The following is a 221,251-nucleotide window of genomic DNA, read 5'->3' as shown; positions in this document are numbered from 1 at the left end:
GGAGACGGCCGCGCGCGAGTGGCGGGCCGGCCGCGAGCCGCTCGGCCACAGTGTCAGCCTCCTGCGGCTGGCCGACTGGCAGGCCGCCCGGTCCGGCCTCGACGGCGAGCTGCTGCACCCCGAGACCATGCGCCGGATGCCCGCCGAGGCCGTCGTCCGTGCCTTGCTGGACCACGTCGAGGACGCCCTCGACGGCACGGGCGATCTTCAGCGGGCCGGCGCCGCCTGCGAGGAACTGCTGCGGGACGGCAACGGCGCGTCGGTGCAGCGCGCGCTGATGGAGCGCACGGGGAGTCTGCGGGACGTCGTCACCGAGTGCGTGCGCCAGACACAGGCGTGAGACGCCGCGTCCCGCTCGGACCGGGGCTTCAGAGGATCAGGACGAGTGCGTAGGCCAGGAAGAACGCCGCGATCAGCACCGCGATGAGGATGATCACGGTCAGCGGGCCCTTGGACCAGCCCTTGGCGGGGTTGTGCGTCTCGCGGGGCAGCGTCTCCGGCATGCTGCTCTCCGCGGGCGGGGTCTCGCCCGGCGGCACCCCGCCGCCGGGCTCCAGGCCGGAGGTGCGTTCTGGTTCGGGATCGGGGCTGATGTGAGTCATGTCGTCCGGGTCCCCCGTCACGCCGAGATCATCAGCGGGACCACTTCCGTATTTTCCGACCCCGAAGGTTCCTGACTCGACTACATTCGAGCACCGCCGATGACGGTACCCGTCGGCAATGTCACACCCCGTACACGTCAGGAGCAGTGCATGCGCGACCTCGCCCTCGCTCCCCCGGCCGTGGCGCCCCTGACCGGCGGGCTCGCCGACAGCGTCTTCGAGACGGCGGACCGCGAGCCGGCCCGGCCGATGCTCGCCCGCCGGGCCGACCCCGCCTCCACGACCTGGGAGGAGGTGACGGCGATCGAGCTGCGCGATCAGGTGGTGGACGTGGCCAAGGGGCTGATCGCCTCCGGGATCGCGCCGGGCCACCGGGTGGCGATCATGGCCCGCACCCGGTTCGAGTGGACCGTCCTGTGCTACGCGCTGTGGGCCGTGGGTGCCGAGGTGGTGCCGGTCTACCCGACGTCCTCGCGCGACCAGGTGGAGTGGATCCTGCGGGACGCCGGCTGCGTGGCGGTGGTCGTCGAGGACGAGCAGGGCGTCATGACGGTCGGCTCGGTGTGCGCGGCGCTGCCGCTGCTGCGCCACGTCTGGCAGCTGGACGCGGGCGCCCTGGAGGAACTGGCGGACCGCGGGGAGCTCATCCCGATCGCCACGGTCGACTCGATGCGCCGCATCGTGCTGCCGGACTCCACGGCCGTCATCGCCTACACCTCCGGCACCTCCGGGCACGCCCTGGGCTGCGCCCTCAGCCACCGCAACCTGGCGGGTCCCTGCGACACGCTGCTGGCGGGCTGGGGGCACACCGCGGCGGCGCGCGGGGAGCAGGGCTCCGTGCTGGCGTTCCTGCCCTTCTCCCATGTGTACGGGCTGATGATCCAGGGGCTGTGCGTGCGCGGTGGGTTGCTGATGGGGCACCAGGGCGATCTGAGCGCCGAGGCGCTGGCGTCGGCGCTGCGCACCTTCCGGCCGACGTACCTCTACGCGGTCCCGTCGGTCCTGGAGAAGATCTACAAGAACTTCCTGCGCACCGCGCAGCAGCAGGGCCACGGCGCCCTGTTCGAGCGGGCCGCGCAGACCGCCCGGGACTTCGCCACGGCCCTGGAACGCCAGCGGCTGGGCCGTGGCCGCGGGCCCGGCTTCGACCTGCGGTTCCAGCACGCCCTGTACGAGCGCACGGTGTACCGCAGGCTGCGGACGGCGCTGGGCGGGCGGGTCCGGCGGGCGACGTCCGGCGGCTCCCCCCTCTGCCGCGATCTGTCCCTCTTCTACGAGGGCATCGGCATCTACGTGCACGACGGGTACGGCCTGACGGAGACCTCCGGCGGGGTGACGATGCAGCCGCTGGGCCGGGAGAAGTCGGGGACGGTCGGGCAGGCCCTGCCCGGCATGGAGATCCAGGTGGCCGAGGACGGGGAGATCCTGGTGCGCGGCCCGTCCGTTTTTCAGGGGTACGTGGGTGACCCGGCCGCCACCCGGGCCGCGCTGCGCGGTGGCTGGCTCGCCACCGGGGACCTCGGGCGGCTGGACACGGAGGGCTATCTGACGATCACCGGCCGCAAGAAGGACATCATCATCACCAGCAGCGGCAAGAGCGTCGCCCCGCTGGCCCTGGAGCAGCGGCTGCGGATGCACCCGCTGATCCACCAGGCGGTGGTCGTGGGGGACAACCGGCCCTGTGTCGGCGCCCTGATCACACTGGATCCGGAGTTCCTGGCGCACTGGCGGGCCGGGCTCGCGCTGCAAGGGGAGATGCGGGAGGCCCGGGAGGAGAACGCGTTGCGGGAGGAGGTCGCCCGGGCCGTGGCGACGGCCAACAGCGTGGTGTCGCCCGCGGAGTCGATCCGGGTGTTCCGGGTGCTGCCGGAGGCGTTCGACGTGACCAACGGGCTGCTCACGCCGTCGATGAAGCTGCGCCGGGACGAGATCGTGCGGCACTACGCCGCCGAGATCGAGGCGATGTACCAGTCACGCAGGCGTCCCGGTCGGCCGAGCACCCCGGACGAACCGTCGAACTGGGACGATTCCGACAACGTGTTCCGCTGAACGACGGCCGGACGAGTAGGCCGGGCCCACTCGGGAACACGCAACAGTGGCGACGCATGAGAAAGGACGACAGCCCTGACGACAGCCCTCGCTGACGCCCGGGCCGGAAAGGCGATATGTCAACCGAGCCGCGTGGGGACGACGCCCTGACCTCCGAGGAGATCCCGAGCCGCACGAACAGCTTCGTGGGCGAGCCGCACGACGTGACAGGTGCGCGGCTGGCCGCGGAGGAGTTCTTGCGTGACCTGGCACGCTCCGCCCCGCCCTCCGCCCCCGAGTACTGGGACGACATCCTGCTGGTGGTGACGGAACTGGCCGCGAACGCGGTCCAGTACGCCCCGGGTCCGTTCGCGCTGCGGATGCGCCGGACCTTCGACGGGGTGCATGTGGTCCTGCACGACACCAGCACCACGGAGCCGGCCCCCCGCCCCTTCGATCCGCGCAGCGGCGGCGGGGGCATCGGCTGGCACCTGATCCACACGCTCTGCGACCAGGTGAGCGTGGTGGCCGACGACCGCGGCAAGGACGTGCACGTGTTCCTGCCCTGGTGAGCTTCACCCCCCGAAGAGCCGGGAGCGTCACGGGCGCGGTGCGCCCGTGACCGGCTCAGGCCGAAGCCGCCTCGCGCGGCGGCAGCCGGTCGTAGTACTCCCCCACGGCCCTCAGATACCCCTGGTCCCTCGTCTCACTGTCGGTCTGGAAGCGCGGCGCCGCCTTGGCGTCCGCCCTGCTGCAGGCCAGTGTGACCTTCCTCCCCCGGGTGTCGATGCCGGTGACCACTCCGGCCGGCACCAGGACACTGCGGCCGAACACCCAGACGCCGGTGTCGACGACCAGGTGCCGCATGTCGTGCGGGGCGGCTTCCCGGTCCACGTGCCCGATCGTGCCGTCGGTCGCGGCGACGGCGTACCCGGTCAGGTCCTGCCCCTCGGTGTGACCGCTGTCCGGCGCGTACGACCAGATTCTGTCGATGGTCACGCTGTTCCATCCTCCCTGGCGATGTGCTGATCGCGTTCGGTGCGGCGGACGCCCTGCGCCCGACCCGTTCCACAGCAGCAATTACCCTGCTGCCGCAAGCGCATTCGGCGCACACACCTGCGACCGCGAACGACTTCCCGGCGGGCCGGTCCCGACGAAATCCGGATGTCGGTGCATGGAGGGTGGCTTCCGGGGTAATCGCGGGGCGCGGTGACATCCGAAGCCCGTCGGTGAAGGGAGGCGCATGAGGATCGGCATTCCAGTCCGGAGAACGACCGGGATCCCCTCGCACCGCGGTCATCCCCAGAGGTGACCAGCCCAGGCCGTAGCACTTGTTGGAGGTATCCGTGCCCCTCGCCCAGAACCCGCTGTCCGTGGAAGTCGAACTGCCCCGTCAGGACGTGGCCCTGATCACGGTCGACGGCTACCTGGACGTCGACACCGCGACCGAGTTCCAGGCCCATCTGGCCAACCAACTCCACCACGGCCGACGGCATTTCCTCATCGACCTCTCGTCCGTGCCCTTCATGGACTCGTCCGGGATGAACATCATCCTCCGGGTGTACCAGGAGACCCGTAAGACCGAGGGCAGCGTGCACGTCATCAGCCCGACGCCGGCCGTGCGGCGCATCCTCGATCTGACCGGGGTGAGCATCACGGTGCCCATATCGGAGAACGCCGACGACGCCCTGGCCCGTGTCGACGCGGGGCCCGGCCTTCCGGAGGAGCCGAGCGTCTGACGGTCCCGATCCCCTCGGGCACGGTGCCGGCGAGGCCGGTGGCCCGGTGCCCTCGCTCCGCCGTGCCCGGACGACGGCCCACCCCTCGCACGCCGGAGGACGGCGGGCGCCAACCGCCGTTCCCCCGCACCGGATCGACTGCCCCGGAGCAGGTGTCGTGCGAGGTCGGCGCATGGTTAGAGTTGTCGCCCGGCAAGTGTCACATCGCCGTCTCGTTGTCAGAAGCGGGCTCGGTCGACGCAACGCGGATGAGGAGAGAAACAGGTGCCGGAGCACGAAGCGGACGGACAACTCGCCACGCCCACCGACGAGGTCAGGGATTTCCTGCACCGCCGACGCGAGCAGATCGCCCAGCGGTGGGCGGACGAGTCCCTGTTCCGCACCGTGTTCACCGTCTCGCGCGACGAGGCGGTGGAAGCGGGCAAGGCAGTCGTGGACGCGCTGGCCCAGGTGGCCGACTCGGGTCAGGTGGAGGACCCGGACGCCGCCGGATTCAGCGGCGTGCGCGAGCAGCTCGGCCGGATGGGCGCGGCCCGGTCCCGTGCCGGGCTGAGCAACACCCAGGTCTCCAGCGAACTCGCCGCCCTGCGGCCGCCCGTGGAGAACCTGCTGGCCGCCGATCTGGAGCAGGCGCCCCCCGAGCATCTGCGGGCCTGTTCGACCGTGCTGACGGTGCTGACGGGCACCCTGCGGCTGGTGGCCATGCAGACCGCGCTGAGCGAGTGGCAGGCGCTCAGCGACCGGCAGCGGATGCAGCTGATGGAGGTGGCCACGCCGGTCATCCGGCTGTGGGACGGCATCGTGGCCGTGCCGCTCATCGGGACCCTCGACAGCGCCCGCAGCCAGATCGTGATGGAGACGCTGCTGAACGCCGTCGTCGAGCAGCACGCGCGGTTCGCGATCCTCGACATCACCGGGGTGCCGACGGTCGACTCGCTGGTGGCGCAGCACCTGATGAAGACGGTCGCCGCGGCGCGCCTGATGGGCGCCGAGTGCATCGTCTCGGGCATCCGCCCCGCCATCGCGCAGACCATCGTGCACCTCGGTCTGGACCTGGACGTGATCACCCGCGCGAGCCTCTCCGACGCGCTGGGCTACGCCCTGCACCAGCTCGGCGCGGACATCGTGAACCCGGGCGCGGGTCAGCGGTGAACGACGCCCGCTCCCGTCCGGTGACCGGGCATGTGCCGGTGCTCCGGCTCGGCGACGTGCTGCTGGTCACGCTCCAGGGGGACCTGCACGACAGCACGGCGCAGCAGCTCCAGCAGGATCTCGCCGAGACGATCTCCCGCACCGGGGTGCGCGGGGTGCTCATCGACATCTCGGGTGTCGAGATCGTCGACTCGTTCCTCGGCCGGGTGCTGGCCGAGATCGCCGCGCAGGCCAAACTGCTGGCCGCGCGCACCGTGGTGGCCGGCATGCGCCCGGCGGTCGCCATCACCCTGGTCGAGCTGGGTCTGACGCTGCCGGGGCTGAGCACCGCGCTCAGTACCGAGGCGGGCATGGAGCTCCTCGAGCGGCAGAACCCGGTGACCCGCCCCGGCAGCCCGCGTCAGGAGAGTCCGTGATGCACACCGCCGCGGGCGTCGAGGCCTGCCTGCCCATCCGGTCGGACATCGACCTGGTGTGGGTGCGCCAGCACGTACGGCAGGCCGCTGCCCGCCTCGGCTTCGGCCTGGTGGACCAGACCAAGCTCATCACCGCGGCCAGTGAGCTGGCCCGCAACACCCTGGTGCACGGCGGTGGCGGGCAGATGGAGGCGACGCGGGTCGGCAGGGCGGGGGTGCAGGGGCTGCGGCTGGCCTTCAGCGACGAGGGGCCGGGCATCGCCGACCTCGACCTGGCGCTGAGCGACGGCTACACCTCCGGCGGCGGTCTGGGGATGGGGCTGAGCGGCGCGCGGCGGCTGGTGCACGACTTCGAGATCGACACCACGCCGGGCTCGGGCACCACGGTGCGGGTGACCTGCTGGGTGGGTCGGCCGCCGCGTCCGCGCGAGGAGGTCTGATGCCGCGCGTGTGGGAGGTGCCGGTGCGCGACGCGACCCGGGTGCGCGACGCGCGGGTCGCGGCGGAGGACGCGGCCGCGCTGGCCGGGCTGGACGAGCGGCGCACCGCGGCGGCCGCGCTGGTCGCGACCGAGCTGGCCACGAATCTGCTGAAGCACGCCGAGGGTGGCCAGGTGCTCGTCGACGTGGTGGCTCCGCCGGTGCCGCGGGACGGCCGCGCGGGGTCCCGGGTCGTGCAGATCGCCGCGATCGACCACGGCCCGGGCATCGCGGACGTGCCCGTGGCGCTGCGCGACGGCTTCTCCACGAGCCGCTCGCTCGGTGCGGGTCTCGGCACGTGCCTGCGCCTGTGCGACGACTTCGCCCTGCACAGCGTCCCCGGTCGCGGCACGGTCGCGGTGGCCCGCGTGAGCACGGCGCCCCGGGGCGGTGCGGCGTCGGTGCGACCCGCCGACGGCGTCGCCGTGGGCGGCCGGTGGCCGATCGCCGAGCCGCCGTTCGGCACGGTGGCCCGCGGAGGGCTGACGGGCCACACGCCGGTCCCCGGCGGAGCGCCGGGCGGCGCCGGTGTGTCCCAGGGCTCCGACGGCGGCCCCGCGCCTGCCGCGGGCGGTACGCAGGGGGCAGGGCGGGGATCCTGCGATGCCCCGGGCCACGCCCGCGTGGGCAGGAGCGCACCGGTCCCTCCTGCGTCCCCCGGCCACGCCCTGCGAAACGCCGGCACGCCGGCCCCGCGGGCGGCGTCGAGTCACGACCGGGCGGATGCGGACATCCCGGCCTCTCAGGCGGCACCGGCCCCCGGGCCCGGCGACACCGACGCCCCCGTCGGTGTGTGGGCCGGCGGGGTCAATGTGCCCTACGAGGGAGCCGCGTACTCGGGGGACGCCTGGGGGTGGGTCCGGTCCGGGGACCGGGTGTCGTTGCTGCTGGCGGACGGGCTGGGGCACGGGCCGGAGGCCGCGCGGGCCTCGTCCGCCGCGGTCACGGCGCTGTACCGCTGGGCCCACCTCTCCCCCGCCGAGTCCCTGGGGCGCCTGCACGACGCACTCAAGGGCACGCGGGGCGCGGCCGTCGCCCTGGCCCAGCTCGACCTGGCGGCGGGGCGGCTGCGTTTCGCCGGCATCGGCAACGTGGGGGCGCGACTGCGCACCGCCGGCACCTGGCAGCCCCTGCTGTCGCGGCCCGGCATCGTCGGGGTGCACCGGCCCGCCACCCTCCGCGAGGCGGAGGCCGACTGGACGGACGACCCGCTGCTGATCCTGCACACCGACGGCCTGCCCAGCCGCTGGACACCGCCCACCGGCCCCGGGCTGCCCGCGGGCGACCCGGCCGTGACTGCCGCCGTGACGATACGTGACGCCGGCAGTCCCGCCCGGCCGGTGCGGGACGACACCGCCGTGGCCGTGCTGACCTCGACCCCGCCGGAACGCCCATGATGCGCACTTGGCAGATCACCACCGTCACCGACGCGGCCCGCGCCCGCATCTCGCTCGCGCGCCTGGCCGCCGCGTACGGTGTGCCCACCGTCGAACGGACCCGGCTCGCCGCCGCCCTCAGCGCCCACCTGCGCCAGTGCCTCACCAAGGGCGGCACCTGGCGGCTCACCATCGACCTGGCGGGCTCCCCCGCCGAGGAGGGGCTGCTGCACGTCGTGGTGACCCCGTCGCCCGAGGCGTGCGCCGCCGGGGAGCCGCTGTGGGAGGTCACCGTCCCCTGCCCCGAGGCGGCCGAGGCCGCCGAGGACGGCACCGTCGCCGACGACCCCGCCGCCCTGTCGGAGGCGCTGCTCGGCGCCGACGAGGACACGGCCGTGGTCCTGGACAAGCTCACCGAGCAGGAGGACCTGGTCCTCTTCCACCGCGAGGAGCTGCACCAGACCAACCAGGGGGTCCTGGCGCTGCACGCCGAGCTGGACGCGGCCGGGCGGGCCCAGCGCGAGGCCTTCGCCGCCGAGCGCAGCGCCCGCAACGAGGCGGAGAGCGCCCGGCGCAGACTGACGTTCCTCGCGGACGCGAGCGCCGTGCTGACGGCGTCGCTGAACCACGAGGAGATCGTGCGCCGGCTGCCGGACCTGCTGGTGCCGGAGTACGCGAGCAGCGTCGACGTGTGGCTGTTCGACCAGGAGGAGGACAGACAGCGCTCGGCGCCGCATCCGGCCGCTGCCGTGGTCGCGGCCCGTACCGGGCGGCCCCAGTACGCCGCCGGCCATCCGGGCAACCTGCCCGGCGTGGAGGACCAGCCGCCCTCGGCGCTGGAGCCCGGGCGGCCGCTGCTGTGTGTGCCGCTGCCGACGCGACGGGCGCCGCTGGGCGTTCTGACACTGTCGCCGCCCGGCGCGCGCTGGGACCCGGACGACGCGGTGATGCTCATCGAGCTGACCCGGCGGGCCAGCATCGCGATCGACAACGCCCGGCGCTTCGAGCACAACCGCGACATCGCCGAGACGCTGCAGCGCGCCCTGCTGACGGAGCTGCCGACCACGCCGGGCCTCAGCCTGGCCGCGCGGTACCTTCCGGCCACGCACGGACTGAACATCGGCGGCGACTGGTACGACGCGTTCCCGCAGCGGGACGGCGGGCTGATCACCGTCGTCGGCGACGTGACCGGACACGGTCTGCACGCGGCGGTCATGATGAGCCAGTTGCGCACCGCGCTGCGGGCGTACGCCGTCGACGGCGACAGTCCGGGCCGGCTGCTGACCCGGCTGCACCGGTTCCTGCACCATCTCCAGCCGGACCTGTACGCCACCGCGGTCATCGCCCGGTTCCACCCGGACGAGCCCACGCTGACCTGGGCCGCGGCCGGGCATCCGCCGCCGGTGCTGCGGCTGCCCGACGGCACCGTGCGCACCCTCGACGCCAAGCCCGGGGCGATGCTCGGCATTCCGCTCACCCAGGAGATCGCCGACCACACGGAGCAGCTGGCGCCGGGTTCGACGCTCGCGCTGTACACGGACGGTCTGGTGGAGCGGCGCGCGCAGGGCATAGACCCGGGGATCGAGCGGCTGGCCACGGCGCTCGGCGGGTTCCGTTCCGCGGAGCTGGACGCGGACCTGGAGGGGTCGGCGGACCGGCTGCTGCATCCGCTGCTGAGCGATTCCGAGCGGGACGACGACGTGTGTCTGTTGCTGTGTCATTTCCAAGGCGGCGTCGGCTCCTGACGGCGGGTCCGGCCGGCCCGTTGTGCACGTGTTCTTCACTCCCGCCTGGTGCTTTTCGGCCAGGGTGCGGGCATGGTGGTGATCGACGCGTTCGTCTGCCTGCCGCGTCCGACTGGCGCACCGGCGGGACACACGGTGGGATCGAAAGGGTGCGAACCAGCGATCCAGGGGCAGTCGGAAGGCGTTCGAGGCAGACCGCCTGGAGCCGCAGAAAGGGATGAACACCGTGACACGACCCAGGATCCTGGTGGTTGGCGCAGGCTTCGCCGGCGTGGAGTGCGTCCGCCGTCTGGAACGGAAGCTCTCCCCGGACGAGGCCGACGTCACTCTGGTGACGCCGTTCGCCTACCAGCTCTACCTGCCGCTGCTCCCCCAGGTCGCCTCCGGCGTGCTGACGCCGCAGTCGATCGCCGTCTCGCTGCGCCGCAGCAAGAAGTACCGCACGCGCATCATTCCGGGCGGTGCCATCGGCGTGGACCTGAAGTCCAAGGTCTGCGTCATCCGGACCATCACCGACGAGACCGTCAACGAGCCGTACGACTACATCGTGCTGGCGCCCGGCAGCATCACCCGGACTTTCGACATCCCGGGGCTGACGGATCACGCGTTCGGGATGAAGACGCTCGCCGAGGCGGCGTACATCCGTGACCACGTCATCTCGCAGCTGGACCTGGCCGACGCGAGCCAGGACCCCGTGGAGCGGGCCTCGCGGCTGCAGTTCGTGGTGGTGGGCGGCGGTTACGCGGGCACCGAGACGGCGGCGTGCCTGCAGCGGCTGACGCATGCCGCGGTCAAGCGCTACCCGCGGCTGGACCCGGGGCTCATCAAGTGGCACCTGATCGACATCGCGCCGAAGCTGATGCCGGAGCTGGGCGACAAGCTCGGCAGCAGCGCGCAGGAGATCCTGCGGCGGCGGGGCATCGAGATCTCGCTGGGCACCTCCATCGCCAAGGCGGGCCCCGAGGAGGTCACCTTCACCGACGGGCGCGTGATCCCGACCCGCACCCTGATCTGGACCGCGGGCGTCGTCGCCAGCCCCCTCATCGCCACGCTCGGCGCGGAGACCGTCAAGGGGCGGCTCGCCGTGGCCTCCGAGATGAACCTGCCGGGCGAGGACGGGGTGTTCGCGCTCGGCGACTCGGCCGCCGTGCCCGACCTGGCCAAGGGCGACGGTGCCATGTGCCCGCCCACCGCGCAGCACGCCCTGCGGCAGGGCAAGCACGTCGCCGACAACGTCATCGCGTCGCTGCGGGGCCGGCCGATGCAGCCGTACGTGCACAAGGACCTCGGGCTCGTCGTCGACCTCGGTGGCACCGACGCGGTGTCCAAGCCGCTGGGCATCGAACTGCGCGGACTGCCCGCCCAGGCCGTGGCCCGCGGCTACCACTGGTCGGCGCTGCGCACCAACGTGGCCAAGACGCGGGTGATGACGAACTGGCTGCTCAACGCGGTCGCCGGTGACGACTTCGTACGGACCGGGTTCCAGGCCCGCAAGGCCGCGCGGCTGAAGGACTTCGAGTACACCGACGCCTATCTGACGCCGGAGCAGGTGCGGGAGCGGGTCGAGGGGCCACGGCCCGAGTAGCACCGGGCCGGGCGGGAGCATCCGCTCGTGGCATGTCATGCTGAGATACGGATCTTGGTGTGAGTCGGGAGAGAGTGCGGCGGCGTGAGGGCAGCGGGACGCGCGGTGCGGGCACGACTGCGGGACCGGATCGCGGCGTCCGACCCCGGTCTGCTGCGTCTGACCGCCGGGTTGCGGACGGTCGGCGCGATCGCGCTGACCGTCGCCGTGCTCTCCCTGTTCGGCGCCGACGTGCACATTCTGGTGGCGGGGGCCATCGCGGCGATGGTCGCCACCTTCGCCATCCGGGAGACGCAGCTCGGCGCTCAGGCGGTGACCCTGGCGCTGGGGCTTCCGGTGGCCCTGGCCTCGGTGTCGCTGGGGGCGGTGCTCAACACGCGGGTCGTGATCGGTGACGCCTTCTTCGTCGTCCTGATCTTCTGCGCGGTCTACGGCCGCCGGTTCGGCGACCGGGGCACCGCGCTGGGGCTGATCGGCTTCCAGGTCTACTTCCTGTCGCTGTTCGTCGGAGCCACCGTCGCGTCGCTGCCCGCGCTGTGCGGTGCCATGGCGCTGGCGTTCGGCTCCAGTGCCCTGATGCGTTTCGCGGTGGTGCCCGCGACGCCCACCGGTGTGCTGCTGCGGCTGCGCCTGGCCTTCCGCGCCCGGCTGGCCCAGCTGGTGTCCGCGCAGCTCGAACTCCTCGACGCCCCGGCCGAGGAGATGGACAAGGTACTGAAGGCGCTGCGCGACGGCACCGCGCGGCTGCACGAGACGGCCATGATGATCCAGGGCCGGCTGGAGGAGGGCACCCCGGACGAGTCGGCGGCCAGGCTCGTGCAGCGCAGGATCGCCGACGCCGAGATCGCCGCCGAGCGGCTCGGGCTGCTGCTGCTGACCGCGCGCACCGCCGAACGGGCCGACACGCTGACCCTGCACCTGCCGGGTGCGCCCGCTCCGACGATCACCGGTCCGGCCATGCCGGACGAGGCCGGGGCCACGCTCCGCCGCGATCTGCTGGCGCTGCACACCCTGGTGCTGCGGTCGGGCGGCGGCGACACGGGCACCGGACTGGCCCATGTGCGCAACCGCCTTCTCGGCTACCGGGACGAGGAGAACCTACCGCCCGCGTCGGCGGCCCTCCAGGACGTCTTCCGCGGCATCGGCGAGTCGGCCCGCTCCGTGCTCGGGCTGCGGATCGCGCTGGACGGCCCCCAGGACGACTCGGACGACTCCCCGGCGACGGCCCGCTCCCGTGAGGAACTGGACGCCGAGGACGCCGCGATCGACGGCGGCGGCGAGGAGAGCGAGCAGGAGGAGCAGACCGGGCTGCGGCGGCCCACCACCCGGGCCGCGGTGCAGGTCGCCGTCGGCTCGTCGCTGGCCATCGTGGGGGGCGAGCTGCTGTCCACGCAGCGCTGGTACTGGGCGGTGCTGACGTGCTGGATCGTCTTCATCAACACGTCGTCGACGGGCGAGATCCTGGTCAAGGGGTACCGGCGGCTGCTGGGGACGGTGTTCGGCGTCGTGGCCGGAATAGTGCTGGCGGGCCTGGTCGGCAACCACACCTGGACGGCGTTCGCCCTGGTCCTGGTGCTGATCTTCGCGATGTTCTACTCGGCGCCGTTGTCGTACACCCTGATGTCGTTCTTCGTCACCGCGATGCTCGGGCTGCTGTACACGCTGCTGCACACCTACAGCCTCGACGTGCTGGTGCTGCGGATCGAGGAGACGGCGCTCGGCGCGGCCTGCGGGGTGGTGGCGGCGGCGCTGGTGCTGCCGGTGCGGACGGACCGCCGTACGAACGAACTGCTCGGCACCGTGCTGGAGCGGCTGGCGGAGGTCACGGAGGCCGCCGTGGGCCAGCTCAGCGGCGGGTCGGCGGACGAGCTGCTGGACAGGGCGCGCGACCTGGACCAGGCGCTGGCGGATCTGCGGGCGGCGACCCAGCCGCTGATGCACCCCGTCACGCCGCTGCGGACCCGGCGCAACACGGCCCGGTACGTGGTGGCGCTGCTGGAGACGTGCGCGTACCACGCGCGGACGCTGGCGGCGACCGCCGAGCTGCTGCCGACGCACCCCTCGATCGCGGCGGACCCGCGACTGCGCGGGGCCGCCGGGCGCACGGTGCGCAACATCGAGACCATCGCGGCCCGGGTCGCCGACGAGCACGTGGGCGCGCAGGTCGAGACCGGGCCGAGCATCGCCTCCCTGCTGGGGTCCGACGCCGGCACACCGCGCTACGGCCGCATCACCGACCGCGTGCTGCGGCATCTGGAGCGGCTGGACGAGGCCGTGGTGGGTCTCGCCCGGCCGCTGGGGGTGCCGGTGGCGGCGCCCAAGGGCTGAGGGCCGTTCACGGATGCGGGCGGGGGCCCGTCAGAAGTCCGTGGGCAGCCCGCTCACCTCGGCGATGCCCCGCAGTTCCTCGGTCTGCTTGTGCCGGTCCCGGATGTACTCGGCTATCTCACCGAGGCGGACCGGGTCGGACGCGGTGGTGGCGTCCGTGACGATCCTGACCGGGCCGGTGTCGTCGACGTCGAGTTCGACCACTTCGTTGTCGAGGCGGCCGGTGACGGCGGTGGCGATGACGAGGGCCACCTCGTCACGGATCTCCTGGGGCAGTTCGTCGTCGGCGCCGGAGTCGAGCGCGAAGTCGAGGCTGGACAGGCGTTCCTCGTCGATCGCCTCGAGGACCGGTTCCACCGCGCGCATCAGAAGGCGGTAGTCCTCCGTGTCCATCCGGATGCGCAGGAGGTCCAGGTACGCGTCCACGGGCCGGCCGTCGCCATGCGGAATCTCGGAATCGCTCATTGGCACCGTGTTCCCCGCCAGACGCGGCTCAGACGCGTCGCCACCGGGCCATCGCGAACGAGAACACCCCGAAGAGCACCAGCCCGGCCGCGACGCAGACCAGCAGCCAGGGGCCGAGGGGGGTGTCGGCGAAGGTGCGCAGGGTGTCGTCCAGGCCCTTGGCCCGATCGGGTTCGTAGTCGACGGCGGCGCGGACGGCGAAGACCCCGGCGACCGCGAACACCAGCCCGCGGGCGGCGCCCCCGGCCACGCCGGTGATGTCCACCAGCTGCCGCGTCCGCCGGCTCAGCTGACCCAGCCGCATCTTGTCGTGGAACTTGCGCAGCACCGCGCGTACGGCGATCCAGCCGCCCGCGACGACGATCCCGAGGCCGGCGAGGCCGACCAGCCACTGTCCGGCGGGGATCTCCAGGGCCATGGCGGTGGCGTCCCGGGACTGCTGGTCGCTGGATCCGCCGCTCTGGTGGCGGCTGACGGCGAACGTCAGCACCGAGTAGGCGACGAAGACGTAGAAGGCGCAGCGGACCGTCGCCATCAGCCGCTTGCGTGCGCTGCGGCCGTCCTTGCCGACGGAGCCGAAGAGCGCTTCGGACAGCCGCCACAGGGCCATGCCGACGAGCCCGATGCCCAGTGCCCACAGCAGCACCGCGCCGAAGGGCTTCTGTGCCAGTTCCTGGAGGGCTCCCCCGCGGTCGGCCTGCCGGCCGGTGTCGCCGAAGGCGATCTGCAGGGCCAACGCCCCGACGAGCAGATAGATCACGCCCCGGGCGGCGAAACCCGCCCGTGCCGCCCCCTCGGTCACCGAGCCCCTGGCCATGCGCCGGGCCCGGAAGCGACCGCTCTGTGCCATCGCACTCGTGTTCATGTCGACCTCCCGGCAGTGCGGATGCCCCGGGTCGGCGTTCACACACCCTGCACACTCCATGGCCGCTCCATGGACCAGGGGGTTCCGGTTCCAGCGCGGTGTCAGGACCGCCGGAAGCTCGTCCCCCGTCCGGCCCGGCCGAGGGTGTGCAGGTGCTCCAGGGCGTCCAGGACCACGGTGCGGTCGTGCCAGGCGAGCCAGCGGCCCGCCTGGCTCCCGAGGGTGTCGAGGGCCTTTGTCTGGGCCGTGGTCAGCGGGTCCAGGGGCCGGTCCACATGGGCTGAGACCATGCCGACGCACAGCCCGGACGCGGTCGTCAGCGGGACGCTGTGGCAGCCCCTGCTGCCCGCCGCGAGGATGGCCTGCCGGGCCGGTTCGGTGAACACCGGGTCGCTCTCGACGTCGCGCACGGTGATCTGGGCGCCGTCCCGGGCGGCCCGCGCGCAGGACGTGCCCTCCTCACCGACATGGGCGAAGAAGTCGACGAAGTCGGCCGTGAGACCGGTGTGCCGCTCGATGCTCAGGCCGCCCCGGGCGGGGTCGCTGAGCTGCACGTTGCCCATGTCGGTGCCGACCACGGCCAGGGTGGAGCTCAGTACGGCCTTCAGGACGGCCCCGCGGCTGCCGGCCCCGGACCGGTGGGCCCGGGTGAACGTCAGCTCGGGCTCCGGGGCGCGGACGCGCCGCGGGAACCACAGGGTCTCCGGGTCGTCGGGGCGCGGTGCGGTCACGAGGACGCCGGCCAGGGTGCGCAGCTTGATGTTGTACCGCTGCGACGCCCGCTGCATCAGGGCGAAGGCGCTCTCCCCGTCGGGCAGGGCGTACCGCTCCTGGACGATGCCCTGTGCCTGGGAGATGAGCGGGCGGACCCGGGCCCGGGCCCGCAGGTCGCGCAGCTCGGTGCGCAAGCGCTCCAGTTCGCCGTCTTCGTGGGCCGCTGCCCGCCCGGCTGTGGACATGGGACTCCCTGGGTGTCGGTGGCGTGACGCGAACGGGCCCGGCCGCGGCTTCCGCCGTCGGCCGGGCCCTCGTCCCGCTCGTCTTCCCCGAAGGGTCAGCGGCACACGCGCATCAGGCGGGCTCCGGGGTGGGCATACGCCCTCCGGCCGCCGGGACGGCCGTTTCCCGGGCCGGTGCGGCCGCGAGCCACCGGTGGGCGGCTTCCAGGGCGCGCTCGACGTCCCGGGTGCCGGTGGAGACGCACAGCGTGTACGCCAGGTCGCGCATCCTGGGATTCGGCTCCGCCGGGCCGCGGGCGGCCTCGGCGGCGGCCAGGGCCTGGTACTCGTCGACGAGTCGGCGCAGCACGGCGGGGTGGGGCCTCAGCATGGTCGTTTCGCTCCTCGTGGGGGTCGGATGGTCAGGCCGTGGTGGAGGGACCGCTGCCCCGGTTGCCGGTCCGCTGCCCCATGACCTCGTCGCGCACCCGGGCGCAGCTGCGGCTGATGAGGCGGGAGACGTGCATCTGGGAGATGCCGAGGTGGTCGGCGATGCGGCTTTGGGTCATGTCCTCGAAGAAGCGCATGTACAGGATGGCCCGCTCGCGTTCCGGCAGCCGGCGCAGGCCTTCCTTGGCGGACTCGCGGTCCACGACGATGTCGTAGGAGGAGTCGGCCGCGCCGAGGGTGTCGGCGAGGCTGTAGCCGTCGTCGTCGGCCGAGAGTTCGGCGTCCAGCGACAGGGTGCTGAAGCTGTCCAGGGCCTCGAGCCCGGCGCTGACCTCTTCCTCGGTCAGGCCGGTGTGGGCGGCGAGGGCCGCCACGGAGGGCTCGGGGCTTCCCGGGTTCTGGGTGAGTTCGCGGCGTGCCACCCGCACCTTGTTGCGCAGTTCCTGCACACGGCGCGGGACGCGCAGGGCCCACATGCGGTCCCGGAAGTGCCGCTTGACCTCACCGGTGATGGTGGGGACGGCGTAGGACTCGAAGGCACCCCGGCTCGGGTCGAACCGGTCGATGGCCTTGACCAGGCCCAGCGCGGCGACCTGGCGGAGATCCTCGATGGACTCACCGCGATCGCGGAAGCGGCCGGCGATGCGGTGGGCCATGGGCAGCCACAGGGTGACCAGCTCGTCGCGGACCGCCTCCCGCTCGGGGCCCTCCTCGAGTTCCGTCATCCGGGCGAAGAGGGCGGCGGTGTCGGGGGCGTCGTCGTGACGCCGACGGGAAGCGGTGGTGGTCGTTTCGGGCGTGCCGGGACGATGGGTGGGCGTTTCGATGAGCATGCGGATTCGCTCCTGAACGGTGGTTTCAGGTGTTGACCGCGGGAAGGGCGCCGCCCGGAACGCCTGGAGGCCTCCGGGGTAGCGATACCGCTCCCGCTGGGGCGCCTCCGGTCCGAAGCACGAATGTGCGTCTGCCCTTGACCCGGGGGAACAAACTCCACTTTGCAGTGCAATCTGGCGGGGACCCGCTCGCGGGGCGTTCAGGACAGGGCTACGACGGCGGTGATGCACTTGCCCCCGGCGGGCAGATCCGACACCCGCACGTCGCGGGAGAGCCGGCAGACGATGGGCCAGCCGTGGCCGCCGTGCCGCAGTCGTCCGTGCGGGTCGGTGCGGGGCACGGTCACCGGCAGCGCGTCACTGCGGTCGCTCACCGAGACCCGCACGCGGGGGCCGTCGACGTCCACCTGGAAGTCGGTGACGCCGCCCCCGTGCAGGATCGCGTTGGTCGTCAGCTCCGACACGACGAGCAGCGCGTCGGACAGGGCGTCCGTGTCGCAGGGGGTGTGGGTGGCCCGGCAGCGTTCGGCCACGGCCCGCTCCACCGCCCGGCGCGCCTCCGCGGGTTTGCACGGGCGGGCACCGTGGGCGCCGGGCGGCTCGTACACGGGTTCGATCATGTGCTCCTCGCACATACTGCAGCTCCTGACAGCACAGACGGATACGGAGTCCGGACCGCGTATCCGGGGCCGCCCGCACGGGCCTGCCCGGGGCTCACGGACCCCTGCTCGCTCGACCTGCCACGGCGTCCGGGGGAGGCGCGCCTCGTGAGCGCCGCGGTCTCACTCTTCGGCTCACCTCTCCCCGCACCTGCAAACCTCCGCCGTGACCGGAAGAGCCGAAAACACCCCGAACGGTCCCGGGCCGGTGCCATCGCCGGCCGCTGGGCGGGTACGCGGTGTGCATGACCGATGTGGTGGATTCGGACGAGCTGCTGCGGCGTATCCAGCGTGCGAGGGAGTGCGCGGCGCGGGAGGAGCGCGCCTGGCGGGCCAGGAGCGGGGAGCTGGGCGCGACCGACCCGCAGGGGGCCCGGGACGCGGCCGTGCGGCGGATGGCCTACGAGGCGGTGGTGCGGGTGCTGGACGAGATCGTGACTCCGGGCAGGCACGTGCCGCAGGAGTGACCCGGGGGCCAGGGCCGGTGATCGTGCGGGCGGGACCGGATTGCGGGGGCACACGCCGGGAACCCGGCGCGCATGACGGCCGATCACACGCGAGCACCGGTTCTGGAAGCCCTGGACGAGTACCGCCGCAAGGGGCATCTGTCGTTCACGCCGCCCGGGCACAAGCAGGCCCGCGGCGCCGATCCGGCGGTCCGGGAGGTCCTGGGTGACGCGGTGTTCCACGGGGACGTGCTGGCCTCGGGCGGCCTGGACGACCGGCTGACCCGGGGGCGGGTGCTGGAGCGGGCCCAGGAGCTGATGGCCGACGCGGTGCACGCCGAGCACACGTTCTTCAGCACCTGCGGGAGTTCCCTGTCGGTGAAGGCCGCGATGCTGTCGGTGGCCGGGCCGCACGAGAAGCTGCTGATCGGGCGCGACGCCCACAAGTCCGTGGTGGCGGGGCTGATCATCTCGGGTATCGAGCCGGTCTGGGTCGAGCCGCGGTGGGACGCCGAGCGCAACCTCGCCCATCCGCCGTCCGCCCAGGAGTTCGAGCAGGCCTTCACCGCGCATCCGGACGCCCGGGGCGCGCTGGTCACGAGCCCCACGCCGTACGGCGGCTGCGCGGACCTGCGGGCGATCGCCGATGTCTGTCACCGGCGCGCGCGGCCGCTGATCGTGGACGAGGCGTGGGGCGCGCATCTGCCGTTCCACCCGGATCTTCCGTCCTGGGCGATGGACGCGGGGGCGGACATCTGCGTGACCAGCATCCACAAGATGGGCAGCGGTCTGGAGCAGGGCTCGGTCTTCCATCTCCAGGGCGATCTGGTGCCGCCGGAGCTGCTGGGGATGCGGGCGGATCTGCTGGGCACCACCAGCCCCTCGGTGCTGATCTACGCGGGCTTGGACGGCTGGCGGCGGCAGATGGCGCTGCGCGGCGAGGAGTTGATGGGCGGGGCGCTGGACCTCGCGGCCGGGGTGCGGACCGCCATCGGGGAGATCGACGGACTGCACGTCAACGGCCGGGACGACTTCTGCGGCCCGGGCCTGTCCGACGACCTCGACCCGCTGCCCGGTGTCATCGACCTGACCGGACTGGGAATCACGGGTTTCCAGGCGGCGGACTGGCTGCGCGAGCACCGGCACATCGACGCGCACCTGGTGGACCATCGCCGCATCGGCGCGCAGATCACCCATGGCGACGACCGGGAGACCACCGGGCAGTTGCTGGAGGCGCTGCGGGATCTCGCGCGGGCCGCGCCGGATCTGCCCAGGGCGCCGCGGGTGGAGGTGCCGTCCCCGGCACGGCTGCGGATGGAGCAGGCGGTGCTGCCCCGGGACGCCTTCTTCGGCCCGGCCGAGTCCGCGCCGGTGGCCGAGGCGGTGGGGCGGATCGCGGCCGAGATGATCACGCCGTATCCCCCGGGCATTCCCGCGGTCCTGCCGGGTGAGCGGCTGACGGAGCCGGTGCTCGCGTATCTGCGGACGGGGCTGGAGGCGGGGATGAACCTGCCCGACCCGGAGGACCCGGAACTGGGGACGATCCGGGTGCTCGCGACATGAGCGGGAAGTGAAACAGGTCACGCAACCGGGTCCGGCGTGCGCGCTCGCCTCCTAGATGGTTTACGGTTCATCCATACGTGGTGACGGAGTCGACCCCTCGTCCTCCGCACCACCGCTTACGGCCCTGGCTGGTCTCCCCCGTCCAGCCAGGGCTTTTTCATGCCCGGACGGTCCGTCGCAAGAAGTCTCGTACGCCGAGGTGCCCACGGCCCCGGCAGCGGCTGAAATGGGATGGGGGGACAGCGCCCCAGTCGACCGCCCGGCGAGGAGCTCCGCATGACCAAAGCGATCAAACTCCTGACCGCCCTGCCTCCGCCCCAGCGGCAGCGTCTGATGACGCTCGCCCGGGAGGTGTCCTTTCCCGAGGACGCCCGGATCTTCGAGGCGGACGGCCCGGCCGACCGCTTCTGGGTCATCCGCTCCGGCGCGGTCTCCCTGGACCAGCAGGTGAACTCCCTGCAGCGGGTGACCGTGGCCAGCCTCGGCGCGGGCGACCTGCTCGGCTGGTCGTGGCTGTTCCCGCCGTACACCTGGGACTTCGGCGCGGTGGCCTTCAGCCCGGTGCGGGCCTACGAGTTCGACGCGCAGGCCGTGCTCAACCTGTGCGAGGAGGAGCCGGAGCTCGGGGTGATGCTGGTGCGCAACGTCGCCGAGGTGCTCGCGCACCGGCTGGAGATGACCCGGGGCAAGCTGATGGAGCAGTACACCCTGCACCGGCGGGGAGCGCTGTGAGGCGTCAGACGCGGTAGCGCCGCAGCGCGGGGACGGCGGCGGCCAGCCCCAGCATCACGGCGACGACCAGGAGCCCGCCGCCCGTGACGGCGGTGCGCGGACCGAAGGCGCTGCCCGCGGTGCCGTGCAGCACGTCGGCGAGCCGGGGGCCGCCCGCCACGACGACGGTGAACACGCCCTGCATGCGCCCGCGCATGTCGTCGGTGGCCGCGGACAGCAGGATCGCCCCGCGGAAGACCATGGAGACCATGTCGGCCACCCCGGCGAGGGCGAGGAACGCCACCGCGACCCAGAGGTTGCGGCTCAGCCCGAAGCCGGCGATGGCCGCACCCCAGACGACCACCGCCCCGATGACCATCCAGCCGTGCCGCCGGGCCCTGGAGAAGGTGCCGGAGAACAGCCCGCCCAGCACGGCGCCGATCGGGATCGCCGCGAACAGCAGGCCCAGCGCGAGGCCTTCGCCGTACGGGGCGTAGGTCTGGGAGGCGAGCTGCGGGAACAGGGCGCGGGGCATGCCGAGGACCATGGCGATGATGTCGGCGAGGAACGACAGCAGCAGCACCGTGTGCCCGGAGATGTAGCGGAAACCGGCGGCGATCTCCTTCACGCCCGCGCGCCGCACCGCCGAGCCGGCCAGGGGCGGCAGCGCCGGCAGCCGGTACACCGCCCACACCGTCACGCACAGGGCCAGGGCGTCGATGAGGTACAGCTCGGGCAGCCCGATGACGGGGATGAGGGCGCCGGCGAGCAGCGGCCCCGCCACCTGTCCGGTCTGCATCACGGTCGAGCCGAGGGCGCCCGCCGCGGGCAGCTCGTCCTCGGGGACCAGCCGGGCTATGGAAGCGGTGCGGGCCGGCGCGTTGAGGCCCCAGAAGGCCTGCTGCACGGCGAGCAGCAGCATGAGCGCGCCCACCGATTCCAGTCCCACGAAGGCCTGGAGCCAGAACAGCAGCGAGGTGACGGCGATGCCGCTGTTGGTGATCAGCAGCAGCTTGCGCCGGTCCATGGCGTCGGCGATCGCCCCGCCCCACAGCGCGAACACGATCAGGGGCACGAGCCCGGCCAGGCTCGCCGCGCCGACCCACGCCGAGGAGCCGGTGATGTCGTAGATCTGCTTGGGGACGGCGACGGCGGTGAGCTGGCTGCCGACGGCCGTGACGATGGTCGAGACCCACAGCCGCCGGTAGGCGGGGCGGCGCAGGGGGCGGGTGTCCATGGCCCAGCGCCGAAGGCCGCGCCGCCGAGGCTCCGGCGGCCGGGGTTCCCGCTCTTCGGTCGTGCTCTCGCTCGTGTCCACGCGCCGCTTCCTCGATGCTCGCTACATCTTTCCGGGCGGGGATCACTATCGCACCAGCCGGTCCGGCCACCACGGCCGAGGGGTCAGCTTCCGGCGACGAGCACGGCGCCGAGCACGATCATCGTGGCGGCGACCAGGCCGTCCAGGACGCGCCAGGCGGCCGGCCTGGCGAGGAAACGGCCGAGCAGCCTGGCCCCGAAACCGAGGGCGGTGAACCAGCACAGGCTGGCCAGCACCGCGCCGAGGCCGAAGGTCCAGCGCAGCTCACCGTGGTCGGCGGCGACGGAGCCCAGCAGGAACACGGTGTCGAGGTAGACGTGCGGGTTGAGCCAGGTCATCGCCAGGCAGGTGAGCACGGCCCGGCGCACCGACCCGGCCGCTTCCCCCTCCGTGCGCAGCCCGTCACCGCCCGGCCGCAGCACCCGGCGGGCCGCCAGCGCACCGTAGACCAGCAGGAACGCGCCGCCGATCCAGCCGACCGCCGTCAGGGCGCCCGGCCACTTCACCACCACCGCGCCGACCCCGCCGACCCCGAGCGCGATCAGCGCCGCGTCCGACAGGGCGCAGATGGCGACCACGGCGAGGACGGCCTGGCGGCGGATCCCCTGGCGCAGGACGAAGGCGTTCTGGGCGCCGATGGCGACGATGAGGGACAGTCCGGTGCCGAAACCGGCGGCACCGGCGGTGAAGGTGCTGGTCATGGCGTCGACGCTACGGACGCGTCCCATCCGGGTCCAGCTAAAGATTCTTACGTATCATTAGCACGCGTGATGATGACCGATCTCCCGCTGGACCAGGTGCGGACCCTGCTCGCCGTCGTGGACGAGGGCACCTTCGACGCGGCGGCGGCCGCGCTGCATGTGACGCCGTCGGCGATCAGCCAGCGGGTGAAGGCGCTGGAGCAGCGCACGGGCCGGGTCCTGCTGCTGCGGACCAAGCCGGTGCGGCCGACCGAGTCGGGTGAGGTGCTGGTCCGGCTGGCCCGCCAGGTGGCACGGCTGGAGCACGACGCCTACGCGGAGCTGGGGCTGGCCGACACCGGGGAGCCGATCCGGGTGTCGGTCGCGGTGAACGCCGACTCGCTGGCCACCTGGTTCCTGCCGGTGCTCTCGCGCGTGCCGCAGGAGCCGCGGCTGTGCTTCGAGTTGCGCCGCGAGGACGAGGACCATACGGCGGCCCTGCTGCGGGAGGGCGTGGTGATGGCCGCGGTGACCTCGTCGCCCGACCCGGTGCCGGGCTGCTCCGTGCGCTCGCTCGGGCGGATGCGCTATCTGCCCGTGGCGGCGCCGGACTTCGCCGCGCGCCATCTCGGCGGGCCGTTGGCGCGGGTGCTCACGGAGGTGCCCGTGGTGGTCTTCGACCGGCGTGACGACTTCCAGGACGGCTTCGTCCGCCGGCTCACCCGGGGGCGGAGCGGTGCGAGCGCGCTGCGGCATTACGTGCCGACCTCGGAGGGGTTCGTCGAGGCCGTGGCCGCGGGGCTGGGGTGGGGCCTGGTGCCGGAGCCCCAGGCCGATCCCCTGCTTTCCGCCGGCCGGCTCGTCGGCATCGCCCCGGACCGCGTGGTCGACGTCCCGCTGTACTGGCAGCAGTGGCGGCTGGACTCGCCGGCGCTGGCCCAGGTCGCGGACACGGTGACGGCGACGGCGGCCCGGGCGCTGCGGGTGTGACGCTCAGGGGGTTTCCGGGAGATCGTCGCGACGCCGCGCAGGTCCGTGAGAGACCCCCTGGCCCCGGATGTCCTCCAGCCGGGACGCCGCGCTGTCCAGCAGCATGTCCAGGGCCGTCGGGTAGGCGCTGGTGAGCATGCGGGTGGCGAGCAGGGGGGCCGCCTCGGCGATGCGGTGGTGGGTGGTGGCGGGCAGGCGGGTGTAGGTGGAGCGCCACATGTCCTCGTCGGCGTGCAGCGAGTCGCTGGGCAGGGCCAGCGAGGCGGCGTCCAGCGCGGCGAAGGCCAGGGTCTGGTCGATGAAGGCGTGGTAGATGCGCACGGTGTCGGGCAGCGGGAAACCGGCTCGGCGCAGGACGTCCAGGACGGTCTCGTCCGCGGCCAGCTCGTGGGCCCGGCCCGTGACGCGGTTGGTGGTGAGCAGGGCGGCCTGCGGATGGGCGAGGTACGCGGCGTGGATGCGCAGCCCGAAGGCCCGCAGGTCGGCCCGCCACTCCCCCGTGGGCCGCCAGCCCGCGAGGGCCTGACCGATCAGCGCGTCGCCGATGGCGAGGGTGAGGTCGTCCATGCCGCGGAAGTACCGGTAGAGCGTGCTCGGGTCGGCGTCCAGGGCGAGGCCCAGCCGGCGGGCGGTCAGTCCGGCGCTGCCGTGTTCGCGCAGCATGCGCAGCGCGGTCTCGACGATCAGCTCCTCGGACAGCACGGTGCCGCTCTTGGTGGGCCTGCGCCGGCGACGTTTCTCCTCGGGCACCACGGGCTTGGGCACGACGTCTCCTCCTTATGCCAACGCCATTGACCTTATGACACGGGGCGGCGTTTCATCACTGCAAGGACGCGTCACGTTCTTCGCAAAAAGGGAGTTTTTGTCATGCGTGTACTGCTCGTGGGTGCCGGTGGTGTGGGCGGGGCGATCACCCGGATCGCGGCCCGGCGGCCGTTCTTCGAGGCGATGGTGGTGGCGGACTACGACCCGGCCCGGGCCGAGGCGGCGGTCGCGGCCCTGGACGGCGACGCGCGGTTCACCGCGGAGCAGGTGGACGCGGGCGACGAGGCGGCCGTGACCCGTCTGCTGAAGTGGCATCGCTGCGACGTCCTGCTCAACGCCACCGACCCCCGTTTCGTGATGCCTCTGTTCCGAGCGGCCCGCGCCGCGGGCGCCACCTATCTCGACATGGCGATGTCGCTGTCCCGTCCGCACGCCGAGCGGCCGTACGAGGAGTGCGGGGTCAAGCTCGGCGACGAGCAGTTCACGCAGGCGGCCGACTGGGAGAAGGAGGGGCTGCTGGCCGTCGTCGGCATGGGGGTGGAGCCGGGCCTGTCGGACGTGTTCGCGCGGTACGCCGCCGACGAACTCTTCGACGAGATCGAGGAGATCGGCATCCGCGACGGCGCGAACCTGACCGTCGACGGCTATGACTTCGCGCCCTCGTTCAGCATCTGGACCACCATCGAGGAGTGCCTCAACCCGCCGGTCGTCTATGAGAGCGGCAAGGGCTGGTTCACCACCGAACCGTTCAGCGAGCCCGAGGTCTTCGACTTCCCCGAGGGTATCGGCCCGGTCGAGTGCGTGAACGTGGAGCACGAGGAGGTGCTGCTCGTCCCGCGCTGGGTCGACGCGCGCCGGGTGACCTTCAAGTACGGCCTGGGGCGGGAGTTCGTCGAGACGCTGAAGACGCTGCACCTGCTGGGCCTGGACCGCACCGACCCGGTGACCGTGCCGGGGCCGGACGGGCCGGTGAAGGTCTCGCCGCGGGACGTGGTCGCCGCCTGCCTGCCCGACCCGGCCGGCCTGGGCGAGCGGATGCACGGCAAGACGTGTGCGGGCACCTGGGTGAAGGGCACGAAGGACGGGCGGCCGCGTGAGGTGTACCTGTACCACGTGGTCGACAACCAGTGGTCGATGGCGGAGTACGGCTCCCAGGCGGTGGTGTGGCAGACGGCGATCAACCCGGTCGTCGCGCTCGAACTCCTCGCCACGGGCGCCTGGTCCGGTGCGGGCGTGCTCGGCCCGGAGGCCTTCCCGGCCCGGCCGTTCCTGGACCTGCTGACGGACTACGGCTCCCCCTGGGGCATGCGGGAGCAGTGAACGACTGTCCGGGAACGCCCTGTTTCAGCGGGCATCGACAGGTGACCCGAAAGGGAGTAAGCAGACGAGAGAGCACGTTTCTACTGCGATGCAGGTGACTTCGATGGACAACTGGCGAGACCACGCTGCCTGTCGGCACGAGGACCCCGAGCTCTTCTTTCCGATCGGCACCTCCGGCCCGGCTCTGCTCCAGACGGAGCAGGCCAAGGCGGTGTGCCGACGGCGCTGCCCCGTGCAGGAGCAGTGTCTGCAATGGGCCCTGGACACCGGTCAGTCCATCGGTGTGTGGGGCGGGACGAGCGAGAACGAACGGCGTGCGCTGAAGCGCCGCACGGCCGCCCGCCGTCGCTCCGGCTGACATCGGCCCGCACCCCTGGGGACCCTCGCCGCACCGGCGGCGGTCCCCAGGGGTGCGGGCGTCCGGCCGGGGTTAGGCTCGCGGCACGTGTCCGTACGCCGCGGAGAGGAGCCGACCATGAGCGTGCGCGTGCGCCGTGTCTACGATCCCGCCGAACCCGAGGACGGGGTGCGGGTCCTGGTCGACCGGCTGTGGCCGCGCGGACTGGCGAAGGACGCGGCCCGGGTGGACGAGTGGCCCAAGGCGCTCACTCCGTCGACGGAGCTGCGCCGCTGGTACCACGCGGGCGAGGGCTCGTACGAGGAGTTCGCCGAGCGCTACGAGGCGGAGCTGGCCTCCGAGGAGGCCGGCGAGGCGCTCGACCGTGTGCGTGACCTGGTCCGCGGGGGCGACGTGACCCTGCTGACCGCGTCGAAGACGCCGGAGCAGAGCCACGCCACCGTGCTGACCCGCCTCCTCGACGGCTGAGGAGCGGGGCCCGGGTCCGTCAGGCGGTCTGCTTCGCCGCCGCGCGGCCCGCCGCCCGGCCCGAGAAGAGACAGCCGCCGAGGAAGGTGCCCTCCAGGGCGTTGTAGCCGTGGACGCCACCGCCGCCGAAACCGGCCACCTCGCCTGCCGCGTACAGCCCCTCGACCGGCTTGCCGTCGATCCCCAGGGCGCGGGAGTCCAGGTCGGTCTGGATGCCGCCGAGGGTCTTGCGGGTGAGGACGTGCAGCTTGACGCCGATCAGCGGACCGGCCTCCGGGTCGAGGATGCGGTGCGGGGTGGCGACCCGGCCGAGGCGGTCGCCGATGTAGCGGCGGGCGTTGCGGATGCCCTGGACCTGGGCGTCCTTGGCGTAGGGGTTGGCGATCTGCAGGTCGCGGGCCTCGATCTGGCGCTTGATTCCCGCCGCGTCGAGGAGCGGTTTGTCGGTGAGGTCGTTCATCTTCTCGACGAGCTGCTCGACGGTGGACGCGGTCACGAAGTCGGCGCCCTTGCGCAGGAACGCGTCGACCGGTCCCGGCGCGCCCTTGCCGAGGATGCGTTCCTTGAGGAATCCGGCGCGGTCCTTGGCGGTGATGTCGGGGTTCTGCTCGGAGCCCGACAGCGCGAACTCCTTCTCGATGATCTTCTGCGTGAGGATGAACCAGGAGTGGTCGTACCCGGCGATGTCCTCGGTGGTGCGCAGGTGCTTGAGGGTGCCGAGGGTGTCGTAGCCGGGCAGGTACGGACCGGGCAGGCGGCGGCCGAGGGCGTCGAACCACATCGAGGACGGTCCGGGCAGGATGCGGATGCCGTGGCCGGGCCAGATCGGGTCCCAGTTGCGCAGGCCCTCGGTGTAGTGCCACATGCGGTCGCGGTTGACCAGCCGGACACCGGCCTCGGCGCTGATGCCGAGCATCCGCCCGTCGACGTAGGCGGGGACGCCGGTGACCATCTCCTTCGGTGGGGTGCCGAGCCGCTCGGGCCAGTGGCGGCGGACGATGTCGTGGTTCGCGCCGATGCCGCCGCTGGTGACGATGACGGCCTGGGCGGTGAGTTCGAACTCGCCGATCGCGTCGCGGCTGGAGGCGACGCCGCGTGGCGAGGGGTCCTCGGCCAGGACCGTGCCGCGCACACCGCGGGCCGTGCCGTCCTCGACGACCAGGGCGTCGACGCGGTGGCGGTGGTGGAAGGTGAGCAGTCCGTCGCGGGCGGCCTGCTGAGCGTAGCGGACGAACGGTTCGACGACGCCGGTGCCGGTGCCCCAGGCGATGTGGAAGCGGGGCACGGTGTTGCCGTGTCCGTGCGCGGTGAGGTCGCCGCGCTCGGCCCAGCCGACGGTGGGCAGGAAGGTGATGCCGTGCCCGTCGAGCCAGGACCGCTTCTCCCCCGCGGCCCACTCGACGTAGGCCCGTGCCCAGCGCACGGCCCAGGAGTCCTCGTCGTCCAGCCGGTCGAAGCCCGCGCTGCCGCGCCAGTCGCTCCAGGCGAGGTCGAAGGAGTCCTTGATGCCCAGGCGGCGCTGCTCGGGCGAGCCGACGAGGAACAGCCCGCCGAAGGACCAGAAGGCCTGGCCGCCGAGGTTGGCCGCGTTCTCCTGGTCGACGAGGGCGACCCGGCGGCCCCTGCTGGTCAGTTCGTGCGCCGCGACCAGGCCGGCGAGGCCCGCTCCGACGACGATGACATCGGCATCCATGGCGACCGTTCCCTTCTTCAGTTCTTCGTGTGATCGAGGGTGCCGCTGCCGTCGGTCAGCAGGGCCGTGAGCAGTTGCTTCAGCCAGGCGCGGGCGTGGTCCAGGTCCCGATCCAGCAGCAGTTGGGCGGTGACGCCGTCGTACGCGGCGACCACGGCGTGGGCGGCGCCGTCCGTGTCGCCCAGGACGGCGGGCAGTTCGGTGTGCCCGCGGGCCCGGCCCAGCCGCTCGGCGATGGCCCGTCGCAGCCGCGCGCGGTGTTCGAGCAGGCTGCGCGCCACCTGCGGGTCGCGGGCGGCGTGCACGAGGAAGTCCGTCTTCACCAGGAGCCAGTCGCGGTCGAGCAGCAGCACGTCGGTGACGCGGTCGACGGCGGCGGGCACGTCGAGGCCGGGCCCGTCGAGGGCGAGGGCGCCGGAGACCTGCTCGGCGATGAGGTCGGCCCGCTCGCGGTAGAGGGCGAAGAAGAGCTCGTCGAGGCTGGAGAAGTTGGAGTAGAAGGCGCCTCTGCTGTAGCCGGCGGCCTCGCAGACCTCCTCGATCGAGACGTGCCCGAAGCCCTTGGCCGCGAAGACGGAGAACGCCGCGTCCAGGAGGTTGGCCCGCGTGTGCACACGACGCCTGGTCACCCGCCCGGTCCTGCCCTCGGCTGCCATACCCGCCCCCCTTTCGATACGGGACTGTATTGGATACATGGATGTATCGAAAGAGCGAGTTGCTCATGGAACATATTTTCGATTAAGCGATAGGCTGAGGGCATGCACCTCCAGGGCTCCCTCTTCGACCAGGCCGACGAGCTCCGCCTCGGCTCTCTCGACGGGATCGGCCGTACCCACCTCGGCTTCGGCGCCTGGCTGGACACGCTGCCCGGCTGGCTCACCGGCTCGGACGACCTGTTCGAACGACTGGCCGCCGAGGTCCCGTGGCGCGCGGAACGCCGCAAGATGTACGACAGCATCGTCGACGTCCCCCGCCTGCTCGCCTTCTACGGCGCTGACGACCGGCTGCCGCACCCGGTGCTGACCGAGGCCCGGGACGCGTTGAGCGCCCACTACCGCGAGGAGCTGGGCGAGCCGTTCGCCACCGCCGGGCTGTGCTACTACCGCGACGGCCGGGACAGCGTCGCCTGGCACGGCGACCGGATCGGGCGCGGGGCCCGCGAGGACACCATGGTCGCGATCCTGTCGGTCGGAGCACCCCGTGACCTGCTGCTGCGCCCGCTGCGCGGCGGCCGGGACACTGTGCGCCGCCCCCTCGGCCACGGCGATCTGGTCGTGATGGGCGGCTCCTGCCAGCGCACCTGGGAGCACGCGATCCCCAAGAGCGCCCGGGCGACGGAACCGCGCATCAGCATCCAGTTCCGCCCGCACGGCGTGCGCTGAGCACGGGCCCCCGCCCGAACGCCCCCGCCGCTCGGCTCCGTTAGGGCGGACCCGGTGATTCCGCCCGTCACGGTCTCTGCTTTTCTTCATCCCGTCGGGCCGGTACCGGGACCACACGAGGCGGGCGATCATGCGGGCGGACGTACAGCAAGCAGCGGACGGCACCTACCTGGTGCACGGTTCGAACACCAACTGGGTGATCCTCACGGAGGGGGACGCCGTCACGCTGATCGACACCGGCTACCCCGGCGACCGGGAGCAGCTCCTCGCCTCCCTCGCGCAGGTGGGCTCCTCCCCGGAGGCGGTCGCGGCCGTACTGATCACGCACGCGCACAACGACCATCTGGGCAGCGCGGAGTACCTGCGCGCCACGTACGGCACGCCCGTGTATCTGCACGAGGCCGAAGTGCCGCACGCGCGCCGGGAGTTCCTCCACCAGGTCTCGATCGGGACGGTGCTGAGGAACGGCTGGCGGCCCGGTGTGCTGCCCTGGGCGGTGCACGCGCTGCGCTCGGGCGGCACGACCCCCGTCCCGGTGACGGCTCCCCAGGCGTTCCCCTCGGCGGGCGCGCTGGACCTGCCCGGACGGCCGGTGCCGGTGCACACCCCGGGGCACACCGACGGGCACTGCGCCTACCACCTGCCCGGCACCGGCGTACTGGTCTCCGGGGACGCCCTGGCCAGCGGGCACCCCACCTCGCGGGTGGAGGGGCCGCAGCTGCTGCCGGACATGTTCCACCACGAGCGGCCCCGTGCCCTGGCCTCCCTGGAGGTGCTCGCGGAGCTGGAGGGCGAGCTGCTGCTGCCGGGGCACGGGCCGGTGCACCACGGGCCGGTGCGGGACGCCGCCCTCCGGGCCCGGGAACGCGCCCTCTAATCTGAAACACGCCCTCTCATCATCTGATGTGACGACCGGCGGCGAGACAAGGACACCCGGCCCATGGCACTGCAGATCAGCGCGACCAACCCCGAGCACCCCGCGCTCTTGCTGGAACTGCCGTGGGACGTACCTCTGGAGGAGTGGCCGGAAGAGTACCTGGTGCCGCTGCCGCGCGGCATCTCCCGGCACGTGGTGCGCTACTCCCGGGCGGGCGACGAGGTGATCGCCGTCAAGGAACTGGCCGAGCGCCCCGCGCTGCGTGAGTACGACATGCTGCGCGACCTGGACCGCCTCGGCATCCCGTCGGTGGACCCACTGGCCGTGGTCACCGGACGCACCGACGACAGCGGCGCCCCGCTGGAGAGCGTCCTGGTCACCCGGCACCTGGGCGGCTCGATGCCGTACCGCTCGATGTTCGAGACGACCATGCGGCCCACCACCATGCACCGGCTGATGGACGCGCTCGCCGTGCTCCTGGTGCGACTGCACCTGGCCGGGTTCGCCTGGGGTGACTGCTCGCTGTCCAACACCCTCTTCCGGCGCGACGCGGGCGCCTACGCCGCGTATCTCGTGGACGCCGAGACCGGTGATCTGCACCCGCAGCTCAGCACCGGGCAGCGGGAGTACGACCTCGACCTCGCGCGCGTGAACATCAGCGGCGAGCTGCTGGACCTGGAGGCGTCCGGTGCGCTGCACCCGTCCGTGGACCCGATCGAGTTCGGCACGGAGATCTGCGCCCGCTACCGCGGCCTGTGGGACGAGCTGACCCGGGCCTCGGTGTACCCGGCGGGCAAGTACCACTACATCGAGCGCCGGATCCGCCGGCTCAACGACCTCGGTTTCGACGTCGCCGAGATGCAGATCGAGCACGCCTCGAACGGCGACACGGTCAGCTTCGTGCCCAAGGTCGTCGACGCGGGCCACCACCAGCGCCAGTTGCTGCGCCTGACCGGTCTCGACACGGAGGAGAACCAGGCCCGGCGGCTGCTGAACGACCTGGAGAGCTGGATGGCGACCCAGGACGACTACGCGCCCGGCGATCCCCTGTCCGCCCGCCCCGAGGTGCTCGCCCACCGCTGGGTGCGGGAGGTGTTCCGGCCGACCGTGCGGGCGGTGCCGCTCGAACTGCGCGGTGCGATGGAGCCGGCGGAGATCTACCACCAGCTCCTCGAACACCGCTGGTACCTGTCCGAGCGGGCCCAGCACGACATCGGCCTGGACGCGGTCGTCGAGGACTACGTCCAAAACATCCTGCCCACGGCCGGCAAGACGCTCCAGCCGACGACGGAGTGAGGGGCCGGGGCCCTCACTCGTGCGGCACCACCGCCACCGGGCAGTCCGCGTGGTGCAGCATCCCGTGGGCCACCGAGCCGATGCGGGCCCCGACGGCCGTGCGGTGGGCCCGGCGGCCCACGACCATCAGCTGGGCCGTCCCGGCCACCGACAGCAGCACCTGGCTGGCGCTGCCCATCTCCACGTGCTCCTCGACCGGCACGCCGGGGAAGCGCTCCCGCCACGGCCGGACCGCGGCGGCCAGGCTCTTCCTCTCGTACGGCTCCAGCCCCCCGGCCTCGTCGAGGAGTTTCAGCGAGCCCGGGCTGTAGGCGAAGACGGGTGGCAGGCTCCAGGCGCGCACCACCCGCACGGTAGCCCCACGGGCGGCGGCCGTCTCGAAGGCGAAGCGCAGCGCCTCGGCGCTGTCCTCCGGGTCGCCCTGCTGACCGACGACGACCTCCCGCCCGGCCGCCTCGGACGAGGGCTGGTCCGCGGCCCGGACCAGCACCACGGGACGGGTGGTCGCGGCGATCACCTGCTGGCCGACCGAGCCGAGCAGGAAGCCGACGATACGGCCGTGCCCGCGCGAGCCGAGGACCAGCGTCTCGGCGTCCGCCGCGGCGGCGACCAGGGTGTCGGCCACCGGGCCCTCGATGACATCGGTGGTCACCGCGAGGTCCGGGTGCCGTTCGGTGACGGTCGCGACGGCGGCGGTCACCGCGCTGTGCACCCACTCGGCCTGGCTGTCCGCGTCCCCGGCGACCCCCGCCTCGACCGAATCCGAGGAGTGCACCCGCCAGGCGTGCACCACCCGGAGCGCCAGGTCGCGCCGCACCGCCTCCCGCGCCGCCCACGCCAGGGCGGCGAGACTCTCCTGCGATCCGTCGACCCCTGCGGTGATCGGGCGTGTCATCCGGCTGTCTCCCTCGTCGCGATTCACTACGTGCTCATGATCAGTCTTCCCTACACTGCCCGCATGTCACTGGAGTGGGAGCAGGTCATGGTGGACTCGGCCGACCCGGAGGCCCTCGGCCGCTGGTGGGCGCAGGCGCTGGGCTGGGTGGTGGTGAACGACGAACCCGACGAGTTCGAGATCCGGCCCGCCCCGGACCGGCTGCCGGGCCTGTTGTTCACGACGGTGCCGGAGAAGAAGTCCATCAAGAACCGTCTGCACTTCGACTTCCGGCCCGACGACCAGGAGGCCGAGGTGGCCAGGCTGCTGGCGCTCGGTGCGCGGCACGCCGACATCGGGCAGGGCCAGCAGCCCTGGGTGACGCTCGCCGACCCGGAGGGCAACGAGTTCTGCGTGCTGGGGGCCTTCCACAGCTGATCGCCGTATCCGGGCACGGCGCCGCGATCGAACATACGATGGGCTCAGGTCGGCGCGGTGCCCCGGGGCGCCGTGCCGTGAGTCGACCGCCCGGTGTGGGGGACGTATGGCACAGGCCGCCGATTCGGCGCGGACCGTCATCATGACCGTGGACGACGATCCGGGTGTCTCCCGCGCCGTGGCCCGGGACCTGAGGCGGCGGTACGGCGCGTCGTACCGGATCGTGCGGGCGGAGTCCGGCGGGTCCGCGCTGGAGGCGCTGCGGGAGCTGAAGCTGCGCGGCGATCTCGTGGCCGTGATCCTGGCCGACTACCGGATGCCGCAGATGAACGGCATCGAGTTCCTCGAACAGGCCCTGGATGTCTACCCGGGCGCGCGGCGCGTGCTGCTGACCGCCTACGCGGACACCAACGCCGCGATCGACGCGATCAACGTCGTCGACCTCGACCACTACCTGCTGAAGCCGTGGGACCCGCCCGAGGAGAAGCTGTACCCGGTCCTCGACGACCTGCTCCAGGCGTGGAAGACCAGTGACTTCCGGCCCGTGCCCAGCACCAAGGTGGTGGGGCACCGGTGGTCCTCGCGCTCCTCGGACGTGCGGGAGTTCCTGGCGCGCAACCAGGTGCCGTATCGCTGGTACTCCGCCGACGAGCCGGAGGGGCGGCGGCTGCTGGCCGCGGCCGGCGAGGACGGGCTGCGGCTGCCGGTGGTGATCACGCCGGACGGGACACCGCTGGTCGAGCCCGAGGCCGTGGACCTCGCCGCCCGGGTCGGTCTGGCGACGACACCGACGGCCGACTTCTACGACCTGGTCGTCATCGGCGGCGGCCCGGCCGGGCTCGGCGCGGCGGTCTACGGCGCCTCCGAGGGGCTGCGGACGGTGCTGGTGGAGCGGTCGGCGACCGGTGGTCAGGCGGGGCAGAGCTCGCGCATCGAGAACTACCTCGGTTTCCCCGACGGCGTGTCGGGGGCGCAGCTCACCGACCGGGCGCGGCGGCAGGCGGCGAAGTTCGGCGCCGAGATCCTCACCGCGCGCGAGGTGACGGCCCTCGATGTCAACGGCGCGGCGCGGATCGTGCGGTTCTCCGACGGCTCGGCGGTCGCCGCGCACAGCGTGATCCTGGCGACCGGCGTGTCCTACCGGCAACTGGCGGCGCCCGGCTGCGAGGACCTGACCGGCTGCGGCCTGTACTACGGGTCCGCCCTGACGGAGGCCCCGGCCTGTCAGGACCAGGACGTGTACATCGTCGGCGGCGCCAACTCCGCCGGGCAGGCGGCCATGTACCTGTCGCGGGGCGCCAAGTCGGTGACCCTGCTGGTGCGCGGGGAGTCGCTGTCGGCGTCGATGTCGCACTATCTGATCCAGCAGATCGAGGAGTCCCCCAACATCCGGGTCCGGACCCGCACGGTCGTCGAGGCCGCCCACGGCGACGGCCGGCTGGAGCGGCTGACCCTGCGGGACGTGGACAGCGGGCAGAGCGAACAGGTCGACGCGCAGTGGGTGTTCGTGTTCATCGGGGCGGCCCCGCTGACCGACTGGCTGGACGGCACCGTGCTGCGCGACGAGCGCGGTTTCATCCTCGCCGGGCCCGACCTGGGCGCGGACGGCCGTCCGCCGGAGGGCTGGGAGCTGGACCGGCCGCCGTACCACCTGGAGACCAATGTGCCCGGCGTGTTCGTGGCGGGTGACGCCCGCTCGGAGTCCGCCAAGCGGGTCGCGTCCGCCGTCGGAGAGGGAGCCATGGCCGTGATGCTCGTCCACCGGTACCTGGAGCAGTCATGAGCGGGCGGGCGGCGCCCTGCGACCCGCGGGAGATCGGGGCGCTGTTCCTGTTCGAGAAGCTCACGCCCGAGCAGCTCGGCAGGCTGTGCGGCGAGGGGCGGGTGGAGCGGTTCGAGCCCGGACCGGTGTACACCGAGGGCGAGCCCGCCACCTGCTTCTACGTGATGCTCGAAGGCTCGGTGGTGCTGTACCGCCGGGTCGGCGGGGACGACGTGGAGGTGACCCGGACCTCCCAGCGGGGCGTGTACGCGGGGTCCATGCAGGCGTATCTGGGCGACCGGGTGCGGCAGGTCTACAACAACTCCATGCGCGTCACCGAGCCGACGCGGTTCTTCGTGCTGCCCGCCGACACCTTCGCGGGCATCATGCAGGAGTGGTTCCCGATGGCGGTGCATCTGCTGGAGGGGCTGTTCTTCGGTTCGAAGAGCACCCAGCGGGCGATCGGGCAGCGCGAACGGTTGCTGGCGCTGGGCTCGTTGTCGGCGGGTCTGACGCACGAGCTGAACAATCCGGCCGCTGCGGCCGTACGGGCGACCGCGACGCTGCGGGAGCGGGTCGGCAAGATGCGCCACAAGCTGGCGGTCATCGCGCAGGGCTCGTACTCCCCCGAGGTCATGGCCAACCTCATCGACATCCAGGAGCGCACGGCCGAACGGGTCGCGAAGGCACCCGGCTTGAGCCCGCTGGAAGCCTCCGACCGGGAGGACGCCGTGACGGACTGGCTGGACGACCGGGGCATCCCGGAAGGCTGGCGGATCGCGCCCACGTTCGTACAGGCCGGTCTCGACGTGGACTGGCTGGACCAGATCGCGGCGGCGGTGGACGAGGACATCCTGCCCAGCGCGATCGGGTGGCTCAACTACACCGTCGAGACCGAGCTGCTGATGGACGAGATCAGCGACTCGACCGCCCGTATCTCCCACCTCGTCGACGCGGCCAAGCAGTACTCACAGCTCGACCGGGCGCCCTTCCGGCACGCCGACGTGCACGAACTCCTCGACTCCACCCTGCTGATGCTGTCGGGCAAGATCGGCAAGCGGATCAAGGTCGTCAAGGACTACGACCGGACACTGCCGCAGATCCCCGCCTACCCCGCCGAGCTCAACCAGGTGTGGACGAACCTCATCGACAACGCGGTCGCGGCGATGAACAGCGCGGGCGGGGAGGGCACGTTGACCGTGCGGACGGCGCTCGAACACGACCGGCTGCTCGTGGAGTTCGGTGACACGGGCGTCGGAATCCCGGCGGAGGACCGGGGGCGGATCTTCGACCCCTTCTTCACCACCAAGCCGGTCGGTGAGGGGACCGGGCTCGGGCTGGACATCTCCTGGCGGATCGTGGTCAACAAGCACCACGGGAGCATCCAGGTGGAGTCGGAGCCGGGGGACACGCGTTTCCAGGTACTGCTTCCGCTGACGGCGGTCGAGGAGGAGTCTGCATGAGTGGCGAGAACGGCATCGACCCGAGCGTGCCGCCGAGCGGCAGCGGGTGCGCGGAGTGCGATGCGGCCGGGGGGTGGTGGTTCCACCTGCGGCGGTGTGCGCAGTGCGGGCACGTGGGGTGCTGTGACAGTTCACCGGCGAAGCACGCGACGGGGCATTTCCGGGAGACCGGGCACCCCCTGGTGCAGAGCTTCGAGCCGGGTGAGGACTGGTACTGGGACTACGCGACGAACGCGTTGTACGAGGGCGGGCCGGAGCTGGCCGCGCCGGTGAGTCATCCGGCCGACCAGCCCGCGCCGGGACCGGCGGGGCGGGTGCCGGCGGACTGGGCGAAGATGTTGCGGGCCTAAGAGCTCGGGGTTCGCTGTCCGGTGGCGGCTGCGGGTGGTGGCTGGTTGATCGCGCAGTTCCCCGCGGCGCCCCTCAAGCAAGAAGGTTGGTTCTGTGCAGCAGGCTTCATCGGCCGCGCCCGTCGTCGGGCGGGACGCCGAACTCACACGGCTCTCCGGTGTACTGGAGCGTGCGCGAGGCGGTGAGGCCCGGGCCGTGTTGATCTCCGGGGACGCCGGCGTCGGCAAGACCCGGGTGCTCGACGAGGTCGGGGGGCAGGCGGCCGCGACGGGCATGACCGTGGTCACCGGGCACTGCGTGGATCTCGGCGACGTCGGTCTGCCGTATCTGCCGTTCACCGAGATCCTCGGGGTGCTGGCCGCCGACGAGCGGTTCGCCGCCACTCTCGCGGCCCGTCCCGTGGTCGCGCGGCTGCTGGGGACAGGATCCGGCTCCGTGCGCGACGTGGACGGGCGGTTGCGGCTCTTCGAGGGGATGGCGGGGCTGCTCGCCGAGGTCGCCGAGATCGCGCCGCTCCTGCTGGTGCTGGAGGACCTGCACTGGGCGGATCAGTCCTCACGGGACCTGCTGCGGTTCCTGCTCGGCCGGGGCGTGCTGCGGCACCGGCTGGCGGTGTTCGCCTCGTACCGGGCGGACGATCTGCACCGGCGGCATCCGCTGCGGCCGCTGCTCGCCGAGCTGATACGGCTGCCGCTGGTCGAGCGGCTGGAGTTGCGGCCGCTGGCCGATGCCGACGTGGACCGGCTGGTGCGCGCCCTGGAGCCCGGACCGCTGCCGGACGCCACGGTGCGGCGGATCGTGGAGCGGGCCGAGGGGAACGCCTTCTACGCCGAGGAGTTGCTCGCCGCGACCGACACGGAGTCGGGCGGGGTGCCCAGCGGGCTCGCCGATGTGCTGCTGATCCGTTTCGAGCAGCTGTCCGAGACCGCGCAGCAGGTGCTGCGGACCGCCGCCGTCGCCGGACGCCGGGTGGAGCACGAGCTGCTGCGGGAGGCGGTGGGGCTGCCGGAGCCGGAGCTGGAGTCGGCGCTGCGGGAGGCGGTGGGGCGGCAGTTGCTCGTCGCCGGGGACGAGGACACATACTCCTTCCGGCACGCCCTCGCCCGCGAGGCCGTCTACGCCGATCTGCTCCCCGGGGAACGGGCGCGGCTGCACGGCGCGTTCGCACGGCTGCTCGCCGGGCGCGGACACCTCGCCGAGAGCGCCGCCGAGCGCGCCCACCACTACCGGGAGAGCCATGACCTCGCCGAGGGGCTGGCGGCGTCCCTGGAGGCCGCCGATCACGCCCAGCGGGTCGGGGCGCCCGCCGAGGAGCAGCGGCATCTCGAAACGGCCCTGGACCTGTGGGCTGCGGTGGACCCGGCGAGCCGGCCGTCGGGCGGTGGCGTCGACCGGGTCACGCTGACGCTGCGGGCCTCGGCGGCCGCCGCGCACGCCGGGCGGCTGCACCGCGCGGTCGCCCTCACCCGGTCCGCGCTGGCGGAACTCGGCCAGGACGCCGACTCCGAACTCGCCGCGCGGGTCCGCTACACCCTCGCCGGGAACCTGCTGAGCGTGGACAGCCAGACGGCCGCGTTCGCCTACAGCAGCGAGGCGCTGGCGATGATCCCGGAGGACCCTCCGTCGCGCACGTGGGTGTGGGCGGCGGCCACGCATGTCCTGGCCGCACGCCACGTCGGGGAGAACGAGACCGCGCTGCGGGTCGCCCGCCGCGCCCTGGGGGTGGCGGAGCACCTCGGGGTGACCGACGCCCAGGCGGACCTGCTGATCTCCCTGGCCGTTTTCGACGGGGCGGGGCGGCGCGGCCGGGAGGGCCGTGAGCGGCTGGTCAAGGCCCGTGACCTGGCCCGGAGTTCGGGCAACGCGCCCGTGGAGCTGCGGGCCCTGTTCAACCTGGCGATGGGCTGCTACGAGTCCGGTGCGCTGGCGGAGTGCGTGCCCTGGCTGACCGAGGGCCTGGACCGGGCCCGGCAGGCCGGGCTGCTGTCCTCGACGTACCCGCTGGAGATGCGGTACCTGCGGCTGCTGGTGCTGCATGTGCTGGGCCGCTGGGACGAGTGTCTGCGCGCGGCGGCGGACGACCCCGACGTGCCGCGGGCGGCCGGCGGCTACACGGTCGGTCCCGCGCTGCTCGTGACGCTGGCGCGTGGCGATCTGAGCGCCGCCGACCGGGCCCGTGCCCTGCTGGAGGGTCCTTTCGACTGGATGGCCACCCTGGTGGCGGGCATCGTGCTCACCGACGCCGCGGCGCTGCGGGGCGATCCCGAGGAGGCGGTGCGGTGGATGCGGTCCACGGTCACCGCCCTGGCCGACGAGGCGGTCCCCCGCCCGGGCGTCACGGTCCGCCTGGCCGCCCTGGCGCTGTCGGCGGTGGCCGACGCGGCCACCGGGCTGCGGCTGACCGGCGACGAGCCGGGGGCCCGCCGCTGGGCCGACACCGCGGCCGAACTGGTGGAACTGGCCCGGGAGGTCGCCGTCCACGGCGAGAACGGCACGCCTCAGGGGCCGGAGGGACAGGCCTGGCTGGCCCGGGCGGAGGCGGAGTGGGTCCGGGCCACGAAGGGGCCGGACGCGGCGGCCTGGGCGGAGGCGGTGACGGCGTTCGGCTACGGCGACGTCTACGAGCTGGCGCGCTGCCGTGTGCGCTACGCCGAGGCCCTGGTGGCGGCCGGGCGTCGCGAGGAGGCGGCGGCCGAGGCCCGGGCGGTCCGTGAGGCCGCCGAGGAGCTCGGCGCGACGCCGCTGCGGGAGCAGGTGGAGGCGCTGGTACGGCGCGGCCGGCTGTTCGACGTGTCGGGCGATGACGACCGGCCCGGCACGCTCACCGCGCGCGAGCAGGACGTGCTGCGGCTGCTCGCCCTCGGCCGCAGCAACCGTCAGATCGGCGAGGAGTTGTTCATCAGCGGCAAGACGGCGAGCGTCCACGTCTCCAACATCCTCGCCAAGCTGGGCGCGTCGAGCCGCGGCGAGGCGGTGGCGATCGCCTACCGCGAGGGCCTGATCACCCCGGAGCCCTCGGCGTCCGACTGACGGCCCGGCCGCTCCCCGCAGTCGAGGCTCCGGAGATCGACGGCGTCGGCCATCGCCCGCATGCCCTTGTCGTTGGGGTGCAGATGGTCGCCGCCGTCGAAGGCGGGGAGCATCCGCTCGGGGTCGCCGGGGCTGCGCAGGACCCGGTCGAAGTCGGTGACCGCGTCGAACACGTCGCCGTCGCGGATGATGGCGTTGACCCGCTGCCGTACCGCCTCCCCGGCGGGGTCCCATTCCTGCCAGCCCTTGTACGGGGCGATCGTGGCGCCGACGACGCATTTTCCGGTGGCGTGCGCCCGGTCGACGAGCCTGCGGTACCCGGCGATCAGCCCGGCGCTCGTGGCGCCGGGCTCGGCCTTGATGTCGTTGACGCCCTGGAAGAGGAAGACCGTGCGCACGCCCGGCAGGGACAGCGCGTCCCGCCGCACACGGTTCAGGGCGCTCTGGCCGGGGCCGTCGAGGAGCACCTTGTTCCCGGCGATGCCCGCGTTGGCCACGCCCTTGACCGCGGTGCCGGAGGTGCCGAGCCGGCGGGCCAGGTAGTCGGGCCAGCGGCGATCGCGGTCGACCGTGGACTGCCAGCCGTCGGTGATGGAGTCGCCGAGGACGGCCACGGCGCCCGTCCCCCTGCCGGGGCGCACGGTGACGGCGTCGAGGTAGAACCAGGAGCCGGTCCGCTGCTTCCAGTGCGCCGGGCCCTCCTCCGCGGTGTGGTCGCCGACGGTGGTGTACGACGTCTGCATCGCCATCCAGTGCCCGGTGAGCGTGCCGCCCGCCCGGGGGACGTACAGGCTGACGGCGAGGGTGCGCCCGGCGGGGACGTGGCCGGGCAGCGGGTCGCTGTAGACGATGCCGCCCGCGGGGACGGTGACGGTACGGGCACCGTCGAAGGTCAGGCGCCGGTTGCTGCCGGGGACGAGGGCGGCGCCGTCCCGTCGCAGGCCCGCGTGGACGTCGGTGAACGTCACCGGCTCGTCGCCGAAGGCGTTCGTCAGCCGTACCCTGAGGCCGCTGCCGCCGACGCTGGTGCGCACCATCAGCCGGTAGCCGCGGCCGTCGGCCGCCTCGCCGATGTGACCGGCGGAGGAGGCCCAGGTGACCACGCCGCGCCCGGCCGCCGCCGGGGCGCCGGACGGCGGGTCCGGCCGGTCCCCCGGCGGCACGGTGCCGGTCCCGCAGCCCAGTGCCACACAGCAGGAGAGGGCGGCCAGGGCGGCACGGGGACGTGCGGTGCGGGACATGGCTCGGCGCTCCTTCGGCCGGTCGGTCGGGGTGCGGGCGGGTCGTCCCGGCGTGAGCCACCGTAGTGGTGCGGTGGGCGGGACCGGGCGAGCGGGCCCGGCCGGGTGCGCCGTTCGTGCCGGTCGTGCCGGTCGTGCCGGTCCTGCCGGTCCTGCCCGTCGTGGCGGTCCTGCCCGTCCTGCCAGTCCTGCCGGTCCTGCCAGTCCTGCCAGTCCTGCCCGTCGTGCCGGTCCTGCCCGTCGTGCCGGTCCTGCCCGTCCTGCCCGTCCTGCCGGTCCTGCCTGGCCTGCCCGTCGCGCCCGTCCTGCCTGCCTGCCTGCCGTGCCCGTTGCGCCCGTCGTGCCCGTCGTGCCCGTCGTGCCCGTCGTGCCCGTCGTGCCCGTCGTGCCCGTCGTGCCCGTCGTGCCCGTCGTCAGGGTGACCTCGGGGCCTCGGTCCGGTCGATGTCCGGGGCGTGGCCGGAACCGGTGTCGATGGCCTCGCGTGCCGGGTTTCCTGTCCTGGTTCGTCCCGGGGAACCGCGGCCTGGACGCCGGGTCCGGCGGGGAACCCTCGGGCTGCGGCGGCCGTTGTCCGGGCAGGCGCGTCGCTCGTGGGGGTGGGCGGGGGCGCATCGGCGAGTTGCTTCCCGGCGCGCGTGGAGGGGGCGTGATGGGCGAGTTGGTTCCCGGCGGCAATCTGGCACTGCCGGGCGGTGCGGTGACGGTCCGGGTGCCCGGGCCGTTCGATGTGTCCGCGCTCGTGACGGACGACGGCGGACGGGTCCGGGACGACGGCGACTTCGTCTTCTACAACCAGCCGGCGGCGCCGGGAGCCGTCCTGCGGGGCGACACGCTCACCGTGGACCCGCCGGGGCTGCGCACCGGCGCGACCCGGGTCACCGTCGCCGTGAGCCCCGCCGAGCCCGGAACCGCCCTCGGCCACCTGCCCTCCCCCACACTGCACATCACCGACGCGCAGGGCCGCCCGCTCGCCCGCTTCACCCCGGCGCACCCCGGTCCGGAGGCGGTGCTGCTGCTCGCGGAGCTCTACCGACGCGGCGACCACTGGAAGCTGCGCGCCCTGGGCCAGGGGTACGCCGACGGACTGGCGGGCCTGGCGCGGGACTTCGGCGTCGACGTCGTGGACGACACCTCCCCCACGGCCCCCGGTCAGGGTGGCGGCTCCCCGCTGCCGGGAGACTCCGCCCCCGATCCCGAGGGTTTCCTGCCCTTGGTCAACTCCGCCCGCGCAACAGGCGGTTCGTCACCGATCCTGCTGGACGCCCGTCTGATGTCGGCGGCCCGGGCCCATGCCGCCGCCATGGCCGCGTCCGGACGGCTCGGCGTCGAGACACGCGACGGCGTCTCCGTCTACCAGCGCGTCACCGCCTCCGGGTTCGCGTATCTCACCGTCGGCGAGCACCTGGTGTCCGGACCGCGCACGGCCGCCGAGTTCGTCGCGTACTGCCTGCGCACGGACGGGCCCCGGCGCGCCCTGCACGACCCGGCGTTCACCCACGCCGGTCTGGCCCAGGTGCACGACGGTCCCTCCGGGGAGACCTACTGGGCGGCGCTGTGGGCCAGGCCCTTCAGTCCGGACGGGCTGGCCGGGACGGTGGCGGCCGTGGTCGAGCTCACCAACCGGGAGCGCACCCGGCACGGGCTCACGCCCCTGTCCGCCGACCCGTCGCTCACCTCGGCCGCCCAGGCGCACAGCGCGGACATGGTGGCCCGCGCCTTCTACGCGCACACCGCACCGGACGGCGGTCAGCCCTGGGACCGGGCCGCCGCCGCGGGGTCCACCCGGCGTTCCATCGGCGAGAACATCGCCTGCGGTCAGCGCTCCCCCGCCGACGTCGTGGAGGGCTGGATGAACAGCCCCGGCCACCGGGCCAACATCCTCAAACCCGGCTTCACCCACATCGGCGTCGGCCTCGCCGGCGGCGGCCGGGCGGGCATGTACTGGACGCAACTCTTCGGCGGCTGACGGCCGGACGACAGAGCCCCGCACGACCGGTCAACTAGGCGATCTTGGCGGAGGGAATCGCTCCGGGCGAGGATGCCGGTATGAAGGGTGATCTGTTTTCCAATGAGCACATGGTGCAGCCGGCCGTCGCGCCGGGCATGGCGGTCGAGAACGCCAAGTGCATCCGGTACACGGTGAATGGCGAGATGCTCGCCCGGCAGGGCGCGATGATCTCCTATCGCGGCAGCCTCCAGTTCGAGCGCAAGGGCCAGGGCGTGGGCGGCATGCTCAAGCGCGCCGTCACCGGCGAGGGGCTGCCGCTGATGGCGGTGCGCGGGCAGGGTGAGGCCTGGTTCGCGCACGAGGCGCAGAACTGTTTCATCGTCGACGTCGAGCCCGGCGACGAGTTCACGGTCAACGGCCGCAACGTCCTGTGTTTCGATGCCACGTTGTCGTACCGCATCGCGACCGTGAAGGGCGCGGGCATGACCGGCGGAGGTCTGTTCAACAGCGTGTTCACGGGGCACGGCAAGCTGGGCCTGGTGTGCGAGGGCAGTCCCCTCGTCATCCCGGTCTCGCCTCACCAGCCGGTCTACGTCGACACCGACGCGATCGTCGGCTGGACCGCGGGGTTGCAGACCTCCCTGCACCGCTCCCAGTCCATCGGGTCGATGCTGCGCGGTGGCTCCGGCGAAGCCGTGCAGCTGGTGCTCCAGGGCGAGGGGTACGTCGTCGTCCGGCCGAGTGAGGCGACACCGCAGAAGGCCGGCTAGCTCCGCACTGAACGCCTGTCAGGTGATCTGCGCCTCACAGGCAACCCGGTCCGTTCCGCCGACGTCTTGATCGGCAACAGGTGCTGCCCTGGCCCTTGTGGCCAGGGCAGGTTTTCACCCCTCTATGCACACCATGTATACGCAGCATGTATAGACGGTGCGCATACGGACCGAAAGGCATCGATGTACGGCAAGGCATTCGCCCCGGAGTACCAGGGCGCGCTCACCACTCTGTCCGTCAACTCCTCCCTGACCGACGTCCTGGCCGCCGGTACGGAGCAGTTGAGAGCGGCCGAGCGTGCCGGACAGCCCGGGGAGGCGGCGCGTTCCGGACTCGCGGTGGCCGAGGCGCAGCGCCGGCTGGGCCGGGTCGAGGACGCGGACCGGGCCTGGAAGGCGAGCTACCGAGCGGCCCGGCAGGCCGGGGACGTCGGGGCGATGGCCTGGGCGCTGTGGAGCGGTGGCACCCTGGCCCGCCAGCGCGGCGCGCTCCGGCTGGCCCGCAGACTGCTCCAGCTGGCCGCCGACCTCGGCGAGCGCGGCGGGGACATCGTGGTCCGCGGCTACTCGCTGGCCGGCCTGGCCGAGACCGGCCGCATCCAGGGCGACTACGAGGCCGTCGGCCGGCTGCACGAGCAGTTGCTCGCCGAGGCCCGGCGGCGCGGGGAGGCGCGGCACACGGTGTGGGCACTGGAGGGCATCGCCCAGATGCACCGCAACACCGGGCGCTACGACACGGCGTACGCGCTGTTCGAGGAGGCCGCCGAGATCGCCGCCCGGGCCGACGACCGGCGCGGTCACGCCTGGGCGTTGCGCGGGCTGGCCGATGTGGTGTCGGTGCGCGACGGCGACACCGAGCGGGCCCTGGAGCTGCTGAGCGAGGCGGAGACGGCGTGCCGCGCGATGGGGCTGTCCAGCGCGCTGGCCTACAACCACAAGATGCGCGGCAACGTCCTGTACCGGGCGGGGCGTTACGCCGAGGCACGGGAGATGTACGAGCGGGCGCTCGCGGAGTTCCGCGAGATGAGCGAGCCGCGCGGGGAGGGCCTGTCGCGCCTGGGACTCGCCAAGTCCCTGGCCCGCCTGGGCCGCGACCGAGCCGAGACCGCGGCCGAACTGGCCGACCTCGCCGTGCTGCTGGAGCGCATCGGTCTCCAGCACGCCCGCCGGATGGTGGCCCGGGCCCACGAGGAACTCGGCATACCGGCCGCCGGGCAGGCGGCGACGGAGGCGGCACGGTGACGGCGCCGCCCACGACGACATCGCCCCCGGTGACCGACCGGACGGGGCGGCAGGACACGGCGCACGAGACACCGGCCACGGCACGGGTCGCGCGGCAGGGGGCGGGGCACGATGGTTCCGCCGAGGTGCGTTCGACGCCGCGGGGCGCGGCGCACGAGGTTCCCCGCACGGCTCGGCCGGCACGGCCGGATGAGCCGTCGGAACTCACGACCGGCCCTCTCCCGGCCGACACCCCCATGAGCGGATCCCTCCCGCCCGGCGCGCTCCCGACCGGCCCCCACCCCGCCGACACCCCGGCGCGCGCTGCCGATGACGTCCCCCACATCCTCACGCGCTGCCGCGCCCTGGTCCGGCCCGCTCTGGAGGAGGCTGTCGGGCGGCTGCACCCCTGGGTCGGTGAGATGGCCGCCTACTCCTTCGGCTGGTGCGAGGTCGATGGTGCGCCGGCCGTCGCCTCCGGCGGCAAGGGCGTACGGCAGGCGCTCGCGGTGCTCGGGGCCGAGGCGGCCGGTGCGCCGGAGCGGGCCGGGGTGGCCGCGGCCGTCGCGGTGGAACTGGTGCACACCTTCTCCCTGCTGCACGACGACATCATGGACGGCGACGGGGACCGGCGAGGCCGTCCGACCGTGTGGAAGGCCTACGGCACGGGGCCCGCGGTCCTCGCGGGCGACGCCCTGTTCGCCCTGGCCGTCGAGACGCTGGCCGCGGAACGGGGCGGCGCCCACGCGGTGCGGACCCTGTCCGTCGCGCTGGGGGACCTGGTGCGCGGGCAGGCCGACGACCTGCTGTTCGCCGGCCGTCCGTGGACCGGGCCGGAGCGGGTGCGGCCCGACGAGTACCGGGCGATGGCCGAGCACAAGACGGGCGCGCTGCTGGGCTGCGCGGCCGCCCTGGGTGCCGTGCTCACCGGTGCGGAGCCCGAGACGGTCGCCGCGCTGGACCGGGCGGGACGGCATCTCGGGGTCGCGTTCCAGATCGTCGACGACGTGCTGGGCATCTGGGGTGATCCCCGCGTCACCGGCAAGCCGGTCCACGGCGATCTGCGCGAGGGGAAGAAGACCTTCCCGGTGCTGGTGGCGCTCGGCTCCCCGGCGGGCGACCGGATCGCCGGCCTCCTGGAGTCGGGCGACGCGCCGGAGACGGCGGCGGCCCTGATCGAGGAGGCGGGCGGCCGAGCCGCGGCCCTGGCGGAGGCCCGGCGGCACATCACCGCCGTCGAGACGGTCCTGGCCGGCGCGCCACTGGCCCCCGGGGCCGTCCGCGCGACGCGGTCGCTGCTGGCCTACCTGGTGCGGCGCGACGTCTGAGGCGACCCCGACCGGCCGCCCACCCGGGCGGCCCGTGCGGAGGGTTCACCACGCCTCGACCCGAGCACGACCCTCGTTCGTCGCACCGCTCCGCCCCCGCCACCAGCCCCGCCGCGTTGACCTCGGCGCCCGCGCGCGTCAGGGTTCGACACGGCGCGTTTCACGATCCCGCGCCGGAAGGATGGCTGTCATGATCGGCATCTCGGAGATCGAGGCCGCGGCGGGGCGGATCGCCGGGCACGTGGTGCGCACCCCTACGGTGGACAGCCCCGGTCTGTCGGCGTTGCTCGGTGTCCCGGTCACCGCGAAGCTCGAACTGCTCCAGCGCACCGGTTCGTTCAAGGCGCGGGGTGCCACGGCGAAGCTGTTGTCGCTGACCGAGGCGGAACGGGCCGCGGGCGTGGTGGCGGTCAGCGGCGGCAACCACGGGATCGCCCTCGCGGTCATGGCCGAGGCTCTGGATGTGAAGGCCACGGTGGTGATGCCGCGCTCGGCGCCCGCCCGTGCCGTTGAGATCGCGGAGGCGGCCGGGGCGTCGGTGCGGCTGACCGATGACATGGACGGCGCGTTCGCCCTCATGACGCGGCTCCAGCAGGAGGGGCTGACCCTGGTCCACCCCTTCGACGACCCGGATGTGATCGCCGGACAGGGCACGGTCGGCCTGGAGTTCGCCGCCGACGCCGGTGAGCTCACGGACGTGCTGGTGAGCATCGGGGGCGGCGGCCTGATCGCCGGTGTCGCCGCCGCGCTGCGTGCCCGGCGCCCCGGGGTGCGGGTGTGGGGCGTGGAGACCGAGGGCGCGCAGGCCATGTCCGAGGCACTGGGGGCAGGGGGGCCGCTGCCGGTCGCCCTGTCGTCGATCGTCTCGACCCTCAGCGCGCCGTCCGTGTCGCAGCTGACCTACGACCATGTCTCCGCCCTGGTCACCGAGGTTCTGGTGGTTCCGGACCGGGAGGCCGTGCAGGGCTCGCTGGATCTGGCGGACCACGCCAAGGTGTGGGCGGAACCGGCTGCCGGCTGCCTGCTGCCCGCCGCCCGGCAGGTCCTGGAGCGGGTCGGCGAGGGGGCCAGGATCGGCCTGGTGGTGTGCGGGGGCAACGCGACGACCGGTGATCTGTTCGGCTGGTCGCGTCGCTTCGGTCTGCGCTGACGTTCCGGCGACGCCCGGGGATTCCCGCGCGGAATTCATCGGAGGGCTTCGAGTTCAGACGTCGGACGCGTCCGTTATTGACCAACGGTTACCACCAGGCCGGGCGGGAATTCACGAATCCGTGAGCGGCGGCGGGAGGTTTTCCCGGGCCCGCCGCCGCCCTGGCGGCCGAGGTGAGCCGCACCCCGAGGCGTTGAAAGACCGTTTTTTCTCGCACACTTGCTCCCCTGTCTTGAACAAAAGACAGCAATGAACACGGAGTTGCGATCCGTTTGAACGCGGAGTGCGGCATCCCCCGTACCTCTGGAAAAGGTCAGAGCCAGGTTTCCAGCGAGGGATGGCCATGGGCAGGGCGCACGTCTCCACACACCAGTTGGTCGCCGGCCGGTACCGGCTGCTCGAGATCATCCAGCGCGAGACCAACCGCATCTGCTGGTACGCCGAGGACACCGGGGGCGGTGAGATCTCCCGCCCGTGCCTGGTGACCCAGGTGGGGCTGCCGGAGGACCCGGGCGGGGCCGAACGCCGGGCCTCCGCCCGCCTGCTGCGCACCACCGAGAACATGGCACTGCTGTGCCCGGGCCGGATCGCCACGGTCGTCGACGCCGTCGAGGAGGCCGGTGCCCTGTGGACCGTGAACGAGTGGATCGACGGCACCCCGCTCGGTGAACTCCTCTCGGAGCAGGGCACGTTCAACTACGTGCGGGCGGCGCGGATCGGTCTGGAGCTGCTCGACGTGCTGGACGCCGCGCACGCCGAGGGCATCACGCACGGCGAGCTCAGCCCCGGCCAGGTGTTCGTGCGCGAGGACCACTCGGTCGTCGTCACCGGCTTCGGCCTGGCCGGCGCGACGTTCGCGCCCCGGCTGACGGCACCCTCGTACGCCTCCCCGGAGCAGGCCCGCGACGAGCGCATCGGGCCCGCAGCCGACCTGTGGGCGCTGGGCTCGATCCTGTACACGATGGTCGAGGGGCGCCCGCCGTTCCGGGACCGGGGGCGTCCGGAGAACACCCTGAAGGGCGTGGACCGGCTGCCGCTGCGTACGCCGGTGCGCGCCGGGCCGCTCACTCAGGCCGTGCAGGGGCTGCTCCGCAAGGACTCACGGGAGCGGCTGACCCGCCAGGTGGTGCGGGAGGCGCTGACCCGGGCCCTGAGCGAGGACGCCGAGGCGGCACTGGCCTCGACTCCGGCTCCGCGGCTGCGCGGCGCGTACGCCGCGATGCGCCCGGGGAGCCCGGCGTGGAGTAGACGGACCATGGTGGCGGGGACGGCCCTGGCGGTCGTCACCGTCGCGGTGGCCGTGCTCGCCGCGACGCAGGGGCTGCCCGGCACGGACAGCGGCAGTGGCAGCGACGCGGCCGAGTCCCCGGTCCGGCCGCCGGTGTCGGCCGCCACGCCGGGCGGGGGCACGGGCGTCGACAGCCCCGCTCCGTCCGGTTCGCCCAGCCGGCCCGAGTCCCCCTCCCCCTCCCCCAGCCCCACGCCGTCGACCGCGTCCCCGACTCCCACCCCCACACCGTCCGCCCCCGCCGCCACGGCCCTGCCGCCCGGCTTCCAGCGCTACCGGGCGGCGGAGGGCTTCTCGGTCGCACTGCCCGAGGGCTTCGAGCGGCTGGACACCGCGCGTGACGGCGAGGCGTACCGGGTGACCTTCGGCGCGAAGGAGGACGACCGCACGCTGGCCGTCACCTACAGCGAGCAGGCCGGGCCGGACCCCGTGGCCGTGTGGCGGGACGATGTCGAGCCCAACCTCAAGCGGACGGACGGCTACGACCGGATCGGCGCGATCCGGGCGACGACGTACCAGGGCCGCAAGGCCGCCGACATGGAGTGGACCGCCGACGTCGACGGCACCCGGGTGCACACCCTGGGCCGGGGCTTCCTGCTCGGTGAGGGCCGCAGTTTCTCGCTGCGCTGGACGACCCCGGACGCCGAGTGGGAGGACGCCGCCAACCAGGAGGCGCTGCGCACGTTCTTCACGACCTTCCGGCCGGGCTCAGTCTGAGCCGCGCGGGGCGCCCAGGGTGGTGAGCCGGCCTCCGTGCAGCGGCCGGGTGCGCCAGTGCGCGGTGAGGGTGCGGTCCGCCAGGGAGCAGGTCAGGGCCAGGCGGTGCGGGGTCTCCAGGAACACCACCTCCACCGCGAGCGTGCCGGCGTCGGTCCAGCCGCCGCTCACCGCGGTCGGGACGGGTTCCTCGGCGACCGTCCAGCCCTCCCCGGTCAGGCGCAGGGCGAGCCGGTCCGGGCGGTCCGGCCGGTCCTCCTCCCCGGTGAGGGTGAGGGTCCAGCCGTCCGCGTCCCGGGTGAACTCGGCAGACCGGACCGGCCCGGTCAGGTCGGCGGACGTGAACGCGGCGGCGGTCCAGTCGCGCTCCCGCTCCGGGGGTGCCGGACGGCCCGGGGCGGGCGGCAGCGCGAGCCGGCCGAGGCGCTCCCGCAACTTCGCGTCGGCGGCCTCGCGGCCGGTCAGCGGCTCGGGCCCGAAGGCGGGCAGGAGGTGCTCCCAGACCAGGGTCAGGTACTCCTGCATCCGCTCGGTCGCCGAGGTCGCCGCGATCACCACGTCGTGCTCCGGCAGCACCAGGCAGAACTGGCCGAAGGCGCCGTCCCCCCGGTAGCCGTGCCGGGACGTCCAGAACTGATAGCCGTAACCCCGGTCCCAGTCCTGCCGGTCGGTGTCGCCCATGGTCCCCGCTGTCGGTATGTGGGGCCGCGAGGCCCGGGCCGCCCATCCCTGGGGCAGCAGCCGCCTGCCCTCCCACCGCCCGTCGCACAGATACAGCAGGCCGAGCCGGGCGACGGCGTCGGTGGTGGCGTGCAGGCCGCTGAAGCCGAGCTCGCGGCCCGCACGGTCGTGGCGCCAGGCCACTTCGCCGATGCCCAGCGGATCCAGCAGCCGGGGCCGCAGGTAGTCGCTGAGCGACTGCCCGGTGACCCGCTGGACGATCGCGCCGAGCGTGTAGGTGGCGGGCTGGTTGTAGGCGAACACCGTGCCCGGGTCGTCGTCGGGCGGCAGCCGCAGGAACCCCCGCACGGGCTCGGCGGGGTCCTGCCCGAAGGCCTCGTCGACGGTGTCCCGCAGGTGGCCGCTGGCCATGGACGCCACGTGCCGGACGAGCATGGCCCGGCTGCGCGGGTCGGTGATGCCGGCCTCGAACTCCGGGAAGTACGAGATCACCGGTGCGTCGAAGTCCAGCAGTCCCTCGGCCTCGGCCAGCGCCGCGGCGGTCCCGGTGAAACTCTTGCTGAGCGAGTACAGCAGGTGCAGGCGTTCGGGGGTGTACGGCGCCCACCACCCGGAAGCCACCAGGTGCCCGTGACGCATGATCATCAGGCTGTGCGGCTCGATCTCGGGGGCGGCTTCGAGGGCGTCGAGGAAGGCGTGGACGCCGGAGGCGTCGACACCTTGTGCGGCCGGATCGGAAGCCGGCAGGGGAGAAGCACTCATGAATGCATCCTGCACCCGTCGTCGGCCTTGATCGAGTCGTTTCCGGGTCCGCTGTCAGGGGACTCGCCGGTTATGGTGCAAATCGGATACACGATGATGACCGAACAGGCCGGCCCCCGAGAGCTCGTCGACCATGTGGTGCGGGCCGAGGAGGCGGGCTTCGACTTCTCGGTGACCTCCGACCACTACTTCCCGTGGCTGCGCTCGCAGGGTCATTCGCCGTACGCCTGGGCGGTGCTCGGCGCGGCCGCCCAGGCCACGTCGCGTATCCCGCTGATGACGTACGTGACGTGCCCGACGTTCCGCTACCACCCGGCGGTGGTGGCGCAGAAGGCGGCGACGCTGCAGTTGCTCTCCGAGGGCCGGTTCCGGCTGGGGCTGGGCTCGGGCGAGAACCTCAACGAGCACGTGGTGGGCGGCGGCTGGCCGTCCGTCGATGTGCGGCACGAGATGTTCGAGGAGGCCGTGGAGATCATCCGCGCCCTCTTCGAGGGCGGTCACGTCAACCATCGCGGCACGCACTTCGACGTGGAGTCGGCCAAGCTGTGGGACCTGCCGGACGAGGCGCCGCCCATCGGCATCGCGGTCTCCGGGGAGCGGTCGTGCGAACTCGCGGGCCGCCTCGGCGACCTGGTGATCGCCACCGAGCCCAAGGCCGGGCTCCTGGAGGCCTTCGACCGGCACGGCGGCCGGGGCAAGCCCCGCGTCGGTCAGCTGCCGGTCTGCTACGACCCCGACCGGGACGCGGCCGTCGAGCGGGCGCACTCGCAGTTCCGCTGGTTCGGCAGCGGCTGGAAGGTCAACTCGGAGCTGCCGCACCCCGATTCCTTCGACGCGGCCACCCAGTTCGTCAGGAAGGACGACGTCGCCGAAGCGATCCCGTGCGGTGCCGACCCGGACGCCTTCGTCGAGGCCGTACGCCCGTACGCCGAGGCCGGTTTCACCGAGATCGCCCTCGTCCAGATCGGCGGCGAGTCGCAGCCGGCGTATCTGGACTGGTCGGAGAAGACCCTCCTGCCCGCGCTGCGCGACGCGTTCGGCTGAAGTCCTCGGCCAGCGTCTCCACGGCCCGTTCCACCGACTGAGCCCTCCGCCCAGGGGGGCTCTTCCTCATGAGCGCGCTCACCCGCTGGGCCTGCTCCGTCGTGGGCAGGAAGCCAGCGAGCAGCAAGGGCAGCATCAGCCGCCGGACGAGCACTTCGCTCTCCGAGGTGACCTGCGGCCTGCGCACCACCGAGACGTTGACCCGGATCGCGTGTTCGTTGCCGGGCGGGACGCCCGGACGGTCCGTCTCGATCGCGGCGTAGCGGAAGCCGTGCGCCAGATCGCAGGCCGGGCAGCCGGCCGGGCCGCGGGTGAGCCGGTCACCGCAGTCGGGGCACACGAGCCGGTCGAGGGCCGCGTCCACGATCCGCCAGTCGTGCCGGTGCGGTTCGGCCGCGACCATCTCGGCGAGCGCCCGCTCCTGGTCGCCGCCCCCGTGGGTGTCCCACTGCCGCAGGAAGGCGCTCCACTCCCCCTCGACGATGCCGTCCACGAGGTCACGGCAGACGGCGCAGCCGGGGGCACCGCCGTACGCGTGACCGCGGCACTCCGTACAGCGGCGCAGCGTGAAGTCCTTCTCCTGTCGCACCATGCCGGGCATCGTCGCGCACGCGCGACCGGCGGGGACAACGATTTTCGGACGGGCCGCCGCCTGAGCGTGAACAGCGAGGTCAGCAGGTGCCGCTAGGCTTCCGTGCGCACCTCGTGCAGTCCGATCTGCCCCGCCTCAGGAGAGTCGTCCGTGACCGTTGCCATCACCCCGCCCGAGACCCCTGTCGTCCCCGCGCCCCTCTCCGACCTCATCGTGCGGGACGCGCGGGAGTTCGGGGCGTACGCCCGGACCGGAGGGTGGGCCTTCGGGCTGAAGGTGGCGCGCAGTGTGCGGCCCGGCGGCCAGGGCGCGGACGAGACGCCGAAGGTGTCCGCGAAGGAGTTCGCGGAACTCGCCGACTGCTCCCCGGAGCGGGTCATGCGCTACTACAAGGCGTGGGACCGGGCCGCGGACGACGGCATGGTTCCGCACTTCGAGGCGCTGACGCCCGGTCAGGAGCTGGAGCTGCCGGACGCCGACGTGTGGCTGAGCTACTACGTCTCCCGCAACAGCGCCACGTCCGAGCGCGGCACCGCCATCTCCGAGGCCGCCGAGGCGGAGGGCATCCGGCCCACCAAGGCGCTGGAGGTGGCGGAGAACCCCACCGCGCTGCGCGCCGCGATCCTCGCCGACCCCTCCACCGCCCGCGCGGCCCGCCAGGCCCTGCTGGACCGGGTCCGCGAGGATGTGGACCTGCAGTCGGAACTGGCCCGTGACGTGGTGCGCACCGACGAGCTGAAGAAGGCCGTCGCCGGGGAGAGCCGGGCGGCCGACCGGATCGGGTACGTGCGCCAGATCGCCGAGTCGGGGCAGATCAAGACGCCCGCCGGACAGACCGTCGACGCGCCCGCCGATCTGCGCCAGGAGGCCGAGCGGCACCTGTCGCTCCTCGACGAGCTCGACGAGGGCGAGGACGCCGGTGAGTGGGCCGCAGAGGCGTACGACACGATGAAGTCCCTCGTCGTCGAGGTCGTGGAGGCCGATCCGGGACTGCGGGTGCAGGAGCGGCGCACGAAGTTCTACAGCAGCCTGCAGAAGGCGACCAAGGTGTTCGAGGAGCTGACCTTCGACGACGCCGGGGAGTTCTACGAGGACGACATGGTGCAGCGTCTGGAGGATCTGCAGCGGGCCGTCGCGGTGTGCATCGAGTCGCTGCGCGGTGCGCGCGGGAATCACCCGGTCGGCTGAGCATTTCGACGAAATCGGGGGTACTAGAGGGCTCTACATCGGTTCTTCCCGGAGGCCCTCTCGTGAACTCGTTCGTCCACAAGACCCTGGTGGTGCAGCTCCAGGCGGGCGACACGGACCGCTTCTCCGTGCTCGCCCACCTGAGCTACGACGCGGCGGACCCGTTCGCCGTCACCGTGGTCTTCAGCCATGACGGCCGCGTGCTCGCCCGGTGGCAGCTGGACCGGGAGATGCTCGCCGACGGGCTGCGGCGTCCGGTCGGGGTGGGCGATGTGCGGATGCGTCCGCAGGCGCGGGGGATGTGGCAGGAGCTGCGCCTGGAGTTCCTCGGCGACGCCCGTCCCGACGGTGGCCGCCACCACGCGGTGGTGTTCGCCTGGGCTCCGGGGTTCGCGGCGTTCCTGCGCGAGACCTACGAGGTGGTGCCGCCTGGCCGCGAGCAGGTCCATGTCGACGACTTCCTGGCGGGCGTGCTCGCCGGCGGCTGACCCCCTACGTCGACGTGTAGCGGTGCCGGGTCCACAGTGGCAGGACGAACCAGCACAGCAGGTACCAGCCGACCACACCGGCGACCAGGTAGGGCACGAAACCGTCGTGCGTGGCCACGCGCAGGATGAGCAGCAGGGAGGCGGTGGTCGTGGCGAGCAGCAGCACCAGGCCGAGCAGGGTGAGCCGGGAGGCCAGCCGCACGGCCTGGGGTTTGACACGCCGCCCGGCGACGAGGCGGTGCAGGGCCACCGGGCCGACGAGCGCCCCGGTGGCACAGGCGCCGAGGACGACCGTCACCAGGTAGATGGTCCGGTCGGTGTCGGAGAGGTCGTCGTACTTCTCCGTGAACACCACGGTGAGCAGGAAGCCGAAGAGGATCTGGACGCCCATCTGGGCCACGCGGACCTCCTGGATGAGCTCCACCCACATCCGGTCCGCTCTCTCCTCCTCCGTCTCGTTGCGCCCCCGGCGCATGCCCCCGCCGTCTCCCGCGTCCGCCACGGTTCCTCCTGGTGTGAGACCTGAGCCCGCCTCCTCTCAGGGTTCCCCGGAACGAGCCGTCCTCCCGCGGGCCGCCGGGGGCGGTTTGAGCGATCAGGGGACGGTTACACGGACGGCGCGAATGACGCGGAACCGAGGAGGTCGTGGACCCATGTCCGGAACGCAGCTCACCGTGACGCTCAGCGGCTCGGGCGCCGACGACGCGCGCGCCGTCGTCCGGGCGCTGGAAGGCACGTTCGGGTCTCCCGACGAGCTTCCCGCCGACGAGAACGCGACGGTCCACACGGCGACCTTCGACGGGGAGACGGACGCGGGCCCCGGCGACGGAGCGGCCCCGGGGCGGCTGTCCGCGCCGGTGACCGTCACCGTGCAGGGCAGCCCGCGGGCCGTACGGCGGGCGAGCGACACGCTCACCCGGGCCTTCACGGCGCGCGACGACGGCGCCGCCTCCGGCGACCAGGAGCAGGAGAGGCAGCTGCTCCTGGAGCCGTGAGAGACGGCTTCACCACCGGCCTCGCCCATGGCTCACCAGCGGGATTCGACCTGCTCCTTGATGCGTCGGTCGTACAGCTCGCGGATCGCCGTCAGCGTCTCGCCGGGCAGCTGCGGGAGGCGGGCGGCGGCCGCGTTGGCCCGGGCCTGTTCGGGTGAGCGCGCGCCGGGGATGACGGTGGTGACACCGGGCTGCTCGATGATCCAGCGCAGGGCCAGCTGGGCCGGGGTGCAGCCCTCGGGGGCGAGCGCCGCGAACTCGGCAGCGGCCTCGACACCGGTGGCGTAGTCGACGCCGGAGAAGGTCTCGCCCTGGTCGAAGGCCTCGCCGTGCCGGTTGTAGGTGCGGTGGTCGTTCTCCGGGAAGACGGTGTCCCGGGTGTACTTGCCCGACAGCAGGCCGGAGGCGAGCGGTACCCGGGCGATGATGCCGACGCCGGCCTCGCGCGCGGCCGGGAGCACCTCGCGCAGCGGCTTCATGCGGAACGGGTTGAGGATGATCTGCACGCTCGCGACGTTGGGCCGGGCGATGGCGGTCAGTGCCTCCTCGCAGGTCTCGACGCTGACGCCGTAGGCGGCGACGCGCTCCTCCTCGACGAGGGTGTCGAGCGCGTCGAACACCTCGTCCGTGGAGTAGACGGGTGTCGGCGGGCAGTGCAGCTGCACGAGGTCGATACGGTCGACGCCGAGGTTGCGCCGGGAGCGGTCGTTCCAGGCGCGGAAGTTGTCGAGCACGTAGTTCTCGGGGATCTGGTCGACCCGGCGGCCCATCTTCGTGGCGACCATGACGTGCAGATCCGGGCGGCCGCTGAGGAAAGCGGCGATGGTCTGCTCGCTGCGCCCGTCGCCGTACACGTCGGCGGTGTCGAAGAAGGTCACCCCCGCTTCGGCCGCCGTCTCCAGTACCGCGAGGGCTTCCTTGTCGTCGACGTCTCCCCAGTCGGCCCCCAGCTGCCAGGTGCCCAGACCGATGACGGAGGCGTGCTGGTCCGACCTGTCGAATGTGCGCTCGTCCATGGGCGTCAGTCTGTCATCCGTCACGCCGTCACGCGGAACGCGCCGATCCGGGGAACAGTCGTCATCCGGCCCCGGGCTCCTTCCGCGCGGCAAGTGACCGTGCGTGCACGGTGCGCGCGACCTTCGGGCCGAGCCAGCGCTTGAGCCGCAGCAGTGGTTCCAGTTGCCCGGCCGCCCGGTCGAGGCGGTAGTAGAGCTGGGGCGGGACGTAGGGCAGCAGGGGTGAGTGGCGCTGGCCGAGGAGGGCGAACATGCGCTCCGGGGGCAGGTGCATGTAGCGCGGCAGGTTCTCGTACCACTGGGCGCTGTAGCGGGCCGCGCTCTGCACGGGCAGGAGGGCCGCCTTGCGGTCCCGCTCGTAGCGGGCGAGGGCCTGGGGGATGTCGGGTTGCTCGCGCAGCGCGCCGGCCAGGGCGATCGCGTCCTCCAGGGCGAGGGTGGTGCCGGCGCCGATGGAGTAGTGGGTGGTGTGGGCGGCGTCGCCGAGCAGGACGAGGTTTCCGTGGTGCCAGGTGTCGTTGGTGAGGGTGCGGAAGGTCTGCCACGGGGTGCCGCCGGGGCGGCCCAGCAGGGGGTGCCCGTCCAGGACGTGTGCGAAGAGCTTCTCCAGCAGGGCCCGGCCGTCGGCCTCGCTAGCCCGGTCGAGTCCGAGGCCGGTCCAGGTCTCGGGCGCGCATTCGACGACGCAGGTGCTGCGGTCGGGGCCGTAGCCGTAGCCGTAGCACCAGATCCAGCCGTGGGCGGTTTCCACGAAGGCGAAGGTGAAGGCGTCGAAGACCTTGGTGGTGCCGAGCCAGACGTAGTGGTTGCGCCCGGGTGTGAGGCGGCTGCCGAAGTGCGCGGCGTGGTGGGTGCGCAGGGCGCTGCGGACGCCGTCGGCCGCCACGATCAGGTCGGCGCCGGAGGGCAGGTCACCGGCGGTGACCTCGCGCTCGTACTCCAGGCGTACGCCGAGGTCGCGGGCCCGGGCGGCGAGGATCTCCAGCAGCCGGTGGCGGCCGATGCCGTGGCCCTGGTCGCCGCTGTGCCGGGTCGTCAGGTCGCGGACGTGGGCGACGCCGTCGCTCCAGCGGACCGAGCCGGCGTCGAGGAGGCCCGCCGACTCCGGGTCCTGCTCGTGGAGCCGGTCGAGCAGATGACGCCAGTACGTCACTCCCCAGCCGTAGGTGGAACCCTCCGGGTCGCGTTCGAGGACGGTGATGTCGTGGGACGGGTCCTGCCGCTTGAGCAGGATCGAGAGATACAGACCGGCGGGCCCGCCGCCGACACAGGCGACCTTCACGAACACCCCTGAGAATTACCGAGAGCTGTCAATTGCGGACGCAGAGTAGCAGGAGCGGAGCACCTGCGGCCGACCGCCGGATCGCGCCAGTTTGGCGAGGTGACGCGCACCACGCGCCCCGGGCCGCACGGGCAGAAACACCCGCCCCAGCACCCCTCGTCGGTGGAATTTCCCCTTCCGCACGGGTGCGCGGCCCCCGCGCGGCAAGATCATCTTCGTTCAACCTTGCACGACATAAGGGGAATTGCCCGGATCACAGCCAACCGCCTCGCGTGGATTTCTCCCGGTAGTGGGCGGGCCGATAGGTATGCGGAGTCATCAACCCGATCCACCCAGGAGGTCCGCATGCCGGAACTCAGCCGTCGCAGCGCGCTCACCGCCGCGGCCGTCCTCGCCGCCGGCGCGGGGACGTTGTCAGCCGTCACCCCGGCCTCGGCCGCCGGGCACCACGACACACCCGGAAGCTTCGACGAGGTCTACAAGGGCCGCCGGATACAGGGCCGGCCGGCCTCGGGGTCCGGTCACCACGGCCATCACGGCGCGGGATACACCGTGTTCGTCGACGGGGTCGAGCTGCATGTGATGCGCAACGCCGACGGCAGCTGGATCAGTGTCGTCAGCCACTACGACCCGGTGGCCACCCCGCGCGCCGCCGCCCGCGCGGCGGTGGACGAGCTGCAGGGCGCGCCCCTGCTGCCCTTCCCCGCCAACTGACCCGCACCGCACGGTATCTGGAGCACCCGCACATGGCTGTCCGCAAGAACCAGTCCACCCTGACCGCCGACGAGAAGCGGCGTTTCGTCGCCGCGCTGCTGGAGCTGAAGCGCAGCGGCCGCTACGACGAGTTCGTCACGACGCACAACGCGTTCATCGTCTCCGACACCGACAACGGCGAGCGCACCGGGCACCGCTCACCGTCCTTCCTGCCCTGGCACCGAAGATTCCTGCTGGAGTTCGAGCGGGCGCTGCAGTCGGTGGACGCGTCGGTGACGCTGCCGTACTGGGACTGGACCGTCGACCGTACGCCGCGCGCCTCGCTGTGGGCGCCCGACTTCCTCGGCGGTACCGGCCGGGAGCGGGACGGCCGGGTGACGGACGGGCCGTTCTCCGCGTCCGGCGGGAACTGGCCGGTCACCGTGCGGGTCGACAGCCGTACGTTCCTGCGGCGCTCCCTCGGCTCCGGGACGCGCGAGCTGCCGACGCGGGCCGACGTCGAGTCGGTGCTGTCGATGTCCACGTACGACATGGCGCCCTGGAACAGCGGCTCGGACGGTTTCCGCAACCACCTCGAGGGGTGGCGGGGCGTCAACCTGCACAACCGCGTCCACGTCTGGGTCGGTGGTCAGATGGCCACCGGGGTGTCCCCCAACGACCCGGTGTTCTGGCTGCACCACGCCTTCATAGACAAGCTGTGGGCCGAGTGGCAGCGCCGGCACCCCGACTCGGGCTATCTGCCGGTCGCGGGCACGCCCAACGTCATCGACCTCAACGAGACGATGCGGCCGTGGCACGACATGACCCCGGCGGACCTGCTGGACCACACGCCGCACTACACCTTCGACGTCTGAACCTTCGACGTCTGACGCATCCGATTCAGACGCCCGCGCCCGCGCGGCACTCGGGGTGGCCCCAGCCGCTGTCGTTCTTGGCGATGGGCTCGCCGGCCGCGTAGGAACGGCCGCACTGGCACCGGCCGGGGAACTTCGCCTTGATGGTGCGGGTGGAGCCCTTTGCAGCCGCGGTCTTGGCGCCGCGGGCGGCGCCGCCGCGCGGGCGGGAGCGCGGCGCCTTGGCGGGGGTGTCCGGGGCGGGCGGCGGCTCGGGGGAACCGAGGCCGCTGCCCGCGGGCTCCTGGACGGTGGCGGCCTGGCTGGCGGCTCGGTCGGCGAAGTCGTTGAGCTTGTCGCCGTCGACCTGGTGGGCGGGAACGTAACGGAACTCGACCGAGCGGCCGTCCAGGAGTTCGTCGATGCGCACGACGAGTTCCTGGTTGGCGACGGGCTTGCCGGCGGCGGTCTTCCAGCCGTTGCGCTTCCAGCCGGGCAGCCAGGTGGTGACGGCCTTCATCGCGTACTGCGAGTCCATCCGGATCTCCAGCGGCACGTCCGGCTCGGTCGCCGCCAGCAGGCGCTCCAGCGCGGTGAGTTCGGCGACGTTGTTGGTGGCCTTGCCGAGCGGCCCCGCCTCCCACCGCCGCGGTGTCTCGGAAGCGTCGGCGACGACCCAGGCCCAGCCGGCGGGCCCGGGATTTCCCTTCGAAGCCCCGTCACACGCGGCCACTACACGTTCACGCATGCGCTCGATCATGCCATGCCCGCGGGGCCGTCCGGCCGGGAGGTGCGAGGGGCCTAGGGCACGTCGGTCAGTGGCGGCATCTCGCCCTCGGTCGTCGTGGTGTCGATCACGGAGAAGTTCGCGCCCTGGGGGTCGCTGATCGCCGCGAACCGGCCGAAGGGAGTGGTCATCGGGCCGAACCGCAGCACTCCGCCGAGCTTCGTGGCCCTCGCCACGGCCGCGTCGCAATCGTCGACCCCGAAGTAGACATTGACGTACGGCTGCACCTCGGGCGGGAAATCCTCGCCCATCCTCATCCGGCCCAGCACGGAGCGCTCGCCCAGGTCGTAGACCCGGAAGTCCGTCTCGCCGTCCGGCATGTCCCGCTGCCGGTAGGAGAACACGGCGGGGAAGAACGCGTCGGACTTCTCCGGCTCGCGGGTGAAGACCTCCGCCCAGGTGTAGGCGCCCGGCTCGGCCATCGCCTGGAAGCCCTCGTGGGTGCCCGCCTGCCAGACGCCGAAGACGACGCCGCCGGGGTCGCGGGCCAGGCACATGGTGCCGAAGTCGGCGACCTGCATCGGCTCCATCAGCACCTCGCCGCCGTGGTCCCGGATCCTGGCCGCGGTGGCGGCGGCGTCCTGGGAGGCGAGGTAGAGGCACCACTGCGAGAGGCCTTCCTGGCCGGGCATGGGCGGGACGACGGCCGCGACCGCCTTGCCGTTCGCGGATGCCTCCGTGTAGTTGCCGAACTCCGTGGAGGACTCGGCGAAGGTCCAGCCGAGGACCTCGCCGTAGAAGCTCTTGGCCCCTTCCAGGTCGCTGAACATCGCGTCGGCCCAGCAGGGGGTTCCTTCGGGTTGCACGGCCATGGCTGCGGCCCTCTCCGGATGACTGGATCTGAGTGAGGTACGAGGGGAATAGTCCGTTTCCTCACGCTAGCCATCCGGGAGCCCGCTCGCGCGTCGAGCGGGGCGTCCCGCGGCGGGCGTCTTCCCTCCGGCGCCCGGCTGTGCTTGCCTGAGTGCCCTTTCGGTGGCCGGGGCGGGAGTTGCCGTATGCGCAAGCCGTGGGTCGTGGGGGTACTGCTGGCCGGGATGCTCCTCGGCGGGTGCGGGGATCCCGCGTCCGCACCCGAGGATCCGGCACCGGCCGCGCCACGCGCCTCGGCGACCACCCACCAGCGCGCCCCCGCCTCCCCCGTCCCGCAGCCGCGGAAGGCGCCCACGGTGCTGCACCTCGGCGACTCGCTGGCGATGGAGGGCCAGAAGGTCCTGGGCCAGGAGTTGCGCCGGGACCTGAGGGCGAAGTACACCAGCGCCCCGTACTCCGGCACCACCCTGTGCGACTACCTGGAGGGCACGGCCGACCGTTCCCTGGTGCCGGCCTCGGACAAGGCCGCCGCGCTGGTGCGCAGACTGCGGCCCGACGTCGTGGTCCTGCAGTTCTGGGGGAACTCCTGGGGCTACACACCGTGCATGGACGGCATCACCCACGACAAGTCCCCGGCCCGGTACTTCCGCCGCTACGCCGCCGACGCGCTGCGGCTCACCGAGCAGATCGCCGCGGCCGGGGGCCGCGGCCGCCCGAGGATCGTCTGGGTGTCGCAGGGCCCGGATCCCCTCACCCCCGACCGGATCCGGCGGGTCAACGCGCTCTACGAGGAGCGGGCCGCCGCCTCGGGGGACCTCGTGGCGGACGCCGGGAAGGCCGTGAGCCCGGCCGGCGGCCGGTACACCTGGACGCAGTCGCTGCCGTGCACGGCGTACGAGCGTGCCCACCGCGGCCTGTGCACCCAGCCCGGCCGCGACCGCACGGCCCTGCACCGTGACGACGACCCTCTGCACTTTTGCCTGGCTCCCACCACCAGCAGGCCGAAACCCTGCCCGGTCCGCTCCCCCGGGATCCTGCGCCTGGCCCGGGAGGTCACCAAAACCGTTCGACAGGCGGCGCGTTGACCGCTCGAATGGGCGCCATGTGTGCGGTGCGAATGCATGAGGACGAAGTGGCCGTCGACGCCGCGCTGGTCGGCGGGCTGATCGCGGAGCAGTTCCCGCAGTGGGCCGGGCTGCCGCTGCGCCGGGTGGAGTCCTCCGGGACGGAGAACGCCCTGTTCCGCCTCGGCGCGGACAAGGTCGTACGGCTCCCCCGGCACCCGAGAGCCGTGGACGCCATCACCCACGAACTGCGCTGGCTGCCCCGGCTGGCCCCCGCGCTGCCCGCCGCCTCCCCCGAGCCCCTCGGACGGGGCGAGCCGGACGGGCGCTTCCCCTGGCCCTGGTCGGTGTACGGCTGGCTGGACGGCCGCAACCCGGTGCCCGGTGCGCTCGACGACCCCGTGCGGCTCGCGCAGGACCTGGCGGCGTACGTCACGGCCCTGCGCGGGATCGACGCGTCAGAAGGTCCGCCGGGGTACCGGGGGGCGCCGCTGGCGGGCCGGGACCCGTCCGTGCGTGAGGCGCTCACGCAGCTGGCGGGGCGGGTCGACACCGCCGCGGTGACGAAGGCGTGGGAGGCCGCCCTGCGCGCCCCGGAGCACTCCGGGCCGCCGATGTGGGCTCACGGCGATCTGATGGCGGGGAACCTCCTGGTCACGGGCGGTCGGCTCAGCGCGGTGATCGACTTCGGCACGGTGGGGGTCGGCGATCCCGCCGTCGACCTCATCGGCGCCTGGTGTGTGCTGCCCGCCGGGGCCCGCGGTGTCCTGCGCGAGGCCGTGGGGGCCGGTGAGGCCGAGTGGGCCCGGGCCCGGGGCTGGGCCCTGTCGATCGCGGTCATCGCCCTGCCGTACTACTGGGACACGAACCCGCCGGTCGCGGAGAACTCCCGGCATGCGATCGGGGAGATCCTGACCGAGGCGGGATAGGGGCGGCAGGCGGGTCCGCCCCTCGTCACCGGGGCATGTCACTCGCCCGCGTACGCCTTCTCCAGGGCCGCGATGTCGAACTTGCTCATCGCCATGAACGCCTGGGTGACGCGGGCCGCCTTCGCGGGGTCCGGGTCGGTGATCATCGCGTCCAGCCGGTCCGGGACGACCTGCCAGGACACGCCGAACCGGTCCTTGAGCCAGCCGCACGGGCCAGGCTCGCCGCCGTTCTCGGTGAGCTTGGCCCAGTAGTAGTCGATCTCCTCCTGGTTCTCGCAGAAGAGCATGAAGGAGGTGGCCTCGGAGAACGTGAACTCGGGGCCGCCGTTGAGGCCGAGGAAGCGGTGCCCGTTGGCCGTGAACTCGACGGTCATCACGGTACCGGCGGCCTGGGGCGCGCCCTCGGGGTAGCGCGCGATCTTGCCGACGCTGGAGTTCTTGAAGACCGAGACGTAGAAATGGGCGGCCTCCTCGGCCTGGCCGTCGAACCAGAGACACGTGGTGAAACCGTCGGTGGTCATGAGTCCTCCTGAAGGAGCGGAACGCTGTCACCACTGTCGACCGGCCGGGCCCCCGGAACTCATCGGTCGGGCGGCCGGCGAATTCAGGTGGCCGCTACACCGTTCGGAACTAGGCTCGCGGCCATGACGTCCACGCCCGCCGACAGCGGCATCCGTCCCTTCCGCATCGATGTACCGCAGCGCGACCTCGACGACCTGCGCGACCGTCTCGACCGGGCCCGGTGGCCCGACGAGCTGCCCGGCGTGGGCTGGACCTACGGCGTTCCCTCCGGCTATCTGCGCGAGCTGGTGCGGTACTGGCGGCACGACTACGACTGGCGGGCCGCCGAGGCGCGGCTGAACGCCTGGCCGCAGTTCACCACCGAGATCGACGGCGCGCGGGTGCACTTCGCGCACATCCGCTCCCCCGAGCCCGATGCCACCCCGCTGATCATCACGCACGGCTGGCCGGGGTCGATCGTCGAATTCTCCGACATCGTGGGGCCGCTCACCGACCCGGGCGCCCACGGCGGCGATCCGGCCGACGCCTTCCACGTGGTGCTGCCGGGCATCCCCGGCTTCGGGTTCTCCGGCCCCACCCGGGAGACCGGCTGGGAGGCGCGCCGGATCGCCGACGCCTGGGCCGAGCTGATGACACGCCTCGGCTACGAGAGGTTCGGCGCCCAGGGCGGTGACTGGGGTGCGGCCATCTCCCGCGAACTGGGCCGCGTCCACCCCGGCCGGGTCGTCGGCGTCCACCTCAATCTGCTGCCCGGAGCGCAGGCGGCCACCGAGCCGACCGCCGAGGAACTGGAGGCGCTGAGCCCCGCGGAGCGCGAGCGCACGCTCGACTCGTGGCGACGGTGGCGGGAATGGTCCCGCGACGGCACGGGCTACTTCCATGTGCAGTCCACCCGGCCGCAGACCCTGTCCTACGCGCTCACGGACTCCCCGGTGGGGCAACTCGCCTGGATCGTCGAGAAGTTCCAGGAGTGGACGGACTCCGGGGAGGTGCCCGAGGAAGCCGTCGACCGGGATCTGATGCTCACGAACGTGATGTTGTACTGGCTGACGGGCACGGCGGGTTCGTCCGCCCGGGTCTACTACGAGCGCGCCCACGCCCGGGGCGAGCGGATCGCCGCCCCGCAGGATCCCTCCACCGCACCGACCGGGGTGGCGTCCTTCTCCGGCGACCCCCAGATCCCGCTGCGCCACAAGGCGGAGCGGACGGAGAACATCGTCCACTGGACGGAGTTCGACCACGGCGGGCACTTCGCGGCGATGGAGAAGCCGGACCTGCTGGTCGGTGATGTGCGGGCGTTCTTCCGCCGGTTGCGCGAGAAGGGCTGAGCGCTCGGGCTCTGCCGGTAGCGGATCTGCCGAGGGCAGAGAAACCGCTCGCGGGCATCGTCCCGGGTCAACAGTGGAGTCGACGGCACATCCCGCCACCACGAGGAGAACCCATGACTCCACTCGGCACGCTCACTCCACGCGCCGAGGAGGGCGACGCCCCGGCGACGCGCCTCGACGACCACCTCGCCGCCCAACTCCTGGGACAGCGCATCGTGTTCCTCGGCACCGAGGTCACCGAGGCCTCCGCCAACCGGGTCTGCGCCCAGTTGCTCCTGCTGTCGGCGGAGGACCCGCGGACCGACATCAGCCTGTACATCAACAGCCCCGGCGGGTCGGTGTACGCGGGCCTGGCCATCTACGACACGATGCGTCTGATCCCCAACGACGTCTCGACGCTCGCCATGGGGTTCGCGGCGAGCATGGGCCAGTTCCTGCTCTGCGGCGGCACCCCGGGCAAGCGCTACGCCCTGCCGAACGCGCGGATCATGATGCACCAGGGGTCCGCGGGCATCGGCGGCACCACCGCCGACATCGAGATCCAGGCGGAGAACCTGGAGCACAGCAAGCGGACCATGGAACAGCTCCTGGCCGAGAACACGGGCCAGACCCCGGAGACCATCGCCCGGGACGGCGACCGCGACCGCTGGTTCACGGCCGAGGAGGCCAAGGAGTACGGCATGGTGGACCGGGTCCTTCAGTCCCTCACGGACGTCCGCCCGGCCGCCTCGAAGCGACGGATGGGGCTGTGACATGGGGAACTACACGATTCCGTACGTCGTCGAGCGGACCGCGAACGGCGAGCGCTCCTCCGATGTCTTCAGCCGTCTGCTGTCCGAGCGGATCATCTTCCTCGGCACCGAGATCGACGACGGCGTCGCCAACGTCGTGATCGCGCAGCTCCTCCACCTGGAGTCGGCGGCACCGGAGAACGAGATCGCGATCTACATCAACTCCCCCGGTGGCTCGTTCACTTCGCTGATGGCGATCTACGACACCATGACGTACGTGCAGGCGCCGATCTCCACGTTCTGCGTGGGCCAGGCGGCGTCGACGGCGGCCGTGCTGCTGGCCGGCGGTGATCCTGGGCGGCGGTTCGTCCTGGAGCACGCGCGCGTGCTGCTCGGTCAGCCCGCCTCGGGCGGCAGCCGGGGCGCCATCTCCGACCTCACCATCCAGGCCAAGGAGATGGTCCGGATCCGCGCCCAGGTCGAGGAGGTGCTGGCCCGGCACACCCACCACGACATCGCGACGCTGCGCGCGGACATGGACCGCGACAAGGTGTTCACCGCCGAGGAGGCGGTGGCGTACGGGCTGGCCGACGAGGTGGTGAGCCGACGCCTGGTGCGGGTCTGAGGCGCCGGCTCGGCGCCCTCAGGCAGCCAGGCACATCCCGTCGTACGACGCACCGGTCCTGGCACGGGTCGCGCGGCCGCCGCCTTGCACCTGGCGGCTGGTGAGCCGGACCAGTTCGCCCTGCGCCCGCGACAGCAGGTCGCCGAGGTCCAGCCCGAGGGCGTGGGCGGCGGCCGCGAGGACCTCCGAGGAGGCCTCCTTGCGGCCGCGCTCCACCTCCGAGAGGTAGGGCATGGAGATCCGCGCCGCGTCGGCGACGTCCTTCAACGTCCGCTCCTGGGCGAGGCGTTCACGGCGAAGGACGTCACCCACCAGGTCCCGCCACAGCGGCTCCTTCGCGGCGGGGGCCGGTGGCGCCTGGCGCGGCGGTGCGCCTGTGGGGCGCGCACCGTGCGGGCGCAGGGGGATGACTCGGGCATCGTTCGGCAGGTGGTTGCTCACTGCTCCAGCCTAGGAATCCGGGCCGCCGGGGGAAGGGTCCGGCGTTCCGCCCTGGGTGGAATCACCCGGCATACGAGAAGGAAGGGGCACTCGGTCTGATTTCACCCAGGGCGCAATCGGCGGGCATGGTGCGCGTCAGCCCGGGTACTCGCAACCCGGGAGTACCTATGCAGCTGTCCGCCGTGACGTTCGTGGGAGAGGTAATGGAGACCGCCGTGATCCGGTCGAAGGCACAGGTCGTCGAGGGAAACACCGACGCCGACGCGGGTGACGGAGCACTGCCGGGCGTCGTGGACCCGAGGTCCGTGGCCCCGCGGGACGCGAGGCAGCTGTCCCGCCAGTTCTTCCAGCGCCTGACGGAGCTCGAAGAGGGAACGCACGAGTACCAGTACGCGCGCAACACCCTGATCGAGATGAACATGTCGCTCGTGCGGTTCGCGGCGGGCCGGTTCCGGGGCCGCGGCGACGACATGGAGGACATCGTCCAGACCGGCATGATCGGCCTGATCAAGGCCATCGACCGGTTCGAGCTGTCCCGCGAGGTCGAGTTCACGTCGTTCGCGCTGCCGTACATCGTCGGCGAGATCAAGCGGTTCTTCCGGGACACCACGTGGGCTGTGCATGTGCCGCGACGCCTCCAGGAGCTGCGCGTGGAGCTGGCCAAGGCCCGCGAGGAGCTCGCCAGCCGACTGGATCGCGAGCCGACGGTCGCGGAGCTCGCGACCCTGATGAACATCTCCGAGCGCGAGGTCGTGGAGGGGCAGATCGCGGCGAACGGGTACAACTCGTCGTCGCTGGACGCCGCGCTCACCGGCGACGGCCCGGAGGGCGGCGAGGCGGTTCTGGCCGACTTCATCGGCGTGGAGGAGGACGGGCTGCGGCTCGTCGAGGACTTCCACTCGCTGGCGCCCCTCATGGCGGAGCTGAGCGAGCGCGACCGGCAGATCATCCACATGCGGTTCGTCGAAGAGGCCACCCAGGCGGAGATCGGCGAGCGGCTCGGCTGCTCACAGATGCACGTCTCCCGCCTGATCAAGCGGATCATCACGCGCCTGCGCGAGGGCATGCTGGGCGAGATGGGCTGCGCCTGACACCCTCGCCGGGCGGTGGGTGCCGTCCTCCCCCGGGAGCGGGGCGGCACCCGGGGCGCGCGAGGGTGGGTCAGCCCTGGTTCGTGCCGGAGAGCGGCAGTACGGCGCGTACGCGCTTGCCCACCGGCACCCGTTCCACGCTGACCTGCTCGGCGAGCGCGTGGACGATCTCCAGGCCGTGGCGGCCGATGCGCTCGGGGTCGCGCGGGAAGATGCGGGGCAGTGCGGAGCTGCTGTCGTAGACCGACACCGTCACCGCGGCGTCGGTGCCGACCAGCTCCAGGATGTACGGCCCGTTGCTGTGCCGGTCGGCGTTGGTGATCAGCTCGCTGACCACCAGCAGCACGGCGCCGTCGACCCGCTCGTCGATCCGGGCGCACCACTCGGTCCTGAGCTGGTCGAGAAAGAGCGCGGCGAAGGACCGCGCCTCGGCGATGCAGCCCTGCTCGCCCGTGTAGTGGGCCGCCCGCCGCAGCGGTTCCACGGGCACGTCGAAACCAGTCGTTATCACTGCCCCGTCCAGGTGGTCGATCATCTTCTTCTCTCTGGGAAGCCGGACTGGCCGGACGCTCTGCACCAGTGCTCGTACCCCGGGCCCGGCTGCACAGTCCTGACAGATTCTCTCCCATGCGATGCCGCGGGCATTGTCCACCCTCGGGCGGGGCACCCGGAAGCCATCAGGGCCGGCCGAGGGCGGCCGGGCCGGATCACCGGAGGTGAGCGGTGGCCTGGTGGACATGGCTGGTCGTGGTGATCGCGGCGCTCGCCGCCGTCGTGGCGGTGACGCTCGCCGTGCAGGCGGGCCGGCGGTCGGGGACCGTCATCGCGGTCCGGCGCCGCCCTGGCGGAAAGGGCCTGCGATGAACGAGTTGCTGGCCGCACGCAGTCTGACGACGCTGCCGGTGGTCACCCTGGGCGGTGATGCCGTCGCCCAGATCAAGGACACCGTCTTCGACTCCGCCGCCGGGCGGATCACCGGCTTCACGCTCAGCGGCCGGGGTCTGCTGTCCGGCCCGCTGAAACAGAGTCTGCCCTGGTCGGGGGTGCATGCCCTGGGCCCGTACGCGGTCATGGTCCGGGACGCCCGCGCGCTGGAGGACACCTCGGTGGTGGTGGCACGGCGTGAGGCACAGCAGGGGCGGGTGCTGCACGCCACGGTGCTCACCGACGAGGGCGCCGAGGTCGGCACGGTGCTCGACGTGATCGTCGAGAGCGGTACCAGCGGCCGGGTCGTGGGCTTCCGGATCGCCGCGGGCAAGGCGCTGGTGCAGGGTTCCAGACGCCGCAGGCACCGGGTGTACGTGCCGCGCGGCGAGACGCTCGCCGTCTCCGGCCGCGCCCTGGTCATCCCGGCGGACGCCACCAGCTTCGTCGCCGACGACCTGCCCGCATTCGTCGCCCGGGTCGACGCCTTCCGGGCCGGGCGGGAGGGGACGGCGTCGTGATGCTGTTCTCCGAGGCGCGGGGTCTGCCGGTGCTGACGCTGACCGAGGCGGAGGAGGTCGGCGCGGTGAGGTCGCTGACGGTGGACGCGGTGTCCGGTGTGATCACCCACGTCCGGATACGGGGCCGCCACTCCCGCAAGGAGACCGTGCTGGCCTGGGGCGCCCTGCACGCCCTCGGCCCGGACGCGGTGCTGGTCCGCACGACCGCCGAACCGGCCGAGGTGCCACCGCACCACGAGTTGCCGGGCCTCAGGATCCTCACCGAGACGGGCGACACGCTCGGCATCGTCCGGGACGTCGCGTTCGAGCCGGGCACGGGCCGGGTCGAGGCGGTCGTCACCGCCCACGGTGACCTGCCGGCCGACCGGCTGCTCGGGCTCGGCGACTACGCCTTGGTGGTCCGGGCCGCCTGAGCCTCGTCGCGCCGGTCCGCCGGGTCAGGAGGCCGGCGGCTGTTCGGTGGTGCCGCCGCCGGTGTCACCCCCGGAGTCGCCGCCGGTGTCACCTCCGGTGTTGTTGTCGGGCGGCGGCTGCTGGGTGTCGGACGACGGCGGCTCGTCCGTCGTCGGCCCCGAGGTGTCCGAGTCCGAGGTCGGCGGTTCGCTCGTGGGCGGTTGCGACGACGTCGGGTCGTTCGGCTTCGTGGGGGTGGTGACGCTCGCCGAGGGGGAGGGCTTGTCGGGCTTCTTGGTCTTCTTGTCCTTGTCGCCGGTGTCCCCCGCCTCGCGCTTGAACCACTCGCCGTCGGGTTCGCACATCACGAACTCGTCGACCGGCCGCGGAGCGGGCGTCACCATGACGACGTTCGACGACTTGTACCCCGGCCACGGGTCGCCGGTCGTCTTCGGCGCGCTCTGCTGGGCTACCGGCGGGGACAGCGGGTTGCCGCACGCGCAGCGCACCCGGGGCACGCCCCGGTCGTCGACCAGGACGGCCGTACCGGCCTGCAGGACTGCCTGGTAGCTGGTGGCGGCGCCGTTCTTGTACCCGTGGTTGGTGACGCGGGTGTCCATGCGCAGTTGCACGGGCGTCAGCGAGCGCAGGTAGGCCGGGACCTCGTTCGGCTGGACGCGGACGACCGAGGCGAACGCGCGCTCTTTGTCCGGGGCGTCCTCGAAGTACTTGATCTGCTTCTCCACGTCGCAGCTGGCGACGTTGCGGGTGCCGCCGTACAGGCCGGGCGCGTCGCCGTTCACCCCCCGCACGGCGTTCTGCGGGGCCGATTCGGTGTCCCCCGAGGGCGTGACCGGGGAGGCGGAGCTGTCCTCCCGGGCCGTCGACTCGGTGAACTCGTCCGGTCCGGTGTCGGCGGCGGGCTGGAGGAAGATCTCGCCGCTGGACGTGCTGGTGCCGGCGTCGGACGCGCCGGTGCCGCCGTTGTCGGGCCGGGACAGCACCACGGCCAGGACCACGGCGGCCACCACGGCGGTGGCCATGATCGCGACACGGGGCACGGACCCCCACCACGGCCGGCGGGGCTCAGGCTCCTTTCCGCCCCCGCCCCCGCCGCTCGGCGGTTCGGAGGGCGGGCCGCCGCCCGAGGGAGGCTGGGACGGGCCCGACAGCGGGCCCGAGGGAGGTCCTGTGGGGCGGCCGGACGACGGTGGATCGACGCTCACGAGCTCTTCTCCCGCGTGGGTTCTCTGCGGCCTTCACACAGCCTGGGTGATTCATACCGGTGTATGCCGCTTTTTCCACTACGAGTTCATTGTGTGCCCCGGTCCCGTGCGCCCCGCAAGCCGACGCGGACGGACCTCTCCGGCGGGCGCCCGCCCCAGGGGCTGCTTAGCGTGACACCGTGAGTTCGCGCACCCCCTCCGGCCAGGCACGCACCTCCGGCGAGCGGGCCGTCGCCCGCCACGGCTGGGCGCATGCCCTCGTCACGGTGCTCGGCGGGCTGCTCGCCATGGCGGTGGTGTCCGCCCTGGGTCTGTGGGCGGCCGGGGCGTCGGACCTTCCGGACGGTTCGTTCCCCTCCGTCGTCGCGGCCACGATGGTCACCGCGGTCGGCGGCACGGTGAAACTCGCCGGGGGCGCCGGTGACCTCGCCGAGACGCGTGCGGGTCTGACGGTGATCCCCTTGTCGGTCACGCTCACCGGGGCGCTGGTGATCGCCTGGGGGTTCCTGCGTCCGCTGCGGCACCGCGCGGTGGCCGGTGCGACGGAGCTGGCCGGCTGGGCCGGGCGAGTGGCGGCGCTGTGGCTGCTCGCGCTGATCGGTCTGACGCTCGCGGCCCGTCACACCTTCGAGATCTCCCTCGGGGACGACACGCTCGGTGAGCTCGGCGACCTGTTCGGCGCCTCGCCGAAGGTCGGTTTCACCACCGACGTCCCGCTGTCCGTGTTCGTCGGCCTGGTGTGGCTGGCCGGTGTGCTGGTGCTGGCGCTGCTGGTGTCGCGCGGTGCTCCGCTGCCCGCGGGGCTGCTGCGCTTCCAGGCGTCGGTGCGGCCGGCCGCGTACGCGATGGTCGCGCTGCTGCTGGCCTGCGTCGCCATCGGCGTGGTCGTCGCCCTGATCGTCGCGGCGACCGAGGGACACGCGCGGGAGACGTTCGCGGTGATCCTGCTCGGCCTGCCGAACCTGGTGTGGATGGCGCTGACGATCGGGCTCGGCGCCACCTGGAACGGGCGGGTGGAGGGGCCGTTCGGGCTGCCCATGCCGCATGTTCTCGACGAGGTGCTGCGTACCCCGGACATCTCCGAGGTCAATCTGCGGACCCTCGCCGAGCAGGACGGCCGGGTGTGGTGGCTGCTGGTCGTCGACGTCGTGCTGCTGCTGGCCGCCGCGTTCGTGATGGCGGCCCGGACACCGGCCCGGGTGCGGGCCTGGCAGCACGCGGTGCACATGGCGGTCGCCCTCGTGCTCACGGTGTTCATGATCTGCCTCGTCGGCCGCATCTCCGCGCACTACGGCCTGTCCGTGCTGGGCATCGGCGATCTGGGCGGTGGCCTCGCGGGCAAGCTGTTCCTCAGGCCGAAGCTGTGGGGCGCCGTCGGTCTGGCCGTTCCCTGGGGGCTGGTGACCGGGTTCGCCGGGGCGCTGCTGGCGCGGCACGTACGGCGGCGCGGTGAGGTGCGCGCCGACGGGGAGAACTGACGCCCGTTCCGGGGCCGCCACGCTACGTCCGCCGCACGAAGACCGGTTCGGCCCAGCGCGGCGGCGGCTTGGGCCGCTCCTCCCCCGTGCCCCCCAGGGGCCGGTCGACCCGCGTGGGCTTCCTCGTGCCCTCGGCCCCGCCGGTCGTCGCGGCGCGCAGGGCGGCGACGAAGGCGAGGCAGGACGGGTACCGGTCGTCGGGGCTCTTGGCGAGGGCCTGGGCGAAGACGGGGTCGACCCGCGGGTCGAGGTCGGGCCGCTCCCCGGTCAGCGGCGGTGCCTCGTCGTACTGGTGGGCCCAGAGCAGGGCCATGTCGTCGTCGCGGACGAACGGCGGGTGGCCGGCCAGGGTCTCGAAGACGACGCAGGCGAACCCGTACACGTCGCAGCGGGCGTCGACCGGCTTGCCGGAGATCTGCTCGGGGGCGACGTAGTCCAGCGTGCCGACGAACTGACCGACCGTGGTGAAGCCGGTGAGGGACAGCGACTTCTTCGTCAGGCCGAAGTCGGTGAGGTAGACGTGCTCGGGGTGGTCGCTGTCGGTGCCGCGGGAGACCAGGATGTTGCCGGGCTTGACGTCCCGATGGACCAGTCCGTGGTCGTGGGCCGCGTCGAGCGCGGAGGCGACCTGGGCGGCGACCCGCAGCGCGGTGACGGGCGGCATCGGGCCCTCGCGGTCCAGGACGTGCCGCAGGTCGCTGCCGGCGACGTACCGCATCGCGATGTACAGCACGCCGTCCGTCTCCCCGGCCTCGAACACCGGCACGATGTGGGGGTGGTCGATCGCCGCGGCGGCCCGTGACTCGTGGGTGAAGCGACGGCGGAAGGTGTCGTTGCGGGCGAGTTCGGGGGCGAGCAGCTTCAGGGCGACGGTGCGTTCCAGGCGCAGGTCCCGGGCCCGGTAGACGACGGCCATGCCGCCACGCCCGATCTCCTGCTCGATCCGGTACCCGGCGATCTGCTGCCCCACCAGCTCGGAGGGCCGCCCGGAGAACAGACTCGTCTCCCGGTTCAACGTCCGTCACCCTCGGGCGGAACGACACGGGTGCGCTCGGGCGCATCGGGCCCCACCGCGCGTGTGGGCTCGGGCGCGTCGGGCGCGACCACCCGCGTGGGCTCCGGGCCATCGGGCGCGACCACCCGCGTGGGCTCGGGAGCCTCGGGCGACACGACCCTCGTCGCCTCCGGGGCGTCGGGGGACACGACGCGAGTGGGCTCGGGAGCCTCGGGCGTGACGGGCTCAGGCCCGTCGGGCCCCACCACCCGCGTGGGCTCGGGAGCCTCGGGAGGTGCTGCCTGTTCAGGATCAGGGCCGTCCGGAGTCACCACCCGGGTCGGCTCCGGAGTCACCACCCGGGTCGGCTCCGGGGCCGCGAGCGCATCGTCCTCCGGTTCGGGCGCCTCCGGTGGCACCACCCGCGTCGGTCCCGCCGGTGCGCTCCGGGCGGACGGGGGCGGGTCGGCCGGGCCCTCGGGGGGCACCACGCGGGTGGGTGGGTGCGCGGCGGGGTCGGCCGGGCGGGACCGCGCCTCCGCGGCCGGTGTCTCGTCCGTCGCGTACGTGGTCATCCGGCTGCCGTCGGAGTAGACCCAGTGCTCGTGGGCGGCGTCGTAGAGCCAGACGGACTCGCCGTCGACGACCACGCCGATCCGCGTGCCGTGGGTGCGGCTGCGGAACGACTCACGGTCGAGGCCACCCGCGAGGTCCTCCATCGCGGAGCGGTAGCGCGCCAGGGCCTCCTGCGCCCGGCCCAGCAGCGGCCGCGGATCGGCGGCGCGGGTGAGGGGCCCGTCCGCGGCGGGCGGATCCTGCGGTACGGCGACCAGCCGGCGGCCGTCGACCCAGGCCGACCAGCCGTTGAAGCACAGCACGTGCCCCCAGTCGCCCTGCCGCTCCAGGAGCTGCACCGGCAGCAGGGGGTCGAGGTCCACCGTGGGCCGGGCCGGGTCGGGGGCCTCCCAGGCGGGCATCCCGTGCTGCGGGACGACGTGCGTGGGCCGGAAGCCGGGGGTCGTCATCGGCGCTCCCTACTTCCGCATGACGGCCGGTTCGTGCCGCCGCAGCATGCGGGAGACCAGGAACCCGAAGAGCACCGACAGCACGACCAGCATCCCCATGTCCAGCAGCCAGGTCCCCGCCGAGTGCTCGAACAGCGGGTCCTTGGTCAGGTCGTCGGGCACGATCCGGCCCAGTCCGACCGTGCCGGCCATCCCGGCCAGTGCCCAGCGCGCCGGCACCAGCCAGCCCAGCTGCTCCAGTCCGGGTGTGTCGGCCAGCTTCAGCAGGGCCCCGCAGAACACGACTTGGACGATGGCGATGAGCACGAGCAGCGGCATCGTCACCTCTTCCTTGCGCACCAGCGCCGAGACGAGCAGGCCGAGCATCATCGCCGTGAACGCGAGCAGGGCGACGGCGACCGTGATCTCCACCAGCGGTGGCATCAGCACGCCTTCGCCGCCCGGTGCGTTGAGGTCCACGCCGAACAGGGCGACCAGGGTCAGCACCACCGCCTGGAGCACGGTGATGACGCCCAGGACGATGACCTTGGACATCAGGTACGCCGATCTGGACAGGCCCACCGCCCGTTCCCGCTGGTAGATCACGCGTTCCTTGACGAGTTCACGGACGGCGTTGGCGGCCCCGGTGAGCACCGCGCCGACGCACAGGATGAGCAGCGCGTTCATCGCCGTGTCGAGGGTCAGTTTGCCGCCCGCCAGGGCGCGGGCCATCGCGCCCATCACGAACGGCAGGGCGATCATGATGATCAGGAAGGTGCGGTCGGCGCTGAGCGCGGCCGCGTACCGGCGGACCAGCGTGCCGAGTTGGGCAGCCCGGCTGCGCGGCCGGGGCGGAGCGGCGATGACGACGGGCTCGGACCGGGGCTGCCGGGGCTGCGCGCTGGCGTCGGTCACGTACCGGCCGTGGAAGGGCGAGGAGAGGTACTCCCCAGCCCAGTCCCGGTCGGTGTCCCGGTCGAAGGCCTCGAAGGCCTCCGGCCACTCCTCGAAGCCGAAGTACGGCAGGGCGTCCTCGGGCGGCCCGTAGTAGGCGATCTTCCCGCCGGGCGCGAGCACGAGGAGCCGGTCGCACACGTCGAGGCTGAGCACGCTGTGGGTGACGACGATGACGGTCCGGCCGTCGTCGGCGAGGCCGCGCAGCATGTGCATCACCGAGCGGTCCATGCCGGGGTCGAGGCCGGAGGTCGGCTCGTCGAGGAACAGCAGTGACGGTTTCGTCAGCAGTTCCAGGGCCACGCTGACGCGCTTGCGCTGACCGCCGGACAGGCTGTGCACGGGCTGGTCGGCGCGCTGTTCCAGGCCCAGTTCGCGGATGACCTCGTCGACCCGGGCGCGCCGCTCGGCCTTGGCGGTGTCCTGCGGGAAGCGCAGTTCGGCGGCGTAGGAGAGGGCTTTGCGGACGGTCAGCTGCGCGTGCAGGATGTCGTCCTGCGGGACCAGTCCGATGCGCTGGCGCAGCTCCGCGTAGTCGCGGTAGAGGTCGCGGCCGTCGTAGAGGACGGTGCCGTGCCCCGCGGGCCGCTGTCCGGTGAGGGCGTTGAGGAGCGTGGACTTGCCGGCGCCGCTCGGCCCGACGACGGCGAGCAGGCACTTCTCCCCCACCGGGAACGACACATGGTCGAGGAGCGTCTTGCGGCCGCGGTCGACGGCGACGGCGAGGTCCTGTACGTCCAGGGAGACCTCACCGGTGTCGACGTACTCCTGGAGCTGGTCACCGACGAGGCAGAACGCCGAGTGGCCGATGCCGACGATGTCGCCCTGGCCTACCGGGGCGCTGGTGACGGGGCTGCCGTTGAGGTAGGTGCCGTTGTGGCTGCCCAGGTCGACGATCTCGTAGGTCCCGTCGTCCCGGGCGCGCAGTTCGGCGTGCCGCCGGGAGACCACCAGGTCGTCGATGACCAGGTCGTTGTCGGTGGCGCGGCCGATGCGGACGGTGCGGGAGGGCAGCGGCCGTACGGTGGTGGGCTGCCGGTAGGTGCCGGTGTGGGCCGGCATGGAGACGGCGGAGGGTCGTTCGGGGGTGCGGGCACGGGGTGCGGGGCGGCCCGTGAGGGTCATGCGCGGCCCGTCGGCCGGGTTGCCGAAGCGGATGACGCTGCCGGGTCCGACGTCCCGTTCGTGGATGCGGCGACCGTCGGCGTAGGTGCCGTTGGTGCTGTCCTCGTCCTCGATGGTCCAGTGGCCGTCCTCGGGTTTGAGCACCGCGTGGTGCCAGGAGACCCGGTCGTCGTCGATGACGATGTCGCACATCGGGTCGCGCCCCACGTGGTAGTCGCGGCCCGGAATCATCACGGTGGTGCCCGTCTCTGTCTCGAGCACGAGCTCTGGTGCTACCGAGGGTTGCGCCATGGGCAAGATTCTACCGATTTGCCCTGTTGTGCGCCTGGGCGAGCGGGGCGCCCGACCGGTGGGCGTAACAGCAGGTCAGCGGGGCGACGGACGGCAGGTCAGCCGACGGTGATCCCGACGAAGGGGGCGGCTCGCTGCATCCGCAGGGCGTCCACGGACTCGGCGAGCAGTTCGTACTCGGTGGTGTCGTCACTGGTGGCGATGCGCACCAGCCGCCCGGCCGCCAACTCCTCGGCGATCCGCTCCTGCTGGGCGGGGTCGGCGCACCAGGCGCGCAGCAGCCCGGGCACGTCGGGCACGGTGTCGACGACCGGCACGAGCGCGCCCGGCGGTAAGTGCTCGGCGTCGGGCTGCGGGTCGAGACGCTGGGCGATCCAGGAGGCACGGTCGCGCAGCCACCACAGGGCGAGGGCGAGGGTGGGGGCCCGGTAGGTTCCCAGGGGCACTCCGATGCGGCGGCCGTCGCAGACTCCGTACGCCGTGACGTGGCACAGAAACTCGTCGTGCACGAGACCCTCCCCCGTTGCCCTGCCCGTCTGCCGGCCTGGCGTCGCCCCTGCTGCGGCTCGCGTGCTGTGCGTGAGGGCGCCGTCGCTCGATGTGAAAAGCGCTCTCGCAGGTCAGTATGTTCACTACTGAATCACTGTCACCACGACTTTCCGGCCACTCTCCTGGCATATTCACACCGCGAGTTGGCCGAAACCCGGCGAGAGCCGCCGACCGCCCATGACGTCGGAGGTAATCGACCGTCCGGCGGCCCCGGGAGCAGTTCCCCGGGTTCGCGTTCCGGCTCACCGGCGCCTCGACGGGCATCACGACATCGCCGCTTCTCCTGGGAGCTGGTGAGCACCGCCGACGGTTCGGCGCCGGTCGCGGGGTCGGATGTGATCACCCTGGACGGCCAGGACCGGATCAAGCGGGGCGTGAGGCGGCGCCGCGATGAGTTCTCCGGCGTCCGGCGGTCTGCATGGGAAAGAGACCGCCGAGCACCGGAGGACGCCATGGCCGTCATGGAAGAACTGGACGCGGAGTTCACCGCCGTCCTGCGCACGAGCCCCGCCGAGGGCGGCTGGACCTATCTGGTCTGGCCCCGGTCCGTCGAGTTCTTCGGCACTCGTGGCCTGGTCAAGGTCCGCGGGACGATCGACGGCCATCCGTTCCGCAGCTCCTTCATGGCGCTGGGGGACGGCACGCACAAGCTGCCGGTGAAGAAGGACATCCGCAAGGCCATCGGCAAGCAGGAGGGCGACACCGTGACGGTACGCCTGGAGGAGCGGATCGGCTCCTAGGCGGCCGCTCACGGCCGCGAGGGGATCGGCTGCTACGCCGGTCCGCTCACGGCCGCGACGGGACCGGCTCCTACGCCGCTCCCCCCAGTGGCCGCGAAGTGGCCGCGAAGTGGCCGCGAAGTGGCCGCGAAGTGGCCGCGAAGTGGCCGCGAAGTGGCCGCGAGGCCCGGGTGGCGCCCGGGCCTCGCGGACCCGCTACCGCTTGACGAGGGCGTCGATGCGGGCCAGCTCGTCCGCGTCGAAGTCCAGGTTGCGGATGGCGCCGACGCTGTCCTCGATCTGTCGCGCGCTGCTCGCGCCGACCAGCGCCGAGGTGACCCGGCCACCGCGCAGCACCCAGGCCAGGGCCATCTGCGCCAGGGTCTGCCCGCGGGACTTCGCGATGTCGTTCAGGTCGCGCAGCCGGCCCACCAGGTCCTCGGTGAGCGCGTCGGAGTTCAGGAAGGGGCTGTCGCTCGCGGCCCGGGAGCCCTCGGGGATGCCGTCGAGGTAGCGGGCGGAGAGCACGCCCTGCTCCAGCGGGGAGAAGACGATGGAGCCGACCTGGAGCTCGTCGAGGGCGTCGAGCAGGCCCTCGTCCTCGGGGCGGCGGTCCAGCATCGAGTAGCGCGGCTGGTGGATGAGGAGCGGGGTGCCCAGTTCGCCCAGGATGCGGGCGGCCTCGCGGGTCTGCTCCGCGGAGTAGTTGGAGACGCCGACGTAGAGCGCCTTGCCCTGCTGCACCGCCGAGTGCAGGGCGCCCATGGTCTCCTCGAGCGGGGTGTCCGGGTCGGGGCGGTGCGAGTAGAAGATGTCGACGTAGTCCAGGCCCATCCGCTTCAGGCTCTGGTCCAGCGAGGACAGCACGTACTTGCGCGAGCCCCACTCGCCGTACGGGCCGGGCCACATCAGGTAGCCGGCCTTGGTGGAGATCACCAGCTCGTCGCGGTACGGCGCGAAGTCCGCCTTCAGGAACTCGCCGAGCGCGGACTCGGCGGCGCCGGGCGGCGGGCCGTAGTTGTTGGCGAGGTCGAAGTGGGTGACACCGAGGTCGAAGGCGCGGCGCAGGATGGCGCGCTGGGTCTCGACGGACCGGTCCGGGCCGAAGTTGTGCCACAGGCCGAGCGAGAGCGCGGGGAGCTTCAGACCGCTGCGTCCGGTGCGCCGGTAGGGCATGTCCGCGTAGCGGTCGGGGTGTGCGGTGTACAACGCGACTCCAGAGGGGTTGGCACGGTCGGGATGAAACCGCTGTCCACTCTGGCGTGACCTGCACCCATGCGTCCAACAGAAGAATCCGATGGAATTCAGCGGCTACGCTTCTCAGTCATGGAACTGCGCCATCTGCAGCACTTCGTCGCGGTCGCCGAGGACCAGCACTTCACCCGGGCGGCGGAACGCCTCCTGGTCTCCCAGTCGGGCCTGTCCGCGTCCATCCGGGCACTGGAGCGGGAGCTGCAGACGCCGCTGTTCGTGCGCACCACCCGCCGGGTGACGCTCACCCCGGCCGGGCGGGCGCTGCTCGGCGAGGCGGAGCGGATCCTGGCGCAGGTCCGCTCGGCCCACGAGGCGGTGGCCGCGGTGCAGGGCGTGCTGCGCGGGATGCTGGCGCTCGGGTCGGAGCAGTGCATCGCCGGGGTGCATGTGGCGGGCCTGCTGGCGGCGTTCCGGCGGAGCCACCCGGACGTGGAGATCTGTCTGCGCCAGGCGGGGTCGGGGGCCCTGGCGGAGGAGGTCGCGGCCGGCCGTCTGGACCTGGCGTTCGCCGTGCGCACCGCGCAGGAGGACACCGACCAGCTGCGGGCGGTGCCGCTGACGAGTGAGCCGATGACCGTGCTGTGCCATCCCAGTCACCGGCTCGCGGCGGCCGGGGCGGCGGTGACGCCGGAGGATCTCGGCGGTGAGGTCTTCGTCGACTTCCATCCGGACTGGGGGCCGCGGCGCACCACCGACGCGGCCTTCGCGGCGGCGGGTGTACGTCGGAGCGTCGCCCTGGAGGTCAACGACGTGCACAGTCTCCTCGACCTCGTCGACGAGGATCTCGGCATCGCCGTCGTGCCGCGGCACTTCCGGCACAAGCGCGCCTCCCTGACCGCCCTACCGGTGAAGGGCGCCGGGGACGCGGTGTACGAGACGGTGGCGCTGCTGCCGCCCGAGCAGGCGACCAGTCCGGCGGCCCGGGCGCTGATGGGCCTGCTGGAAACAGGGGGTCTGGCACCACCCCAGGAGGGTGTCCACCCCTCCTGACCCGATCCGTTCCGCACAGCAGACTCGTGACCGTTCCCGAAGGCGACGACGGTCAGGAGCAGGACCGATGACGGATCCCACACGGCGGAGCGTGCTGCGCGGCGCGGCCGCGGTCACGGCGGCCGGCGCTCTCGTCGGCACCGGCGCCGGAGCCGCTCCGGCCCTGTCGGCGCCCACGGCACCCCGCCGCTTTCCCTTCCTGGAGGGCGCGTTCGAGCCGGTCACCGAGGAGCTGACGGCCTTCGACCTGCCGGTCACCGGCCGCGTTCCGCGGGAGCTGAACGGCCGCTACCTGCGCACCGGCCCCAACGTCCTGGGTCTGGAGGACCCCCGTGCCCACCACTGGATGCTCGGCGACGGCATGGTGCACGGGGTGCGGCTGCGCGAGGGCCGGGCCGAGTGGTACCGCAACCGCTGGGTGCGCTCCTCGCAGGTGGCGAGGAAGCTGGGCGAGCCCTACCCGGGTCCCGTGCCGCCGGACGACTTCCCGTGCAACACCCATGTGATCCCGCATCGGGGGCGGATCCTCGCGCTCCAGGAGAGCGGGCCGCTGCCGTACGAACTCGACGACGAGCTGAACACCGTCGGCACCTACGACTTCCGGGGCACGCTCCAGGGGCCGCTCACCGCGCACACCAAGTTCGACGTCCGGGCCGGGGAGCTGCACGCGATCGCCTACTACCCGACCTGGGACCACGTCCGGCACCTGGTCGTCGGCCCGGCGGGCAAGGTGGTGCGGAGCACGAGGGTCCCGGTGGCGGACGCGCCGATGATCCACGACTTCGCGCTCACCGAGCACCATGTGATCATCCTCGACATGCCGGTCACCTTCGACCCGGCCGGCGCCGAGCGCGGTGACCTCGTGCCGTACGTCTGGAACGACCGGCATCCGGCACGGGTCGGTGTGATGCCCCGCAAAGGCGGCGCGGCCCGCTGGTTCGACGTCGACCCGGTCTACTACTCGCACACCCTCAACGCGTACGAGGAGGGGCACCGGATCGTTGTCGACATGACGAACTTCGACGCGCCGTTCCTCGTCGCCGGCAACGGCTCGGGCGGCCCTTACGGGGCGGGCACCCCCCGGCTCGACCGCTGGACGATCGACCTGAGGCAGGGGCGGGTGCGGACCAGGACCCTCGACGACCGCCCCCAGGAGTTCCCCCGGGTCAACGAGGCGCTGGTGTCCCGCAGACACCGGTACGGCTACTCGGCCGCGGCCGCGGAGATGTCGCTCGCCTACCAGGCGGTCGACGGCACGCCACCCGACAGGGCCTTCGCCAACGCGCTCATCAAACACGACCTGCTGCGCGGGACCTCACAGGTGCACCGGCTGCCCGCCGACGCGGCGGCGAGCGAGGCCGTGTTCGTGCCGTCCGACCCCTGCGACGGGCGGGCGGAGGAGGACGACGGTTATGCGATCGCGTATGTGCACGACCCCGACCGCGGGGCGTCGGACCTGGTGATCCTCGCGGCCCAGGACTTCACCGGGGAGCCGGTGGCCCGGATCCACCTCCCGGGCCGGGTGCCGCTGGGCTTCCACGGGAGCTGGGTTCCCGACGCGTGATCCTCGGCGGTGCGCGATGGTGGACTCATGCATGCGAAGGACATCCTCATCGACGGCTTCAGCCGCATCCGCGAAGAAGTCCACGCCGCGGTCGAGGGTCTGGGACCGGAGGGACTGACCGCCCCTCCCCCGACACCAACTCGATCGCCTGGCTGGTCTGGCACCTCACCCGCGTCCAGGACGACCACATGGCCGACGCCTTCGGCCTGGAACAGGTGTGGCTGTCCCAGGACTGGGAGAAGCGCTTCGGACTCGACCTGCCGCGCCGCGACACGGGTTACGGCCACAGCCCCGCCAAGGTCGCCCGGGTCCGGGTCTACTCGGGCGAGCTGCTGACCGGCTACTACGACGCGGCGCACGAGCAGAGCCTGGACGCCTTGCGGGGTCTGGCCGCCAAGGACCTGGAACGGGTCGTCGACGAGCGCTGGGACCCGCCGGTCACCCTGGGTGTCCGGCTGGTCAGCGTCCTGTCCGACGATCTCCAGCACGTCGGACAGGCCGCCTACCTGCGGGGGCTGCTTCAGAGCGCGGCGGCGTAACCGGGCAGCACCACGTCACGGATGAGGGCGTTGCGCTCGTCGAACGGGATGAACGCGCTCTTGAGGGCGTTGACCGTGACCGTGCGCAGGTCCTCGACGCTCCAGCCGGCCTGCTCGACCAGCAGGGCCATCTCACGGGTCATGGTCGTGCCCGAGACCAGCCGGTTGTCGGTGTTGAGGGTGACGCGGAAGCCGAGGTCCTTCAGCGCGGTGATCGGGTGCTCGGCGATGGAGGTGGCGGCGCCCGTCTGGAGGTTGGACGTCGGGCACATCTCCAGCGCGATGCGCCGGTCGCGCACCCAGCCCGCGAGGCGGCCGAGCTTGCCCGCCGCGAGGTCCGGAATGTCGTCGGTGATCCGCACGCCGTGCCCGATGCGCTGGGCGCCGCACACCTGGAGGGCCTGGTGGATGCTGGGCAGGCCGTGCGCCTCTCCGGCGTGGATGGTGAAGGGCACGTTCTCGCGGCGCAGGTGCTCGAAGGCCGCGAGGTGGTCGGCGGGCGGGAAGCCGTCCTCGGCGCCGGCGATGTCGAAGCCGACGACACCGGCGTCGCGGAACGCCACGGCCAGGTCCGCCGCCTCGCGCACCCGGTCGAACATCCGCATCCCGCACAGCAGGGTGCCGACCCGCACGGGCGTGCCCGCGGCGGCGGCCTTCGCCATGCCCGCCGCGAGGCCCTCCTGGACGGTCTCCACGACCTCGGCCATGGTCAGCTCACCGTTGGTGTTCAGCTCGGGGGCGTAGCGGACCTCGCCGTAGACGACGCCGTCGGCGGCCAGGTCGAGCACGTACTCCTCGGCCGTGCGCAGCAGGCCCTCGCGGGTCTGCATCACGGCGAGGGTGTGCTCGAAGGTGGCTATGTAGCGCACCAGGTCACCGGAGTTGGCGGCCTCGTAGTACCAGGCGGCCAGTTCGTCGGGGTCGGTGGTGGGCAGGGTGTGGCCGACCGCCTCGGCCAGCTCCACCACGGTGGCGGGGCGCAGGCCGCCGTCGAGGTGGTCGTGCAGCACGGCCTTGGGGAGGCGGCGGATCAGGTCGGCGTCTACGCGCGTAGCAGTCATGGCGGGTCTTTCCTCGGGCGGGTCGTTCGTAGCGGTTGGGAAGGGATCAGCCGGCGGGCTGGAGCAGATCCCAGCGGTTGCCGTACAGGTCCTGGAAGACGGCGACGGTGCCGTACGGCTCGTGCCGCGGGTCCTCCAGGAAGGTCACGCCCGCGGCGGTCATCCGGGCGTGGTCGCGGGCGAAGTCGTCGGTATGCAGGAAGAAGCCGACGCGCCCGCCCGTCTGGTCCCCGACCCGGGCGGTCTGAGCCTCCCCCTTGGCCCGGGCCAGCAGCAGGCCGGTGCCGGTTCCCGGGGCGCCGGGTTCGACGACGACCCAGCGGGATCCATCGGGCCGGGGCGCGTCCTCGGCGAGCCGGAACCCGAGAGCGCCGGTGTAGAAGCGGATCGCCTCGTCGTAGTCGTCGACGACGAGGGTGACCAGGGCGATACGTCGCATCGAAGCCTCTCGGAGCGGGCGGTTGACCGGAGAGGTTATACGTAAAACTCCGAGGATGCCAACTACTTGACCGACTCCCGGGTCCGCGACTGTAACTACTAGTATGTACACTCGCGATCAACGACTACCGGAGGTCCCATGCCCCTCGTCCGCATCGACACGCTCCGGGCCGGTCCCGAGCGCCTCGCCGCACTCGGCCGGGCCGTGCACGACGCCCTGACGGAGACCATCGGCATCCCGTCCGACGACCGGTTCCAGGTGCTGACGGACCACGACGGCACGAGCGGCACCCTGCGTCACGACGACTACCTCGGCGTGCACCGCGACGACGGCATCGCGTACGTCGCGATCACCTTGCGGTCCGGCCGCACGCCCGCGCAGAAGCAGGCCCTCCACCGAAGGATCGCCGAGCTGGCCCACACGTACGCGGGCACGGAGCCGCGGAACGTGTTCGTCGTCCTGACGGAGAACGGGGCGGCGGACTGGTCGCTCGGAGAAGGCGTGGCGCAGTACCTCGCCCAGGGGTCCTAGGCCCCGGGCTTAGGGCTGCGGCCGGAGGCGCGCCGTCCCCTCCGGCCGCTAGCGTCCCCTCCATGAAGATCACTGATCCGCCGCGGACCCCGGAGCAGCGCAAGGCGGACCTGTTGGGCCGGATGGAGCGGGAGATCGACATCTGGGTCGCGACGGCGGATGCCGAGGGAGTGCCGTGTCTGGTGCCGCTGTGGTTCGTGTGGCACGACGAGGCCGTGTGGCTGTGCACCCGGCTGACCAACCCGACGGGCCGCAATCTGCGCGACGGCCGCCGCACCCGGCTGGCCCTGGGGGACACCCGGGACGTCGTGCTCGTCGACGGTGAGGTGCGGACCCACACGATGCGGGAGGTGCCGTCGGCGGCGGCCGAGGCGTTCCATGCGAAGACCGGCTGGGATCCGCGCGGGGAGCACGAGTCCTACGCGTTCTTCGAGGTGCGGCCGCGCTCGGTGCAGGCGTGGTGCGAAGTGCGGGAACTGCCTCGCAGGCATCTCATGCGGGAGGGTGTCTGGGCCGTGTGACGCCCGTCAGCAGGCCTTGTGGTGCGCCCGGCCGAGACGGTTCAGCTCCTCGTGCGTGAGGCGGATCGCGCCCGCCGCCACGTTCTCCGCGAGGTGGTCGGGGTTGCCGGTGCCGGGAATGGCGAGGACGTGGGAGCCCTGGTGCAGGGTCCAGGCGATGCGGATCTGGGCGGGGCTCGCGCCATGGGCCCGGGCCACGGCTCGTACGTCCTCGTCGTGGGCCGTGGTCGCGCCCTGCTCGGCGGCCTCGCCCGCGACGGCGTAGAACGGCACGAAGGCGATGCCCTGCTCACCGCAGACGCGGAGCAGTTCGTCGCCGTCGGGATCGGGGCGGTCGAGGGCATACCGGTTCTGGACACAGACCACTGGGGCGATGGCCCGGGCCTCGGCGAGGTGGCGGGTTGTGACGTTGGAGATGCCGAGGTGGTGGATCAGGCCCGCCTCACGCAGCTCCGCGAGGGCGCCGAAGTGCTCGGCGATGGAGTCGTACTTCGGCATCCGGCGCAGGTTGACGACGTCCAGGTGGTCGCGGCCGAGCTGGCGCAGGTTCTCCTCGACGTGGCCGCGCAGGTCCTCGGGTCGGGCCGAGGCGCCCCACTGGCCGTCGTAGGCGCGGTACGGGCCCACCTTGGTGACGATGACCAGTTCCTCGGGGTAGGGCGCGAGGGCGCTGTTGATCAGTTCGTTGGCGGAGCGCAGCGCGGAGAAGTAGAAGGCGGCGGTGTCGATGTGGTTGACGCCGAGGTCGATCGCCCTGCGCAGCACGGCGATCGACCGGTCGCGGTCGCTCGGTATGCCGTGGTGGAAGGCGGCGCTGCCCGTCAGCCGCATCGCGCCGAAGCCGAGGCGGTGGACGGGCAGGTCGCCGAGTCTCCAGGTGCCGGCGGCGTCCGCGGTGACCGTCTGTGAGCTCATCGGCGGAGTGTCACACACGGAACGCGGGCCGGTGTAACCGGTTTACGGATACGTGTACGCGTTGAGGGCGGTGACGGCGGAGGCCGGGTTGCCGCGGTCGTAGTGGTCGACGGCGAGGAAGGTGGGCTTCTTGCGGGCGGCCGGCTGGCAGAACCGCTGCGCCCGGTCGGCGAGTTTGGTGTTGTCGGTGCCGGCCGTGCCGGTGAACGGGACGTCCCGGAAGTGGTTCATGACGAACAGCGGGCGGAAGCCCGGTTCAGTGCGGGTCAGAGGGATGTTGGTGTCGGGTCCGTACCAGCGGCTGTAGCAGGACCAGTCGGAGGTGCCGAGACCCGAGCCCATCGACCAGTAGTTCTCGACGGTCCACTCGGACTGGTACATGACCCCGAAGCTGTCCCGGGTCAGGCCCGCGGCCCGGTCGGCGGCGCGGCTGTGGTCGGTGAAGATCAGCAGCCGGTCGTTCGCGGCGGCCAGCTCGGCCATCGTCGGCCAGCCGTTCTGCCGTACGCCGGTGAGATCGGGCCGGTAGAGCACGTCCGACAGGCCGTTGACCCGGGCGAGTTCGGCGCGCAGCACGGCCGGGTCGACGTAGTCCTCCAGGAAGACGGTGACGACCTGGTCGGGGTGGGCTTTGAGGAAGTCGACCATGCGCTGGAGGTCGACCCACAGGGCGACGGGCCTGCTGACGAGGGTGCAGCTGTTGTGGCAGAGGATGGCGCCGTCGGGGGTCTGGTGGATGTCCAGCATGAATCCACGGACGCCGTCGGCGAGTTGGCGTTCGATGCCGCGGGTCTGGTTGGGCACGAGGTTGACGAAGGGCGGGGCGAAGCCGCCGTCGACGCCGTTGGCGTAGGCGTTGTGCGTGGTGAGGAAGGTGACCTGGTCCAGGGTGCGCCGGTCCTGCGGCGGCATGGGACGGGTGGCGGGAGTGACCGGGGTGAGGTACCAGGCGGCGAGGTCGCCGGACCCGCCGAGGGCGAGCCGGGCCGGGTAGGTGGCGCCGGGCGGCTTGGGCGCGACCGTGAGGTGGCGGGTGGTTCCCGGAGCCTTGAGCGTGTAGCGGTCGGCGCCGATCGGGTCGATCTCCCACCCGGCGTCGGCGCTCGCGCAGGCGACGGTCGCGGCCAGGTCGCCGCTGCGGCCGAGACAGCTGCCGGGCGCGACGGTGTTCTCCAGCAGGTAGGAGGATCCGCTCGGCTTCAGCTGCCACTGCTGGCGGTCCTCGTTGCCGCGGGGTCTGTGCTGCTCGACCGCGCCGCCGTTGTCGGCCGCGTTGAGCCCGGTCGTGACGCTCTGGACGTAGTACGCGCCCGGATCCGGGACGGCGGCGGCCGCGGGCTGGGGGGCCACGACCGCGGCGGCCAGTGCCGCGGTCGTGGCGAGCAGGGCGTGGGGGGTGCGCAGTCGCATGAGGGAGGCCCTTCGGTCGACCGTCAGGTTCATGACACCCCGCATGACACCACGCCGCACGGTGCCGCGTCAGCAGTACAGGTTGCCTCCGGGTGACGTCCCGAGGATCTGCGTGAACCGCTGGTAGTTGTTCACACGGCTCTGCACCTGTGCCGGGTTCTTGCCGTCGCACTCCAGGGAGCCGTTGATGCTGCGGATCGTCTGGCCGAACCCGGCGCCGTTCACCATGGCGTTGTGCGGGGTCATGCTGCCGGGGCCGGTCTGGGTGTTCCAGTACCACAGGGCCGTCTTCCAGGCGACGGCCGAATCGTTCTGCACCAGCCAGGGGTTGTTCAGCAGGTCGATGCCGAGCGCGTCGCCCGCGGCCTTGTAGTTGAAGTTCCAGCTCAGCTGGATCGGGCCGCGCCCGTAGTAGGCGGCCTGCCCGGCGGGACATCCGTAGGGCTGTCCCCAGTCGCAGTAGTGCGGGTAGTTGGCCTGGTTCTGCTCCACCACGTGCACCAGACCGCCGGTCTCGTGGCTGACGTTGGCGAGGAAGGCGGCGGCCTCCTGCTTCTTCACCGTGTCGCTGCCGGTGTTGGCGAAGCCGGGATAGGCGCTCAGGGCCGCGGTGAGACCGCTGTAGCTGTAGAACGCATTCCGGTTCGGGAACATCTGGTTGAACTGCGCCTCGCTCACCACGAAGCGGGCGTTGGGCGTTCCCGGACCGCTGTCGCAGGCGTACGGCTCCCAGTACCAGGTGCTGATGACCGGGTCGTAGCCCGGGTTGGCGTGCTCGGCGATGTACGCCTTGCCGTCGGTGTAGCGGACGATGTCACCGGCGTTGTACGACTTCCCGGCCGTCCAGTTCGGGTAGCTGGAGCAGGCGGCGGCCGAGGCGGCCGAGGCGTTCACGGCGGGCAGCAGCACCGGCGCGGAGCCGGCGAGGGCGAGGGCGGCCAGGGCTGCGGAGATACGGCGTCTCGACACGGGTTCAACTCCTTCGCGGAGCACGGCCGCACCCTGACGAGGGCAGGGCGGAGCAGGCCCTCGACGCACGCACCGGAGGTCCGGTCACGGCGTCGGGGCGGCCGTGGTGGGGGGCTGTGGAGCCACACTCAACCGTGTTGGTCTGTACCAGTCAAGGGTGTAGACCAGTCAGGTCCAGACCTGTCGTGTCCGTGCTGGTCGACGACTTGCCGATCGGCCACGACACGCCCCCGGAGCGGCACCGCGCGCCGCTCGGCCACGAGAATTCCTCCCATGACCACTACACCCCACTCCCCTCACCCCCTTGTCACCGCCGCCCGGCGGCTGGCGCACGAACTCCTCGTCCCGCGGGCCGAGCGCGTCGACCAGGAGGGAGTGCCCGCGAGCCATGTGGAGGCGGTGAAGCGGGCCGGACTGCTGGGGGTGGTCGCGCCGCGGGAGTACGGCGGGGCGGACGCGCCCGTGGCCGTGGCGCGTGAGACCGCGGAGGTCCTGGCCGGGGCGTGCTGCTCCACATGGTTCGTGCAGACACAGCACCACACCCCGGTGAAGCTGCTCAGCACCTGCGACTCCCCCGTCCGGGAGAGGCTGCTGCGCCCGCTGGCGACGGGCGAGTTGATGGCCGGCATCGCGTTCGCCCATGTCCGGGCCTTCCCCCGGGTGCCCGTGCGGGCCGTCGCCGAGGAGGGCGGCTGGCGCTTCGAGGGCCGGGTGCCCTGGTACACGGGCTGGGGGCTGAACGACGTGATACTGCTGGCCGGGGTGACGGACTCGGCCGAGGTGGTGTTCGTGTTCGCCGAGGCCCGCGCACAGCCGGGGCTGACGCCGTCGGCGCCGATGCGGCTCGCGGCCCTCACCGCCGCGCGGACCGTGTCCCTGGAGCTGGACGGCCTGTGGCTTCCGGACGAGTCCGTCGTACTGCGCACCTCCCGGGAGGAGTTCGCCCGGGTCGACCTCCCCCGGGCCGCCAACGCCAGTCCGGCCGTGTTCGGGGTGGCGGACGCGGCGCTGGACCTGGTGGAGCAGGCCCCGGAGGGCGGGGAGACGGCCCGGTCACTGCGGGCCCGGCTCGACGAGGTACGGCAGGAGGCCTACGCCCTGGCCGACCATCCCGCGCCGCAGGACCGCGTCCCGGAACGGCTCGCCGTGAAGACACGGGCGTACGACGTCCTGCGCGCGGCCACGACCGCGGCGATCGTGGCCGGTGGCGGCCGCTCCATGTCCCTCGACAGCCGGGCCCAACGGCTGGCCCGCGAGGGGCTGTTCCTGCTCGTACAGGGCCAGACGGCGGAGGCACGCCGGACACACCTCGGCGCGCTGGCACCGGCTTAGGGGTCCTTGGAGGAGGCGAGCGCGGTCGGGCGGGGCCGAGTGCGGTTTCGGCATCTCGGGTGCGCGCGGACGTGTGCGCCGGGGCCGCCGCCAAGGCCGCCGGGGGCATGGACGCGTGCACGGAAACCGTCCGCCGGCCACACGTCTGCGGCGGCCGTGGCCGTCAGCCGGCCGCCGCTCACACCGAAGCAGCGTGGCGTCGCCGCGTGAGGTCCAGTCGCGTGGTCATGCCATGGATCGCGGCGGTGGGCATCTCCTCGCGGTGAGCGCGAGCGCCTCAGTCGCCGTCCGCCGGGACGACCACGAGGAAGGCGTCGGACTCCAGGTCCATCACGACGGTGGCCGGTTCGCCCTCGGCACGGCAGCGCGCCGCGTACTCCTCCGCGGGCCACGATCCGCGCGGAGACCCCGCCGGGAACCGCTCCAACACCTTCGCACTGATGGCCGCAGTCATGTCCGCTGCCCTCCCCTGTCCCGCACCGCCCGCCGGGGCGCCGTCGATAGATCGCTGTCGTATCCCTGCGGATGCCCCGGATCCGCCTGGACATGTACCGCCGGGTAGATACCGGTACCCGACGCCGGCCTCTACACATAAAGGGAAGATAAGCGCAGAATGACTTTTACGCGGCGTTTACCGCATACCTCACCAGAAGCGGTCGCCCTGCACCACGAAGGAGACGAATCATGGCCAACGTCTCGCCCACCAGAGGGGATATCACCAGCCACCCGGACGCCGGCGAGATGCGGGACCGGTACGCCCGCATGCTCGGCGGCCGCGATGTGGCGCTCGTGGACGGACCGGTGTTCCTGCTCGGTCTGTACTGCGCCGCCTCCCCGTGGATCGTCCACTACACGACCAGCCAGCCGAACCTCGTGACCCACAACCTGATCATGGGCATCGCGATCGGTCTGCTGGCGCTCGGGTTCACTCGCGCTCCGGAGCGCATGTACGGCCTGAGCTGGGCCATGTGCGCGCTCGGGGTGTGGATGATCATCTCGCCGTGGGTCGTCGGCGAAAGCCCGGACGCCGGTGTGGTGTGGAACAACATCATCATCGGTGCACTGGCCGTGATCCTCGGGCTGGTGTGCGCCGGAACCGCGGCGAAGGCCACGCGCAGGCCCTAACGCCCGCCTGAAGGAGACAACGGGCCGGTCCGTGTCCCGGACCGGCCCGTTCCCGTCGGCCGCACAGGGCTCGGTGGCGGGGCCGCCGACCGCGCGCGGTCCATGAGGTCACCGGCCCGGCCGGACCGCGTACTCGTACGGTGTCGTGGTCGTCAGCGGCAGGAATCCGAGCCGTTCCAGGATCGGGCGGCTCCGGCTGGAGGCGTCGACCTGGAGGTAGCGGTAGCCGCGGGCCGCCGCGACCCGGGCCCGGTGGGCCACCAGGGTGCGGTAGACCCCGCGGCCACGCCAGCCCGGGACGGTGCCGCCACCCCACAACCCGGCGAACGGGGTGCCGGGCACGAGTTCCATGCGCGCCGCGCTCACCGGTTCGTCACCGGCCATCGCCACGACGGCGACCACGCCGTCCGGGCCGGACAGCCGGGCGAGGAGCCGCCGGCGCAGCCAGGTGCTGTCGGCGCCGAACGCCTTCTCGTGCACGTCGGCCACGAGATCGACGCCCGCCGGGTCGGTGACCTGCACGACGCGCACGCCCTCGGGCGGTGCGGCGTCGAGGGCCGGACCGGTCGCCTCGCCGATCATCACCGTCTCCTCGGGCGCGGGGGTGAACCCGGCCGCGCGCAGCCGCCGCCCGAGGTCCGCCGGCCGGTCGTGCCCGTACAGCTTCCACTCGAAGTCGAGGCCGAGACCGGTGTAGTGCCCGATCTGCGCCGCGATCGCCGCGTCCGCTCCCGCCTCGTCCAGGGCGGACCACAGCACGCCGTTCCAGCCCGGCTCCGGGGCGACCTGGCGGACGACGTCGCCGGTCCGCTCGACGCGGGCGTCGGGGCTGTCCGGCCGCGCTCCCTCGCGCAGCTCGCGGTCGATCAGGGTGAGCAGCTCGGCATGATCCATGGACAGACCTCAGCAGCCGCCGTGCGGCCCGGCAAAGGATTTTCCGAACCGGCGCCGCGCACCCCGACCCGGGGCTTCGTTCCTTTCCCCCCGGTGCCCCGGCACCGTAGGGTCCTGTAGATCACGTCGTCACCGGAAAGGCCGCCCCCATGGTCGTGAAGGACACGGAACTGCCGCATCTGCGGCGCTGCGTGGAACTGGCCGCCGAGGCCCTGGAGTCCGGGGACGAGCCCTTCGGGTCGGTCCTGGTGGGCGGGGACGGCACCGTCCTCGCCGAGGACCACAACCGGGTGGCCTCGGGCGACCGCACCCGGCATCCCGAGTTCGAGCTGGCGCGCTGGTCCGCGGCGCACCTCACGCCCGGGGAGAGGGCCGCCGCCACCGTCTACACCTCCGGCGAGCACTGCCCGATGTGTGCGGCCGCGCATGCCTGGGTCGGTCTCGGGCGCATCGTCTACGTCGCCTCGTCCGAGCAACTCGGCTCGTGGCTGTCGGAGTTGGGAGTCCCCGCCGCACCGGTGCGAGCACTCCCCGTACAGGAGGTCGCACCCGGGGTGACCGTGGACGGCCCGGTGCCCGAACTGACCGCGCGGATCAAGGAGTTGCACGCCAGGTTCCACCGGGGTCGCGGCTGAGACACCGGCCTGGAGGGGTGAGGACGCCCCGGCGGGCACGCGCCCGAGGTGCCGCCCGAGATGCAGGGCCGCTCGGACGAACCTACGATCGATTCCAGTTGACCCAGGTGTAAGACCAGGCACCCGCCCCGGTCTCCCCGATGGGGGGAGGCACATGTCCTCGCTGCCGGCACGTCGGCTCGTTCCCGTCTACATCACGGTGGTCGCGGTCGTCACCGTCGTGTACATGACCGTCCCGGTGATGGTTCCCGTCATGTGGGCCGTGATGGGGCTGGCCGGAGTCGCCGCCATCGTGATCGGTACACGTCTGTACCGGCCCGCCCATCAATGGCCCTGGTGGATGCTGGCGGCAGGCCTGCTCGTCTTCATCGCGGGTGACACGTACTACTTCGTGATGGAGCAGTACCTGGGGGCCTCCAACCCGTTCCCGTCCCCGGCCGACGCCTGCTACCTGGCGATGTATCCGCTCATCGCGATCGGCCTGTCGGGGCTGGTGCGCCACCGGTGGGCCGACCGCGACCTGCCGAGCCTGCTCGACGCGCTGATCGTCACCGCCGGCCTCGCGCTGCCCGTCTGGGTCTACCTGGTGCAACCGCTGACCGTGGTGCAGGGCATGACCTGGCAGCAGCGCGCCATCAGCATCGCCTACCCCCTCGGCGACATCCTCGTGCTGGCCCTGCTGGTCCGGCTGCTCACCCCCAGCCCGCTCCACGGATCCAACCGCGCCGTACGGCTGCTGGTCGCCGGCACGGTGACCCTGCTCGTCACCGACATCGCCTACGGAATCCTGCAGCTGTACGACGTGTGGGAGACCGGCAGCCTGCTGGATCTCGGCTGGGTCGCCTTCTACACCGCCTGGGGCCTGGCGGCGCTGCATCCGTCCATGGTGGAGCTGACGGCTTCCGTGCCGCAGCGGGAGTCCCTGCTGCCGCCACCACGCAGGCTGGTCATGCTCGCCGTGGCCACGCTCATCGCGCCGGGGATCCTGCTCTGGGAGGGCCTGAGCGGCCATACCCGGGACGCCGCCGTGATCGCGGCCTTCTCGGGCGTGCTGTTCCTGCTGGTGATCGCGCGGCTGGCGGGGATGGTCGTGGCGCACCGGCACGCGGTGACGCGCGAACTCGCCCTGCGGGAAGCCGCCGCGTCGCTGGTCTCCGCCTTCCGCCAGGAGGAGGTCGACCAGTCCTGCCGCAAGGCGGTGGACCACCTGATGGGCCCGGACGTACCGCACCGGACCATGCTGCTGCCGACGGCGCAGGCGGCCGACCTGAGCGCCCGCGGCACCCGGCTGGTGAGCCCGGCCGCCCTCGCCCCCGAGATCGCCGCCGGGCTGAACGGCCTGCCGTCGGTCCTGGCGTGCCCCATGACGCAGCCGGACCGGCCGACCGGAGACGTGCCGGGCACCCTGCTGGTCGCCGCCCCCGAACGGCAGCTCAACGAGACCTGGGGCTCCCTGGAGATCCTGGCCTCCCACGCGGGCCTGGCCATGGAGCGGGTCTCGCTGCGCCAGGAGGTGGTCCGGCGCGAGAACGAGGCGTACTTCCGCACCCTCGTCCGCAACACCTCCGACGTGATCCTGATCCTGGAGGACAACGACACCATCCGGTACGCCAGCCCGTCCGCACGGAGCGTGTTCGGCACCGACGACCTCGTCGGCGTGCCGCTGCCCGAGCTGGTGGACCCGGGGGACCGGGAGCGGGCGGCGCGCGGGCTGACCGCCGTACGGGAGCGGGGGTCGGGGGCCGGGCACGACCACTGGTGGGTACGGCGCCGGGAGGCGCGTGTCGAGGTGGAGGTCCGCTTCAGCGACTTCCGGGACGAGCGGACCGTGTCCGGCCTGGTGGTGACCCTGCGGGACGTCACCGAGCAGCGGCGGCTGGAGCAGGAGCTGACCCAGCGGGCCTTCCACGACTCGCTCACCGGCCTGCCCAACCGGACGCTGCTGCTGGAGCGGATCGAGCGCGCCCTGCTGCGCGGGCGGCGCGAGTCGTCCCTGACCTGTCTGCTCTTCATCGACCTCGACGACTTCAAACTGGTCAACGACACGATGGGGCACCGTGCGGGCGACCAGCTGCTGGTCGCGGTCGGCAACCGGCTGTCCAGGGCGCTGCGGCGCACCGACACCGCGGCCCGGCTCGGCGGGGACGAGTTCGCCGTGCTCATGGAGGACGCCAAGCAGCCCCTGGACGCCGAACTGCTGGCCGCCCAGGTGATCCAGACGCTGAGCCGCCCCTTCGACCTGGCCGACGAGTCGGTGCCGGTGTCCGCCAGCGTGGGCGTTGCCACCGCGCGCGACAGCACGGACGCCGAGGAACTGCTGGGCCATGCCGACCTGGCGCTGTACGCGGCGAAGGCGGCGGGCAAGCGGCAGTGGCGCCGCTTCAAGCCGCTGCTGCGCAGCCGCATGGTCGAGCGGCACGATCTGCAGTCGCAGCTGGCCCAGGCGGTCGCCGACAAGGCGTTCGCGCTGCGCTACCAGCCGGTCGTGGACATCACGGCGGGCGAGGTCGTCGGGTTCGAGGCGTTGGTGCGGTGGCCGCACGAGCAGCGGCCGCCCGTCATGCCGGACCAGTTCATCGGCCTGGCCGAGGAGACCGGGCACATCGCGCCGCTGGGCTCGTGGGTGCTGGAGAACGCGGTCAGCGACATCGTGAACCTGCAGCACCTGCCCGGGCCCGCCCGTCCGCCGTACGTCAGTGTGAACGTCTCGGCCCGGCAGTTCCGCGACGCCGGGTTCATCGAGCAGGTCGGGGAGGCGCTGAGCACACCGGGCCTGGAGCCGGGATCGCTCCAGCTGGAGCTGACCGAGACGGTGCTGCTGCACCGCGACGACCGGCTCCAGACGGTACTGACCACGCTGAAGGACCTCGGGGTGCACATCGCCGTCGACGACTTCGGCACCGGCTTCTCCTCGCTGCGCTATCTGCGGGACTTCCCCATCGACGTGCTGAAGATCGACAAGTCGTTCATCGACGACATCGCGCGCGACGCCCAGCAGGTCGCCCTGGTCGAGGGCATCGTGCGGATCGCCGACACGCTGGGCCTTCAGGTCATCGCCGAGGGCATCGAGGACGCCGCGCAGCGGGATCTGCTGGCGAGCATGGGATGCCGGTTCGGGCAGGGCTTCCTGTTCGCCCGGCCGATGACGGTGGAGCAGAGCGCGCACGTGCTGCGCGAGCCGAGCGCCCGTCCGTTCGCGTCGCCCCACACGCCGCGCCCCCGGGTGGACGCCGCCCGGGGACGCCGGGAGGCGCGCTGGGCGGACCTGGAGCATCTGCGGCGCACCAGCCCGATGAGCGACGCCGTCCTGGACGAGGTGCGCGGGCGGCACATCCGCAGCGGCGACCACTGGCTGATCGACTTCGCGTCGTGCAACTACCTGGGTTTCGACTGGGACCCGGAGGTCATGGAGGCGGTCGATCCCGCGGTCCGCCGGTGGGGCACGCACCCCAGCTGGTCGCGGCTGCTGGGCAGCCCCCGGCTGTACCCCGACATCGAGGAACGGCTGGCCGCGCTGCTGGGCGCGCAGGACACCCTGCTGCTGCCCACGCTGACGCTGGTGCACTCCTCGGTGATCCCGGCGCTCGCCCAGGACGGGCACGTCTTCGTGGAGGCGACCGCGCACCGCACGGTCTACGACGGCTGTGTGGTGGCCCGGGCGCAGGGCGCGACCCTGCACCGCTTCCACGCCGACCGGCTCGACGACCTGCGCACCCAGCTGGCCGGGACACCGCCGGGGACACCGCGGCTGGTGTGCCTGGACGGCGTCAACAGCATGAGCGGCAACATCCCCGACCTGCCCTCCCTGGCGTCGGTGTGCCGTTCCGAGGGGGCGACGCTGTACGTGGACGACGCGCACGGATTCGGAGTCATCGGGGAGCGCGATCCGGCCGAGACGTGCCCGTACGGCATGCGCGGCAACTGCGTGGTGCGGCACACCGGGGAGTCGTACGAGGGGGTCGTGCTGGTGGGCGGGTTCTCGAAGGCGTACTCGTCGTTGCTGGCGTTCCTCGCGCTGCCGTCGGAGCTCAAGAACCGGCTGAAGACGCTGGCGGCGCCCTATCTGTACTCGGGGCCGTCGCCGACGGCGTCCCTGGCGACCGCGCTCGCCGGGCTGGACGTCAACGAGCGCCGGGGGGACGCGATCCGGGCCGACCTGTACCGCAAGACGGTCCGGGTGCTCGACCATCTGGACGGCATGGGGGTGAACACCCTCAACTCGGACCGGCTTCCGATCGTGGAGGTGCCGCTGGCGAACCCGGCCGACCTGGACGCGGTCGCCGCGTTCCTGTGGGAGGAGGGCGTCTATGTGACGCTGGCCGCCTATCCGCTGGTCCCCCGGGACCGGGTGGGGTTCCGCGTCCAGCTCACCGCTCTCAACTCCGACGAGGACATCGACCATCTGAACGGGACCATGAACCGGTTGGCCGAGCGGTTCCCGCTGCGGATGAAGGGCTAGCCGGCCATGACGACGCACAACGACGACGTGGACTGGGACCGCTGGCCGGTCGCCGACTACCTCGCGGAGAACTACCGCGAGGTGCACGCCTCGGACGCGGCGGTCATCGCGCACCACTCCGCGTTCTACCGGAACCTGCCGCCCGGCGGGATCGCCCGTTCGGTGGAGTTCGGCGCGGGCCCCAACCTGTATCCGCTGATGCTCGCGTCCGCCGCGTGCCGCAGGATCGACGCCGTGGAGGCCGGAGCGGGCAATGTCTCCTACCTGGAGGACCAGATCTGTCACCGGCTGGACGCGAGCTGGCTGCCCTTCCACGAGCTGTGCCGTCGGCTCAACCCCGAGCTGCCCGCGACGCTGGCCGGTGCGCTGGCCCCGGTGCACATCGTGCACGCCGACGTCCGGGCGCTGCCGCCGGGCTCGTACGAACTGGCCTCCATGCACTTCGTGGCCGAGAGCGTGACGGAGGACTTCGCCGAGTTCGCCGACCTGTGCCGCACCTTCGTCCGCACGGCACGGCCGGGTGGTCACCTGGTCGCCGCGTTCATGGAGAACATGCCGACGTACCGCATCGGGCCCGCTTCCCGCTGGCCGGGCTGTCCGGTGAGCCCGGCGGCCGTCACGGAGGTCTTCACGCCCCTGACCCGGGACCTGGTGGTGACCCACATCGACATGGACCCGACCCTGCCGGACTACGGGGACTCGGGGATGGTCCTGCTCACGGGGGTGGCGGAGGCGGTTTAGCCCGCGGGGTCAGGCGTCCGAACCGGGACGGAACCTGCGGCGCAGCACCACTCCCCCGGCGACCAGCGCGGCGCTCGCCGCGACGGCCTGGAGGGTGTGGTCCGTACCCGTGTGCGCCAGGGCGGCCCCGGCGTGCGGGACGGTGTGCGGAGCGGGTTCGGTGGCCGGGTTCGGCCGGGGCGGCGGGGTCGGCTTCGGGACCGGCTTCGGCGGCTGCTGGGGGCGCACGGGGCGCTGCTCACCGGGCGTGTTCGAGGACGCGTTGCCGGTGGCCGGGTTGCCGATGCCGACCACGTTCACCGAGTTGCCGGTGACGTTGACCGGGAGGTCGACGGGCAGTTGCACGGCGTTGCCGGAGACCACGCCCGGTGAATCCGCACCACCGCCGTCGGCGACCGCGCCACCGGACCGGCTCGGCCGTCCGCCCCGCCCGTCGTCCTGGTTCGCGCACCGGTTGCCGGCGGCGGGGTTCAGGAGCCCCACCACGTTCACGGTGTTGCCGCACACGTTCACCGGAGCGTGCACCGGCAGCTGGACGGTGTTGCCGGAGACCACCCCGGGCGAACCGGCCGTGGCGCCGTCCGCGCCGGAAGCCGCGTACGCGGGGACGGTCACGGCCATCGCGCCCGAGGCGGCGGCGACGGCGATCACTCCGTTTCGGGTAACCCGTCTCATGGGACCCCTGCCTTCCAGACATCGTCGCGAGCACTCGCCCGCACCCCGGAGAACGCGGGACATCCGGTGCGAGTTATGGCTTATCCGCCTTTCACTCCATCGAGCGGCCCGGTTGTCGAACTAGCGGTAAAGCCCTTCGTATGCGGCCTCGGGGAGCCTCCCCCGTCCGGAGGCGCGGCTTCCGGGGCCCGCTTATGGTGAGCGAGGGCGCCGATCCCGGTCCGCTGCGGGGCGCCCCGCGTCCTTGGAGGCACCGATGCTGGCCAAGCTGTCCACGCGCCCCTCGATACGGCGCTGCGCGGTCACCGGCACGGCCGGACTGGCCCTGCTGGGCACGGCACTGCCGGCCGCCGACGACCCACCACCCGGGCTCACCCGCTTCTACGACCAGAAGGTCACCTGGTCGAAATGCCCAGGTATGGACATGCCGAAGGATCTCCAGTGCGGGAAGGTCACCGTCCCGCTCGACTACGCGGAGCCGGGCAAGGGCACCCTCGACCTCGCCGTCGCCCGCTACCGGGCCACCGGCGCCTCCCGGGGCTCGCTGCTGCTGAACTTCGGCGGCCCGGGCGGCCAGGGCGTGGCGCAACTCGCCATGGGCGGCAAGGAGTTCATGGGGCTGACGAACGGCTACGACGTCGTCTCCTTCGACCCCCGCGGCGTCGGCCGCTCCTCGCCCGTCAGCTGCGGAAACGCCTCGGAGGGCGCCCTGGAGGCGACGGACGGCGACGCCGACGTGACCGACCCCCAGGCCGTGCTCGAACAGCTGCGGGCGGCGGCCACCGAGTGCGCCGAGCACTCCGGCCCGGTCCTGCCCCACATCGGCACGGTCAACGCCGCCCGCGACCTGGACGTCATGCGCGACGCGCTCGGCGACGACAAGCTCAACTACCTGGGCTTCTCCTACGGGAGTCGGCTCGGCGCGGTGTACGCGGCCCAGTACCCCGAGAACGTCGGCCGGATGGTGCTGGACGGCGTCGACACGCTGACCGAGCCGCTGGCCGACCAGGGCGTGGTGAGCGCCCAGGGGCAGCAGACCGCCCTGGAGAGCTTCCTGACCTGGTGCACCGAGGACATCGCCTGCCCGTTCGGACGCAATCCGCGAGAGGCCAGGGAACATGTCGTGGAGGTGGTCGAGTCGCTCGACCGGGACCCGCTGCCGACCGACTTCGGTGAGGCGTTCACCGGCCAGGACTTCGCGGGCGCCCTCGGCCAGGGCCTCTACAGCAGGGAGCTGTGGCCCTCGCTGCAACGGGCCATCGGCCGGCTCCTCGAGGACGGTGACACGCGTGGCCTGGAGATGTTCCTGTCCGGGGGCTTCACCCTGCCCTCGCGGCGCGGCCCGCACGCCGGGCTGACCGACCCGGCCGACGTGCCCCTCGACAACCTTCCGGCGGCACTGATGGCGGTCAACTGCGCGGACGACCCCGACCGCCCCACCGCCGCGCAGGTCACCGAGGACCTCGGCCGGCTGCGCGCCCGCTACGAGCAGGCGTCACCGGTCTTCGGCCGCTACCGGCTCACCCAGGTGCTGATGTGCTACGGCCGCCCCAAGGGCACCGACTACATCCGCGACGACGTCAAGGACGTCGACACGCCGAGGATGCTGCTCGTCGGCACCCGGGGCGACCCGGCCACGCCGTACCGCTGGACGCTGGAGACCGCCGAGCGGCTCGGCTCGTCGGCCGTGGTGCTGGACAACCGGGGCGAGGGCCACACCGGCTACGGCTCGTCCAAGTGCGTGCACGGCAAGGTCGACGCGTTCCTGCTGTACGGAACCCTTCCGCCGGACGGCAGTTCCTGCGGTTCCGACCGCGACGACGAGTGAGATCGATTGCCCCAAATGCCCCCATCGCGAATTCGCTCTATCGTTCTGTCATGGAGAGCGTTCTGAGTCCCGCGACCCTTGCCGAGCTGCGGCGTCCGCGCCCCTACCCCGCGGTCTCCGTGCTGACGCCGACACACCGGCGTGATCCCTACAACGCCCAGGACCAGGTCCGGCTGCGCAACGCGGTGGCCGAGGCGAAGAGGCAGCTGGAGACCGATCCGGCCGTCACCCGGGAGCGACGCGCGGAGGTCTCCGGGCACCTCGACCGGGCCCTGTCGGAGGTGGACCTGACCCACGCCGAGGACGGCCTCGCGATCTTCGCCGCCCCCGGTGAGCACCAGGTGTGGTCACTGGCCAGGCCCGTACCCGAACGCGTGGTGCTCTCGGACACCTTCCTCACCCGCAACCTGGTGTCCGCGCAGACGGCCGGGCGCCCCATCTGGGTCCTGTCGCTCGCAGCGGACCGCGCCACCCTGTGGAGCGGCGGCGTGGACCGGGTCACCGAGGCCCGCGTCGGCGGCTTCCCACTGACCCGGCGCGTGGAGAACTTCGACCCGGAGCGGCAGCAGCGGATCGGCGACACGCCGAGCGCGTTCCGCGAGGAGCGCACCCGGCAGTTCCTCCGCGAGACCGACACCGCGATGAACGCCGTACTGCGCGAGCACCCCCGGCAGCTGTACGTCACCGGTGAACCGGCCGCCCTCTCCCTGCTGGACGAAGTCGGCGGCACCGCCCGCAACGCCGTGCACATCCCGCACGGCGGACTCGCGCACGGCACCCCCGAGGTCGTCTGGCAGGCGGTGCGCCCGGTCGTCGAGGCGGAGGCCCGCAGGAGCACGGACGCCGTGACCCGCGCCCTCGAAACGGCCCGCGGGCGGCGGGAGTTCGCCGCGGGCGTCGACGAGCTGTGGCAGAGCGCCCGGGACGGCCGCGTCCGGCTGCTGGCCGTCGAGGAGAACTACCGCGTGACGGTCCGCGACGCCGGGGATCATCTGATCCTCGCCGACAGCGGCGACCTCGACTCCCGCGACGACATCGTGGACGAGATCGTCGAGCAGTGCCTGGAGACCGGCGCCGACGTCCGCTTCGTACCGGACGGAACCCTCGGGGAGGCGGACGGCATGGCCGGGGTGCTGCGGTACTGACCTGACTACCGGGCGGTACCCCCGGGCGGCACACGACGGCCCTGGAGCCCCCTGCGCAACAGGGCTCGAACACAGGGCCGTCGAACACCCGGAGGGCCTCGCACACCGTCCCGACGGAGCGTCAAATGCCCTGTGTAATCTACGACTTGGATCTCCGAGCGGCGCATGTGGCGGCTACCTCGGAGTAACTCCGCGAGACGGTGGCATATGCCAGAAGCACCACCGTATCGTGTGTCGCCGAATCCCTTACAGGGCGTCGCGGGCTGTGCAACAGTCGTAACGGTCCCTCCGTCCGCCTTGGTCGTACCGTCCCCGCATCGGAGTGCGTCATGCCGTCCCACCTCTCCGCGGACCGTCCAGCCGCCCAGCCGCCCGGACGGGGCTCGGTCGACGCGCTCATATCGCAGACGCGGCGGCTCAAGGGCGACGTGGACGCGGTGCGCCGCGACGCCGCCGACGGCTCGGACCACCCGCGCGAACGCTGGCAGCGCGCCCTGTACGACCTCGCCCTGCACCAGCTCAGCGACCTCGACGAGCACCTGGCCCAGCTGCGGGACGGCCCCCCGCCCACGGCGGTCCCGGACGCTCCCGCCGCCGCACCGGGCTCCCTCCTCAGCCGGGTCGGCAGCGCCGAGTGGAACCTGCTGACCGACGAGGCCAGTTGGTCCGGGGAGCTCTACCAGATCCTCGGCCGCGACCCGGCCGCTCCCCCGCTCACCCTCGACGAACTGCCGTCGCTGGTGGTGGACGAGGACCGGCCGAAACTGACGGCGATGGTCACCGGCTGCCTCATCGACGCCCGGCCCATCGACGGCGAGTTCCGCATCGCCCGCCGCGGTGGCGACGTACGGACGGTGCACATGATGGGCGAACCGGTGCTCGACACCGACGGCAGCACCGCCTCGATGTGGGCCGTGCTGCGCGACGTCAGCGAACTGCGCCGCAGCCAGCGGGTGGTGAGCGAGACCCGTGACTCGCTCCACCACCGGCAGGAGGCCGCGCGCAGCGAGCACCGGCTCGCGGTCGAGCTGCAGGAGGCCGTGCTCCCACCGTGGCGCGGCACCCTGCGGCTCCCGCACCGGGGTCCCAGGACCCTCGACCTCGCGTCCCGGCACCTGCCGGCGTCGGCGCACTCGATGATCGGCGGCGACTGGTACGACGCCCTCGAACTCACCGACGGCGCAACGCTCCTCAGCGTCGGCGAACTCACCGGCCAGGGAGTCGGCGTCACCTCGAACATGACCATGCTGCTCGGTGCCGTACGCGGCATGGCCATCGCCGGTGCCCAGCCGGGGCCGTTGATGGCCTGGCTGAACCAGTTACTCGACGCCACCGTGCAACCCGCCCTGGGCAGCGCCGTCTGCTGCCGCTACCGGCCGGAAACCCGCACCCTGGCGTGGGCGCAGGCCGGACACCCCGCCCCGCTGCTGTTCCGCGACGGGACGGGGCACGCGCTGAACGCACCCGACGGCGTCCTGCTCGGCGCCACCTCGGGCGCCGTGTACGGGCAGGCCGAAGAGACACTCCAGGTGGGCGACCTGCTGCTCCTGCACACCGACGGGCTGGTGCCCGGGCACACCGGGTCGGCGGCCGCGAACCTCCTCCTCGGCCTGGCACCGCGCCTGGCCGGGGACCGCACCGCTGAGGACTGCGTACGGACCGTGGTCGAGGAGTTCGGCGCGAGCGAGCGCGAGGACAACGCCTGTGTGCTCGTCGCCAAGGTGATGTCGTAGGAATCCCGGGCCCGCGCGGCCCCAGGCATCTCACGCCTGCGCCCGGTTGCCGCCCCGGCCCTTCGTCTTCGGCAGGGCGAGCTTGATCTCCTCCCTCAGCTCCTGGATCCTCGGGTAGCCGGAGTACTCCGCGGTGAGGCGGTACATCTGGCGGAGCCGGTCCCAGGTGCGATGGGAGGAGTTGGATCCCATGGACACCAGGGCCAGTCGCGCGTACCGGTCGGCCTGTTCGGGGTCGTCGGCGATGAAGCAGGCCGAGGCCATCGACAGGTAGTCGAAGATCTTCGACCGCTGTCGGCCGTCGACCCGCAGGGCGAGGGCCTTCTCCGCGTAGTGCTGGGCATGGGCGGCCGCGCCCGGCTCGAACTCGGCGAGCGTGCGGTAGGCCAGGGCCTGCATGCCGTAGAGGTCCTCCTCCTTGAAGGTCTGCATCCAGTCCGGCGGCGGCACATCGGCCTTGTCGGAGACGAACAGGTCCTCCGCCCGCCCGAGCGTGCGGCGCATCGCCTGGCCCTTGCCCATGGAGGCCTGGGCCCAGGCCTCGATGGTGCAGAGCATCGCCCGGGTGCGGGGCAGCACCTCCTCACCGGAGCCGGAGGTGGCGAGCTTCATCAGGTCCAGGGCGTCGTCCGGCCGGCCCAGGTGCACCATCTGACGGGCCGCGCGGGACAGTGCCTCGCCCGCGCGGGGCCGGTCCCCGCCCTCCCTCGCCGCGTGCGCGGCGATGACGAAGTACTTCTGGGCCGTGGGCTCCAGGCCGACGTCGTGCGACATCCAGCCCGCGAGGACGGCCAGGTTGGCGGCCACGCCCCACAGGCGCCGCTGGAGATGGGGTGGGTGTCGGTAGGCGAGCATGCCGCCCACCTCGTTGAGCTGGCCCACCACGGCCTTGCGCTGGAGCCCGCCTCCGCGGGCGGCGTCCCAGGCGCGGAACACCTCGACCGAGCGCTCCAGTTCCTCGATCTCCTGCGACCCGATGGGGGCGGCCTCGTAACGGTCGAACCCAGCGGGGTCGGCGTGCAGGGAGTGGTCGAGGTCGGGGGCGTCGGCAGCCAGGGAAGGGTCGGAGTGCAGCCAGTCGTGCATGGCGTTGCTGAGTGCGGATCCCGCGGCGAGCGCGGCGCCCGCGCCCACCAAGCCGCGTCGGTTGAGCATGAGGTCCATTCCCGTGAATTCGGTGAGGACCGCGGCGGTCCGCTCGGGCGCCCACGGCACACCGTCGGGAGCGTCATCGCTCCCGCCGCCCTGCCGTTTCCCCGTACGCCCGTGCCGGACCAGACCGAGGTCCTCGATGGTCACGACACGGCCGAGACGCTCGGTGAACAGAGCCGCCAGCACCCGCGGCACCGGATCGCGCGGGATCTCTCCCGTGTCGATCCACCGCCGCACCCGGGAGGTGTCGGTCGACAGCTGGGGATGGCCCATGGCCGCCGCCTGCCGGTTGACCAGCCTCGCGAGTTCGCCCTTGGACCAGCCGGCCAGGCCGAACAGGTCCGCGAGCCGGGTGTTGGGTTGTCCGCTCACGTCAAGCCCCCAGGTTCTCGGCTGAGTTGACAGTAGCCCGGGGAGACTTGCCGGGCGACTATTCGCCAGGGTTCGCCAGGGTGCGCCAGATGGTGTGCCACGGGCCATCCGGTGTCAGGTAGGAAAGCGCCACCCCGACCCGGTCCCCGGGGACACTCCCCAGGGTTCCCCCGGGCGTCCGGGCCGGGTGGTGCGCTGTCGTCGCAGGCACACGAAGGGATCTGTTTCGCCCATGTACGCAGCATCGTCCTCCGTGTCCGCACCGCCCCGGTCGCTGCACCCGCGTCCCGCGGACAGCGGCCCCTACCTCGCCCCCGCGCGGCCGGCGGCCCCCGTGCTCGGTGCGGGCAGGGCTCGGCGCGGCGCGGTCCTCGGCACCCAACCGCTCAGCGGGAGACTCGACTTGTCCGGCGCCCAGGGCGCGCAGCTGCGCACGGCGATCGCGTCGGTGCACCGCATCTGCCCGGAGTTCGCCCCGGTGCAGGTCCTGCGCCGCACCGGCCGGTCGGTGCTCCTGGTCGGCACGACCGGCCGCAGCACGGCCGTCGCCAAGTGTTTACTCGACCACTCCCCCGCCTGGTCCGAGCGGATCCGCCACGAGATAGCGGCATACCGCTCGTTCGTCCGGCACCGCCCACCCGTGCGGGCGCCGAGACTGATCGCGGCGGACCCGGACAACTGCACCCTGGTGATCGAGCGGATGCCCGGCCGGGTGGCGGCGCTCCAGCGGCATCCGGCCGAGGCGCCGCCCCGGGCGGACATCAGGGCGGCGCTCGGCGCGATCTGCCGGCTCAACGCCTGGCGGCCGCCGGCGGGCACCTTCGACGCCCCGCTCGACTACGCGGCCCGCATCTCCCGGTACCACGAGCTGGGCCTGCTCACCGACCGGGACCTGGGCGACCTGCAGAAGCTGCTGCACGGCATCGCACAGGCGGCCGGACGGCAGGGCATGGGCCAGTTCTGCCACGGCGACGCACTGTTGTCGAACATTCTCCTGTCACCGGCCGGTCCAGTGCTGGTGGATTGGGAGCACGCGGGCTGGTACCTGCCGGGTTACGACCTGGCGACGCTGTGGTCGGTGCTCGGGGACGCACCGGTCGCGCGCCGTCAGATCAGCCAGATCGCGCAGTCGGCGGGGCCGGCGTCCAGGGATGCCTTCCTGGTGAATCTGATGCTGGTGCTGACCCGTGAGATCCGTACCTACGAGACGGCCGTGCAGCGTTCGATGCACGACGCGACCCCGGCGGCACCGGGCTCGGCCCACCCGGGTGCTGCGCCGACCGGCGAGGAGCAGAGGCTGCTGCTGCGGCGGCTGCACGACGACTGCCAGTTGGCCCGGCGCGCCGTGCGCGCGGCGGTCGGCACTCGCTGACGGGGACGAAAGGGCCGCAGGACGCCGGGTCGGCGTTCTGCGGCCCTTTCGTGTGGTCGGTTCCGGCTGCTGCTCAGCCCTGCTGGAAGAGTTCCGCGGGGAGCGGCTTGAGCAGGGCGTAGAGGTCGTCGGTGATGGGGCGGTCCCAGGCGGCGATGGTCACCAGGACGTTGTCGCTGCGGTCGAACTGCACGCAGGAGATCCGGCTCTCGGAGAGCTTGACGCGGCGCACGATCAGCAGGTTGTCGCCTTGCATCACCGGTACGTCCTCGGTGCTGACGACCGTGACCTCCTCCTCGTTCTCCAGTGCCAGCAGCAGCTGGGCCACCTCGAAGGGGACCTGGCCCTCTTCGACCTCGCGGGCCGGGGAGCCCTCCGGCAGATTGCCGATGATCATCGCGGGGCCACGGCCGCCGAACAGGTCGTAGCGCAGGAAGACGCCCTGGCAGGTGCCGTCGGGCGCGGGCAGCAGTCCCGCGCCGAGGTTGCCGGGCCAGTCGCCCGGGTCCATGGCCAGTACGTCGAAGTCGGGCCCGGCGGGAGTGGCGCTGCGGCGGCGGAGGAACGACATGTCGCCCATGGTACGTGGCCCGGCCTGCGAAGTGCGGGGCGGGCGGCGGACCGGGTCTACGCCGTCGCCTTGTGGCGCCGGTGGTGGCGGGCCACCCGGGCGCGGTTGCCGCAGGCGGGTTTGCACCACTCCTGGCGGGGGTGCTCCTTGAGGAAGTACCGCACGCAGCGCGGCGCGTGGCAGGCCCGCAGCCGGTCGCGGTCGGGACCGGCCAAGAAGGCGATCACGGCGTGGGCGAGGGCCGCGGTCAGATCGTCGGCGGTGCGGACGGCCTTGCGGTGGACGAGCGGGGTGGCGTCTTCGGGCCAGTCCAGGACCGGGACGGTGGGGGCGCGGGCCGCCGCCTCGTTCAGGTGCCGTACGGCTTCCTCCGCGGGCATGAGGCGGGCCGCGTCCGCGGGGCTCGGGGCGCCGGGGCGGACGGCCCGGGCGAAGAGCGCGCGGACAGCGGCGAGCTGGTCGGCGTCGGCGGTGAACCCGTCACCGGCGCCCTCGGCCGGCCGCGGTGCGGTGCCGGCGGCGGAGCCTCGCGGTGGTCGTCGGGCCGGTCGATCGCGGTGCCCGGCAGGATCTCGGGGTGGGCCCGGACCCACTCGGTCAGTCCCGCCGGGTCGGTCAGGTCGTCGGTGACGCCGCCGTCGCCGTCGTGGCGGAGGGTGAGGGCGAGGTCCAGGGCGAGCCGGGCGTCCCTGCTGATCGGTTCCCGCATGCGGCCGATGACAGGCCCGGCCGTGTCCAGGACGCCCTGGTCAGTCCTCCATGGGCGACGGCGGGACCACGGCTACGGGGCAGGCGGCGTGCAGCAGCACGGCGTGGGTGACCGACCCCATCATGCGGACGGGCGAGAGCAGCCGCCGCCGGTGCCGGCCGACCACGACGAGGTCGGCGTCCCGGGAGGCCGCGACGAGATGGCCGGCCGCGTCGCCCGCCGCCGGGACCAGCTCGACCTGGACGTCCGGATGCCGCTCGCGGTACGGGGCGAGGAAGCCGTCGGCGAGGACGCGGGTCTCGTCCTCGATGGCGTCCTGGTCGACGAGCGCCGGGGGCATCTCCCCGGGCATCATCCAGGGCTGCGCGGGCCACGGATAGGCGGCGACCGCCTGGAGCCGGGCGGCACGCCGGGTGGCCTCGGCGAAGGCGAACTCGAGCGTGGCCTCGTCGGGGCCGTCCACCTTCAGGCCGACGACCACGCGTGAGCCGGGGCCGCCCGGCGGCTCGCCGTGCACCTCGCGTCCGGGCCGTGGCACCACGACGACCGGGCACTCGGCGTCGCGGGCGGCGGCCAGGCTGTTCGAGCCGAGCACGAGACTGGTGAAGCCGCCGCGGCCCCGGGAGCCGAGCACCAGCAGCTGGGCTCCGGAGCCCAGCTCGGGCAGAACCGCACCGGCCGCTCCCTCCAGGCCCACGTACTCCGTGTCCGGCAGGTCGGGGCGGTCCGCCAGATGGGTGCGGACGTGGTCGAGCACGGAGTCGTCCCGCTGGTCCGCGGGCCCGGCGGTGAGCACCTCGGGCTGGACCCAGTGGGCGTACTGGCGTACGTGCGCCACGCGCAGGGGCGCCGCGCGCCGGCGGGCGGCGTCGACGGCCCACTCCAGGGCGCGCAGGCTGTCGTCCGAGCCGTCGACCGCCGCGACGACGGGCAGGGTGCTCATGGGGTCCTCACCTCCGGGATTTCGACCGTCCCTCCCGGGGGCCAGCCTGACTCAGGCGGTGGCTCCGGGGAGATGCCTCAGGCCGCGTGTCCGGAAATGCGGGCGGAACACCCCCGGATCGGCCGTCTGATCTCGGCCGTCGAGTCCTCGCCTCCGGGAGGTGGCGCCCCGGTCTCAGGTGAGGTCGAACTCTCCTTCCCGCGCTCCCGACACGAACGCGCCCCACTCGGCGGGCGTGAAGATCAGCGAAGGGCTCTCGGGGCGGGCACTGTTCCGCATGGCGATGAAGCCTTCCACGAAGGCGATCTGGACATCCCCCCGCCCTTGGCTGCTGGACTGCCACTGTGCGTTGGTGAGGTCCAGCTCCGGCTTGTCCCAGCCCGTGAGCGGGCGCTGCTGGGTGGTGGTCTCGGCCACGTCCGTGCTCCTCCCGATTCGTCGTCCGCGGCCAGCCTAGCGATCGTGCCCCACAGCCAACAGGGCACGTGAGGCGGACCTTTCAGGAGTCCGGGGGCCGGTCGCCCACCAGCCACATGGAGAAGAACTGCGATCCGCCGCCGTAGGCGTGTCCGAGGACCCTGCGAGCCCCGTCCACCTGGTGTTCTCCGGCCTGCCCGCGCACCTGGAGGGCGGCTTCCGCGAAGCGGATCATGCCGGAGGCGCCGATGGGGTTGGTGGACAGCACGCCGCCCGACATGTTGACGGGCAGGTCCCCGTCCAGTTCGGTCACGCCGGCCTCGGTGAGCTTCCAGCCCTCGCCCTCGCCGGCCAAGCCGAGGTTCTCCAGCCACATGGGCTCGTACCAGGAGAACGGCACGTAGATCTCGGCGCCGTCGATCTCGCGGCGGGGGTCGGTGATCCCGGCCTGCCGGTAGACGTCGGCGGCGCAGTCCCGCCCGGCCCGTGGGGAGACGAAGTCCTTGCCGGCGAAGAGGGTCGGTTCGCTGCGCATCGCGCCGCCGAGCATCCAGGCGGGCGGGTGCGGGGCGCGGGCGGCTCCGGCACGGTCGGTGAGGATCATGGCGCAGGCGCCGTCGGAGGAGGGGCAGGTCTCCGAGTAGCGGATCGGGTCCCACAGCATGGGCGAGGCCATGACCCGGTCGAGGGTGATGTCGTGTTCGTGCAGGTGGGCGTAGGGGTTCCTGAGCGCGTTGCGGCGGTCCTTGTAGGCGACGAGGGCGCCGATGGTCTCGGGCGCTCCGCTGCGGCGCATGTAGGCGCGGATGTGCGGGGCGAAGAATCCGCCGGCCCCGGCGAGCAGGGGCTGCTGGAAGGGGATCGGCAGGGACAGGCCCCACATGGCGTTGGACTCGGACTGCTTTTCGAAGGCGAGGGTGAGGACCGTGGTGTGGACGCGGGCCGCGACGAGGTTGGCCGCGACGAGCGCGGTGGAGCCGCCGACCGAGCCGGCGGTGTGCACGCGGAGCATGGGTTTGCCGACGGCGCCAAGGGCGTCGGCGAGGTAGAGCTCCGGCATCATGACGCCCTCGAAGAAGTCGGGGGCCTTGCCGATCACGACGGCGTCGATGTCGGCCCAGGTCAGCTCGGCGTCCCGGAGTGCTCTGCGGGCCGCCTCCCGGACCAGTCCGGCCAGGGAGACGTCCCGGCGTGCGGCGACGTGCCTGGTCTGGCCGATGCCGACGACGGCCACGGGCTCCTTGCTCATCGGGGTTCCCCTTCGAGTACGGCGACCAGGTTCTGCTGGAGGCAGGGGCCGGAGGTGGCGTGAGCGAGGGCGCGGTCGGAGGCGCCGCGGTGGATACGGGCGGCTGCCTCGCCGATGCGGATCAGTCCGGCGGCCATGATCGGGTTGGCGGCGAGGGCTCCACCGGAGGGGTTCACGTCCACCTCGTCGCCCAGTCGGAGGGCCTCGCGCAGGACGATCTCCTGCGCGGTGAAGGGTGCGTGCAGTTCGGCGGTGTCGACGGGCCGCTCGAAGGCTCCGGCTCGTTCGGCGGCCAGGCGGGTGGACGGCGAGTCGGTCAGGTCGCGCACGCCGAGGCCGTGGGCCTCGATGCGGTGGTCGATACCGCGGATCCAGGCGGGGCGTGCGCACAGTGCGCGGGCCCGGTCCCCCGCCGCGAGGATCACGGCGGCGGCGCCGTCGCCGATGGGCGGGCAGTCGCCGCTGCGCAGGGGGTGTACGAGGTGGTCGCCCTGCGGCACGGGGCCGCGCAGTTGTGCGTGGGGGTTGCCGGCGGCCGCCGCGCGGTTGCGGGCGGCGATGGCGGCGAGTGCGGGTTCGTCGGCGCTGCCCACGTCGATGAGGGCCTGGGCCTGGAGGGCGGCGAGTGCCACGGAGTCGGGCCACAAGGGCGCCACGTAGTAGGGGTCGAGCTGGCGGGTCAGGACGTCGCGGACCGAGCCGGGCGAGGACTTGCCGTAGGCGTAGACCAGGGCGGTGTCGGCGTCGCCGGTGAGGAGTTTCGTCCAGGCCTCGTACAGGGCCCAGGCGCCGTCCATCTCGACGTGCGACTCGGAGATCGGGGGCCAGGCGCCGACGCCGTCGAGGGCGAGGGTGAAGGAGAAGGCGCGGCCGGCGAGGTAGTCGCTGGAGCCGGAGCAGGTGAAGTCGATGTCGGCGGTCTTCAGGCCGGTGGAGTCGAGGACCTCGTGCAGCACCGGCATCAGCATCTCCACCTCGGAGAGCTCGTCGCTGGTGCGCCGGTGGCGGGTCTGGGCGAAGGCTACGACGGCGATCTCCCGGTCCCGCGGTGCGCTCGTCACAGCAGCTCCTTGTAGGTGTCGTAGTCCGCGTCGGGTTCGCCCGTGGGCCGGTAGTGGTCGGGGTGGCGGGCGTCGTCGCTCCACACGGGTTCGACGCGCAGGCCCATGCGGACCTCGTCGTAGGGGATGCCGCCGATCCGGCCGTGCAGGGCGAGGCCGGCGCCGTCGAGGGCGATGTGGGCGTAGACGTAGGGCACCTCGATGTCGAGGTTCTTCGCCTTGATGTTGACGATGCAGAACGTGGTCACGGTGCCGCGCGGGCCGACCTCGACCTGTTCCGACGTGGCCACCCCGCAGGTGGGGCACGCGCCCCTCGGAGGGACGTACACCTTGCGGCAGGACGGGCAGCGTTCACCGACGGTGCGCCGGTCGGAGAGGGCGTCGATGTAGGCGGTCTGGGCGCGGCCGGGCGAGTAGGTGTAGTCGAGGCGGGCGGGGGCGACGATGCCGGTGACGGGGTTCTCGAACGCGCCGGTGTGGCCGGACGGTTCGGCCCGGTGGCCCTCGTGGGGCTCGAAGCAGGCGATGTCGGTGATGGCACCGGTGCGTTCGCCCGCCCAGCGGACGCGGACCGGCATGCCAGTGCGCACAGCGTCGGGGCCGGGGGCGTCGAGGGCGTGGAGGAGGGCGGTGTCGGCGCCGTCGAGACGGACCAGGACCCAGGCGAAGGGGGTGGTGAGGGGCTGGCCGCGGCGCGGAGCGGGGTTCCAGGCCCAGGTCGTGACGGTGCCGGTCGGGGAGACTTCGACCAGGTCGTGGAGTTCCTCGGCGGTGACGGGGTCGTACTCGACGGGCGGGACGAGGACGCGGCCGTCGCGTGTCCGCACTCCGAGGATCACCCGTTCCCGCAGACCGGTCAGGAAGGCGCTCTGGACAGGGCCGAGGGAGCGGGTGAAGGGAAATTCGACGACGAGCGGCGCCTTGAGAACTGCGGACATCGAGGGCCTGCCTCCTTCGTGATCGGCGTGCACGGGGCGCGCCCTCCAGGGGGCGCGGGGAACTGCGCGCTCGGCCACCGACGACCCGCGGCTCTGAACCGGCCGGAGCCCGCGCCGCGCTACGCGCGCTTGTAGACGGGCGGTCGCTTCTCCGCGAAGGCCCGGGCACCCTCCTTGGCGTCGGCGGTGTCGAACACCGGCCAGCCGCGGGCGAGTTCGGCGGCCAGTCCGTCGGACTCGGTCATACCGGCGGTCTCGTAGACGGACGCCTTGACGGCCTCGACGGCCAGCGGCCCGCAGGCGTTGATCTGCTCGGCGATCTCCAGTGCCCTGTCCAGCGCGGTGCCGTCGGGGACGACGTGGCCGACCAGGCCGATGGCGGCGGCCTCACGGGCGCTGTAGGGGCGGCCGGTGAGGAGCATCTCCAGGGCGTGGGTGCGCGGGATCTGGCGTTGCAGGCGGACGGTGGAGCCGCCGATGGGGAACAGGCCGCGCTTGACCTCGAACAGGCCGAAGGTCGCGGACTCGGCGGCGACGCGGATGTCGGTGCCCTGGAGCATCTCGGTGCCGCCCGCGACGCAAGCCCCTTCGACGGCGGCGATCACCGGCTTGCGCGGGCGGTGGTGGCGCAGCATCGCCTTCCAGTGCAGGTCGGGATCGGCCTTGAGCCGGTCGCGGTACTCCTCGCCGGCCATGCCGTTCCCGGCGAGGGCCTTGAGGTCCATGCCGGAGCAGAACGCGCCGCCCGCTCCGGTGAGGACGACCGAGCGGACCGAGTCGTCCGCGTCGGCTTCGAGCCAGCCGTCGTGGAGGCCGACGAGCATCGGCAGTGAGAGCGCGTTCCTGGCTGCCGGCCGGTTGAGCGTGAGCACCAGTGTGGCGCCTTCGCGCTGCACGGTGAGGTGTTCCGTCCCACCCATGGCGAACTCCCCTCTCATGGAACGAGAACAGGTTGCAGTAGGGCGGGTGGCACTTCAAGGGTTTTCTGACAGCCAGTCAGATTCTTTCGCTCGGGCCCTTCACAGTTGGACCGCCCTTTGCTCTGATGACCGGCGAACCGTCCGATACCAGGCACGCCCCGGGTCAGGAGGAGCGGTGGAGTACAACCTTGCCGACCTGTTCGAGTCGGTCGTCGACGTCGTTCCCGGCCGTGAGGCGCTGGTGTACGCCGACCGCCCGGGCACGGGCGCGGAGCGCCGTCTGACGTACGCGGAGCTGGACGCGGCGGCCGACCGCGTCGGCCACCATCTGCTCGACAGCGGGATACGGCCCGGTGAGCACCTCGGGCTGCACCTGTACAACGGCGTGGAGTACCTGCAGACGGTGCTGGGCTGCCTGAAGGCGCGGATCGTTCCCGTCAATGTCAACTACCGCTATGTCGAAGAGGAGTTGGTGTACCTCTACCGGGACGCGGATCTGGCGGCGCTGGTCTTCGACGCGGAGTTCACCGACCGGGTGGCGGCGGCGCTCCCCCGGGCGCGGAAGCTGCGGCATCTGATCCGGGTGGGGGACCCGGCGCCGGGGGCGGCGGAGGTCGACTGTGTGGAGTTCGCGCGGGTGGAGGCCCTGGGGGCGCCCGGCCGGGGCTTCCCGGCGCGCTCGGCGGACGACCAGTTCATCATCTACACCGGGGGCACGACCGGGATGCCCAAGGGGGTGATGTGGCGGCAGGAGGACCTCTTCTTCGCGGGCCTCGGCGGCGGTGCCCCGACCGGGGAACCGGTGAAGAAGCCGGAGGAGCTGGCGGAACGGGTCGCGGCCGGTGGTGCGGGAATCACGTTCTTCCCGACGGCTCCGCTGATGCACGGCACCTCCACCCTCACCGCGTTCATCGGCTTCAACTTCGGGCAGCGGGTGGTGATCCACCGCAAGTTCGTACCCGAGGAGGTGCTGCGGACCGTGGAGAAGGAGCGGGTCAGCAGCATCTCCCTGGTGGGCGACGCGATGCTGCGGCCGCTGATCGACGCGCTGAGCGGACCGCTGCGGCACATCGACCGCTCGTCGCTGTTCAGCGTCTCCTCGTCCGGCGCCATCATGTCGGACACGGTGCGCAGGCAGTTCCAGGAGCTGGTGCCGAACGCCATGCTGCTGAACAACTTCGGCTCCTCGGAGTCGGGCTTCAACGGAACGGCGACCGAGGACTCCGGCCCGGAGCGGGGATTCAGGGTACGGGTCAACGCCCGCACCCAGGTGGTCGACCCGGCCACCCGCGAACCGGTGGCGCCCGGCGAGGTGGGGCGCGTCGCCCAGTGCGGACACGTGCCGCTCGGCTACTACAACGACCCGGTGAAAAGCGCCGCGACCTTCTTCGAGAGGGACGGCGAGCGCTGGGTGCTGCTCGGCGACATGGCCACCGTCGACGAGCAGGGCGTGGTCACCGTCCTCGGCCGTGGCTCGCAGTGCATCAACACCGGCGGCGAGAAAGTGTACCCGGAGGAGGTCGAGCAGGCCCTCAAGTCCCACCCGGACGTCTACGACGCGCTGGTGGCCGGGGTGCCGGACGCCCGGTGGGGCCACCATGTGGCGGCCGTGGTGCAACTGCGCGCGGGCGCGGCGCGCCCCTCGCTCCAGGACATCCGGACCCACTGCCGTGACCGGCTCGCCGGTTACAAGATCCCGCGCCAGCTGGTGATCGCCGAGTCGATCCAGCGCTCGCCGAGCGGCAAGGCGGACTACCGGTGGGCGCGGGAGGTGGCCGTGACGGCGGACGGGTGAATCTTCGGCCGCACCGTTGAACCCCCGGTGACGTGCGGACGTACTGGTGGTGGCAGGCTCGGTCTCCGGGCTCTGTCAGCCATGCCAGCAAGACCGCACGGAAGGACCACCGGGTGTCGCCTTTCACTCGCTCCCGTCAGCTCCCGGACACGACCGAGAGCGGGGCGGAACCGGATGACGACACCGGTACGAGGGGTGCGGAGGGCGGGGCCGGTACCGCGGGTCCGGAGGGCGGGGCCGGTTCGGGAGAGCCGGAGCACGGCACCGCTTCCGCACAGGAGGTCACCTCTGCCGAGCAACCGCAGACGCAGACGCAGACCAGGCCCGGTTGGTTCGGCTGGCGGCGTCGCTACCCCCGTACGGCACGCGGCGTCTCCGTCGGTACGACCGTGCTGGCCGGCGCCCTGGTGCTGTTCGCGCTGCTCGTGCCGAACCGGATCGAGCGCGTCGAGTTCGCGTCGTTCCTGCGCATCCCCGCCGAGGGCGTGCTGCTCGCCGGGCTGCTGCTCGCGCTGCCGGCGAAGCCCCGGCGCGTCGCGGCGGTCGTGACGGGCCTGTTCCTGGGCCTGGTCACGGTGCTGAAGTTCGTCGACATGGGCTTCTACCAGATCCTGGCCCGGCCCTTCGACCTGGTCCTGGACTGGATCCTGATCGAGAACGGCACGGACTTCCTGAGGGAGACGTTCGGCCGCACCGGCCAGGTCCTGGCCGTGACCGGCGTGATCGTCCTGTTCGTCGCGCTGCTCGTCCTCACAACGCTCGCGGTGGTGCGGCTGACGAACCTGATGGTCCGGCACCGGCCCGTCGCCGGCCGCACGGTCCTGATCCTCGGCACGGCCTGGATCACCTGCATGACCCTGGGCGTGGAGATCGGCACCGTGCCGGTCGCCACCAAGGGCAACGCCGAGTTCCTGGGCAACCGGGTGGAGCAGGTGCGTGCCGGGCTCGCGGACGCCCGGGTCTTCGAGAAGCAGGCCTCGGTGGACGCCTTCGCGAAGACGCCGCCCGACCAGTTGCTGACGGGGCTGCGGGGCAAGGACGTACTGTTCACGTTCATCGAGAGCTACGGCAGGGTCGCGATCGACGACCCCGCGATGGCGGGGCAGACCGACGCCGTGCTCAAGGAGGGCACCGGCAGGCTGAAGGCGGCCGGGTTCGAGTCGCGCAGCGGCTGGTTGCAGTCGCCGGTGACGGGCGCGGGCAGCTGGCTCGCCCACTCGACGTTCCTGTCCGGACTGTGGATCAAGAACCAGCAGCGGTACCGCAGTCTGACCACGAGTGATCGCATGACGCTGACGAACTACTTCGGGAAGACGGGCGCCTGGCGGACGGTCGGTGTCGTGCCGGGGGTGCGGCGGGCCTGGCCGGAGGGGAAGTACTTCGGCCTGGACCACATCTACGACTCCGAGCACCTCGGCTACCACGGCCCGTACTTCAGCTGGACGCCCGTGCCCGACCAGTTCAGCATGGAGGCCTTCGAGCGGCTGGAGCACGGCAAGAGGGACCGCGAGCCGATCATGGCGGAGATCATCCTGGCCTCCAGCCACAACCCCTGGTCCCCCATCGCCCACATGATCGACTGGGACGACCTCGGCGACGGCTCGGTGTTCCACCGGATCAAGAAGGAGGGCACCGACCCCACGGAGGTCTGGAAGGACCCGGAGAAGGTGCGCACCGAGTACCGCAAGGCCATCGAGTACTCGATCCGCAGCCTCACCGAGTGGGTCGAGCGCTACGGCGACGACGACACGGTGCTGGTCTTCCTCGGCGACCACCAGCCGGTGCCGACCGTCACCGCAGGGGACACCGGCAAGGACGTGCCGATCACCATCGTCGCCAAAGACAAGAAGGTCCTGGACCGGGTAGCCGACTGGAACTGGACGGACGGCCTCAAGCCGGCCGCGAACGCGCCCCGATGGGGCATGGACAAGTTCCGCGACCGCTTCATGACGGCCTACGGGCCGCAGGGCTGAGAAACTCCGCCACGGCCCGAGGAACTCCTCCGGACGGCGGGATCGGGCTGCTCGGCCCGCCACCGATCAGCACGTGGGCATGGGGATCCGGCCCATGTGGTCCCACCCCATGGAGGACGAGCCGCCGCACGAGCCCCGGGCCGCGCTGGGCGAGCAACTGGGCGGTGGCCAGGGCGGGGGCGATCTCCGCCCAGACGCAACGGAGTTCGCTGCACCACCTGCGGGAACGAGTCAGAGCGGGTACGTGGGCGGCAGGTCGGGCACGCCACCAGAGGTGGAGGCGGGCGCGCCGAGCCATGCGGCGAGTTCGACCGGGTCGGGCCGCCGACCGGTGGCCACGACGCGGCTGAAGGTGGCGCGGACGACCTCCGGGCGGTGGGTCAGGGCCCGTGCTGCGGCACTGTCCGGGGAGGTCTCCGCCGCAGCTCTGCGCAGGGTGCAAGTGAGCCGGGCCCAGGTTTCAGGCCGCTCGGGCCACTGCGTCACCTGGTCGGAGGCGAGACGGCGGGCCTCGTCGTGTCGGCCGAGGAGGCGGGCCAGGTCGGCCAGATCGTCGACGGCGTCTTCGCCGGGGTGGATGGCCCAGCCGCGCAGGCGGGCCGTGTACTGGTTCAGGGAGGGCACCGCATCGTCGGGGTGCAGCGTCGCGGTGACAGTCGCGCGAGGTGCGTCTGCGTCGGAGCACCATGCCTCGGCCAGGTCCGACACGGCGTGCGGATCGGGGCTCAGGTGGTGCAGCCGCCAACGGACGCGATGGGCGACGACTGCGTCCGTCGCCGGCTCGGTCACCTCCTCCGGCACGGCCGGGGAATCGGTCCACCGGGCCATGCGGTCGCCCAGCGAGGAAACGAGCTCCCGGCCCGCGGCGGTGAGATGAGCCGTCGAGGACAGAGCCTCGTAGGCGTGCCGCGTCTGGGTGTTCCAATACAGGTACTGGAACTGGGCCCGCCGACGCAGGCTCCGGTCGCGGGCGCTGTGAGCGAGTTCCCGCCAGAAGTCGACCACGGCGAAGAAGGCGAAGACGCCATGCAGAAATCCCGGTAACGGCCGCGGTGTGTCGCGCCACGGCGCGTAGTAGAGCCCCCCAGCGTGCTCCTCGCCCTTGGTTTCGTAGAGGTCGACGGAGTCCAGAACGGCGTCCAGTTCCATGTGACGGAACTCGTGGACCAGGGTGGCGGCGAGCTCCACCGCGTCCGGGGGCGTGCTGAGCACGACACCGCCGAAGGCTTCGCTCGACGACACGGACGTCATCGTGTCGGCGTTCGGCTCCGCCTCCATGCGGGGGGTGAGGGCCGTGAGGGTCACCGCGAGGGCTTCGGCCAGTCCTGGTCTGAGATCGGAGAGCAGTTCTCCCGCCTCACGGATCGTCCGTTGCCAACTGGTCAGCGCCACCGGCCCCAACGGGTCGGGCGGCACGGGCTCGTCACTCTCGCGGTAGGGGTCCGTGTCTTCCACGACGAGCTCGAAGTGCCGCCCGCCGACGGGTGTTCGCACCCGGTTGGCAGGGAGCCAGCCCTGCGGGTTCGGATCGCTCCGGCTCGGCAGCCGCACCTCCATGCCCTCGCCTCCGACAAAGGCCTCGCCTGCCAGGGAGACGAGCTGGGCCACGGCAGTCGCGGACCCCCGCAGGTCGGCGGTCCCCAAACCGGGCAGGTGGACGTGACCGTCGTCCACGGGAAGGGGCAGGGTGAAGGACAGCCCGGCCCGGACGCCGGCCGCCGCCGCGACCGAGTGGAGACGCAGGAGGTCGGCCGGTGGAGTGCCGGCCCAGGCCCGGGGGCCGCCCGGCGGTGCGTGCAGGCTCCTCAGTGCCCGGCCCAGCCAACGGCCCACGGACGGGTGGAGCAACACGGCCGTCACCGCGTTCGGGTCTGCTCGTTCTGCCCGCACGAGCAGGTCCCGTACGTCCCGGGCCCGGAGCGGCCCGGTCTTGTCGGACGGGGTGATCGCGTCTGTCAGGTCGAGAAGTTCGTCAAGGATCACCGCTCGGGCGCCGCGCTGCTGGGCTCGCATCCGTCGGGCCAGGGCGCCGTCCTCGCCGCCCGCGCCCATCGTCCGCAGATCGGCGTATGTGGGAAACGGCGGGATGGGCAGATCCTTCGCGACGTCCTGTTGCGGGACGACCGGCCGGTAGCTCACTGGCTGTCGGGAGGACCCTGAGTAGCTGCTCTGCGAATAGCCACCGCCTCCGCATCCCTCACCGCTCCGGTTCACCTGCGGTCGGGTGTACCGCCCCAGCAGGCGTGCGGCGGCACTGTGGGACGGGCTGGTCAGGGCCTGTTCGAGAGAGAGGTTCCCCAGGTCGGGAACGGCGGCCGCTCGTGCGTCCCGCTCGGTCAGGGGGTCGTCGTCCATCGGATGGCCTCCTTGAAGGGCCGCGTCGTCACCGTCTGTGTCCCCGCAGGGTGGGGCCTTGTGCTCCAAGAGTTCTGCTCGCGCTCCGGCGAGATTGTGAACGCAGCGCAGGACGTCGGGATGGTGGTTCCCCAGCCGACGTCTGCCGGCTTCGAGGACGGCCTCATAGTGCTCTACCGCCAGGTCCGGACGACCGAGCAGGTGCCAGCTCGTGCCGAGTTCGTGCCGGGCGGCGAGGGTGTCGGGGTGATCGGACCCCAGGTGATGTTCGTTGAACTGCCAGATGTCGGCGAACTCGTCCCGGGCCCGCTTCGCACACGCGGGGTCCGACACGTTGTCGCGGACCAGCCGCGCGCGTTCGTGGCGGGCCATCAGAACGTCGGGGTGCTCAGGCCCCAGCATTCTCACGTATCCACGGAGCGCGATCTCGATGGCTTCTTCTGCCTCACTCGCGTGACCGGCCTCACGCAAAACGCGGGCGAGGGTCACGCGAGTGGACAGGGTGTCCAGGTCGTCGTCACCGACCAGCTCAGCGAATTCCCCTGCAAGGCTTCGCAGTTCGGTGACGGCCTCCTCGTGGCGGTCACGTTTGTGGGCCAGGATCGCCAGCTCGTGCCGGATGCGCAGGACGCCGCGCGGGTAGGTCCGGGAGCGCAGGCGCATGGCAAGGGCCGCGCGCAGTTCCTCCTCGGCGGCCTCGTACCGTCCCAGCTCCCGTAGGACCCGGGCCCGGCCCGTCTTCGCCGACTGCAGGTAGGCGTGGCCGTCAGGCAGCGAGCGGGCGCATGCACGGGTCACGTCCTGGTAGAGCTCGTCGGCCTCGTCCAGGGCGCCGGTATGGCGTACCGCCCAGGCGCGTTGGAGGGCGGCGGCGATGGTGGCCGGGTGGTCCTCGCCGAGCAGACGGGCCCGGACGGAGCGGAGCGTCTCGAGTTCGGCTCCGGCTTCGTGGTACATGCCGAGCCCGGTGCGGTACTGCGCGGTCCTCACGGTGGGCTCCGTGGCCGCCACGGCCAGGTCCGGGTCGACCCGGCCGTCCTCGGGCAGCAGGGACAGGATCGCGGCGCAGTGCGGGGCGACGGTCTGCCAGCGAGGCCAGTCCTTGGGGTCGAAGGGGTCGAGGGGACCGGTATGTCTCTCCAGCAACGCGGTGACGAGGCGCAGCAGCAAGGGTTTCTGGGCCTCGAAGTCGGCATGGGCGCGGCAGGCTGCCCGAACCATGGGATGAATGGTGATCCAGCGCTGGGGACGGCCCTTCGCTCCGGCGGACGCACGGGTGGGCTCAATGGTGATCAGCTGAAGGCCGGCGAGGCCCTTCACCGCCTCCTGGAACCGCTCTTCTGTGAGTGCGGTGAACAGCTCGCTTTCGGCGAGGAGCTCCAGGGCGATGAGTTCCCGATACGGGACCGGCGCCGGCCCGAGAGACGACAACAGCCGCAGGAGCGGGCGGGCGAGGTCGGTACCCTGCCGGTGCAACAGATCGAGTGAGAGCTCCCAGGTGCTGACGATCGCGCGGCGGTTTCTTTCGTCGGGGTCCAGATCCGCGTCGGGGTCGAACGCCACAACAGCCGGACGGGAGTCGAAGCCGGCGCGGTACTCCTCGAACGTCTCGGGTGTCGAGGGCAGGGGCCAGGGGTCGTCCAGTGCGCGTGCCAGATAGGAGCCGGCGAGATTGAGGGCGAGGGGCAGGCCTCCGAGGTGTTCGGCGAGTTCCAGGGCCTCCTTCACGGTTCCGGCCCCGGGGGCGAGATCGTGGAGGACTCTGGCTCCGTCGGCACCCGAGAGAAGGTCCACTGCGACGATGTGCACCCAGTCGCCCCAGCGTTCACGTCGGGATTCGCGGCTGGTGAGCAGTACCGTCCCCCATGGATGCGCGGGCGGTCGCAGCCAGCCGCGCCCTGCGGCGGGGCGGGCCCGCTCCGCTGCCAGAGCCGAGGGGTCGTCGACGTTGTCCAGGACGAGCAGCCAGGGTGTGGTGAGGTCGTTGAGGAAACGCCACAGCACGTCGGCGGGATGGGTCGGCCCGGCGAAGTCTGCGACCCGGGCGCCCACGTCGAAGGCGACCGCACGCAGCGTCAGGGAGAGGACCTCGGCGTCCGCGGCCGACACCCACCACACCCGTGTCATGGTGGCGGCGAGCCGGTGTGCCGCCTCCAGGGCGAGGGTGGTCTTGCCGCAGCCGCCCATACCGGAGAGCAGCCACACGCCCTGCTCGGAGGCGTCGCCGCAGGCCCGCCGGGTGATCGCCGCGGTCAGCTGAGCCACCGTCTCGTCACGCCCGCGCAGCCGGTCCGGTGCGATCCTGCGCTGCGGTACGGCGAGTGGAACGGCGGCGGGGCCGGACATGGGAAGGGCCGGCGGGCCGAGCGGTCCGCCGATCCAGTCCGCAGGACCGTCGACGGCCGTCTCGGTGACGTCGGGCAGTTCCCCGCCGGTCAGTCCGCGCCCCAGCACGTGCGCCAGGCCGGCGAGTTCGGTTCTGGTCAGGATCTCGGCCCAGCGGTCCGCCCGGCCCGCGGCGATCCGGCCCGTCCCGTCGCCGCGATGATGGCGGGAGACGATTCCCACGAGGTGTCCTTCGCAGAAGACGGCCGCGCCGGACATGCCTTCCCAGGCATCCTTGCCCGGGTCCGGGTCGTCCGGCGGGGGCGAGGTCACCTTGAGGTCGAGCGTGCCCTCGCCCCGGTTGGACAGGGCCGCACAGGTGGTATCGGCGTGCTCGGCGTCCCGGAAGGACGAACCGTCACCGCTCCTGCGGAGCTTGAAGCGCGGGAAACCCAGCGCGGTGCAACGCAGGACGATGTCCCGCTCGCCGATGCGGCCGTACGTCACTGTGGGCACGACGCCCGCCACCGGCTCACCCTGCCGCACCGGCACCACCAGAACAGCCACGTCGACGTCGGTGTTCCGCCACTCCACGGCCGCCGCCACGGCCAGCTGGTCCGGACGGTCGGCCTGGAAGCGGATCTCGATCGACGCCGCGTCCTCGACGACATGCGCGGCCGTGAGCACGCGGCCGGTGGACACGAGATAGCCCGACCCCCGACGGCGTGGCCCGCCGTCCACGGGCGTGACGACGATCTTGGCGACCCGCTCCGGCACGAGTCCGCGATCGATTCGCATGCGCCCTCGGTCAGCGCTCGCCGGGGGCCTCGTCACCCGCGATCATGGCGGGTGCACTCGCGTCGACCACCCAGATCCGGACCTTGGCGTCCGCGCCCGCCCCGCGGGGAACGGCGACGGTGGCCTCGATCTCCACAGGCCCCGCCTCGAACCGGCTGGCCTCGCCGGAGCCGTCCGCCAGCGGTGGTCAGCTGGTGTCTCGATTCACGGATCATGTCGGACAGTTCGATCACGATGCCCCCCTGGTGCCCGCTACCCGGATGTTACCGAGCCGGCCCCGTCTGCGAGGTCTTTCCTCAGCTCCCGCTTCAGGATCTTCCCGCTGGCGTTGCGTGGGAGTTCGTTCACGAACACCACGCGTTTGGGGGCCTTGAAGGGAGCGAGTCGTGTGCGGACGTGGTCGATCAGTTCCGGCTCCGAGACGTCGCCGCGCGGCACGACCACGGCTGTCACCGCCTCGATCCAGCGTTCGTCCGGCAGGCCCACCACCGCGGCCTCGGCGACTGCGGGGTGGGTGTACAGGGCGTCCTCGACCTGGCGCGAGGCAATGACGACACCGCCGGAGTTGATGACGTCCTTGACCCGGTCGACGATCGTGAAGTAGCCGTGCGCGTCGCGTACCGCGAGGTCGCCGGAGCGGAACCAGCCGTCGCGGAAGGCCTCGGCGGTCTCCTCGGGCTTGTCCCAGTAGCCCTCGCACAGTTGGGGGGAGCGGTAGACGATCTCGCCGGGGGTGCCGTCGGGGACGTCCTTGCCGTCCTCGTCGACGACCCGGGCGTCGACGAACAGGACGGGCCGGCCGCAGGAGTCCAGGCGGCCCTTGTGCTCGCCGGGTGCGAGGACCGTGGCCAGCGGGCCGATCTCGCTCTGCCCGAAGCAGTTGTAGAAGGCCAGGTCGGGCAGGCGCTCCCGCAGCCGTTCGAGGACCGGGACCGGCATGATCGACGCGCCGTAGTACGCCTTGCGCAGGCCGCCCAGGTCGCGGGTGGTGAAGTCGGGTCGGTTGGCCAGGGCGATCCAGACGGTGGGCGGCGCGAACAGGCTGTCCGCGCGGCCCGTCTCGATCAGGTCGAAGAGCACCTCACCGTCGGGTGCGTCGAGGATGATGTTCGTCGCGCCGACGGCGAGGTAGGGCAGCAGGAAGACGTGCATCTGCGCCGAGTGGTACAGGGGCAGGGAGTGCGCGGGGAGGTCGCCCGCACTGAGGTCGAGGGCGGTGATCGCGCTCAGGTACTCGTGCACCAGGGCCCGGTGCGTCATCATCGCGCCCTTGGGCAGGGCGGTCGTCCCGGACGTGTACAGCAGTTGCACCAGGTCCTCGGTGCGCGGCTCGGGCCCGTCGTACAGGGGCGCCTGCGGCAGCCGGGCGAGCAGCGAGTCGTCCGCGTCCCGCAGCGCCAACGTCCGTACGGCGCCGGGAAGTCGGGGGGCGAGGTCCGGGTCGGTGAGGACCAGGGCACTGCCGGACTGGCCGACGATGTACGCGAGGTCGTCGCCGGTCAGGTTCTGGTTGACCGGTACGTGCACCAGCCCCGCGCGGGCGCAGGCGAGGAAGGCGATCAGATAGGCGTCGGAGTTGTGGCCGTAGGCGCCGACCCGGTCCCCGCGGGTCAGTCCCTGGTCGAGGAGGACGCTCGCCGCGCGGGAGACGGCGGTGTCGAGTTCGTCGTACGTCCAGGTCCGTTCGGCGTACCGCACCGCGACGCGCGCCGGGGTGCGCCGGGCGCTGCGCCGCAGGACTCCGTCGACCGTGCTGCCGTGTCCGGGCGTCGTCATGACACATGATCCTCGGTTCCCCGCCCGAGGAGGTCAAGGACCCCGGGCAGGGTGGAAGGCGGGCCGGGCGGCCGAGGGTCCGGGCAACCCTGCCGGCGTCGACGGCGTCCGCTGTCATGAACCGACGGACGTTCGAACCAGGTTCGTACGTTCGTCACTTCTTTCCCTCGACGAAGTTGGAGGGCACGATGCGCAGTCGTCTCAGACGACTTGTTATCGGGGCCACGGCCCTGTTGACCGCCGCGTCCGCGTTACCCGCGGCGGCCGCCACGACCGAGCAGCGAGCGGAGCAGCACCCTTCCCGCGACGGCATGTCCGCCGTCATCCGCTACACCGAGTACGGCATTCCGCACATCCTCGCGAAGAACTACGCGGACCTGGGCTTCGGTACGGGCTGGGCGCAGGCCGCCGACGAGGTGTGCACACTCGCCGACGGCTTCGTGACCCTGCGGGGCGAGCGGTCCCGGTACTTCGGCGCCGACGCGCCCGCCGGTGGCGACCTCTCGGCGGCCCGCACGAACCTCGCCAGCGACCTGTACTTCCGGGGGGTCCGCGAGAGCCGCACCGTGGAGAAGGCGCTGACCGAGCGGGCGCCGGCGGGCCCGAGCCGTCAGGTCCGCGACCTGATGCGGGGCTGGGCCTCCGGGTACAACGCGTGGCTGAAGCAGAAGAAGGTCACGGATCCCGCCTGTGCGGGCGCGGCCTGGGTCCGGCCGGTCACCGAGCTGGACGTGGCGGCGCGCGGTCTGGCCATCGCCTCGATATCCGGTGAGGGGCGGTTCGTGGACACGATCACGGCCGCGCGACCGCCCGCCGGGGACCCGGCCGCCTCGGGCGCTCGTTCCGCCCGCACGCCGGGTGCGAAGGCGGTGGCGAAGGCGGCGGACGAGCTGTGGGGCGACCCCGGCATGGGGTCCAACGCGGTCGCCTTCCGCGGTGACACCACGGCGAACGGCCGTGGCCTGCTGCTGGGCAACCCGCACTACCCGTGGGACGGCGGGCGCCGCTTCTGGCAGTCGCAGCAGACCATCCCGGGCGAGCTGAACGTCTCCGGCGGGTCGCTGCTCGGCACTCCGGCGATCTCCATCGGGTTCAACGCACATGTGGCCTGGAGCCACACCGTCTCCACCGGCATCCCGGCCAACTTCCACCAGCTGACGCTCGACCCGACCGATCCCACGGTGTACCTCGTGGACGGCAGGCCGGAACGCATGAGGAAGCGGACCGTGACGGTCACCGTGAAGGACGGCGCACCGGTCACCCGTACCCAGTGGTGGACCCGCTACGGTCCCGTCGTCACGTCCCTCAACTCCCAGGTCCCGCTGCCGTGGACGGAGAAGACGGCGTACGCCCTGAACGACCCGAACGCGGCGAACCTGCGCTTCGCCGACACCTCGCTCGGCTTCAGCAAGGCACGCGGCACGGCCGACGTCCTCGCCTCCCTCGACCGGCACCAGGGCATCCCCTGGGTGAACACGATCGCCGCCGACCGCGCGGGGCACTCCCTGTACACCCAGTCCCAGGTACTCCCCCGCGTCACGGACGAGTTGGCCGGGCGCTGCTCGACGGACCTGGGCAGGACCACGTACCCGGCGTCCGGGATCGCGATCCTCGACGGCTCGCGCGGCGACTGCGCGCTCGGCAGCGACCCCGACGCCGTCGTGCCGGGGATCTTCGGCCCGGCGAGGATGCCGACGCTGAAGGACGCCCCCTACGCGGAGAACTCCAACGGCACCGCGTGGCTGACCAACGCCGACCGGCCGCTCACCGGGTACGAGCGGATCTTCGGCACGGTGGGCACGCAGCTCGGTCTGCGGACCCGGGGCGCGATCGAGGACGTGGCGGCGATGGCGGACCGCGGCGACCTGACCGTACGGGACCTGCAACGGCAGCAGTTCGCCAACCGGGTGCCCGCGGGTGATCTCGCCGCCGCGGACGTGGCACGGGCGTGCGCCGCGCTGCCCGACGGCACGGCCACGGGCAGCGACGGCAAGGCCGTCGACGTGTCCGGCGCCTGCGGCGTGCTGAAGGCGTGGGACCGCACCATGGACACCGGCAGCCGGGGCGCGCTGCTCTTCGACCGGTTCTGGCGCAGGCTCGAACAGGCCGTGCCGGCTGATCGGTTGTGGAAGGTGCCGTTCTCGGCGGCGGACCCGGTCCGCACCCCGAACACCCTGAACACGGACGCTCCCGGCCTGCCCACCGCTCTGGCCGACACGGTCGCCGAGCTGCGGGGCGCGGGCATCGCGCTCGACGCGCCGCTCGGCGCGCACCAGTTCGTCGTCCGCGACGGACAGCGTCTGCCGGTGCCCGGTGGCGCGGGGCGGCTCGGTGTGTGGAACGTGATCGAGCCGACGTGGGACGCGGCCGGCGGCGGCTACACGCAGGTGCCGTTCGGAACGAGCCATCTGCAGGCGGTCGGGTGGGACGGCAGCCGCTGCCCGGTGGCGCGCACGCTGCTGACGTACTCGCAGTCGTCGAACCCGAAGTCGCCGCACTTCGCCGATCAGACACGGCTGTTCTCCGGTGAGAAGTGGGTGGCGTCGCGCTTCTGCGAGAAGGACATCCTGTCCTCGCCGAAGCTGAAGGTCGTGCGGGTGCACGAGCGCCGCTGACGCCCCTCGCGGGGTGCCGCCCGGCGGGGCGGCACCCCCCGACCAGCCAGACGGCGAGCGCGAGGGGATGACGCGCGTGCGGCCAAAGCGCTCGTGCCGTCTCACACCGGTCGCGTCCGACCCTCCCAGTACGGCTCCCGCAGCCGCCGCTTGTACAGCTTGCCGTTGGGGTCGCGGGGCATCTCGGCGATGAAGTCGACGGACCTGGGGCGCTTGTACCCGGCGAGCCGGTGGGCGCAGTGGTCGAGGAGGTCGGCCGCGAGGGCGGGTCCGGGCCGGTGTCCGGGGGCCGGTTCCACGACCGCCTTGACCTCCTCGCCCCAGTCGTCGTGCGGGATGCCGAAGACGGCGGCGTCGGCGACGGCCGGGTGGGCGAGCAGAGCCGACTCGATCTCGGCCGGGTAGATGTTGACCCCGCCGGAGATGATCAGGTCGATCTTGCGGTCGCGCAGGAAGAGGTAGCCGTCCTCGTCGAGGTGACCGAGGTCGCCGACGGTGAAGAAGTCGCCGATGCGGTTCGTGCGGGTCTTCGCCTCGTCCTTGTGGTACGAGAACCCGCCGGTGTTCATCTTCATGTAGACGGTGCCGAGTTCACCGGGCGGCAGCCGGTTGCCGTCGTCGTCGAAGATGGCGAGTTCGCTGATGGGCCAGGCCTTGCCGACGGTGCCGGGCTTCTTCAGCCAGTCCTCGGCGGTGGCGAAGGCGCCGCCGCCCTCGCTGGCCGCGTAGTACTCCTCGACGCAGGGCCCCCACCAGTCGAGCATGGCCCGCTTCACATGGTCGGGGCAGGGCGCGGCGCCGTGGATGGCGTGCCGCATGGAGGAGACGTCGTAGCGGTCCCTCACCTCGCCGGGCAGGGCCAGCAGACGGTGGAACTGGGTGGGCACCATATGGGTGTGGGTGCAGCGGTGGGCGTCGATGACGCGGAGCATCTCCTCGGGCGTCCACTTGTCCATCAGGACCAGCCGGTGGCCGATGTGCAGGGACGCGCCGGCGAACTGCAGGACGGCCGTGTGGTAGAGCGGCGAGCACACCAGGTGCACGTTGCCGTCGAACGGCCGGATGCCGAAGATGCCGAGGAACCCGCCGAGGTACGCCTCCTCCGGCGGTTTGCCGGGCAGCGGGCGGCGGATGCCGCGGGGGCGGCCGGTGGTGCCGGAGGTGTAGTTCATGACCCAGCCGAGGGTGCGGTCCGCGGGCGCCGACTCCGGTTGCCCGTCGAGGAGTTCGGCGTACGGGCGGAATCCGCCGACCGTGCCCACGGCGTACCGGTGGGTGCCCGGCAGCCCGGCCTCGTCGGCGGCGGCCCGGGCCGCGTCGGCGAAGCGCTCGTGGGCGAGGAGCACCTTGGCGCCGGAGTCGGAGACGATCCAGGCGATCTCCGGTCCGACCAGGTGGTGGTTGACGGGCACGAGGTAGAACCCGGCCTGGCTGGCCGCGAGGTACGCGGTGAGGAACTCGACGCCGTTGGGCAGGACCACGGCGAAGGTGTCGCCGCGTTCCAGCCCGGCGGCGCGCAGTCCGTGGACGAGCCGGTTGGCGGCGGCGTGCAGGCGTCCGGCGGTCCACTCCGCGCCGTCGGGCGCGACCAGGACGGCGCGGTCGGGTTCGGCGGTGGCCTGGGCCCAGAAGCCCACGGGGGCACGGGTGTTCACTGTCCGCTCCTTCCGGCGACGCGGTTGACGCGGTCCACGGCCTGCTCGAAGCCGCGGGTGAGGTCGTCGAAGACGGCCTGGACGCTGCGTTCGCTGTTCATCCGGCCGACGATCTGGCCGACGGGGGTGCCGAGCAGCGGGTCGACCTCGTACTTCTGGATGCGCGAGACGGCCTCGGCGACCAGCAGCCCCTGCAGGGGCATGGGCAGGGTGCCGGGCCCGGCCGGGTCGTCCCAGGCGTCGGTCCACTCGGTGCGCAACTGCCGTGCCGGTTTGCCGGTCAGGGCGCGGGAGCGGACGGTGTCGCCGGAGCCGGCCGCGAGGAGTTTGCGGGTCAGGGCGGGCGAGTGGAGGTCCGCTTCGGTGGTGGTCAGCCATAGGGAGCCGAGCCACACCCCTTGGGCGCCGAGGGCGAGTGCGGCGGCCACCTGCCGGCCGCTGCCGATGCCACCCGCGGCCAGGACGGGCATCGGGGCGACGGCGTCGACGACCTCGGGGGTGAGCACCATGGAGGCGATCTCGCCGGTGTGGCCGCCCGCCTCGTAGCCCTGCGCCACGACGATGTCGATCCCGGCGTCCCGGTGCTTGCGGGCGTGCCGGGCACTGCCGGCCAGGGCGGCGACGAGGACGCCGTGGTCGTGGGCGCGGGCGATGACGTCGGCGGGCGGGGAGCCGAGGGCGTTGGCGAGGAGCCGGATGGGGTAGTCGAAGGCGACGTCGAGCTGGCTGCGGGCGACCTGCTCCATCCAGCCGGTGATGCGCCAGCCGGCTTCCTCGCCCTCGGCGAGTTCGGGCACGCCGTGCTTGGCGAGGGTGTCCCGGACGAACTGCCGGTGCCCCTCGGGGATCATCGCCTCGACGTCGGCCTCCGTCACGCCCTCGACCTTCTTGGCCGGCATCACGACGTCCAGGCCGTACGGCCGGCCCTGCACGTGTGCCTCGATCCAGTCCAGGTCACGGGTGAGCTCGCCGGGGTCGGTGTAGCGGACCGCGCCGAGCACGCCGAAGCCGCCGGCCCGGCTGATGGCCGCGGCGACGGCCGGGAACGGCGTGAAGCCGAAGACGGCGTGCTCGATTCCCAGTGTCTGGCTCAGCTCCGTCTGCATGGGCGCAGGATGCCGGAGTCCGGCGGAGGACGGAAGGGCTTTTCTGATGCCCCGTCAGATTCAGGACCGATGGGTTCCCGCGCGCGGTCTATGGGCGGAGGCCGGCGGCGGACATACTGCACGGGACGAGCGAGTCGGCAGAGGCGAAGGGGAACGCGGTGACCGACGAAGCGGCAAGCGGTGAACTGACCCGGCGTCAACTGGGCAGAGCGGGACTGGCCCTGGGCGGTGCGCTCGCCCTCGCCCCGTTGCCCGCCGGGCCGGCCGGAGCGGCCCCGGCGACGACCGGCCACCGCCCCACCCTGCGGCACGGTTCCGCCGCACGTGCCGGACTGCTCTCCTCCCACCTGCGCCGGCTCGTCACCGACGCGGAGGCGTTCCTCGCCCCCTCCCCCGAGCACCCCTGGTACGCGGGCGCCGTCCTGCTCGCCGGACGCGGCGGCACGGTCGCCCTGCACCGGCCCATCGGCATGGCCGTGCGCTACCGGGCCTACGACGAGGAGACCGACACCGGCGTCGAGTTCCCGCCCGGTGAGCAGATCCCGATGGCCGAGGACACCGTGTTCGACCTCGCGTCGGTGTCGAAGCTGTTCACCTCGATCCTCGCCGTGCAGCAGATCGAGCGGGGCACGCTGCGGCTGGAGGGCAAGGTCGCCTCGTACCTGCCGGACTTCGCCCGCTCGGGCAAGCAGGACGTCACGATCCGCCAGCTCCTCACCCATACGTCGGGTTTCCGCGCCTGGATCCCGCTGTACAGCGCGCCGACGTACGAGGAGAAGCTCCAGCTCATCTGGGACGAGAAGCCCGTCAGCGCGCCCGGCACGGCGTATCTGTACTCGGACCTGAACCTCATCTCGCTCCAGCTCGTGCTGGAACGGGTCACGGGCCGGGCCCTGGACGTCCTGCTGCGGGACGAGATCACCGCGCCGCTCGGCCTGCGCCGCACCCGCTACAACCCGCCCGCGTCCTGGCGGCCGAGGATCGCGGCCACGGAGGACGCGCGGGCCCCCTGGTCCGGGTTGGAGCGGGGCCTGGTGTGGGGCGAGGTGCACGACGAGAACGCCTTCAGCCTGGGCGGCGTCGCGGGCCACGCGGGCGTCTTCTCCGACGCGTGGGACCTGGCGGTCCTCGGCCGGACGCTGCTCAACGGCGGTGTCTACGGGCGGGAGCGGATCCTGGAGCCGGAGTCGGTGGAGCTGATGTTCACCGACTTCAACACCGCCTTCCCGGGGGACGAGCACGGCCTCGGTTTCGAGCTCTACCAGCACTGGTACATGGGCGCGATGGCCACCCCCCGCACCGCCGGGCACACCGGCTTCACGGGCACCTCGCTGGTGCTCGACCCGACGACCGACTCGTTCCTGGTCGTCCTCGGCAACTCGGTGCATCCGGTGCGTAGCTGGCGGTCCGGGTCGGCTCCCCGCGTGGCCGCGGCGAACAACATGGCGCGGGCCGTTCCGGTCCGGCCCGCGCGGGGGCGCACATCCTGGTTCTCCGGGATGGCGGTCTCCACCGCGGCGACCCTCACGCTCCCCGCGCTCGACACGTCCGTCGGCCGGGCCCGGCTGCGCTGCGCCCTATGGTGGGACACCGAGCCCACGGCCGACGCCCTGGTCCTGGAGGCCACGACCGACGGCAGCACGACCTGGCAGCCGGTGCCCTTCACGACCTCCCGGCGCGGCGAGGAGCCCGAGCGGCACCCCTCGGGCTCGGTCACCGGCTGGTCCGGCCGCGTCTGGCACCGGCTCACCGCGGACCTCCCGGCCGCCCGGGAACTCGCCCTGCGCTGGCGCTGCGCGACGGACCCGCGGTACGTCGGACGCGGCTGCTACGTGGACGGGCTGCGTGTGGAGGCGGCCGGAGGTGCGCTGTTCGACGAGACGCGCCCGGCGGACGCGGCGCGGCTGAAGGCAGTGGGGTGGACGCGAGAGGCCGACTGAGGGAGACCGTGCCGCGTGTCGAGGTGGCCGGTCGGGGACGGGGTCACTCGGGGGTGTTCTCCAGCACCGCCATGGCCGCGTTGTGTCCCGGCACCCCGCTGACCCCGCCGCCGCGCACCGCGCCCGCCCCGCACAGCAGCACATTGGCGTGCCCGGTCTCCACGCCCCAGCGTCCGGTGCCGTCCTGCGCGTGGGGCCAGCTCAGCTCGCGGTGGAAGATGTTGCCGCCGGGCAGGCCGAGGTCCCGCTCCAGGTCGAGCGGCGTTCTGGCCTCGATGCAGGGGCGTCCGTCGGCGTCGGTGGCCAGGCAGTCGGCGAGCGGTTCGGCCAGGTGGGTGTCGAGCTGGGCGAGGGTCGCCTTCAGCAGGTCCTCGCGCACGGCGTCGTTGTCCCTCTCGAACAGGCGGGCCGGGGTGTGCAGGCCGAACAGGGTGAGCGTCTGGTAGCCCTGCTCTGCCAGGTCGGGGCCGAGGATGGTCGGGTCGGTGAGCGAGTGGCAGTAGATCTCGGAGGGCGGCGCGGCCGGCAGGTGACCGGCGGCGGCCTGGGCGTGGGCGGTAGCCAGTTGCTCGTAGCCCTCGGCGATGTGGAAGGTGCCGGCGAAGGCCTCACGCGGGTCGACGGAGGTGTCGCGCAGCCTCGGCAACCGCTTCAGCAGCATGTTGACCTTGAGCTGGGCGCCCTCGGCGGGGGGCGGAGCCGGGTCGCCGGTCAGGTCCGCGAGGACCTGGGGTGAGGCGTTCACCAGGACGTGGCGGGCGGCGACGGTGCCCTCGCCGTCGGCCGTGGCGAAGGTGACCTCGGCGGTTCGGCCGTCCGTGGCGATGCGCAGCGCCTCGTGGCCGGTGGCGAGGACGGCGCCCGCCGCGCGGGCCGTGTCGGCGAGGGCGTCGGTGAGGGCACCCATACCGCCGACGGGCACGTCCCAGTCGCCGGTGCCGCCGCCGATCACGTGGTAGAGGAAGCAGCGGTTCTGACTCAGGGCGGGGTCGTGCGCGTCGGCGAAGGTGCCGATGAGGGCGTCGGTGAGGACGACGCCGCGCACCAGGTCGTCCTGGAAGTGCTCCTCCACGGCCACGCCGATCGGCTCCTCGAAGAGCATCCGCCAGGCTTCCTCGTCGTCGAGGCGGCGGCGCAGCCCGTCGCGGGTGGGCAGCGGTTCGGTGAGGGTCGGGAAGATCCGCTCGGCGGCGCGCCCGGTCATGCCGTAGAACTCCTGCCAGGCCCGGAACTCGCGGTCGGAGCCGGTGAGCCGGGCGAACGCCTCCCGGGTGCGCCGTTCGCCACCGCCGACGAGGAGCCCGGTGGGCCTGCCGTCGCGCTCGGCGGGTGTGTAGGAGGAGACGGTGCGGGTGCGCACCCGGAAGTCCAGGTCGAGGTCCCGGACGATCTTCTTCGGCAGCAGGCTGACCAGGTACGAGTAGCGGGACAACCGGGCGTCGACGCCGGTGAAGGGCCGGGTGGAGACCGCCGCGCCGCCCGTGTGGTCCAGTCGCTCCAGGACGAGCACGGAGCGGCCGGCCCGGGCCAGATAGGCGGCCGCGACCAGGCCGTTGTGGCCGCCGCCGACGATGACGGCGTCGTAGGTCCGGTGTGCGCGGGGTCCCTCGGGTGCGGTCATGATTCTTCGTAACACGGGGTGATCCGGGTCGGCCAGACGGCGCCTTCCCTCCCGCCCGGAGGGTCAGCGCCCCGCGGCGGCCCGCTGCTCCCGCAGGGCCGCGACTCTTCGGTACAGGGCCACGGCCTCGGCGCCGCGGCCGAGCTGTTCCAGGCAGTGGGCCTCGTCGTTGCGGCTGGCGAGGGTGTCGGGGTGGTCGGCGCCGAGGACGCGTTCGCGGGCGGCGGCGACCCGCCGGTACTCGGTGAGCGCGTCGGCCCAGCGGCCGAGCCAGCCCAGGCCTACGGCGACCTCGCGGCGGCTGACGAGGGTGTCCGGGTGCTCGGGGCCGAGGACCTGCTCGCGCAGGACCGCCACCTCACGGGATTCCGCGAGGGCCTCCTCCCAGCGGCCGAGCCGCCCGAGGTTGACGCAGCGGCCGTGGCGGGCGCGCAGGGTCTCGGGGTGGGTGGGGCCCTGGCTGCGGGCGCGGTCGGCGGCGAGGGCGCCGTAGAGGTCCAGAGCCTGCGCGCTGCGGCCGAGACGGCCCAGGCTGATACCGATCTCGTGCCGGGCGGCGAGGGTGTCGGGGTGGTCGGGGCCGAGGGCACGGCCGCGGGCCTCGGCGACCTCGCGGTAGGTCTCCAGGGCTTCCGCCCACCGGCCCAACTGACCAAGGGCGTAGGCGACTTCGTAGCGGGTGACGAGGGTGTCGGGGTGGTCAGGGCCGAGCACCCGGGCCCGGGCGCGGGCCACCTCGCGGGCCATGCGGTACGAGTCCTCCAGACGGCCGAGGCGGCTGAGGTTGAAGGCGAGGTTGTGGCGGCAGCGCAGGGTGTCGGGATGGTCGGGGCCCATGAGGTGCTCGCGGGCGGTGAGCACCGCCGTGTAGACGCGGTGGGCGTCGAAGGCGCGGCCCAGCTGGCCGAGCACGTAGGCCATCTCCTGGCGGGCGGCCAGGGTGTCGGGGTGCTCGGCGCCGAGGGTGCGGATCCTGGCCTCGGTGACGTGCTTGTACTCCCGCAGCGCGTCCGCGGCGCGGCCGGTGCGGCTGAGGGTGAAGGCGACCTCGTAGCGGCTGGCGAGGGTGTCGGGGTGGTCGGGGCCGAGGAGGTGCTCGCGTTCGGCGGCGACCCCGCGGTGCACTTCGCCCGCCTCCGTCCAGCGGCCGAGCCGGCCGAGGCTCAGGCCCGCGTTGTGCCGGCCGGCCAGGGCGGTCAGCACCTCGGTGGGCGGGGCGGGCCGCCGCGCGGGGGCGGGTTCCGCGACGACCGGGCCGGTGGCGGGCCGTGCGATCCACTCGCCGGACAGTCCGGCCGCCGGGTCCGGGGGTGTGGTGCGCAGTGCGGTGCCGGTCGCCTTGTGGCCGGTGGTCATGCCGCGGGTCCAGGACGGCAGCCGGGCGGCGCCGGCCGGCCCGTCGGGTACCGGGCGGGATGCCGCGACGGCGGTCACGTACGCCGGGGCGCCTCGGTGGGCGCTGATCCGGCGGGCCAGCTCGCGGGCGTCACCGGGGCGTTGCCCGGGTTCCTTGGCGAGCAGGTCGAGGACCACGCGCTCCAGGTACTCGGGCAGTTCGGCGCGGTGCTCGCGCGGCGGGCGGGGCGGGGTGTCGCGGTGGCCGACGAGGATCGCCCAGGCGTCGTCGAGGTCGAACGGCGGTACACCGGTGGCGATCTCGTACAGCACGCACCCGAACGAGTAGAGGTCGCTGCGCTGGTCGACCTCGGTGCCGCTGATCTGCTCCGGGGACATGTAGTGCGGGGTGCCCATGGCGATGCCGGTGCCGGTCAGCCGGGAGGTGAAACCGATGTCGTGCCCGAGTCGCGCTATGCCGAAGTCACAGATCTTCACGGTGCCGTCGCCGAGCCGCATGATGTTCGCGGGCTTGAGGTCCCGGTGCACGATGCCCTGTTCGTGGCAGTAGGCGAGGGCGGCGGCGACCTGCTCGGCGACCTCCACGACGTCCGCGACCGGCAGCGGGTGCTGTTTGTTGTCCTCCAGGAGCTGGCTGAGGTTGCGGCCGTCCAGCAGCTCCATGACGAGGTAGAGCACGCCGTCGGACTCGCCGAAGTCGTGCACGACGGTGATGCCCCGGTGTTGCAGCGCGGCGGCCACCCGGGCCTCGCGGCGGAACCGCTCGCGCAGCACCCGGGTGAAGGCGTGGTCGTGGTTCGGGCCGAGCGGTTTGAGGCACTTGACGGCGACGTGCCGGCCCAGGGACTCGTCCCGGGCCCGCCACACCTCGCCCATGCCGCCGCGCCCGATCAGATCGAGCAGCCGGTACCGGCCCTGGATCAGCCTGCTGTCCCCCATGTCGCGCGACGCTCCCCCCGGTAGCTGTCCGCCCGCCCCCCTGGCGCACCCAGTATGGCGGCCTGTCGTCCGAGTTTGTACGGTGCCGGGCGCGCACCGGGGCCGAGCCTCGCCATGGCGCGCAGAATGTGTTTGGGCGGGAGTTGCCAGCGCACACGTGCGGGGATGCGGCGCAGCAGGAGGCCCGCGAGGCGCAGTTGGCGGGTGACGGTGGCGGGGGCGGGGGCCGCTCTGCCGTACAACTCGTGGGCGTACGGCGGCAGAGAGGCGTACGCCAGATGTGCCACGCGCCGCCACAGCACCTCGCGCGCGGGTACGAGGAGCGGGTGCGTCGGCGGACGGAGCAGGAAGTCGTCCACCTCGCGTGCCTCGCGTCCGGCGGCGAGGTCCGGGCGCACCTTCTCGAAGTACTCGGCCATCCGGGCCCGGTCGGCCGGTACGGCGTCGGGGTCGAGGCCCACGAGCCGGGCGCTGTGCCGGTGTTCGGCGATGTAGCGGTCGGCCTCGGCGTCGGTGAGGCGGAGGCCCGACCTGCGGGCGACGTGCAGGTAGGAGTCGATCTCGGCGCAGTGCACCCACATCAGCAGGGCGGGTTCGTCGAGGCCGTAGCGCTCGCCGGTGTCGGGGTCGGTCGCGGTCAGCATGCGGTGGATCTTCCGGACCCGGGCCCCTGCGCGCTCGGCTGCCTCGGTGGTGCCGTACGTGGTCGTCCCGACGAAGCTCGCGGTGCGCAGCAGCCGGCCCCAGGCGTCGCGCCGGAAGTCGGAGTTCTGCGTCACCCCGCGCACCGCACGGGGATGCAGGGCCTGGAGGTAGAGCGCCCGGACGCCCGCTATCCAAATCACGGGGTCGCTGTGCAGCTGCCAGGTCACCGATTCCGGTCCGAACAGTCCGGGATCCGCGTCGCTCACGCGCCTCACCTCCGCCCGGCCCACACGATGACACAGCTCGAACAATCGGTCGAGGGGGCCGGGTTCGACCCGGTCACCGGCTCGGTGCGGCTCGGCGGGGCGGCCGGCGTGAGGGGCCGCTCCTCACGCGCCCGGCTCGTCCGTGAGGAGCAGCCGGCACGTCTCCCCCGGCCGCAGGCCGGTCGTGCGGTCGGGCAGGGCGATCTCGATCGGCGGGAGGCCGGACGGCGGCACGGTGATCTCCACCTGCCCGCTCGTCAGCCGCAGCCGGATGCCCCAGTGGTCCCGGTAGCGGAGCGAGAACCCGTACGAGGACAGCTCCGGCAGCGGCACCGGGTCCAGCCGCAGGGCCCCGCCGCGCGTTTCAAGACCGGGCAGTCCGCGCTGGACCAGGTCGAGGGTGCCGGCCATGGCGCCGAGGTGGATGCCCTCGCCGGTGGTGCCGCCCTGGAGGTCGGCGACGTCGCCGCGCAGGGCCTCCTGGCAGTATCGCCAGGCGTCGGCGCGACGGCACCGGGCCAGGACCCAGCCGTGGACCAGTCCGCTGAGGGTGGAGCCATGCCTGGTGCGGGCCAGGTAGTGGTCGACCGTGCGCCGCCAGGTCTCCTCCTCCAGCCGGTGGCCCAGCCGGTGGAAGAGGCGCTGGAGTTCGGACGGCGAGAAGAGGTAGCCGAGCATCAGCACGTCGGCCTGCTTGGACGCCTTGTAGCGGTTGACGCTGTCGCCCTCGGCCTCCAGCAGCCGGTCCAGCCGCCGGATGTCGTCATAGCGGTCGCGGTAGCCGTCCCAGTCGAGTTCGGCGAGGTCGTCGTAGCCCTCGAACTGGCTGATGATCCCGTCGTGGAAGGGGATGTGCAGGGTGCGGGAGACCTCCTTCCAGCGCTCCGGTTCGCCGTCGTCCAGGGCGATCCGTTCGATGAGTTCGCGGCAGCGGGGCTCGGGCAGGATGCGCAGCAGCTCCAGCGCCCGGGTGAGGACCCAGGCGGCGGTGACGTTCGTGTAGGCGTTGTCGTCGAGCCCCGGCCGCTCGGCCCCCGGGTAGGCGTCGTGGTATTCGTCGGGTCCGACGACGCCCCGGATGCGGTGCCGGCCCAGGTGGTCGTCCCAGGTGGCCGAGTCGGCCCAGAAGCGCGCGATCTGCAACACCATCTCGGCACCCTTGGTGTGCAGGAACTCCGCGTCGCCGCTCGCCTCGCAGTACTGCCACACGTTGTACGCGATCGCCGAACCGACGTGGTGCTGAAGGTGGGTGTGGTCCGGCAGCCAGCGGCCCGAACGGGGGTTGAGGTGCAGGCGCTGGGTCTCCTCACGGCCGTCGCTGCCGCTCTGCCACGGGTACTGCGCGCCGCGGCGGCCCCTTTCCCGGGCCGCGGCGCAGGCCCGGTCCAGACGCCGGTGGCGGTAGTGCAGCAGGCCGCGGGAGACCTCGGGGAAGTGCAGGTTGAGATAGGGCAGGACGAACAGTTCGTCCCAGAAGACGTGCCCGCGGTAGGCCTCGCCGTGGAGCCCGCGGGCCGGTACGCCCACGTCCAGGTCCGCGGTGTGCGGGGACAGGGTCTGGAGCACGTGGAAGAGGTGCAGACGCAGGATGGCCCCGGCTTCGCCCGGTACGTCGAGTTCCGCCCGGCGCCACAGCAGGCGCCAGGCGCTGCGGTGCGAGGCCAGCAGGTCCTCGAAGTCCGCTGCCGCGCGCACCCGGTCCACAGCCGCCTGCAGCGGATCGCTGATCGCCGGGTCGCGTGAGGTGTGCAGCGCGACGGTCTTGTCGACTGTGACGGTGGCGCCGGGGACGAGGGACAGGGTGGTGCGCTGCACGGCGTGCGAAGGCTCGTCGTGAGCGTCCGTGACCGGCTCCGGGGCCGTCAGCCGGGCGGCCATGCCGACGCGGATGTCCGAGGTGCGGGTGCGGCAGCGCAGCCAGACCGTGCCGGGTGCGGCGGTGCCGGTGTGCGCATGGGTCAGATGGCGGCCGTCCAGGTCGCGGTAGCGCGCCACCCCGGCGTTGCCGACCGCCCCGTCGAGCGCGGCCTCGACCTCAAGCTCGCCGGTGAGGTTCTCGGTGGTGAACTCCGTGCGCAGCGCCGCGAGATGCGGGTCGCGCATGTGCACCAGCCGCCACTGCCGCAGGGAAAGCGCCTGCTCCTCGCCGAGGGCGTACCGGGTGCGGCGCTCCAGCAGGCCCGAGTCCAGGTGGAGGATCTGGCGGTGGTCGAGGACGGTCGCCGTGTCGGGGGTGAGCCAGGGCCCGCCCGGGACGCGGAAGCGCAGCGGAAGCCAGTTGGGGAGGTTGACCAGGTCCTCGTTCTCGACGCGGTGTCCGGCGACGTCGGAGGTCAGGCGGTTGTAGCAGCCCGCCGCGTAGGTGCCCGGGTAGTGCACGTCGTCCGCCGCGCACTCGGGCAGGGCCCCGCGGGTGGCGAAGTAGCCGTTGCCCAGCGTGCACAGCGACTCCCTGAGCCGTTCCTCCGCGGGGCGGTATTCCTCGTACGCCCAGGTTCGCTCCGTCACGGGAGCGTCTCCGCCGCGTCGCTCTGCGGTACGACGGCCACGGGGCACTCGGCGTGGTGCGGCAGGGTGTGGGCCACGGTGCCGAGCTGGAGCCCGAAGTGGCCCTGCCGGCGCCGGGCCCCGACGACGACCAGGTCGGCCGCGGCCGAGCGGTGCACCAGCACCTTGCGGGCGGGGCCCTCGATCGCGGTGCGGGTCACCCGGACGCCCGGGTCGGCGGCAGAGGCATCGTGAAGCAGTTCGCCGAGTTCGGCGCGGGCCCGCTCCTCGTGGCCCCGGTCGGACACCTCGGCGGAGGTGTGGGCGGGGCGTCGCCAGGCCCGGACCGCGTCCAGGACGCAGTCGCGGACCTCGGTCCGGCGGTCCGGTCCGATCGACGGGGTGAGGCCCTCGTACCGCTCCCAGAGAGAGCCGTGGACCAGCCTCAGGGGGCGGCCGTGCCGGGCCGCCTCGTCCACCGCCCGGTCGATCGCGGGCAGGCTGCCGTCCGATCCGTCGACCCCTACGACCAGGGGACGTTCCATGGTCATCGTTCCCACCGCCTCGTGCACGGCGTTGTGCGGTCAGGTGCGGACATGGTCCCGGGCTTGGTACGGGCGTGGTCTGGGCGTGGTGCGGTCTGCTGGCGGCCTGCTGGCGGCCTGCTGCGGTCCTGCTGCGGTCCTGCTGGTCCTGCTGAGGCCCCACTCTCACCGTCCCACCCGGGGCGGTCGCCCGCGAGGGGCGATCGGTCCCTCATGGGGCCGTTCGGCCCGTGGTGCGCCGAACGGCCCGGCCCCAGGCTGGGAGGTGAGCGGCCCGGAATCCCGGCACCCGGGGACCACGGTGCCGCGCGACAAACTCGCCGTCCGAGCGGGCGGCGGCGTGAAGGGAGCCGGGCGATGACCTCCACCACCAACATCTCCACGGGCCTGACGGCCGAGCACCGCGAGCGGTTGATGCGCGTGGCCCGCGAGGTGTCCTTCGACACGGGCAGCCGTCTGTTCGAGGAGGGGCGGCGCGCCGACCGGTTCTGGATCGTGCGGACCGGGACCGTCGCGCTCGACCTCCGTGTCCCGGGCCGCCGGGCGGCTGTCGTCGAGTCCCTGGGGCACGGGGAGCTGATCGGCTGGGCGTGGTACTTCCCGCCCTACCTCTGGCATCTGGGCGCGGAGGCGATGAGCCCGGTGCGCGCCTGGGAGTTCGACGCGGAGGCGGTACGGGCGATGTGCGCGCGGGACCCCGAGTTCGGCCGTGCGGTCTCGGACTGGATCGGCCGGGTGATCGCCCACCGGCTGCACGCCTCGCGCGTCAGGTTGCTCGACCTGTACGCGCCCTACGGCAGCGGAAGCCGCATGTGAGGCACGGCTTCGCCGGTCCGGCCCGGCACCCGGCCGTGAGGCGCACGGGGCCGGGCCGGGCGGACGGCGTGTCGCCTCGGGGCGCCCGCACGGCCGCCGTGATCCGCGGTCGGTCCACCGTGATCCGCGGTCAGTCCACCGTGATCCGGCGCCCGGTGACGGCGACCGGCTCGATACGCAGCCACAGTTCACGGCGACCTCCCGCCCAGGGTGTGCTGAAGGCCTGCTCCTCGAGACGGGAGGCCTCCTCCGGGTCCGTCACCGCCGTCGCGGGGCCCCGCACCAGCACACTCCAGCCCTCGCTGAACGCCTCGTCGATGCGGTCGGCCTCGAAGGCCACCTGCCGGCCGTCCGCCTGGGCCGGGGTCGAACCGGGCTCGGTGCGGAAGACGATCCCGCCGTCCACGACGCTGTAGTTGACCGGCACGACGACCGGTCCGGAATCCGTGGGCACGGCGAGGCGCCCCACCCCGTGGGTCGACAGCAGGGCGCGGCACTCGGCCTCCGTCAGCTCGGTGAACCGGGGCGTGCGGGCGGCCCGGCCGAGCCCGGGCGGCAGGTCGGTGTCGCCACCGGTCAGGTGCCACACCGTGGTCTTCAGCGCCCCCGCCAGCCGCAGGAGGGTGCCCGCGCCCGGGTCGGCCGTCGGCCGCTCCTCCAGGTACTGGAGGTAGGCGGGCGCCATGCCCGCCCGGGTCGCCGCCTCCTGCCGGCTCAGGCCGAGTTCCGTACGCCGCTGGGTGATCCGCCGTCCGAGGTCACCCCTCGGGCGTCCTTCGACGGCGTGCGACGAGACCCGTTCGGTCATGACCGTCACCTCTCCTTCGTCAGGTCTGCTGCGTCAGGCCGCCCGGTAGGGGACGACTTCCTCGTGCGGCTCCTCGCCCAGGACGACCTTCAGCGCCCCGGTGTCCGCGGCCCGGCCGAAGACGTCGTACGCCTCCTCCATGTGGGCCAGCGGGAAGGTGTGCGTGACCAGCTGCCCGGTGGGCAGGCGGCCCGAGGCCGCCATCCGGAGCAGGGTGGGGGTGGAGTACGTGTCGACCAGTCCCGTGGTGATGGTGACGTTCTTGATCCACAGGTCTTCGAGGTGGAGGGTGACGGGCTTGCCGTGCACGCCGACGTTGGCGACATGGCCGCCGGGCCGCACCATGCGCGTGCAGAGGTCGAACGTCTCCGGCAGGCCGACCGCTTCGACGACCACGTCCGCGCCCAGTCCGTCGGTGAGGTCCTCGACCAGTTGCTCGGGGGCCTCCCGGGCGTCCGCCACCGCCTCCGCGCCCAGGTTCCTGGCCGCCTCCAGCCGCGCGGGGGCGACGTCGACGGCGACGACACGTTCCGGAGCGAACAGCCGGGCGGTCGCGACCGCGGCGAGCCCGACGGGGCCGGCGCCCACGACGACGACGGTGTCTCCCGGCCGTACCTGCCCGTTGAGCACACCGACCTCGTAGGACGTCGGGAAGATGTCGGCCAGCAGCACGGCGCCCTTGCTGTCCAGGGCGCTGGGCAGCGGGTGTGCCGAGAGGTCCGCGAAGGGCACGCGGACGTACTCGGCCTGGGTGCCGTCGACCAGGTGGCCCAGGATCCAGCCTCCGCCGCCCCGGCACTGGCCGTACATCCCCTCCCGGCAGGAGGGGCAGCGGCCGCAGGCGGTGATGCAGGAGACCAGCACCCGGTCCCCCGGCCGCACCGCGCGTACGTCGCCGCCGACGTCGACGACCTCGCCGACCGCCTCGTGCCCGAGCACCGTGCCGGGGCGCACCTCGGGGACGTCGCCCTTGAGGATGTGCAGATCCGTTCCACAGATGGTGACGGCGTCGACCCGGACGATGGCGTCGGTCGGCTCCTTGACGGCGGGGTCCGGGACGTCCTCCCATGCGGACTGTCCCGGGCCGTGGAACACGTAGGCCTTCATAGGGGTCCCCACCTTCCTGGCTCCTGGCTTCCTGGTATGGGTGGTGCGGCCGGTGTGCGTCTCAGTTCCAGCTTGGCGCGGATCGGTGCGCCGCGCTTGGGCCGGCCGGGGGCCGCCCCTCGGCCGGCAAGGGCCGATCGGCCCTACCGCGGGCCGCCAGGAGCGGACGGCACACGTCCTGACGCTGCGCGGCGAGCTCGACCTGCTCGCGGTACCGGCGGGTCTCTGCGGCGCGTACTGCGGCACACCGGTATGGCGGGGGTCTTCGAGCTGCTCCCCGGGATCCCGACGGGCGACGCGGGCCCGCCCGCGCTGGACGCGCTGGACGCGGTGGACTCGGCAGACACCGTCGACCGGGCGGTGCGCTGAGCACGGCGCACAAGAGCAGGCCGATGGGATCGCGGCGGTGGGACCACGGCGGTGGGATCGCGGCGTCACACGCGGGTGAGTTCGTGGCCGATCCTCGCCGCCCATGCCTTGATCTGCTCCCTGTCACGGAAGTCCCCGCCCCTCCCGTTGCGCAGGATCATCCGGGCGACCCAGCCCTTCGCCCCTTCCCGGAGGCAGCCGCCGAAGGTGATGTGCTCCCTTGCGTCGAGCCGGATCATGGCCTTCTTCACTCCGGGCACGGGCGGGATGTCCCGCTCCGACGCCGAGGGGTCGAGCGGACCGCTGCTGAAGAGCCACAGCGGGCGCTCCGCCAGGGCCTTGCCGTGGCGCCGGACGAAGCGCCGGGCGTCCTTGTGCCAGTGGCCGGCGTACAGGCCGCCCCCGACCACGACGGCGTCGTACGCGGCCACGTCCGCCACGGCGCCGGCCGGCAGGGCCTCGGCCGTCAGCCCGTCCGTACGCAGGACCTCGGCGATGGTCTCGGCGATCTCCGCGGTCGATCCGTTCGTCGTTCCGTAGGCGACGAGCACGTTCGTGGGCATGCCGGTCCGCCTCCTCTCACAGATTACGCAGCCGGTCGTCGGCCACCTTGTGCAGCGCCTGCTCGTCCGAGCGCTGACGCGTGTCGTCCAGGCGCCAGGTGAGTTCACCGACGACCGCGACCACGCCGTCGATCTGCCGGGTCATGGCGACGGCGATCTCCGCCTCGCTGCGGCGTTCCAGCCGTCCGGCGAGCGTGACCAGACCGTCAGCGGCGACGACGTCGATGCTGCGGGGTGTCAACCACAGCACACGCACCAGCACCTCCTCGATCACCTCGGCCCGGATCTCCGCGTCCGGCCGCAGAAAGATCCGGAGCAGATCCCGCCGGGTGAGAATGCCGACCAGCCGGTCCTCCTCGTCGAGCACGGGCAGCCTCCTGACGCCCCGCCGGGCCATGGTCCGCGCGGCCTCGACGATGGTGTCCTCGGCGTGCGCGGTGACCGGCGGCACGCTCATCAGCTCACCTGCCGTGCGGGCCGGGGCCCGCGCGGCGCGCCCGCGGACGGCGGACGACAGCGCGGGGAGCCCGAAGCGGCGCGGGGAGCGGTCCGGGTCCGGCGTCGTGATGCCGTGGGCGGTGAGGTCGCTCGCGCAGACGACGCCGATGACCTGGTCGTCCTGGTCCACCACGGGCAGTCCGCCGATCCGGTGGACGGCGAGCAGCCGGGCGACCTCCTCCGCCGGCGTGCCGTACTCGGCACGCACCACGTCCATGGCCATCAGTGAGCCCGCCTTGTCGTGCTTCATGGCGCCTCCTCCTCGGGGACGACCGCGACGGGGCAGGGGGCGTGGTGCAGCACGGCGTGCGTGACCCGCCCGATGTGGAGGCCGAAGCGTCCGTGGGGGCGTCTGGCTCCGACCACGAGCAGCGCGGCACCGGCCGAGGTGCCGGGCAGGACCGTGCGGGCCTGCCCTTCGACGATCCGCCGACGCACCTCGACGTCCGGGAGTTCACGGGCCGGCGCGCGCAAGCCGGTCTCCAGGACCTCTGCGGCCCGTTTCCGGTTCATCCGCGCCTGTGCGCCGGTGAACCAGGGGTGGCCGGTGGTCTCGTGCGCGGGCCGGTGCCAGACCCGTACGGCCTCGACCGGTACGCCACGCCGGGCCGCCTCCCGGAAGGCGAACCGCACCGCCGCCGACTCGGCCATTCCCGCGGGCACCCCGACGACGACGGGGCCGCCCCGCGGCCGGACTCCGGTCGGGTCCCGACCCGGCCGAGACGCGGACGGGTCGTGGGGATCGTCGGGCGCGTCGGGATCCCCGCGCACCACGATCACCGGGCCGTCCGCCCGTCCGGCGACCGCGAGACCGACCGAACCGAGCAGCAGTTCGGCGGCACTCCCCCGGCCGTGTGAGCCCAGCACGAGCGCCGCGGCCTTGCGTGCCGCGCGGCGGAGTACGGAGACCGGCCCCTCGGGGACGACCTCGGTGGTGACCTCCAGGCCGGGGATCCGGGCCCGGGCCCGCTTGGCCGCGGCGACCGCGAGGACGTCGGTGAGCAGCTTCTCCGTGGGCGGCTCCCGGCCGGAGGGGAAGACTGCTCGTTCGTAGAGTTCCCACAGCGACGCGTGCACCACGTGCAGCGGCACTCCGCGCAGCGCGGCCTCGTCGGCCGCCCAGTCCACGGCCCGAAGACTCGCCTCGGAACCGTCGACGCCGACGGCCAGCGGCCGGTCCATCGTCCTCGTCCCTCCGCGTCAGTCGTGCGCGACGACGGCGACCGGGGCGGTGGCGTGATGCAGTACGGCGTGGGCCACCGAGCCGATGTGCACCCCGAACGGCCTCCGGCGGATCCGTCGCCCCACCACGACCAGGGAGGCCTCGCGCGAGGCGTTGACCAGCAGTTCCGCCGGGCTGCCCAACCGGGAGACCTCGGCCACTTCGACGGCCGGGTGCTTCTCCCGCCACGGCCGCAGCACTTCGGCCAGAGCGATCGCCTCGCCCTGGGCGAGATCCTCGTACTGCCACAGTTCGGCGGCCCCGCCGTAGGAGTAGTACGAGGGCCGGTTCCATCCGTGTACGACGCGCAGGGACGTCTGGCGCCGGGCTGCCGCGTCGAAGGCGAACTCGATCATGGAAGCGTCGGGACGGCCGGTGTCGAGGCCGAGCACGACGGGCCGATAGGCGGTGGCGGCCGACGGTATGCCGGCCGGGTCCCGCTCGTGCTCGTCCGCGGCCTGCTCACCGGCGCGGACCAGGACCACCGGGCACTCCGCATGCGCGACCACGGCGAGGCCGACCGAGCCCACCAGGAATCCGCCGATCCCGCTCATCCCCCGTGACCCCAGGACCAGGATCTCGGTGGTGCGCGCCGCCTCGCCCAGAACCTCGCTCGGCCGGCCGGCCCGGTGCTCGGCCGTCACCTCGACCCCGGGGTGCCGCAGCCGCAGGCCTCCGGCGGTCTCGCGGGGGACCTTCTCGCTCCAGTGCCGGCGGGTCTCGGCACCGAGCAGCGGGGCCTGCGCCGTGGGTTCCGGCACCGGCTCATACACGTGCAGGAGCTTCAGAACGAGACCGCGCAACTTCGCCTCACGTGCCGCCCATTCCGCGGCGGCCAGGCTCTCGGGCGAACCGTCGAGGCCCACGATGATCGTGCGGGACATTCTCTTCACCTCCGGGACCGGCTCTGATGGTTCCAGGGTCGCTTCGGCCGGCCCCCGCCGTGGAGATGCCACAGGTCCCGTGCCGGGGCCGATCGGCCCTGCCGGCCCTACCGTCCGGCGGTGCGCGCGAAGGCGCGGAGCGGTGCGGGAGCGACCCGGGAGGGGTGCGGGAGGGTGCGCCAGCGGTATGACCGGGGCCGATCGGCCCTGGTGCATCCGGTCCCCGCCGGTGATGATCGTGAGTACGGGCGGATCCGCAGTCCGTCGTCCAGCGCTCCGGGAAACGAGGGGTCCTGATGACCGAGCCGCGCAGCTTCACCGAGGAGCACCCGATCCGGGTCTTCCTGCTCGACGACCACGAGGTCGTGCGCCGTGGTCTGGCCGATCTGCTGGACGCCGAGCCCGACATCACGGTGGTCGGCGACGCCGAGAACGTCGAGCACGCGCTGGCCCGGGGTCCGGCGCTGCGCCCCGATGTGGCGGTGCTCGACGTGCGCCTGCCCGATGGCGACGGCATCACCGTCTGCCGCGAACTGCGCGACCGCATGCCCGGGCTGGCCTGTCTGATGCTGACCTCGTTCGACGACGAGGAGGCCCTCCTCGACGCGATCATGGCCGGGGCCTCCGGCTACGTCCTCAAGCAGATCAAGGGCTCCGACCTGGTCTCCGCGGTACGCACGGTCGCCTCCGGCAGGTCCATGCTCGACCCGGAGACCACCGCCCGGCTGATGCGCTCGCTGCGCGCGGAACCGGCCGAGCAGCCGGCCGTCGCCCCGGAGCTGGCGGGTCTGTCACCGCGTGAGCGGGAGATCCTCGTCCTGATCGGGGACGGTCTGACCAACCGCGAGATCGGCAAGAAGCTCTACCTGTCCGAGAAGACCGTCAAGAACCACATCTCCCGGCTGCTCGCCAAGCTCGGCGTCCAGCGCCGCGTCCAGGCCGCGGTGCTCGCCACCCAGGTCGAGCATCCGGGGCGCTGAGCCGGTCAGTCCTTGAACGGCCGTACCGGTACCCGCCACTCCACCCGGGTGCCGCCGCCCTCCGGGCCCTCCCCGAGCCGGAGATCGCCGCCGAGCGCGGCGGCCCGCTCCTCCATGTTCTTCAGCCCGCCGCGCACGGCGTTCAGGGGAATGCCGTGTCCGTCGTCGGTCACGGTGAGCGTCAACTCGCCCTGGGCGTACCGCAGGTACACGTCCACGGAGTGTGCCCCGGCGTGCCGGGCCGCGTTGCTGAGGGCCTCGCCCAGCACCGCGATCGCGTGATCGGCGACATCGCCCGGTACGTCGGTGTCGACCAGTCCTTCGATCCGTACGGCGGGAGCGAAGCCGAGGGACGACGTGGCCGCCGTGACCGCGTCCGACACCCGGGCGCGCAGTCCGCTGCCCTCCCGGGTGCCGCTCTGGGCGCGCAGGCCGAAGATCGTGGAGCGGATGATCTTGATGGTCTCGTCGAGGTCGTCGACGGTCCGCGAAAGCCGCTCCTCGGCCTCCGGGTGGTCGATGAAGCGCTGGGCGCTCTGCAGGGTCATCCCGGCCGCGAACAGCCGCTGGATGGCCAGGTCGTGCAGGTCCCGCGCGATCCGGTCGCGGTCCCGCAGCAACGCGATCTGCTCGGCGTCCCGCCGCCGCTCGGCCAGCTCCAGGGCCAGCGCGGCCTGCCCGGCGAAACCCAGCAGCGGGCGTGTGTCGGCGTCCGTGAACGGCGTACGGCTCACCGTGCGCCCCAGCAGCAGCACCCCTCCCGCCTTGCCGCCGGCCTCCAGCGGCACCCCGACCACAGGCCCGACCCCGGCCCACTGCGGGGCGTCCGGGCTGGTGCGCGGGTCCTCCTGGATGTCGGTGCTCACCACCGGTTCGGCCGTGGTCAGGACGGCGGCCACGAAACCGTCCTGCCCGGGCATCACCAGACCGCTGCGCCGGTCCGCGTCGAGCCCCACGGCGAGCAGAGGCCGCAGCGCGTTCTCCTCCGGCACCCGCTCGGCGATCATCCCGACATCGGCGTCGGTGATCTGCCGGGCCCGCTCCACGATCAGTTCCAGTACGTCCGTGCTCGGCGCCCCCGACAGCAGCGCCCGCGTGACCTCGGAGCTCGCTCCCAGCCACCGCTCGCGCAGTCGCGTCTCCTCGAAGAGGCGGGCGTTCTCGATCGCCACGCCCGCCGCCACCGCGAGAGTGGAGAGCACCGACTCGTCCTCGGCGTCGAACTCCACCGCGCCGCGCTTCTCGGTGAGGTAGAGGTTGCCGAACACCTGCTCGCGCACCCGGATGGGCACGCCCAGGAACGAGTGCATCGGCGGATGGTGGGGCGGGAAGCCGTACGACGAGGAGTGCTCGGAGATCTCCGCCAGCCGCAGCGGCTCCGGGTGCCGGATCAGCTCGCCCAGGATGCCGTGCCCGCTGGGCAGGTCGCCGATCCGGGCCCGCTGCTCGCCGCTGATGCCGACGGTGTGGAACTCGGAGAGCATGCGGTCGTCGCCGATGACGCCCAGAGCCCCGTACTCGGCGTCCACCAGCACCACCGCCGCTTCGACGATGCGCCGGAGCACCTGTGGCAGATCCAGCTCACGGCCGACCGACAGCACCGCTTCGAGCAGGCTGTGCACCCGGTCCTGGGTGCCGCGCGCCGCGTCGATCCGCGCCTGGAGCTCGTCGAGCAGCTCGTCCAGCCGCAGCTTGGGCAGCCGCTGCTCGGAACGACCGGGCCGTTCCCCGCTCATCGTCTCCTCCGACCGGTCCCCGCGGACGCACCCGGAAGGGCGCCTTCTTCGCCTCACGATAGTGGGGTCGGGCCCTCGGCGCCGTGGTGCTGCGGGAGCCGGGATCCGGCTCGTGCGACGCCCGCACGGGGCCGTCAGCGTCGCACCCTCGGCATCCCCAGTCCGATCCACGAGATGATCTCCCGCTGGATCTCGTTGTTGCCGCCGCCGAAGGTGAAGATGACGGCGGAGCGGTAGCCGCGTTCCAGTTCGCCGTGGAGCACCGCGCCCGCCGAGCCCTCCTTCAGCGCCCCGGGGGCGGCGACGATCTCCATCAGCCAGGCGTAGGCGTCGCGCCGGGCCTCCGAGCCGTAGACCTTGGCGGCGGAGGCGTCCTGGGGGGTGAGGGTACCGTCCTGGACGGCGCTGACCATCTGCCGGTTCAGGAGCTTGAGGGCGTCGAGTGTGGTGTGGGTCCGGGCGAGGCGGCGGCGTACCCAGGGCAGGTCGATGACGCGGCGGCCGTCGGCGAGCTTGGTCTCCGTCGCCCAGCGCTGTACGTCGTGCAGGGCGCGGATCGCCATGGTCCCGTGGGCGGCCAGGGTCACGCGCTCGTGGTTGAGCTGGTTGGTGATCAGCCGCCAGCCCTGGTTCTCGGCGCCGACCCGGCGGGAGACGGGGACGCGGACGTTCTCGTAATAGCTGGCCGTGGTGTCGTGCGAGGCGAGGGTGTTGATGAGGGTGCAGGAGTAGCCGGGGTCGCTGGTCGGGACGAGGAGCATGGTGATGCCCTTGTGCGGCGGGGCGTCGGGGTCGGTGCGGGTGGCCAGCCAGACCCAGTCGGCCGTGTCGCCGTTGGTCGTCCAGATCTTCTGGCCGTTGACGACGTACGCGTCGCCGTCACGCACGGCGCGTGTCCTGAGGGAGGCCAGGTCCGTGCCGGCGCCGGGTTCGCTGTAGCCGATGGCGAAGTCGATCTCGCCGGAGAGGATCTTCGGCAGGAAGTACGCCTTCTGCTCGTCGGTGCCGTACCGCATGATCGTCGGGCCGACGGTGTTCAGCGCCATGAGCGGCAGTGGGACGCCGGCCTGGGCGGCCTCGTCGAAGAAGACGAACTGCTCCATGGCCGTCAGTCCACGCCCGCCGTACTCCTTCGGCCAGCCCACACCGAGCCAGCCGTCCACGCCGAGCCTGCGGATGGTCTCGCGGTAGAACCGCTTCTGGGCGGCCGGGTCGCCGTGCCGGGCGTAGGCGTGGTCCGGGACGAGTTCGGCGAAGTAGGACCGCAGTTCGGTGCGCAGCCGCTGCTGCTCGGGCGTGTATTCGAGGTGCACGGCGCCTCCAGGCTCCCAAGGCCGGTCCTGTCGGCGCACACCGTAGAACGTGTTTCAGAAATTGTGAATGGCGAGGGTCAGTTCAGCGTGGCGAGGAAGTCCGTGCACGCCCGTGCGCAGGCGCGGCACGCCATCGCCGAGTCCTCCGCTCCCGGTTGCCGGTCGAAGACGTGGGCGGCCTCCAGGCACACGGTCCGGCACCACTCCACCTGGGCCCGGATGGTGCTCTCGTCCACCTGGTTCTGCTCGGACAGCACACGGCAGGTCGCGTCGCAGACCTCCGCGCACATGATGCCCTTGCGTCGTACGAGTTCCTGGTTCTCGGTGCCGTCGGGATCCACGAGGCTTGCGCGCAGCGCGCACGCCCGCGCGCACTCCGTGCACGCCTGCGCACACGCGAAGCGGTCCTCCAGGAACCGGAACAGCTCCTGCTGGGATGTCGTCGAAGTCACACCGCGCGGGTAGCCCCGGTCGACGCCGGTCAAACCCGGGGTGGGCCGGTGTTCCGTGCGGTGCGGCGGGCACGCGCGCCCGGCAGGTTCATGAAGGCGTCCGGGGGTACCCGCGTGCCATGAACAGCGCATGGATGGAGATGGCCGCGGGCACCGGCGCCGGTGGTGCCGGGCTGATCGTGGCGGGTGTGGTGGTCGTGGCCCTGCTGCTGGGGGCCTTCGTCCTCGGCGTGCGCGTCAAGCGCAGGGAACTGCCCCCTCCGCGCCCGGACGAGCAGCCCCGCTTGCCCGACGGCGGCCCGGTCCGCGAGACGAGTGAGCGCCGGGAGCCCGAGGAGGTCCCCCGGAGCGACGAGCGCCTGACCCCGCACCAGCTCAAGGGGCACGGCAACCAGAGCGACCGGACGAGCGCGTCGCAGGAGCGCCCGCGCTGGAACGAGGGCAGCAGCGGTTCGTTCGGCAGCGGCGGCCCGGGCGGCGGCTGACCCCCGCGAACCGGTGGCCGCCGAGACCGCGAAACCCCGGCCGTCGCGAATCCCCGGCCGAGAAGGGCCCGTGCGAGTGCACGGGCCCTTTTCCGTGTCCGGGGTTGGGTGAATTCCGTGTGCGGGCCCCATTGGTTTCCGTGTGCGGGCCCCATTGGTTTCCGTGTGCGGGCCCCATTGGTTTCCGTGTCCGGGGCCAGGTGCCCGTCGGCACCGGCCGACGCGGGCGTGAGGTGGATCACAGGTTTCACGTGCATCGTGGAGCCGGGGCCAGCGTCTTTTGAGTGGTGTAGGGGGCCACTGAGACGCAGGACGGTGAGGATGGAGCAGGTTCGGCCGGACGGCTTCGACGAGTTCGCGGCCGCCCGTTGGTCGGCGCTGCTCCATGTCGCGCGTCTGCTCACGGGGGGCGACCGGCAGCGTGCCGAGGATCTGGTGCAGGAGGCGCTGGTCAAACTGTGGTTCGCCTGGCCGAAGATCGCCGACGAGGCTCCGGAGGCGTACGTCCGCACGGTGCTGGTACGGCTGGCGGCCCGCTCGGCGCGGCGGCGCTGGTGGGGGGAGCGGCCGGTGGAGGAGCTGCCCGACCGGGCCGGTCCGGTCGATGTGTCCTCCACCGTCGCGGAGCGTTCCCGGCTGGAGGGGGCGCTGGCCCAGCTGACGCCCAAGCAACGGGCGGCGGTGGTGCTGCGCTACTACGAGGACCTGCCCGAGGCCCAGGTCGCCCAGGCTCTGAGCTGCCCGGTGGGCACCGCCCGGTCCCACGCGTCACGCGGAGTCGCACGGCTCCGCCAGATCCTGTCCGACGCCGTCAGGCCCGTGAGATGAAAGGAGAACCGATGGACGACTTCGAGCGGGACCTGTCGCGGCTGATGCGCGACACCCAGCAGCACACCCCCTACGAACCCGAGCACCGGCAGCGGCTGCACGCGGGCATCAGGACCCGCCGCAGGTCGCGGTTGCTGTGGAAGGCGGGCGGCTCCGCCGTGGCGGTGGCCGGACTCGGTGTCGCGCTGGCCCTGCTGCCCAGCCTGCTCACCCGCGCCCAGCCCGCCGATCCCCGGCCGCTGCCGGCGACGAGCCCTACATCCTCATCGGACAGCACGCCGACGACCGAGCCGTCGGCGACGAGCCCCACTCCGACCCTGGAGCCCGAGACGTCCCTGCCCGCGACCAGCACCGGAGGCGTCACCCCGTCCGGCACGACGAGCAGCCGCCCGACCGACCCCACCCCTCCTCCCGCCACGGCCTCCGAGAGCAGGACCGTCACGACCACACGGCCCGCGCCACCGCCCTCCCCGACACCGACGGCCCCTCCGTCCGCGCTGGACTCCGAGGAACCCTCCGCCTCGGCCTACATCGAGTAGCCGCCTGAGCGGCCCCACCCCAGAAACCTCTTCCCCGGCCTGAGCGGCCGCCGCGTCACGGGCCCCTCCCCCGGCCCGAGCGGCCCTCCGCAGCCGGACTCGCCCCACCCGTCACCGCACGCACACCCGCCACGGGCGCCTTCGGCATGCCCGAAACCGGCTCGGCCCCGTACCGCGCCAGAAAGAGACCGTGAGACAGCGATGCGAACCGTACGGCGGTCGGCCGTGATCGACCGCCCGATACCCGAGCCGTCCGCGCTGCCGCGCCGGGCGCCCCTGCCCGCGCACCACCCGGACCCCGTGCTGGACGTGGTCGTGCCCGTGTACAACGAGGAACACGACCTGGAGCCCTGCGTCCGGCGGCTGCACGCGCACCTCGGCGAGACCTTCCCCTACGCCTTCCGCATCACCATCGCCGACAACGCCAGCACCGACGGGACCCCGCGGATCGCCGCCCGGCTGGCCGCGGAACTGCCCGGCACGGACTTCATCCGGCTGGCGGAGAAGGGGCGCGGGCGTGCGCTGCACACCGCGTGGTCCCGTTCCCGCGCCCCGGTGCTCGCGTATCTGGACGTGGATCTGTCCACCGACCTCGCCGCGCTGCTGCCGCTGGTCGCGCCGCTGATCTCGGGCCACTCGGACATCGCCATCGGCACGCGCCTGGCCCGTGGCTCGCGGGTGGTGCGCGGGCCGAGACGGGAGATCATCTCCCGCTGCTACAACGGGCTGCTGCGCTCCACGCTCGCCGTGGGCTTCTCCGACGCGCAGTGCGGGTTCAAGGCGGTGCGGCGGGACGTCGCCGAGCGGCTGCTGCCGCTGGTGGAGGACCGCGAGTGGTTCTTCGACACCGAGCTGCTGGTCATCGCCGAGCGGGCGGGACTGCGGATCCACGAGGTGCCGGTGGACTGGGTGGACGACCCCGACAGCCGCGTCCACATCGTCTCCACGGCACTGGCCGATCTGCGGGGCATGGCCAGGCTGGGCCGGGCCCTGGCCCGTGGCAGGCTGCCGCTGTCCGCACTGCGCCGCAGCGGCGGGGCCCTCGAAGGGGAACTGCCCGCGGGGCTGGCCCGGCAGGTGGTGCGTTTCGCCGCCGTCGGCGTCGCCAGCACCCTGTGCTACCTGCTGCTGTACAGCGTGCTCCGGCCGGCGACGGGGGCGCAGGCCGCCAACGCGCTGGCCCTGCTCGCCAGCGCCGTCGCCAACACGGCGGCCAACCGGCGGCTCACCTTCGGCGTACGGGGCCGCGGGGGCGCGCTGCGCCACCATCTCAAGGGCCTCGCCGCCCTGCTGGTCGGGCTGGCCCTGACCAGCGGTTCGCTGGCCGCCCTGCACCACACCGCGCCCGGGGCCGGCCACCGGGTCGAGCTGCTGACGCTGGTCGCCGCCAACCTGGCCGCGACACTGCTGCGTTTCCTCCTCTTCCGGGCCTGGGTGTTCCCGGCCCGCCGCACGACAGGACCCTCCGCCCCATGAGCACCGTCCAGCTGCGCCGCCCGCCCTCCGGTGCCGACCGCCCCGAAGACCCGCGCGGCGCCCGGTCGTTCGCCCGGTCGTCGTGGCCCCGGCTGCGCGCGGCAGCCGTCCGGTACGGGCCCGTGCTGCTGACGTACGGGGTGCTGAAGCTGGCCGGCTTCGCCGTCTTCATGTATCTGCTGGACTCCGCAGGCGACTTCCGGAAGAAGAATCCGCGTTTCGGCGGCGGCGAGCACGCCTGGGACGTCCTGGCCAGCTGGGACGGCTGGTGGTACCAGCAGGTCGCCGAGCACGGCTACGACCCCGCCCTGAAGCCGGTTCCGGGCGCGACAGGCATGATCACGCTGGAGGGCAATTCGGCGGCGTTCTTCCCGCTGTACCCGACGCTGATGCGGCTGGTGTCGGAGTGCACCGGGCTCGGCCTGTACGGTGCCGGCCTGCTGGTCTCCGTCGTCGCCTCGTTCGTCGCCGCGCTCGGCATCCACGCCGTGACGAGACGCCTCGGCGGGTACCGGGCCGGTCTGGTGGCGGTCGGGCTGTGGGCGGTCTGGCCCGGCTCGGGCACCGAGTGGTCGGGCTACTCGGAGTCCCTCTACACGGCGCTCGCCTCATGGGCCTGTCACGCCGTCATGACCCGTCGCTGGCTGACCGCGGGCTGGCTGACCTTCGCGGCCGGGCTGTGCCGGCCCACCGCGGTCGCGCTGGTGGCCGCTCTGGCCTTCGCCGCGATCATGGCCCTGCGCCGGCGTGAGGACGGGGTCCGCCGTCCGCTGGCCGCCGTGGTGGTCGCGCCGCTGGGCCTGTTCGGCTACCTCGCCTGGGTCAACTACCGCATGGGCGACCTCAACGGCTACTCCAAGCTCCAGGACGGCGCCTGGGGCCACAAGTTCGACTGGGGAGTCCACTCGTTCGACGTGCTGACGTCCCTGCCCGTCGGGCACTTCGACTACCTCTTCGCGATGCCCTTCGAGGACGTCATCGGCGTGTGCGTGGTGCTGACGGTGCCGGTGCTGACCGTGCTGCTGATGCGGCTGCGAGCGCCCGGCGTGCTCGTCGTCTACACGGTCCTGTCCTACCTCATGGTGATGACGACGCAGCAGTACTTCGGCAACGTCTCGCGCTATCTGCTGCCGCTCTTCCCGCTGTTCGTGCCGCTGGCCCTCGCGATGCGGCGGCTGAGATGGCCCTCTCTGGCGACGGTCCTCGGGACGGCCGCGCTGGCCTCCGGGTCGTACGCGGGATACGTGCTGTTCGTGCTGGGGGTGCCGTAGGCCGGCGTCGGCGACCGGGAAGACGGCTCGCTCCGAAACACTCCCTTCACGCGGGAAGTACCAAGGGGTAACGATCACTGCCTACCGTGCCTGCCTTGTCAGTCCCCAACCCGCAGCAAGGAGGCGTGGCATGAGTACCGAGCCACGACTGGCCGAGGCCACCGAACCGGAACCCGCACAGCGGGCAGCGCCGGGCACGGACCAGGCCGTCAAGGAGACCCTCGAGGACTACACGCTCCGTTTCGCGCCGCGCAGTTACCGGCGCTGGACCCCGATGGTGGTGGCGACGACCGCGCTCGGCGGCATCGCCTACATGGCCGACTTCTCCATCGGGGCCGGCATCGGCCTGGCCCACGGCACCGGCAACGCGCTGCTCGCGATCGCCGTCGCCGCCGCGGTCATCTTCGTGACCGGATTCCCGCTGGCCTACTACGGGGCCCGCTACAACATCGACCTGGACCTGATCACCCGCGGTTCCGGCTTCGGCTACTTCGGCTCGGTCCTCACCAGCGTCATCTTCGCCAGCTTCACCTTCATCTTCTTCGCCCTGGAAGGCTCGATCATGGCGCAGGGCCTGAAGCTGGGCCTCGGACTGCCGCTGTGGCTGGGCTATCTGGTCTCCACGCTGATGGTGATCCCGCTGGTGATCTACGGCATGACGGCGCTGAGCAAGCTCCAGGTGTGGACCACCCCGGTCTGGCTGCTGCTGATGGTGGGCCCGCTGGTCTACCTGGTCGCCACCGACCCGGGCACCGTCGACCGCTTCCTCGCCTACGCGGGCACCGACGGGGAGGGCGGGGTCAACACCGCGTCCGTGCTGCTCGGCGCGGGCGTGTGCCTGTCACTGATCGCGCAGATCGGCGAGCAGATCGACTACCTGCGCTTCATGCCGCCCAAGGCCGAGGCCAACAAGCGGAGTTGGTGGACGGCCGTGGTGATGGCCGGCCCGGGCTGGGTGGTGCTGGGGGCGCTGAAGCAGGCCATCGGCGTGTTCCTCGCGGTGTACATCATCGCCGAGGTCGGCGCCTCCGCCGCACCCGAGCCGATCCAGCAGTTCAAGGGCGCTTTCGACGCCATGATGCCGTCCTGGCTGGTCGTCCCGCTGGCGGTGGTGCTGGTCGTCATCAGCCAGATCAAGATCAATGTGACGAACGCGTACTCGGGCTCGCTCGCCTGGACCAACTCCTTCACCCGGGTCACCCGGCGCTACCCGGGCCGGATGGTCTTCGTGCTGGTCAACCTGGGCTTCGCGCTGGCGTTGATGGAGGCCGACATGTTCAGCTTCCTCAACGGCATCCTGGGCTTCTACTCGAACTGCGCGATCGCCTGGGTGGTCACGGTGGCCACCGACATCGGCATCAACAAGTACGTGCTGAAACTGTCCCCGCGGGTCCCGGAGTTCCGCCGCGGCATGCTCTACGCCGTCAACCCGGTCGGGGTCGTGGCCTTCGTCGCCGCCTCGGGGCTGTCCATCGCGCTGTACTTCCACGCCTTCGGTGACGCGCTCCAGCCGTACTCCCCCGTCGCCGCGGCCGTCATCGCCTTCGTCCTCACGCCGCTGATGGCGGTGGTCACGAAGGGCCGTTACTACCTGCGCCGCACCGACGACGGCATAGCGGAGCCCCTGCTGGACGAGGACGGCAACCCCAGTGCCGTCACCTACGTGTGCCATGTGTGCCGGCAGCGGTTCGAGCGGCCGGACGTGGCGGCCTGCCGCACGCACGACGCGGTGGTCTGCTCCCTGTGCCTGAGCACCGACAAGGTCGGCGACCACGTCCTGCCCGCGGCGCTCTGACCCGGACGGCGGGAGCGCGGTCGGGCGCTCCCGCCGTACGGCACGTTCCAAGTCGGTCTCGGACGCGCGGTGCGGGGCCTGATGAGGGGGCGACTCCGGCATCCGGGCGGCATACTGATCTTGCACTGCGCGAGATCGGGCCGACGGCCGGAAAGGGGATGACGGGACGTGACCACCGAAGAGCCGGACGGGCGCGACGCTTCCCGCGAGCCGGGCGGCGTGCCCCCGGTCCCCGACGGCGTCTGGCAGAGGTTCCTCACGGACAGCGAGTCCGCCATACGGCGCTCGGCCCCCAGGGAACCCTCCGCGACTGAACGGGCGGCGGGCCGGCAGCTCCAGCCCCCGCACGCCGTCGGTGAGCTGTGGCAGCCGGAGGACCTGTGGGTCCGTGTGGCATGGCGGGACCTGGACCGCGGGGCCAAGGTCCGGCGCGCGGGACGGGTCCTCGCCACCGCGGCCGCCGTCGCCCTGGCGCTGGGTGCCTGGTCCCAGCTGTCCACGGGCGCGGCCACGGGCGACCGGCCCGGTGAGACCACGGTGCGGCAGGTCGAGGGGGCCACGGCGCCGCTGTCCACGGCCACGCCCGTCCCCTCCGCGTCCCCCGTCGCACTGCCGCCCGGTGGCGGCGGCCGTCCCGGAACCGGTGAGCGTACGTCTCACGACGGGCTGCCGGACGGCGCCGGTTAGGGGTCTTTTCACTATGCCCGTCCGGTCAGGTCGCGTGGTCTGGTGCCGTGCATCGCAAGGCGCCGGAAGGTCCTCGTAGCGGAGCTACTAGGGCCTTTCGGCAACGCGGCGAGGTGCGGTGCCAGGCCGCGCGACCCGGACGGGCATAGTGAAAGGACCCCTTAGGGTCGGTGGCATGACGACCTCCCTTGCCGGCAGTGCCTTCGACTCGCTCCGTGTCGACGCCGTCCCCGACCAGGACTCGCTGCGCCGGGTCTACGAACTGCCCAAGGACGCGGCGATACGCAAGCAGATGACCGAACTCACCGAGCAGACCCGGAAGTTGATCGCCTGCTCGTCGCTGGTCCTGATCGCCAGCACGGACGCCGAGGGCAACTGTGATGTCTCCCCGCGCGGCGGCCCCGCCGGGTTCGTCGCCGTTCTGGACGCGCGGACGGTGGCGATACCGGACGCGACCGGCAACAAGCGTCTGGACACCCTGCAGAACGTCATCGCCACCGGACGCGCCGGGCTGCTGTTCATCGTCCCGGGGCGCACCACCACGCTCAGGGTGAACGGCCGGGCCTGCGTCTCCACCCACCCGGAGTTGCTGTCGCAGCTGACCGCCGTGGGCAAGCCGCCGGTCAGTGCGCTGGTGCTGGGCATCGAGGAGGTCTACCCGCACTGCCCCAAGTCGCTGCTGCGCAGCGGTGCCTGGAAGCCGGAGCAGTGGCTGCCGGCGGACGCCCAGCCGACCTCGGCCGAGGTGACACTGGCGCAGCTGCGGATGCCGGGACTGACGATCGCCGACATCGAGCAGGCGGAGGCGGATTCGCTGAAGTACCGGTACGAGTAGGACTCCCCCGGTTGCCGGGCACCGGCCCGTCGGACCGCCGCCCGGTCGGGGTCGGCCCGTCAGCCCGTCTTCCAGCCCCTTCTCGTGTCGACGCGCTCCCACTCGGCGTCCCACTGGGCCATGCGCCGCCGGTCGAGGAGCAGGCGGGTGAGCCTGGTGGCTCCCAGTACCGCACTGCCCGCGAACGCCCCGGCGAGCGCACCGCCCATGGCGATGTGCAGCCAGGCCTCGCCGGTGGACACCGGCGGGGCGGTGATGTCGCCGCCGCGGTTCACCCACACCTGGACGGTGCTGCCGGCGGAGGCTCTGGGCGGTACCCGGGCCTCGTCCCGCTGGGTGGAGCCGTCCGGCGCGGTCCACCGCACCTTGCCCCACACCCGCTGGTCGCTCGCGCTTCCGGTCGACGGCTGGCCCGGCGCGTCCTTGACGACCACCGCCGTGACCCGGCGGCTCTCGGCCCGCTGCTCTTCGACGGCCTGCTCGACGGTGTCCGCCGCCACCAGCCCGGCGATCACCCCGATCACCAGGGCGAGCACCCATCCGGTCAGCACGACCCAGGCCTCGACGACGTCGACGCGCCGTTTGAGCACGTTGCGACGCCACCGCCACCACCGCACGGTCATACGCTCTGACGCTGTCATGGGCCGACACCCCCTCGTGAGCACCGGCAGCACCCTTCCAGTGTGCGCCTGGCTGCCGGGAACGCTCGCCGATCAACGTCGGCCGGTCGCTCCGCTCAGCCGGGAGAGGCCTCGATCCGCACCCGGTCGCTCTGGTCGCCGGAGAGGAAGGAGGCCATCGCCCGGCCCTCCTCGGTGACGTCCGCGCGGTCGGTGCGGGAGAAGCGGCGCAGCGGGGTGACGTGCACCGTGTCCGTCTCGACGGTCCAGGTCGCGGCCACCCTGCCGTCGACCAGGACGACGCGTGCGCCGGCCACGGACAGGTGGCGGTGGTCGTCGTCGATGATCCGGCCGCGGTCGTGGTAGCCGAGGATCGCGTTGTCGAAGGCCGGCAGGAAGCGTACGGGTGCCGGGGTGTCGGGGTCGGGGCGGGGCGCGTCGGGGAGGTCGAGCAGTTCGCGGCCGCGCTCGTCGCGGAAGGCGACGAGTTCCCCGCGCAGGGCGGAGACCGCCCCGGGCAGTCCGGCGAGGCCGCACCAGGCTCGCAGATCGGCCGAGGCGGCCGGGCCGTGGGCTGTCAGATAGCGCCGGACCAGGGCCTGGCCCACGGGGTCGGAGCCGTCCGGGGCGGGTGGGTCGACGTCGCGTCCCAGCCAGGAGGAGATCAGGGCGTAGCGCGCTCCCGCCTTGGTGCGCCACAGGCCGCGCGGCGGCAGTTGGACCGTGGGGAGCAGGGCGGCGACCAGCATCTCGCCCAGGGGCCGGGGCCCCGCGGCGGGCCAGCGGGCGGCGACGGCTCGCGCGAGTTCGGGCATGGAGCGGGGTTCGCCGTCGGCCAGGACCTCCCGGCCCGCCGCGGCGAGTTCACCGAGGTCGACCCCGTCCAGTTCGCGCCGGTAGACCCCGAGGACCCGCTGACGCAGCATGCCGTCGTGGCGGGCCCGCCAGGCCACGACGTCGTCGCTGGTGACGAGGTGGACGGTGCGGCGCATGAGGGGGGTGCGCACGACCTGCCGCCCGGTCAGCAGGTCCGACAGCCGCTCCGGGTCGAACGCCCGCAGCCGCGACCAGAGCCCGAGGAACGGCTCCTGCGGTTCCTGCGCCTGGAGACCGCACAGGTGCGCGACGGCGTCGAGCACCGGCAGGCCGGAGCGCTGGAGGAGCAGCTGCCGGGCGAGGGTGGCACGGTTCAGCGCCCGGGCGTCGAGCACGGTCATCGGAGCACCTCGGTCTTCGAGTGGTGTGCCGGCCCGTGGTCCGGTTGTCCGGGCGGCTTGCGCGCTCACGGTCGCACGGGATGCGGTCAGGTCGTGACCGCGACGGCTGGTGCCGGTTCCGTCCGGCATCTCTACCTCAACGGCGCGCACCCTCCGTTCGTCCTCCCCGTCCGAGCGTGCGGGGACAAGCCGTACGCTCCGCCGTAGGGTGAGTCCTCCACGAGCGGGACGGGAGGCCGAGGTGGCCGGGACGACGAAGACGGGGACGGCGGTCGCCGAGGTGATGGCCGAGCTGGCCGCGCTGGAGGACCCCAAGGCGCGGGCGGTGAACGAGCGGCACGGTGACGATCACGGCGTGAACCTCGGCACGCTGCGCGCGCTCGCCAAGCGGCTGAGGACACAACAGGACCTCGCCCGAGGCCTCTGGGCGACGGACGACACGGCGGCGCGGCTGCTGGCACTGCTGATCTGCCGCCCCAAGGCGTTCGGGCGGGACGAGCTGGACGACATGCTGCGCGCGGCGCGCGCCCCCAAGGTCCATGACTGGCTCGTGAACTACGTGGTGAAGAAGAGCCCGCACTGCGAGGAACTGCGCCTGGCCTGGAGCGCTGATCCCGATCCCGTCGTCGCGAGCGCCGGCTGGGCGCTGACCACCGAGCGGGTGGCGAAGAAGCCGGAGGGCCTGGAACTCGCGGCGCTGCTCGACGTCATCGAGGCGGAGATGAAGGACGCCCCGGACCGGCTGCAGTGGGCGATGAACCACTGCCTGGCCCGCATCGGCATCGAGCATCCCGAGCTGCGGGCCCGGGCGATCGCCATCGGTGAGCGTCTTGAGGTGCTCAAGGACTATCCGACCTCCCCGGGCTGCACCTCGCCGTACGCGCCCGTCTGGATCGACGCGATGGTGCGTCGGCAGCAGTCGTAGGCCGGTACCCGGCCGGCCGGTGTTCAGAAGGGGAGGCCGCTCGCAGGTCCCCCCGCGTCGCGGCGGCGGGTCGGCGACAGGCCCGTGAGGTCGGCCGCGGTGTCGGCCGGCTCCAGATGCGGTCCGATCCACTCGCACAGCAGGACCGTGGCATCGTCCTGGAGTCGGCCGTCGTGATATTCGAGGACAGCCTGGACGAGGCGGCGCAGCGTCTCGGGGACGGGCAGCCCGTCGGCGTGGTGGCGGATGAGGAAGTCGGTGAAGCGCGCCAGGCCGAACTCCCGGCCCCCGGAGCGGCGTGCCTCGGTGATGCCGTCGGTGTACAGGACGATGCGGTCGCCCGGCTGGAGGTGCTCCTGGCACACGAGCGTGGGCAGACCGAGGTCGGTGCCCATCGGGTGGGCCGGCGGGCAGGCGAGATGGCTGGTCCAGCGGTTGTCGCGGATGACGATCGGCGGATGGTGGCCGCGGTTGACCCACCGCAGGACGCCGGTGCGGGTGTCGAGGGTGGCCAGGACCCCGGTGACGTAGCGCCCGTGGTCGTACTGCTCCAGGAGGGCGGCTTCGACGGCGTCTGCCTTCTCCACGAGGTCCGCGCCCTGGCGGCGGGCGTTACGGCAGGCGCCCAGCGCGAGGGCTCCGGAGAGGCCTGCCGCCGTGTCGTGGCCCATCGCGTCGAAGATCGTCAGATGGACCAGGGGCCCGTCGACGGCGTATTCGAAGATGTCACCGCTGATGTCGTAGGCCGGTTCCAGGGACGCGGAGATCGTCACCCTGCCGTCGGCGTAGGTGCGCGGGGGCAGCAGGTTCCACTGCATCTCCGCGGCCACGCTCATCGGCCGTGCGCGCACCAGCTTGGCCAGGGCGTCGCTGGTGCCCCTCTTGCTGACGATGATCAGGGAGATGAGCGCGGCCAGCGCGTCCATGTCGGTGCGGGCCATGGCGTCGTCGTGCTCGGTACTCACGCGCAGCAGCCCGATGCGTTCCGTGCCGTCCAGCAGTGGCACCCACCACGCGGACCCGTCGCCGCTCCGGGGTGCGGCGGGCAGGACGTCGCCGTACTGGTAGGCCCGCCCGGCGATCGTCCCCTCGATGTGCAGCTCGGTGTCGTGCCCCTGGGCCGCCGTGTCGTGACCGGGGAGCAGACGCAGGGTGTTGCGCTGCAGATCGGAGAGGTAGATCCGCAGCTCGTGGAAGGAGGCCGCGCGTGCGCATTGCGCGGCCTTGGCCGGGAGCAGCTCGATCGGCATGAGATGGCTGGCCGCCAGCAGGTCCGCGAGCATGCGCCGGCCGCCCTCACCGCTGCGCTCCATCGGCCTCACCTCCCTTCCGCCGCGCCGGACGGCTACCCGCGAAACGGCGTCCCAGTGACCGGTCCGCGGACCCCGGCGACGCGGAGCCACCGCTGCGGCCTCGGCTCCGCGAGGCTTCGACCGGCCGCCTCCGGGTACTTCCATGGCGGAACGCCCCGCCGACGAAGGAAACGGAGGCACCAAGGCCGTGTTGCTGTCTCATTCGCTCGACCGCGGAGTCCTCGTCATCACGGTCCACGAGGACCCCGGCGTCGACGGACGCGCCACGCTCGTCGCGAGGATCAGCGGCCTCGTCCAGGCCTACCGGCCGGCCCCCGTCGTCATCGTCCTCGACGAGCCCGCGGCCCGGGGCCCGGTGGTCAGCACGGTCCTCCGGGTGCACCGCGTGTGCGGCCCGCTGGGCACACTGCTGTCGGTGGCCACGCACAGCGCCCCGATCCGTCGCGCGCTCGACGAGGCGGACACCGGCACCGGCGGCACCCGACTGGTCGTCCACGCGCGCGTCGACACCGCCGTGTCCGCCGCGTTCGCCGCGGCGGCCTGAGGAGCGGGTCGGCCGCGGCGTCACGGCATCGTGCTCTGGCCGCTGACCAGTTCGGTGACCGCCCGCAGACCGCCCTGGGCGAGGGCGGCGCGCTGCCGGTCCGCGCCGGTTCCGTCCTGCAGCAGCCGGTGGATCAGGGAGGTGACCTGCCGGGTGTCGCCGGACGCGTCGAGGGCAGGCGCGACGTGCCGCAGGAACTCGTAGAGCACGTCGCCCGCCCGGTGGGGTGTGCCGTCCGGGTCGACGAGGGTGTCGCCGAGTCCGTGCCGGGCCGCGTGCCACATGGCGGCCTGGAGCAGTTCCGGCGCGTTGTCGGGCTCGGGTGTGCCGTCGGCGGCTTCCGCGAGGGCGGTCTCCACCAGGGCCCGGACCAGAGCGGCGAGCATGACCGCCTCGTCCGCGCGCAGCTGGACGTCCAGGCACCGCACCTCAATGGTCGGGTAGGTGGCCGAGAGCCGGGCCTGCCAGTAGAGCTGACCGACGTCGGAGATCAGGCCGGACTCCAGCAGTTGCGCCACGCGCCGGTCGTAGTCCGCGGCGTCGTGGAAGCGCGGGGGCATGCCGCTGACCGGCCACCGGCTGAAGATCACCGTGCGCCAGCTCGCGAAGCCCGTGTCGTGGCCGTCCCAGAGGGGCGAGTTCGCCGCCATCGCGGTCAGCGTCGGCAGCCGGGGGCGGATCCGGTTCAGGACCTGCACGCCCGCCTCCCGGTCGGGTACGGCCACATGCACATGCGTCCCGTTGACGAGCTGCTCCGCCACGAGTTGCGGGGCCTGGGTCACCATCGCCCGGTAACGGGCCTGGTCGGTGACGGCGATGGGCCGGCCGTGCCGCACCGGTGGTGTGCCGCACACCCCGATCCGGCAGTCGTGCTGGTCGGCGGCCACACCGATGGCGTGCCGCAGCCGCAGCAGATGGCCGCCGACCTCCTCCAGGGTGGCGCAGACCGGCGTGGCCACCTCGACCTGCGCCTGGAGCAGCTCGTACTGCACTTCCTGGTCGGTCACCAGATGTCCCACGCCCGCCGCGGCGCGCACCTTGTCCGCCTGGGGCACCGGCAGGCCCGTGACCGGGTCGAGCAGCAGGTACTCCTCTTCCACGCCGATCGTCGTCATCGACCATCCTCTGTTCCGCGCGCGGCGATGGTCACCCCTCGGGGGCACGCTCGCGGGTTACCGAGTGCCGCGCTCACGCCGGAGCAAAACACGACACAGGCACAGAAAACGCTTGCGTCAGAAAGGCGCACGACTGCGCCGGAAGCTCTCTCAGTGGCCGTACGGCGGCTCGAAGCAGCCCGTCTCGGGGTACAGGCCGTTCGCCCGTACCCCGAAGTTGGACTTCTGCACGAACGCCGAGACGCATGCGTCGTCGTGCACACGCAGGGCGACGCGCGTCCCCTCCGGCGTGACGTAGCCGTCGTCCTTCCAGCGCGCTCTCATCCCCGTGACGGTGAGCGTGCCGCCGAGACGCTTGCCGTCCTTCGTGACGCGCTCCTCCTCGTAGCCGAGCCGGAGCAGGGCCGCCCGGACGGTCGCGGGGTCCCACGTGCGTCGTTCCCACAGGCGCTTCAGTACCGGGCGGATGCGGTCGGCCTCCCGCCGGGCGTCCGTCTCGTGGGCCGGAGTCATGTCGCCCTCGCGACGGTAGGCGTTGTTCTCGTGGTAGTGCGGTGCGCCGTCCCAGGCTCCCGGTTCCTCGTAGGGCGAGGCACCGGGAGCACTGGGCGAGGACGCGCCGGACGGAGAGGGCGCGGCGCCGGTCCGCGAGGTGGAGGCGTGCAGGTCACCGCAGGCGCTGAGGGCCGTGACGAGGGCGAGGGTCAGGGCGGTCAGAGAGGCCGGGCGGACCGGTCTTGAAGTGGGCATGAAGTCGACCTTCTCATCATGGCCGGCCTCGGGGAGCGGGGTCGAGGCGCTGGGGTGATCAATCGTTGCGGTACAGAGCCGTGAGGAGTTCGATGGCCGGCTGGGTGGCGGGGTGGGGCTCGTCGTGCCACCAGACGAGGCGCACGGCGACGGGTTCGGCGTCGCGTACAGGGCGGTAGACCACGCCGGGCCGCCGGTACTGGTGGGCGGTGGACTCCGCGGTCATGCCGACGCAGCGGCCGGTGGCGATGACCGTGAGCCAGTCGTCGACGTCGTGTGTCTCCTCGGTGGCCGGGCGGGAGTCGAGCGGCCACAGGTCGGGGGTGGTGGTGCCGGTCCGGCGGTCGATGAGCAGGGTGCGTCCGCTCAGGTCGGCGAGCCGTACCGAGCGGCGCCCTGCCAGCGGATCGTCCGCCGCAAGGGCGGCCATACGACGTTCCAGTCCCACGATCGCCGAGTCGAGCCGCCGGTCGTCGGGAGCTCTGCGCACCACGGCCAGGTCGCACACGCCCTCGGCCAGACCGGCGGTGGCCGAGTTGGAGCGGACCAGGTGCAGTTCCGTGCCCGGGCGGTCCTGGGCCCAGCGGCGCTGGAAGGCCGCGGTGTGGCGGCCGAGCGCCGACCAGGCGTAGCCGACGCGCAGGACGGCGTGCCCGGAGGTGGCCTCCCGGACCAGGTCGTCCACCTCCCCGAGCACTCTCCGGGCCTGGGCCACCACGCGCAGCCCGGTCGCGGTCGGGGTGACCTCACGAGAGGTGCGGCGCAACAGCCGTACGCCCAGGGCTCGTTCGAGCGAGGCGAGGGTCCGGGAGACCGCCGCCTGGGAGACGCCGAGCGCGTGGGCGGCGTCCGTGAAGGTGCCTTCGTCGACGATCGCGACGAGACAGCGCAGCTGGCGGAACTCGATGTCCGCGGCGACATCCCTGGCGGCGTTCGTCCCCCTATCCATAACCACATCGTATAGATCGAACTCCGGACGCATTTTGCGCAAGAGCGGCCGGGGCGCACGATCGGCGCATGCGAGCCGCTTCCGTTCCCGCTGATCCCGCTGATCCCGTTGTCGCCGCTGCGCCCGCTGGTCCTGCCGGTGCCTCCGGCAGGCCGCGTCCGCTCGCCGGTGTGGCCACGATGGTGGGCAGCGGCCTGTCCAACCAGACCGGCGCCGCGATCGGCTCCCTCGCGTTCCCCGTGCTCGGGCCCGTCGGTGTCGTGGCGGTCCGGCAGTACGTCGCCGCCGTCGTGCTGTGCGCGCTGAGCCGGCCCCGGCTGCGGTCCTTCACCTGGCGGCAGTGGTGGCCGGTCCTGTCGCTGGCCGTCGTGTTCGGGACGATGAACCTGTCCCTGTACAGCGCCGTCGACCGCATCGGGCTGGGCCTCGCGGTGACACTGGAGTTCCTCGGCCCGCTCGCCATCGCCCTGGCCGCCGCGCGCCGCCGGGTGGACGCGGTGTGCGCGGTGACGGCGGCGGCGGGGGTCGTCGTGCTGATGCGTCCTCAGCCGTCCGCCGACTACGCGGGCATGGGTCTGGGCCTGCTGGCCGCCGCCTGCTGGGCGTCGTACATCCTGCTGAACCGCACCGTCGGACAGCGGATCCCGGGCGCTCAGGGCTCCGCGGCAGCGGCGGCGGTGTCCGCGCTGCTGTTCCTGCCGGTCGGCGTCCTGCTCGTGCTCCGTCAGCCGCCGACCGCGCAGGCCGTCGGGTGCGCCGTCGCCGCGGGAGTCCTGTCGTCCGCCGTGCCCTATCTGGCGGACCTGTTCACGCTGCGCACCGTACCGGCCCAGGCCTTCGGGTTGTTCATGAGCGTCAACCCCGTTCTCGCGGCGGTGGTGGGCCTGTTGGGCCTCGGCCAGCACCTGGGACGGGCCGAGTGGGCGGGCATCGGCGCCGTCGTGCTGGCCAACGCGGCGAGCGTGCTCGTCCGCCGCGACTGACCCGGCCGTAGCTCACACCGGGGTTCCTCGGCGTCGACGTGCCCAGGCTGCTCGAAGCGCCGCCACCGAGCACCGTACGCCGGTGCCCGGCGTCGTCCCCTGTCACCGGCAGGCGGACGTCGTCCCCTGGGTGTGCAGGTCCCTCGCGGGCTCAAGCCAGGCCGAACCGCTCGGCGTGCACTTGACCGCGGGGAACCTTCAGCCCTCGCAGGGCGCCGAGTACGGCCGAGGTCATCGCGGGCGGGCCGCAGACGTACACGTCGCGTTCGGCCAGGTCGGGAACCAGCGCCCGCAGGCGGTCCGGCTCGAAGGGCCGGTTCCCCTCCCCCGTGCGGCCGGTGAGCAGGTGGAGCCGCCCACCGCGGGCCCCGACCAGGGCTCGCACCTCGTCGACCAGCACGGCGTCCTGCTCACTGCGCACCCGGTAGAGCACGACGACGTCCCCGGACGGTTCCTCCTCCAGCAGGGCCCGAACCGGCGTGATACCCACCCCTCCGGCGATCAGCAGCGCACCGGGCCGTGAGCGGTGCAGGGAGGTGAACGCCCCGTACGGACCCTCGACGTACGCACGGCTCCCGATCGGGATGTGGCGCAGGCCGGCGCTGCCGCTGCCCACCGCCTTGGCGGTCAGACGCAAGGTGCGACCGCCCGGTGCCGCCGACAGCGAGAACGGATTCGCCTGCCACCAGTGCCGGTGGCCGGGGAATCGCCAGATGCAGAACTGGCCCGCCCGGGCGGGAAGCCGGTCGAGGTGGCGGCCGCTGACATGGACCGACACCACGCCGTCCGACTCCGGCACCACCGCGGTGACGTGGAACCGGTGGTAGGCGTTGCGCCACACGGGCAGCACGATCCGGCCCGTGACCAGGGCACCGAACGCGAACAGCCAGAGGGCCCACCAGTAGGTCTTCGCGAACGTGGAGGAGCTGAAGGTGGTGGTCTCCCGCAACTGATGGACGAACGCCAGCCCCAACGCCAGGTACAGCAGCAGGTGCAGGCCGTGCCACGTCTCGTAGCGCAGCCGCCGCCTCACATACCGGGCGGAGACGGCACCGGTCACGACGACGAGAGCCGCGGCCCCCATACCGAGCAGCGAGGCCGGCACCCCCGCCAGCGCAAGGAACGTCTTCGCCATCGAGGCGTCGTCGAGCCGGGCATAGCCCAGCACCACCAGGACGGCGTGGGTGAGGATCGTCCACAGGAGGGTGAAGCCGACCCACCGGTGCCACACCGTCAGCCGGTCCATGCCGATCCGGCGGTCGAGCCATGGCAACCGGGCCACCAGCAGCAGCTGGAACAGCATCAGCACAGCGGCGTGCAGGCCGAAGAACTTGGCGACGGTGAGCACCTCGTTCTTCCCGGTCCCGGCGTCGAGGAACAGGAGCTCGACGATCGCGAGGTTGACGATGACGAACGTCCACAGCGCCCACCGCGCCGCGACGACCGGAGGTGTGCCGCGTCGCCGCGCCCGCACCCCCATCTGTGAACCAGTCGCTTCCACCGCTCCCCCTCATGTTCATGTGCCGTAGCGGCCGACCATCGAGCCGACCATCAATACGGAATCCGCCGCGAAAAGGCTCGACCGTTCGGCGGCCGTGGCCGGCACGTCGGCCGAACGGACCGGCCGTGCCTCACGGGGTATATCGCCGAATTCGCCGAGCCGCTACCGGCCGGCGGTCCTGACGCCGACGATCGGAGCCCAGGACTTCGACGCGCCGAGCGCAGATGAAGATCGACAACTGGTCAAAGGTGATGTGGCCTGCGAAGCTGGAATTCAAGGGCTCATCTACTAGGTTGTCTAGGAGGTTCCCGTGAAGATGCTGATCAACGTCCCGGAGACGGTGGTGGCGGACGCGCTGCGCGGTCTGGCGGCCGCCCACCCCGAGCTGACCGTGGACGTGGAGAACCGAGTGATCGTACGGCGGGACGCACCTGTCGCAGGGCAGGTCGGGCTCGTCTCGGGCGGCGGTTCGGGCCACGAGCCGCTGCACGGTGGGTTCGTGGGTCCCGGCATGCTGTCGGCGGCCTGCCCGGGCGAGGTGTTCACCTCCCCGGTGCCGGACCAGATGCTGCGCGCTGCCGCCGCCGTGAACAGCGGCGCCGGCGTGCTGTTCATCGTGAAGAACTACACCGGTGACGTGCTCAACTTCGACATGGCCGCCGAGTTGGCCGAGGACGAGGGCATCCAGGTCGCGAAGGTGCTGGTCAACGACGACGTGGCGGTGACCGACAGCCTGTACACGGCGGGGCGGCGCGGTACCGGCGCGACCCTGTTCGTGGAGAAGATCGCGGGCGCCGCCGCGGCCGAGGGCATGCCGCTGGAGCGCGTCGAGGCCATCGCCCGGCAGGTGAACGAGAGCTCCCGCAGCTTCGGCATCGCGCTGAGCGCCTGCAGCACCCCGGCGAAGGGCAGCCCGACCTTCGATCTGCCGCCCGGCGAGCTGGAGTTGGGCATCGGCATCCACGGCGAACCCGGCCGGGAGCGGCGCGCCATGATGACCTCCGGCGAGATCGCCGAGGCCGCAGTCGAGGCGGTGGTGGAGGACCTCCAGCCGCGCAATCCGGTCCTGGTCCTGGTCAACGGCATGGGTGCGACACCGCTGCTCGAGCTGTACGGCTTCCACGCCGAGGTGGCCCGGGTGCTCGCCCAGCGCGGCGTGCCCGTGGCCCGTGTCCTGGTCGGCAACTACGTCACCTCGCTGGACATGGCGGGCGCCTCGGTCACCCTGTGCCAGGTCGACGAGGAACTGCTGCGGCTGTACGACGCGCCGGTGAGCACCCCGGGCCTGCGCTGGGGCATGTGACGGGCACGGGGTAGAGGATCAGCACGTACCTACCAGGCAAGGAGACCCAGTGCTCGACGCCGCATTCTTCCGCCGCTGGATGACGGTCACGGCCGCGTCCGTCGAACGCGAGGCGGAACGGCTCACCGCTCTCGACTCCCCCATCGGGGACGCCGATCACGGCAGCAACCTCCAGCGCGGATTCAGGGCCGTCGCGGCCGCCCTGGAGAAGGAGCCCCCCGGCACGCCCGGCGGGGTGCTGACCCTCGCCGGACGCCAGCTGATCTCGACGGTCGGCGGCGCCTCGGGGCCGTTGTACGGCACGCTGCTGCGCCGTACCGGCAAGGCTTTGGGCGATGCCGGTGAGGTCAGCGCGGAGCAGCTGGCCGAGGCCCTGCGCACGGGGGTGGACGCGGTCATGACGCTCGGCGGCGCGGCCCCGGGCGACAAGACCATGATCGACGCGCTGGTGCCCGCCGTGGACGCGCTCTCCGAGTCGTTCACGGCGGCCCGGACCGCCGCGGAGGAGGGCGCCGTGGCGACGACGCCGTTGCAGGCGCGCAAGGGCCGGGCCAGCTATCTGGGCGAGCGCAGCATCGGCCACCAGGACCCGGGTGCCACCTCGGCGGCGCTGCTGATCGCGGGACTCGTGGAGGCCGCCGGTGAGTGACGAGCAGCTGGTGGGGATCGTGCTGGTGTCGCACAGCGCCGAGGTGGCCGCGTCGGTCGCCGAGCTGGCGAAGGGGCTCGCGGGCGGTGGCTCGGCGGTGTCCGTGGCCGCGGCGGGCGGCGCCGAGGGCGGCGGGCTGGGCACCAGCTCCGAACTGGTCGCCGCCGCGGCCGCGTCGGTCGACCGGGGCGCCGGGGTGGCCGTCCTGACCGACCTGGGCAGCGCCGTGCTCACGGTGAAGGCGCTGCTCGCGGAGGGCGACGAACTTCCGGAGCCGACCCGGCTGGTGGACGCCCCCTTCCTGGAGGGGGCGGTGGCCGCGGTCGTCACCGCGTCCACCGGGGCGGACCTGGCGGCGGTCGAGGCGGCGGCCACGGAGGCGTACGCGTACCGGAAGGTGTGAGGGACGGCCGCGGCCGGGCACGCTCCGAAGGCGATGCCCGGCCGTGGCCGTGTCCGTGACGTGGCGTCAGCGGCTCAGCCCTCGTCCGCCGGCCCGACGCCGGCGAGTCGCCGCGCCGCGCGTTCCCCCTCGGTCACGGCCGCGGCGTGGTCCTCGATGGGCGACACCTTGGTGTTCTTGAAGACGATGTAGGTGACACCGGAGGGGGCGCCGCCGCCGTGCGGGTCGGCGCGGATGCCGAGGGCCTTGGCGGTCGCGTAGGACGCCTCCCCGATGATGCCCTGCGGGCCCACGTCACCGACGACCGCGTACTGGACCCGGTCCCGGTACACGACGGCCACCACCGAACCGCCGCCGATGCCGTGGTCCCGGTAGTCCCACAGGGCGCTCGGCGCGGGAACGACGATGAACGGCAGGCGTTCGGCGCTCAACGGGCGGCCGTCGGACTGGGCGAAGGCCGTGCTCGCGGCGAAGTACGGGTCGGTGCGGCGGTTGCAGCGGGGGCCGGGGCTGCCGTCGCAGTCGATGTCCATGTCGGCCTTCCAGAACACGGCGTCGCGGGTGCCGCAGACCGGGATGTTCGCGGGTGCGCCGTTGTCGCTGCGGTAGCGGCCCTTGGAGACGGGAGCGCAGTCGCGCACCCGGTCGAGGAGTTCGGCGGCGCTCACCGCGCCTTCGTGCCACACGGCGGGGTGGGGGTGGTCGGCGGGGTGGATCGTCGGGGCGAGCAGGGCGGCGCTGGCCACGGCCAGAGTGAGCGACTGGACACGCACGATACGGGAGCCTCTCGTGGGGGACCTGACGGGCACTCAGCCCAATCTGGTCCCGGGGCGATCACCCGGCCACCGCTGGGGGGCCGGACGGTGCACCTTCCCAACCTCCGACAGGGGCCGGGCGCCTGAGTCCGTGTAAGACTCCGGCCGCCCGGCCACCTGGGCCGGCGCGGGATCTGCGACGACAGCGGTTCCGCGCGACAGGCCCGAACTCGGCGGTGTCCGCCAGGAGTTCGGCCGTGAGGACTTCAGCATACGTAACTCTTCCGGGTGGTCACGCAGGGCGGGGGTGACGTCCGGGCTCGGCCGGTGACATTCCTACACAGCGCACACCCTCTTGATGTGGCCGCGCCAACGGCGTCATATTGGTCCGGACCATTCCCGTGACCCTGCTGGCCGACCACCCCCGGGAGGCAGTGCCGTGCGAGGACGTTCCGCTCCCCCGTCCCTCCCGCGCCGTCTGGCGCTCTGCGGGGCGCTGCTGCTGCTCGCCTCCTGCGGCTGGGCCGGAGCGGAGGAAGGGGACGGCGGCGGTGCGCCCGGCGCTCCGACGGGTGTGACCGCGGCGGCGGGCAGTGCGACGAGCGTGCATGTCATGTGGAACGCGTCCGCCCGGGCCGATGGCTACGAGGTGTATCGCGGCACCACGAAGGTCAAGGAAGTGCCAGGTTCACACCACATGGTGGATGTCACCAGGCTCCGACCCTCGACGCGGTACGTCTTCTCGGTACGGGCACGGGATGCCGACGGGCGGCTGGGTCCGCCCAGCCGCCGGGTGCCGGTGAGAACCCCCGCCGCTGTCGTGGACGACCGTTCCGCGCCGACCCGGCCCTCGGCGCCCGGCGGGCGGGCCGTCGGCAGCCGCGCGGTCCAGCTGACCTGGTCCGCCTCCACCGACGACCGGGGTGTGGTGTCGTACGACATCCACCAGGGCGACACCAAGATCCACAGTGTGGGCGGGGGTCAGACGGCCACCGTGCTGACCGGGCTGCGGCCGGGCACGGCCTACTCGTTCACCGTCCGTGCCCGGGACGCGGCCGGCAACGTCTCCCCCGCCGGTCCCGCGGTCCGCCTCACCACACCGGGCACGGACGACGGCCGCGCCACGGCCCCCAAGGACTTCCGGGTGACGAGCCACCGCGAGGGCGGGGCCTACCAGCTCGACCTGAGCTGGGTGCCGCCCCGCGTGGACGGCGAGGTCACCGAGTACCAGATCCATCTGGACGGCCGGCCCGCCACGTCCTTGGTGTACGGCGGCACCGCTCCACGCGAGCGGGCCACCTACAGCTTCTACGCCGGCCGGCGCGCCGGCGTCACCCACCGGGTCCGCATCCGGGCGATGCTCCCCGACGGCACGTGGGGAGGCTTCTCGGCGGAGCGGGTGGTGACGACGGGGGCGGACCGCTGACGTAGCACCCGCCGCGTCAGCCGGGAGAAGGAACCCGTCACCTGCACGGGGGCGCTCGGCGTGCGGCCGGGGGCCGGGGCGCTTTGGCTGGCCCCGAGGCAGCACGGGCGCTCCCCGACCCTCGGCGGCGCAAGGATGTACCGCCGACCGTGCCGCCGGAGGGCAGTCCACATGCGCAACTCATCGTCAGTTCTCCGCTCCGGCCTGACCGTGGCAGTCGCCGCGCTGCCCCTCGCCCTGGCCGCGGTGCCCGCCGTCGCGGGCCCGGGCATCTCCGTGAGCACCACGGGGTCCACGGTGTCGGTCACGACCAGCTCGTGCACCCAGATCAACGGCAGCTGGGGCACCGCCTCGCTCCTCACCAGCAGTCAGGGCAGTTTCGCCCAGGGCCGCCAGGTGACGCTGTCGGGGACGTCCACGAGTCAGTCGGCCGCCTGGTCGAGTGTCTCGCCGGGCACGTACACGGTCATCGTCGTCTGCTCGGACGGCACCACCGCGGGCACGCAGTCCGTCGTGGTCTCCACCGCCCCCTCCCCCTCGCGGTCCGCGTCCCCCTCGGCGTCGCCGTCCCGCGGCGTGATGGGCGGGGTCGGCGGCAGCACGACGGACTACGGAACCGTCACGCTGGTCGCGGGCGGCACGCTGGTCGGCGCCGGCCTGCTCGGAACGGCCTGGTACCTGCGCCGGCGCAACAAGCCGTACCGGCTCTGACCGGTACGGACGGCGGCCCGTTCCCCCGAAGCGCTCCGGGCGGACGGGCCGCCGTCATGCGCGACAGGCACGCCTGACCACCGGGCGTGCCAGCCACCCTCGCGCCCGACGGGCCGACGCCCGTCGCCGGTCAGGCCGGCTCCGCCGGTTCGGGGTCCGGGAGTTCGGCGACGTCCGCCAGGGCGCGCCGGAGCCACTGCGTCCAGAAGGTCTCCAGATCGATGCCCGCCCGCAGCACCAGGTGCCGCAGCCGGACCTCGGTGCCCTCGCGGCCGGGCGGGAAGTCGCGCTCCTCGATCTCCTCGTACTCCGCCAGCTGCCGTTCGTGCAGCTCCAGATGGCGTCGCAGATCGGCCTCCAGACCCGCCGTGCCGACCACGGCCGCCGCCCTGAGCCGCAGCAGCAGGGGGTCGCGCTGCGGCTTGGGGTCCTGGGAGGCGGAGGTCCAGCGGGCCAGTTCGGCGCGGCCCGCGGGCAGGACCTCGTAGCTCTTCTTCTGCCCGCGGGCCGGCTGCTCGGACGGCAGTGCCCGGATGAGGCCGTCGGCCTCCAGTTTTCCCAGCTCGCGGTAGATCTGCTGGTGCGTGGCCGACCAGAAGTAGCCGATCGACCGGTCGAACCGGCGGGTCAGCTCCAGGCCCGAGGACTTCTTCTCGAGCAGGGCGGTGAGGATCGCGTGCGGGAGTGACATGGCCTCATCCTAGGGACGTGTCAGCGCACTACAGGGCGGCCGCGAGCTCGGTGCCCTGCTTGATGGCGCGCTTGGCGTCCAGCTCGGCGGCCACGTCGGCGCCGCCGATGAGGTGCGTGCTGCGCCCGGCGGCGAGCAGCTCCTCGTACAGGGCTCGGCGCGGCTCCTGACCCGTGCAGAGCACGACCGTGTCGACCTCCAGCACCGTGCTCTCCTCGCCCACGGTGATGTGCACTCCGGCGTCGTCGATCCGGTCGTAGCGCACGCCCGGGACCATGGTGACGCCGCGGTGCTTGAGTTCGGCGCGGTGGATCCAGCCGGTGGTCTTGCCGAGGCCGGCGCCGACCTTGGAGGTCTTGCGCTGGAGGAGGTGGACGGTGCGCGTCGGCGCGGGCCGCTCGGGAGCGGCGAGCCCGCCGGCGCCGCTGTAGTCCATGTCGACGCCCCACTGGCGGAAGTACGTCGCCGGGTCCTCGTGGGCCTTGTCGCCGCCGTCGGTGAGGAACTCGGCGACGTCGAAGCCGATGCCGCCCGCGCCGAGGATCGCGACCCGGTCGCCGACGGGGGCGCCGTCGCGCAGGACGTCGAGGTAGCCGACGACGCTCGGGTGGTCGATGCCGGGGATCTCGGGGGTGCGCGGGGTGACGCCGGTGGCGACGACGACCTCGTCGAAGCCGTCGAGGTCCGCGGCCGTGACCGGGGTGTTCAGGCGGACGTCGACGCCGTGCCAGTCGAGCTGGGTGCGGAAGTAGCGGAGCGTCTCGTCGAACTCCTGCTTGCCGGGGACCTTGCGGGCGACGTTGAGCTGGCCGCCGATCTCGCTCGCCGCGTCGAACAGCGTCACCTCGTGTCCGCGCTCGGCGGCGGAGACCGAGCAGGCGAGGCCGGCCGGACCGGCGCCGACGACCGCGACGCGCTTGCGCAGCCGGGTCGGGGAGAGCACCAGCTCGGTCTCGTGGCAGGCGCGCGGGTTGACCAGGCAGGAGGTGATCAGGCCGCTGAAGGTGTGGTCGAGGCAGGCCTGGTTGCAGCCGATGCAGGTGTTGATCGCCTCCGGGCGGCCGGCGGCGGCCTTGGTGACGAAGTCGGGGTCGGCGAGCATCGGGCGGGCCATCGACACCATGTCGGCGGCGCCCTCAGCGAGCAGTTCCTCGGCGAGTTCGGGGGTGTTGATGCGGTTGGTGGTGACGAGCGGGACGGACACCTCGCCCATGAGCCGCTTGGTCACCCAGGTGTACGCGCCGCGCGGCACGGAGGTCGCGATGGTGGGGATGCGGGCCTCGTGCCAGCCGATGCCGGTGTTGATGATCGTCGCCCCGGCGGCTTCGACGGCCTTGGCGAGGGTGATCACCTCGTCGAGCGTGGAGCCGCCCGGGACGAGGTCGAGCATGGAGAGGCGGTAGATGACGATGAAGTCCTCGCCGACCGCCTCGCGCACCCGGCGCACGATCTCCAGCGGGAGGCGCGTGCGGTTGTCGTAGGAGCCGCCCCAGCCGTCGGTGCGGTGGTTGGTCTGCCGCGCGATGAACTCGTTGATGAGGTAGCCCTCGGAGCCCATGATCTCGACGCCGTCGTAGCCGGCCTGCCGGGCGAGGCGGGCGGTGCGGGCGTAGTCGTCGATGGTCCGCTCGATGTCGGCTTCGGTGAGCTCGCGGGGCGGGAAGGGGCTGATCGGTGCCTGGACCGGGCTCGGCGCGACGAGGTCCTGGTGGTAGGCGTACCGGCCGAAGTGCAGGATCTGCATCGCGATCCGCCCGCCCTCGCGGTGCACGGCGTCGGTGATGGCCCGGTGCTGCTCGGCCTCTTCCTCGGTGGTGAGCTTGGCGCCGCCCTCGTAGGGCCGTCCCTCGTCGTTGGGGGCGATGCCGCCGGTGACGATCACGCCCACTCCGCCGCGGGCGCGGGCGGCGTAGAAGGCGGCCATGCGTGCGAAGCCGCCCTCCGCCTCCTCCAGGCCGACGTGCATGGAGCCCATGAGGACCCGGTTGGGCAGGGTCGTGAAACCCAGGTCGAGGGGGGTCAGCAGGTGCGGGTAACGGCTCATCGGGCCCTCCGTGCGCGGTGTCGTCCCTGTAGTTCTAGAGGACTACCGGCTGTTTATGCAACTAGTTGCACAAGGTGATGGAGGGCACAGCAGGACCATGACCGGGGACCTCGGTCCCGGGTCGTGGTCCGGTCATGGGGGCTCTCAGCGGCTCTGGAGCCGCACGTGCAGTTCCTTCTCCTGGTCGCCGGAGACGGTGCTCAGGTCGTGCACGTCGAACAGCGAGTCCAGGGTCGTGCGGAACCGTTCGATCGCCCAGTAGCCGCCGTGCAGGTCGGCGTCGACCGAGGACGCCAGGTGCACCGGTCGCGCCCCCTCGTGCTCGTCGGCGACGTCGAAGGTGCCGAGCCACACGGTCGGGCGGGTCTCGTGCAGCTCCTCCGGCACGTCGTCGGCGCACCGGTCGGACTCGAAGCAGGAGCACAGCGCGTCGAACACGATCCGGGCGTCGTGCTTGCTGCACCCGCTGATCTCCACCGAGACGGAGTGGGGGTGCGGTCGCTCGTGGTTCATCGCCATCGTGATCGCTCCTTTCGCGGCCACCGGCTGCCGTATCCGCCCCTACCCCAGCAAAGCACCACCTTCCGGCGAGCACTACCGGCGGGACCCTTCCCCCGGTGGAGGTTTTGCGGGGCGGCCCACGCCGGGGTGGGAGATGGTGGAAGGTGACGGAAGGGGCCTTCGGAAAACGGCTCCACGCGGTAGAACAGCGGTAGAACATGGGGTGTCGGCACACGACGGCGTGCCGCGAGAACGGCGAAGGCGGGGCGTGGGATGAGTGCAGCCGGAGCTCCCGGGTCCGAGGGCGGCGATCCGGTGCGCGGGTCGGCGCGCCCGAGCGGTCTGCTGGACGTGCTGCGCGTGGCCTCGGTGGTCCTGGACGCCGAGGGCCGCATCGTGCTGTGGAGCCCGCAGGCCGAGGAGCTCTTCGGCTACGAGGCGCGGGAGGCCCTCGGGCAGTACGCCGCCCGCATCATGGTCCACGAGCAGCACGTCGACCTCGTGGTCAAACTGTTCGCCGACGTCATGGACACCGGGCAGAGCTGGGCCGGGGCCTTCCCGATCCGCCGCAAGGACGGCGGCACACGGCTGGTGGAGTTCCGCAACATGCGGCTGCTCGACGACCAGGGCGACGTCTACGCACTGGGGCTGTGCGCCGACCAGACGACCGTGCACCGGCTGGAGCGGGACGTCGCGCTGTCCACGCGGATGATCGCCCAGTCCCCGATCGGGCTGGCGGTGCTGGACACCGGGCTGCGCTACGTCTCCGTCAACCGTGCGCTTGAGGAGATCAACGGCGTACCGGCCGAGGAGCACCTGGGCCGCACGGTCCGCGAGGTGGTGCCGCGGATGGACGTCGACGCCCTGGAGGACGCCACCCGGCGCGTGCTGGAGACCGGCACGCCGGTGGTCGACCAGTCCACGATCGGCCGTACCCCGGCCGACCCGCACCAGGACCACGCCTGGTCGATCTCGCTGTACCGGCTGGAGAACGCCTTCGGGACCGTGCTGGGCGTGGCCGTCTCGATCGTGGACGTCACCGAGCAGTACCGGGCGGGCATCGAGGCCGAGGCCGCGCGGCGGCGGCTGGCGCTGATCGCCGACGCCTCGGGCCGGATCGGCACCACTCTGGACCTGGATCGCACCGCCGGCGAGCTGGCCGAGGTGGCCGTGCCGGAGCTCGCCGACATCGCGGCCGTCGACCTGCTGGACGCGGTGGCGCAGGGCCGTCGCACCAGCCTGGGCCCCGCCGAGTCGGCCGTGATCCGCGCGCTGGCGGTGCAGGGCTACGACTCCGCCGAGGCCCTGGAGGCGGCCGACCCTCCCGGGCAGGTCGCCCGGTACGCCCCCGACCGGCTCATCACCCAGTGCGTGCGCACCGCGAGCCCGGTGATGCTGCCGGAGGTCAAGGACGAGGACCTGGACCTCATCGCCCGTTCCTCCGAGGCGGCCGAGCTGCTGGGCCGGGCCGGGGTGCACTCGTATCTGGCGGTGCCGCTCATCGCCCGGGGCGAGGTGCTGGGCGCCCTGGACCTCAAGCGGACCCGCAATCCGCTGCCGTTCAGTGAGGACGACCTGCTGCTGGCGCGCGAGCTGGCCGCCCGGGCCGCCGTGCAGATCGACAACGCCCGCTGGTACCAGAGCGCCCGGGAGACCGCGCTCACCCTCCAGCGCAGTCTGCTGCCCAGCCATCCGCCGGTGACGGGCGGTCTGGAGGTCGCCTCCCGCTACCAGCCGGCCGGGGCCACGAGCGAGGTCGGCGGCGACTGGTTCGACGTGATCCCGCTGGACGGCGGCAAGACGGCGCTCGTCGTGGGCGATGTGATGGGCAGCGGCATTCCCGCGGCGGCGGCCATGGGGCGGCTGCGGACGGCGACCAACACCCTCGCCTCCCTCGACCTCGATCCGCATGTGCTCCTGGAGCACCTCGACAGGATCACCGGGGGGCTGGCGCAGGTCATCGCCACGTGCGTCTACGCCGTTCACGACCCGCGTCTGCGGCAGTGCCGGATCGCCAACGCCGGGCATCTGCCGCCGGTGCGGGTCCGGCCCGGCCGCACGCCGGAGCTGCTGGACCTGCCGACCGGGGTGCCGCTCGGCGTGGGCGGTGTCGCCTTCTCCACCACCACCGTCGACCTGGAGCCCGGCGACCGGCTGGTGTTCTACACCGACGGCCTGGTCGAGACCCGGCGCGACCCCCTCGACGAACGGCTCGACCGGCTGCTGTCGCTGCTCGACGGGCCGGACAGGCCGCTGGAGGAGGTCTGCGACCTGCTGCTGCGCACGCTGCACGAGCCGGACAACTTCGACGACGTGGCCCTGCTCATCGCCCGGGCGACGGCACCGGAGTGAGGGCCGCGGGGGGGCTACGGCCTGACGCCGATCACCACATGGGCGGACCACTCCCGCGACACGGCCGACCGTGCCGTGAGGCCGTTGCGTTCGAAGGCGGCGACGGCGGTCGGGGCCTGGTGGCGGCTGGTCTCGACCAGGACGCAGCCGCCGGGGGCGAGCCAGCGGGGCGCCTCGGCCGCGACCCGGCGCAGAACGTCGAGGCCGTCCGCGCCGCCGTCGAGGGCGACGAGCGGCTCGTGGTCCCGGGCCTCCTGCGGCAGCAGGCCGATCTCGTCGCTCGGCACGTACGGCACGTTGGCCGCGAGGATGCCGACGCGGCCGCGCAGCGCGCCGGGCAGCGCCTCGAACAGATCACCCTGGTGGACCTCACCGCCCACGGCGGCGATGTTGCCGCGGGCGCACCGCACGGCAGCCGGATCGATGTCGGCGGCGTGCAGTTCGACGCGGCCGAGCGCGGCGGCCAGCGCCGCTCCGACGGCACCCGAACCGCAGCACAGGTCCACGACGACGGCGGCCCCGGGCGCCCGCTCCAGGGCCTGCTCCACCAGGAACTCGGTGCGCCGGCGGGGCACGAAGACGCCCGACGCGACGGCGATGCGCAGGCCGCGGAACTCGGCCCAGCCGACGACGACTTCGAGGGGCAGCCCGGCCACCCGGCGTTCGACCATGGCGGCGGCCTCGGCCGGGGTCCGGGCGGTGGCGAGGATCATCTCGGCCTCGTCCTCGGCGAAGACGCACCCGGCGGCGCGCAGGGCGGCGACGACGGCGTCACGGGAGGACGGCGTGGAAGGGGGGACGGCGGACACAGACGGCATGGAAGCCCAGAGCCTTTCGGGAACCGAAGGGCGCTCCGGCGATCGCCTACGAGCGGCGATCCGCGCGACGTCGAGAGGAGAGCACCCGAGCTGACACAGCGGTAATGGGTCTCACCTCCTCGGTTTCCGGCGGCCGGGTCCCTGCCCGGCCGGACGGCAAACCCTACCCCGGCGGTCCGGCCGGGGGTACTGCGACGGAGCCCCCGCCGAGTGGTTGGGTCATGCAACCATGGAGGGAGCCGAGCAGCACCGTGGTGAGGGAGGTCCCGTGCACACCGTCGACGCCGTCGAGACCATCCAGCGGGAGATGACGGCCTTCGCCCGCCGCGCCCGGGCCGCCGCGGGCCGGATGCACCCCGAGCTGTCGCTGGTGTCGTACACCCTGCTGGGGCATCTGGAGGAGGCCGGCGGATGCCGGGCCACCGACCTGGCCGCCCACTACGCCCTGGACAAGTCCACGGTGAGCCGCCAGGTGTCCGCCCTGGAGCGGGCGGGCCTCGTCGAGCGCCGCCCCGACCCGGCGGACCAGCGCGTCCAGGTGCTGCACCTGACGCGGGCCGGGCGGCAGATCCTGGCGCAGGTCACCGAGAGCCGGCGGGCGGCCTTCCGGGAGCGCCTGGCCGACTGGCCGGCGGACGATCTGCGCCGGTTCGCCGAGTACCTGGTGCGCTACAACGCCTGGCCGGGCCCCGGCCGGGAGGAGCGGGCCGCACGCCCCGTACGGTTGCATACGTAACCACTGATCATCCGGTCCGGCGGGCACCGCGGGACCGGCCCGGAGGCACCACCGCATGCACATCACCCGAGGCTTCACCGGGCGCCCGCGCGTCGCCGACCCCGGCCTGCCGCCCGGCCAGTACGACGCGGGCGACGACTGGCCCGTCCTGTCCGCCGAGGTCACCCCCGAGCTGGCCCCCGCCGACTGGACCTTCCGGGTCGACGGGCTGGTCGCCGAGCCCCGCACCTGGGACTGGGAGGAGGCGCACCGGCTGCCCGCGTCGGCGTACGAGGGCGCCATCCACTGCGTGACGAGCTGGTCGAAGTTCGGGGTGCGGTTCGCGGGGGTGTCTCTGGACGCGTTCCTGGATGTGGTCCGGCCCCATGGGTCGGCCACCCATGCCGTCGCCTACGCACACACCGGCTACACGACGAGCCTCCCGCTGGCGGACCTGACCGGCGGGCGGGCCTGGATCGCGTGGGAGTACGACGGCAGGCCCCTCGCCCCCGAGCACGGCGGCCCGGCGCGGCTGGTCGTGCCGCACCTGTACTTCTGGAAGAGCGCCAAGTGGATCGCGGGCCTGCGGATCCTCGACCACGACGAGCCGGGCTTCTGGGAGCAGAACGGCTATCACGAGCGGGGCAACCCGTGGGAGGAGCAGAGGTACTCGGGTGACTGAGACCGCCGTGACCGAGACCGCCGTGACCGAGACCGCCGCCACCGGGAGCGCCGCGTCAGGGACCGCCGCGACCGGGGCCGCCGTGACCGGGGCCGCCGCGACCGGGGCCTTCGTGCCTCCGACGCGGTTCGCCGTGCCCGGGCGCATCGCCGTGAGCGAGCAGGCCGCCTCCGAGTGGCAGACCGCCACGGTCACCGAGATCCGCCGCGAGACCCCCCGTGCCGCCACCTTCCGGCTCGCCGTGCCCGGCTGGCCGGGCCATCTGCCCGGCCAGCACCTGATGGTGCGGCTGACCGCCGAGGACGGCTACACGGCCCAGCGGCACTACTCGATCGCGTCGGCGCCGGACGACTCCGGGCACATCGAGCTGACCCTGGATCATGTGGCGGGCGGCGAGGTCTCGGGCTGGTTCCACACCGTCGCACGGCCCGGCGACCGGGTCGAGGTGCGGGGCCCGGTGAGCGGCTTCTTCGCCTGGCCGGGCGACCGGCCCGCGCTGCTCGTCGGCGCCGGCTCCGGTGTCGTACCGCTGATGTCGATGGTCCGGCACCACCGGGCCCGGAAGCTGACCGTGCCGCTGCGGCTGGTGGTGTCCGCGCGCAGCCCCGAGGAGCTTGTCTACGCCCGGGAGTTGGGTGCGGAGACCACACCGGTCTTCACGCGGAGCGCGCCCCCCGGGACGTCGGTGGGACGTATGGCGGCCGCACATGTGGCGCCGCTCCTAGCCGAGCAGCCCTCCGGTGGGTGGGAGGCATATGTGTGCGGCTCCAACTCCTTCGCCGAGCACGCCTCGCGGCTGCTGGTGACGGCCGGTCAGCCGGTGCACCGGATCCGCATCGAGCGGTTCGGCTGACCCGGTTTCGTCGCGGTCCCCGCGGGCACCCAGCCGCGGGCCGCTCCCGCTGTGGATCACGGCCCCGGAGCGATGGATGGGCGCCGCGGGGGGTACCCCGTTCATGGAGGCACTCGCACGCGTGGCGTGACGCGGAGGGAGCGGCGGCGCACCGCACGGCCGGTCCGGCTCCTCCGGTCGCGGTGACGGCGAGGAGGTGGGCATGCGAACCCGGGTGCCCGGCTGGCGTTGGCGGCGCAGTCCGTTGCGGCGCCGGTCGGATGTCGTTGAAGCCTGGACGGTGCTGGTGGTCGCCGTCCTCGTCCTCGTGGGTGCGCCCCTGGCGGGGGCGGTCGCGGCGATGTGGGCCCATGACGAGGCGCGGTCGGTGGCGGCGGAGCAGCGGGCCGAGCGGCATCGCGTCCGGGCCGAGGTGATCGGCACCACCGACAGGCTGCCGTCCATGCAGGCCGGCGGGCAGCGCGCCTACCGGGCGACCGTGCGCTGGACCGAGCCGGACGGCACCCGGCGCACCGCGACGACACGGGTCCCGGCGGACACCGGGCGGGGCGACACGGTGGACGCCTGGTTCGACGACCGGGGGCGCGCCGTGCTGCCGCCGGTGGACGGGTCGGCGGTCTGGCAGCACACCCTCACCATCGGCACCTGCGCCACGGGCGGTGCGGTGCTCGTGGTGCTCTTCGGCCACGCCCTGGTACGGAAGGTGGCCGAGCGACACCGGATGGCGGAGTGGGAGCGGGCCTGGGCCCGTACGGAACCGGAGTGGACACACCGGCGCGCCTAGGGCCTGTCGTTTGGATCAGCCCGCAGACGAGCAACACCAGGTGACCCGACCACCTGCGGACGAGAACCTCCCCGACGCCGTGCTCCATGATCACGCTCCTGCGCCTGTGACCAGGGCATCGCCTTCGCATGGCGCACAGCGGTGAGGGGCCGGGCCGGAACAAACCCTGGCCAGTCCTCCGACCACCCCCGTAGTGTGATCATCCGCATTATCCCTGTAGCTGCTCCTCACCCAAGGCGGTCCTGCATGGCCCTGTTCGACCTTCCTCTCGATGAACTCCGCGAGTACCGCAGCGCGGCCACCGAGCCCGAGGACTTCGACGCGTTCTGGTCCAGGACCCTCCAGGAGGCGCGCGTGCACGATCTGGACGCCCGCTTCGAACCGGTCGACACGGGCCTGTCCACCGTCCAGGTCTTCGACGTGACGTTCGCCGGGTTCGGCGGCCATCCGGTCAAGGGCTGGCTGACACTCCCGGCCGGGGCGGCGGAACCGCTGCCGCTGGTCGTGGAGTTCATCGGCTACGGCGGCGGGCGTGGGCTGCCGCACGAGCACCTGCTGTGGGCGTCATCGGGCCGGGCGCACTTCGTGATGGACACCCGCGGGCAGGGCAGCGCCTGGGGCGGGGGCGGCGGCACCGCGGACCCGGTGGGCGGGGCGCCCGCGTACCCCGGTTTCATGACGCGCGGCATCGACGCCCCGGAGAACTACTACTACCGCCGGGTCTACACGGACGCGGTGCGTGCCGTCGAGGCGGCCCGCTCGCACCCGCTCACCGACCCGGCGCGCACGGTGGCCGTCGGTGCCAGCCAGGGCGGGGGCATCACCATAGCGGTGGGCGGCCTGGTCCCGGACCTGGTGGGCATCGCGCCGGACGTGCCGTTCCTGTGCGACTTCCCGCGGGCGGCGACGCTCACCGACCGGCACCCGTACCGGGAGATCGGCCTCTACCTCAAGACGCACCGCGGCCGCACCGAGGACGCCCTGCGCACGGTGTCCTACTTCGACGGCGTCCACTTCGCCGCCCGCGGCCGTGCCCCCGCACTGTTCTCGGCCGCTCTGGAGGACCAGACCTGCCCGCCCTCGACCGTCTTCGCGGCCTTCAACGCCTGGGACCACGAGGACAAGTCGATCGAGGTCTACGACTTCAACGACCACGAGGGCGGCGGCCCCTACCAGCAGGCGGCCAAGCTGCGCTGGATGAGCGCGTACCTCTGATCCGGCCGGATGCGGGAGGTCCGGTTTCGGCCGAACCGCCCGGCCGCCCTTCCCTGCTGGTTTAGACCAATGCTAGATCTGGTGGCGCACCGAGCCCGAACGGCTACCGAACGTCACCCACCAGGAGGGGCGGCATGGCCCGCACCACCCCGCACGATCCCCCGTCGCCCGAGGGGGAACCCCTGTACCGCCGGATCGCCACGGAGCTGCTCGGCGAGCTGCGCGACGGCACCATCCCACCCGGTGAACGACTGCCCAGCGAACGGAAGCTGGCCGGTCACCTGGGAGTCAGCCGGGAGACCGTACGGCAGTCGCTGGAGCTGCTGCGCCGCGACGGTCTGGTCACCACCGACAAGCGCGGCAGCCACGCCACCCTGCCCGGCCTGCCGGTCGAGACCCCCGCGTCGCTCACCTTCCCGGTGGGCGCCGGGCCCGCGGCCCCGGGCAGTGTCGCCCGCGCCACCGTCGTCTGGGAGCCGCCCCGCGCGGACCACGCGGAGGCCCTGGGGCTGGCGCCCGGCCGCCCGACCCTGGTCCACCGCTACCGGTACGCGACCGCCGACGGGCGGGGCCGGCGCACCGCCGTGACATCGTTCTCCGCTGTGGCGCTGGCGGAGGTGGAGGAGCTGGCCGGCTACCGCGACCGGGCCGACGGCAGCGCCGCCGCGCAGCTGCGCCGGGCCTACGACTGGATGCGCCGGGCGGGTCTGACCCTGCACCACCGCGACACCATCACCCGCATCGCGAGCACCCCGTCGGTACGGGTCACCCGGCGGGTGCACGACCAGTACGCGCGCCCGCTGGAGATCACCGATCTCGTGGTGGACGCCCAACAGGAGGCGCTGGTCTACGAGTTCACCCTGCCGGGTCGTGCCGCGGCACCCGCGCCGGACCGCGGCCCGTCACCCGTTCGGCGGACTGCCGACGCGGGTTCCGGGAGATGACGGAGATCATCGAACGACGGCACGGCTCCCCCAGGCGACCCCCGAGAGGACCCCCCATGACCACGTTCACGACCTCCGACGGAACCGAGCTCTACTACAAGGACTGGGGCGCGGGGCGGCCCGTGGTGTTCAGCCACGGCTGGCCCCTCAACGCGGACGCGTGGGACGGGCAGGCCCGGCTGGTCGCCGAGCACGGTTTCCGGGCGATCGCGCACGACCGTCGCGGACACGGCCGCTCGGGCCAGCCGTGGCAGGGCAACCACATGGACCGGTACGCCGACGACCTGGCCGAGCTGATCGAGGCACTGGATCTCACCGACGCTGTCCTGGTGGGCCACTCCACCGGCGGCGGCGAGGTGGCCCGCTACATCGGGCGGCACGGGACGGCGCGGGTCGCGAAGGTCGTGCTGCTCGGCGCGGTGCCGCCGCTGATGCTGCGGACGGACGCCAACCCGGAGGGCACGCCGCAGGAGGCCTTCGACGGGATCCGCGCCGGGGTCGCGGCGGACCGCTCGCAGTTCTACTGGGAGCTGAGCGAGGCCTTCTACGGCTTCAACCGGCCCGGCGCCACGGTGTCGGAGGGCGTGCGGCGGGCGTTCTGGATGTGGAGCATGCAGGTGGGTCTGAAGGGCGCCTACGACTGCGTCGCGCAGTTCTCGGAGACCGACTTCACCCAGGACCTGGGGCGCATCGACGTGCCGACGCTCGTCGCGCACGGCGACGACGACCAGATCGTGCCGATCGCCGCCTCGGCCCACCGGACCTCCCAGCTCGTCAAGGACGCGACGCTGAAGGTGTATCCGGGCGCCCCGCACGGCCTGGTCGGCGACTTCGAGAAGGCCTTCAACGACGATCTGCTGAACTTCCTGCGCGGCTGAACACCCCCTCGGCCGTGTCCGCCGGCCGGGCGATGACCAGCCGCACCCGGGGGCTGCCGTCCGGCCGCCGGCCGAACTCCGGGAGCGCCTGGAGCTCCACCCCGAAACCGGCTGCGGCGAGTTCGCGCCGTACGTCCCCGAGGCGGAAGGTGCGGTAGTACATGACGAACTCGGGCCGCCAGAGCGCGTTGCGCACCCGCATCACGGTGTCGAAGCCGAGCAGCGTCCAGTAGCCGGGCGAGCCCGGGCGGGGCGGCGCGACCAGAGGGAACGCGAAACAGCCGCCCGGCCGCAGGACGGAGCGGACCTGCGCGAACAGGCCGGGCAGCTCGCGGGGCAGGAAGTGGCCGAAGGCCCCGAAGCTCACCACCAGGTCGAAGGCGGGGGCGAAGGGCAGGGCGCGGGCGTCGGCCCGGACCCAGGAGACCGGCGGGCCCTGTGACCTGATCCGATCCCGGGCGACGTCGAGCATGCCCGCGCTGAAGTCGACGCCGGTGACGCGCTCCCGGCACACCCGCCTCAGCACCGCTACGCCCGCGCCGGTTCCGCAGCACAGGTCGAGCCCCGTGTCGAAGGGTCCGGTCCGCCGCAGTGCCGACCCGACGGCGTCAAGGACCTCGTCGGGTGTCCTGAAGGGCGTGTGGTCGAACTTCGGCGCGAGGAGGTCGTAGCCGCGCTCGACGGACGACAGCGCCTGGACGGCGAGTTCGCGCAGACTGGGGCCTTCGGGGCTGAACATCGGCTCAGCCTAGGGGAGCCCGCTGCTTCAGGACGGCGCGTACGCGCTCGCACCAGCGGAGGTTCTCCTCCTCGAAGCCGATGCCTCCCATCAGGGTGAGGTACGGGCCGACGCGGTCGGTCTCCCGGAGGTACTCCTCCTCGCTGCGGCCGGCCAGGAGGCGCTCGCGCACCCGCCGGTAGCGGGCGAGCTTGCCGCGGGCCCACGCCTCACGCTCCTCGACGAGCGCCCGGGTCGCGTCCGGGTCCACGCCGTCCATGGCCTGGATCTTGATGAGGAGTTCGTCGCGGATGGCGGTGGGCCGCCGGGGCGGCGTCGCGGCGAAGGCGCCCAGATCCGCGCGGCCCGCCTCGGTCAGCGTGAACATGCGCTTGTCGGGACGCCGTTCCTGGCGCACCACCCTGGCCTCGATCAGGCCGTCCCGCGCGAGGCGCTCCAGTTCGCGGTAGAGCTGCTGCGGGGTCGAGGCCCAGAAGTTCGCCAGCGACACGTCGAAGACCTTCGACAGCTCGTACCCCGAGGCCTCGCCCTCCAGGAGCGCCGCGAGGACGGCGTACTTGAGAGACATGTGGACACCGTATCAACGGGTGACTAATCTACTCCGCACCTACTCAACAAATTGACTAAGGCGGATTCGATGCGTGCATTCCGTGAGGCGGTCGAGAAGCTCGACCTCGACGCCGCCGAGGCGCTGCTGGCGCCGGACGTCGTGTTCACCAGCCCGGTGGTGTTCAAGCCCTACGAGGGGAAGGCGATCACGGCAGCGATCCTGCGGGCCGTCTCGGAGGTCTTCCAGGACTTCCGCTACGTGCGCGAGATCAACGACGTGGACGGCCGCGACCACGCTCTGGTCTTCACCGCGCGCGTGGGTGACCGGGAGATCAACGGCTGCGACTTCATCCATCTCGACGACGACGGGCTCATCGACGAATTCACCGTGATGGTGCGCCCGTTGTCGGGTGCCCAGGCCCTCGCCGCGGCCATGGGCGAGAAGTTCGAGCGGATCGCCGAGGAGGCGCGCGCCCGCTCGAACTGAGCGACGGCTTTGGAGATCCGTTTCCCGCGTTCTCCCCGCGTCGGCGGCCGGTTCGGGGTTGGATGTCCCCATGACGTCCGCCGAGCACGACCGGCTGATGCGGGCCAACCAGGCCAACTGGGACGCCCGCACGCCCGTCCATCTCGCCAGCCGCTTCTACGGCCTCGACCAGGACCCCGATCCCGAGCGCTGGTTCGCCCCGTTCGAGTGGGAGGACCTCGGCGAGCTGGCCCGGCGTGACGTGCTGCATCTGCAGTGCCACCTCGGCACCGAGACGATCGCCTTCGCCCGGCGCGGCGCCCGGGCCGTCGGCCTGGACTTCTCCGCCGCGTCCGTGGCGGCCGCCCAGGACATCGCGGCGCGGGCCGGCGCCGAGGTGACGTACATCCGGGCGAACGTGTACGACGCCGTCGAGGCCCTGGACGGACGGCGATTCGACGTCGTCTACACCGGCAAGGGCGCCCTGTGCTACCTCCCCGACCTGGACCGGTGGGCGCGGACCGTCGGCCGGCTCCTGCGCCCCGGCGGCCTGCTGTACGTCGTCGAGTTCCACCCCCTGCTCAACGCGCTCGGGCCGAAGCCCGCCCCCGGCGAGGGACCCGAGCTGCTGCTGCGCCACGACTACCTGGGCGGCGCCGGAGCGGTGCACCGCGACGGGACCCACACCTACACCGACGGCCCCGCCGTCGAGGGCGCCACGGACAGTTACGAGTGGATGCACGGAATGGGCGAGGTCCTCAACGCGTTGACGGACGCGGGACTCACCGTGCGGCGGCTGCGGGAGGGCGACGAACTTCCCTGGCCGCGCTGGCCGCAGATGGTCCGTACGGAGTCCGGCTGGTGGCGTCTGCCCGAGCCGCGGATCCCGTTGCTGTACGGGCTGCTGGCCACGCGCTGACCCACCCCCGCTGAGGCGGGCCCACCCACGACCGCCGCTGTCGGTGGTACATTGCGAAGAGCACTCGTGCACGCCCCTCTCTGCGGGCGCCGGTGCGGTTCTTCATCTCTCCACCCTCATTTCCGGCACCACGACGTGTTCGTCGTATCCGAGGTGCTGTCACCCGCCGCCGGGAAGCGCGCCACAGGCCCTCCCTTCGCGGCACTTCCTCCTTCCCTTCGCACGTCCCCCGCCTGCCGTCCGTGAAAGGACACCCGTCACCATGACCACCACACTCGACCACCCGTCCGCACAGCAGCGGACCCCGGCCCGGACCGTGTCCGGCGTCCTCGACGTCGACGCGCAGGGGAAGGGGCACCTGCGCGGCGAGAGCTGCCTGCCCACGCCCGCCGACCCCGTCGTCTCCCCCGCGCTGATCCGCCGCTACGGCCTGCGCAAGGGCGACCTCGTCCAGGGCGTGACCGGCGACCGGCGCGGCCTGACCGACGTCACACGGGTCGACGGCCGTACGCCCGGCGATCCGCTCGGCCGGCGGCACTTCCGGGATCTGACGCCGCTGCACCCGCACGAGCGGCTGCGGCTCGAACACCCGGCCGCCGGACTGGCCGGGCGCGTCGTCGACCTGATCGCCCCCGTCGGCAAGGGCCAGCGCGGGCTCCTCGTGGCCCCGCCCAAGACCGGCAAGACCGTCCTCCTCCAGCAGCTCGCCGCCGCCGTCACCGGTAACCACCCCGAGGCCCGGCTGATGATGCTGCTGCTCGACGAGCGGCCCGAGGAGGTCACGGACATGCGGCGCTGTGTGCAGGGCGAGGTCTACGCCTCGACCTTCGACCGCAGCGCCAAGCAGCACATCGCACTCGCCGACCTGGTGATCGAGCGCGCCAAGCGGCGCGTCGAGGCCGGTGAGGACGTCGTCGTCCTCCTCGACTCGCTGACCCGGCTGTGCCGGGCGCACAACAACGCGGCCGCCGCCGGTGGGCGCATCCTCACCGGGGGCGTCGACGCGACCGCGCTGACCGGCCCCAAGCGGTTCTTCGGTGCCGCGCGGTCGGCCGAGGAGGGCGGTTCCCTCACGATCCTCGCGACCGCCCTGGTGGACACCGGCTCGCGGGCCGACGGCTTCTACTTCGAGGAGCTGAAGAGCACCGGCAACATGGAGCTCCGTCTGAGCCGCGATCCGGCCTCGCGCCGGGTGTTCCCGGCCGTCGACATCACCCTCTCCGGCACCCGCCGGGAGGAACTCCTGCTGCGCCCAGCCGAGTTGGCCGCCGTTCACGGACTGCGGCGGGTGTTGCGGGGCCGGGACGAGCAGGGCGGTCTGGAGACCCTTCTGGAGCGGATGCGCGAGACGCCGGACAACGCGACGTTCCTGCGGCGCATCCAGCCGACCCTGCCCTCGGACTGACGCGAGGGGCGACGCGAGGACCGCCGCGAGGGGCGGCTCCCCAGGGTCCGTGGATCCGGGCGCAGGGGAGCATCCATCCGGGTGCAACAGCGTGGCCTGCGGCCCCGCCGTCGCCCCGCAGAGCATCTCCGTTTCTACGTTGACCGTATGATCATCGGATTCTCTTCCCGGGTGGCCGTGTCGGCCGGTGCGCTCTGCACGGCGGGGCTGCTGGCGCTGATGCCCACGGCGATGGCCGACCCCGGCGGGGCGGAGCCCACTCCGACGGGCGGGTCCAGGGCCGCGGCCCCGCACCCCTCGCTGCTGTACCGCCCCGGCACCCAGGTCCGCCCGCGTTCCGGATCGGCGCGGCTGCCAAAGCTCTCCGCGCTGTCCTGGCTGGTGGCCGACGCCCGTACCGGGGAGGTGCTCGCCGCCCACAACGCGCACCGCAAGCTGCCTCCGGCCAGCACCCTGAAGACGCTGTTCGCCCTCACCGTGCTGCCGGGGCTGCCGGCGGGCGTCCGGCACACCGTCCGCGAGCGGGAGCTGCGGGGCATCGGCGAAGGCAGCAGCCTGGTCGGGGTCGCCGAGGGCCATACCTACCGCATCTCCGATCTGTGGCGCGGTGTCTTCCTCAACTCGGGCAACGACGCCGTGCACGTCCTGGCCGAGCTCAACGGCGGCTGGCGGGTCACCGCCCAGCGGATGCAGGCCAAGGCCCGGTCCCTCGGCGCCCGCGACACCCGTGTGGTGTCACCCGACGGCTACGACGCGCCGGGCCAGGTGTCGTCGGCGTACGACCTCGCCGTGTTCGGCCGGGTGGGGCTGCGCAACCCCGACTTCGCCCGGTACTGCGCCACCGTCGAGGCCAAGTTCCCCGGCGGCGGCAACGGCTCGTACCCGATCCTCAACACCAACCGGCTGCTGAGCGGCGCCAAGGGGGTGAAGCCGTACCGGGGGCTGATCGGCATCAAGAACGGCTACACCTCCAAGGCGGGCAGCACGCTGATCGCGGCGGCGCGCCGGGACGGGCGCACCCTGGTCGTGACGGTGATGAACCCTCAGGAGGGCGGCGGCTCCGCCGTGTACGAGGAGGCCCGCTCGCTGCTCGACTGGGGCTTCAGGTCGGCGGGGAAGGTCGAGGCGGTGGGCTCGCTCGGCGCGCCGGGCTCGTCCGCGCGACCGGCCGCGACGGTGGCGCCCGCGGTCGCGGCGGCCGTGCCGGAGGAGTCCGGGTCCGTCTGGACGGAGGCGGGGATGATCGCGGGCGCCGCGGGTACGGGCGCGGCGGTCGTGGTGCTGGTGCTGCGGCTTCCGGTCCGCAGACCCCGGCGGAGCTGACCCCCCGTCTGGGCCCCGGGGTCCGGGTGGAGGAGGGCGCCGGCCGGAAGGCCTTCGGCTCGCGTGTGGTCAGAACACCGACAGACCCGTCAGGGTCGTGAAGCGGTCCAGCGCCGCCACGCCCGCCACCGAGTTGCCCCGCTCGTCCAGACCCGGGCTCCACACGCACAGGGTGCAGCGGCCGGGGACGACCGCGATGATGCCGCCGCCGACGCCGCTCTTGCCGGGCAGGCCCACGCGGTAGGCGAAGTCGCCCGCCGCGTCGTACGTGCCGCAGGTCAGCATGATCGCGTTGATCTGCTTGGCCTGGCTGCGGGTGAGCAGGCGGGTGCCGTCGGCGCGGATGCCGTGCCGGGCCAGGAAGCCCGTGGCGAGGGCGAGGTCCGCGCAGGACGCGGCGAGGGAGCACTGCCGGAAGTACTGCTCCAGCAGCGTCGGGACCGGGTTGTCGATGTTGCCGTACGACGCCATGAAGTGGCCGAGCGCGGCGTTGCGGTCGCCGTGGGCGGTCTCGGAGGCGGCGATGTCCTCGTCGAAGTCCAGGCCGGGGTTGCCGCTCTCCGCCCGCAGGAACGCCAGCAGTTCGCCCGAGGCGTCGCCGCTGAGGGTGTGCAGCCGGTCGGTGACGACGAGGGCTCCGGCGTTGATGAACGGGTTGCGCGGGATCCCGTTCTCGTATTCCAGCTGGACCAGGGAGTTGAAGGGGTTGCCGGAGGGTTCGCGGCCCACGTGCTCCCACAGGGCGTCGCCCTCTCGGGACAGGTCGAGGGCGAGCGTGAACACCTTGGTCAGGGACTGCGCGGAGAAGGGCTGCCGCCAGTCCCCCACCCCGTACACCGTGCCGTCCAGGTGGGCGACGGCCATGCCGAAGCTGCGCGGGTCGCGGGCGGCGAGCGCCGGGATGTAGTCGGCGGGCCTGCCGCGGCCGGGGGTCCGTTCGACCTCCTCGGCGATGCGCTCCAGGACCGGCTGGAAGGTCGTCGTCGACGTCATGATCGTCATTGTCCCTCCGCCGGTCCCGGTGCGCTCTCGTGGGTCAGGCCGGGGCCTGGCCGTTGCCTGCCAGCACCTCGGGGCGCAGCAGGCCGGCGAGGGTCCCGGCGGGGAGCAAACCCTTCTCCAGGACCAGTTCGGCCACGCCCCGGCCGGTGGCGAGGGCCTCCTTGGCGATGTCGGTGGCGGCGGTGTAGCCGATGTGCGGGTTGAGGGCGGTGACCAGGCCGATGGAGTTCTCCACGCTCGCGCGCAGTGCCTCGGTGTTGGCGGTGATGCCGGAGACGCAGCGCTCGGCCAGGGTCAGGCACGCGCTCCGCAGGTGCGTGATCGACTCCGACAGGGAGTGCAGGATGATCGGCTCGAACGCGTTGAGCTGGAGCTGTCCGGCCTCGGCGGCCATGGTGATGGTGACGTCGTTGCCGATGACCTCGAAGGCGACCTGGTTGACGACCTCGGGTATCACCGGGTTGACCTTGCCCGGCATGATGGACGAACCGGCCTGCACGGGCGGCAGGTTGATCTCGCCGAGGCCCGCGCGCGGGCCGGAGGACAGCAGCCGCAGGTCGTTGCAGCTCTTGGAGAGCTTGACCGCGATGCGCTTGAGCACGCCGGACATCTGTACGAACGCGCCGCAGTCCTGGGTCGCCTCGACCAGGTTGGCCGCGGTGACCAGGGGCAGGCCGGTGATCGCGGCGAGGTGACGGCGGGCGGCCTCGGCGTATCCGGCGGGTGCGTTGAGGCCGGTGCCGATCGCGGTGGCGCCGAGGTTGATCTCGTGGATCAGTTGCACGGCCTCGGCGAGCCGGGCCCGGTCCTCGTCCAGCATGACGGCGTACGCGGAGAACTCCTGGCCCAGGGTCATGGGCACCGCGTCCTGCAACTGGGTGCGGCCCATCTTGAGCACGTCGCGGAACTCGACGGCCTTGCGGGCGAAGGTGTCCTGCAACACGGCCATCGCGTCGAGCAGCCCGCGTACCGCGAACACCGTGGCGATCTTGACGGCGGTCGGGTAGACGTCGTTGGTGGACTGGCCGAGGTTGACGTCCTCGTTGGGGTGCAGGAACCCGTACTCGCCCTTGGCGTGGCCCAGCAGCTCCAGCGCCCGGTTCGCCACGACCTCGTTGGCGTTCATGTTGGTGGAGGTGCCGGCGCCGCCCTGGACGACGTCCACGACGAACTGGTCGTGCAGCTTGCCGTCGCGGATCTCCCGGCAGGCCTCGACGATGGCGGCGGCCTTCTTCGCTTCCAGCAGACCGAGTTCCTCGTTGGCGAGGGCGGCGGCTTCCTTGACGGCGGCGAGGGCGTCGATGAGGTGCGGGTAGGCGGAGATGGGCATGCCCGTGATGGGGAAGTTCTCCGTGGCCCGCAGGGTGTGCACACCCCAGTAGGCCTCGGCGGGTACATCGCGGTCACCGAGCAGATCATGCTCGGAGCGGGTGGCGGCGCTCGTCATGAGGGTGAGGGTCTTCTTTCTGAGGTACAGGGGGAAGCGCCCCTGAAAGGGGCGCGGGGAACTGCGCGATCAGTCACAGGGGACCCGCGGCCGCCGGAAGGGAGAACCCGGCACGTCGTCAGGCGCGGTCAGCAGCGGCAAGCGGCTCCAGCGAGCGAACGGGCCGCACCCGCCCGACCTCCCGCCCCCCACCGAGCAGCGGCTCACCCGCGAACTCGGCGAGCAGCTCCTGGTCGACACCGGCCCAGCCCAACGCCGCGGCGGCAACCGGCACCCGCGCCCGATTCGCCCCGTCGGCGATCTTCACGGCGACGGCCCGGCCGTCCGGCAGCGCGGCGACCTGAACACCCTCGAAACCGTCCTTGGACAGCAACCCCGGCACGGCCCGCATCAGCGCGGCGACGTCCCGCCCGGAGCCGGAGGCCATCTCCGCGTGCTCGCGCATCGCGTCGGCGACCCGGGCCTCGGGTGTGCCCGGCGCGGCCGAGGCGATCCGGGCGGTGGCCCGGGCGAGGCCGTGCAGGGAGATGGAGAACAGGGGCGCGCCGCAGCCGTCGACGGTGACCCGGGCGATGCGCTGCCCGGTGAGGTCCTCGACGATCTCGGCGACGGCCTGCTGGAGGGGGTGCCCGGGGTCGAGGTAGTTCTCCAGGGGCCAGCCGTTGAGGGCGCAGGTGTAGAGCATGGCCGCGTGTTTGCCGGAGCAGTTCTGGGCGAGCCGGGAGGGCAGCCGGCCCTCGCGCACCCAGGCGTCCCGGACGACCGGGTCGAACGGCAGGTCCGGGACGTTGCGCAGGTGGTCCTCGGTGAGCCCGGCGAGTTCGAGGATGCGCCGGGTGCCGGCGAGGTGGCGTTCCTCGCCGGAGTGGCTGGCCGCCGTCAGGGACAGCAGCTCGCCGTCGAGCGGCAGCCCGGCCCGGGCCATGGCCACGGCCTGGACGGGCTTGATCGCGGAGCGCGGGTAGAAGGCGGCCTCGATGTCTCCGATCTGGAGCCGGACCTCTCCGTCGGCGTCGAGGACGACGACGGAGCCGTAGTGGATGCCTTCGACGATTCCGCCGCGGATGAGGTGGGCGACGGGGGCGTGGACGGGTTCGCGGACAAGGGGTGGGTCCGCGAGTGAACTGCTGAACATCACTGCCTGCTTCTCGTGGAGCGGCGCGGCTTCACGCGCCGGTTCCGGTGGTGGACGTGCGGGCGATACGGCCGCGGATGGCGAACCATCCGGCGACCAGGGCCCCGACGATCAGCGGCAGGCACAGCACGGTGGTGCGTCCCGCGCCGCCGTCGGCGTACATGAGGACCAGGACGGAGGCGAGGAAGGCCAGCGTCACGATCTCGGTCCAGGGGGAGCCCGGGAGCCGGTAGCCCGGGCGGGTCAGCTCGCCCTGCTGGGTCTTCTGCCAGAAGAGGAGGTGACAGATCATGATCATGCCCCAGGTGGCGAGGATGCCGATGGCGGCGAAGTTCAGCACGATCTCGAACGCCTCGGCGGGCACGACGAAGTTGAGTCCGACGCCCAGGACGCAGATGCCGCTGGTGAGCAGAATGCCGCCGTAGGGGACCTGGCTGCGGCTCATCACGGAGGTGAACCTGGGGGCGGAGCCGGACATGGCCATGGAGCGCAGGATGCGGCCGGTGGAGTAGAGGCCGGAGTTGAGGGAGGACATGGCGGCCGTGAGCACGACGAGGTTCATCACGCCGCCGGCGGCGGGTACGCCGATGTTGGACAGCACCGTCACGAAGGGGCTCTCGCCGGCCGTGTACTTGTTCCACGGCAGCAGCATCGACAGCAGCACGACCGAGCCGACGTAGAACACGCCGACGCGCCACATGATCGAGTTGATCGCCTTCGGCATGATCTTCTCGGGGTTCTCGGTCTCACCGGCGGCGACGCCGACCAACTCGACGGAGGCGTAGGCGAAGACGACGCCCTGGATGATCAGCAGCATGGGCAGCAGGCCGTGCGGGAAGATGCCGCCGCTGTCGCCGATCAGGGACGGACCGGGGGTGTGGCCGTCGACGGGGTGCTGGGTGACCAGCAGGAAGATGCCGATGCACATGAAGACGACCAGCGCGCCGACCTTGACGATCGCGAACCAGAACTCGAGCTCACCGAAAATCTTCACCGAGATCAGGTTGACGGTGAGAACCACCGCCAGCGCGATCAGGGCGATCACCCACTGGGGTATGTCGGAGAACATGCCCCAGTAGTGGGTGTAGGTGGCGACGGCGGTGATGTCGGCGATGCCGGTGGTCGCCCAGTTGAGGAAGTACATCCAGCCGGCGGTGTAGGCGCCCTTCTCCCCCATGAACTCGCGTGCGTAGGAGACGAAGGCGCCGGATGAGGGCCGGTACAGCACGAGTTCGCCGAGGGCGCGCACCACGAGGAAGGCGAAGAGGCCGCAGACCGCGTAGGCGATGAAGAGGGAGGGGCCGGCGTCGGCGAGGCGGCCGCCCGCGCCGAGGAAGAGGCCGGTGCCGATCGCTCCGCCGATGGCGATCATGTTGACGTGCCGGGACTTCAGGGACTTGCTGTAGCCCGCGTCTCCGGCATCGACATGGACGGAACGTTTCTGCACCTCGTTGTGCAGGGACTGCTCGCTCACGCCTCGGGTCCGCCTTCCGTGGGGGTGTCCGTGCGCGATGGACGCACGATGTCGGTGAGGGTCGTCTCGACGCGGTCGAGGTGGTGCTCCATGGCCTCCACCGCGTCGTTCTCGGAACCGTCGATCAGCGCCTCGACGATCGCCCGGTGCTCGCGGTTGGACTGCTCGCGGCGGCCGCCCAGCTCGTTGAGGAAGGCCGACTGGCGGGCCAGCGCGTCCCGGATCTCCTCGATGACCCGGCGGAAGACCGGGTTCTGGGCGGCCTCGGCCACGGCGAGATGGAACAGCGTGTCCATGGCGACCCACGCGGTGGTGTCCGTCTCCCGCTCCATCCGGTCCAGCAGATGGGCCAGGTGGTCGAGGTTCTCCGGGGTGCGGCGCCGGGCCGCGTACCCGGCGACCGGGATCTCGACGTGGCGGCGCACCTCCAGCAGGTCGCTGGCCGCGTAGTCGCCGAAGGTGGGGTCCTCGACGGTGCTGGCGACGACGAAGGTGCCCTTGCCGGTCCTGGACACGGTCAGGCCCATGGTCTGCAGCGCCCGCAGCGCCTCGCGCAGCACCGGCCGCGAGACCTCGAGGGTGCGGCACAGTTCCGCTTCGGAGGGGAGCTTGTCGCCGATGGCGTACTCGCCCCGCTCGATGGCGCCGCGCAGGTACGCCAGCACCGCTTCCATGGCACTGACGCGTCGCACAGGCTGTCCGGCTGTCCGGCTGTCTGACAGGTTCACGGGAGAGATACTCCGGGCGACGGACCGAGCTGTCAAGGGTGGAGCGCCCCGAAGGGGCGCGCGGAACCGCGCGCCGAGCCACGATGGCGCCGCGCACGGCCACGGGACCCCGGCAGTCCACTCAACTACTGAGCACACCCGTTCCGAGCAGCCCGAACAACAGCACACCCACCACGATCCGGTAGATCACGAACGCGTTGAACGAGTGCTTGGCGACGAACTTCAGCAGCCAGGCGATGGAGGCGTACGCCACGACGAACGAGACGGCCGTGCCCACGGCGAGCGGCGCGGCGCCCACCCCCGTGCCCAGGGCGTCCTTGAGCTCGTAGAGACCGGCACCGGTCAGCGCGGGGATGCCCAGGAAGAAGGACAGGCGGGTGGCGGCGACGCGGTCCAGGTCGAGGATGAGCGCGGTGGACATCGTGGCACCGGAGCGGGAGAAGCCGGGGAAGAGCAGGGCGAGGATCTGGGAGCTGCCGACCAGCATGGCGTCCTTGAAGGAGGTGTCGTCCTCGCCGCGCTTGTGCCGGCCCATCTGGTCCGCCGCCCACATCACACCGCTGCCGGCGATCAGCGAGCCGGCCACGACCCACAGCGAGGCGAGCGGGCCCTGGATGAGCGGCTTGGCGGCCAGTCCCACGGCGACGATCGGGATGGTCGCGACGATGACCCACCAGGCGAACTTGTAGTCGTGGTGGTATCTCTCCTCCCGGTCGCGCAGCCCCCTGCCCCAGGCGGAGACGATCCGCACGATGTCCTTGAAGAAGTACACGAGCACCGCGGCGATCGCGCCGACCTGGATGACGGCCGAGAACCCGACCACGGCGTCGTCGTCGACGGGGATGCCCATCAGCCCCTCGACGATCTTCAGATGGCCGGTGGAGGAGACGGGCAGGAACTCGGTCACCCCCTCGACGGCTCCGAGGACGACGGCCTGACCGACGCTGATGACGCTCATGGGATCCAGTTCTGCTCAGGGGGCGGGAGCGGAGGGGACCGTCTTACTACACCCCGGCGAGAAGCGGATCTCATGGACGCGCCTCACAGACGCGCCAGCGCCACCCCCGCGAAGGCCGCGGCGAGACCGACCGCCACGGTGACGCCGACGTTGAGGGCGGCCTGGAGCCGTGCACCGGTCTGGGCCAGTCGCAGCGTCTCGTAGGAGAACGTCGAGTAGGTCGTCAGGGCCCCGCACAGGCCGGTGCCGAGCAGCAGCTGGAGGTGGGTGGCGGCTCCGGTGAGCAGGCCGAGGATCAGGGAGCCGGTGACGTTCACCGTGAAGGTGCCCCAGGGGAAGACCGAGTCGTGCCGCGCCTGGACCGCCCGGTCGGTGAGGTAGCGCAGCGGGGCGCCGACCAGGGCGCCGCCGACGACCAGCAGCCAGTTCACAACGAGTTCTTACCCTTCGTGTCCGTCGCTCCGGGGGTGTCGTCCCGGCCCGTGTACCGGATGACCTCGCACTCGTCGAGTGTCACCAGCCCCTCGGTGACCAGTTCGTCGAGCTCCGGCAGGAAGGCGCGGACCCGGGGCTCGGTGTCGACGATCACCACGGCGACCGGCAGGTCCTCGCTCAGGGACAGCAGCCGCGAGGTGTGGATCAGGGAGGAGGCGCCGAAGCCCTCGATGCCGCGGAAGACGCTGGCACCCGCGAGTCCTGCCGCGTGGGCCCGGTGCACGATCTCCGAGTAGAGGGGCTTGTGGTGCCAGGTGTCGCGCTCGCCGACGAAAGCGGTCAGGCGCAGGGCCCTGCCGGTCAGCCTCGTCATCGTCGCCCTCCGTTCAGGACACGGCGGGTCGTCCCGGCCGCGAGCCACACCGCTGTGAGCGCCGCGAGCGGGGTCGCGGCGAGGTAGACGAGACCGATGCCGGGACGGCCGCCGTCGATGAGTCTCTGGATGTCGACGGCGTACGTCGAGAAGGTGGTGAAGCCGCCGAGGACGCCGGTGCCGAAGAAGGGCCGGACCAGGGGGTGGGCGGTCCGGATCTCGGTGATGACCACCATGAACACGCCGATCACCGCGCAGCCGGCGATGTTGACCCCGAGGGTCGTCCAGGGCAGTCCGCCCGGGGGCGTGGGCCACCAGAGGGAGGCCGCGTACCGGGCGGCCGCGCCCACTCCCCCGCCGAGCGAGACGACCGCGACGACAGGGGCCTGGGCCCGCCAGGGTGACGACGGGTGGGGTGTGGGTGTCGTGGCGCGGAGGCTCTCGGGGGCTGTCATGGGGTCGTCCGTCTCCTACTCGCCGGGGCCCGGGGTCGTACGGGCGTGTGCCGTCGCAAGTAGGGACCGTTGGCGGCGTCCTCGCCGCGGTTCGGGTACGGCGGGCCCCACCGCCGCGCCGCGACGCCCGTCGCGGCCGGAGTTCAGGTTAACCCCGGGGGCGGGGCGGGGTCACTCCGAGGCGGACGGTGGAGGTCACTTCGCCGCGGGCGGCTCGCAGACCGCCACACCTCGTTCATGGACGCTGCCGAGGATCAGGTGCCCGCCCGCTTCGCAGACGCTGGTGGGCATGCGGTAGCCGGAGCGGCGGCGGGCGAGGTGGTGCACGACGCGGCCCGCGTCGTCGAAGGCCTGGACGGCGATCGCTCCGGTGGGCCGGAACGGGGCGCGTACGGCGACGCGCGCGGCGGCGGCCCGGACGCCGGGCGCACTGCGGTGGAACAGGTCGAGGGCCGGGACGCGCGGCCCGGCGAGCGCGACCCAGATCGGTCCGTCGGGCGCGCCGCGCCAGAGGTTGTCGGGCATGCCCGGGAGGTCCTCGGCGAACGGCTCACCGCGCCCCGCCTTCGGCCCGGTGAGCCACACGCGCAGCAGCCGGCGGGCACCGGTCTCGGCGACGACGAGGAAGGACTCGTCCGCGCCGACGGCGATGCCGTTGGCGAACTGCAGCCCGTCCAGCACCACTTCGGGGGTGTCACCACCGGGGGCGAGCCGCAGTAGTCGTCCCGTACCGGTGTGTTCGACGATGTCGCCGATCCACTGCTGAAGCGGGTAGCGGCGGCTGGACACGGTGAAGAGGACGCTGCCGTCGGAGAGGGCCACGACGTTGCTGCAGAAGCGCAGTGGTTCCCCGGCCACCGAGTCGGCGAGGATCCGGACCGTGCCGTCGCCGGTGCCGACGCGCAGGAGTCCGCGCTCGGCGTCGCACACCAGCAGGTCGCCGTCCGGGAGGAGTTCGAGTCCGAGCGGCCTGCCACCGGTCTCGGCGATCACCTCGACGCGGGCCGCGACGGGGTCGCCGAGGGCGTCGAGGCGCAGGATGCGGCCGTCGGCGACGCCGGTGAGGACGCGGCCGCGCGGGTCGGCGACCACGTCCTCGGGGCCGGGGCCCACCGCGACGTAGTGGCGGGGTACGAGTGCCGTGGGGCGGTCCATCACGCGCGTGTCCTCCACCGTCGGGGGCGTCACCGGTCTATCGGGGCGCCTACCAGCCCTTCTCGAACATCCGCGCGACCTCGGCGATCCGGATGTCGTCGCGGTGGTAGCGCACCCGGCCGGCGGACCTGCTGGTGCGCACCATGCCGGTGGCCTCCAGCAGCCGCAGATGGGTGACGGCGACCTGGCGCGGCAGCGAGAACCGCTCGGCGACGGCGTCCGCGGTGACACCGTCCGCCGCGGGACCGGGTTCCTTCAGCCAGGTCAGGATGCGCAGCCGCGTCTCGTCCGTGGGTGTCCTCAGCATGTCGTGCCCCTGCCTCGCGGCTTCGCCCTCTCACCGAGTCTTCCCACTGTCTCGCAGCCGACGCCGCCGCGTCCGGGCTTCGGCATCGTTGACCGATACCGAACTGCCCTGCCGGGCCCCTCCCGCGAGGGAGCCGTGCCAGTAGCCGTGGAAGGACAGGCCGATCGCGTGGGACTGCACGCCGTGGGAGCGGGCGCTGTCGAACCCACCAGCGGGTGCCCTCCAGGTCACCGCCCCCGGCGAGGACCTGGAGGGCCATGTCGGCCGGTTCAGCCGTCGAGCCGGACGACCCGGACGGCTCCGGCCGGGACGGCAAGGCGGCCCGCGGCGGGTTCGCCGGTCAGCAGCTCGGTGCCGGCGGACTCCAGCGGCACCTTGACGTCCGAGCCGGTGTGGTTGAGCGCGAACAGGTAGGTGCCCGACGTGCCGGTGCGGCGGACCACTTCGACGTCTCGGGGCAGATCGGCGCGCGGGGCGAGCCGGGCGTCCTCGCCCGCCCGGCCGAGCAGCGCGTCGAGGCCGTCGGCGCCGAGCCGGGTGGAGACGTACCAGGCGGTGCCCTCGCCGAGGCGGTGCCGGGTGACGGCGGGCAGCCCGGCGGTGAGGCCGTCGGCGTAGCTCAGGACGGTCTCGGCACCGCGCGGCACCACGAACTCCGTCCATACGTCGGCGGCCAGCTCGGTGCCGTCCGGGCCGGTGACGCGCACCCGTTCGCCGGGCAGCAGCGGGGAGAACTCCTCGACGGTGAGGCCGAGGACGTCCCGCAGCGGGCCCGGGTAGGCGCCCTCGTGGACGGCGTCGTGCTCGTCGACGATGCCCGAGAAGTAGGAGACGACGAGCGTGCCGCCGCTCTCGACGTACGTCTTCAGATTGCGCCCGGCCGCCTCCGACATGAGGTACAGGGCCGGTACGACGACAAGGGGATAGCTCGACAAGTCGGCTTCCGGGTGGGCGAAGTCGACGGTGAGATGGCGGTCGTAGAGGGCCTCGTAGAAGGCGTCGGCGCGCTCGCGGGCCTCGTGGTCGACGCTGGGGCGCCAGTCGAGGTTCTGCGCCCACCAGGAGTGCCAGTCCCACAGCACGGCCACGTCGGCCTCGGTGCGGGTGCCGCGGATCTCGCTCAACGCCTCGATCGAGGCGCCGAGTTCGACGACCTCGCGCCATACGCGGGTGTCGGTGCCGCCGTGCGGGACCATCGCCGAGTGGAACTTCTCGGCGCCGCGCCGGGACTGGCGCCACTGGAAGAACAGGGCGCCCTCGGAGCCGCGCGCCACATGGGCGAGGGAGTTGCGTGCCATCTGGCCGGGAGCCTTGGCCGGGTTGCGGAGCTGCCAGTTGACACCCGAGGTGGAGTGCTCCAGCAGCAGCCAGGGGGCGCCGCCCGCGACGGAGCGGGTGAGGTCGGCGGCCATCGCCAGATTGACGTGGGTGCGGCGGCCGTCGGTGATCAGGTAGTGGTCGTTGGTGACGAGGTCGACCTCGCGGCCCCAGGCCCAGTAGTCGACGGAGTCGCACTGGCTCAGCGCCGTCATGAAGTTGGTGGTGACCGGGACGCCCGGCGAGAGGCGGTGCAGGATGTCCCGCTCCGCCACGAAGTTCTCACGCATGGTGGCGTCGGCGAACCGCTTGTAGTCCAGCGCCTGGGCGGGGTTGACGGCCGCCGGGGTGAGCCGGGGCGGGTTGATGTCCTCCAGGTCGCCGTAGCGCTGGCCCCAGAAGGCCGTGCCCCAGGCCTCGTTGACCGCGTCGACCGTGCCGTACACGGCGGCCAGCCAGCGGCGGAAGTGGGCGGCGCAGGACGCGCAGTAGCAGGCGGAGACCGGGACGCCGTACTCGTTGTGGACGTGCCACATCGCCAGCGCGGGGTGGTCGCCGTAGCGCTCGGCGAGCCGGTGTGTGATGGACGCCGCGGCCTCGCGGTAGTCGGTGTTGCTGTGGCAGATGGCCGCCCGGGAGCCGAACTCGTAGCGCACGCCCTCGGCGGTCACCGGCAGTGCCTCGGGGTGGGCCCGGTAGAACCAGACGGGCGGTACGACGGTGGGGGTGCCGAGGTCGACGCGGATGCCGTGCTCGTGCAGCAGGTCCAGGAGCCGGTCGAGCCAGCCGAAGTCGTAACGACCGGGTGCGGGCTCCAGCAGGGCCCAGGAGAAGATCCCGACGCTCACCAGGGTGACGCCGGCCTCCCGCATCAGCCGGACGTCCTCCTGCCAGACGCTTTCCGGCCACTGCTCGGGGTTGTAGTCCCCACCGAAGGCGAGCCTGGTGAGGCCCCTGGGGGTGGTCTCCGGCATGGATGGTCTCCCGGTCGATCGACGATGTGGGAACGTACACACACGCCGGCCCCGGCGCGGAGGCCAACATAACCCCACAGCATCAACCACTGGCAAGGGTCTAGAAGGTTCCTCTCCTGTGAACGCTCACAGACGCATGGCGGGTGTTCGCAGCAGGCGGTACCCCGCGTCAGGGAGAGATCCACGCCGTACACGAAGCGCCGCCGCCCCGTGACAACCTCTGGCGGATCTTCATCCGGAGACGAGAAGTTCCGATCACGCTCGGCCTGTTCACGTTGCTGGAGCCGGGCGCCAACACCCCGGCCTGGAGTCCGGATCCGCTCCCCGGAGCCGTAAAGTCATGACCATGAACGCTGCGGGAGGCAGGCGCAGGCCGCCCACGATCCATGACGTGGCCCGCGAGGCGGGGGTCTCGCGCGGCACCGTCTCACGCGTGCTGAACGGTGGCCACTACGTCAGTCCGGCCGCCCAGGAGGCGGTCGACGCCGCCATCCGCAGGACGGGTTACGTGGTCAACCGGCACGCCCGGTCCCTGATCACCGGGCGGTCCGACTCGATCGGCTTCCTGCTCACGGAGCCGCAGGAGCGGTTCTTCGAGGACCCCAACTTCAACGTCCTGTTGCGCGGCTGCACCCAGGCGCTGGGCGCGCACGACATTTCGCTGCTGCTGATGCTGGCGGGCACCGAGGACGAACGGCGGCGCATCACCCGGTACATCACGGCCGGGCACGTCGACGGCGTGCTGCTGGTCTCCAGCCACTCCGGTGATCCGGTCGTCGAGCGGTTGCGTGAGGCGGGGGTGCCGCTGGTCGCGTGCGGGAAGCCGATCGGGCTGACCTCCAAGGTGAGTTACGTGGCCGCCGACGACCGGGACGGGGCCCGGGACATGGTGCGCCACCTGCTGTCGCTCGGGCGGCGGCGGGTGGGCACGGTGACCGGTCCGCTGGACACGCCCGGTGGTGTCGAGCGTCTGGCCGGTTACCGAGAGGTGCTCGCCGAAGCGGGCCTGGAGTTCGACGAGCGGCTGGTCGTCTCCGGTGACTACGGCCGGGCGAGCGGGGAGGCGGCTGCCGAGCGACTGCTGGCGCGGGCCGGGGACATCGACGCGGTGTTCGTGGCCTCCGACCTGATGGCGCAGGGCGTCCTCGCGGCCCTGCAACGGGCCGGGCGGCGGGTGCCGCAGGACGTGGCGGTCGGCGGGTTCGACGACTCGCCGGCGGCCGTGGCGTCCAGCCCCGAGCTGACGACGATCCGGCAGCCGTGGGACCGCATCAGCAACGAGATGGTGCGGGTGCTGCTCGCGCAGATCGGGGGTGAGGATCCGGCCACGGTGATCCTGCCGACGGAGCTGGTCAAGCGGGAGTCGACGTAGGGGTTCGGAGGGAGCCGCGAGCGGCGCCTCGGGGGGTTCGGAGCCCATACTGCATGCACGGTCATTGAACCCTGGACCGGTGTTACCGTTCCCCTATGGCGTCGAAAACGGCTGGTGGGCAGCTAGAGGATCGGTGGCGCGACATCCTGTCGGCGCACGCGCGCACGATGTGCGAGATCGACCGGGCGCTGCATCCGCACGGTCTCGGCGCCTCCGACTTCGAGGTCCTGGACATGCTCGCGACCGCCGCGCCCGACGAGGGCGAGCAGTGCCGGGTGCAGAACCTGGTGGGCCGGGTCCACCTCAGCCAGAGCGCGCTGTCGCGGCTGATCGCCCGGCTGGAGAAGGACGGGCTGGCGACGCGGTCCGTGTGCGCGGAGGACCGGCGCGGAGTATGGGTCTCCCTGACGCCCAGGGGCCGTGATCTGCACGAGCGGGTGCTGCCGTTGCAGCGGGCAGCCCTGTCCCGGACGCTGGGCGGAGAGCCGCCCAGGCCCGGATCGGGTCGGTCGCCCCGCTAGGGCCTAGCGTGCCAGCAGGGTACGGACTCCCTCCGAGGTCAGTGTCAGGCGGTGCTCCGAGCTGCCGTCGATGGTGAGCGACAGGTCGTCGGCGGGCCACTGCGCGGCGAGGGCGCCGAGGGGCACCAGGCGGTAGCGGGAGACGAACGGCAGCAGTCCGGCCATCTCCACCTCGGAGGTGAACACAGGCACCACCGGTTCGCCGCCCGGCTGCTCCAGCACCGGCAGCGCCACCGCCGAGGGATTGGCGGCGTCGGAGTCGTTGGCGTCGTCGGGCACGGGGATGAGCACGTCGCTGTTGGCGAGCGCGTCCAGAGCCGCCGTGTCCTCGGTGTTCTCGGCGAGGACGTCCAAAGCCCGCTGGGCGGGCGTGGGCGTGGGGTCGTTCGCGGGTGTCTCCATGGCAGATTCCCTGGTAGCGGCGGTCGTGCGGCGCGCCCGGGCATGATCCGCCCGGGTGCGGTCCTGCTCGCGTACCCGAACGGGCACGGGGCAACCCTGGTGGATCTTCGGGGTTGGTGGGGGCGCGGGGGAGATCTTGTGAGGGCCGGGGTGCCGGGGTCGCCGGGGGATGTTGACGACTCTGATGTTACCGGTAACATCAGGCGTCTGATCCTCCCGTAGGCGTCTGATCCTCCCGTAGGCGTCTGATCCTCCCGTAGGCGTCCGATCCTTCCGCAAGCGACTGTGCCCTCCGCCCACCCCACGGTGGCCCGTCCTCCGGAGTCCGCGTGATCGAAGAGCACGTTGCCCGCCTCTCCCCCGCACCCCCCGGCCCCGTGTTCAGCAGGGCCGCCGTGGTCGCCTCCTGCGTGGGCTTCGTGCTCATCGGGGTGTTGCAGGCCCTGTACGGTCCGGCGATCCCGGCGCTGCGCGCGGAGTTCGGACTCTCGCCCTCAGCGGCGGGGCTGGGGCTGAGCGCGCACTTCGTGGGCGGGGTAGCCGGGGTGCTGCTGTTCGACCGCCTCTACGGCCGGATCGGCAACCGGCGCCTCCTCGGCGGCTCGTATCTGCTGATGGCCGTGGGCGCGGCCGGTTTCGCGCTGGCGCCCGACTGGCCCACCGCCCTGGCGGCCGCCCTCCTCGCCGGGCTCGGCTTCGGCGGTATCGACTACGGCCTCAACCAGCTGTTCGCCGTGGGCTTCGGCCACCGTTCGACGGCGATGCTGAACATCCTCAACGCGCACTTCGGGATCGGCGCCGTCCTCGGTCCCGCCGTGATCGGCGCGGTCGGCTCCGAGCACTACCCGGCCGTCTTCCTCGCCTTCGCGCTCGCCAACCTGCCGCTGCTGCTGTGCCTGCGGGGCGTGCGGAGCCAGGCGCCCGCACCGGCCGGGGACGAGAGCGGCGGCGGGACCGTCCTCGGGCGGAGCCTCGGCTCCGTGCTCGCGGTGTTCGTCGTCCTCTATGTGCTGCACGTCGGCGTCGAGGCCGGTGTCGGCGGCTGGGAGCCCACGCACCTGGAGACCGTCGGGTACACCGCGGGGGTGGCCGCCACCGCGACCTCCGTGTACTGGCTGATGATGACCGTCGGCCGCTTCCTGGCCGCCCCGCTCGCGCTGCGCTTCTCCGCCCAGGCCATCATCACCGTCTCCTGCGCGGGCATGACGGTGTGTCTGCTGGCCGCGACCGTCCCGGCGCTCGCGCCCTGGGCGTACGCCGGTGTCGGTCTGTTCATCGCGCCGATCTTCCCCACCGGGCTGCCCTGGCTCAACCGCGCCGCCCCGCGGGCCCGGCGGGCCGGTGCCCTGGTGATCGCGGCCTCCCTGGTCGGCGGTGTCGCCGCGGGGCCCGCGCTGGGCAAGGCCATCGAATGGTCCGGGGTCCGCGCCGTCCCGCTCCTGCTGTGCGGGGTGTCGGCGCTGTGCCTGACCGCCACGCTCTGGCTGGTCCGCGCCACCCGCGCCCGCTGACCGAACCGCCCCTCTCCAGAAGGGAAGCCTCCCCATGCCCGCCCTGACGACGACGTCCGACGGCCCGCAGCGCACGCTGTACGTTCCCGCCCCGGTGCTGCGTACGGGCTCCAACGAGCTCGTCCTGCTGGAGCTGCGCGCCGCCACCGCCACCCGTGCCCTGCTCACCGACACCCCCGACCTCGGCCCGGAGAACACATGGTGACGCGTCTGCTGCGCGTTCCCCCGCCTGCCGCTCCCCCGCCGGGCGGCCCCCTGCCCTTCGCGGACGCGCCCGGTGTGCCCGACCCGATCGAGGTCACCGGCCGCTGCCTGACCAGGGGAGGCCGCCCCTGGTTCCCGGTCTCCGGCGAGTTCCACTATTCCCGCTACCCGAACGGGGACTGGGAGGAGGAGCTGCTGAAGATGAAGGCGGGCGGGGTGAGCGCCGTCGCCTCCTACGTCATCTGGATCCACCACGAGGAGGTCGAGGGCCGGGTCCGGTTCGACGGCGACCGCGACCTCAGACGGTTCGCCGAGCTGTGCGCCCGCCACGGACTGGACTTCATCCCCAGGATCGGCCCCTGGTCCCACGCGGAGGTACGCAACGGCGGGCTGCCCGACTGGCTCCTGGCCCGGACGCGCGCACCGCGCACCGACGACCCGGCCTATCTGTCACCCGTACGCGCCTGGTTCGCGCGGATCGCGGGGCAGCTGCGGGGCCTTGAGCGGGCGAGCGGCGGCCCGGTCGTGGCGATCCAGATCGAGAACGAGCTCTACGACCGGCCCGGCCACCTGCGCACGCTCAAGCGCATGGCCCAGGAGGCCGGACTGAGCGCGCCGCTCTGGACATCGACCGCGTGGGGCGGGGTCCGGCTCCCGGGCGAGGAGTTGTTTCCGCTGTACGGCGGCTACCCGGAGGCCTTCTGGACGGAGGCCGACGGGGGCTGGCCCGACACCTGCCGCAAGCACTTCTTCTTCACCCACCAGCGCGATGACGAAGCGATCGGCGCCGATCTGCGGCCCACGGGCCCACCGGACACCGGTGCCGGTGCCGGTGCCGGTGCCGACCGATTCCCCTGGGCCACCTGTGAGTTGGGCGGCGGCATGGCGGTGGCCTACCACCGGCGGCCCCGGGTGGAGGCCGCCGACGTCGGCGCCCTCGGGCTGACGAAGATCGGCTGCGGGTCGGTGTGGCAGGGCTACTACATGTTCCACGGCGGTACGAACCCGCCCGGCGAGCTGACCTCCCTCCAGGAGTCGCACGCCACCGGCTGCCCCAACGACCTGCCCGTCCTGACCTACGACTTCCAGGCCCCGCTAGGCGAGTACGGACAGGTGCGGCCCTCTTACCACGAACTGCGCCTCCAGCACCTGCTGCTGGCCGACCAGGGACACCGGATCGCGCCCATGCGGTCCGTGCTGCCCGAGCAGTCGCCGAGCGGGCAGCACGACCGGGACACCCTGCGCTGGGCGGTGCGCACCGACGGCACCTCGGGCTTGCTGTTCGTGACCAACCACCAGCCGCACGAGCCGCTGCCGGACCACCCCGGCACGCACTTCACGATCGACTTCCCGCACGCGCCCTCGCTGAGCCTGCCGAGCACTCCCGTCACCGTCCCCTCCGGCGCGTACTTCTGCTGGCCGCTGCGGCTGGACGTGGCCGGTCTGCGGCTGGACTGGGCCACGGCCCAGCCCGTGTGCACCGTCGAGGCGGACGGCCGTACGGTCCTGGTGCTGGCCGCGACCGACGGCATCGCGCCCGAACTCGCCCTGGACGCCGACACGGTGGCGTCCGTGACGGTGCCGTCCGGGGAGATCACACCGGTCGCCGGGCGGGTCCTGGTCGGCGGGGTACGGCCCGGAACCGACGCCCTGGTCGAGGTGGAGACGGCCGGCGGTTCACGCGTCGGCCTGCTGGTGCTGGACGCGGCGACGGCCCGTACCGTCTACCGGGGCCGGGCCTGGGGCGCCGAGCGGCTGGTGCTGTGCGGGGACGGTGTCGTCTTCGACGAGAGCCGTGACCAGGTGCGGCTGCACAGTCCGGCGGCCCGGCCGTCGTTCGCGGTGCTGCCCGCACCGGATGCCGCCCTGGTGGTGGAGGGGGCCCAGGTGCGGCGGAGCGCGGACGGGGTGTTCACGCGCTGGACGATCGAGACCGGGCGTCCCGCCACCACCACGGCGACGGTCACGCGCGTCCGCCCGGCCGGCCGGGCGCCCCTCCCGGTGACCGGGGTGCGGGGCCGGGCGGGCGTGCCGCGCGAGGAGGACATCGAGGCGGGGGCCGCCGCGTACCGGGTCGACATACCGGAGGACCTGCTCCGGACCCCCGAGGGTGTGCTGCTGCGGCTGCGCTGGACGGGGGACCTGGCACGGGCCTACGTGGGGGACGTCCTGGTCGCCGACCAGTTCTGCTCGGGGCGGGTCTGGGACATCGGCCTGGACCGGCTGCCGGCCGGGGCGCTGCGCGCGCGGGGGCTTCGGCTGCGGGTGCTGCCACTGCACGAGGACGCGCCCGTGCACGTGCCGGGGCGCTCGGGTGACGCCTGGCGGGAGGCGCGTGTACTGGACGCGGCATGGGTGGTCACACGCCGCTGGAGCGTGACGACCGGCTGAGACGCCGCGAGCACCCGCCCGGCCTATGCTGTGCTCCTGCCGGGCGGGTTCAGCACCGCCGTACCGACATCGAGGATCACCCGCCATGACACCGAGCGCCCCCGACGGTCCCGTTCCCAAGGGCCGCAGCAGGCGCAACTTCGCCGGGGCCCGGCCGGTGATGGCCGACGTGGCCCGGATGGCCGGCGTCTCCAAGCAGACCGTGTCACGGGTGCTCAACGACCATCCGGCCGTCCGTCCCGAGACGCGCGAGGCGGTCTCGCAGGCCATGCAAACGCTCGGCTACCGGCCCAGCCGCAGCGCGCGGTCCCTGGCCAGCGGCAGGACCCGGATGCTCGGCGTGATCTCCTTCGACGCCGCCCGGTACGGGCCGGCCTCGATCCTCACCGCGATCAACACCGCCGCCCAGGAGGCCGGTTACCTCGTCAGCTCCATCGCCCTCGACACCGCCGACCGTGCCACCGTCGTCGAGGCCGTGAACCGGCTGTCGGCCGAGGGCGCGGACGGCGTGATCGCGATCGCGCCGCAGCTGTGGGTGGGCCGGGCCCTGGCGGAGACGACCGGTCTCGGCACCCCCCTGGTGGTGCTGGAGAGTCCGCTGGGCGAGAGCACTCCCCTGGTCACCGGCGATTCCCGCACCGGTGCCCGCAAGGCAACCGAGCACCTCCTCGGCCTGGGCCACACCACCGTGTGGCACATCGCGGGCCCGGCCGGCTGGACCTCCGCCGACCACCGGCTGACGAGCTGGCGTGCGACACTCCGGGCCTCTGGCGCGACCGTGCCGGACCCCCTCGTCGGCGACTGGAGCGCCGACTCCGGCTATGAACTGGGCCGTCGGCTCGCCCGACGCCCGGAGGTGACGGCGGTGTTCGCCTCCAACGACCAGATGGCGCTCGGCCTGCTGCACGCGCTGCACGAGTCGGGGCGGTCCGTCCCCGGGGACGTCAGCGTCGTCGGCTACGACGACATCCCCGAGGCGGCGCACTTCCTGCCGCCCCTGACCACCGTCCGCACCGACTTCGCGGAGATCGGCACCCGTTCGCTGCGTCTCCTGCTGGACCGGATCGACGGCCCGGGCGGGCCGCCCCGCGCCGACTCGCTCGTGCCCGTGGACCTGGTGACGCGGGCCAGCAGCGGCCCCCCGCCGGTGCGCTGAGTCAGCCGCCCTGCCCGGCGGTGGCCCGCTGCCAGGCCCCCTCCCTCAGCAGCCGCAGCCCATTCAGGCCGACCAGGACCGTGGAGCCCTCGTGGCCCGCGACGCCCAACGGCAGGGGCAGGTCACCGGCCAGGTCCCAGACGACCAGTCCGGCGATGAACGCCCCGGCGATCACCAGGTTCTGCACGACCAGCGTGCGGGCGCGGCGGGACAGGGCGACGGTGGCGGGGACCGCGGTGAGTTCGTCGCGCACGATGACGGCGTCCGCCGTCTCCAGGGCCAGGTCGGAGCCGGCCCGGCCCATGGCGATCCCGGTGTGCGCGGCGGCCAGGGCGGGTGCGTCGTTGACGCCGTCCCCGACGACCAGCACCTTGCGTCCCGCGCTCTCCAGCTCCCGGACGGCGTCCAGCTTGTCCTGCGGCAACAGCCCTGCCCGGACGTCCTCGACACCCGCCTCGGCGGCGAGGCGCGCGGCGGCGCGGGGGTTGTCGCCGGTGAGGAGCACCGGGGCGCTTCCGGTGAGCCGGGCGAGGGAGGCGACCGTGGCGGCCGCGTCCGGACGCAGCCGGTCGGCGATGCCGAGCAGCCCGACGGGGACACCGTCGACGACGACCAGGACAGCGGTACGGCCGGCCTCCTCCAGCTCGGAGACGGTGAGCTCCACGACGCTGCGGTGCGACTCCGTCGGCTTTGTGGCTGTGCGGTCGGCCTCCGACGGCTTTGCGGCGGTGCGGTGCGACTCCGTCGGTTCCGCGGCCGAGCGGTTGCAGACCTCCGGCTTCACTGCCGAGCGGTTCGCCTCCGGCGGCTTCGCGGCGGTGCGGTTGGCCTCCGGCGGTTCGGCGGCCGAGCGGCCGGGCGGCTCTACCGCGGGCGCGCGGCCGGACTGCGGCAGCTTTGCGGCCGAGCGCATGGCCTCCGACGGCTTTGCGGCGGTGCTGTTGGCCTCCGCCGGTTCCGCGGCCGTGCCGTCCGCGGTGGCCAGCAGTCGGGCCGGTGCGCCCACCGTGACCGTCCGGGTGTCGACGACGGCGGTGACTCCCACGCCGGGCGCGGACGTGAAGTCCCGCGCGTCGGGCAGGTCGAGGCCGCGCTCGTGGGCCGCTTCCACCACCGACCGGGCCAGCGGGTGCTCACTGGGCCGCTCGGCGGCGGCCGCCAGGGTCAGCAACTCCCCCTCGTCCAGGCCGGAGCCGGGCAGCGGCCGGACATCGGTGACGCGCGGGCTCCCCTCGGTGAGGGTGCCGGTCTTGTCCAGGGCGACCGCGTCCACCTGGCCGAGCCGTTCCATCACCACGGCCGACTTCACCAACACACCGTGCCGCCCCGCGTTGGCGATGGCCGACAGCAGGGGCGGCATGGTGGCCAGCACGACCGCGCACGGGGAGGCGACGATCATGAACGTCATGGCGCGGGGCAGCGCGTCGGTGAGCTGTGCGCCGAAGGCGAGCGGCACCAGGAAGACGGCCAGGGTCGCGGCCACCATGCCCAGTGAGTAGCGCTGTTCGACCTTCTCGATGAACAGCTGCGTGGGCGCCTTGGTCTCGGACGCCTCCTGCACCATGCGGACGATACGGGCGATCACCGAGTCGGACGCGTCCCGCTCGACCCGGACGCGCAGCGCGCCGGTGCCGTTGAGGGTGCCCGCGAACACCTCGTCGCCCCGCTGCTTCGGCACCGGCAGCGGCTCGCCGGTGATGGTGGCCTGGTCCACCTCGCTCGCCCCGTCCAGCACCCGGCCGTCGGCGCCGACGCGCTCCCCGGGCCGCACGAGGACGAGGTCACCGACCGTCAACTCCTCGACGGATACCGCCTGTTCACCGCCATCGGGGTTCAGGCGGGTGGCCGTGGCGGGGGCCAGGTCGAGCAACCCCCGGACGGAGTCGGCGGTGCGGGCCGTGGCCAGGGCCTCCAGCGCACCCGAGGTGGCGAAGATGACGATGAGCAGCGCGCCGTCCATGAGCTGCCCCATCGCGGCGGCACCCAGCGCGGCGACGACCATCAGCAGGTCGACGTCGAGCGTGCGGTCCTTGAGTGCCTTGAGCCCCTCCCATCCCGGCTCCCAGCCGCCCGTGACGTACGACAGCGCGTACAGCGGCCCCCATGTCCAGGCGGGGGCGCCGGTCAGTTGCAGGGGCAGCGCGAGCAGGAAGAGGACGGTGGCGGCTGCGGCCCAGCGCGCCTCGGGGAGGGCGAGGACGCGGGTACGCCGCCGGGCCGGCGTGCCGGTGTGCGCGGGCTTCGCCCGGTCGACCGGCTGCGGCGTGAGCGTGGAGGTCATCGGGGTCCTTCTGGCGGGGGCGCGTTCCGCCTCACCATACAGGAACACATGAAGACTCATTCATTCCTTCATGTGAAGGAACCCGTGGTTCGGACGTTGTGTCAACCGGCAGCCCCCTCAGGCACCCCCTGTCCCACCCGTGGGCATCCCTTGCACAGGTCAGCCGCGCTTGACAGAGTGACCGGGCACGCAGGGAGGCACCGTGGACCAGCACCCCCCGACGGCCGGCCGCGACCCCGGTACGGCAGGTCGCGCACCCACCCTCGCCGACGTCCTGGCCCTGCCGGTCCTGGCCGCCGGACAGCCGCAGGTCGTCACCGGGCTGGCTCAGCTGGACCGGCCGGTGCGCTGGGTGCACATCACCGAGCTGACCGACCCGGCCTCCTTCCTCAAGGGCGGCGAGCTGGTCCTGACCACCGGCATGCCACTGCCCGAGGACGCCGCGGGGGTGCGCCGGTACGTCGACGAACTCACCGCGGTGGGCGCCGCCGCCCTGGTCATCGAACTCGTACGGCGCTACCACCGGCCGCCCGACGCCCTCGTGCAGTCCTGCCGGGCCCGGGGGCTCCCCCTGGTCACCCTCGCCCGGGACGTCAACTTCCTGGAGGTCACCCAGGTCGTGCACGCGCTGATCCTCGGCAACCAGGCCGAGGCGATGCGGCGGACGCAGCGGATCCACGAGGCGTTCACGGCTCTGACGCTGCGCGGGGCGGGGCCGCAGGACGTGGTGCGCGCGGCGGCGGAGCTGAGCGGCCGGACGGTCGTACTGGAGAACCTGGTGCACCAGGCCCTGATCTGCGAGCCGTCGGGGAGCACGGTGGAGGAGGCGCTCGGGGACTGGGAGCGGCGCTCGCGGGCGGCCCAGCCCGGCGACCGCACCGAGGTGAGCGGCCCGGAGGGGTGGCTCACCGCGCCCGTCTCCTACCAGGGGGAACGCTGGGGGCGGCTGGCCATGCTGCCCGTCGACGGGCCGGTGTCCGGTCCTGAGCACATCACCGTCCTGGAGCGGACGGCGATGGCCCTGACCGTGGCCCGGCTCATCCACACCACGCCGTGGGAGCACACGGCCCACCGCACCGTCCTGCGGGAGCTGGCGGAGCAGCGCCACCACTCCGCCGAGGACGTCCGCGCCCGCTGCGCCGCGCTGGGCCTGCCCGCGGAGGCCGGTGTCTTCCTGGCGATCCTCGTGGATCCGGGCCCCGGCGGGCAGGACGCGGACCCGGAGGCCCGGCTGCACCGGGAGCTGAGATCGGCCGGGGTTGCGGCCCTGGTCGGCGAGCTCTCCCCCGGCCGCCTCGGCGTCCTGCTGGCCCTGCGCCCCGAGCAGCCCTGGCGGCCCGTTGCCGAACGGCTGAGCCGCACCGCGCTGGCTCTGGCCCCGCAGGCGATCGTCGGCGTCGGTTCGGCGGTGGCGGACCTCGCGGACACCGCGCGTTCCTTCCGGGAGGCGGCCCGGGTGATAGAGGCCACCCCGCCCGGCCAGTCCCCGCCCGCGGACCGCTCCTTCCACGAGCTGCCGGACATCGACCTGCGCCGGCTGCTGTACGCGCTGCGCGAGGACATCCGGATCCAGGACTACACGGAACGGCGCCTGAGCCGGCTCGTCGACCACGACACCCGGCACGGCACGGACCTGCTGACCACCCTGGGCCACTACCTCGACGCCGCGGGCAACAAGACGACGGCGGCCCGTCGCGGCGGCCTGTCCAGGGAGACCATGTACCAGCGCCTGCGCACCATCGAACGCCTCCTCGACACCGACCTCGAATCCGGCGACCGCCGCACCGAACTGCACGTGGCCCTCACGGCGTTGCGGGTACTGCGCACCGACCGCGGACCGCACCCCCTGTAACGCTCGACGCCGGGCGCGGACTCGGCCCGGGGTCCGGGGATCAGGTGTCGAAGTCCACTGTCAGCTCCTCGGAGACCGGGAACGACTGGCAGGTGAGGACGTAGCCGGCGTCGACCTCGGAGGGTTCCAGGGCGAAGTTGCGGCGCATGTCGGCCTTGCCGTCGGTGACCAGGGCCCGGCAGGTGCCGCAGACCCCGCCCTTGCAGGCGAAGGGGAGGTCGGGGCGGGTCTGCTGGACACCTTCGAGGATGCTCCGTTCGCGCGGCAGGGCCGAGGTGGTGGAGCGGCCGTCGAGGGTGACGGTGACCTGGCTGACCGGGCCGGTGGGGCCGGTCTCGGTGTGGTGGACCTCGCGGACGGGCTCGTCGTCGGCGTAGAACAGCTCCTGGTGGACGCGGTCGGCGGGCACGCCGAGGCCGGTGAGGACCTCCTGGGCGGCGCGGACCATGCCGTGCGGGCCGCACAGCCACCAGTGGTCGGCCGACTCCACGTCGACCAGGGCGTCGACGAGGGCGGAGAGCCGCTCGGTGTCGAGACGGCCGGAGAGCACCTCGGCCTCGCGGGGCTCGCGGGACAGGACGTGGGCGAGCTGGAAGCGCGTCGGGTAGAGGTCCTTCAGGTCGGCGAGTTCGTCGGCGAACATCACCGTGCCGGTGCGGCGGTTGCCGTAGAGGAGGGTGACGCGCGAACGGGAGTCGGCGGCCAGGATGGACTCGGCGATGGAGACCATGGGGGTGATGCCGGAGCCTGCGGCGATCAGGACGTGGTGGCCGTGGGTGGTGAGGTCGGGGGTGAAGGCGCCGGTGGGGGCCATCACCTCGACGGTGTCACCGGGGCGCACGTCACACACCAGCCAGGAGGAGAACAGGCCGCCCGGCACGACACGGACTCCGATGCGCGGGGCCGTGCCCGCGGGGGCGCAGATCGAGTAGGAGCGGCGCTCGTCGCGGCCGTCGATGTCGCGGCGCAGGGTGAGGGACTGGCCGGGCGCGAAGGCGAACTCCTCGGCCAGCTCGGCCGGGATGTCGAAGCTCACGGCCACCGCGTCCTCGCACAGCGGCTGCACGGCGGCGACCCGCAGGGAGTGGAAGACCGGACGTCGGCGGGCACGCGGGCGCGGCGCCGGGGCGGGGGCCGGGTCCATCAGGTCCTCCATCAGATCTCCTTGACGTACTCGAACGGCTCGCGGCAGGCGAGGCAGCGCCACAGGGACTTGCAGGACGTGGCGCCGAAGCGGGAGGTCTCCTCGGTGTCGGGGTGACCGCACCGGGGGCAGGGCACGGAGCGACGGGTCGGCGACAGCACGAGCGGGACCGGGCCGGCGGCGCGCGCGGGTGCGGCGCCGGGCGGGGCGATGCCGTGCTCGGCGAGCTTGCGCCGGCCGTCCGCCGTGATCCAGTCGCTGCTCCAGGGCGGGTCGAGGACGGTGCGGATCTCCACGCGCGCGTATCCCGCCTCGCGCAGCCGGGCGGCCACACCGGCGCGCATCTCCGCCATCGCCGGGCAGCCCGAGTAGGTCGGGGTGAGGCTCGCGACCACCGTGCCGTCCGGGCCCAGGCTCACCTCGCGCAGCACTCCGAGGTCGGCCAGGGTGAGCATGGGCAGTTCGGGGTCGGGCACCTGCTCGGCGATGCGCCGGGCCCGTCGCTCGTCCAGGAGTACCGTCACCATGTCGCCTCCGGGTGGGCGCGGGCCACTCCCTGCAACTCGGCGAGCAGCGGGGCGAGATGCTCGGTGTGCTCCCCGGCGCGCCCCGAGCCGGGCAGCGGGCGGTAGACGGGCATGGGCAGCCCTGCCGCCTCGGTGACCTGGCGGAGGACCGCGACGACCTCGTCCCGGACGTCGTACGCCGTGAACAGCTCGCCCAGGTAGGGCGCGACCTGCTCCTGTGCCCTGCGCATCCGGCAGTGCGACTCCTCGGTGCCGTCGCCCAGGCGCACGGCCCACTCGGCGGCGTACTGACGGTGGTAGGCCAGTTCCTTCACGCCCTTGGCGGCGATGGCCGCGAGCACCGGGTCGCGGTGTGCGGTGAGCCGCTCGAAGTGCGCGAGGCGCCAGGTGGCGAACACCAGCAGCCGCACGATCGAGAACGCGAAGTCGCCGCCCGGGAGTTCGGCAAGGCGTACGTTGCGGAAGTCGCCGGCGTCGCGGAAGTAGGCGTAGGCGTCCTCGTCGCGGCCGGTGCCGTCGGCCTGGCCCGCGCGTGAGTAGAGCAGCCGGGCCTGGCCGAGCAGGTCGAGCCCGATGTTGGCCAGCGCCACCTCCTCCTCCAGCTCGGGGGCGCGGGTGGTCCACTCGGCCAGCCGCTGGGCGGCGACGAGGGCGTCGTCGGCCAGGGTGACGCAGAGGGCGGCCAGTTCACCGGCGTCCACGTCGTCGGGGACGGTGGTGTCGACGCCGTGCAGGGGGTCCTCGAAGCCGGTGCCGTAGGCCCAGCGGGTGTCGTCCTCGTGTCCCTCGGCGAGGGTCAGGTAGACGTGGTCGTCGCTCATGCCCTCTCCTTCAGATGTGCGGGACGTCTTCGGGGATGTCGTAGAACGTCGGGTGGCGGTAGACCTTGTCGGCGCTGGGCTCGAAGAAGGGGTCCTTCTCGTCGCGGGTGGAGGCGGCGATGTGCTCCGAGCGCACGACCCAGATCGAGACGCCCTCGTTGCGCCGGGTGTACAGGTCGCGGGCGTGGGTGAGGGCCATCCGGTCGTCGGCGGCGTGCAGCGATCCCACGTGGACGTGGTTCAGGCCGCGCTTGCCGCGCACGAACACCTCGTACAGCGGCCAGTCCTGCTTGCCGGCGGTCATGCCACCGCTCCCTTCTGCGCGCGGGCGGCCTGCTTGGCGGCGTGGGCGGTGGCCGCCTCGCGCACCCAGGCGCCCTCCTCGTGGGCCGTGCGGCGCCGCCGCATCCGCTGGTCGTTGCACGGGCCGTCGCCCTTGATGACCCGCATCAGCTCGTCCCAGTCGGGCGTGCCGAAGTCGTGGCGGCCGCGCTCCTCGTTCCAGCGCAGCTCCGGGTCGGGGAGCGTCACGCCGAGCTTCTCGGCCTGGGGCACGGTCATGTCGACGAAGCGCTGGCGCAGTTCGTCGTTGCTGTGACGCTTGATCTTCCAGGCCATGGACCGCGCGGAGTTGGGCGAGGCGTCGTCGGGCGGGCCGAACATCATCAGCGACGGCCACCACCAGCGGTTGACGGCGTCCTGCACCATCTCGCGCTGCTCCGGGGTGCCGCGCATCATGGTCATCAGCAGTTCGAAGCCCTGCCGCTGGTGGAACGACTCCTCCTTGCAGATCCGTACCATGGCGCGCGCGTACGGCCCGTAGGAGGAGCGGCACAGCGGCACCTGGTTGCAGATCGCGGCGCCGTCCACGAACCAGCCGATCACACCGACGTCGGCGAAGCTCAGCGTCGGGTAGTTGAAGATCGACGAGTACTTCTGGCGGCCCTCGATCAGCCGCTCGGTGAGGTCCGCGCGGTCGGCGCCCAGCGTCTCCGCCGCCGAGTACAGGTACAGCCCGTGCCCGGCCTCGTCCTGGACCTTGGCGAACAGGATGGCCTTGCGGCGCAGCGACGGCGCGCGGGTGATCCACTCGCCCTCGGGCTGCATGCCGATGATCTCCGAGTGCGCGTGCTGCGCGATCTGCCGGATCAGTGTCTTGCGGTAGCCCTCCGGCATCCAGTCGCGCGGTTCGATCCGCTGGTCCCGCGCGATCGTCGCGTCGAAGTGCTGCTGGAGATCCGGCTCGGCGCCGTCCGTCCCCGCGGGGCTGGAGCGTGTCGTATCCATCCGTCCCACTTCCCAACCGACCATTCGTTCGGTCCATCGTAGGACACACCGGCGCGCCTTGGTAAGACCCCTCGGGCAAGTCCCGGACCCTTGACAGGCGTCGGAGCGGCTGGATTACATGACACAGCCAGCTAACCGAATGTTCGGTCGGTCCATGAGGTGGTGCGAGAAGTGACCCATACCGCTGATGTGACGCCGCCCGCTGATGTGACGCCGCTCCCGGAGGCGGTACCGCCCGCGGAGGCGATGTTCGCCGCGGACGAGGCGTCCCGCGGGCTGGGGATCGAGCTGCGGGAGCAGGGCGAGGGGATCGCCACCCTGTGGATGACCGTGACCCCGGCGATGGTGAACGGCCACGGCATCGTCCACGGCGGCTATGTCTTCCTGCTCGCCGACAGCGCCTTCGCCTGCGCCTGCAACAGCCACGGCCCGGTGACCGTCGCGGCGGGCGCGGACATCACCTTCGTGGCTCCCGCGTACGAGGGCGACGAACTCGTCGCCCGGGCCGAGGAACGCGCCCGGTACGGACGCAGCGGCCTCTACGACGTGACCGTACGGCGGGGCGACGAGGTGATCGCCGAGTTCCGGGGCCGCAGCCGGAGCATCAGGAGCACGAGGCCGGAGGAGTCCTAGATGACCAGCGAGACGACGGCCTCCGGGGCCACGCGCCCCGGCGGACAGCGGCGCGGCGAGCCCCTCCCCCACGACCTGCTCGACGACACCGAGCGCCTGACGCGCGAGCAGCTGCGGGAGCTCCAGCTCGACCGCCTGCGCCGCAGCCTGCGGCACGCCTACGACAATGTGGAGACGTACCGGAAGAAGTTCGACGCGGCCGGGGTCTCCCCCGACGACTGCCGCTCCCTCGAGGACCTCGCCCGGTTCCCCTTCACCACGAAGGCCGACCTCAGGGACACCTACCCCTTCGGCATGTTCGCCGTCCCCATGGACCGGGTGCGGCGCGTGCACGCCTCCAGCGGCACCACCGGCCGCCCCACGGTGGTCGGCTACACGGAGAACGACCTGTCTATGTGGGCGGACCTCGTGGCCCGCTCGATCCGCGCCGCCGGCGGGCGCCCGGGCCACAAGGTGCACATCTCCTACGGGTACGGGCTGTTCACCGGCGGTCTCGGCGCGCACTACGGCGCGGAGCGCGCCGGTTGTCTGGTGATCCCGGCCTCCGGGGGCATGACCGCGCGCCAGGTGCAGATCATCCAGGACTTCCGGCCCGAGATCATCATGGTCACCCCGTCCTACATGCTCACCCTGCTCGACGAGTTCGAGCGCCAGGGCCTCGACCCGCGCGCGAGCAGTCTGCGGGTGGGCGTCTTCGGCGCCGAGCCGTGGACGGAGGAGATGCGCCGTGAGATCGAGGAGCGGATGGACATCCACGCCGTCGACATATACGGCCTGTCCGAGGTGATCGGGCCGGGTGTCGCCCAGGAGTGCGTGGAGACCAAGGACGGACTGCACGTGTGGGAGGACCACTTCTACCCCGAGGTCGTCGACCCGGTCACGGGTGAGGTGCTGCCCGAGGGCGAGGAGGGTGAGCTGGTCTTCACGTCCCTGACCAAGGAGGCCCTGCCCGTCGTCCGCTACCGCACCCGCGATCTGACCCGGCTGCTGCCCGGCACGGCCCGGCCGGCGTTCCGCCGTATCGAGAAGATCACCGGCCGCTGCGACGACATGATCATCCTGCGCGGGGTGAACGTCTTCCCCAGCCAGATCGAGGAGATCGTGCTGCGTACGCCCGGTGTCGCCCCGCACTTCCAGATCCAGCTGACCCGGCGCGGCCGCATGGACCACATGACGGTGCGGGTCGAGTCCCGCCCCGGCACCGGGCCCGGGCAGCGTGACGCCGCGGCCTCGGCGATCGCGAAGGCGGTCAAGGACGGCGTCGGCATCACCGCCGAGGTGGTGATCGTCGAGCCGGAGACGCTGGAGCGCTCCCTCGGCAAGCTCAGGCGGGTCAAGGACCTGCGCGAGGCGTAGGCGCGGCGATCAGGAGCAGCACCGCGCCCCGGCGACCGGCGCCGGGACGGGCACCCCGGGCGCCTCGGGCACCGCGGGTGCCTCGTACGGGACCGGCTTGCGGATCAGCAGCAGCGCCGCGTCGTCGTGCAGCCGGCCGCCCACATGGGCCAGCAGTTCGTCGTGCAGGGCGTCGAGCGTGCGGGCCGGCTCGTGGGTCACGTGCCGCTGGAGCCCTTCGGCCAGCGGGTAGAAGGCCCGGCCGTGATCGCGGGCCTCGGTGACACCGTCGGTGTACAGCAGGAGCTGGTCGCCTTCGGTGAACGGGAGTTCCTGGAGTCCTGGCGTCTGACCCGCGAGGGCGCGCAGCCCGAGGGGCGGGGACGGCAGGTCGGGCTCGACCGGCGTCACCTCTCCCGAGGCCCGCACCAGCAGCGGGGGCGTGTGCCCGCAGTTCACGACCTCCAGACGCCCTCCCGGGGGGTATCCGGCGACGACGGCGGTGACGAAGTCGTCGTGGCCGAGGTTGCGGGCGAGGCTGCGTTCGATCCTGTCGACCACGGCGAGGAGGTCGGCTTCGTCGTGGGCGGCCTCGCGGAAGACACCGACCACCAGCGCCGCGGTTCCGACGGCGGGCAGCCCCTTGCCGCGTACGTCGCCGACGATCAGCCGCACTCCGTGCGGGGTGGGTATCAGCGCGTACAGGTCGCCGCCGATACGGGCCTCCGCCGCGGCGGCGCTGTAGCGCACGGCGACCTGGAACGGGCCCACGGTCGAGGGCACCGGCCTGAGCAGTGCGTGCTGGGCAGTCTCCGCGACCGAGCGGACGGCGGCGAGCACGCGTTCCCGGCGCCCGCGCAGGGCGCTGGCCAGGCCGCTCGCGAGGGTGACGGCGGCCAGGGCCGTCAGTACGGCGATCAGTTCCCGGCCCGGTACGCCGTCCTGGACCCCCAGGGTCGCGGCGAGCGCCACGGCGAGGAGGCCGACGCATGCGACGCCGTGCGGCCCGTTGGTCGTGGCGGCCAGGGCGGGGCCGGCCGCCAGCAGGGGCAGCCAGATCATCCCGGCTCCGCCGGCGACGTCGGCGGACACGACGAGGACGACGAGGACGACGGGCAGGACGGGGGTTCCGACAGCCAGCTGTGCGAGGGCGCGCCTGACGGCCGAAGCCCGGGGACCGGCCACTCGGTTGCTGAACGGCCGTACCGGCCGGTGGTCGACGCCATGGTTACGGGCTTGGCTCATGTCGATGTCCGCAGTCCTCACCTGTGCGCAGCGGCACGTCCCGGAAATGTCTGACTTATCCAGAAAACTGGTCGGGACCAGGTCCGGGCAAGAAGCGGATTTTCAGATAGTGAGCGAGAGGGTCCGGGTCACGCGGCTCGCGGTCGGGAGCAGCCGTTCACGGATCTCCGGGAGCCGGGAGAGCCGGTTCGAGGGGAGCGAGACACCGAGGGAGCCGAGGGTGTCCCCACTGAAGACCGGGACGGCGACGCAGACCGTGCCGAGGGCGTACTCCTCCAGGTCCGTGATGGCCGGGGCGAGCGGGGAGGTCTCCAGCCGCTGGAGGAGCACCGGGAGGCTGGTGATCGTCCGCGGGGTGAGGTCGGCGAGGTGGTGACGGGAGAGGTAGTCCTGGCGGGCCTCTTCGTCCAGCTCCCGCAGGACGGACTTGCCCAGCGCGGTGGCGTGGCCCGCGTCCTCGAAGCCGACCCAGAGATCGACGCGAGGGGTTCCGGGGCCGTCGACGATCTCGGCGACCCTGATCTCGCCGTCCTCGTAGAAGGTCAGGTACGCGGCCGTCGCCAGCTCGTCCCGCAGCGCGGCGAGGGTGGGCCGGACCCGGCTGAGCAGTGCCTGCGCACGCCCCGTGCGCTGCAACGTCTGGAGCTTGTCACCGAGGACGAACCCGCCGTCGTCCAGCTTCCGCACATACCCGTCGTGCACGAGCGTGCGCAGCAGGTGGTAGGCGGTGGCCAGAGGCAGCCCGGTCTCCCGCGCCAGCTGCTTGGCCGGCGCGCCGTTCTCGTGCGCACTCACCGCCTCCAGCAGCCGCATGGCCCGCTGCACGGAGTTGATGAGCGTAGGGCCCTCCCGCGCACCCATACGAACAGCGTGCGCCAGTCGGGGGGCGGGAGCAAGGGGGGCGTCCGCCGGGCGCGCGCCGGGCGGAGGAGAGCAGGGGCGGGGGCCCGCGTGCGTGCGAGCGGCGCCAGGCGGCAAACACCGCGAGCCGACAGGCTCGGCCCGCACCGAGCGGCGAGCGCGTGGCAAGCGCATCGGCCCGGGGCGCGGCATGGGGCTGGGCACGAGCGGGGCGGCTTTTCAGACGCGGCCTGGCAGGTGCCTCGCGCCAACGCGAAGGCCGGGCACGGACGGGGCGGCTTTTCAGACGCGGCCTGGCAGGTGCCTCGCGCCAACGCGAAGGCCGGGCACGGACGGGGCGGCTTTTCAGACGCGGCCTGGCAGGTG

Annotated in this window: 207 protein-coding genes and 4 pseudogenes (1 of these 211 only partly in view); 108 read left to right on the top strand and 103 right to left on the bottom strand. The window is 72.6% G+C overall.

The window, feature by feature from the left end; genetic code table 11:
• Positions 1-340: the final stretch of a glutamate--cysteine ligase gene (locus tag ACFZDE_RS03590; protein WP_390990395.1), read on the top strand. 749 nt of this gene lie to the left of the window's left edge; only the last 340 of its 1,089 coding nucleotides appear in the window; its start codon lies beyond the left edge, outside the window; the stop codon is at positions 338-340.
• A gap of 28 nt (positions 341-368) precedes the next feature.
• On the opposite strand, the gene ACFZDE_RS03585 is transcribed toward ACFZDE_RS03590, so the two are convergent.
• On the bottom strand, positions 369-602 hold the full coding sequence (locus ACFZDE_RS03585) for a DUF6480 family protein (RefSeq protein WP_390990397.1): 234 nt from the start codon (positions 600-602) through the stop codon (positions 369-371).
• Between the two features lie 150 nt (positions 603-752).
• Between ACFZDE_RS03585 and ACFZDE_RS03580 the strand changes: the two genes are divergently transcribed.
• Positions 753-2,651 carry an AMP-binding protein gene (locus ACFZDE_RS03580; protein WP_391197007.1) on the top strand — a complete coding sequence of 633 codons (1,899 nt, stop codon included), beginning with the start codon at positions 753-755 and terminating at the stop codon, positions 2,649-2,651.
• Positions 2,652-2,767: 116 nt separating this feature from the next.
• Positions 2,768-3,202 carry an ATP-binding protein gene (locus ACFZDE_RS03575; RefSeq protein ID WP_030844024.1) on the top strand — a complete coding sequence of 145 codons (435 nt, stop codon included), beginning with the start codon at positions 2,768-2,770 and terminating at the stop codon, positions 3,200-3,202.
• 55 nt (positions 3,203-3,257) lie between these two features.
• Here the strand turns inward: ACFZDE_RS03575 and ACFZDE_RS03570 are convergent, their stop codons facing one another.
• Positions 3,258-3,629, bottom strand: a complete 372-nt coding sequence (locus ACFZDE_RS03570; protein WP_390990402.1) for a PRC-barrel domain containing protein — start codon at positions 3,627-3,629, stop codon at positions 3,258-3,260.
• A 347-nt stretch (positions 3,630-3,976) separates the two neighbouring features.
• Here ACFZDE_RS03570 and ACFZDE_RS03565 point away from each other — a divergent pair, with 347 nt between their 5' ends.
• The 8 genes from ACFZDE_RS03565 (at position 3,977) to ACFZDE_RS03530 (ending at position 13,450) form a co-directional block, all read left to right on the top strand.
• On the top strand, positions 3,977-4,369 hold the full coding sequence (locus tag ACFZDE_RS03565) for an anti-sigma factor antagonist (protein ID WP_390990405.1): 393 nt from the start codon (positions 3,977-3,979) through the stop codon (positions 4,367-4,369).
• A gap of 264 nt (positions 4,370-4,633) precedes the next feature.
• Positions 4,634-5,521: an RsbRD N-terminal domain-containing protein gene (locus ACFZDE_RS03560; protein WP_390990407.1), complete on the top strand. Its 888-nt coding sequence runs from the start codon at positions 4,634-4,636 to the stop codon at positions 5,519-5,521.
• The gene (locus ACFZDE_RS03555; RefSeq protein ID WP_390990410.1) at positions 5,518-5,937 is read left to right on the top strand and encodes an STAS domain-containing protein; all 420 of its coding nucleotides are present in this window, start codon (positions 5,518-5,520) and stop codon (positions 5,935-5,937) included. Before ACFZDE_RS03560 ends, ACFZDE_RS03555 begins: the two co-directional genes overlap by 4 nt.
• Positions 5,937-6,377, top strand: coding sequence for an ATP-binding protein (locus ACFZDE_RS03550; protein ID WP_391197458.1), 441 nt, complete (start codon positions 5,937-5,939; stop codon positions 6,375-6,377). Before ACFZDE_RS03555 ends, ACFZDE_RS03550 begins: the two co-directional genes overlap by 1 nt.
• A complete protein-coding gene (locus ACFZDE_RS03545) occupies positions 6,377-7,813 on the top strand; it encodes a SpoIIE family protein phosphatase (RefSeq protein ID WP_391197005.1) in 1,437 nt (478 codons plus the stop codon). The genes ACFZDE_RS03550 and ACFZDE_RS03545 overlap by 1 nt, the downstream gene beginning before the upstream one ends.
• Entirely contained in the window at positions 7,810-9,537 is a 1,728-nt protein-coding gene (locus tag ACFZDE_RS03540; RefSeq protein WP_390990418.1) for a SpoIIE family protein phosphatase, read from the top strand. Before ACFZDE_RS03545 ends, ACFZDE_RS03540 begins: the two co-directional genes overlap by 4 nt.
• A 217-nt stretch (positions 9,538-9,754) precedes the next feature.
• Positions 9,755-11,122 carry an FAD-dependent oxidoreductase gene (locus tag ACFZDE_RS03535; RefSeq protein WP_391197002.1) on the top strand — a complete coding sequence of 456 codons (1,368 nt, stop codon included), beginning with the start codon at positions 9,755-9,757 and terminating at the stop codon, positions 11,120-11,122.
• An 84-nt stretch (positions 11,123-11,206) separates the two neighbouring features.
• Complete coding sequence (locus ACFZDE_RS03530) at positions 11,207-13,450, top strand: FUSC family protein (RefSeq protein ID WP_391196999.1); 2,244 nt, start codon at positions 11,207-11,209, stop codon at positions 13,448-13,450.
• Positions 13,451-13,480: 30 nt separating this feature from the next.
• Here ACFZDE_RS03530 and ACFZDE_RS03525 read toward each other — a convergent pair whose 3' ends face one another.
• The 6 genes from ACFZDE_RS03525 to ACFZDE_RS03500 all read right to left on the bottom strand — a co-directional run bounded on the left by ACFZDE_RS03525 (position 13,481) and on the right by ACFZDE_RS03500 (position 17,636).
• On the bottom strand, positions 13,481-13,915 hold the full coding sequence (locus ACFZDE_RS03525; RefSeq protein WP_390990427.1) for a hypothetical protein: 435 nt from the start codon (positions 13,913-13,915) through the stop codon (positions 13,481-13,483).
• Between the two features lie 28 nt (positions 13,916-13,943).
• Positions 13,944-14,780 carry a DUF1206 domain-containing protein gene (locus ACFZDE_RS03520; RefSeq protein WP_390990429.1) on the bottom strand — a complete coding sequence of 279 codons (837 nt, stop codon included), beginning with the start codon at positions 14,778-14,780 and terminating at the stop codon, positions 13,944-13,946.
• A 101-nt stretch (positions 14,781-14,881) separates the two neighbouring features.
• Positions 14,882-15,739 carry an ANTAR domain-containing protein gene (locus ACFZDE_RS03515; RefSeq protein WP_391196998.1) on the bottom strand — a complete coding sequence of 286 codons (858 nt, stop codon included), beginning with the start codon at positions 15,737-15,739 and terminating at the stop codon, positions 14,882-14,884.
• A 112-nt stretch (positions 15,740-15,851) separates the two neighbouring features.
• A complete protein-coding gene (locus tag ACFZDE_RS03510) occupies positions 15,852-16,109 on the bottom strand; it encodes a DUF5133 domain-containing protein (protein WP_390990435.1) in 258 nt (85 codons plus the stop codon).
• 31 nt (positions 16,110-16,140) lie between these two features.
• Positions 16,141-17,001: a SigB/SigF/SigG family RNA polymerase sigma factor gene (locus tag ACFZDE_RS03505; protein ID WP_390990438.1), complete on the bottom strand. Its 861-nt coding sequence runs from the start codon at positions 16,999-17,001 to the stop codon at positions 16,141-16,143.
• A gap of 200 nt (positions 17,002-17,201) precedes the next feature.
• Positions 17,202-17,636: an ATP-binding protein gene (locus ACFZDE_RS03500; RefSeq protein ID WP_390990441.1), complete on the bottom strand. Its 435-nt coding sequence runs from the start codon at positions 17,634-17,636 to the stop codon at positions 17,202-17,204.
• A 269-nt stretch (positions 17,637-17,905) separates the two neighbouring features.
• Here ACFZDE_RS03500 and ACFZDE_RS03495 point away from each other — a divergent pair, with 269 nt between their 5' ends.
• The 3 genes from ACFZDE_RS03495 to ACFZDE_RS03485 all read left to right on the top strand — a co-directional run bounded on the left by ACFZDE_RS03495 (position 17,906) and on the right by ACFZDE_RS03485 (position 20,401).
• On the top strand, positions 17,906-18,127 hold the full coding sequence (locus ACFZDE_RS03495) for a hypothetical protein (RefSeq protein ID WP_390990444.1): 222 nt from the start codon (positions 17,906-17,908) through the stop codon (positions 18,125-18,127).
• A gap of 72 nt (positions 18,128-18,199) precedes the next feature.
• A complete protein-coding gene (locus ACFZDE_RS03490) occupies positions 18,200-19,669 on the top strand; it encodes an aminotransferase class I/II-fold pyridoxal phosphate-dependent enzyme (protein ID WP_391196997.1) in 1,470 nt (489 codons plus the stop codon).
• Between the two features lie 276 nt (positions 19,670-19,945).
• A complete protein-coding gene (locus tag ACFZDE_RS03485; protein WP_097214739.1) occupies positions 19,946-20,401 on the top strand; it encodes a cyclic nucleotide-binding domain-containing protein in 456 nt (151 codons plus the stop codon).
• Positions 20,402-20,405: 4 nt separating this feature from the next.
• Here the strand turns inward: ACFZDE_RS03485 and ACFZDE_RS03480 are convergent, their stop codons facing one another.
• Entirely contained in the window at positions 20,406-21,698 is a 1,293-nt protein-coding gene (locus ACFZDE_RS03480; RefSeq protein WP_391196995.1) for an MFS transporter, read from the bottom strand.
• Between the two features lie 83 nt (positions 21,699-21,781).
• Positions 21,782-22,399 (bottom strand): LysE family transporter, encoded by a 618-nt coding sequence (locus ACFZDE_RS03475; protein WP_391196993.1) that lies wholly within the window; start codon positions 22,397-22,399, stop codon positions 21,782-21,784.
• A 69-nt stretch (positions 22,400-22,468) separates the two neighbouring features.
• Between ACFZDE_RS03475 and ACFZDE_RS03470 the strand changes: the two genes are divergently transcribed.
• Positions 22,469-23,368 (top strand): ArgP/LysG family DNA-binding transcriptional regulator, encoded by a 900-nt coding sequence (locus ACFZDE_RS03470; protein WP_391197456.1) that lies wholly within the window; start codon positions 22,469-22,471, stop codon positions 23,366-23,368.
• Positions 23,369-23,371: 3 nt separating this feature from the next.
• Here the strand turns inward: ACFZDE_RS03470 and ACFZDE_RS03465 are convergent, their stop codons facing one another.
• Complete coding sequence (locus ACFZDE_RS03465; protein WP_391196991.1) at positions 23,372-24,133, bottom strand: TetR/AcrR family transcriptional regulator C-terminal domain-containing protein; 762 nt, start codon at positions 24,131-24,133, stop codon at positions 23,372-23,374.
• 102 nt (positions 24,134-24,235) lie between these two features.
• On the opposite strand from ACFZDE_RS03465, the gene ACFZDE_RS03460 reads away from it, so the two are divergent.
• From ACFZDE_RS03460 to ACFZDE_RS03450, 3 genes are all read left to right on the top strand, one after another.
• Complete coding sequence (locus tag ACFZDE_RS03460) at positions 24,236-25,453, top strand: saccharopine dehydrogenase C-terminal domain-containing protein (RefSeq protein ID WP_391196989.1); 1,218 nt, start codon at positions 24,236-24,238, stop codon at positions 25,451-25,453.
• Positions 25,454-25,556: 103 nt separating this feature from the next.
• Entirely contained in the window at positions 25,557-25,811 is a 255-nt protein-coding gene (locus ACFZDE_RS03455; RefSeq protein ID WP_030844076.1) for a WhiB family transcriptional regulator, read from the top strand.
• A gap of 117 nt (positions 25,812-25,928) precedes the next feature.
• Positions 25,929-26,279 (top strand): DUF488 family protein, encoded by a 351-nt coding sequence (locus tag ACFZDE_RS03450; protein WP_391196987.1) that lies wholly within the window; start codon positions 25,929-25,931, stop codon positions 26,277-26,279.
• Positions 26,280-26,298: 19 nt separating this feature from the next.
• Here ACFZDE_RS03450 and ACFZDE_RS03445 read toward each other — a convergent pair whose 3' ends face one another.
• Together ACFZDE_RS03445 and ACFZDE_RS03440 are read right to left on the bottom strand one after the other, a co-directional pair.
• Positions 26,299-27,972, bottom strand: coding sequence for an FAD-binding dehydrogenase (locus tag ACFZDE_RS03445; protein WP_391196985.1), 1,674 nt, complete (start codon positions 27,970-27,972; stop codon positions 26,299-26,301).
• Positions 27,973-27,989: 17 nt separating this feature from the next.
• Complete coding sequence (locus ACFZDE_RS03440; RefSeq protein WP_390990468.1) at positions 27,990-28,628, bottom strand: TetR family transcriptional regulator; 639 nt, start codon at positions 28,626-28,628, stop codon at positions 27,990-27,992.
• 102 nt (positions 28,629-28,730) lie between these two features.
• On the opposite strand from ACFZDE_RS03440, the gene ACFZDE_RS03435 reads away from it, so the two are divergent.
• From ACFZDE_RS03435 to ACFZDE_RS03425, 3 genes are all read left to right on the top strand, one after another.
• Complete coding sequence (locus tag ACFZDE_RS03435) at positions 28,731-29,354, top strand: alpha-ketoglutarate-dependent dioxygenase AlkB (protein ID WP_391196983.1); 624 nt, start codon at positions 28,731-28,733, stop codon at positions 29,352-29,354.
• A gap of 130 nt (positions 29,355-29,484) precedes the next feature.
• Positions 29,485-30,231 carry an MBL fold metallo-hydrolase gene (locus ACFZDE_RS03430; protein WP_391196980.1) on the top strand — a complete coding sequence of 249 codons (747 nt, stop codon included), beginning with the start codon at positions 29,485-29,487 and terminating at the stop codon, positions 30,229-30,231.
• Positions 30,232-30,294: 63 nt separating this feature from the next.
• Positions 30,295-31,527 (top strand): DUF4032 domain-containing protein, encoded by a 1,233-nt coding sequence (locus tag ACFZDE_RS03425; protein WP_390990477.1) that lies wholly within the window; start codon positions 30,295-30,297, stop codon positions 31,525-31,527.
• Positions 31,528-31,540: 13 nt separating this feature from the next.
• Here ACFZDE_RS03425 and ACFZDE_RS03420 read toward each other — a convergent pair whose 3' ends face one another.
• Positions 31,541-32,422, bottom strand: coding sequence for a universal stress protein (locus ACFZDE_RS03420; RefSeq protein WP_391196976.1), 882 nt, complete (start codon positions 32,420-32,422; stop codon positions 31,541-31,543).
• Between the two features lie 63 nt (positions 32,423-32,485).
• Here ACFZDE_RS03420 and ACFZDE_RS03415 point away from each other — a divergent pair, with 63 nt between their 5' ends.
• From ACFZDE_RS03415 to ACFZDE_RS03395, 5 genes are all read left to right on the top strand, one after another.
• On the top strand, positions 32,486-32,839 hold the full coding sequence (locus ACFZDE_RS03415; RefSeq protein ID WP_391196974.1) for a VOC family protein: 354 nt from the start codon (positions 32,486-32,488) through the stop codon (positions 32,837-32,839).
• A 106-nt stretch (positions 32,840-32,945) separates the two neighbouring features.
• The gene (locus ACFZDE_RS03410) at positions 32,946-34,622 is read left to right on the top strand and encodes an FAD-dependent oxidoreductase (protein ID WP_391196972.1); all 1,677 of its coding nucleotides are present in this window, start codon (positions 32,946-32,948) and stop codon (positions 34,620-34,622) included.
• Positions 34,619-36,064, top strand: coding sequence for an ATP-binding protein (locus ACFZDE_RS03405; protein WP_391196970.1), 1,446 nt, complete (start codon positions 34,619-34,621; stop codon positions 36,062-36,064). The genes ACFZDE_RS03410 and ACFZDE_RS03405 overlap by 4 nt, the downstream gene beginning before the upstream one ends.
• Entirely contained in the window at positions 36,061-36,414 is a 354-nt protein-coding gene (locus ACFZDE_RS03400; protein ID WP_391196969.1) for a UBP-type zinc finger domain-containing protein, read from the top strand. Before ACFZDE_RS03405 ends, ACFZDE_RS03400 begins: the two co-directional genes overlap by 4 nt.
• Before the next feature lie 94 nt (positions 36,415-36,508).
• Positions 36,509-39,445 carry an AAA family ATPase gene (locus ACFZDE_RS03395; protein WP_391196968.1) on the top strand — a complete coding sequence of 979 codons (2,937 nt, stop codon included), beginning with the start codon at positions 36,509-36,511 and terminating at the stop codon, positions 39,443-39,445.
• Here the strand turns inward: ACFZDE_RS03395 and ACFZDE_RS03390 are convergent.
• Positions 39,400-40,686, bottom strand: a complete 1,287-nt coding sequence (locus ACFZDE_RS03390) for a GDSL-type esterase/lipase family protein (protein WP_391196965.1) — start codon at positions 40,684-40,686, stop codon at positions 39,400-39,402. The two genes, ACFZDE_RS03395 and ACFZDE_RS03390, sit on opposite strands and share 46 nt — an antisense overlap.
• 652 nt (positions 40,687-41,338) lie before the next feature.
• Here ACFZDE_RS03390 and ACFZDE_RS03385 point away from each other — a divergent pair.
• From ACFZDE_RS03385 to ACFZDE_RS03360, 6 genes are all read left to right on the top strand, one after another.
• Positions 41,339-42,655: a CAP domain-containing protein gene (locus ACFZDE_RS03385; RefSeq protein WP_391196963.1), complete on the top strand. Its 1,317-nt coding sequence runs from the start codon at positions 41,339-41,341 to the stop codon at positions 42,653-42,655.
• Between the two features lie 80 nt (positions 42,656-42,735).
• The gene (locus ACFZDE_RS03380) at positions 42,736-43,407 is read left to right on the top strand and encodes an AIM24 family protein (RefSeq protein ID WP_390990503.1); all 672 of its coding nucleotides are present in this window, start codon (positions 42,736-42,738) and stop codon (positions 43,405-43,407) included.
• Between the two features lie 183 nt (positions 43,408-43,590).
• The gene (locus tag ACFZDE_RS03375; RefSeq protein ID WP_391196962.1) at positions 43,591-44,649 is read left to right on the top strand and encodes a tetratricopeptide repeat protein; all 1,059 of its coding nucleotides are present in this window, start codon (positions 43,591-43,593) and stop codon (positions 44,647-44,649) included.
• 236 nt (positions 44,650-44,885) lie between these two features.
• Positions 44,886-45,956: a polyprenyl synthetase family protein gene (locus ACFZDE_RS03370; protein ID WP_391196960.1), complete on the top strand. Its 1,071-nt coding sequence runs from the start codon at positions 44,886-44,888 to the stop codon at positions 45,954-45,956.
• A gap of 190 nt (positions 45,957-46,146) precedes the next feature.
• The gene (locus ACFZDE_RS03365) at positions 46,147-47,106 is read left to right on the top strand and encodes a pyridoxal-phosphate dependent enzyme (protein WP_390990511.1); all 960 of its coding nucleotides are present in this window, start codon (positions 46,147-46,149) and stop codon (positions 47,104-47,106) included.
• A gap of 343 nt (positions 47,107-47,449) precedes the next feature.
• Entirely contained in the window at positions 47,450-49,111 is a 1,662-nt protein-coding gene (locus ACFZDE_RS03360; protein WP_391196958.1) for a protein kinase, read from the top strand.
• On the opposite strand, the gene ACFZDE_RS03355 is transcribed toward ACFZDE_RS03360, so the two are convergent.
• A complete protein-coding gene (locus ACFZDE_RS03355; RefSeq protein ID WP_391196956.1) occupies positions 49,103-50,554 on the bottom strand; it encodes a serine hydrolase in 1,452 nt (483 codons plus the stop codon). The two genes, ACFZDE_RS03360 and ACFZDE_RS03355, sit on opposite strands and share 9 nt — an antisense overlap.
• Before the next feature lie 72 nt (positions 50,555-50,626).
• Between ACFZDE_RS03355 and ACFZDE_RS03350 the strand changes: the two genes are divergently transcribed.
• Positions 50,627-51,598: a TIGR03557 family F420-dependent LLM class oxidoreductase gene (locus tag ACFZDE_RS03350; RefSeq protein WP_391196954.1), complete on the top strand. Its 972-nt coding sequence runs from the start codon at positions 50,627-50,629 to the stop codon at positions 51,596-51,598.
• Here the strand turns inward: ACFZDE_RS03350 and ACFZDE_RS03345 are convergent.
• Positions 51,495-52,190 (bottom strand): hypothetical protein, encoded by a 696-nt coding sequence (locus ACFZDE_RS03345; protein ID WP_391196952.1) that lies wholly within the window; start codon positions 52,188-52,190, stop codon positions 51,495-51,497. The two genes, ACFZDE_RS03350 and ACFZDE_RS03345, sit on opposite strands and share 104 nt — an antisense overlap.
• A gap of 150 nt (positions 52,191-52,340) precedes the next feature.
• Between ACFZDE_RS03345 and ACFZDE_RS03340 the strand changes: the two genes are divergently transcribed.
• Both ACFZDE_RS03340 and ACFZDE_RS03335 read left to right on the top strand, forming a co-directional pair.
• Positions 52,341-53,378, top strand: a complete 1,038-nt coding sequence (locus ACFZDE_RS03340) for a hypothetical protein (RefSeq protein ID WP_391196951.1) — start codon at positions 52,341-52,343, stop codon at positions 53,376-53,378.
• A 62-nt stretch (positions 53,379-53,440) separates the two neighbouring features.
• On the top strand, positions 53,441-53,866 hold the full coding sequence (locus ACFZDE_RS03335) for an SsgA family sporulation/cell division regulator (protein ID WP_390990527.1): 426 nt from the start codon (positions 53,441-53,443) through the stop codon (positions 53,864-53,866).
• Between the two features lie 4 nt (positions 53,867-53,870).
• On the opposite strand, the gene ACFZDE_RS03330 is transcribed toward ACFZDE_RS03335, so the two are convergent.
• Entirely contained in the window at positions 53,871-54,341 is a 471-nt protein-coding gene (locus ACFZDE_RS03330) for a DUF6328 family protein (protein ID WP_391197454.1), read from the bottom strand.
• Between the two features lie 178 nt (positions 54,342-54,519).
• Here ACFZDE_RS03330 and ACFZDE_RS03325 point away from each other — a divergent pair, with 178 nt between their 5' ends.
• Positions 54,520-54,861 (top strand): hypothetical protein, encoded by a 342-nt coding sequence (locus tag ACFZDE_RS03325; RefSeq protein WP_391196950.1) that lies wholly within the window; start codon positions 54,520-54,522, stop codon positions 54,859-54,861.
• Between the two features lie 32 nt (positions 54,862-54,893).
• Here ACFZDE_RS03325 and ACFZDE_RS03320 read toward each other — a convergent pair whose 3' ends face one another.
• Together ACFZDE_RS03320 and ACFZDE_RS03315 are read right to left on the bottom strand one after the other, a co-directional pair.
• Entirely contained in the window at positions 54,894-55,877 is a 984-nt protein-coding gene (locus ACFZDE_RS03320) for an aldo/keto reductase (protein ID WP_391196948.1), read from the bottom strand.
• Positions 55,878-55,938: 61 nt separating this feature from the next.
• A complete protein-coding gene (locus tag ACFZDE_RS03315; RefSeq protein WP_391196946.1) occupies positions 55,939-57,165 on the bottom strand; it encodes an FAD-dependent monooxygenase in 1,227 nt (408 codons plus the stop codon).
• Positions 57,166-57,504: 339 nt separating this feature from the next.
• Here ACFZDE_RS03315 and ACFZDE_RS03310 point away from each other — a divergent pair, with 339 nt between their 5' ends.
• Positions 57,505-57,873, top strand: coding sequence for a tyrosinase family oxidase copper chaperone (locus tag ACFZDE_RS03310; protein WP_391196944.1), 369 nt, complete (start codon positions 57,505-57,507; stop codon positions 57,871-57,873).
• 32 nt (positions 57,874-57,905) lie between these two features.
• Positions 57,906-58,727 carry a tyrosinase family protein gene (locus tag ACFZDE_RS03305; RefSeq protein ID WP_391196942.1) on the top strand — a complete coding sequence of 274 codons (822 nt, stop codon included), beginning with the start codon at positions 57,906-57,908 and terminating at the stop codon, positions 58,725-58,727.
• Positions 58,728-58,752: 25 nt separating this feature from the next.
• On the opposite strand, the gene ACFZDE_RS03300 is transcribed toward ACFZDE_RS03305, so the two are convergent.
• The gene (locus tag ACFZDE_RS03300; protein WP_391196940.1) at positions 58,753-59,466 is read right to left on the bottom strand and encodes an RNase H family protein; all 714 of its coding nucleotides are present in this window, start codon (positions 59,464-59,466) and stop codon (positions 58,753-58,755) included.
• 41 nt (positions 59,467-59,507) lie between these two features.
• On the bottom strand, positions 59,508-60,305 hold the full coding sequence (locus ACFZDE_RS03295; RefSeq protein ID WP_391196938.1) for a VOC family protein: 798 nt from the start codon (positions 60,303-60,305) through the stop codon (positions 59,508-59,510).
• A gap of 186 nt (positions 60,306-60,491) precedes the next feature.
• Between ACFZDE_RS03295 and ACFZDE_RS03290 the strand changes: the two genes are divergently transcribed.
• Positions 60,492-61,391, top strand: coding sequence for an SGNH/GDSL hydrolase family protein (locus tag ACFZDE_RS03290; RefSeq protein ID WP_391196936.1), 900 nt, complete (start codon positions 60,492-60,494; stop codon positions 61,389-61,391).
• Between the two features lie 32 nt (positions 61,392-61,423).
• The gene (locus tag ACFZDE_RS03285) at positions 61,424-62,299 is read left to right on the top strand and encodes a phosphotransferase (RefSeq protein WP_391196933.1); all 876 of its coding nucleotides are present in this window, start codon (positions 61,424-61,426) and stop codon (positions 62,297-62,299) included.
• A gap of 38 nt (positions 62,300-62,337) precedes the next feature.
• Here ACFZDE_RS03285 and ACFZDE_RS03280 read toward each other — a convergent pair whose 3' ends face one another.
• Positions 62,338-62,820, bottom strand: a complete 483-nt coding sequence (locus ACFZDE_RS03280) for a VOC family protein (protein WP_390990553.1) — start codon at positions 62,818-62,820, stop codon at positions 62,338-62,340.
• A gap of 123 nt (positions 62,821-62,943) precedes the next feature.
• Between ACFZDE_RS03280 and ACFZDE_RS03275 the strand changes: the two genes are divergently transcribed.
• The 3 genes from ACFZDE_RS03275 to ACFZDE_RS03265 all read left to right on the top strand — a co-directional run bounded on the left by ACFZDE_RS03275 (position 62,944) and on the right by ACFZDE_RS03265 (position 65,505).
• Positions 62,944-64,149, top strand: a complete 1,206-nt coding sequence (locus ACFZDE_RS03275; RefSeq protein ID WP_391196930.1) for an alpha/beta fold hydrolase — start codon at positions 62,944-62,946, stop codon at positions 64,147-64,149.
• A 113-nt stretch (positions 64,150-64,262) separates the two neighbouring features.
• The gene (locus tag ACFZDE_RS03270; RefSeq protein WP_391196927.1) at positions 64,263-64,901 is read left to right on the top strand and encodes an ATP-dependent Clp protease proteolytic subunit; all 639 of its coding nucleotides are present in this window, start codon (positions 64,263-64,265) and stop codon (positions 64,899-64,901) included.
• A gap of 1 nt (position 64,902) precedes the next feature.
• Positions 64,903-65,505 carry an ATP-dependent Clp protease proteolytic subunit gene (locus ACFZDE_RS03265; RefSeq protein WP_390990558.1) on the top strand — a complete coding sequence of 201 codons (603 nt, stop codon included), beginning with the start codon at positions 64,903-64,905 and terminating at the stop codon, positions 65,503-65,505.
• Positions 65,506-65,523: 18 nt separating this feature from the next.
• Here ACFZDE_RS03265 and ACFZDE_RS03260 read toward each other — a convergent pair whose 3' ends face one another.
• Positions 65,524-65,946, bottom strand: coding sequence for a helix-turn-helix domain-containing protein (locus ACFZDE_RS03260; RefSeq protein ID WP_391196925.1), 423 nt, complete (start codon positions 65,944-65,946; stop codon positions 65,524-65,526).
• Positions 65,947-66,149: 203 nt separating this feature from the next.
• Here ACFZDE_RS03260 and ACFZDE_RS03255 point away from each other — a divergent pair, with 203 nt between their 5' ends.
• A complete protein-coding gene (locus ACFZDE_RS03255; protein WP_391197451.1) occupies positions 66,150-67,037 on the top strand; it encodes a SigB/SigF/SigG family RNA polymerase sigma factor in 888 nt (295 codons plus the stop codon).
• Positions 67,038-67,107: 70 nt separating this feature from the next.
• On the opposite strand, the gene ACFZDE_RS03250 is transcribed toward ACFZDE_RS03255, so the two are convergent.
• Positions 67,108-67,572 (bottom strand): ATP-binding protein, encoded by a 465-nt coding sequence (locus tag ACFZDE_RS03250; RefSeq protein WP_390990564.1) that lies wholly within the window; start codon positions 67,570-67,572, stop codon positions 67,108-67,110.
• A gap of 188 nt (positions 67,573-67,760) precedes the next feature.
• Between ACFZDE_RS03250 and ACFZDE_RS03245 the strand changes: the two genes are divergently transcribed.
• The 3 genes from ACFZDE_RS03245 to ACFZDE_RS03235 are packed head-to-tail and all read left to right on the top strand — an operon-like array spanning position 67,761 to position 68,895.
• Positions 67,761-67,901 carry a hypothetical protein gene (locus ACFZDE_RS03245; protein ID WP_221759815.1) on the top strand — a complete coding sequence of 47 codons (141 nt, stop codon included), beginning with the start codon at positions 67,761-67,763 and terminating at the stop codon, positions 67,899-67,901.
• On the top strand, positions 67,898-68,482 hold the full coding sequence (locus ACFZDE_RS03240; protein WP_391196921.1) for a PRC-barrel domain-containing protein: 585 nt from the start codon (positions 67,898-67,900) through the stop codon (positions 68,480-68,482). The genes ACFZDE_RS03245 and ACFZDE_RS03240 overlap by 4 nt, the downstream gene beginning before the upstream one ends.
• The gene (locus ACFZDE_RS03235) at positions 68,479-68,895 is read left to right on the top strand and encodes a PRC-barrel domain-containing protein (RefSeq protein WP_391196918.1); all 417 of its coding nucleotides are present in this window, start codon (positions 68,479-68,481) and stop codon (positions 68,893-68,895) included. The genes ACFZDE_RS03240 and ACFZDE_RS03235 overlap by 4 nt, the downstream gene beginning before the upstream one ends.
• Positions 68,896-68,919: 24 nt before the next feature.
• Here ACFZDE_RS03235 and ACFZDE_RS03230 read toward each other — a convergent pair whose 3' ends face one another.
• Entirely contained in the window at positions 68,920-69,936 is a 1,017-nt protein-coding gene (locus ACFZDE_RS03230) for a DUF6777 domain-containing protein (RefSeq protein WP_391196916.1), read from the bottom strand.
• A 344-nt stretch (positions 69,937-70,280) separates the two neighbouring features.
• On the opposite strand from ACFZDE_RS03230, the gene ACFZDE_RS03225 reads away from it, so the two are divergent.
• Positions 70,281-71,579 (top strand): streptophobe family protein, encoded by a 1,299-nt coding sequence (locus tag ACFZDE_RS03225; protein WP_391196913.1) that lies wholly within the window; start codon positions 70,281-70,283, stop codon positions 71,577-71,579.
• A gap of 22 nt (positions 71,580-71,601) precedes the next feature.
• On the opposite strand, the gene ACFZDE_RS03220 is transcribed toward ACFZDE_RS03225, so the two are convergent.
• The 4 genes from ACFZDE_RS03220 to ACFZDE_RS03205 all read right to left on the bottom strand — a co-directional run bounded on the left by ACFZDE_RS03220 (position 71,602) and on the right by ACFZDE_RS03205 (position 76,456).
• Positions 71,602-72,594, bottom strand: a complete 993-nt coding sequence (locus ACFZDE_RS03220) for a protein kinase (protein ID WP_390990576.1) — start codon at positions 72,592-72,594, stop codon at positions 71,602-71,604.
• Entirely contained in the window at positions 72,591-73,598 is a 1,008-nt protein-coding gene (locus ACFZDE_RS03215) for a hypothetical protein (RefSeq protein ID WP_391196910.1), read from the bottom strand. Before ACFZDE_RS03215 ends, ACFZDE_RS03220 begins: the two co-directional genes overlap by 4 nt.
• A gap of 9 nt (positions 73,599-73,607) precedes the next feature.
• Positions 73,608-75,947 (bottom strand): FHA domain-containing protein, encoded by a 2,340-nt coding sequence (locus tag ACFZDE_RS03210; RefSeq protein WP_390990581.1) that lies wholly within the window; start codon positions 75,945-75,947, stop codon positions 73,608-73,610.
• Positions 75,948-76,045: 98 nt separating this feature from the next.
• On the bottom strand, positions 76,046-76,456 hold the full coding sequence (locus tag ACFZDE_RS03205) for a hypothetical protein (RefSeq protein WP_390990583.1): 411 nt from the start codon (positions 76,454-76,456) through the stop codon (positions 76,046-76,048).
• A gap of 251 nt (positions 76,457-76,707) precedes the next feature.
• On the opposite strand from ACFZDE_RS03205, the pseudogene ACFZDE_RS03200 reads away from it, so the two are divergent.
• Positions 76,708-76,864, top strand: a pseudogene (locus ACFZDE_RS03200) (nuclear transport factor 2 family protein); the annotation flags it as partial.
• 84 nt (positions 76,865-76,948) lie between these two features.
• Positions 76,949-77,236, top strand: a complete 288-nt coding sequence (locus tag ACFZDE_RS03195; protein ID WP_390990587.1) for a DUF1905 domain-containing protein — start codon at positions 76,949-76,951, stop codon at positions 77,234-77,236.
• A gap of 195 nt (positions 77,237-77,431) precedes the next feature.
• On the opposite strand, the gene mgrA is transcribed toward ACFZDE_RS03195, so the two are convergent.
• Complete coding sequence (gene mgrA / locus ACFZDE_RS03190; RefSeq protein ID WP_391196908.1) at positions 77,432-78,424, bottom strand: L-glyceraldehyde 3-phosphate reductase; 993 nt, start codon at positions 78,422-78,424, stop codon at positions 77,432-77,434.
• Positions 78,425-78,541: 117 nt separating this feature from the next.
• Between mgrA and ACFZDE_RS03185 the strand changes: the two genes are divergently transcribed.
• From ACFZDE_RS03185 to ACFZDE_RS03175, 3 genes and pseudogenes are all read left to right on the top strand, one after another.
• A complete protein-coding gene (locus ACFZDE_RS03185) occupies positions 78,542-79,459 on the top strand; it encodes a LysR substrate-binding domain-containing protein (RefSeq protein ID WP_390990592.1) in 918 nt (305 codons plus the stop codon).
• 67 nt (positions 79,460-79,526) lie between these two features.
• Positions 79,527-81,023: a carotenoid oxygenase family protein gene (locus ACFZDE_RS03180; protein ID WP_391196906.1), complete on the top strand. Its 1,497-nt coding sequence runs from the start codon at positions 79,527-79,529 to the stop codon at positions 81,021-81,023.
• 27 nt (positions 81,024-81,050) lie between these two features.
• Positions 81,051-81,562: pseudogene (locus ACFZDE_RS03175) on the top strand (DUF664 domain-containing protein).
• Here the strand turns inward: ACFZDE_RS03175 and ACFZDE_RS03170 are convergent.
• The gene (locus ACFZDE_RS03170) at positions 81,544-82,623 is read right to left on the bottom strand and encodes an adenosine deaminase (protein WP_390990600.1); all 1,080 of its coding nucleotides are present in this window, start codon (positions 82,621-82,623) and stop codon (positions 81,544-81,546) included. The pseudogene ACFZDE_RS03175 and the gene ACFZDE_RS03170 sit on opposite strands and share 19 nt — an antisense overlap.
• A gap of 46 nt (positions 82,624-82,669) precedes the next feature.
• Positions 82,670-83,062 (bottom strand): VOC family protein, encoded by a 393-nt coding sequence (locus tag ACFZDE_RS03165; RefSeq protein ID WP_391196903.1) that lies wholly within the window; start codon positions 83,060-83,062, stop codon positions 82,670-82,672.
• Between the two features lie 138 nt (positions 83,063-83,200).
• On the opposite strand from ACFZDE_RS03165, the gene ACFZDE_RS03160 reads away from it, so the two are divergent.
• The gene (locus ACFZDE_RS03160) at positions 83,201-83,593 is read left to right on the top strand and encodes a tautomerase family protein (protein ID WP_391196901.1); all 393 of its coding nucleotides are present in this window, start codon (positions 83,201-83,203) and stop codon (positions 83,591-83,593) included.
• Positions 83,594-83,655: 62 nt separating this feature from the next.
• Positions 83,656-84,114: a pyridoxamine 5'-phosphate oxidase family protein gene (locus ACFZDE_RS03155; protein WP_391196899.1), complete on the top strand. Its 459-nt coding sequence runs from the start codon at positions 83,656-83,658 to the stop codon at positions 84,112-84,114.
• A 6-nt stretch (positions 84,115-84,120) separates the two neighbouring features.
• On the opposite strand, the gene ACFZDE_RS03150 is transcribed toward ACFZDE_RS03155, so the two are convergent.
• The 3 genes from ACFZDE_RS03150 to ACFZDE_RS03140 all read right to left on the bottom strand — a co-directional run bounded on the left by ACFZDE_RS03150 (position 84,121) and on the right by ACFZDE_RS03140 (position 87,408).
• A complete protein-coding gene (locus ACFZDE_RS03150) occupies positions 84,121-85,029 on the bottom strand; it encodes an oxidoreductase (protein WP_391196896.1) in 909 nt (302 codons plus the stop codon).
• Positions 85,030-85,071: 42 nt separating this feature from the next.
• Positions 85,072-86,433, bottom strand: coding sequence for a phospholipase (locus tag ACFZDE_RS03145; RefSeq protein WP_391197449.1), 1,362 nt, complete (start codon positions 86,431-86,433; stop codon positions 85,072-85,074).
• Between the two features lie 75 nt (positions 86,434-86,508).
• Entirely contained in the window at positions 86,509-87,408 is a 900-nt protein-coding gene (locus ACFZDE_RS03140) for a glycoside hydrolase family 19 protein (protein WP_391196894.1), read from the bottom strand.
• 273 nt (positions 87,409-87,681) lie between these two features.
• On the opposite strand from ACFZDE_RS03140, the gene ACFZDE_RS03135 reads away from it, so the two are divergent.
• Positions 87,682-88,740 carry an acyl-CoA dehydrogenase family protein gene (locus ACFZDE_RS03135; protein ID WP_391196892.1) on the top strand — a complete coding sequence of 353 codons (1,059 nt, stop codon included), beginning with the start codon at positions 87,682-87,684 and terminating at the stop codon, positions 88,738-88,740.
• 277 nt (positions 88,741-89,017) lie between these two features.
• Here the strand turns inward: ACFZDE_RS03135 and ACFZDE_RS03130 are convergent, their stop codons facing one another.
• Entirely contained in the window at positions 89,018-89,194 is a 177-nt protein-coding gene (locus ACFZDE_RS03130) for a hypothetical protein (protein ID WP_390990618.1), read from the bottom strand.
• 230 nt (positions 89,195-89,424) lie between these two features.
• Here ACFZDE_RS03130 and ACFZDE_RS03125 point away from each other — a divergent pair, with 230 nt between their 5' ends.
• A complete protein-coding gene (locus ACFZDE_RS03125; RefSeq protein ID WP_390990621.1) occupies positions 89,425-89,865 on the top strand; it encodes an SPW repeat protein in 441 nt (146 codons plus the stop codon).
• Positions 89,866-89,973: 108 nt separating this feature from the next.
• Here the strand turns inward: ACFZDE_RS03125 and ACFZDE_RS03120 are convergent, their stop codons facing one another.
• Positions 89,974-90,759 (bottom strand): GNAT family N-acetyltransferase, encoded by a 786-nt coding sequence (locus ACFZDE_RS03120; protein WP_391196890.1) that lies wholly within the window; start codon positions 90,757-90,759, stop codon positions 89,974-89,976.
• 149 nt (positions 90,760-90,908) lie between these two features.
• On the opposite strand from ACFZDE_RS03120, the gene ACFZDE_RS03115 reads away from it, so the two are divergent.
• The 3 genes from ACFZDE_RS03115 (at position 90,909) to ACFZDE_RS03105 (ending at position 96,594) form a co-directional block, all read left to right on the top strand.
• A complete protein-coding gene (locus ACFZDE_RS03115; protein ID WP_391196887.1) occupies positions 90,909-91,394 on the top strand; it encodes a deaminase in 486 nt (161 codons plus the stop codon).
• 154 nt (positions 91,395-91,548) lie between these two features.
• Positions 91,549-95,853 carry an aminotransferase class I/II-fold pyridoxal phosphate-dependent enzyme gene (locus ACFZDE_RS03110; RefSeq protein WP_391196884.1) on the top strand — a complete coding sequence of 1,435 codons (4,305 nt, stop codon included), beginning with the start codon at positions 91,549-91,551 and terminating at the stop codon, positions 95,851-95,853.
• A 6-nt stretch (positions 95,854-95,859) separates the two neighbouring features.
• The gene (locus ACFZDE_RS03105; RefSeq protein WP_390990629.1) at positions 95,860-96,594 is read left to right on the top strand and encodes a class I SAM-dependent methyltransferase; all 735 of its coding nucleotides are present in this window, start codon (positions 95,860-95,862) and stop codon (positions 96,592-96,594) included.
• A 9-nt stretch (positions 96,595-96,603) separates the two neighbouring features.
• On the opposite strand, the gene ACFZDE_RS03100 is transcribed toward ACFZDE_RS03105, so the two are convergent.
• A complete protein-coding gene (locus ACFZDE_RS03100) occupies positions 96,604-97,269 on the bottom strand; it encodes a chaplin family protein (RefSeq protein ID WP_391196882.1) in 666 nt (221 codons plus the stop codon).
• A gap of 256 nt (positions 97,270-97,525) precedes the next feature.
• Between ACFZDE_RS03100 and ACFZDE_RS03095 the strand changes: the two genes are divergently transcribed.
• The 3 genes from ACFZDE_RS03095 to ACFZDE_RS03085 all read left to right on the top strand — a co-directional run bounded on the left by ACFZDE_RS03095 (position 97,526) and on the right by ACFZDE_RS03085 (position 101,975).
• Positions 97,526-99,097 carry an alpha/beta fold hydrolase gene (locus ACFZDE_RS03095; protein ID WP_391196879.1) on the top strand — a complete coding sequence of 524 codons (1,572 nt, stop codon included), beginning with the start codon at positions 97,526-97,528 and terminating at the stop codon, positions 99,095-99,097.
• A gap of 50 nt (positions 99,098-99,147) precedes the next feature.
• Entirely contained in the window at positions 99,148-100,242 is a 1,095-nt protein-coding gene (locus ACFZDE_RS03090; protein ID WP_390990638.1) for a chemotaxis protein, read from the top strand.
• 329 nt (positions 100,243-100,571) lie between these two features.
• Positions 100,572-101,975 carry a SpoIIE family protein phosphatase gene (locus tag ACFZDE_RS03085; protein ID WP_391196876.1) on the top strand — a complete coding sequence of 468 codons (1,404 nt, stop codon included), beginning with the start codon at positions 100,572-100,574 and terminating at the stop codon, positions 101,973-101,975.
• 30 nt (positions 101,976-102,005) lie between these two features.
• Here the strand turns inward: ACFZDE_RS03085 and ACFZDE_RS03080 are convergent, their stop codons facing one another.
• Positions 102,006-103,499 carry a hypothetical protein gene (locus tag ACFZDE_RS03080; RefSeq protein WP_391196874.1) on the bottom strand — a complete coding sequence of 498 codons (1,494 nt, stop codon included), beginning with the start codon at positions 103,497-103,499 and terminating at the stop codon, positions 102,006-102,008.
• A 232-nt stretch (positions 103,500-103,731) separates the two neighbouring features.
• Here ACFZDE_RS03080 and ACFZDE_RS03075 point away from each other — a divergent pair, with 232 nt between their 5' ends.
• Positions 103,732-104,871 (top strand): phosphotransferase, encoded by a 1,140-nt coding sequence (locus tag ACFZDE_RS03075; protein ID WP_390990647.1) that lies wholly within the window; start codon positions 103,732-103,734, stop codon positions 104,869-104,871.
• Positions 104,872-104,944: 73 nt separating this feature from the next.
• Here ACFZDE_RS03075 and ACFZDE_RS03070 read toward each other — a convergent pair whose 3' ends face one another.
• From ACFZDE_RS03070 to ACFZDE_RS03030, 9 genes and pseudogenes are all read right to left on the bottom strand, one after another.
• Positions 104,945-105,442: a hypothetical protein gene (locus ACFZDE_RS03070; protein ID WP_390990650.1), complete on the bottom strand. Its 498-nt coding sequence runs from the start codon at positions 105,440-105,442 to the stop codon at positions 104,945-104,947.
• 56 nt (positions 105,443-105,498) lie between these two features.
• The gene (locus ACFZDE_RS03065; protein WP_391196871.1) at positions 105,499-106,035 is read right to left on the bottom strand and encodes a CGNR zinc finger domain-containing protein; all 537 of its coding nucleotides are present in this window, start codon (positions 106,033-106,035) and stop codon (positions 105,499-105,501) included.
• Positions 106,036-106,055: 20 nt separating this feature from the next.
• Positions 106,056-106,151: pseudogene (locus tag ACFZDE_RS03060) on the bottom strand (hypothetical protein); the annotation flags it as partial.
• A gap of 40 nt (positions 106,152-106,191) precedes the next feature.
• Positions 106,192-107,094, bottom strand: coding sequence for a universal stress protein (locus ACFZDE_RS03055; RefSeq protein WP_391196868.1), 903 nt, complete (start codon positions 107,092-107,094; stop codon positions 106,192-106,194).
• 174 nt (positions 107,095-107,268) lie between these two features.
• Positions 107,269-107,511 carry a DUF397 domain-containing protein gene (locus tag ACFZDE_RS03050; protein ID WP_031141375.1) on the bottom strand — a complete coding sequence of 81 codons (243 nt, stop codon included), beginning with the start codon at positions 107,509-107,511 and terminating at the stop codon, positions 107,269-107,271.
• A gap of 82 nt (positions 107,512-107,593) precedes the next feature.
• Positions 107,594-108,760 (bottom strand): thiolase domain-containing protein, encoded by a 1,167-nt coding sequence (locus tag ACFZDE_RS03045; protein WP_391196867.1) that lies wholly within the window; start codon positions 108,758-108,760, stop codon positions 107,594-107,596.
• Positions 108,757-109,821: a thiolase domain-containing protein gene (locus tag ACFZDE_RS03040; RefSeq protein ID WP_391196865.1), complete on the bottom strand. Its 1,065-nt coding sequence runs from the start codon at positions 109,819-109,821 to the stop codon at positions 108,757-108,759. The genes ACFZDE_RS03045 and ACFZDE_RS03040 overlap by 4 nt, the downstream gene beginning before the upstream one ends.
• Positions 109,818-110,759 (bottom strand): OB-fold domain-containing protein, encoded by a 942-nt coding sequence (locus tag ACFZDE_RS03035; RefSeq protein ID WP_391196862.1) that lies wholly within the window; start codon positions 110,757-110,759, stop codon positions 109,818-109,820. The genes ACFZDE_RS03040 and ACFZDE_RS03035 overlap by 4 nt, the downstream gene beginning before the upstream one ends.
• Before the next feature lie 119 nt (positions 110,760-110,878).
• Positions 110,879-111,679, bottom strand: a complete 801-nt coding sequence (locus ACFZDE_RS03030) for a crotonase/enoyl-CoA hydratase family protein (RefSeq protein ID WP_391196859.1) — start codon at positions 111,677-111,679, stop codon at positions 110,879-110,881.
• Between the two features lie 175 nt (positions 111,680-111,854).
• Between ACFZDE_RS03030 and ACFZDE_RS03025 the strand changes: the two genes are divergently transcribed.
• Both ACFZDE_RS03025 and ACFZDE_RS03020 read left to right on the top strand, forming a co-directional pair.
• Entirely contained in the window at positions 111,855-113,474 is a 1,620-nt protein-coding gene (locus tag ACFZDE_RS03025; RefSeq protein ID WP_391196857.1) for an AMP-binding protein, read from the top strand.
• Positions 113,475-113,587: 113 nt separating this feature from the next.
• Positions 113,588-115,447, top strand: a complete 1,860-nt coding sequence (locus tag ACFZDE_RS03020; protein WP_391196855.1) for a sulfatase — start codon at positions 113,588-113,590, stop codon at positions 115,445-115,447.
• A gap of 231 nt (positions 115,448-115,678) precedes the next feature.
• Here ACFZDE_RS03020 and ACFZDE_RS03015 read toward each other — a convergent pair whose 3' ends face one another.
• The 3 genes from ACFZDE_RS03015 to ACFZDE_RS03005 all read right to left on the bottom strand — a co-directional run bounded on the left by ACFZDE_RS03015 (position 115,679) and on the right by ACFZDE_RS03005 (position 122,701).
• Positions 115,679-120,925 (bottom strand): aKG-HExxH-type peptide beta-hydroxylase, encoded by a 5,247-nt coding sequence (locus tag ACFZDE_RS03015; protein WP_391196853.1) that lies wholly within the window; start codon positions 120,923-120,925, stop codon positions 115,679-115,681.
• A 10-nt stretch (positions 120,926-120,935) separates the two neighbouring features.
• Positions 120,936-121,061 carry a hypothetical protein gene (locus ACFZDE_RS03010; RefSeq protein ID WP_391196850.1) on the bottom strand — a complete coding sequence of 42 codons (126 nt, stop codon included), beginning with the start codon at positions 121,059-121,061 and terminating at the stop codon, positions 120,936-120,938.
• 116 nt (positions 121,062-121,177) lie between these two features.
• Positions 121,178-122,701 (bottom strand): fatty acyl-CoA synthetase, encoded by a 1,524-nt coding sequence (locus ACFZDE_RS03005; protein ID WP_391196849.1) that lies wholly within the window; start codon positions 122,699-122,701, stop codon positions 121,178-121,180.
• A 188-nt stretch (positions 122,702-122,889) separates the two neighbouring features.
• Between ACFZDE_RS03005 and ACFZDE_RS03000 the strand changes: the two genes are divergently transcribed.
• Positions 122,890-125,316, top strand: coding sequence for a penicillin acylase family protein (locus ACFZDE_RS03000; protein ID WP_391196846.1), 2,427 nt, complete (start codon positions 122,890-122,892; stop codon positions 125,314-125,316).
• Between the two features lie 101 nt (positions 125,317-125,417).
• Here the strand turns inward: ACFZDE_RS03000 and ACFZDE_RS02995 are convergent, their stop codons facing one another.
• Together ACFZDE_RS02995 and ACFZDE_RS02990 are read right to left on the bottom strand one after the other, a co-directional pair.
• Positions 125,418-126,971 carry an AMP-binding protein gene (locus ACFZDE_RS02995; RefSeq protein ID WP_391196844.1) on the bottom strand — a complete coding sequence of 518 codons (1,554 nt, stop codon included), beginning with the start codon at positions 126,969-126,971 and terminating at the stop codon, positions 125,418-125,420.
• Positions 126,968-128,077, bottom strand: coding sequence for a nitronate monooxygenase (locus ACFZDE_RS02990; RefSeq protein ID WP_390990692.1), 1,110 nt, complete (start codon positions 128,075-128,077; stop codon positions 126,968-126,970). The genes ACFZDE_RS02995 and ACFZDE_RS02990 overlap by 4 nt, the downstream gene beginning before the upstream one ends.
• A gap of 158 nt (positions 128,078-128,235) precedes the next feature.
• On the opposite strand from ACFZDE_RS02990, the gene ACFZDE_RS02985 reads away from it, so the two are divergent.
• Entirely contained in the window at positions 128,236-130,017 is a 1,782-nt protein-coding gene (locus ACFZDE_RS02985) for a serine hydrolase (protein WP_391196841.1), read from the top strand.
• A gap of 43 nt (positions 130,018-130,060) precedes the next feature.
• On the opposite strand, the gene ACFZDE_RS02980 is transcribed toward ACFZDE_RS02985, so the two are convergent.
• The 5 genes from ACFZDE_RS02980 to ACFZDE_RS02960 all read right to left on the bottom strand — a co-directional run bounded on the left by ACFZDE_RS02980 (position 130,061) and on the right by ACFZDE_RS02960 (position 137,876).
• Complete coding sequence (locus ACFZDE_RS02980) at positions 130,061-131,638, bottom strand: FAD-dependent oxidoreductase (protein WP_391196839.1); 1,578 nt, start codon at positions 131,636-131,638, stop codon at positions 130,061-130,063.
• Positions 131,639-131,701: 63 nt separating this feature from the next.
• Entirely contained in the window at positions 131,702-133,933 is a 2,232-nt protein-coding gene (locus ACFZDE_RS02975; RefSeq protein ID WP_390990700.1) for a tetratricopeptide repeat protein, read from the bottom strand.
• Positions 133,915-134,844, bottom strand: coding sequence for an oxygenase MpaB family protein (locus ACFZDE_RS02970; protein ID WP_391196835.1), 930 nt, complete (start codon positions 134,842-134,844; stop codon positions 133,915-133,917). Before ACFZDE_RS02970 ends, ACFZDE_RS02975 begins: the two co-directional genes overlap by 19 nt.
• 123 nt (positions 134,845-134,967) lie before the next feature.
• Positions 134,968-137,352 carry a glycosyl hydrolase family 65 protein gene (locus ACFZDE_RS02965; protein ID WP_391196833.1) on the bottom strand — a complete coding sequence of 795 codons (2,385 nt, stop codon included), beginning with the start codon at positions 137,350-137,352 and terminating at the stop codon, positions 134,968-134,970.
• Entirely contained in the window at positions 137,349-137,876 is a 528-nt protein-coding gene (locus tag ACFZDE_RS02960; protein WP_391197447.1) for a universal stress protein, read from the bottom strand. Before ACFZDE_RS02960 ends, ACFZDE_RS02965 begins: the two co-directional genes overlap by 4 nt.
• Positions 137,877-138,233: 357 nt before the next feature.
• Between ACFZDE_RS02960 and ACFZDE_RS02955 the strand changes: the two genes are divergently transcribed.
• Entirely contained in the window at positions 138,234-138,692 is a 459-nt protein-coding gene (locus ACFZDE_RS02955; RefSeq protein WP_391196831.1) for a cyclic nucleotide-binding domain-containing protein, read from the top strand.
• Positions 138,693-138,822: 130 nt separating this feature from the next.
• Here the strand turns inward: ACFZDE_RS02955 and ACFZDE_RS02950 are convergent, their stop codons facing one another.
• The 6 genes from ACFZDE_RS02950 to ACFZDE_RS02925 form a co-directional block, all read right to left on the bottom strand.
• Positions 138,823-139,500, bottom strand: coding sequence for a pyridoxamine 5'-phosphate oxidase family protein (locus tag ACFZDE_RS02950; protein WP_390990709.1), 678 nt, complete (start codon positions 139,498-139,500; stop codon positions 138,823-138,825).
• Positions 139,501-139,533: 33 nt separating this feature from the next.
• On the bottom strand, positions 139,534-140,607 hold the full coding sequence (locus tag ACFZDE_RS02945) for an alcohol dehydrogenase catalytic domain-containing protein (RefSeq protein ID WP_390990712.1): 1,074 nt from the start codon (positions 140,605-140,607) through the stop codon (positions 139,534-139,536).
• A 434-nt stretch (positions 140,608-141,041) separates the two neighbouring features.
• On the bottom strand, positions 141,042-141,539 hold the full coding sequence (locus ACFZDE_RS02940) for a flavodoxin domain-containing protein (protein ID WP_391196828.1): 498 nt from the start codon (positions 141,537-141,539) through the stop codon (positions 141,042-141,044).
• 16 nt (positions 141,540-141,555) lie between these two features.
• Positions 141,556-142,287, bottom strand: coding sequence for a CBS domain-containing protein (locus ACFZDE_RS02935; protein WP_391196826.1), 732 nt, complete (start codon positions 142,285-142,287; stop codon positions 141,556-141,558).
• On the bottom strand, positions 142,284-143,219 hold the full coding sequence (locus tag ACFZDE_RS02930) for a universal stress protein (RefSeq protein ID WP_391196823.1): 936 nt from the start codon (positions 143,217-143,219) through the stop codon (positions 142,284-142,286). Before ACFZDE_RS02930 ends, ACFZDE_RS02935 begins: the two co-directional genes overlap by 4 nt.
• A gap of 18 nt (positions 143,220-143,237) precedes the next feature.
• Positions 143,238-144,143 (bottom strand): universal stress protein, encoded by a 906-nt coding sequence (locus ACFZDE_RS02925; RefSeq protein ID WP_391196821.1) that lies wholly within the window; start codon positions 144,141-144,143, stop codon positions 143,238-143,240.
• A gap of 296 nt (positions 144,144-144,439) precedes the next feature.
• On the opposite strand from ACFZDE_RS02925, the gene ACFZDE_RS02920 reads away from it, so the two are divergent.
• Entirely contained in the window at positions 144,440-145,123 is a 684-nt protein-coding gene (locus ACFZDE_RS02920; RefSeq protein WP_391196820.1) for a response regulator, read from the top strand.
• Between the two features lie 5 nt (positions 145,124-145,128).
• On the opposite strand, the gene ACFZDE_RS02915 is transcribed toward ACFZDE_RS02920, so the two are convergent.
• The 3 genes from ACFZDE_RS02915 to ACFZDE_RS02905 form a co-directional block, all read right to left on the bottom strand.
• Positions 145,129-146,859 (bottom strand): GAF domain-containing protein, encoded by a 1,731-nt coding sequence (locus ACFZDE_RS02915; RefSeq protein ID WP_391196818.1) that lies wholly within the window; start codon positions 146,857-146,859, stop codon positions 145,129-145,131.
• A 134-nt stretch (positions 146,860-146,993) separates the two neighbouring features.
• Positions 146,994-148,172: an acyl-CoA dehydrogenase family protein gene (locus ACFZDE_RS02910; RefSeq protein ID WP_391196817.1), complete on the bottom strand. Its 1,179-nt coding sequence runs from the start codon at positions 148,170-148,172 to the stop codon at positions 146,994-146,996.
• A gap of 77 nt (positions 148,173-148,249) precedes the next feature.
• Positions 148,250-148,624 carry a ferredoxin gene (locus tag ACFZDE_RS02905; RefSeq protein ID WP_390990724.1) on the bottom strand — a complete coding sequence of 125 codons (375 nt, stop codon included), beginning with the start codon at positions 148,622-148,624 and terminating at the stop codon, positions 148,250-148,252.
• 119 nt (positions 148,625-148,743) lie between these two features.
• Here ACFZDE_RS02905 and ACFZDE_RS02900 point away from each other — a divergent pair, with 119 nt between their 5' ends.
• The 8 genes from ACFZDE_RS02900 (at position 148,744) to ACFZDE_RS02865 (ending at position 156,540) form a co-directional block, all read left to right on the top strand.
• On the top strand, positions 148,744-149,109 hold the full coding sequence (locus ACFZDE_RS02900; RefSeq protein ID WP_391196814.1) for a DUF6479 family protein: 366 nt from the start codon (positions 148,744-148,746) through the stop codon (positions 149,107-149,109).
• A 321-nt stretch (positions 149,110-149,430) separates the two neighbouring features.
• Positions 149,431-149,937, top strand: a complete 507-nt coding sequence (locus ACFZDE_RS02895) for a SigE family RNA polymerase sigma factor (protein WP_391196813.1) — start codon at positions 149,431-149,433, stop codon at positions 149,935-149,937.
• 11 nt (positions 149,938-149,948) lie between these two features.
• Positions 149,949-150,476, top strand: a complete 528-nt coding sequence (locus ACFZDE_RS02890; protein WP_391196811.1) for a cellulase — start codon at positions 149,949-149,951, stop codon at positions 150,474-150,476.
• A 201-nt stretch (positions 150,477-150,677) separates the two neighbouring features.
• On the top strand, positions 150,678-151,952 hold the full coding sequence (locus ACFZDE_RS02885; protein WP_391196809.1) for a glycosyltransferase: 1,275 nt from the start codon (positions 150,678-150,680) through the stop codon (positions 151,950-151,952).
• A complete protein-coding gene (locus ACFZDE_RS02880) occupies positions 151,949-153,223 on the top strand; it encodes a hypothetical protein (protein ID WP_391196807.1) in 1,275 nt (424 codons plus the stop codon). The genes ACFZDE_RS02885 and ACFZDE_RS02880 overlap by 4 nt, the downstream gene beginning before the upstream one ends.
• A 130-nt stretch (positions 153,224-153,353) precedes the next feature.
• Positions 153,354-155,018 (top strand): purine-cytosine permease family protein, encoded by a 1,665-nt coding sequence (locus tag ACFZDE_RS02875; protein ID WP_391196806.1) that lies wholly within the window; start codon positions 153,354-153,356, stop codon positions 155,016-155,018.
• Positions 155,019-155,186: 168 nt separating this feature from the next.
• Entirely contained in the window at positions 155,187-155,705 is a 519-nt protein-coding gene (locus tag ACFZDE_RS02870) for a hypothetical protein (protein ID WP_391196804.1), read from the top strand.
• A gap of 175 nt (positions 155,706-155,880) precedes the next feature.
• A complete protein-coding gene (locus tag ACFZDE_RS02865; RefSeq protein WP_391196801.1) occupies positions 155,881-156,540 on the top strand; it encodes an MSMEG_1061 family FMN-dependent PPOX-type flavoprotein in 660 nt (219 codons plus the stop codon).
• A 59-nt stretch (positions 156,541-156,599) separates the two neighbouring features.
• On the opposite strand, the gene ACFZDE_RS02860 is transcribed toward ACFZDE_RS02865, so the two are convergent.
• Together ACFZDE_RS02860 and ACFZDE_RS02855 are read right to left on the bottom strand one after the other, a co-directional pair.
• On the bottom strand, positions 156,600-157,181 hold the full coding sequence (locus tag ACFZDE_RS02860) for a hypothetical protein (RefSeq protein WP_391196798.1): 582 nt from the start codon (positions 157,179-157,181) through the stop codon (positions 156,600-156,602).
• A gap of 95 nt (positions 157,182-157,276) precedes the next feature.
• On the bottom strand, positions 157,277-158,377 hold the full coding sequence (locus ACFZDE_RS02855; RefSeq protein WP_390990750.1) for a DNA glycosylase AlkZ-like family protein: 1,101 nt from the start codon (positions 158,375-158,377) through the stop codon (positions 157,277-157,279).
• Between the two features lie 283 nt (positions 158,378-158,660).
• Here ACFZDE_RS02855 and ACFZDE_RS02850 point away from each other — a divergent pair, with 283 nt between their 5' ends.
• Positions 158,661-159,302: a DNA alkylation repair protein gene (locus tag ACFZDE_RS02850; protein ID WP_391197446.1), complete on the top strand. Its 642-nt coding sequence runs from the start codon at positions 158,661-158,663 to the stop codon at positions 159,300-159,302.
• A gap of 23 nt (positions 159,303-159,325) precedes the next feature.
• On the opposite strand, the gene ACFZDE_RS02845 is transcribed toward ACFZDE_RS02850, so the two are convergent.
• Positions 159,326-160,615 carry a SpoIIE family protein phosphatase gene (locus ACFZDE_RS02845; RefSeq protein ID WP_391196796.1) on the bottom strand — a complete coding sequence of 430 codons (1,290 nt, stop codon included), beginning with the start codon at positions 160,613-160,615 and terminating at the stop codon, positions 159,326-159,328.
• A gap of 190 nt (positions 160,616-160,805) precedes the next feature.
• Here ACFZDE_RS02845 and ACFZDE_RS02840 point away from each other — a divergent pair, with 190 nt between their 5' ends.
• A complete protein-coding gene (locus ACFZDE_RS02840; RefSeq protein WP_391197444.1) occupies positions 160,806-161,159 on the top strand; it encodes a hypothetical protein in 354 nt (117 codons plus the stop codon).
• Between the two features lie 20 nt (positions 161,160-161,179).
• Here ACFZDE_RS02840 and ACFZDE_RS02835 read toward each other — a convergent pair whose 3' ends face one another.
• From ACFZDE_RS02835 to ACFZDE_RS02825, 3 genes are all read right to left on the bottom strand, one after another.
• Positions 161,180-162,274 (bottom strand): glutamate--cysteine ligase, encoded by a 1,095-nt coding sequence (locus ACFZDE_RS02835; protein ID WP_391196794.1) that lies wholly within the window; start codon positions 162,272-162,274, stop codon positions 161,180-161,182.
• Positions 162,275-162,424: 150 nt separating this feature from the next.
• Positions 162,425-163,024 (bottom strand): hypothetical protein, encoded by a 600-nt coding sequence (locus tag ACFZDE_RS02830; protein WP_391196791.1) that lies wholly within the window; start codon positions 163,022-163,024, stop codon positions 162,425-162,427.
• A 58-nt stretch (positions 163,025-163,082) separates the two neighbouring features.
• Positions 163,083-163,973 (bottom strand): LysR family transcriptional regulator, encoded by an 891-nt coding sequence (locus ACFZDE_RS02825; protein WP_391196790.1) that lies wholly within the window; start codon positions 163,971-163,973, stop codon positions 163,083-163,085.
• 170 nt (positions 163,974-164,143) lie between these two features.
• Between ACFZDE_RS02825 and ACFZDE_RS02820 the strand changes: the two genes are divergently transcribed.
• Complete coding sequence (locus ACFZDE_RS02820; RefSeq protein WP_391196788.1) at positions 164,144-164,956, top strand: EamA family transporter; 813 nt, start codon at positions 164,144-164,146, stop codon at positions 164,954-164,956.
• A gap of 151 nt (positions 164,957-165,107) precedes the next feature.
• Here ACFZDE_RS02820 and ACFZDE_RS02815 read toward each other — a convergent pair whose 3' ends face one another.
• Positions 165,108-166,436, bottom strand: coding sequence for a ferric reductase-like transmembrane domain-containing protein (locus ACFZDE_RS02815; RefSeq protein WP_391197441.1), 1,329 nt, complete (start codon positions 166,434-166,436; stop codon positions 165,108-165,110).
• 331 nt (positions 166,437-166,767) lie between these two features.
• Between ACFZDE_RS02815 and dhaK the strand changes: the two genes are divergently transcribed.
• The 3 genes from dhaK to ACFZDE_RS02800 are packed head-to-tail and all read left to right on the top strand — an operon-like array spanning position 166,768 to position 168,812.
• Positions 166,768-167,760 carry a dihydroxyacetone kinase subunit DhaK gene (gene dhaK, locus ACFZDE_RS02810; protein ID WP_390990767.1) on the top strand — a complete coding sequence of 331 codons (993 nt, stop codon included), beginning with the start codon at positions 166,768-166,770 and terminating at the stop codon, positions 167,758-167,760.
• Positions 167,761-167,809: 49 nt separating this feature from the next.
• The gene (dhaL, locus tag ACFZDE_RS02805; RefSeq protein ID WP_391196786.1) at positions 167,810-168,409 is read left to right on the top strand and encodes a dihydroxyacetone kinase subunit DhaL; all 600 of its coding nucleotides are present in this window, start codon (positions 167,810-167,812) and stop codon (positions 168,407-168,409) included.
• Positions 168,402-168,812 carry a PTS-dependent dihydroxyacetone kinase phosphotransferase subunit DhaM gene (locus ACFZDE_RS02800; RefSeq protein ID WP_390990771.1) on the top strand — a complete coding sequence of 137 codons (411 nt, stop codon included), beginning with the start codon at positions 168,402-168,404 and terminating at the stop codon, positions 168,810-168,812. The genes dhaL and ACFZDE_RS02800 overlap by 8 nt, the downstream gene beginning before the upstream one ends.
• 74 nt (positions 168,813-168,886) lie before the next feature.
• Here ACFZDE_RS02800 and ACFZDE_RS02795 read toward each other — a convergent pair whose 3' ends face one another.
• Positions 168,887-169,585, bottom strand: coding sequence for a glycoside hydrolase family 75 protein (locus ACFZDE_RS02795; RefSeq protein ID WP_390990774.1), 699 nt, complete (start codon positions 169,583-169,585; stop codon positions 168,887-168,889).
• 421 nt (positions 169,586-170,006) lie between these two features.
• On the opposite strand from ACFZDE_RS02795, the gene ACFZDE_RS02790 reads away from it, so the two are divergent.
• Together ACFZDE_RS02790 and ACFZDE_RS02785 are read left to right on the top strand one after the other, a co-directional pair.
• Positions 170,007-170,993, top strand: a complete 987-nt coding sequence (locus tag ACFZDE_RS02790; RefSeq protein WP_391196783.1) for a fibronectin type III domain-containing protein — start codon at positions 170,007-170,009, stop codon at positions 170,991-170,993.
• A 171-nt stretch (positions 170,994-171,164) separates the two neighbouring features.
• Positions 171,165-171,704 (top strand): hypothetical protein, encoded by a 540-nt coding sequence (locus tag ACFZDE_RS02785; protein ID WP_390990777.1) that lies wholly within the window; start codon positions 171,165-171,167, stop codon positions 171,702-171,704.
• Positions 171,705-171,834: 130 nt separating this feature from the next.
• Here ACFZDE_RS02785 and ACFZDE_RS02780 read toward each other — a convergent pair whose 3' ends face one another.
• The 3 genes from ACFZDE_RS02780 to ACFZDE_RS02770 form a co-directional block, all read right to left on the bottom strand.
• The gene (locus ACFZDE_RS02780) at positions 171,835-172,395 is read right to left on the bottom strand and encodes a helix-turn-helix transcriptional regulator (protein WP_391196781.1); all 561 of its coding nucleotides are present in this window, start codon (positions 172,393-172,395) and stop codon (positions 171,835-171,837) included.
• Between the two features lie 28 nt (positions 172,396-172,423).
• Positions 172,424-174,439, bottom strand: coding sequence for an FAD-dependent oxidoreductase (locus ACFZDE_RS02775; RefSeq protein WP_391196779.1), 2,016 nt, complete (start codon positions 174,437-174,439; stop codon positions 172,424-172,426).
• Positions 174,440-174,583: 144 nt separating this feature from the next.
• A complete protein-coding gene (locus ACFZDE_RS02770) occupies positions 174,584-174,952 on the bottom strand; it encodes a hypothetical protein (RefSeq protein WP_391197439.1) in 369 nt (122 codons plus the stop codon).
• Between the two features lie 261 nt (positions 174,953-175,213).
• On the opposite strand from ACFZDE_RS02770, the gene ACFZDE_RS02765 reads away from it, so the two are divergent.
• Complete coding sequence (locus tag ACFZDE_RS02765; RefSeq protein WP_391196776.1) at positions 175,214-177,292, top strand: SpoIIE family protein phosphatase; 2,079 nt, start codon at positions 175,214-175,216, stop codon at positions 177,290-177,292.
• 14 nt (positions 177,293-177,306) lie between these two features.
• Here ACFZDE_RS02765 and ACFZDE_RS02760 read toward each other — a convergent pair whose 3' ends face one another.
• Positions 177,307-178,110, bottom strand: a complete 804-nt coding sequence (locus ACFZDE_RS02760) for a putative protein N(5)-glutamine methyltransferase (RefSeq protein WP_391196774.1) — start codon at positions 178,108-178,110, stop codon at positions 177,307-177,309.
• Positions 178,111-178,339: 229 nt separating this feature from the next.
• Between ACFZDE_RS02760 and ACFZDE_RS02755 the strand changes: the two genes are divergently transcribed.
• The 7 genes from ACFZDE_RS02755 (at position 178,340) to ACFZDE_RS02725 (ending at position 184,181) form a co-directional block, all read left to right on the top strand.
• Entirely contained in the window at positions 178,340-178,846 is a 507-nt protein-coding gene (locus ACFZDE_RS02755) for a MarR family transcriptional regulator (RefSeq protein ID WP_391196771.1), read from the top strand.
• A gap of 55 nt (positions 178,847-178,901) precedes the next feature.
• Entirely contained in the window at positions 178,902-179,507 is a 606-nt protein-coding gene (locus ACFZDE_RS02750) for a molybdopterin-dependent oxidoreductase (protein WP_391196767.1), read from the top strand.
• A gap of 82 nt (positions 179,508-179,589) precedes the next feature.
• Positions 179,590-180,360: an FAD-binding oxidoreductase gene (locus ACFZDE_RS02745; RefSeq protein ID WP_391197436.1), complete on the top strand. Its 771-nt coding sequence runs from the start codon at positions 179,590-179,592 to the stop codon at positions 180,358-180,360.
• Positions 180,361-180,562: 202 nt separating this feature from the next.
• Entirely contained in the window at positions 180,563-181,144 is a 582-nt protein-coding gene (locus tag ACFZDE_RS02740; RefSeq protein ID WP_391196765.1) for a hypothetical protein, read from the top strand.
• 246 nt (positions 181,145-181,390) lie between these two features.
• Complete coding sequence (locus ACFZDE_RS02735) at positions 181,391-182,359, top strand: acetylxylan esterase (RefSeq protein ID WP_390990797.1); 969 nt, start codon at positions 181,391-181,393, stop codon at positions 182,357-182,359.
• Between the two features lie 134 nt (positions 182,360-182,493).
• Positions 182,494-183,303: a GntR family transcriptional regulator gene (locus tag ACFZDE_RS02730; RefSeq protein WP_390990800.1), complete on the top strand. Its 810-nt coding sequence runs from the start codon at positions 182,494-182,496 to the stop codon at positions 183,301-183,303.
• Positions 183,304-183,359: 56 nt separating this feature from the next.
• Complete coding sequence (locus tag ACFZDE_RS02725; RefSeq protein ID WP_391196763.1) at positions 183,360-184,181, top strand: alpha/beta fold hydrolase; 822 nt, start codon at positions 183,360-183,362, stop codon at positions 184,179-184,181.
• Here the strand turns inward: ACFZDE_RS02725 and ACFZDE_RS02720 are convergent.
• Positions 184,147-184,920, bottom strand: coding sequence for a methyltransferase domain-containing protein (locus ACFZDE_RS02720; RefSeq protein WP_391196760.1), 774 nt, complete (start codon positions 184,918-184,920; stop codon positions 184,147-184,149). The two genes, ACFZDE_RS02725 and ACFZDE_RS02720, sit on opposite strands and share 35 nt — an antisense overlap.
• A 4-nt stretch (positions 184,921-184,924) precedes the next feature.
• The gene (locus ACFZDE_RS02715) at positions 184,925-185,488 is read right to left on the bottom strand and encodes a helix-turn-helix transcriptional regulator (protein WP_390990809.1); all 564 of its coding nucleotides are present in this window, start codon (positions 185,486-185,488) and stop codon (positions 184,925-184,927) included.
• A gap of 69 nt (positions 185,489-185,557) precedes the next feature.
• Here ACFZDE_RS02715 and ACFZDE_RS02710 point away from each other — a divergent pair, with 69 nt between their 5' ends.
• From ACFZDE_RS02710 to ACFZDE_RS02695, 4 genes are all read left to right on the top strand, one after another.
• Positions 185,558-185,956, top strand: a complete 399-nt coding sequence (locus ACFZDE_RS02710) for a nuclear transport factor 2 family protein (RefSeq protein ID WP_391196758.1) — start codon at positions 185,558-185,560, stop codon at positions 185,954-185,956.
• A gap of 70 nt (positions 185,957-186,026) precedes the next feature.
• Positions 186,027-186,854, top strand: coding sequence for a methyltransferase (locus tag ACFZDE_RS02705; protein ID WP_391196755.1), 828 nt, complete (start codon positions 186,027-186,029; stop codon positions 186,852-186,854).
• 262 nt (positions 186,855-187,116) lie between these two features.
• Complete coding sequence (gene rho / locus ACFZDE_RS02700; protein WP_391196753.1) at positions 187,117-188,259, top strand: transcription termination factor Rho; 1,143 nt, start codon at positions 187,117-187,119, stop codon at positions 188,257-188,259.
• Between the two features lie 147 nt (positions 188,260-188,406).
• On the top strand, positions 188,407-189,582 hold the full coding sequence (locus ACFZDE_RS02695; protein ID WP_391196749.1) for a serine hydrolase: 1,176 nt from the start codon (positions 188,407-188,409) through the stop codon (positions 189,580-189,582).
• A gap of 69 nt (positions 189,583-189,651) precedes the next feature.
• On the opposite strand, the gene ACFZDE_RS02690 is transcribed toward ACFZDE_RS02695, so the two are convergent.
• The 12 genes from ACFZDE_RS02690 to ACFZDE_RS02635 all read right to left on the bottom strand — a co-directional run bounded on the left by ACFZDE_RS02690 (position 189,652) and on the right by ACFZDE_RS02635 (position 201,342).
• On the bottom strand, positions 189,652-190,584 hold the full coding sequence (locus tag ACFZDE_RS02690) for a glutaminase (protein WP_391196747.1): 933 nt from the start codon (positions 190,582-190,584) through the stop codon (positions 189,652-189,654).
• Positions 190,585-190,618: 34 nt separating this feature from the next.
• Positions 190,619-192,031, bottom strand: a complete 1,413-nt coding sequence (gene aspA, locus ACFZDE_RS02685) for an aspartate ammonia-lyase (protein WP_391196745.1) — start codon at positions 192,029-192,031, stop codon at positions 190,619-190,621.
• Positions 192,032-192,149: 118 nt separating this feature from the next.
• The gene (locus ACFZDE_RS02680) at positions 192,150-193,166 is read right to left on the bottom strand and encodes an asparaginase (RefSeq protein WP_391196742.1); all 1,017 of its coding nucleotides are present in this window, start codon (positions 193,164-193,166) and stop codon (positions 192,150-192,152) included.
• Between the two features lie 31 nt (positions 193,167-193,197).
• Complete coding sequence (locus ACFZDE_RS02675; RefSeq protein ID WP_391196740.1) at positions 193,198-194,640, bottom strand: amino acid permease; 1,443 nt, start codon at positions 194,638-194,640, stop codon at positions 193,198-193,200.
• Positions 194,637-195,314, bottom strand: coding sequence for an FCD domain-containing protein (locus tag ACFZDE_RS02670; protein ID WP_391197434.1), 678 nt, complete (start codon positions 195,312-195,314; stop codon positions 194,637-194,639). Before ACFZDE_RS02670 ends, ACFZDE_RS02675 begins: the two co-directional genes overlap by 4 nt.
• 175 nt (positions 195,315-195,489) lie before the next feature.
• On the bottom strand, positions 195,490-196,326 hold the full coding sequence (locus ACFZDE_RS02665) for an undecaprenyl-diphosphate phosphatase (protein WP_391196738.1): 837 nt from the start codon (positions 196,324-196,326) through the stop codon (positions 195,490-195,492).
• Positions 196,327-196,409: 83 nt separating this feature from the next.
• Positions 196,410-196,757: a fluoride efflux transporter CrcB gene (gene crcB / locus ACFZDE_RS02660; RefSeq protein ID WP_390990838.1), complete on the bottom strand. Its 348-nt coding sequence runs from the start codon at positions 196,755-196,757 to the stop codon at positions 196,410-196,412.
• Positions 196,754-197,134 (bottom strand): DUF190 domain-containing protein, encoded by a 381-nt coding sequence (locus ACFZDE_RS02655; protein ID WP_390990841.1) that lies wholly within the window; start codon positions 197,132-197,134, stop codon positions 196,754-196,756. The genes crcB (ACFZDE_RS02660) and ACFZDE_RS02655 overlap by 4 nt, the downstream gene beginning before the upstream one ends.
• Positions 197,131-197,589 (bottom strand): fluoride efflux transporter CrcB, encoded by a 459-nt coding sequence (gene crcB / locus ACFZDE_RS02650; RefSeq protein ID WP_390990844.1) that lies wholly within the window; start codon positions 197,587-197,589, stop codon positions 197,131-197,133. Before crcB (ACFZDE_RS02650) ends, ACFZDE_RS02655 begins: the two co-directional genes overlap by 4 nt.
• Positions 197,590-197,784: 195 nt before the next feature.
• Entirely contained in the window at positions 197,785-198,744 is a 960-nt protein-coding gene (locus tag ACFZDE_RS02645; RefSeq protein ID WP_391196736.1) for an SMP-30/gluconolactonase/LRE family protein, read from the bottom strand.
• Positions 198,745-198,793: 49 nt separating this feature from the next.
• Positions 198,794-199,051 carry a helix-turn-helix domain-containing protein gene (locus ACFZDE_RS02640; protein ID WP_390990849.1) on the bottom strand — a complete coding sequence of 86 codons (258 nt, stop codon included), beginning with the start codon at positions 199,049-199,051 and terminating at the stop codon, positions 198,794-198,796.
• Positions 199,052-199,320: 269 nt separating this feature from the next.
• Positions 199,321-201,342 (bottom strand): beta-galactosidase, encoded by a 2,022-nt coding sequence (locus tag ACFZDE_RS02635; protein ID WP_391196735.1) that lies wholly within the window; start codon positions 201,340-201,342, stop codon positions 199,321-199,323.
• A gap of 251 nt (positions 201,343-201,593) precedes the next feature.
• On the opposite strand from ACFZDE_RS02635, the pseudogene ACFZDE_RS02630 reads away from it, so the two are divergent.
• The 3 genes and pseudogenes from ACFZDE_RS02630 to ACFZDE_RS02620 form a co-directional block, all read left to right on the top strand.
• Positions 201,594-201,686: pseudogene (locus tag ACFZDE_RS02630) on the top strand (carbohydrate ABC transporter permease); the annotation flags it as partial.
• Positions 201,683-202,714, top strand: a complete 1,032-nt coding sequence (locus ACFZDE_RS02625) for a substrate-binding domain-containing protein (protein WP_391196733.1) — start codon at positions 201,683-201,685, stop codon at positions 202,712-202,714. The pseudogene ACFZDE_RS02630 and the gene ACFZDE_RS02625, both read left to right, overlap by 4 nt.
• A 95-nt stretch (positions 202,715-202,809) precedes the next feature.
• The gene (locus ACFZDE_RS02620; RefSeq protein ID WP_391196730.1) at positions 202,810-203,235 is read left to right on the top strand and encodes a MarR family transcriptional regulator; all 426 of its coding nucleotides are present in this window, start codon (positions 202,810-202,812) and stop codon (positions 203,233-203,235) included.
• Between the two features lie 3 nt (positions 203,236-203,238).
• Here the strand turns inward: ACFZDE_RS02620 and ACFZDE_RS02615 are convergent, their stop codons facing one another.
• Positions 203,239-203,637, bottom strand: coding sequence for an SseB family protein (locus ACFZDE_RS02615; protein WP_030844525.1), 399 nt, complete (start codon positions 203,635-203,637; stop codon positions 203,239-203,241).
• A 377-nt stretch (positions 203,638-204,014) separates the two neighbouring features.
• Here ACFZDE_RS02615 and ACFZDE_RS02610 point away from each other — a divergent pair, with 377 nt between their 5' ends.
• The 4 genes from ACFZDE_RS02610 (at position 204,015) to ACFZDE_RS02595 (ending at position 208,899) form a co-directional block, all read left to right on the top strand.
• Positions 204,015-205,148: an MFS transporter gene (locus ACFZDE_RS02610; RefSeq protein ID WP_391197432.1), complete on the top strand. Its 1,134-nt coding sequence runs from the start codon at positions 204,015-204,017 to the stop codon at positions 205,146-205,148.
• A 34-nt stretch (positions 205,149-205,182) separates the two neighbouring features.
• Positions 205,183-205,353, top strand: a complete 171-nt coding sequence (locus ACFZDE_RS02605; protein ID WP_391197496.1) for a hypothetical protein — start codon at positions 205,183-205,185, stop codon at positions 205,351-205,353.
• On the top strand, positions 205,347-207,743 hold the full coding sequence (locus ACFZDE_RS02600; protein WP_391196728.1) for a beta-galactosidase: 2,397 nt from the start codon (positions 205,347-205,349) through the stop codon (positions 207,741-207,743). Before ACFZDE_RS02605 ends, ACFZDE_RS02600 begins: the two co-directional genes overlap by 7 nt.
• 85 nt (positions 207,744-207,828) lie before the next feature.
• Positions 207,829-208,899: a substrate-binding domain-containing protein gene (locus ACFZDE_RS02595; protein ID WP_391196725.1), complete on the top strand. Its 1,071-nt coding sequence runs from the start codon at positions 207,829-207,831 to the stop codon at positions 208,897-208,899.
• A 1-nt stretch (position 208,900) separates the two neighbouring features.
• Here the strand turns inward: ACFZDE_RS02595 and ACFZDE_RS02590 are convergent, their stop codons facing one another.
• A complete protein-coding gene (locus ACFZDE_RS02590; RefSeq protein ID WP_391196722.1) occupies positions 208,901-211,180 on the bottom strand; it encodes a heavy metal translocating P-type ATPase in 2,280 nt (759 codons plus the stop codon).
• A gap of 202 nt (positions 211,181-211,382) precedes the next feature.
• Between ACFZDE_RS02590 and ACFZDE_RS02585 the strand changes: the two genes are divergently transcribed.
• Positions 211,383-213,032, top strand: coding sequence for a PucR family transcriptional regulator ligand-binding domain-containing protein (locus ACFZDE_RS02585; protein ID WP_391196719.1), 1,650 nt, complete (start codon positions 211,383-211,385; stop codon positions 213,030-213,032).
• A gap of 40 nt (positions 213,033-213,072) precedes the next feature.
• Here the strand turns inward: ACFZDE_RS02585 and paaE are convergent, their stop codons facing one another.
• The 5 genes from paaE to paaA are packed head-to-tail and all read right to left on the bottom strand — an operon-like array spanning position 213,073 to position 216,811.
• A complete protein-coding gene (paaE, locus tag ACFZDE_RS02580; protein ID WP_391196717.1) occupies positions 213,073-214,188 on the bottom strand; it encodes a 1,2-phenylacetyl-CoA epoxidase subunit PaaE in 1,116 nt (371 codons plus the stop codon).
• On the bottom strand, positions 214,188-214,703 hold the full coding sequence (paaD, locus tag ACFZDE_RS02575) for a 1,2-phenylacetyl-CoA epoxidase subunit PaaD (RefSeq protein ID WP_391196714.1): 516 nt from the start codon (positions 214,701-214,703) through the stop codon (positions 214,188-214,190). The genes paaE and paaD overlap by 1 nt, the downstream gene beginning before the upstream one ends.
• On the bottom strand, positions 214,697-215,524 hold the full coding sequence (gene paaC / locus ACFZDE_RS02570) for a 1,2-phenylacetyl-CoA epoxidase subunit PaaC (protein WP_391196711.1): 828 nt from the start codon (positions 215,522-215,524) through the stop codon (positions 214,697-214,699). Before paaC ends, paaD begins: the two co-directional genes overlap by 7 nt.
• Positions 215,525-215,534: 10 nt before the next feature.
• Positions 215,535-215,828: a 1,2-phenylacetyl-CoA epoxidase subunit PaaB gene (paaB, locus tag ACFZDE_RS02565; protein WP_031109574.1), complete on the bottom strand. Its 294-nt coding sequence runs from the start codon at positions 215,826-215,828 to the stop codon at positions 215,535-215,537.
• The gene (gene paaA, locus ACFZDE_RS02560; RefSeq protein WP_390990886.1) at positions 215,825-216,811 is read right to left on the bottom strand and encodes a 1,2-phenylacetyl-CoA epoxidase subunit PaaA; all 987 of its coding nucleotides are present in this window, start codon (positions 216,809-216,811) and stop codon (positions 215,825-215,827) included. The genes paaB and paaA overlap by 4 nt, the downstream gene beginning before the upstream one ends.
• A 246-nt stretch (positions 216,812-217,057) precedes the next feature.
• Here paaA and paaI point away from each other — a divergent pair, with 246 nt between their 5' ends.
• Both paaI and paaK read left to right on the top strand, forming a co-directional pair.
• Positions 217,058-217,444, top strand: coding sequence for a hydroxyphenylacetyl-CoA thioesterase PaaI (gene paaI, locus ACFZDE_RS02555; RefSeq protein ID WP_391197430.1), 387 nt, complete (start codon positions 217,058-217,060; stop codon positions 217,442-217,444).
• Positions 217,445-218,800: a phenylacetate--CoA ligase PaaK gene (paaK, locus tag ACFZDE_RS02550; protein ID WP_391196707.1), complete on the top strand. Its 1,356-nt coding sequence runs from the start codon at positions 217,445-217,447 to the stop codon at positions 218,798-218,800.
• A gap of 9 nt (positions 218,801-218,809) precedes the next feature.
• Here paaK and ACFZDE_RS02545 read toward each other — a convergent pair whose 3' ends face one another.
• Together ACFZDE_RS02545 and ACFZDE_RS02540 are read right to left on the bottom strand one after the other, a co-directional pair.
• Positions 218,810-220,024: a SpoIIE family protein phosphatase gene (locus ACFZDE_RS02545; RefSeq protein WP_391196706.1), complete on the bottom strand. Its 1,215-nt coding sequence runs from the start codon at positions 220,022-220,024 to the stop codon at positions 218,810-218,812.
• A 102-nt stretch (positions 220,025-220,126) separates the two neighbouring features.
• Complete coding sequence (locus ACFZDE_RS02540) at positions 220,127-220,885, bottom strand: IclR family transcriptional regulator C-terminal domain-containing protein (RefSeq protein ID WP_391196704.1); 759 nt, start codon at positions 220,883-220,885, stop codon at positions 220,127-220,129.
• Positions 220,886-221,251 lie beyond the last annotated feature (366 nt).

Source organism: Streptomyces sp. NPDC007929, assembly GCF_042959065.1.
In the GTDB taxonomy this organism is placed as follows: Bacteria; Actinomycetota; Actinomycetes; order Streptomycetales; family Streptomycetaceae; genus Streptomyces.
Note: the sequence above shows the minus strand (reverse complement) of the source record. Positions and strands in the feature narration are given on the sequence as shown.

Excerpts from the sequence above, each read along its gene's own strand:
- ACFZDE_RS03000 (WP_391196846.1), top strand. The coding sequence starts at position 122,890 with ATGCGCAGTCGTCTCAGACGACTTGTTATCGGGGCCACGGCCCTGTTG.
- ACFZDE_RS03515 (WP_391196998.1), bottom strand. The coding sequence starts at position 15,739 with ATGTCCACAGCCGGGCGGGCAGCGGCCCACGAAGACGGCGAACTGGAG.
- ACFZDE_RS02920 (WP_391196820.1), top strand. The coding sequence starts at position 144,440 with ATGACCGAGCCGCGCAGCTTCACCGAGGAGCACCCGATCCGGGTCTTC.
- ACFZDE_RS03215 (WP_391196910.1), bottom strand. The coding sequence starts at position 73,598 with ATGACGACCCCCGGCTTCCGGCCCACGCACGTCGTCCCGCAGCACGGG.
- ACFZDE_RS03155 (WP_391196899.1), top strand. The coding sequence starts at position 83,656 with ATGAAGATCACTGATCCGCCGCGGACCCCGGAGCAGCGCAAGGCGGAC.
- ACFZDE_RS03130 (WP_390990618.1), bottom strand. The coding sequence starts at position 89,194 with ATGACTGCGGCCATCAGTGCGAAGGTGTTGGAGCGGTTCCCGGCGGGG.
- ACFZDE_RS02620 (WP_391196730.1), top strand. The coding sequence starts at position 202,810 with ATGGCGTCGAAAACGGCTGGTGGGCAGCTAGAGGATCGGTGGCGCGAC.
- ACFZDE_RS02960 (WP_391197447.1), bottom strand. The coding sequence starts at position 137,876 with ATGGAACGTCCCCTGGTCGTAGGGGTCGACGGATCGGACGGCAGCCTG.
- ACFZDE_RS02890 (WP_391196811.1), top strand. The coding sequence starts at position 149,949 with ATGGACGACTTCGAGCGGGACCTGTCGCGGCTGATGCGCGACACCCAG.
- ACFZDE_RS02855 (WP_390990750.1), bottom strand. The coding sequence starts at position 158,377 with ATGACCGTGCTCGACGCCCGGGCGCTGAACCGTGCCACCCTCGCCCGG.
- ACFZDE_RS03325 (WP_391196950.1), top strand. The coding sequence starts at position 54,520 with ATGTCCGGAACGCAGCTCACCGTGACGCTCAGCGGCTCGGGCGCCGAC.
- ACFZDE_RS03430 (WP_391196980.1), top strand. The coding sequence starts at position 29,485 with ATGCGGGCGGACGTACAGCAAGCAGCGGACGGCACCTACCTGGTGCAC.
- ACFZDE_RS02725 (WP_391196763.1), top strand. The coding sequence starts at position 183,360 with ATGACCACGTTCACGACCTCCGACGGAACCGAGCTCTACTACAAGGAC.
- ACFZDE_RS03520 (WP_390990429.1), bottom strand. The coding sequence starts at position 14,780 with ATGAACACGAGTGCGATGGCACAGAGCGGTCGCTTCCGGGCCCGGCGC.
- ACFZDE_RS03535 (WP_391197002.1), top strand. The coding sequence starts at position 9,755 with ATGAACACCGTGACACGACCCAGGATCCTGGTGGTTGGCGCAGGCTTC.
- ACFZDE_RS02955 (WP_391196831.1), top strand. The coding sequence starts at position 138,234 with ATGACCTCCACCACCAACATCTCCACGGGCCTGACGGCCGAGCACCGC.
- ACFZDE_RS03250 (WP_390990564.1), bottom strand. The coding sequence starts at position 67,572 with ATGATCGACCACCTGGACGGGGCAGTGATAACGACTGGTTTCGACGTG.
- ACFZDE_RS03150 (WP_391196896.1), bottom strand. The coding sequence starts at position 85,029 with ATGAGCTCACAGACGGTCACCGCGGACGCCGCCGGCACCTGGAGACTC.
- ACFZDE_RS02830 (WP_391196791.1), bottom strand. The coding sequence starts at position 163,024 with ATGCCCACTTCAAGACCGGTCCGCCCGGCCTCTCTGACCGCCCTGACC.
- ACFZDE_RS03285 (WP_391196933.1), top strand. The coding sequence starts at position 61,424 with ATGCATGAGGACGAAGTGGCCGTCGACGCCGCGCTGGTCGGCGGGCTG.
- ACFZDE_RS03355 (WP_391196956.1), bottom strand. The coding sequence starts at position 50,554 with ATGAGTGCTTCTCCCCTGCCGGCTTCCGATCCGGCCGCACAAGGTGTC.
- paaA (WP_390990886.1), bottom strand. The coding sequence starts at position 216,811 with ATGGATACGACACGCTCCAGCCCCGCGGGGACGGACGGCGCCGAGCCG.
- ACFZDE_RS02605 (WP_391197496.1), top strand. The coding sequence starts at position 205,183 with ATGCCCGCCCTGACGACGACGTCCGACGGCCCGCAGCGCACGCTGTAC.
- ACFZDE_RS03440 (WP_390990468.1), bottom strand. The coding sequence starts at position 28,628 with ATGGCAGCCGAGGGCAGGACCGGGCGGGTGACCAGGCGTCGTGTGCAC.
- ACFZDE_RS03160 (WP_391196901.1), top strand. The coding sequence starts at position 83,201 with ATGCCCCTCGTCCGCATCGACACGCTCCGGGCCGGTCCCGAGCGCCTC.
- ACFZDE_RS03195 (WP_390990587.1), top strand. The coding sequence starts at position 76,949 with ATGGCCGTCATGGAAGAACTGGACGCGGAGTTCACCGCCGTCCTGCGC.
- ACFZDE_RS02695 (WP_391196749.1), top strand. The coding sequence starts at position 188,407 with ATGATCATCGGATTCTCTTCCCGGGTGGCCGTGTCGGCCGGTGCGCTC.
- ACFZDE_RS03345 (WP_391196952.1), bottom strand. The coding sequence starts at position 52,190 with ATGGTGCGACAGGAGAAGGACTTCACGCTGCGCCGCTGTACGGAGTGC.
- ACFZDE_RS03100 (WP_391196882.1), bottom strand. The coding sequence starts at position 97,269 with ATGAGACGGGTTACCCGAAACGGAGTGATCGCCGTCGCCGCCGCCTCG.
- ACFZDE_RS03180 (WP_391196906.1), top strand. The coding sequence starts at position 79,527 with ATGACGGATCCCACACGGCGGAGCGTGCTGCGCGGCGCGGCCGCGGTC.
- ACFZDE_RS02705 (WP_391196755.1), top strand. The coding sequence starts at position 186,027 with ATGACGTCCGCCGAGCACGACCGGCTGATGCGGGCCAACCAGGCCAAC.
- ACFZDE_RS02880 (WP_391196807.1), top strand. The coding sequence starts at position 151,949 with ATGAGCACCGTCCAGCTGCGCCGCCCGCCCTCCGGTGCCGACCGCCCC.
- ACFZDE_RS02780 (WP_391196781.1), bottom strand. The coding sequence starts at position 172,395 with ATGTCACTCCCGCACGCGATCCTCACCGCCCTGCTCGAGAAGAAGTCC.
- ACFZDE_RS02715 (WP_390990809.1), bottom strand. The coding sequence starts at position 185,488 with ATGTCTCTCAAGTACGCCGTCCTCGCGGCGCTCCTGGAGGGCGAGGCC.
- ACFZDE_RS03125 (WP_390990621.1), top strand. The coding sequence starts at position 89,425 with ATGGCCAACGTCTCGCCCACCAGAGGGGATATCACCAGCCACCCGGAC.
- ACFZDE_RS02915 (WP_391196818.1), bottom strand. The coding sequence starts at position 146,859 with ATGAGCGGGGAACGGCCCGGTCGTTCCGAGCAGCGGCTGCCCAAGCTG.
- ACFZDE_RS03210 (WP_390990581.1), bottom strand. The coding sequence starts at position 75,947 with ATGGCGCAACCCTCGGTAGCACCAGAGCTCGTGCTCGAGACAGAGACG.
- ACFZDE_RS03350 (WP_391196954.1), top strand. The coding sequence starts at position 50,627 with ATGGTGCAAATCGGATACACGATGATGACCGAACAGGCCGGCCCCCGA.
- ACFZDE_RS02900 (WP_391196814.1), top strand. The coding sequence starts at position 148,744 with ATGAACAGCGCATGGATGGAGATGGCCGCGGGCACCGGCGCCGGTGGT.
- ACFZDE_RS03310 (WP_391196944.1), top strand. The coding sequence starts at position 57,505 with ATGCCGGAACTCAGCCGTCGCAGCGCGCTCACCGCCGCGGCCGTCCTC.
- ACFZDE_RS02645 (WP_391196736.1), bottom strand. The coding sequence starts at position 198,744 with ATGGACCGCCCCACGGCACTCGTACCCCGCCACTACGTCGCGGTGGGC.
- ACFZDE_RS02655 (WP_390990841.1), bottom strand. The coding sequence starts at position 197,134 with ATGACGAGGCTGACCGGCAGGGCCCTGCGCCTGACCGCTTTCGTCGGC.
- ACFZDE_RS02735 (WP_390990797.1), top strand. The coding sequence starts at position 181,391 with ATGGCCCTGTTCGACCTTCCTCTCGATGAACTCCGCGAGTACCGCAGC.
- ACFZDE_RS03305 (WP_391196942.1), top strand. The coding sequence starts at position 57,906 with ATGGCTGTCCGCAAGAACCAGTCCACCCTGACCGCCGACGAGAAGCGG.
- ACFZDE_RS03095 (WP_391196879.1), top strand. The coding sequence starts at position 97,526 with ATGCTGGCCAAGCTGTCCACGCGCCCCTCGATACGGCGCTGCGCGGTC.
- ACFZDE_RS02860 (WP_391196798.1), bottom strand. The coding sequence starts at position 157,181 with ATGACAGCGTCAGAGCGTATGACCGTGCGGTGGTGGCGGTGGCGTCGC.
- ACFZDE_RS03415 (WP_391196974.1), top strand. The coding sequence starts at position 32,486 with ATGTCACTGGAGTGGGAGCAGGTCATGGTGGACTCGGCCGACCCGGAG.
- ACFZDE_RS03425 (WP_390990477.1), top strand. The coding sequence starts at position 30,295 with ATGGCACTGCAGATCAGCGCGACCAACCCCGAGCACCCCGCGCTCTTG.
- ACFZDE_RS02930 (WP_391196823.1), bottom strand. The coding sequence starts at position 143,219 with ATGGACCGGCCGCTGGCCGTCGGCGTCGACGGTTCCGAGGCGAGTCTT.
- ACFZDE_RS02875 (WP_391196806.1), top strand. The coding sequence starts at position 153,354 with ATGAGTACCGAGCCACGACTGGCCGAGGCCACCGAACCGGAACCCGCA.
- ACFZDE_RS03105 (WP_390990629.1), top strand. The coding sequence starts at position 95,860 with ATGACGACGCACAACGACGACGTGGACTGGGACCGCTGGCCGGTCGCC.
- paaI (WP_391197430.1), top strand. The coding sequence starts at position 217,058 with ATGTTCGCCGCGGACGAGGCGTCCCGCGGGCTGGGGATCGAGCTGCGG.
- ACFZDE_RS03330 (WP_391197454.1), bottom strand. The coding sequence starts at position 54,341 with ATGCGCCGGGGGCGCAACGAGACGGAGGAGGAGAGAGCGGACCGGATG.
- ACFZDE_RS03370 (WP_391196960.1), top strand. The coding sequence starts at position 44,886 with ATGAGCGGATCCCTCCCGCCCGGCGCGCTCCCGACCGGCCCCCACCCC.
- ACFZDE_RS03015 (WP_391196853.1), bottom strand. The coding sequence starts at position 120,925 with ATGCGAATCGATCGCGGACTCGTGCCGGAGCGGGTCGCCAAGATCGTC.
- ACFZDE_RS03275 (WP_391196930.1), top strand. The coding sequence starts at position 62,944 with ATGACGTCCACGCCCGCCGACAGCGGCATCCGTCCCTTCCGCATCGAT.
- ACFZDE_RS03470 (WP_391197456.1), top strand. The coding sequence starts at position 22,469 with ATGATGACCGATCTCCCGCTGGACCAGGTGCGGACCCTGCTCGCCGTC.
- paaB (WP_031109574.1), bottom strand. The coding sequence starts at position 215,828 with ATGACCGCCGGCAAGCAGGACTGGCCGCTGTACGAGGTGTTCGTGCGC.
- ACFZDE_RS02815 (WP_391197441.1), bottom strand. The coding sequence starts at position 166,436 with ATGGGGGTGCGGGCGCGGCGACGCGGCACACCTCCGGTCGTCGCGGCG.
- ACFZDE_RS02770 (WP_391197439.1), bottom strand. The coding sequence starts at position 174,952 with ATGAACCACGAGCGACCGCACCCCCACTCCGTCTCGGTGGAGATCAGC.
- ACFZDE_RS02935 (WP_391196826.1), bottom strand. The coding sequence starts at position 142,287 with ATGAAGCACGACAAGGCGGGCTCACTGATGGCCATGGACGTGGTGCGT.
- crcB (WP_390990844.1), bottom strand. The coding sequence starts at position 197,589 with ATGACAGCCCCCGAGAGCCTCCGCGCCACGACACCCACACCCCACCCG.
- ACFZDE_RS03165 (WP_391196903.1), bottom strand. The coding sequence starts at position 83,062 with ATGCGACGTATCGCCCTGGTCACCCTCGTCGTCGACGACTACGACGAG.
- ACFZDE_RS03085 (WP_391196876.1), top strand. The coding sequence starts at position 100,572 with ATGCCGTCCCACCTCTCCGCGGACCGTCCAGCCGCCCAGCCGCCCGGA.
- ACFZDE_RS03375 (WP_391196962.1), top strand. The coding sequence starts at position 43,591 with ATGTACGGCAAGGCATTCGCCCCGGAGTACCAGGGCGCGCTCACCACT.
- ACFZDE_RS02640 (WP_390990849.1), bottom strand. The coding sequence starts at position 199,051 with ATGCTGAGGACACCCACGGACGAGACGCGGCTGCGCATCCTGACCTGG.
- ACFZDE_RS03055 (WP_391196868.1), bottom strand. The coding sequence starts at position 107,094 with ATGAGCACCCTGCCCGTCGTCGCGGCGGTCGACGGCTCGGACGACAGC.
- ACFZDE_RS02750 (WP_391196767.1), top strand. The coding sequence starts at position 178,902 with ATGCACATCACCCGAGGCTTCACCGGGCGCCCGCGCGTCGCCGACCCC.
- ACFZDE_RS02980 (WP_391196839.1), bottom strand. The coding sequence starts at position 131,638 with ATGACCGCACCCGAGGGACCCCGCGCACACCGGACCTACGACGCCGTC.
- ACFZDE_RS03420 (WP_391196976.1), bottom strand. The coding sequence starts at position 32,422 with ATGACACGCCCGATCACCGCAGGGGTCGACGGATCGCAGGAGAGTCTC.
- ACFZDE_RS03380 (WP_390990503.1), top strand. The coding sequence starts at position 42,736 with ATGAAGGGTGATCTGTTTTCCAATGAGCACATGGTGCAGCCGGCCGTC.
- ACFZDE_RS02895 (WP_391196813.1), top strand. The coding sequence starts at position 149,431 with ATGGAGCAGGTTCGGCCGGACGGCTTCGACGAGTTCGCGGCCGCCCGT.
- ACFZDE_RS03385 (WP_391196963.1), top strand. The coding sequence starts at position 41,339 with ATGGGCGAGTTGGTTCCCGGCGGCAATCTGGCACTGCCGGGCGGTGCG.
- ACFZDE_RS03115 (WP_391196887.1), top strand. The coding sequence starts at position 90,909 with ATGGTCGTGAAGGACACGGAACTGCCGCATCTGCGGCGCTGCGTGGAA.
- paaD (WP_391196714.1), bottom strand. The coding sequence starts at position 214,703 with ATGGTGACGGTACTCCTGGACGAGCGACGGGCCCGGCGCATCGCCGAG.
- ACFZDE_RS02755 (WP_391196771.1), top strand. The coding sequence starts at position 178,340 with ATGGAGGGAGCCGAGCAGCACCGTGGTGAGGGAGGTCCCGTGCACACC.
- ACFZDE_RS03550 (WP_391197458.1), top strand. The coding sequence starts at position 5,937 with ATGCACACCGCCGCGGGCGTCGAGGCCTGCCTGCCCATCCGGTCGGAC.
- ACFZDE_RS03435 (WP_391196983.1), top strand. The coding sequence starts at position 28,731 with ATGCACCTCCAGGGCTCCCTCTTCGACCAGGCCGACGAGCTCCGCCTC.
- ACFZDE_RS02590 (WP_391196722.1), bottom strand. The coding sequence starts at position 211,180 with ATGACCTCCACGCTCACGCCGCAGCCGGTCGACCGGGCGAAGCCCGCG.
- ACFZDE_RS03120 (WP_391196890.1), bottom strand. The coding sequence starts at position 90,759 with ATGGATCATGCCGAGCTGCTCACCCTGATCGACCGCGAGCTGCGCGAG.
- ACFZDE_RS03400 (WP_391196969.1), top strand. The coding sequence starts at position 36,061 with ATGAGTGGCGAGAACGGCATCGACCCGAGCGTGCCGCCGAGCGGCAGC.
- ACFZDE_RS03585 (WP_390990397.1), bottom strand. The coding sequence starts at position 602 with ATGACTCACATCAGCCCCGATCCCGAACCAGAACGCACCTCCGGCCTG.
- ACFZDE_RS03075 (WP_390990647.1), top strand. The coding sequence starts at position 103,732 with ATGTACGCAGCATCGTCCTCCGTGTCCGCACCGCCCCGGTCGCTGCAC.
- ACFZDE_RS03110 (WP_391196884.1), top strand. The coding sequence starts at position 91,549 with ATGTCCTCGCTGCCGGCACGTCGGCTCGTTCCCGTCTACATCACGGTG.
- ACFZDE_RS02850 (WP_391197446.1), top strand. The coding sequence starts at position 158,661 with ATGGCCGAGCTGGCCGCGCTGGAGGACCCCAAGGCGCGGGCGGTGAAC.
- ACFZDE_RS03070 (WP_390990650.1), bottom strand. The coding sequence starts at position 105,442 with ATGTCGTTCCTCCGCCGCCGCAGCGCCACTCCCGCCGGGCCCGACTTC.
- ACFZDE_RS02720 (WP_391196760.1), bottom strand. The coding sequence starts at position 184,920 with ATGTTCAGCCCCGAAGGCCCCAGTCTGCGCGAACTCGCCGTCCAGGCG.
- ACFZDE_RS03320 (WP_391196948.1), bottom strand. The coding sequence starts at position 55,877 with ATGGACGAGCGCACATTCGACAGGTCGGACCAGCACGCCTCCGTCATC.
- aspA (WP_391196745.1), bottom strand. The coding sequence starts at position 192,031 with ATGACGAGCGCCGCCACCCGCTCCGAGCATGATCTGCTCGGTGACCGC.
- ACFZDE_RS03365 (WP_390990511.1), top strand. The coding sequence starts at position 46,147 with ATGATCGGCATCTCGGAGATCGAGGCCGCGGCGGGGCGGATCGCCGGG.
- ACFZDE_RS02665 (WP_391196738.1), bottom strand. The coding sequence starts at position 196,326 with ATGAGCGTCATCAGCGTCGGTCAGGCCGTCGTCCTCGGAGCCGTCGAG.
- ACFZDE_RS03390 (WP_391196965.1), bottom strand. The coding sequence starts at position 40,686 with ATGTCCCGCACCGCACGTCCCCGTGCCGCCCTGGCCGCCCTCTCCTGC.
- ACFZDE_RS02785 (WP_390990777.1), top strand. The coding sequence starts at position 171,165 with ATGCGCAACTCATCGTCAGTTCTCCGCTCCGGCCTGACCGTGGCAGTC.
- ACFZDE_RS03495 (WP_390990444.1), top strand. The coding sequence starts at position 17,906 with ATGACCGATGTGGTGGATTCGGACGAGCTGCTGCGGCGTATCCAGCGT.
- ACFZDE_RS02765 (WP_391196776.1), top strand. The coding sequence starts at position 175,214 with ATGAGTGCAGCCGGAGCTCCCGGGTCCGAGGGCGGCGATCCGGTGCGC.
- ACFZDE_RS02975 (WP_390990700.1), bottom strand. The coding sequence starts at position 133,933 with ATGGGGGACAGCAGGCTGATCCAGGGCCGGTACCGGCTGCTCGATCTG.
- ACFZDE_RS02540 (WP_391196704.1), bottom strand. The coding sequence starts at position 220,885 with ATGGGTGCGCGGGAGGGCCCTACGCTCATCAACTCCGTGCAGCGGGCC.
- ACFZDE_RS02545 (WP_391196706.1), bottom strand. The coding sequence starts at position 220,024 with ATGAGCCAAGCCCGTAACCATGGCGTCGACCACCGGCCGGTACGGCCG.
- ACFZDE_RS03505 (WP_390990438.1), bottom strand. The coding sequence starts at position 17,001 with ATGCTCATCGAAACGCCCACCCATCGTCCCGGCACGCCCGAAACGACC.
- ACFZDE_RS03240 (WP_391196921.1), top strand. The coding sequence starts at position 67,898 with ATGAACGAGTTGCTGGCCGCACGCAGTCTGACGACGCTGCCGGTGGTC.
- ACFZDE_RS02760 (WP_391196774.1), bottom strand. The coding sequence starts at position 178,110 with ATGCCGTCTGTGTCCGCCGTCCCCCCTTCCACGCCGTCCTCCCGTGAC.
- ACFZDE_RS02615 (WP_030844525.1), bottom strand. The coding sequence starts at position 203,637 with ATGGAGACACCCGCGAACGACCCCACGCCCACGCCCGCCCAGCGGGCT.
- ACFZDE_RS03445 (WP_391196985.1), bottom strand. The coding sequence starts at position 27,972 with ATGGATGCCGATGTCATCGTCGTCGGAGCGGGCCTCGCCGGCCTGGTC.
- ACFZDE_RS03580 (WP_391197007.1), top strand. The coding sequence starts at position 753 with ATGCGCGACCTCGCCCTCGCTCCCCCGGCCGTGGCGCCCCTGACCGGC.
- ACFZDE_RS03490 (WP_391196997.1), top strand. The coding sequence starts at position 18,200 with ATGACGGCCGATCACACGCGAGCACCGGTTCTGGAAGCCCTGGACGAG.
- ACFZDE_RS03090 (WP_390990638.1), top strand. The coding sequence starts at position 99,148 with ATGGAGAGCGTTCTGAGTCCCGCGACCCTTGCCGAGCTGCGGCGTCCG.
- ACFZDE_RS03280 (WP_390990553.1), bottom strand. The coding sequence starts at position 62,820 with ATGACCACCGACGGTTTCACCACGTGTCTCTGGTTCGACGGCCAGGCC.
- ACFZDE_RS03545 (WP_391197005.1), top strand. The coding sequence starts at position 6,377 with ATGCCGCGCGTGTGGGAGGTGCCGGTGCGCGACGCGACCCGGGTGCGC.
- ACFZDE_RS02885 (WP_391196809.1), top strand. The coding sequence starts at position 150,678 with ATGCGAACCGTACGGCGGTCGGCCGTGATCGACCGCCCGATACCCGAG.
- ACFZDE_RS02925 (WP_391196821.1), bottom strand. The coding sequence starts at position 144,143 with ATGTCCCGCACGATCATCGTGGGCCTCGACGGTTCGCCCGAGAGCCTG.
- ACFZDE_RS03270 (WP_391196927.1), top strand. The coding sequence starts at position 64,263 with ATGACTCCACTCGGCACGCTCACTCCACGCGCCGAGGAGGGCGACGCC.
- ACFZDE_RS02690 (WP_391196747.1), bottom strand. The coding sequence starts at position 190,584 with ATGACGATCATGACGTCGACGACGACCTTCCAGCCGGTCCTGGAGCGC.
- ACFZDE_RS02950 (WP_390990709.1), bottom strand. The coding sequence starts at position 139,500 with ATGACCGAACGGGTCTCGTCGCACGCCGTCGAAGGACGCCCGAGGGGT.
- ACFZDE_RS03005 (WP_391196849.1), bottom strand. The coding sequence starts at position 122,701 with ATGACGACGCCCGGACACGGCAGCACGGTCGACGGAGTCCTGCGGCGC.
- paaE (WP_391196717.1), bottom strand. The coding sequence starts at position 214,188 with ATGGAGGACCTGATGGACCCGGCCCCCGCCCCGGCGCCGCGCCCGCGT.
- ACFZDE_RS03045 (WP_391196867.1), bottom strand. The coding sequence starts at position 108,760 with ATGAGCAAGGAGCCCGTGGCCGTCGTCGGCATCGGCCAGACCAGGCAC.
- ACFZDE_RS02775 (WP_391196779.1), bottom strand. The coding sequence starts at position 174,439 with ATGAGCCGTTACCCGCACCTGCTGACCCCCCTCGACCTGGGTTTCACG.
- ACFZDE_RS03450 (WP_391196987.1), top strand. The coding sequence starts at position 25,929 with ATGAGCGTGCGCGTGCGCCGTGTCTACGATCCCGCCGAACCCGAGGAC.
- ACFZDE_RS02940 (WP_391196828.1), bottom strand. The coding sequence starts at position 141,539 with ATGCCCACGAACGTGCTCGTCGCCTACGGAACGACGAACGGATCGACC.
- paaK (WP_391196707.1), top strand. The coding sequence starts at position 217,445 with ATGACCAGCGAGACGACGGCCTCCGGGGCCACGCGCCCCGGCGGACAG.
- ACFZDE_RS03300 (WP_391196940.1), bottom strand. The coding sequence starts at position 59,466 with ATGATCGAGCGCATGCGTGAACGTGTAGTGGCCGCGTGTGACGGGGCT.
- ACFZDE_RS03295 (WP_391196938.1), bottom strand. The coding sequence starts at position 60,305 with ATGGCCGTGCAACCCGAAGGAACCCCCTGCTGGGCCGACGCGATGTTC.
- ACFZDE_RS02600 (WP_391196728.1), top strand. The coding sequence starts at position 205,347 with ATGGTGACGCGTCTGCTGCGCGTTCCCCCGCCTGCCGCTCCCCCGCCG.
- ACFZDE_RS03170 (WP_390990600.1), bottom strand. The coding sequence starts at position 82,623 with ATGACTGCTACGCGCGTAGACGCCGACCTGATCCGCCGCCTCCCCAAG.
- ACFZDE_RS03265 (WP_390990558.1), top strand. The coding sequence starts at position 64,903 with ATGGGGAACTACACGATTCCGTACGTCGTCGAGCGGACCGCGAACGGC.
- ACFZDE_RS02835 (WP_391196794.1), bottom strand. The coding sequence starts at position 162,274 with ATGACGACGATCGGCGTGGAAGAGGAGTACCTGCTGCTCGACCCGGTC.
- ACFZDE_RS02680 (WP_391196742.1), bottom strand. The coding sequence starts at position 193,166 with ATGTTCAGCAGTTCACTCGCGGACCCACCCCTTGTCCGCGAACCCGTC.
- ACFZDE_RS03035 (WP_391196862.1), bottom strand. The coding sequence starts at position 110,759 with ATGTCCGCAGTTCTCAAGGCGCCGCTCGTCGTCGAATTTCCCTTCACC.
- ACFZDE_RS03475 (WP_391196993.1), bottom strand. The coding sequence starts at position 22,399 with ATGACCAGCACCTTCACCGCCGGTGCCGCCGGTTTCGGCACCGGACTG.
- ACFZDE_RS02865 (WP_391196801.1), top strand. The coding sequence starts at position 155,881 with ATGACGACCTCCCTTGCCGGCAGTGCCTTCGACTCGCTCCGTGTCGAC.
- ACFZDE_RS02825 (WP_391196790.1), bottom strand. The coding sequence starts at position 163,973 with ATGGATAGGGGGACGAACGCCGCCAGGGATGTCGCCGCGGACATCGAG.
- ACFZDE_RS03575 (WP_030844024.1), top strand. The coding sequence starts at position 2,768 with ATGTCAACCGAGCCGCGTGGGGACGACGCCCTGACCTCCGAGGAGATC.
- ACFZDE_RS02710 (WP_391196758.1), top strand. The coding sequence starts at position 185,558 with ATGCGTGCATTCCGTGAGGCGGTCGAGAAGCTCGACCTCGACGCCGCC.
- ACFZDE_RS03185 (WP_390990592.1), top strand. The coding sequence starts at position 78,542 with ATGGAACTGCGCCATCTGCAGCACTTCGTCGCGGTCGCCGAGGACCAG.
- ACFZDE_RS02670 (WP_391197434.1), bottom strand. The coding sequence starts at position 195,314 with ATGGAAGCGGTGCTGGCGTACCTGCGCGGCGCCATCGAGCGGGGCGAG.
- ACFZDE_RS02635 (WP_391196735.1), bottom strand. The coding sequence starts at position 201,342 with ATGCCGGAGACCACCCCCAGGGGCCTCACCAGGCTCGCCTTCGGTGGG.
- ACFZDE_RS02625 (WP_391196733.1), top strand. The coding sequence starts at position 201,683 with ATGACCATGAACGCTGCGGGAGGCAGGCGCAGGCCGCCCACGATCCAT.
- ACFZDE_RS03455 (WP_030844076.1), top strand. The coding sequence starts at position 25,557 with ATGGACAACTGGCGAGACCACGCTGCCTGTCGGCACGAGGACCCCGAG.
- ACFZDE_RS03030 (WP_391196859.1), bottom strand. The coding sequence starts at position 111,679 with ATGGGTGGGACGGAACACCTCACCGTGCAGCGCGAAGGCGCCACACTG.
- ACFZDE_RS03135 (WP_391196892.1), top strand. The coding sequence starts at position 87,682 with ATGACCACTACACCCCACTCCCCTCACCCCCTTGTCACCGCCGCCCGG.
- ACFZDE_RS03485 (WP_097214739.1), top strand. The coding sequence starts at position 19,946 with ATGACCAAAGCGATCAAACTCCTGACCGCCCTGCCTCCGCCCCAGCGG.
- ACFZDE_RS03510 (WP_390990435.1), bottom strand. The coding sequence starts at position 16,109 with ATGCTGAGGCCCCACCCCGCCGTGCTGCGCCGACTCGTCGACGAGTAC.
- ACFZDE_RS02730 (WP_390990800.1), top strand. The coding sequence starts at position 182,494 with ATGGCCCGCACCACCCCGCACGATCCCCCGTCGCCCGAGGGGGAACCC.
- ACFZDE_RS02740 (WP_391196765.1), top strand. The coding sequence starts at position 180,563 with ATGCGAACCCGGGTGCCCGGCTGGCGTTGGCGGCGCAGTCCGTTGCGG.
- ACFZDE_RS02845 (WP_391196796.1), bottom strand. The coding sequence starts at position 160,615 with ATGGAGCGCAGCGGTGAGGGCGGCCGGCGCATGCTCGCGGACCTGCTG.
- ACFZDE_RS03500 (WP_390990441.1), bottom strand. The coding sequence starts at position 17,636 with ATGTGCGAGGAGCACATGATCGAACCCGTGTACGAGCCGCCCGGCGCC.
- ACFZDE_RS02595 (WP_391196725.1), top strand. The coding sequence starts at position 207,829 with ATGACACCGAGCGCCCCCGACGGTCCCGTTCCCAAGGGCCGCAGCAGG.
- paaC (WP_391196711.1), bottom strand. The coding sequence starts at position 215,524 with ATGAGCGACGACCACGTCTACCTGACCCTCGCCGAGGGACACGAGGAC.
- ACFZDE_RS03255 (WP_391197451.1), top strand. The coding sequence starts at position 66,150 with ATGGAGACCGCCGTGATCCGGTCGAAGGCACAGGTCGTCGAGGGAAAC.
- ACFZDE_RS03410 (WP_391196972.1), top strand. The coding sequence starts at position 32,946 with ATGGCACAGGCCGCCGATTCGGCGCGGACCGTCATCATGACCGTGGAC.
- rho (WP_391196753.1), top strand. The coding sequence starts at position 187,117 with ATGACCACCACACTCGACCACCCGTCCGCACAGCAGCGGACCCCGGCC.
- ACFZDE_RS02945 (WP_390990712.1), bottom strand. The coding sequence starts at position 140,607 with ATGAAGGCCTACGTGTTCCACGGCCCGGGACAGTCCGCATGGGAGGAC.
- ACFZDE_RS03460 (WP_391196989.1), top strand. The coding sequence starts at position 24,236 with ATGCGTGTACTGCTCGTGGGTGCCGGTGGTGTGGGCGGGGCGATCACC.
- ACFZDE_RS03360 (WP_391196958.1), top strand. The coding sequence starts at position 47,450 with ATGGGCAGGGCGCACGTCTCCACACACCAGTTGGTCGCCGGCCGGTAC.
- ACFZDE_RS03540 (WP_390990418.1), top strand. The coding sequence starts at position 7,810 with ATGATGCGCACTTGGCAGATCACCACCGTCACCGACGCGGCCCGCGCC.
- ACFZDE_RS03525 (WP_390990427.1), bottom strand. The coding sequence starts at position 13,915 with ATGAGCGATTCCGAGATTCCGCATGGCGACGGCCGGCCCGTGGACGCG.
- ACFZDE_RS03290 (WP_391196936.1), top strand. The coding sequence starts at position 60,492 with ATGCGCAAGCCGTGGGTCGTGGGGGTACTGCTGGCCGGGATGCTCCTC.
- ACFZDE_RS02990 (WP_390990692.1), bottom strand. The coding sequence starts at position 128,077 with ATGCAGACGGAGCTGAGCCAGACACTGGGAATCGAGCACGCCGTCTTC.
- ACFZDE_RS03405 (WP_391196970.1), top strand. The coding sequence starts at position 34,619 with ATGAGCGGGCGGGCGGCGCCCTGCGACCCGCGGGAGATCGGGGCGCTG.